184 protein-coding genes, 1 pseudogene, 2 riboswitches and 1 other annotated feature (2 of these 188 cut by a window edge) are annotated in these 230,686 nt (G+C 52.8%); of the genes and pseudogenes, 135 read left to right on the forward strand and 50 right to left on the reverse strand.

Annotation, left to right across the window (positions count from 1 at the left end):
• Positions 1-324, forward strand: the 3' portion of a protein-coding gene (locus R70331_RS03990; protein WP_042173051.1) for an SLOG family protein. The gene continues 234 nt to the left of window position 1, outside the view; 324 of the gene's 558 nt are visible here — the last part of the coding sequence; its start codon lies beyond the left edge, outside the window; its stop codon occupies positions 322-324.
• A gap of 36 nt (positions 325-360) precedes the next feature.
• Positions 361-681 carry a YciI family protein gene (locus tag R70331_RS03995; RefSeq protein ID WP_052418902.1) on the forward strand — a complete coding sequence of 107 codons (321 nt, stop codon included), beginning with the start codon at positions 361-363 and terminating at the stop codon, positions 679-681.
• 19 nt (positions 682-700) lie between these two features.
• Here the strand turns inward: R70331_RS03995 and R70331_RS04000 are convergent, their stop codons facing one another.
• Positions 701-2,158 (reverse strand): amidase family protein, encoded by a 1,458-nt coding sequence (locus tag R70331_RS04000; RefSeq protein ID WP_042173053.1) that lies wholly within the window; start codon positions 2,156-2,158, stop codon positions 701-703.
• A 178-nt stretch (positions 2,159-2,336) separates the two neighbouring features.
• Between R70331_RS04000 and R70331_RS04005 the strand changes: the two genes are divergently transcribed.
• Positions 2,337-3,149: a DUF6612 family protein gene (locus R70331_RS04005; RefSeq protein WP_042173056.1), complete on the forward strand. Its 813-nt coding sequence runs from the start codon at positions 2,337-2,339 to the stop codon at positions 3,147-3,149.
• A 503-nt stretch (positions 3,150-3,652) separates the two neighbouring features.
• Here R70331_RS04005 and R70331_RS04010 read toward each other — a convergent pair.
• The 3 genes from R70331_RS04010 to R70331_RS04020 all read right to left on the reverse strand — a co-directional run bounded on the left by R70331_RS04010 (position 3,653) and on the right by R70331_RS04020 (position 6,394).
• A complete protein-coding gene (locus R70331_RS04010) occupies positions 3,653-4,153 on the reverse strand; it encodes a hypothetical protein (protein WP_042173058.1) in 501 nt (166 codons plus the stop codon).
• A gap of 163 nt (positions 4,154-4,316) precedes the next feature.
• Positions 4,317-5,726: a HAMP domain-containing sensor histidine kinase gene (locus tag R70331_RS04015; RefSeq protein ID WP_042173059.1), complete on the reverse strand. Its 1,410-nt coding sequence runs from the start codon at positions 5,724-5,726 to the stop codon at positions 4,317-4,319.
• A complete protein-coding gene (locus tag R70331_RS04020) occupies positions 5,714-6,394 on the reverse strand; it encodes a response regulator transcription factor (protein ID WP_042173061.1) in 681 nt (226 codons plus the stop codon). The genes R70331_RS04015 and R70331_RS04020 overlap by 13 nt, the downstream gene beginning before the upstream one ends.
• Before the next feature lie 169 nt (positions 6,395-6,563).
• Here R70331_RS04020 and R70331_RS04025 point away from each other — a divergent pair, with 169 nt between their 5' ends.
• On the forward strand, positions 6,564-7,280 hold the full coding sequence (locus tag R70331_RS04025; protein ID WP_042173063.1) for a YceI family protein: 717 nt from the start codon (positions 6,564-6,566) through the stop codon (positions 7,278-7,280).
• Between the two features lie 149 nt (positions 7,281-7,429).
• Here R70331_RS04025 and R70331_RS04030 read toward each other — a convergent pair whose 3' ends face one another.
• Entirely contained in the window at positions 7,430-9,568 is a 2,139-nt protein-coding gene (locus R70331_RS04030; protein WP_331281498.1) for a peptidoglycan D,D-transpeptidase FtsI family protein, read from the reverse strand.
• A gap of 140 nt (positions 9,569-9,708) precedes the next feature.
• Here R70331_RS04030 and R70331_RS04035 point away from each other — a divergent pair, with 140 nt between their 5' ends.
• The 6 genes from R70331_RS04035 (at position 9,709) to R70331_RS04060 (ending at position 13,651) form a co-directional block, all read left to right on the forward strand.
• A complete protein-coding gene (locus R70331_RS04035; protein ID WP_042173067.1) occupies positions 9,709-10,092 on the forward strand; it encodes a (deoxy)nucleoside triphosphate pyrophosphohydrolase in 384 nt (127 codons plus the stop codon).
• 20 nt (positions 10,093-10,112) lie between these two features.
• The gene (locus R70331_RS04040) at positions 10,113-10,436 is read left to right on the forward strand and encodes a nucleoside triphosphate pyrophosphohydrolase (protein ID WP_042173069.1); all 324 of its coding nucleotides are present in this window, start codon (positions 10,113-10,115) and stop codon (positions 10,434-10,436) included.
• A 4-nt stretch (positions 10,437-10,440) separates the two neighbouring features.
• Positions 10,441-10,791: a hypothetical protein gene (locus R70331_RS04045; RefSeq protein WP_042173071.1), complete on the forward strand. Its 351-nt coding sequence runs from the start codon at positions 10,441-10,443 to the stop codon at positions 10,789-10,791.
• Positions 10,792-10,874: 83 nt separating this feature from the next.
• A complete protein-coding gene (locus tag R70331_RS04050; RefSeq protein ID WP_042173073.1) occupies positions 10,875-11,876 on the forward strand; it encodes a Gfo/Idh/MocA family protein in 1,002 nt (333 codons plus the stop codon).
• A gap of 444 nt (positions 11,877-12,320) precedes the next feature.
• Positions 12,321-13,241 carry an ADP-ribosylglycohydrolase family protein gene (locus tag R70331_RS04055; protein WP_042173075.1) on the forward strand — a complete coding sequence of 307 codons (921 nt, stop codon included), beginning with the start codon at positions 12,321-12,323 and terminating at the stop codon, positions 13,239-13,241.
• Positions 13,242-13,366: 125 nt separating this feature from the next.
• Positions 13,367-13,651: an alpha/beta-type small acid-soluble spore protein gene (locus tag R70331_RS04060; RefSeq protein ID WP_042173077.1), complete on the forward strand. Its 285-nt coding sequence runs from the start codon at positions 13,367-13,369 to the stop codon at positions 13,649-13,651.
• An 18-nt stretch (positions 13,652-13,669) separates the two neighbouring features.
• Here the strand turns inward: R70331_RS04060 and R70331_RS04065 are convergent, their stop codons facing one another.
• The 4 genes from R70331_RS04065 to R70331_RS04080 form a co-directional block, all read right to left on the reverse strand.
• Positions 13,670-14,596, reverse strand: coding sequence for a sensor histidine kinase (locus tag R70331_RS04065; RefSeq protein WP_042173078.1), 927 nt, complete (start codon positions 14,594-14,596; stop codon positions 13,670-13,672).
• 25 nt (positions 14,597-14,621) lie between these two features.
• A complete protein-coding gene (locus R70331_RS04070) occupies positions 14,622-15,413 on the reverse strand; it encodes an ABC-2 transporter permease (protein WP_042173080.1) in 792 nt (263 codons plus the stop codon).
• Complete coding sequence (locus tag R70331_RS04075; protein ID WP_042173082.1) at positions 15,406-16,332, reverse strand: ABC transporter ATP-binding protein; 927 nt, start codon at positions 16,330-16,332, stop codon at positions 15,406-15,408. The genes R70331_RS04070 and R70331_RS04075 overlap by 8 nt, the downstream gene beginning before the upstream one ends.
• A gap of 88 nt (positions 16,333-16,420) precedes the next feature.
• On the reverse strand, positions 16,421-17,101 hold the full coding sequence (locus R70331_RS04080; RefSeq protein ID WP_042173084.1) for a response regulator transcription factor: 681 nt from the start codon (positions 17,099-17,101) through the stop codon (positions 16,421-16,423).
• A gap of 836 nt (positions 17,102-17,937) precedes the next feature.
• On the opposite strand from R70331_RS04080, the gene R70331_RS04085 reads away from it, so the two are divergent.
• From R70331_RS04085 to R70331_RS30285, 5 genes are all read left to right on the forward strand, one after another.
• Positions 17,938-20,667 (forward strand): galactose-binding domain-containing protein, encoded by a 2,730-nt coding sequence (locus R70331_RS04085; RefSeq protein WP_042173086.1) that lies wholly within the window; start codon positions 17,938-17,940, stop codon positions 20,665-20,667.
• A 148-nt stretch (positions 20,668-20,815) separates the two neighbouring features.
• Positions 20,816-21,094 carry a hypothetical protein gene (locus tag R70331_RS04090; protein ID WP_042173088.1) on the forward strand — a complete coding sequence of 93 codons (279 nt, stop codon included), beginning with the start codon at positions 20,816-20,818 and terminating at the stop codon, positions 21,092-21,094.
• A 99-nt stretch (positions 21,095-21,193) separates the two neighbouring features.
• On the forward strand, positions 21,194-22,219 hold the full coding sequence (locus tag R70331_RS04095; protein WP_042173092.1) for a DUF4097 family beta strand repeat-containing protein: 1,026 nt from the start codon (positions 21,194-21,196) through the stop codon (positions 22,217-22,219).
• Positions 22,220-22,248: 29 nt separating this feature from the next.
• Positions 22,249-22,932 (forward strand): response regulator transcription factor, encoded by a 684-nt coding sequence (locus R70331_RS04100; protein ID WP_269322280.1) that lies wholly within the window; start codon positions 22,249-22,251, stop codon positions 22,930-22,932.
• A gap of 16 nt (positions 22,933-22,948) precedes the next feature.
• Entirely contained in the window at positions 22,949-24,484 is a 1,536-nt protein-coding gene (locus R70331_RS30285) for a sensor histidine kinase (RefSeq protein ID WP_052418903.1), read from the forward strand.
• A gap of 679 nt (positions 24,485-25,163) precedes the next feature.
• Here the strand turns inward: R70331_RS30285 and infC are convergent.
• Entirely contained in the window at positions 25,164-25,691 is a 528-nt protein-coding gene (infC, locus tag R70331_RS04110) for a translation initiation factor IF-3 (protein ID WP_042173094.1), read from the reverse strand.
• A 372-nt stretch (positions 25,692-26,063) separates the two neighbouring features.
• Here infC and helD point away from each other — a divergent pair, with 372 nt between their 5' ends.
• The 5 genes from helD (at position 26,064) to R70331_RS04135 (ending at position 31,879) form a co-directional block, all read left to right on the forward strand.
• Positions 26,064-28,499: an RNA polymerase recycling motor HelD gene (gene helD, locus R70331_RS04115; RefSeq protein ID WP_042173097.1), complete on the forward strand. Its 2,436-nt coding sequence runs from the start codon at positions 26,064-26,066 to the stop codon at positions 28,497-28,499.
• Positions 28,500-28,601: 102 nt separating this feature from the next.
• Complete coding sequence (locus R70331_RS04120) at positions 28,602-29,189, forward strand: GNAT family N-acetyltransferase (RefSeq protein ID WP_042173098.1); 588 nt, start codon at positions 28,602-28,604, stop codon at positions 29,187-29,189.
• Positions 29,173-29,829: a P-loop NTPase family protein gene (locus tag R70331_RS04125; RefSeq protein ID WP_042173100.1), complete on the forward strand. Its 657-nt coding sequence runs from the start codon at positions 29,173-29,175 to the stop codon at positions 29,827-29,829. The genes R70331_RS04120 and R70331_RS04125 overlap by 17 nt, the downstream gene beginning before the upstream one ends.
• 185 nt (positions 29,830-30,014) lie before the next feature.
• Positions 30,015-31,472 (forward strand): alpha/beta hydrolase family protein, encoded by a 1,458-nt coding sequence (locus tag R70331_RS04130; RefSeq protein WP_042173102.1) that lies wholly within the window; start codon positions 30,015-30,017, stop codon positions 31,470-31,472.
• Positions 31,473-31,483: 11 nt separating this feature from the next.
• Positions 31,484-31,879, forward strand: a complete 396-nt coding sequence (locus R70331_RS04135) for a MerR family transcriptional regulator (RefSeq protein WP_042173104.1) — start codon at positions 31,484-31,486, stop codon at positions 31,877-31,879.
• Here the strand turns inward: R70331_RS04135 and thyX are convergent, their stop codons facing one another.
• Positions 31,880-32,581 carry an FAD-dependent thymidylate synthase gene (gene thyX, locus R70331_RS04140; protein ID WP_042173106.1) on the reverse strand — a complete coding sequence of 234 codons (702 nt, stop codon included), beginning with the start codon at positions 32,579-32,581 and terminating at the stop codon, positions 31,880-31,882. It lies immediately after the preceding gene.
• A 153-nt stretch (positions 32,582-32,734) separates the two neighbouring features.
• Between thyX and R70331_RS04145 the strand changes: the two genes are divergently transcribed.
• The 4 genes from R70331_RS04145 to R70331_RS04160 all read left to right on the forward strand — a co-directional run bounded on the left by R70331_RS04145 (position 32,735) and on the right by R70331_RS04160 (position 36,170).
• Positions 32,735-33,244: an NUDIX hydrolase gene (locus R70331_RS04145; protein WP_042173108.1), complete on the forward strand. Its 510-nt coding sequence runs from the start codon at positions 32,735-32,737 to the stop codon at positions 33,242-33,244.
• Positions 33,245-33,593: 349 nt separating this feature from the next.
• The gene (locus R70331_RS04150) at positions 33,594-34,583 is read left to right on the forward strand and encodes a phosphotransferase (RefSeq protein WP_042173110.1); all 990 of its coding nucleotides are present in this window, start codon (positions 33,594-33,596) and stop codon (positions 34,581-34,583) included.
• Positions 34,584-34,623: 40 nt separating this feature from the next.
• Complete coding sequence (gene aroB, locus R70331_RS04155; protein WP_042173112.1) at positions 34,624-35,763, forward strand: 3-dehydroquinate synthase; 1,140 nt, start codon at positions 34,624-34,626, stop codon at positions 35,761-35,763.
• A 77-nt stretch (positions 35,764-35,840) separates the two neighbouring features.
• Positions 35,841-36,170, forward strand: coding sequence for a DUF6468 domain-containing protein (locus R70331_RS04160; protein ID WP_042173114.1), 330 nt, complete (start codon positions 35,841-35,843; stop codon positions 36,168-36,170).
• 676 nt (positions 36,171-36,846) lie between these two features.
• On the opposite strand, the gene R70331_RS04165 is transcribed toward R70331_RS04160, so the two are convergent.
• The 3 genes from R70331_RS04165 to R70331_RS31415 are packed head-to-tail and all read right to left on the reverse strand — an operon-like array spanning position 36,847 to position 39,895.
• Positions 36,847-38,769, reverse strand: a complete 1,923-nt coding sequence (locus tag R70331_RS04165; RefSeq protein ID WP_042173115.1) for a hypothetical protein — start codon at positions 38,767-38,769, stop codon at positions 36,847-36,849.
• Between the two features lie 57 nt (positions 38,770-38,826).
• A complete protein-coding gene (locus R70331_RS04170) occupies positions 38,827-39,750 on the reverse strand; it encodes a hypothetical protein (RefSeq protein ID WP_042173117.1) in 924 nt (307 codons plus the stop codon).
• Positions 39,743-39,895 carry a hypothetical protein gene (locus tag R70331_RS31415; RefSeq protein ID WP_156131072.1) on the reverse strand — a complete coding sequence of 51 codons (153 nt, stop codon included), beginning with the start codon at positions 39,893-39,895 and terminating at the stop codon, positions 39,743-39,745. Before R70331_RS31415 ends, R70331_RS04170 begins: the two co-directional genes overlap by 8 nt.
• A gap of 137 nt (positions 39,896-40,032) precedes the next feature.
• Here R70331_RS31415 and R70331_RS04175 point away from each other — a divergent pair, with 137 nt between their 5' ends.
• The 13 genes from R70331_RS04175 to R70331_RS04240 all read left to right on the forward strand — a co-directional run bounded on the left by R70331_RS04175 (position 40,033) and on the right by R70331_RS04240 (position 67,534).
• The gene (locus R70331_RS04175) at positions 40,033-41,877 is read left to right on the forward strand and encodes a vWA domain-containing protein (RefSeq protein WP_081947460.1); all 1,845 of its coding nucleotides are present in this window, start codon (positions 40,033-40,035) and stop codon (positions 41,875-41,877) included.
• A gap of 13 nt (positions 41,878-41,890) precedes the next feature.
• Positions 41,891-45,280 carry a tubulin-like doman-containing protein gene (locus R70331_RS04180; protein ID WP_042173119.1) on the forward strand — a complete coding sequence of 1,130 codons (3,390 nt, stop codon included), beginning with the start codon at positions 41,891-41,893 and terminating at the stop codon, positions 45,278-45,280.
• 4 nt (positions 45,281-45,284) lie between these two features.
• Positions 45,285-47,663, forward strand: coding sequence for a transcription initiation factor TFIID (locus tag R70331_RS04185; RefSeq protein ID WP_042173121.1), 2,379 nt, complete (start codon positions 45,285-45,287; stop codon positions 47,661-47,663).
• A 278-nt stretch (positions 47,664-47,941) separates the two neighbouring features.
• Positions 47,942-49,213, forward strand: coding sequence for a vWA domain-containing protein (locus R70331_RS04190; protein ID WP_042173122.1), 1,272 nt, complete (start codon positions 47,942-47,944; stop codon positions 49,211-49,213).
• A 59-nt stretch (positions 49,214-49,272) separates the two neighbouring features.
• Complete coding sequence (locus tag R70331_RS04195) at positions 49,273-49,908, forward strand: hypothetical protein (RefSeq protein WP_042173124.1); 636 nt, start codon at positions 49,273-49,275, stop codon at positions 49,906-49,908.
• A 280-nt stretch (positions 49,909-50,188) separates the two neighbouring features.
• A complete protein-coding gene (locus R70331_RS04200; RefSeq protein ID WP_042173126.1) occupies positions 50,189-51,451 on the forward strand; it encodes a hypothetical protein in 1,263 nt (420 codons plus the stop codon).
• A complete protein-coding gene (locus R70331_RS04205) occupies positions 51,448-54,711 on the forward strand; it encodes a GAP1-N2 domain-containing protein (protein ID WP_052418904.1) in 3,264 nt (1,087 codons plus the stop codon). Before R70331_RS04200 ends, R70331_RS04205 begins: the two co-directional genes overlap by 4 nt.
• A 1,005-nt stretch (positions 54,712-55,716) precedes the next feature.
• Positions 55,717-55,921, forward strand: a riboswitch (cobalamin riboswitch).
• Between the two features lie 237 nt (positions 55,922-56,158).
• On the forward strand, positions 56,159-61,378 hold the full coding sequence (locus R70331_RS04215) for an S-layer homology domain-containing protein (RefSeq protein ID WP_052418905.1): 5,220 nt from the start codon (positions 56,159-56,161) through the stop codon (positions 61,376-61,378).
• A 238-nt stretch (positions 61,379-61,616) separates the two neighbouring features.
• Entirely contained in the window at positions 61,617-62,447 is an 831-nt protein-coding gene (locus R70331_RS30965) for a DUF4430 domain-containing protein (RefSeq protein ID WP_231576402.1), read from the forward strand.
• Positions 62,444-63,388, forward strand: coding sequence for an energy-coupling factor transporter transmembrane component T (locus tag R70331_RS04225; RefSeq protein ID WP_052418908.1), 945 nt, complete (start codon positions 62,444-62,446; stop codon positions 63,386-63,388). The genes R70331_RS30965 and R70331_RS04225 overlap by 4 nt, the downstream gene beginning before the upstream one ends.
• The gene (locus tag R70331_RS04230) at positions 63,304-65,031 is read left to right on the forward strand and encodes an ABC transporter ATP-binding protein (protein ID WP_042173128.1); all 1,728 of its coding nucleotides are present in this window, start codon (positions 63,304-63,306) and stop codon (positions 65,029-65,031) included. The genes R70331_RS04225 and R70331_RS04230 overlap by 85 nt, the downstream gene beginning before the upstream one ends.
• A complete protein-coding gene (locus tag R70331_RS04235; RefSeq protein ID WP_042173130.1) occupies positions 65,007-65,693 on the forward strand; it encodes an ECF transporter S component in 687 nt (228 codons plus the stop codon). Before R70331_RS04230 ends, R70331_RS04235 begins: the two co-directional genes overlap by 25 nt.
• A 131-nt stretch (positions 65,694-65,824) precedes the next feature.
• The gene (locus R70331_RS04240) at positions 65,825-67,534 is read left to right on the forward strand and encodes a methyl-accepting chemotaxis protein (RefSeq protein ID WP_042173132.1); all 1,710 of its coding nucleotides are present in this window, start codon (positions 65,825-65,827) and stop codon (positions 67,532-67,534) included.
• A gap of 312 nt (positions 67,535-67,846) precedes the next feature.
• Here the strand turns inward: R70331_RS04240 and qoxD are convergent, their stop codons facing one another.
• The 4 genes from qoxD to qoxA form a co-directional block, all read right to left on the reverse strand.
• Positions 67,847-68,140: a cytochrome aa3 quinol oxidase subunit IV gene (gene qoxD, locus R70331_RS04245; protein ID WP_039870052.1), complete on the reverse strand. Its 294-nt coding sequence runs from the start codon at positions 68,138-68,140 to the stop codon at positions 67,847-67,849.
• A gap of 1 nt (position 68,141) precedes the next feature.
• Entirely contained in the window at positions 68,142-68,738 is a 597-nt protein-coding gene (gene qoxC, locus R70331_RS04250) for a cytochrome aa3 quinol oxidase subunit III (RefSeq protein WP_042173135.1), read from the reverse strand.
• Positions 68,735-70,678 carry a cytochrome aa3 quinol oxidase subunit I gene (gene qoxB, locus R70331_RS04255; RefSeq protein WP_042173137.1) on the reverse strand — a complete coding sequence of 648 codons (1,944 nt, stop codon included), beginning with the start codon at positions 70,676-70,678 and terminating at the stop codon, positions 68,735-68,737. Before qoxB ends, qoxC begins: the two co-directional genes overlap by 4 nt.
• Positions 70,679-70,753: 75 nt before the next feature.
• Positions 70,754-71,764 (reverse strand): cytochrome aa3 quinol oxidase subunit II, encoded by a 1,011-nt coding sequence (qoxA, locus tag R70331_RS04260; RefSeq protein ID WP_042173139.1) that lies wholly within the window; start codon positions 71,762-71,764, stop codon positions 70,754-70,756.
• A gap of 599 nt (positions 71,765-72,363) precedes the next feature.
• Here qoxA and R70331_RS30300 point away from each other — a divergent pair.
• The 9 genes from R70331_RS30300 to R70331_RS04305 all read left to right on the forward strand — a co-directional run bounded on the left by R70331_RS30300 (position 72,364) and on the right by R70331_RS04305 (position 83,288).
• Complete coding sequence (locus R70331_RS30300; RefSeq protein WP_231576403.1) at positions 72,364-73,404, forward strand: polysaccharide deacetylase family protein; 1,041 nt, start codon at positions 72,364-72,366, stop codon at positions 73,402-73,404.
• Between the two features lie 259 nt (positions 73,405-73,663).
• Positions 73,664-74,053, forward strand: a complete 390-nt coding sequence (locus tag R70331_RS04270; RefSeq protein ID WP_042173141.1) for a GntR family transcriptional regulator — start codon at positions 73,664-73,666, stop codon at positions 74,051-74,053.
• Positions 74,046-74,948: an ABC transporter ATP-binding protein gene (locus tag R70331_RS04275; protein ID WP_042173143.1), complete on the forward strand. Its 903-nt coding sequence runs from the start codon at positions 74,046-74,048 to the stop codon at positions 74,946-74,948. The genes R70331_RS04270 and R70331_RS04275 overlap by 8 nt, the downstream gene beginning before the upstream one ends.
• The gene (locus R70331_RS04280; protein ID WP_042173144.1) at positions 74,923-76,914 is read left to right on the forward strand and encodes a DUF6449 domain-containing protein; all 1,992 of its coding nucleotides are present in this window, start codon (positions 74,923-74,925) and stop codon (positions 76,912-76,914) included. Before R70331_RS04275 ends, R70331_RS04280 begins: the two co-directional genes overlap by 26 nt.
• A 346-nt stretch (positions 76,915-77,260) precedes the next feature.
• Positions 77,261-78,112 (forward strand): nucleotidyltransferase domain-containing protein, encoded by an 852-nt coding sequence (locus R70331_RS04285; protein ID WP_042173145.1) that lies wholly within the window; start codon positions 77,261-77,263, stop codon positions 78,110-78,112.
• Positions 78,113-78,114: 2 nt separating this feature from the next.
• Positions 78,115-79,551: a 3' terminal RNA ribose 2'-O-methyltransferase Hen1 gene (locus R70331_RS04290; protein ID WP_042173146.1), complete on the forward strand. Its 1,437-nt coding sequence runs from the start codon at positions 78,115-78,117 to the stop codon at positions 79,549-79,551.
• Complete coding sequence (locus R70331_RS04295) at positions 79,551-82,166, forward strand: polynucleotide kinase-phosphatase (RefSeq protein WP_042173147.1); 2,616 nt, start codon at positions 79,551-79,553, stop codon at positions 82,164-82,166. Before R70331_RS04290 ends, R70331_RS04295 begins: the two co-directional genes overlap by 1 nt.
• 21 nt (positions 82,167-82,187) lie before the next feature.
• The gene (locus R70331_RS04300; protein WP_042173149.1) at positions 82,188-82,751 is read left to right on the forward strand and encodes an RNA 2'-phosphotransferase; all 564 of its coding nucleotides are present in this window, start codon (positions 82,188-82,190) and stop codon (positions 82,749-82,751) included.
• 21 nt (positions 82,752-82,772) lie between these two features.
• Positions 82,773-83,288 (forward strand): mismatch-specific DNA-glycosylase, encoded by a 516-nt coding sequence (locus R70331_RS04305; protein WP_042173151.1) that lies wholly within the window; start codon positions 82,773-82,775, stop codon positions 83,286-83,288.
• A 101-nt stretch (positions 83,289-83,389) separates the two neighbouring features.
• Here R70331_RS04305 and R70331_RS04310 read toward each other — a convergent pair whose 3' ends face one another.
• Complete coding sequence (locus R70331_RS04310; protein WP_442950575.1) at positions 83,390-84,349, reverse strand: MraY family glycosyltransferase; 960 nt, start codon at positions 84,347-84,349, stop codon at positions 83,390-83,392.
• Between the two features lie 137 nt (positions 84,350-84,486).
• On the opposite strand from R70331_RS04310, the gene R70331_RS04315 reads away from it, so the two are divergent.
• Complete coding sequence (locus tag R70331_RS04315) at positions 84,487-85,170, forward strand: YjjG family noncanonical pyrimidine nucleotidase (RefSeq protein ID WP_042173154.1); 684 nt, start codon at positions 84,487-84,489, stop codon at positions 85,168-85,170.
• A gap of 99 nt (positions 85,171-85,269) precedes the next feature.
• Positions 85,270-85,968: a stalk domain-containing protein gene (locus tag R70331_RS30305; protein WP_052418910.1), complete on the forward strand. Its 699-nt coding sequence runs from the start codon at positions 85,270-85,272 to the stop codon at positions 85,966-85,968.
• Positions 85,969-86,051: 83 nt separating this feature from the next.
• On the opposite strand, the gene R70331_RS04325 is transcribed toward R70331_RS30305, so the two are convergent.
• The gene (locus R70331_RS04325; RefSeq protein ID WP_042173156.1) at positions 86,052-87,038 is read right to left on the reverse strand and encodes a ring-cleaving dioxygenase; all 987 of its coding nucleotides are present in this window, start codon (positions 87,036-87,038) and stop codon (positions 86,052-86,054) included.
• Between the two features lie 196 nt (positions 87,039-87,234).
• Here R70331_RS04325 and R70331_RS04330 point away from each other — a divergent pair, with 196 nt between their 5' ends.
• From R70331_RS04330 to R70331_RS04375, 9 genes are all read left to right on the forward strand, one after another.
• Positions 87,235-88,062, forward strand: a complete 828-nt coding sequence (locus R70331_RS04330; protein WP_042173159.1) for an AAC(3) family N-acetyltransferase — start codon at positions 87,235-87,237, stop codon at positions 88,060-88,062.
• Positions 88,063-89,153: 1,091 nt separating this feature from the next.
• Positions 89,154-89,531 (forward strand): hypothetical protein, encoded by a 378-nt coding sequence (locus tag R70331_RS04335; protein ID WP_042173160.1) that lies wholly within the window; start codon positions 89,154-89,156, stop codon positions 89,529-89,531.
• A 137-nt stretch (positions 89,532-89,668) separates the two neighbouring features.
• Positions 89,669-91,087, forward strand: a complete 1,419-nt coding sequence (locus R70331_RS04340; protein ID WP_042173164.1) for an RtcB family protein — start codon at positions 89,669-89,671, stop codon at positions 91,085-91,087.
• 123 nt (positions 91,088-91,210) lie between these two features.
• The gene (locus tag R70331_RS04345; protein ID WP_042173166.1) at positions 91,211-92,143 is read left to right on the forward strand and encodes a manganese-dependent inorganic pyrophosphatase; all 933 of its coding nucleotides are present in this window, start codon (positions 91,211-91,213) and stop codon (positions 92,141-92,143) included.
• A 167-nt stretch (positions 92,144-92,310) separates the two neighbouring features.
• Positions 92,311-92,748 (forward strand): RrF2 family transcriptional regulator, encoded by a 438-nt coding sequence (locus tag R70331_RS04350; protein ID WP_042173168.1) that lies wholly within the window; start codon positions 92,311-92,313, stop codon positions 92,746-92,748.
• Between the two features lie 150 nt (positions 92,749-92,898).
• Positions 92,899-93,546 carry a nitroreductase family protein gene (locus tag R70331_RS04355; protein ID WP_042173171.1) on the forward strand — a complete coding sequence of 216 codons (648 nt, stop codon included), beginning with the start codon at positions 92,899-92,901 and terminating at the stop codon, positions 93,544-93,546.
• Between the two features lie 440 nt (positions 93,547-93,986).
• Positions 93,987-94,688, forward strand: coding sequence for a pirin family protein (locus R70331_RS04365; RefSeq protein WP_042173175.1), 702 nt, complete (start codon positions 93,987-93,989; stop codon positions 94,686-94,688).
• A gap of 55 nt (positions 94,689-94,743) precedes the next feature.
• Positions 94,744-95,073 carry a hypothetical protein gene (locus tag R70331_RS04370; protein WP_042173177.1) on the forward strand — a complete coding sequence of 110 codons (330 nt, stop codon included), beginning with the start codon at positions 94,744-94,746 and terminating at the stop codon, positions 95,071-95,073.
• Positions 95,074-95,280: 207 nt separating this feature from the next.
• On the forward strand, positions 95,281-96,375 hold the full coding sequence (locus tag R70331_RS04375; RefSeq protein ID WP_042173179.1) for a Leu/Phe/Val dehydrogenase: 1,095 nt from the start codon (positions 95,281-95,283) through the stop codon (positions 96,373-96,375).
• An 86-nt stretch (positions 96,376-96,461) separates the two neighbouring features.
• On the opposite strand, the gene R70331_RS04380 is transcribed toward R70331_RS04375, so the two are convergent.
• Positions 96,462-97,115, reverse strand: coding sequence for a peptidylprolyl isomerase (locus R70331_RS04380; protein ID WP_042182137.1), 654 nt, complete (start codon positions 97,113-97,115; stop codon positions 96,462-96,464).
• A gap of 206 nt (positions 97,116-97,321) precedes the next feature.
• On the opposite strand from R70331_RS04380, the gene R70331_RS04385 reads away from it, so the two are divergent.
• Positions 97,322-98,560 carry an MFS transporter gene (locus R70331_RS04385; RefSeq protein ID WP_042173181.1) on the forward strand — a complete coding sequence of 413 codons (1,239 nt, stop codon included), beginning with the start codon at positions 97,322-97,324 and terminating at the stop codon, positions 98,558-98,560.
• 80 nt (positions 98,561-98,640) lie between these two features.
• On the opposite strand, the gene R70331_RS04390 is transcribed toward R70331_RS04385, so the two are convergent.
• A complete protein-coding gene (locus tag R70331_RS04390) occupies positions 98,641-99,249 on the reverse strand; it encodes a hypothetical protein (RefSeq protein ID WP_042173183.1) in 609 nt (202 codons plus the stop codon).
• Positions 99,250-99,264: 15 nt separating this feature from the next.
• Positions 99,265-99,450 (reverse strand): hypothetical protein, encoded by a 186-nt coding sequence (locus R70331_RS04395; protein ID WP_042173185.1) that lies wholly within the window; start codon positions 99,448-99,450, stop codon positions 99,265-99,267.
• Between the two features lie 242 nt (positions 99,451-99,692).
• On the opposite strand from R70331_RS04395, the gene R70331_RS04400 reads away from it, so the two are divergent.
• A complete protein-coding gene (locus R70331_RS04400) occupies positions 99,693-101,591 on the forward strand; it encodes a sensor histidine kinase (RefSeq protein WP_052418911.1) in 1,899 nt (632 codons plus the stop codon).
• A gap of 96 nt (positions 101,592-101,687) precedes the next feature.
• Complete coding sequence (locus R70331_RS04405; RefSeq protein ID WP_042173187.1) at positions 101,688-103,604, forward strand: ATP-binding protein; 1,917 nt, start codon at positions 101,688-101,690, stop codon at positions 103,602-103,604.
• Positions 103,605-103,625: 21 nt separating this feature from the next.
• Here the strand turns inward: R70331_RS04405 and R70331_RS04410 are convergent, their stop codons facing one another.
• Both R70331_RS04410 and R70331_RS04415 read right to left on the reverse strand, forming a co-directional pair.
• Positions 103,626-103,865 carry an NHLP leader peptide family RiPP precursor gene (locus R70331_RS04410; RefSeq protein ID WP_042173189.1) on the reverse strand — a complete coding sequence of 80 codons (240 nt, stop codon included), beginning with the start codon at positions 103,863-103,865 and terminating at the stop codon, positions 103,626-103,628.
• Positions 103,866-103,936: 71 nt separating this feature from the next.
• Positions 103,937-104,914, reverse strand: a complete 978-nt coding sequence (locus R70331_RS04415) for a hypothetical protein (RefSeq protein ID WP_042173191.1) — start codon at positions 104,912-104,914, stop codon at positions 103,937-103,939.
• Positions 104,915-105,027: 113 nt separating this feature from the next.
• Here R70331_RS04415 and R70331_RS04420 point away from each other — a divergent pair, with 113 nt between their 5' ends.
• Positions 105,028-105,348, forward strand: a complete 321-nt coding sequence (locus R70331_RS04420; protein ID WP_042173193.1) for a hypothetical protein — start codon at positions 105,028-105,030, stop codon at positions 105,346-105,348.
• Between the two features lie 40 nt (positions 105,349-105,388).
• Here R70331_RS04420 and R70331_RS04425 read toward each other — a convergent pair whose 3' ends face one another.
• The gene (locus R70331_RS04425) at positions 105,389-107,320 is read right to left on the reverse strand and encodes a beta-N-acetylhexosaminidase (RefSeq protein WP_042173195.1); all 1,932 of its coding nucleotides are present in this window, start codon (positions 107,318-107,320) and stop codon (positions 105,389-105,391) included.
• Positions 107,321-107,403: 83 nt separating this feature from the next.
• On the opposite strand from R70331_RS04425, the gene R70331_RS04430 reads away from it, so the two are divergent.
• The 22 genes from R70331_RS04430 to R70331_RS04540 all read left to right on the forward strand — a co-directional run bounded on the left by R70331_RS04430 (position 107,404) and on the right by R70331_RS04540 (position 136,991).
• A complete protein-coding gene (locus R70331_RS04430) occupies positions 107,404-108,261 on the forward strand; it encodes a helix-turn-helix domain-containing protein (protein ID WP_042173197.1) in 858 nt (285 codons plus the stop codon).
• A gap of 825 nt (positions 108,262-109,086) precedes the next feature.
• Positions 109,087-110,532 carry a sensor histidine kinase gene (locus R70331_RS04440; RefSeq protein ID WP_231576404.1) on the forward strand — a complete coding sequence of 482 codons (1,446 nt, stop codon included), beginning with the start codon at positions 109,087-109,089 and terminating at the stop codon, positions 110,530-110,532.
• A gap of 23 nt (positions 110,533-110,555) precedes the next feature.
• Positions 110,556-111,191 carry a response regulator gene (locus tag R70331_RS04445; protein WP_042173203.1) on the forward strand — a complete coding sequence of 212 codons (636 nt, stop codon included), beginning with the start codon at positions 110,556-110,558 and terminating at the stop codon, positions 111,189-111,191.
• A gap of 419 nt (positions 111,192-111,610) precedes the next feature.
• Positions 111,611-112,351 carry a YveK family protein gene (locus R70331_RS04450; RefSeq protein ID WP_042173205.1) on the forward strand — a complete coding sequence of 247 codons (741 nt, stop codon included), beginning with the start codon at positions 111,611-111,613 and terminating at the stop codon, positions 112,349-112,351.
• Entirely contained in the window at positions 112,335-112,976 is a 642-nt protein-coding gene (locus R70331_RS04455) for a CpsD/CapB family tyrosine-protein kinase (protein WP_042173207.1), read from the forward strand. Before R70331_RS04450 ends, R70331_RS04455 begins: the two co-directional genes overlap by 17 nt.
• 50 nt (positions 112,977-113,026) lie before the next feature.
• Positions 113,027-113,917, forward strand: a complete 891-nt coding sequence (galU, locus tag R70331_RS04460; RefSeq protein WP_042173208.1) for a UTP--glucose-1-phosphate uridylyltransferase GalU — start codon at positions 113,027-113,029, stop codon at positions 113,915-113,917.
• Between the two features lie 34 nt (positions 113,918-113,951).
• Positions 113,952-114,644 (forward strand): sugar transferase, encoded by a 693-nt coding sequence (locus R70331_RS04465; RefSeq protein ID WP_042173210.1) that lies wholly within the window; start codon positions 113,952-113,954, stop codon positions 114,642-114,644.
• Between the two features lie 25 nt (positions 114,645-114,669).
• Entirely contained in the window at positions 114,670-115,605 is a 936-nt protein-coding gene (locus R70331_RS04470) for a glycosyltransferase (RefSeq protein WP_042173212.1), read from the forward strand.
• A gap of 9 nt (positions 115,606-115,614) precedes the next feature.
• Positions 115,615-116,928 carry an O-antigen ligase family protein gene (locus tag R70331_RS04475; RefSeq protein ID WP_042173214.1) on the forward strand — a complete coding sequence of 438 codons (1,314 nt, stop codon included), beginning with the start codon at positions 115,615-115,617 and terminating at the stop codon, positions 116,926-116,928.
• A gap of 29 nt (positions 116,929-116,957) precedes the next feature.
• Positions 116,958-117,731, forward strand: a complete 774-nt coding sequence (locus R70331_RS04480; protein ID WP_042173216.1) for a WecB/TagA/CpsF family glycosyltransferase — start codon at positions 116,958-116,960, stop codon at positions 117,729-117,731.
• Positions 117,732-117,760: 29 nt separating this feature from the next.
• Positions 117,761-119,257 carry an O-antigen ligase family protein gene (locus R70331_RS04485; protein WP_042173219.1) on the forward strand — a complete coding sequence of 499 codons (1,497 nt, stop codon included), beginning with the start codon at positions 117,761-117,763 and terminating at the stop codon, positions 119,255-119,257.
• Positions 119,220-120,608, forward strand: a complete 1,389-nt coding sequence (locus tag R70331_RS04490; protein ID WP_042173222.1) for an oligosaccharide flippase family protein — start codon at positions 119,220-119,222, stop codon at positions 120,606-120,608. Before R70331_RS04485 ends, R70331_RS04490 begins: the two co-directional genes overlap by 38 nt.
• 258 nt (positions 120,609-120,866) lie before the next feature.
• Positions 120,867-121,721, forward strand: coding sequence for a glycosyltransferase family 2 protein (locus tag R70331_RS04495; RefSeq protein ID WP_042173224.1), 855 nt, complete (start codon positions 120,867-120,869; stop codon positions 121,719-121,721).
• Positions 121,708-122,901, forward strand: coding sequence for a glycosyltransferase family 4 protein (locus R70331_RS04500; RefSeq protein ID WP_042173226.1), 1,194 nt, complete (start codon positions 121,708-121,710; stop codon positions 122,899-122,901). The genes R70331_RS04495 and R70331_RS04500 overlap by 14 nt, the downstream gene beginning before the upstream one ends.
• Positions 122,895-124,034: a glycosyltransferase family 4 protein gene (locus R70331_RS04505; RefSeq protein ID WP_042173228.1), complete on the forward strand. Its 1,140-nt coding sequence runs from the start codon at positions 122,895-122,897 to the stop codon at positions 124,032-124,034. The genes R70331_RS04500 and R70331_RS04505 overlap by 7 nt, the downstream gene beginning before the upstream one ends.
• A gap of 45 nt (positions 124,035-124,079) precedes the next feature.
• Positions 124,080-125,180, forward strand: a complete 1,101-nt coding sequence (locus tag R70331_RS04510; protein ID WP_042173231.1) for a glycosyltransferase — start codon at positions 124,080-124,082, stop codon at positions 125,178-125,180.
• A 4-nt stretch (positions 125,181-125,184) separates the two neighbouring features.
• The gene (locus R70331_RS04515; protein ID WP_042173233.1) at positions 125,185-126,522 is read left to right on the forward strand and encodes a UDP-glucose dehydrogenase family protein; all 1,338 of its coding nucleotides are present in this window, start codon (positions 125,185-125,187) and stop codon (positions 126,520-126,522) included.
• 620 nt (positions 126,523-127,142) lie between these two features.
• On the forward strand, positions 127,143-128,516 hold the full coding sequence (locus tag R70331_RS04520; protein ID WP_042173235.1) for a sugar phosphate nucleotidyltransferase: 1,374 nt from the start codon (positions 127,143-127,145) through the stop codon (positions 128,514-128,516).
• Between the two features lie 138 nt (positions 128,517-128,654).
• Positions 128,655-128,734: riboswitch (cyclic di-GMP riboswitch) on the forward strand.
• Positions 128,735-128,834: 100 nt separating this feature from the next.
• Positions 128,835-131,750, forward strand: a complete 2,916-nt coding sequence (locus R70331_RS31985; RefSeq protein WP_442950565.1) for a PA14 domain-containing protein — start codon at positions 128,835-128,837, stop codon at positions 131,748-131,750.
• A 217-nt stretch (positions 131,751-131,967) separates the two neighbouring features.
• Positions 131,968-133,485, forward strand: coding sequence for a glycosyl hydrolase (locus R70331_RS04530; protein ID WP_042173237.1), 1,518 nt, complete (start codon positions 131,968-131,970; stop codon positions 133,483-133,485).
• Positions 133,486-133,516: 31 nt separating this feature from the next.
• Positions 133,517-136,207: a discoidin domain-containing protein gene (locus tag R70331_RS04535; RefSeq protein ID WP_052418913.1), complete on the forward strand. Its 2,691-nt coding sequence runs from the start codon at positions 133,517-133,519 to the stop codon at positions 136,205-136,207.
• 328 nt (positions 136,208-136,535) lie between these two features.
• On the forward strand, positions 136,536-136,991 hold the full coding sequence (locus R70331_RS04540; RefSeq protein WP_042173238.1) for a Dps family protein: 456 nt from the start codon (positions 136,536-136,538) through the stop codon (positions 136,989-136,991).
• A gap of 115 nt (positions 136,992-137,106) precedes the next feature.
• On the opposite strand, the gene R70331_RS04545 is transcribed toward R70331_RS04540, so the two are convergent.
• Both R70331_RS04545 and R70331_RS04550 read right to left on the reverse strand, forming a co-directional pair.
• Positions 137,107-137,811 (reverse strand): AIM24 family protein, encoded by a 705-nt coding sequence (locus R70331_RS04545; RefSeq protein ID WP_042173240.1) that lies wholly within the window; start codon positions 137,809-137,811, stop codon positions 137,107-137,109.
• 39 nt (positions 137,812-137,850) lie between these two features.
• Complete coding sequence (locus R70331_RS04550; RefSeq protein ID WP_042173242.1) at positions 137,851-138,378, reverse strand: hypothetical protein; 528 nt, start codon at positions 138,376-138,378, stop codon at positions 137,851-137,853.
• Between the two features lie 270 nt (positions 138,379-138,648).
• Between R70331_RS04550 and R70331_RS04555 the strand changes: the two genes are divergently transcribed.
• From R70331_RS04555 to modB, 10 genes are all read left to right on the forward strand, one after another.
• Complete coding sequence (locus R70331_RS04555) at positions 138,649-139,335, forward strand: M50 family metallopeptidase (protein ID WP_042173244.1); 687 nt, start codon at positions 138,649-138,651, stop codon at positions 139,333-139,335.
• Positions 139,336-139,522: 187 nt separating this feature from the next.
• Positions 139,523-140,173 carry a hypothetical protein gene (locus R70331_RS04560; protein WP_042173246.1) on the forward strand — a complete coding sequence of 217 codons (651 nt, stop codon included), beginning with the start codon at positions 139,523-139,525 and terminating at the stop codon, positions 140,171-140,173.
• A gap of 259 nt (positions 140,174-140,432) precedes the next feature.
• The gene (locus R70331_RS04565; protein ID WP_042173248.1) at positions 140,433-141,398 is read left to right on the forward strand and encodes a helix-turn-helix transcriptional regulator; all 966 of its coding nucleotides are present in this window, start codon (positions 140,433-140,435) and stop codon (positions 141,396-141,398) included.
• Between the two features lie 251 nt (positions 141,399-141,649).
• Complete coding sequence (locus R70331_RS04570; RefSeq protein WP_042173250.1) at positions 141,650-142,642, forward strand: ABC transporter ATP-binding protein; 993 nt, start codon at positions 141,650-141,652, stop codon at positions 142,640-142,642.
• Positions 142,639-143,631, forward strand: a complete 993-nt coding sequence (locus R70331_RS04575) for an ABC transporter ATP-binding protein (protein ID WP_042173252.1) — start codon at positions 142,639-142,641, stop codon at positions 143,629-143,631. The genes R70331_RS04570 and R70331_RS04575 overlap by 4 nt, the downstream gene beginning before the upstream one ends.
• 119 nt (positions 143,632-143,750) lie before the next feature.
• Positions 143,751-145,421 (forward strand): ABC transporter substrate-binding protein, encoded by a 1,671-nt coding sequence (locus R70331_RS04580; protein ID WP_042173254.1) that lies wholly within the window; start codon positions 143,751-143,753, stop codon positions 145,419-145,421.
• A gap of 79 nt (positions 145,422-145,500) precedes the next feature.
• The gene (locus tag R70331_RS04585) at positions 145,501-146,505 is read left to right on the forward strand and encodes an ABC transporter permease (protein WP_042173256.1); all 1,005 of its coding nucleotides are present in this window, start codon (positions 145,501-145,503) and stop codon (positions 146,503-146,505) included.
• A 13-nt stretch (positions 146,506-146,518) separates the two neighbouring features.
• Positions 146,519-147,412, forward strand: coding sequence for an ABC transporter permease (locus R70331_RS04590; RefSeq protein ID WP_042173257.1), 894 nt, complete (start codon positions 146,519-146,521; stop codon positions 147,410-147,412).
• Between the two features lie 171 nt (positions 147,413-147,583).
• The gene (modA, locus tag R70331_RS04595; RefSeq protein WP_042173259.1) at positions 147,584-148,366 is read left to right on the forward strand and encodes a molybdate ABC transporter substrate-binding protein; all 783 of its coding nucleotides are present in this window, start codon (positions 147,584-147,586) and stop codon (positions 148,364-148,366) included.
• 31 nt (positions 148,367-148,397) lie between these two features.
• Positions 148,398-149,060: a molybdate ABC transporter permease subunit gene (gene modB, locus R70331_RS04600; protein ID WP_042173261.1), complete on the forward strand. Its 663-nt coding sequence runs from the start codon at positions 148,398-148,400 to the stop codon at positions 149,058-149,060.
• A 61-nt stretch (positions 149,061-149,121) separates the two neighbouring features.
• On the opposite strand, the gene R70331_RS04605 is transcribed toward modB, so the two are convergent.
• Positions 149,122-150,120, reverse strand: a complete 999-nt coding sequence (locus tag R70331_RS04605; RefSeq protein ID WP_042173263.1) for a helix-turn-helix transcriptional regulator — start codon at positions 150,118-150,120, stop codon at positions 149,122-149,124.
• 119 nt (positions 150,121-150,239) lie between these two features.
• On the reverse strand, positions 150,240-151,013 hold the full coding sequence (locus tag R70331_RS04610) for a polysaccharide deacetylase family protein (RefSeq protein WP_052418914.1): 774 nt from the start codon (positions 151,011-151,013) through the stop codon (positions 150,240-150,242).
• Between the two features lie 189 nt (positions 151,014-151,202).
• Between R70331_RS04610 and R70331_RS04615 the strand changes: the two genes are divergently transcribed.
• Positions 151,203-152,612 carry a deoxyguanosinetriphosphate triphosphohydrolase family protein gene (locus tag R70331_RS04615; RefSeq protein ID WP_042173265.1) on the forward strand — a complete coding sequence of 470 codons (1,410 nt, stop codon included), beginning with the start codon at positions 151,203-151,205 and terminating at the stop codon, positions 152,610-152,612.
• A 218-nt stretch (positions 152,613-152,830) separates the two neighbouring features.
• Positions 152,831-154,606, forward strand: coding sequence for a methyl-accepting chemotaxis protein (locus R70331_RS04620; RefSeq protein WP_042173267.1), 1,776 nt, complete (start codon positions 152,831-152,833; stop codon positions 154,604-154,606).
• Positions 154,607-154,704: 98 nt separating this feature from the next.
• On the opposite strand, the gene R70331_RS04625 is transcribed toward R70331_RS04620, so the two are convergent.
• Positions 154,705-155,664 (reverse strand): D-2-hydroxyacid dehydrogenase, encoded by a 960-nt coding sequence (locus tag R70331_RS04625; RefSeq protein ID WP_331281510.1) that lies wholly within the window; start codon positions 155,662-155,664, stop codon positions 154,705-154,707.
• Between the two features lie 88 nt (positions 155,665-155,752).
• On the opposite strand from R70331_RS04625, the gene thpR reads away from it, so the two are divergent.
• Positions 155,753-156,358, forward strand: coding sequence for an RNA 2',3'-cyclic phosphodiesterase (thpR, locus tag R70331_RS04630; RefSeq protein ID WP_197071389.1), 606 nt, complete (start codon positions 155,753-155,755; stop codon positions 156,356-156,358).
• 83 nt (positions 156,359-156,441) lie between these two features.
• On the forward strand, positions 156,442-157,335 hold the full coding sequence (locus R70331_RS04635; protein WP_042173271.1) for a cell wall hydrolase: 894 nt from the start codon (positions 156,442-156,444) through the stop codon (positions 157,333-157,335).
• A 72-nt stretch (positions 157,336-157,407) separates the two neighbouring features.
• Here R70331_RS04635 and R70331_RS04640 read toward each other — a convergent pair whose 3' ends face one another.
• Positions 157,408-158,595: a UDP-N-acetylglucosamine--LPS N-acetylglucosamine transferase gene (locus R70331_RS04640; RefSeq protein WP_042173274.1), complete on the reverse strand. Its 1,188-nt coding sequence runs from the start codon at positions 158,593-158,595 to the stop codon at positions 157,408-157,410.
• Between the two features lie 304 nt (positions 158,596-158,899).
• Here R70331_RS04640 and R70331_RS04645 point away from each other — a divergent pair, with 304 nt between their 5' ends.
• The 5 genes from R70331_RS04645 to R70331_RS04665 all read left to right on the forward strand — a co-directional run bounded on the left by R70331_RS04645 (position 158,900) and on the right by R70331_RS04665 (position 169,606).
• Positions 158,900-159,481: a TetR/AcrR family transcriptional regulator gene (locus R70331_RS04645; RefSeq protein ID WP_086074440.1), complete on the forward strand. Its 582-nt coding sequence runs from the start codon at positions 158,900-158,902 to the stop codon at positions 159,479-159,481.
• A 160-nt stretch (positions 159,482-159,641) separates the two neighbouring features.
• On the forward strand, positions 159,642-161,996 hold the full coding sequence (locus tag R70331_RS04650) for a YhgE/Pip domain-containing protein (protein WP_042173278.1): 2,355 nt from the start codon (positions 159,642-159,644) through the stop codon (positions 161,994-161,996).
• A gap of 376 nt (positions 161,997-162,372) precedes the next feature.
• Positions 162,373-166,968, forward strand: coding sequence for a glutamate synthase large subunit (gene gltB, locus R70331_RS04655; RefSeq protein ID WP_042182149.1), 4,596 nt, complete (start codon positions 162,373-162,375; stop codon positions 166,966-166,968).
• 933 nt (positions 166,969-167,901) lie between these two features.
• A complete protein-coding gene (locus tag R70331_RS04660) occupies positions 167,902-168,831 on the forward strand; it encodes an ABC transporter ATP-binding protein (protein WP_042173280.1) in 930 nt (309 codons plus the stop codon).
• Positions 168,824-169,606 carry an ABC transporter permease gene (locus R70331_RS04665; RefSeq protein WP_042173281.1) on the forward strand — a complete coding sequence of 261 codons (783 nt, stop codon included), beginning with the start codon at positions 168,824-168,826 and terminating at the stop codon, positions 169,604-169,606. Before R70331_RS04660 ends, R70331_RS04665 begins: the two co-directional genes overlap by 8 nt.
• Before the next feature lie 43 nt (positions 169,607-169,649).
• On the opposite strand, the gene R70331_RS04670 is transcribed toward R70331_RS04665, so the two are convergent.
• On the reverse strand, positions 169,650-170,108 hold the full coding sequence (locus R70331_RS04670) for a bactofilin family protein (protein ID WP_042173283.1): 459 nt from the start codon (positions 170,106-170,108) through the stop codon (positions 169,650-169,652).
• A gap of 23 nt (positions 170,109-170,131) precedes the next feature.
• On the reverse strand, positions 170,132-171,322 hold the full coding sequence (locus R70331_RS04675; protein WP_042173285.1) for a M23 family metallopeptidase: 1,191 nt from the start codon (positions 171,320-171,322) through the stop codon (positions 170,132-170,134).
• A gap of 245 nt (positions 171,323-171,567) precedes the next feature.
• Between R70331_RS04675 and cls the strand changes: the two genes are divergently transcribed.
• The gene (cls, locus tag R70331_RS04680) at positions 171,568-173,001 is read left to right on the forward strand and encodes a cardiolipin synthase (RefSeq protein ID WP_042173288.1); all 1,434 of its coding nucleotides are present in this window, start codon (positions 171,568-171,570) and stop codon (positions 172,999-173,001) included.
• A gap of 230 nt (positions 173,002-173,231) precedes the next feature.
• Positions 173,232-174,083 carry a YitT family protein gene (locus R70331_RS04685; protein WP_042182151.1) on the forward strand — a complete coding sequence of 284 codons (852 nt, stop codon included), beginning with the start codon at positions 173,232-173,234 and terminating at the stop codon, positions 174,081-174,083.
• Between the two features lie 202 nt (positions 174,084-174,285).
• Here R70331_RS04685 and ligD read toward each other — a convergent pair whose 3' ends face one another.
• From ligD to ku, 3 genes are read right to left on the reverse strand one after another with little or no spacing between them, the layout of a single operon-like run.
• Positions 174,286-175,170 carry a non-homologous end-joining DNA ligase gene (ligD, locus tag R70331_RS04690; protein ID WP_042173290.1) on the reverse strand — a complete coding sequence of 295 codons (885 nt, stop codon included), beginning with the start codon at positions 175,168-175,170 and terminating at the stop codon, positions 174,286-174,288.
• A gap of 25 nt (positions 175,171-175,195) precedes the next feature.
• A complete protein-coding gene (locus R70331_RS04695) occupies positions 175,196-176,143 on the reverse strand; it encodes an ATP-dependent DNA ligase (RefSeq protein WP_042173292.1) in 948 nt (315 codons plus the stop codon).
• Positions 176,144-176,176: 33 nt separating this feature from the next.
• Positions 176,177-177,148 carry a non-homologous end joining protein Ku gene (gene ku, locus R70331_RS04700; protein WP_042173295.1) on the reverse strand — a complete coding sequence of 324 codons (972 nt, stop codon included), beginning with the start codon at positions 177,146-177,148 and terminating at the stop codon, positions 176,177-176,179.
• A gap of 156 nt (positions 177,149-177,304) precedes the next feature.
• Here ku and R70331_RS04705 point away from each other — a divergent pair, with 156 nt between their 5' ends.
• The 9 genes from R70331_RS04705 to R70331_RS04740 all read left to right on the forward strand — a co-directional run bounded on the left by R70331_RS04705 (position 177,305) and on the right by R70331_RS04740 (position 184,249).
• Complete coding sequence (locus R70331_RS04705; RefSeq protein WP_042173297.1) at positions 177,305-177,484, forward strand: hypothetical protein; 180 nt, start codon at positions 177,305-177,307, stop codon at positions 177,482-177,484.
• Positions 177,485-177,550: 66 nt separating this feature from the next.
• The gene (locus R70331_RS04710) at positions 177,551-177,736 is read left to right on the forward strand and encodes an H-type small acid-soluble spore protein (protein ID WP_042173300.1); all 186 of its coding nucleotides are present in this window, start codon (positions 177,551-177,553) and stop codon (positions 177,734-177,736) included.
• Between the two features lie 180 nt (positions 177,737-177,916).
• Positions 177,917-178,924, forward strand: a complete 1,008-nt coding sequence (locus R70331_RS04715) for a DMT family transporter (protein WP_042173303.1) — start codon at positions 177,917-177,919, stop codon at positions 178,922-178,924.
• A gap of 105 nt (positions 178,925-179,029) precedes the next feature.
• Positions 179,030-179,521: a tRNA (adenosine(37)-N6)-threonylcarbamoyltransferase complex ATPase subunit type 1 TsaE gene (tsaE, locus tag R70331_RS04720; protein WP_042173305.1), complete on the forward strand. Its 492-nt coding sequence runs from the start codon at positions 179,030-179,032 to the stop codon at positions 179,519-179,521.
• Positions 179,518-180,348 carry a tRNA (adenosine(37)-N6)-threonylcarbamoyltransferase complex dimerization subunit type 1 TsaB gene (gene tsaB, locus R70331_RS04725; RefSeq protein WP_042173306.1) on the forward strand — a complete coding sequence of 277 codons (831 nt, stop codon included), beginning with the start codon at positions 179,518-179,520 and terminating at the stop codon, positions 180,346-180,348. Before tsaE ends, tsaB begins: the two co-directional genes overlap by 4 nt.
• A complete protein-coding gene (gene rimI, locus R70331_RS04730) occupies positions 180,345-180,869 on the forward strand; it encodes a ribosomal protein S18-alanine N-acetyltransferase (RefSeq protein WP_042173308.1) in 525 nt (174 codons plus the stop codon). The genes tsaB and rimI overlap by 4 nt, the downstream gene beginning before the upstream one ends.
• Entirely contained in the window at positions 180,866-181,915 is a 1,050-nt protein-coding gene (gene tsaD / locus R70331_RS04735; protein WP_042173310.1) for a tRNA (adenosine(37)-N6)-threonylcarbamoyltransferase complex transferase subunit TsaD, read from the forward strand. The genes rimI and tsaD overlap by 4 nt, the downstream gene beginning before the upstream one ends.
• Before the next feature lie 194 nt (positions 181,916-182,109).
• Complete coding sequence (locus R70331_RS31425; protein ID WP_156131074.1) at positions 182,110-182,301, forward strand: hypothetical protein; 192 nt, start codon at positions 182,110-182,112, stop codon at positions 182,299-182,301.
• 37 nt (positions 182,302-182,338) lie between these two features.
• Positions 182,339-182,630: a binding site (T-box leader), on the forward strand.
• A gap of 62 nt (positions 182,631-182,692) precedes the next feature.
• Entirely contained in the window at positions 182,693-184,249 is a 1,557-nt protein-coding gene (locus R70331_RS04740) for a 2-isopropylmalate synthase (RefSeq protein ID WP_042173312.1), read from the forward strand.
• A 384-nt stretch (positions 184,250-184,633) separates the two neighbouring features.
• Here R70331_RS04740 and R70331_RS04745 read toward each other — a convergent pair whose 3' ends face one another.
• Positions 184,634-186,583 (reverse strand): ABC-F family ATP-binding cassette domain-containing protein, encoded by a 1,950-nt coding sequence (locus R70331_RS04745; protein ID WP_042173314.1) that lies wholly within the window; start codon positions 186,581-186,583, stop codon positions 184,634-184,636.
• 230 nt (positions 186,584-186,813) lie between these two features.
• Here R70331_RS04745 and R70331_RS04750 point away from each other — a divergent pair, with 230 nt between their 5' ends.
• The 14 genes from R70331_RS04750 (at position 186,814) to R70331_RS04810 (ending at position 209,333) form a co-directional block, all read left to right on the forward strand.
• Positions 186,814-187,455 carry a 5-formyltetrahydrofolate cyclo-ligase gene (locus R70331_RS04750; protein WP_042173316.1) on the forward strand — a complete coding sequence of 214 codons (642 nt, stop codon included), beginning with the start codon at positions 186,814-186,816 and terminating at the stop codon, positions 187,453-187,455.
• Complete coding sequence (gene moaC / locus R70331_RS04755; RefSeq protein WP_042173318.1) at positions 187,445-187,918, forward strand: cyclic pyranopterin monophosphate synthase MoaC; 474 nt, start codon at positions 187,445-187,447, stop codon at positions 187,916-187,918. The genes R70331_RS04750 and moaC overlap by 11 nt, the downstream gene beginning before the upstream one ends.
• An 84-nt stretch (positions 187,919-188,002) precedes the next feature.
• On the forward strand, positions 188,003-188,488 hold the full coding sequence (locus tag R70331_RS04760; RefSeq protein ID WP_039870183.1) for a MogA/MoaB family molybdenum cofactor biosynthesis protein: 486 nt from the start codon (positions 188,003-188,005) through the stop codon (positions 188,486-188,488).
• 131 nt (positions 188,489-188,619) lie between these two features.
• The gene (tatA, locus tag R70331_RS04765) at positions 188,620-188,859 is read left to right on the forward strand and encodes a twin-arginine translocase TatA/TatE family subunit (RefSeq protein WP_086074442.1); all 240 of its coding nucleotides are present in this window, start codon (positions 188,620-188,622) and stop codon (positions 188,857-188,859) included.
• 116 nt (positions 188,860-188,975) lie between these two features.
• On the forward strand, positions 188,976-189,746 hold the full coding sequence (tatC, locus tag R70331_RS04770; protein ID WP_042173322.1) for a twin-arginine translocase subunit TatC: 771 nt from the start codon (positions 188,976-188,978) through the stop codon (positions 189,744-189,746).
• A 337-nt stretch (positions 189,747-190,083) separates the two neighbouring features.
• Positions 190,084-190,365: a co-chaperone GroES gene (gene groES, locus R70331_RS04775; protein WP_039870185.1), complete on the forward strand. Its 282-nt coding sequence runs from the start codon at positions 190,084-190,086 to the stop codon at positions 190,363-190,365.
• Between the two features lie 88 nt (positions 190,366-190,453).
• Entirely contained in the window at positions 190,454-192,085 is a 1,632-nt protein-coding gene (gene groL / locus R70331_RS04780; RefSeq protein ID WP_042173324.1) for a chaperonin GroEL, read from the forward strand.
• A 206-nt stretch (positions 192,086-192,291) separates the two neighbouring features.
• Complete coding sequence (locus tag R70331_RS04785; RefSeq protein WP_081947463.1) at positions 192,292-193,944, forward strand: clostripain-related cysteine peptidase; 1,653 nt, start codon at positions 192,292-192,294, stop codon at positions 193,942-193,944.
• Between the two features lie 275 nt (positions 193,945-194,219).
• On the forward strand, positions 194,220-201,041 hold the full coding sequence (locus tag R70331_RS04790; RefSeq protein WP_042173328.1) for a hypothetical protein: 6,822 nt from the start codon (positions 194,220-194,222) through the stop codon (positions 201,039-201,041).
• Between the two features lie 3 nt (positions 201,042-201,044).
• Positions 201,045-206,735: a dockerin type I repeat-containing protein gene (locus R70331_RS04795; RefSeq protein WP_042173330.1), complete on the forward strand. Its 5,691-nt coding sequence runs from the start codon at positions 201,045-201,047 to the stop codon at positions 206,733-206,735.
• On the forward strand, positions 206,732-208,333 hold the full coding sequence (locus tag R70331_RS30310; RefSeq protein WP_052418916.1) for an S-layer homology domain-containing protein: 1,602 nt from the start codon (positions 206,732-206,734) through the stop codon (positions 208,331-208,333). The genes R70331_RS04795 and R70331_RS30310 overlap by 4 nt, the downstream gene beginning before the upstream one ends.
• A 241-nt stretch (positions 208,334-208,574) precedes the next feature.
• Complete coding sequence (locus R70331_RS04805) at positions 208,575-208,841, forward strand: hypothetical protein (protein ID WP_197071390.1); 267 nt, start codon at positions 208,575-208,577, stop codon at positions 208,839-208,841.
• Positions 208,838-209,014, forward strand: a complete 177-nt coding sequence (locus R70331_RS31430; RefSeq protein ID WP_156131076.1) for a hypothetical protein — start codon at positions 208,838-208,840, stop codon at positions 209,012-209,014. Before R70331_RS04805 ends, R70331_RS31430 begins: the two co-directional genes overlap by 4 nt.
• On the forward strand, positions 209,001-209,333 hold the full coding sequence (locus R70331_RS04810; protein WP_042173334.1) for a hypothetical protein: 333 nt from the start codon (positions 209,001-209,003) through the stop codon (positions 209,331-209,333). Before R70331_RS31430 ends, R70331_RS04810 begins: the two co-directional genes overlap by 14 nt.
• A gap of 192 nt (positions 209,334-209,525) precedes the next feature.
• On the opposite strand, the gene R70331_RS04815 is transcribed toward R70331_RS04810, so the two are convergent.
• Complete coding sequence (locus R70331_RS04815) at positions 209,526-210,683, reverse strand: Rossmann-fold NAD(P)-binding domain-containing protein (protein WP_042173336.1); 1,158 nt, start codon at positions 210,681-210,683, stop codon at positions 209,526-209,528.
• Between the two features lie 154 nt (positions 210,684-210,837).
• On the opposite strand from R70331_RS04815, the gene msrA reads away from it, so the two are divergent.
• The 6 genes from msrA (at position 210,838) to R70331_RS04845 (ending at position 217,075) form a co-directional block, all read left to right on the forward strand.
• Positions 210,838-211,812, forward strand: coding sequence for a peptide-methionine (S)-S-oxide reductase MsrA (gene msrA / locus R70331_RS04820; protein WP_042173338.1), 975 nt, complete (start codon positions 210,838-210,840; stop codon positions 211,810-211,812).
• Positions 211,813-211,898: 86 nt separating this feature from the next.
• Complete coding sequence (locus tag R70331_RS04825) at positions 211,899-212,975, forward strand: cobalamin-dependent protein (RefSeq protein ID WP_042173340.1); 1,077 nt, start codon at positions 211,899-211,901, stop codon at positions 212,973-212,975.
• Positions 212,976-212,994: 19 nt separating this feature from the next.
• Positions 212,995-214,677 (forward strand): ATP-binding protein, encoded by a 1,683-nt coding sequence (locus R70331_RS04830; protein WP_042173342.1) that lies wholly within the window; start codon positions 212,995-212,997, stop codon positions 214,675-214,677.
• 643 nt (positions 214,678-215,320) lie between these two features.
• Complete coding sequence (locus tag R70331_RS04835) at positions 215,321-215,830, forward strand: GNAT family N-acetyltransferase (RefSeq protein WP_042173344.1); 510 nt, start codon at positions 215,321-215,323, stop codon at positions 215,828-215,830.
• A 101-nt stretch (positions 215,831-215,931) separates the two neighbouring features.
• The gene (locus R70331_RS04840; protein WP_042173347.1) at positions 215,932-216,663 is read left to right on the forward strand and encodes a ZIP family metal transporter; all 732 of its coding nucleotides are present in this window, start codon (positions 215,932-215,934) and stop codon (positions 216,661-216,663) included.
• A gap of 118 nt (positions 216,664-216,781) precedes the next feature.
• The gene (locus R70331_RS04845) at positions 216,782-217,075 is read left to right on the forward strand and encodes a hypothetical protein (protein ID WP_042173349.1); all 294 of its coding nucleotides are present in this window, start codon (positions 216,782-216,784) and stop codon (positions 217,073-217,075) included.
• Between the two features lie 109 nt (positions 217,076-217,184).
• On the opposite strand, the gene R70331_RS04850 is transcribed toward R70331_RS04845, so the two are convergent.
• The 4 genes from R70331_RS04850 to R70331_RS04865 form a co-directional block, all read right to left on the reverse strand.
• Entirely contained in the window at positions 217,185-218,093 is a 909-nt protein-coding gene (locus tag R70331_RS04850) for an aldo/keto reductase (protein ID WP_042173352.1), read from the reverse strand.
• A 142-nt stretch (positions 218,094-218,235) separates the two neighbouring features.
• Positions 218,236-219,225, reverse strand: coding sequence for an aldo/keto reductase (locus R70331_RS04855; protein ID WP_042173354.1), 990 nt, complete (start codon positions 219,223-219,225; stop codon positions 218,236-218,238).
• Between the two features lie 123 nt (positions 219,226-219,348).
• Complete coding sequence (locus R70331_RS04860) at positions 219,349-220,197, reverse strand: AraC family transcriptional regulator (protein ID WP_042173356.1); 849 nt, start codon at positions 220,195-220,197, stop codon at positions 219,349-219,351.
• Positions 220,198-220,392: 195 nt separating this feature from the next.
• Complete coding sequence (locus R70331_RS04865) at positions 220,393-220,704, reverse strand: (2Fe-2S) ferredoxin domain-containing protein (protein ID WP_052418917.1); 312 nt, start codon at positions 220,702-220,704, stop codon at positions 220,393-220,395.
• Between the two features lie 340 nt (positions 220,705-221,044).
• On the opposite strand from R70331_RS04865, the pseudogene R70331_RS31990 reads away from it, so the two are divergent.
• A pseudogene (locus tag R70331_RS31990) lies at positions 221,045-221,539 on the forward strand (general stress protein); the annotation flags it as partial.
• A gap of 543 nt (positions 221,540-222,082) precedes the next feature.
• Here the strand turns inward: R70331_RS31990 and glpX are convergent.
• The 4 genes from glpX to R70331_RS04890 form a co-directional block, all read right to left on the reverse strand.
• Entirely contained in the window at positions 222,083-223,078 is a 996-nt protein-coding gene (glpX, locus tag R70331_RS04875; RefSeq protein WP_042173359.1) for a class II fructose-bisphosphatase, read from the reverse strand.
• Positions 223,079-223,144: 66 nt separating this feature from the next.
• Positions 223,145-223,945: a pyruvate, water dikinase regulatory protein gene (locus R70331_RS04880; RefSeq protein WP_042173361.1), complete on the reverse strand. Its 801-nt coding sequence runs from the start codon at positions 223,943-223,945 to the stop codon at positions 223,145-223,147.
• An 18-nt stretch (positions 223,946-223,963) separates the two neighbouring features.
• Complete coding sequence (locus R70331_RS04885; RefSeq protein WP_042173364.1) at positions 223,964-224,620, reverse strand: helix-turn-helix transcriptional regulator; 657 nt, start codon at positions 224,618-224,620, stop codon at positions 223,964-223,966.
• Between the two features lie 176 nt (positions 224,621-224,796).
• Positions 224,797-225,747: a DMT family transporter gene (locus R70331_RS04890; protein WP_042173366.1), complete on the reverse strand. Its 951-nt coding sequence runs from the start codon at positions 225,745-225,747 to the stop codon at positions 224,797-224,799.
• A 233-nt stretch (positions 225,748-225,980) separates the two neighbouring features.
• Between R70331_RS04890 and R70331_RS04895 the strand changes: the two genes are divergently transcribed.
• Positions 225,981-227,405: an aminotransferase-like domain-containing protein gene (locus R70331_RS04895; protein ID WP_042173368.1), complete on the forward strand. Its 1,425-nt coding sequence runs from the start codon at positions 225,981-225,983 to the stop codon at positions 227,403-227,405.
• Positions 227,406-227,736: 331 nt separating this feature from the next.
• Here the strand turns inward: R70331_RS04895 and cysC are convergent, their stop codons facing one another.
• The 3 genes in view from cysC to R70331_RS04910 are tightly spaced (each overlapping or abutting the next) and all read right to left on the reverse strand, a layout consistent with a single transcriptional unit that may run on beyond the window.
• Positions 227,737-228,441, reverse strand: a complete 705-nt coding sequence (cysC, locus tag R70331_RS04900; RefSeq protein ID WP_081947466.1) for an adenylyl-sulfate kinase — start codon at positions 228,439-228,441, stop codon at positions 227,737-227,739.
• On the reverse strand, positions 228,438-229,310 hold the full coding sequence (locus R70331_RS04905; RefSeq protein WP_042173370.1) for an STM4011 family radical SAM protein: 873 nt from the start codon (positions 229,308-229,310) through the stop codon (positions 228,438-228,440). The genes cysC and R70331_RS04905 overlap by 4 nt, the downstream gene beginning before the upstream one ends.
• Positions 229,307-230,686, reverse strand: the 3' portion of a protein-coding gene (locus R70331_RS04910) for an STM4012 family radical SAM protein (protein WP_081947467.1). 132 nt of this gene lie beyond the right edge of the window; only the last 1,380 of its 1,512 coding nucleotides appear in the window; its start codon lies beyond the right edge, outside the window; its stop codon occupies positions 229,307-229,309. Before R70331_RS04910 ends, R70331_RS04905 begins: the two co-directional genes overlap by 4 nt.

Here is a 230,686-nt window from a genome sequence, read left to right on the forward strand (position 1 = left end):
GCCCATGCCAATCCGGAAGAAAAGTGGAAGGAGGATAAGCAGAACGAGTACCGGCGGATCGTGGCAGGAGCTGATTATTACGGGGCAGTCAGTAATGCGCCGTATGACGGGAGCTGGCAGTTCCGGGCCAGGGATGATCTGCTGTTCCGCAAAAGCGATGCCATTCTCCTGTTCTATGACGAGGAAGCAGCTGAAGGCAGCTCGAAATTTGTGAAGGAACGGGCATTGAAGCTGCATGCAGAGAGTGACTACGGATTCCATCTGATGCTGGCGGAAGAAATTCAGAATATTGCCGACGAGGAAAGCCGGAGCGATTATGAATAGTGCCTTTTAGCCGGAAAAAGAGAGGAAAGGTCGAGTATGGAAGCCATGGAGATGCAGGAGGATATTTGTTATGTCATATTGCTCAGTCCCACGGAGCACGACCGCAGGGATATGGAGATTATCCGTGCGCATGTAAGGCATCTGCAGGAGCTGGAGCATAGCGGACAGCTGGTGCTGTGCGGCCCGTTCAGTGATTCTCCGGGAGGAATGGTTATTATCCGGGCGGCCTCCCGAGAAGAAGCCGTCCGGATTGCTGAACGTGATCCTTATGTCACTTCCGGCATCCGCAGCTATGAGCTGCGTACCTGGGGGCTGTCACACGCAGGCAACAGGCACATGGGCATAGCAGCGGAGTAAGCAGACCGGTTAAGCACTGTTAAACGAAGCTGTCCAGTGAAGGCGGCTTACGTACTTTATAATGCAGCTCGTACGCATAAGCCAGCTTGATCAGCAGCGGCTCCTGATAGGCCTGAGCCGAGAAGGTCACTCCGAACGGGGCTCCGGCCGAGGTGTAGCCGGATGGGACAACAATTGACGGATAACCCGATCTTGAAGTAATTCTGGCACCAAAATCAGCCGGGAACAGCAGCGCATCCAGATCGTATTCTTTCATGGTAGCGTCAATTCCCAGCTCCTTACAGAGCCGGAGATCGGTGGCACGGTCCCGCAGGTAATTCGGTTCAGTTAACGTACCGGATGAGGTATATTCAGCATCGATCAGGGTCGATTGCCCATAGCGCAGCGTCTCCTGCGGATGGGCATGGTTGAAGTCGATAATATCCTTCAGCGTCCGCATCTTCGCGCCAGGTCCGAGCCTGGCGAGATAGGCATTTAGAGAGGTTTTGAATTCATTCAGTACAACAGAGGAATATTTAATCTCACGTGCGGTGCGGATGTCTGCCGGATCAATGATCACAGCCCCCAGCTCACGCATCTTCTCAACAGAAGCATTGAACAGTGCAAGCTGCTCCTCTGTGAGCTCTTCGAAATAATAATCGCGCGGAATTCCAATCCGTGCCCCCTTAAGGCCGTCCGGGTCTAGAAAAACGGCATAGTCCTCGTGGATTCTGCCGGTGTTAGTGCCCATCGCAGCATCACTGTCATCCTGCCCAAGCATGGCGTTCAGCAGCAGTACTGCATCACGTACGGTTCTGCCCATCGGGCCGGCAGTGTCCTGGGTGTTCGACAGCGGCAGAATGCCGCAGCGGCTGAGCAGGCCGACAGTCGGCTTGATGCCTACGATCGAGCCGAGATTACCGGGATTAAGAATGGACCCGGACGTTTCTGTGCCCACCGACACTGTGCAGAAATTGCAGGCAACGGCTACCGCGGAGCCGGCGCTGGAGCCGCCGGTCGGCGTTGAGATATTGTAGGGATTCAGCACCTGTCCGCCGCGTGAGCTATAGCCGGAGGGCATACCGTTCGTCATAAAATTGGCGAACTCCGTCATATTCGCTTTGCCCAATATAATGGCCCCGGCCTCACGCAGCTTCTTTACAATAAAGGCATCCTCCCCGGCAAAGGAATCCGCCAGCGCCAGCGATCCTGCGCTGGTATGCATTTTGTCCCCTGTATTGATATTGTCCTTAAGCAGGACCGGAATTCCGTGCATCGGCCCGCGCGGGCCCAGCAGCTCACGTTCCCTGTCCAAGGCTTCGGCGATGAACAGCGCATCTGGATTGATCTCCAGTACTGAGTTAATGGTCAGGCCATTTTTGTCATGCTCGGCAATGCGCTCGTAATACAGGAGAACCAGCTGTCTGGAAGTAATGTCACCGGCGGCAAGTGCCGCCCCAATCTCCGGAATAGTAGCCTCTACAATGTCAAAGCTCATGCGGGTCCACGCTTCTTTCTCTCTTTGGAATGGCCTTCTCCTTCATCTAACCATAGTTTGCAGCAGGTTAATAGAGTGGTGTCAGGAATTTTTTTAAGGACAGTCCAAATGGCCGCTGCCCTATAAATGGTGTATAATTCCATATAAAGTTTGGCTAAGCATACGGGAGGACGGTATTTTGAATAAATGGGGAAAAGGCGTAATGGCCGTGCTTGTTGCATTAAGCCTTGCAGGCTGTTCGAATGATGGAGCATCCAGGGGACAACCGGCGGTAGAAGAGGGTCTTCCAACCGCAGAAGAGCTGATAGACAGAGTCGCTGAAGCGGGCCGCGGGCTGAACAGCTATGTGCAGGAGTCGCAGTCCCGGATTGCATCCGGGATTCCGGCGGGCGGAGGGGATGCTGACTTCATCTCGGATACAACGATGACGACGGAGTATATTTTGGACCCGCTGCAGATGCACCAGACGGCTACCATGATAATCGGAGATAAGGAGCCTGCGGAGACGGAGGCGTATTTTAAAGAGGACAGCTATTCTATGTTACTGGAAGGCCTGTGGCGGAAGATGCCGGACTCCTTTCTGGAGGATTTGAAGCTTACGGTGCAGGTGCAGTCAAGTCCCGTGCGGCGGATGGAGATGCTCAAGACAATCTTGCCTTACGTGAACGTATCGGAAGCGGGGGAGGAGTATGTCCTGAAGGTACAGCTGTCCGGTGAGGAGACGAAGGAGCTGGAGCGTTATTATAAGCTTCAGTACAGCAGTGAGGAAGTGGCTGCACAGATGCTTGAACTGGTCAAAAGCATGAGTATGGAGTACCGCGTGAGTAAGGAGACCTACTGGCCTACCGGAACTAGTGAGGAACTGGTGACCGAAGAGATGCTGAACGGGGACGGCGCATACCGGGAAGTGAAGCAGAAGGCCACCATAAGCCAGTATAACAGCGTTAAGGAAATAGTAGTTCCCGAGGAAGCGCTGCAGGCGGCAGAGTAGATGGCGGGGCTGTCTAGGCTGAGGGGATAACGGTAAAAGTACCGTTGAATGAGTGGAATCGGGCCGCGCAGCCGAAATGAACGGTAAAAATACCGTTGAATGAGTGGAATCGGGCCGCGCAGTCGAAATGAACGGTAAAAATACCGTTGAATGAGTGGAATTGGGCCGCACAGCCGAAATGAACGGTAAAAGTACCGTTGAATGAGTGGAATCGGGCCGCGCAGCCGAAATGAACGGTAAAAATACCGTTGAATGAGTGGAATCAGGCCGTGCAGCCGAAATGAACGGTAAAAATACCGTTGAATGAGTGGAATCGGGCCGCGCAGCCGAAATGAACGGTAAAAGTACCGTTGAATGAGTGGAATTGGGCCGTGCAGCCGAAATGAACGGTACAAATACCGTTGATTGTAATTAAACCGGCCTGCCCCGCATGGCCGAATCAAAAAACCTGTACCTGCAGCATCTGCTGCAGATACAGGTTTTTTGGTGTGTGACTTGGAGGTTTAGTTCCCGGCCGTCCGGAAGCCTTCCTCTGCCAGATACTCCTCAGCTTCTTCAATGGTTTCAAAAGCCATTTCGAGCTGCAGACCGGCGTAGAGATACCACAGGTCCTCTTCGAATCTCAGGCTCAGTGTGTTGCCGTCGGCATTTGTCCAAATAGTCTCTTCACCTGCCGCTGCCGCTGCTTTTTTCTTGCGTTTGCTAGGGGCAGGAGCATCCGGGATGTACATTGACAAAGAGGAGATGGAAGCTGCGATCAGCTCACGCAGATCAGCCTCAGAATAGTCGCGGATATTGACCAGGCCTTTGTTGTCCGTTTCATAGCCGCGCAGCAGCCCGGCATAGACAAAGCCGTTGCCGTTCGGATGCAGATGGGAAGCGACGGTCTTTTTATCATGCCGGCTTTCCTCAAAGTGGTAGTTCACCCGTCCGAGCGAGACATCTCTGCGCTCAAGCTCAGGGTAGGAATCAAAGATCGCTAATTTTTGTTCAAAAGTAAGCATATACAGCCTCCGGTTCACGGTTCATCTAAATTTACAGCTTGCGCAAGTGATTATACCATGCGCACAGGCTGCGGCACTACTGCTTTGCCTGTGTGGTACCACTGCCCGCGAATATGGCGCTGAGCTGCCTGTTACACTCCTGCTTCCGCGCTGCTCCGGCGCACTATGGCTGAAGCGGCAGAGTCAATACAAAGGTACAGCCTTCAGCCGGAGGCTCCCCGAGCACCAGGCTTCCGCCCATGGCCTCAGCCAGCAGGCGGCTGAAGGTCAGGCCGAGCCCGAGGCCGCGCAGCTGGCTCTGCTTGCTGCTGCTGCGGAAGAAGGCCTCGAAGACCCTATCCCGGATATCCGGGGCGATGCCCGGACCATCATCAGCGATGCAAAGCTCCGCGTAATCCTGCGAGATTGCAGTAAGCCGCACCGTCAGCTGCAGCGGCTGTCCAGGCGGCGCGGCCTGGACGCTGTTGTTCAGCAGATTAACGATAATCTGCTGGATACGCAGCGGGTCGCCCCGCACAAAGAGCGGCTTGTCCGGCAGCTCAAGCACAGGCTCCTTAACCTCTTCAGCCTGTGTCAGCCCCCATTGGTAGACGATTTCTGACAGTAGCGGAACTGCATCTATCCGGTCATGGCGGACGGCAACAATACCTGCGGTTAAGGCATTGTAATCAAGCAGATCAGCGACCATACGCTGCAGCCTACCCGCTTCCTGCAGGGCGATATCCAGGAACTCATCCGCCTCGTCTCCCTCAACAACACCCTCCCGGACGGCGTGGACCAGTCCCTTAATAGAAGTGACCGGCGTCTTCAGCTCATGGGATACCCCGGCCAGCATAACGGCCCGGGACTGCTCGAACTGCTGCAGCTTGCCGGACATCTCCTGGAAGGAGACAAGCAGCTCATGGATTTCCCGCTCTTTAGCCCCGGTATCCAGAATGATGTTATATTCACCGTTGCTGATCTGCGAAGCGGCGGCGGCTACCCGCTGAATAGGCTTAGCCAGCTTGCCGGATAACAGGTAGATGGTCAGCCAGCTGAGAATAATCAGGAACAGGATGATAATGGAGAAGAAAAGAATCTCCTCCTGCGGGATATGCCGCAGCGAACGTTTTGATTGAAGCACAATTACCTGTCCAAGGGTTTCGCTGCCCTCCTGAATCTGGGCAACTGCGGCCTTAAATTCCGGACTGCGGGCATCGGTCAAGGTGTCGTTAAGCTTATAATGCATCTCTTCCTGGGTCAGGGGCGGATCAGAGAACAGCAGCTTGCCCGCCGGGTCCGTAACAATAACACACATTTCCAGAGATACCTTAAAGAACCGCTTCCGGTCTTCCACAAGCTTAGCCAGCGTCGGGCTGATCTGCATCGTCCCGTCACTGGTTAAGCTGCGGTCGGCAATTTCCTGGGCCAGCAGGCCGGTGGTCTGCATCCGGTTGTTCATTGCCTCCTGCTGAATCCACCAGAAGGTCAGCAGCGCTGTCAGCAGCAGCCCGGTGCTGATAATAATAATGTAGCGGAGCGTCCAGTAGGTCAGGATGGAGGTGCGTCTCCGCGTTTTTTTTATTCGGTCCATAGCTGATACCCCGTTCCGCGCAGTGTACGGATCTCCCCTTCTGAGACAGGCCAGTGGGAAAGAGCCTGCCTCAGCCGCTTAATCGACAGGTCGACAGCACGGTCGCTGCCGTCATAGTCCATCTCCCACACCTGCTCAATCAGCTGGTCTCTTGTGCAAATCTGATTCGGCCGTTCGGCCAGGAACAGCAGAACAGACATATCGCGCGGACTCAGATTGACCTCTGCGCCGTTGAGAAAGATGCTGCGTGCGCTGAAGTCAACAAACAGGCTGCCGAAATGGCGTTTGCCGCTTCCGTCAGACCACTGGGAGGGCCGGCGCAGCACTGCATTGACACGGGCGACAACCTCCTCGGGAATGAACGGCTTCGACATATAATCATCAGCGCCGCCGTCGAGCCCGGCCAGCCGGTCCTTGATGCCGTCTCTGGCGGTCAGCATAATGACCGGGCAGCTGCTGATTTTACGGATCTGGTCCAGCAGCTCAAAGCCGTCCATCTCCGGCAGCATGATGTCGAGCAATATAAGGGAAGGGGGCGAAACCCCGAATACTTCCAGTGCAGTCCGACCGTCGGCGGCACGGGTGACGTGGTAGCCCGCTTTTTTCAGATAGGCGCTGAGCACACGGGCAATGGCTTCCTCATCTTCAACAATCAGAATGGATTTCAAGTCATAGCCCTCCTTTTGCGGACTGAAAAATCCGGAATTACTTAAAATCACGATCATTTTACCACATTCCACCGCAGGGTGCTTCGACTTATTCCCGACATATTGCTTTGCTAGAATGGGTTCAAGCCGGACAAGGCATAGAGAAAATACATGGATGGAGGCATTAACAATGAAGAAAAAAACATGGATATGGGCAGCCGCAGGTGTCGTTGCCGCAGGAGCCATCGCAGCCTTTGTACTTTTGAACAACAGCTTGGGCAATAACGTGGAGATCGAGTCGGTTATTCCTGCACAGGATCAGACATCAGCTAACTCGGGTACAGCTGCTGCAAATACGCCGGAGACGGCAGCCGCTGCGGTTACTGCAGAGCAATTGAACGGTGCATGGAGCGTGGCCGACACATCAAAAGTATACTGGTCGGTTACAACCTCCCAGGAAACAGTCAATTTCGTTAATCCGTCAGTTACAGGTACTTGGAATGTTAATCTGGATGATGCGGCGGCAATGACCGGGGAAGGCTCTATTGAGATGAGTGCGCTGGATTCCGGCAACGGACAACGGGATGAGCATGTAAAAGCTGCTGATTATCTGGATGCGGCCCAATTCCCGCAATCGACCTTCACCGTAAGCTCCTTCTCCGAGCTGCCGGCAGAATGGACTGAAGGTACAGCAGTGCCTGTTCAGATGGAGGGTACGCTAACCGTTAAGGGAATTGACAAGGACGTTATTTTTGATTCGCAGGTGGTATACAGCGGAGGACAGCTTATGCTGTCAGGAACCACAACGGTCACCTTTGCCGACTTCGGCCTGGCTAGCCCTCACAACATCGTAATGGAAACGGAGAATGACCTTGAGGTGCGTCTGGAGCTTGTGCTCAATAAGTAACGTTTAATATAAATGGATTATTGTATAAAATAGTGCATGACAAACAAGCTCGTTCCGAAGTGGAACGGGCTTGTTTGTGTCTGATTCTCTTCATCCCAGCAGACAGCTGAGTATCTGCTGGACACAGTTAATCATGTTAACCGTTTCAGTTAATCCGCCTGTTCCTGATCCGTTCCAGCTCCGTCTGCTGCTGCCCCGTCCGCCGTGCTCTCGGGCTGCTTAAGGCTTTTCTTCGGAATGCCGTCCAGGCCATACTCCCAGTCATAGGCGTCAAAAATCTTGCGCGCCACCGGAGCGGCACTGTTGGAGCCGAAGCCGCCCTCCGGGATGACCACAGCGACTGCCAGTTTGGGATTGTCGCGCGGGGCAAAGGCGATGAATACACCGTTGTCGGCCAGATGGCTGCCTTTATTCTCAAAATACTGCTGCTGGGACGTACCGGTCTTGCGGGCAAAATCATAAGGGAAATCCTCAAATGCGCTTACGGATGTATTCATCCCCTTGATGACCTCGCGCCAGTAGGCCTTATCAAATTTTACCTCGTTAAGGACCTCCCTGCCGAAGGCTTTGACCGTATTGCCGGCCTGATCGGTTATTTTACTGACAAGCTGCGGTTTAATCCGTACGCCCTGGTTAGCCAGAGTAGAGGTATACTGGGCGAGCTGGAGTGCTGTGTACTGGCCCTGCTGTCCGAATGATGCATAGACCAGTGCAGACTGCGCACTTCCGCTTTCCATTTCTTTAATATAATTGATCAGCCCCTTATGCTCCCCTGGAAGTCCGCTGCCCGGCCGCTCCCCAAGCCCGAACTCTCTCATATAATTATCCCAGATATTAACACCTTCGGAGCCGTATTTCGCGTAGAGCTTTTTACCAATCTCATCAATCATAAAGACATTGGAGGATTTCTCAATAGCTATTGCCGGAGATTTGAAATAACCGTATGCATGGCCTCCAGAATTGCGGACAGTAGTCTCATACCCGGCCCGGCCAAATGTGGTGCTGCCTTTGTCGGTGTAAGAGGTACTGGTGGTAATAAAGCCTTCGTTCAATCCGATTAATACCGTCAGCGGCTTGATTACGGAACCGAGAAATACGGTCGAGCTAAAATTATGCCCGGATCGTCCGGAGGATATAGGGGTTATCGCACCATTCTGGTAATTCAGCTGTATTTTGTTATACACATCGGTAGGAAGTGTGCCTGAAGTCCATATATTTGTATCATAGTCCTCCATGCTTGCCATCGCGACGACATTACCTGTGTCTACTTCCATGGCCACCGCGTAGCCGGTTAAGGCATCCTTATGAACCTTCCCCTGTACCGGATTGCTGTGGACCCATTTGATCTGATCCAGGATGGCCTGCTCGGTTTTCATCTGAATGGTTTTGTCGATGGTGGTCCACAGATTATTGCCTTTGACAGGAGGTACCGTCTCCACGATGCCCTCGGCCATATTCTTGGCATTAACAGCTACGCTCAAGTAGCCGTTGCGTCCCCGCAGCTCGCGCTGGTACTGCAGCTCAAGACCGTCGAACCCTACAAATTCATCGTCCCGGTAGGCCAGGCCCGGATCTGCGTCGTTTCTCATAGCGGCCTGAATATTCAGATACATATCGAAGCTTTCCTTTGATTTTTTGAAGGGCTTGATATATCCGACCGTCTGTACGGCTACAGTGTCCGGATCATAATGGCGTTCATCCTCTTCGCTGACCGTTAGAGTCGGATACTTGTTCTTGTTTTCCATGAAATAGGCGATTTCCTCATTGCTTAGACCCCGTTTGACCGGACGCGGCATGAAACCGGAATATACCTTGGAATCCAGATCCATCGCTTTGAGAATAGCTTCCTTGGTCAGGGCTTCCCCTTCGGGCAGCGTAGTCCCGTATTTGACAAAGTCGGCAGCCAGATCAGCAGCAAGCTGGTCGGCCTTGGCAGCAGCCTCAGGAGCCCGGCTGGTAATCCGGGTCTCTTTGTCCGTTACGGTCTGGGTAAATTCACTTGTCAGGGAAAAATACAGCGTTTGCACCGAGGTTGAATAGGCCAGCTTTTCCCCGCCTTTTGCGAAAATGGTTCCGCGGATGGAGGCCAGGGGTACATTCTTGGTATCCCGGCTGGCTTCGGCCTCAGTGAGTGTGGAGCCCTCCACAAATTGAATAATGGCAAGACGGATAATAATGATGCAGAATATAATAAACGTGCTGAAGAAAAAGATATTGATGCGCAGACTGAGTGACTGGTTAGGTTTCGGATCGTCTTCCATAGCGTTTGGCCTGAAAATATCTTTCACTGCTAGCCTCCCTGCAGAACCATCTGCTCTATAAATCTATTAGTTTTGTAATCCTATACAAATCATATTTTACCATAATAAACCACTATCAGGGAATCTTATATGGATACCGGGTCGTGCAAAAGAAGGAGCGGAAATCGATGATTGACGTGGCAGCAGCCATTATACACAATGAAGAAGGGAAGCTGCTAATTGCCCGCAGGAAGCCGGGTAAAGCACAGGCCGGACTATGGGAGTTTCCGGGCGGCAAGCTGGAGCCGGGTGAGGCGGCCGCGGAGTGCCTGATTAGAGAGCTGATGGAAGAAATGAACATAGAGATTAGGCCATACGAGTACTTTGACTGTCATGAACATGACTATGGTACGGCCCAGATCAGGCTGATCGCCTGGAAAGCGGAATTTGTGGGAGGTACGTTTGAGCTCACCGATCATGATGCCTGGAGCTGGGCAGAGCGAAGTGAACTGGCGGAGTATCATTTTGCGCAGGCAGATGTGCCTTTTGTAAAGAGGCTGATGGAAGAATAGGAGAGAGGCGGCTGATTATTTTGCGTGAATATAATAAGCTGGTCAGGGACGGAATTCCGGCACTGATTGCTTCGTGGGGAAAGGCTTGCAGCACAAGAGCTATGGATAGCGGAGAATACATAGAGGCGCTGCGGCTGAAGCTGAACGAAGAGGCGGAAGAGTACTTGGAGGCTGAACAAGACAAGCAGGCGCTGGAGGAGCTCGCTGACCTGCTGGAGGTCATTCATGCGCTGGCTGCGGTACATGGCGGGGACAGTGTGCTGCTGGAGCAGATACGTGCAGACAAGGCGGCGCAGCGCGGCGGGTTCAGTAACCGTATTTTGCTGCTGCATGCGGAGGAGTAACCCGATGTTTAAGAACCGAATGACGTTTTCGCTTAGTGCAGCTGCTGCCATGGTTCCGATATTATTTTACATGTATATATACCGTCAGATGCCCGATTTTGTACCCGTGCATTATGATGGTGCAGTAGCGGACAGGTTCGCCTTAAAAGGGAGCTATGAGGTTATTCTGATCAGTCTGCTCGGCTGGCTCGGCTTCGGTATCATCAAGCTGCTTCAGCTGCTGCTGCGGAGGCTTTTCCTGCACAGCTATGTTGAGAATCTGGCTGTGATTCACCGGGTCTGGAACGCGGCTACGCTGCTGGTAACTGCCGGATTTTCAGTGCTGGCAATATATGCGCTGCTGGCTATGGTCTGAGCCGGCAGTATTCTTTTACACAGGAAGCACAGTTTGATAGAATCAAAAGAAGTAAAAACTATTCCTGAGCAGGAGGGACATCAATGGCTAACGATAACGCTTACACGATAAAATGGGGCATTCTGAGCACCGGATGGATTGCCCATAAGTTCGCAACGGATCTGGCCCATGCCAGCAATGGCATTGCTTATGCTGTCGGATCACGCACGCAGGAAAGTGCGGACGAGTTCGCCCGCAGCCATGGGATTCCGGTAGCCTATGCTACCTATGAAGAGCTGGTCAGTGATCCGGAGGTGGATGCCATCTACATCGGGACTCCGCATCCGTTCCATAAAGAGAATGCGCTGCTGGCCCTGCGCGCCGGCAAGGCGGTGCTGTGCGAGAAGCCGTTCACGGTGAACAGTGCAGAACTGGAGGAGGTTGTGGCGTACGCCCGGGAGCAGAAGCTGTTCCTGATGGAGGCGATGTGGAGCCGCTACATTCCGGCCAATGCCAAGGTCAGAGAATGGGTTGCAGCAGGCCGGATCGGCGATGTCCGGCTGGTTAAGGCAGACCTCGGCTTCCGTGCCGACTGGAATCCGCAAGGGCGGCTGCTGAACCCCGAGCTGGGCGGCGGTGCGCTGCTGGATGTCGGCATATATCCGGTATCCTTTGCTTCGATGATTCTGGGCCCGCATCCGGAGTCGGTATCGAGTACTGTCCATATCGGAGAAACCGGTGTGGATGAGCACTTCTCGCTGCTGTTATCCTATGAGGGCGGCAAAAGCGCTTCGCTGAACGGCGGCATCCGGCTCAAATTGACGGAGGAGGCCCATGTGTTCGGTACGGACGGGCATATCGTCGTCAAAGGTACACTGGTAAATCCGCGGTCGGCTGAGCTGTACGTCGGCGGTGAGCTGGTGGAGACCTTTAAGGATGACCGGACCTCCGCCGGATACTGCTTTGAGGCAGAGGAAGTGGGCCGCTGCCTGCAGGCCGGTCTGACGGAAAGTCCGGTAATGACACTGGATGAGTCGGTTGCGATCATGAGATTGCTGGATCAGGTCCGGGCCCAGTGGGGACTTAAATACCCGGGCGAACAATAATGTAATGCTCTTATAATACTGCGGCGGCTCTCAGAGAATGTGACTAACAGCTCTGGGGGCTGCTTTATGTTATATCAGCCGGACGGGCTGTAGGGTGTAATGTGCCTGCATGGAAATTCGGAGTTCTAGAGCATGCTGATCAAACTAAGTGGAAATTCGCCATCTATTGCTAAGCGGACTGCTGTGAAGACGGGATTAGTTGGTCAAACGCTGCTTAATTCTGCTGTTTTCGTCCTAAATGAGTTGTTTGGGTAAATATAGATGTTGAAATTCCAACTAATCATCAAGAAAATCGAGAAATGATGGAATCAGGTGGCGGAAATCAAACTAAATACGCGCGGGGAGTTCCAATCGGTCATGGGAAAGACTATGTGAAGGTATCCGTCTTGTATAAATCACGCAGTCTTCACCTATCGGCTATCCACCAATGAGGAGGATGATTTAATGGTATTAGCTAAAGAATGCTATCAGGGCTGCCTGCAAGGGCTGGCTGCCGGAGATGCGCTGGGAACCACGGTGGAGTTCAAGGCTCCCGGCACCTTTGCGCCTATGGAGGATATAATTGGCGGCGGTGTATTCGGACTGCAGCCGGGGCAATGGACGGACGATACGTCCATGGCGCTGTGTCTGGCGGAGAGCCTGCTGGAGCAGCGGGGCTTTGACCCCGCTGACCAGATGCAGCGGTACCTGAAATGGTTCCGCGAGGGCCGGTTGAGCAGCACCGGGGAATGCTTCGACATCGGCAATGCTACGCGTGAGGCGCTACTGAAATATGAAGCCGGAGGCGATGCCTACAGCGGGTCGGCCGATCCGCTGGCGGCCGGGAACGGCTCGATCATGCGGCTGGCTCCTGTTGTCCTGTATTATGCGGCCAATCCGGCAGAGGCTATCCGTTATGCGGCGCTCAGCTCCAGGACAACCCATGGGGCAGCGGAATGCCTAAGTGCCTGCCGCCTTATGGCCGCCTATATTCTGGCCGGCCTGCACGGGTGGAGCAAGCAGGAGATGCTGGCTCCGGGAGCCTTCGCCGGCTGGCTTAAAGAGGAGGAGCTGACCCCGCACATTCTCGATATCAAGCGCGGCTCCTACAAGCATAAGGAGCCGCCGGAAATTCAGGGCAGCGGATATGTTGTGGAATCACTGGAGGCGGCGCTCTGGGCTTTCCACCACTCAGAGAGCTTTGCCGAGGGGGCGCTGCTTGCCGTCAATCTGGGCAATGATGCCGATACCACCGGAGCGGTGTACGGCCAGATTGCCGGAGCTTATTACGGGCTCAGCGGCATCCCGGAAGGCTGGGTATCCAGGCTTGCCATGCGCAGCCTGATCGACGACTACTCGTTACGGCTGTACAATGAGCCGCAATAAAGCCGGCTGACAGAAATAGCCTTCTTAATAGAGAATTCCAGGATGCCTGCTGCTGCCGGCAACAGAATACAAAGAAGAACCTTAGGGGAAAGTAGAAGAAATAACGCTAAGGGAGAGTGTTCAGGATGGCAAGAAGAAACCGGAAGTATGCAGTACCGGGGGCGGCGCAGGGCATGCAGAGCTTCAAGGCTGAGGTGATGAGGCGGGAAGGCTACACGGTAGATCCGAATCACCCGGATGATGTGAAGTATGAGGTAGCCAAGGAGCTTGGTATCCCTCTGCAGTCAGGCAACAACGGGAATCTGACCACTGAGGAGGCCGGACATATCGGCGGCAGAATCGGCGGCTCCATGGTCCGGGAAATGATCCGTCTGGCCCAGGAGCAGCTTGTTGATAAAGGGCAGTCCTAATAGTTAACATTCATAGCATTAATCTTGAGCGGCTGTACCTGCTCTGCCGGATAGCGGCAGCTCCACCCGGATCTCAAGAATCCCGCCCTGCAAGCCGGCTCCGGCCGTGCCGCCCATCTGCTCCGCAAGCAGGCGGACAATGGACAGGCCTAGTCCTGAGCCGCTGCGTCTGGCCTGATCGCCGGTGTAAAATCGCTCAAACAGCCGCCCTGCGTCAACAGAAGAGGAGCTGCTGACCGGATTGCTGAACGATAAAACGCCCCTGCTGCCTTCCTCAGACAGTGTAACTTTTACAGTTAAGCCTCCATCTGCATGCTGAATGCCGTTACGAATTAGATTATGGATGATTCTTGCAAGAGGCTCCTTGTCTGCTGACACGAAGACCGGAGCCTCCTCCTCTAGCTTTACTGCCAGCTGGTGCTCCTCCAATACAGCGACCGAGCCGGCGAGGCATTCAGCGGTGTAATTGGTCAGGTTAATCTCCTGCAGCTCCAGCCCGGTCTCGGCATGCAGCAGATAGGAATACTCAAAAAAATGTTCGATCAGCTGCCCCAGCGCCTGAGCATGCTTTTGCGCGGTCTGCAGCTTTTTCTGCTGTCCGTGGGTCAGACCCTCGTCCATCACCAGCTGCTGGTATCCCCTGATTGCTGTCAGCGGAGTACGCAAATCGTGAGAGATGTTCGCGATCAGCTCCCGGAGCTCCCGCTCCTCCTGAATGCCTTTAAGACGGAGTGTTTCCTCCGCCTTCAGGCATTTATTAATGTGACTCGCGAGCAGCGTCAGCTCCTTGTTCATCAGCTCAAGCCGGAGCGGCTGGCGGGTATTCTCCCTCAGGCGTTTGTCCAGCTGCCGGTTGATGCTCTGCAGCTGCCGCCGGATCAGCAGATTATGCCAGGCAAGCCCGGTTATCAAGATAACGGCAGTTAATCCGGCGGCAAGAAGCAATTAGCCCACAACCTTTCTTTTAATGCTATTTCAGCTCAGTTCTGCGGAATACCAGATATGATAGTCCAAGCATTACAGCAGCAAAGCCCGTACTAACCAGAATAGCTGTAAGCATATCACCCGCCGTCGTAGCCGGTGTGATGAAAATATAATTTTCACCATACGGCGTTACAGCCAGCACTTGCTTAAGCACTGGAAGTCGTGCACTTAACTGCATTAATTGTCCCGTAAGCATCGAGAATCCGTAAGCAATAGCGACCACGATAACAGGCTTTTTAATCCAAAAGGCGACCGGCAGACAGATGCTCAGCTGCGCTGCATATACGATGATCAGGGTCAGTATGACAGCCAGCATTTTGGGGGCATCTGCAGCGGTGATGCTGCCGCCGCCCGTCAGCACATTCAGGAATCCGATAGCCGCTGAGCCCATACTGAATTCAGCGCCGGTGCCCAGCGCGATCCAGGTAATGACGGCATAAGGGAGGAGCAGCAATACAATCAGAAGGCTGTGGACAGCCGCTTTTCCGGCAAGCACGGTAAACCGGCTGTATCCGTTAGCAACCGCATCGTGAATAGTTTTATTATCCAGATCACCGCAAACCAGCAGTCCGGCAGTGACGCCACCGAGAATACTGATGACATTTACATCGGAGAACAGGAAGCCAAGGCCGGTGGCAGCGGCATCCAGATTGCGGTCCGGGATCAGGCGGGCAAAGACCGCCATCACCGCTGCACACACCGTTGTTATGGCAAGGAGAAGCTTGAGTGCCGCAGATTTGCGCAGCTTGAACAGATCGGCCTGAATAAGGTTAAGCATGTGAATCACCGCCAATCAGGGACAAAAAATAGTTCTCCAGCGTATCGCCCTGGACTGAAAATTCCGATACAAGCACACCGTTGTCGTGCAGCGCCCGGCTTACCCTTTCCTTATCCTGCACATAATCATACAGCTTGATGGAATGGTCCGGCATAACCGTGTACCGGGTTGTCTGGAGCTGCAGCTCCAGAATGCCTGCAACCTTTTCCGGCTGGTCACTGCCGATACGGAGGTATTGCCTGCAGTTCTCATCCAGCTGCTCCAGGGTAAGGCTCTCTCTGATCCGGCCCTGATGCAGAAAAATATAATCAGTCGCCGTCTGGTACAGCTCGGGCAGATTATGGCTGGAGATCAGAATGGTGAGCTGACGCTCTCCGCATAGCCGCTTCAGCAGTCCGCGGATTTCGACGACGCCCAGCGGGTCAAGCCCGTTGATCGGCTCATCCAGAATCAGCAGCTCCGGGCTGCCGAGCAGGGCAATGGCAATGCCCAGACGCTGCTTCATGCCGAGGGAGAAGTCTCTGGCTTTCTTTTTGCCGGTGCTGGATAGTCCGGTCAGCTCCAGCAGCTCCTCCTCAATGTCCCGCCCGGGAATTCCGCGCATCAGCCGGTAAAACCGCAAATTATCCCGTGCGCTCATATGGGGGACGTAACCGGGATGCTCGATCATACACCCCAGCCTTTTCCGCTCTGCCTGAAGGGCGCGCTCCCCTGTATGCCCGAACAGCTCAAGCGTCCCCTCCGTCGGAAAAGACAGCCCGGCTACAAGGCGCATCAAGGTCGTTTTGCCGGCACCGTTCTGGCCGATCAGCCCGTAGATTTTACCGGATTCCAGTGAGATGGAGGCTTCGTGCAGTGCGTCGGGGGCGTTGCCGTATTGTTTGGTGAGCTTGTGTGTTCTAAGTACATAGGATTTCATCTGTTAACCTCTCCTTCCTGACAACAGAATAAGTCCCGGTGGTTAAGAAAAGGTTAAGAATATTCATTACACCGCCAGCCCGGTCCGCTTATTCTTTATACAGCCGGTAGCCCAGACCCCAGACGGTTTCGATATACTCGTGTTCAGGCACTGCTTTCTTCAGCTTGCTGCGCAGATTGCTCATATGCGTCTTCACCGCGTTGTCATCCCCCAAATATTCAACTCCCCAGAGCGATTCGTACAGATTGGCTTTCGTAAAAACCTTGCCTTGGTTCGTCATCAGCAGCTCGAGAATTCTGAACTCCTTGGCCGTCAGCTCAAGTATGGCTCCTGCTGCGGTTGCCCGCTTACTGCTGCTGTCCAGCACCAGGTCCTTATAACGGCTTGTCATTGCAGCTGCAGACTGTTTACCGGAGCGGCGCAGACTGGATTCCACCCTGGCAGCAACCTCACCCAGATCAAACGGCTTGGTGATATAATCATCCGCCCCGAGCTTCAGCAGATCGATTTTGGTGCTGACCTGGTCCTTGGCAGAGATGATGATGACCGGGATGCCGGTGATGGTCCGGGCCTCCTGCAGAAGGGTATCCCCGTTCAGAAAGGGAAGCATAATGTCCAGCAGGATCAGATCATATGGCTTACTGCGGATGGCCTGCAGCCCGTCCGGACCGTTGTATGCGGAAGTAACCGTATAACCGGCTCTTTGCAAAGCTTCGGCGAGCAGGAGATTGAGATCCTCCTGGTCTTCTATGATTAGAATGTTTGGCATTTTGGGGGTCCTCCGGTCTTAAATGATGCTTCCTGATGCTTTTTCGCTATAAGGCATGGCTTCGTACATCAGTATTTTAATGTTACATTATATCTTTATCGAATTGGTGTGAAAATTTTAGTGTTCAGTAATCCGGAAAGCTGAGAAGTAGCACATATAGGCTAGTTGAACGAAAGGAGAGGCAAAAGTGCCCTTGAATCCGGCGCATTTGGCTGAATGAGCAAAATGAGAGGCAAAAGTGCCCTTGATTCCGGTGCATTTGGCTAAATGGGCAAAATGAGAGGCAAAAGTGCCTCTGAATCCGGCGCATTTGGCTAAATGGGCGAAAGGAGAGGCAAAAGTGCCTCTGAATCTGGCCTATTTGGCTAAATGGGCGAAAGGAGAGGCAAAAGTGCCTCTGAATCCGGCGCGTTTTAGCTAAATAGGCGAAAGGAGAGGCAAAAATGCCTCTGAATCCGGCCTATATGGCTAAATAGGCGAAAGGAGAGGCAAAAGTGCCTCTGAATCCGGCACATTTAGCTAAATGGGCGAAAGGAGAGGCAAAAGTGCCCTTGATTCCGGTGCATTTGGCTAAATGGGCGAAATGAAAGGCAAAAGTGCCCTTGATTCCGGTGCATACAGCCAGTTGAGTAAAATGGATAGCCCATTTTAAGCCCCGCACCCGCGGGGCTTTTTCATATTTGCCAAGCTGCCGTCCGCAAACGTCCGGATTCCACCGCCAAAGGTCCGGATAATGCCGCCAAAACATTTTAATATTAAAGTGCTTCCGCAATACGCGTTCATATTCTATGATCCGCAGGCAGCACTCAGATTGTTACACACGGGAGGGAAGTATAATGTTAAAAAGGTTAAGCAGCGGCAAATTTCTGATCTATCTTCTGGTACTGGCGCTTGTGGCGCTGCAGTTTCCGGTCACTCCAAAAGCACTGGCGGCGGCACAAGTGTATGAAGCGGAGTCGGCTGTACTGTCGGGAGGGGCTGCGTCAGCGTCTGACCACACCGGCTACACCGGGACGGGATTTGCCGGCGGGTTCACGGACAGCAACAAAGGAAATGCTTCTGCGAAGTTTAATGTAAGCGTTTCATCTGCAGGTAATTACACGGCTTCCCTGAAATATGCCAACGGCACGGGCTCTGCCAAAACCTTAAGCCTGTACGTGAACGGCACCAAGCTGAAGCAAATTTCGCTTCCGGCCACAGCCGGCTGGAACAGCTGGGGAATTGTCTCAGAGACGGTTGCCCTGAGTGCAGGCAGCGGCACAATCACCTACAAGTTTGATACAGCGGACAGCGGCAACGTTAATCTGGACAATCTGTCGCTGGATATGTCGCAGGGAGCCAACCTGGCTCTTAACAAAAGCGTTACCGCAAACAACACCGTCTCCGGATTTCCCGCCGGTAATGCGGTGGACGGGAATGCGTCCACCTACTATGAGGGGGCAGCTAACAGCTACCCGAACGCGCTGACTGTAGATCTCGGCAGCACGCAGACGGTTCATACCGTTCAGCTCAAGCTTCCGGCCGGCTGGGGAACAAGAACGCAGACCCTGTCTGTACAGGGCAGCACGAATAACACCTCATACAGCACGCTTGCCGCCTCCCAGACTTACACCTTTAACCCGGCTGCGGACAACACGGTAGCCGTTACCTTTACAGCAGCTTCAGCCAGATATGTGAGAGTGAATTTTACAGCAAACAGCGGTGTAACAGGAGGCCAGGCTGCCGAGCTTGAGGTATACGGCTCAAATACAGTCATCCCGACCCCGGCACCGACGGCGACAGCCACACCTGCCCCAACGGCCGCGCCGACAGCGACCCCAGTGCCGACCGCAACACCAGTACCAACAGCCACGCCGGTTCCTACACCAACGCCATCGGCAGGAGCTTTCGGGGCAAATATGCCATATGACACCTACGAAGCTGAAAATGCCGCCTACACCGGAGCGCTCATCGGTCCATCGACCACAGCCGGGGAGCTTGCTTCTGAGGCATCGGGCAGAAAAGCGGTCAAGCTGACCGCAGCAGGCCAGTACGTGCAGATTACGCTATCCAAACCCGCGCAGGGTGTAACAATCCGCTATGCGATCCCGGATAATGCTTCCGGAACGGGCATAGAGTCGGCGGTCAGCATGTACGTGGGCGGAACGCTTTTTAAAGATATCAATCTCACCTCCAAATATAGCTGGAACTACGGGGAATGGGGGACAGAGGGCGGAGAGGTCCGCTGGTCCAACAACCCGAATGCGGCTTCGACCACACCTGCGCATATGTATGATGAAGTGTCTGTCCTGCTCGATAAAGCCTATCCGGCCGGAACGGTCATTAAGCTGCAGCGGAATGCGTCCAATCTGAACTTTGGCTCAACCGCTTATGTTACTGTAGATTTGCTTGAGACAGAAGCTGTTCCTGCAGCGCTCACTATGCCGTCCAACTACGTAGCTGTTACCACATATGGTGCTGTAGCAAACGACGGTGCAGATGATACGGTAGCTTTTAACAACGCAATTACTGCTGTCAAAAACTCCGGCGGCACCTACAAGGGCGTGTGGATTCCGGCGGGAACCTTTCATCTGAACAACGGCAGCAAGGGCGCCGGCTATGACGGCAGCGGAACAAGACTGTACCTCGACAGCGGCGTATCCGTAAAAGGGGCAGGCATCTGGCATTCCACCCTGTCCGGCAATTACGCGGGCTTTTATCTGAGAGGCGGAAATGTAACCCTGTCCGATTTCAAAATCAGCGGCAGCGACATCATCCGTGACGATTACAACGGGCTCACTGCGGTCGAGGGCAACGGTACGAACTCGGTCATCAGCAATCTGTGGATCGAGCATGTAAAAGTAGGCTTCTGGTTCACGAATCAGACAGATAACGTTACTGCATCCAACTCCAGAATCCGCAATGTCTGGGCAGACGGCGTGAACCTGCACCGGGGAACCTCGAATTCTACCGTTACGAACAACTCTGTGCGGAACAGCGGCGACGACGGCATGGCTATGTGGTCCGATGCTTTTCTGAATACCAATAATACGTTCAGCTACAATACCGTGCAGATTCCGACCTTGGCCAACAACATCGCCATTTACGGCGGCAAGGACAACAAGGTGATCGGCAACCTGCTTACGGACACTGTGCGGACAGGCGGCGGAATCTCTTTTGGCACCAATTTCAATCCTCCGTCCATGACCGGCACCCTGACGATTCAGGGGAATAAGCTGCTGCGTACAGGCTCTGCCCACCGTGACTACGGCTATCAGATCGGGGCAATCTGGGCTTACTGGCTGAACAACAGCGGCAAGGCGCAGAACCTCACGGTTAACGTATCCGGCAATACGATCCAGGACAGCACGTACTCGGGGATTTTTGTGGAAGAACCGGCTCCGAATATTGCAGTAACGTATGCTAATAACACAATCCTGAATTCCGGAACCTACGGCGTATATATCAACGGCTCGGCAACCGGCAGCTCGGTGTTCAGCAGCAATACGGTTACCGGCGCCCCTTCGGGTAAATTTGTGAATGCTTCCGCCGGCTTTACCGTTACGGGTACGGGGAACAACTGGTAGAAGACGTACAGTAAAAGTGTTGCAGAAAAGGCCATCCGGCTCCGGGTGGTCTTTTTGGGCTGAATAGACGGATTCGTCTTGAGGATGGTATGTTATTACATATTAGGGAAAAGAGACTGCACTGCTAGTGGAGAGGGAGTGAGCATGCTTGAGTGCCCGTTTACAGAGAAAGTCTGCTACAACGGCCTTCCTGGTAACTGCTGTTCTGTTGATTACGGATTTGTTTTTTATTTTTTATGACCACCCGCTTGACGGAGCAGGCATTCTCAGTACCTTTATTTTGCCGCCTGCCGGGATACTCTTTGGCTTATCCGCTTATAAAAAGACGCGTTCGCGCAAAGACATCATTCTTATCCTGCTAAATGCTGCCGCTTTTGTTAGCTATTTTGCCTATATGTTCTTTGGAACCTTAATTCTCGGGCCGTAAGCTTCTAATCAAACTCTAATCTGCCTGCAAAGCCTTTCTCATCCTTTGTGGTATACCATTAAGCCGAACAAACACAGGGGATGGGGAGGAATAAAGTTTATGCAAAAATTCATGAAAATTGCAGTGGCGGGCTTCACGGCGGCGCTGCTCTATGCAGGTTCGGGGTTCGGGAGAGAGGTGCTTGCCCGGCATCTGAATGAGGCTGATTTTGAAGCCAAACAGGCAGCACAGGCGGTAACGGCGGTTGTGGTTAAGGCGACGGGATCAGGGTTTTCTTTTGACAAAGGGATGACCAGCATCGAAATGGGGACTGACACGGACATAATCGCTATCACAGGCGTGAACGGTTCGATTGAACTGAAGCAGGGCAGCGGCAAGCAGATTGAGGTACATACAACGGTAGTTGTCGATCATGCATCCCGGATAGAAGCAGAGGCTGCCGCCGCCAAAAGCGGAATTAAAATACAGGACGGCAACGAGCTCAGCATCAAGACCTACGGTGAAGCTACAGGAGGCGGCAGCCGCTATAATACCAGCATTCATCTGACGGTTACGCTTCCTAAGACAGTTAAGGCTGGCGTGCAGGCAGAGCTGAACAATGGAAATGTGCTTTTGTCTAAAGTGACAGCTGACGGTCCAATTATTTTAAGTTCAGATAACGGCAATATTACGGTAAAAGAGAGCGGGAGCAGCCTGACTCTGCACACGGACAACGGGGAAGTTACAATAACCGGCGCCAAGAAAAGCGCAGCGGTGTCTGTGGTGAACGGAAACATTAATGTTAACAAGGTTACAGGGCCGCTGGATATCCGGACTGTAAACGGCAACCTGTCTGTTGAGGATGCTTACTCGTCCATTAAGGCAGAAAGTGTTGCAGGCAATATTCATATTGAGTCTTCAAAAGTCGGCGGCCACTGGGACGTGTCCAATACCGCAGGTAATGTCAGCCTGGCCTGGCCTGAGCAGGCAGATGTGCAGGTGGAGGCCAGTGCAACGTTCGGGGAGCCGGAAACGGATTTTCCGTTAACGGTAAAAGGCGGGAGAGTCAGCGGAACCATCGGCGCAGGAACGTATCGCATTGAGGCTTCCTCGCTGGCCGGCTTGTCTCTTCAGCACAGCAATTAATTTGATAGCGTGAGAAGGTGGAGTGCCGTTTGAGTACGAAGGAGCATGTCCTGATTATTGAGGATGAAGCTGCCATGGTCCGGCTGCTTGAGCTGGAGCTGGCTTATGAGGGCTATGAGATCACAGTTGCCAGAGACGGGCTGGCCGGTGCAGAGCAGGCAATACAAGGGAGCTATGATCTTATTCTGCTTGATCTGAACCTGCCGGGGATTAACGGAATCGAAGTCTGCAAAAGAATCCGCGCCGTCAAGCAGACACCGATCATTATGATTACTGCGCGCGATACCATCAGCGAACGGGTGCGGGGGCTTGATACCGGCGCGGACGATTACGTGCCCAAGCCGTTCGCCATCGAGGAGCTGCTCGCCCGCATGCGCTCTCTGCAGCGGAGACTGCAGCAGAGCCGGGAGCCGGAGGAGCTGCTGGAGGCCAGGGACCTGTCGCTCAGTGCGGCTTCGCACCGGGTAACCCGCGCCGGACAGGACATCGAGCTGTCGCAGCGTGAATTTGAGCTGCTCCGCTGCCTGCTGCAGAACAAGAATCGGCTGATGAACCGCGAAGCGCTGCTGAATCTGGTCTGGGGCTATTCCTATGAGGGAGAAACCAATGTGGTAGATGTCTATATCCGCTATTTACGCCTGAAGGTGGATGAGGGCTACGGGGAGAAGCTGATCCATACGGTCCGCGGCAGCGGCTACATTCTAAGGGACTGACGGGAGGGAACGGACAATGAAGGGCTTAACATTCTCCCGCAAGGTCAGCGCCTCCATTGCGCTGGCCTCACTAATTGTAGCAGCAGTGCTGGGCGGCTTTGTGTACATTACCTTCAGCCAATGGACGCAGAAGCAGGAGAAGGAGCTGCTTACCGAAAAGCTGAAGCAGTTCGAGCTGCAGATTAAGGAGGTTACCTTCCTGCCCTCGCTGCTAAGACCCGGCTTCGGAAGAGGGAGCGGAGCGGCAGCGGTACTGAAGCCGGACCTGTCTTCCTTTGCCGCTGATCTGGATGAAGGCCAGACGCTGCAGCTGCTGGATACCAAGGGGCGGGTGCTTGCGGAGGAGGGCGCGGCTTTGCCGGAGGGGAGCGATACAGAGAAGGGCCAGGCGGTATTGGGCGGTGCAGAGACAGACACGGGCGAAGCGGTGCCGGGCGGTGCAGAAGCAGAACAGGGCACCGTAATGCTGGATGGTAAAGAGGCAGAACAGGCCGGGCAGTATGAGGCAGTAAGCAGCCTGACGTTGCCGGCATTTGGCACGGTAACCCTGCGGCTAGCTGACAGCGGGTATTCTGCAGCGGCGGCAGCCTCGCGCGAGGTAGGCCGGCTGCTGCTGCTCGGCCTGCTGCTGGCTGCCGGGGTAGCAGCGATGGCCGGGTGGCTGGTCGCCCGCTCCGCCCTGAAGCCGATCCGCAGCATGATCGGCGAGGTGCAGAGCATCGGGGCAGACAATTTGTCGCACCGGCTTGCGCTGCCTGCAGCGCAGGATGAGCTGCACCAGCTGGGGGCGACCTTTAATGCACTGCTGCAAAAGCTAAGTGTGTCCTTTGACCAGCAGCGGCGTTTTGTGGCAGATGCTTCCCATGAGCTGAAGACACCGCTGGCCATCATCGAGGGACATACCCATATGATCCAGCGCTGGGGGAAGCAGTCTCCGGAGGTGCTGGAGGAATCCCTGGGCTTCATGATGGATGAGGCGGGCCGCATGAGGGAGCTGATTGCCCAGCTGCTGCTGCTGGCCGAGACGGAGGAGCCGGTGCAGGAAGGTGCCGGAGAGGAATGCGAGGTGCAGCTGGTTTTGAATGAGCTGCTGCCCCAGACCGTGCACGTAGGTCCCGGTGTTACTTTGAGTGCCGGTGAAGCCGGAAATGCCAGTCCATTGATGGTCCGGATGCCGGCGGGCGCCTGTTACCAGGTGCTGCGCAATATTGTGGAGAATGCGCTGAAATATACACCGGAAGGCGGCAGTGTACACATTGCACATCAAGCTGACGCTGATCAGGTCATAGTATCCGTTACAGATACAGGAATCGGGATTTCTGCAGAGCAGCTTCCGCATATTTTTGACCGCTTTTACCGGGCGGAAGGGTCGCGAAGCCGGGCAAAAGGCGGATCGGGACTGGGCCTGGCGATTGCCAAGGCGATCATGGAGCGTTACGGAGGCTCGATTACCATTGAGAGTATAGAGGGGGCGGGCACGAAGGTGATGCTGTCGTTTGTGCGGGGAGCGGGATCAGTGGGTAGGGAGCAGAGAGTAAGGAGTATGGAGTAGTACGGTAAGCTGATTCGGGGGCTGTAACGATATTCAGAGTGGAGAGTGCTACAAGCTGTCTGAGATAAACGGCATCCCCCCAAGGAGAAAGGCACGTTATAACAAGCGGATTTCCTTCAGAAGCGGAGCTGGTCTTTGCAAGCACAGCATACAGGTTGTTCATTGTAGAATTTCTTTCGAGATGATGACCATTGCCGGGTACAACTATCGCTGGGTAGTAGCTGTACGTGGTGTGAGTGTGACTAACGCTGGTTTGTAGCTGTAGGTGGTGTGAATGTGACTAAAGCTGGTTTGTAGCTGTAGGTGGTGGAGTGTAACTATCGTCGGGGTGTAGCTGTATGTGGTAGAGTGGGACTCTCGCCAGATTGCAGCTATACGAGCCTGTAACCACTGCCGGATTTCTAACGGACCGAGGAGACGTTAGTTGCCCATTCTCCGGCGTTTCGGGGCTTCTAACGGACCCAGCTGCCGTTATTACAGCGAACAAGCTGCGATTTCTGCAGGAGTTGTGGCAAATAACGCCTGTGGTGTCCGTTAGCTAACGCAAATGCCGGTAAACCACAGAATAACGTCATCTCAGTCCGTTAGAAGTCTCCGGACTGATCCCCCGCAACAAAAGGGCGCCATAACAGCCATATCCCGGCTGTTATGACGCCCTTTCCAGTCAGCTGCGTGCAGCTTAACGCGGATTCAGCTGTACCTTTGAGCCTTTGCCGCCGCTCTGGACACCGGTGTCCTTGACACCGGCATCCAACAAATCGGCAACCAGCCGCTCGATAACGGTCTTGGCCGCGGCCGCTTCTTTGGCGCCGGAGGCCTGGACATTCAGCAGCACCGGCTTGCCGGATCGGAGGTGCTTGTCCGCCTGGCGCAGCTTGGTGTCGTAATCATGCTCCTCGATGTGGGCTGTGAAGCGCAGCTCCTTCACCTTGACCTTGTCTTTGCCGCCGCTCCGCCCGGCGGCCTGGCCGGAGCCGGCCTTGCGTGCGGACGCCGCTTCCTTCTGGGCCGCAGCCTTTGCCTTGCCCTTAGCCATCAGGGTGCAGGGCGGAGGACTGCTCATCAGCGAGGTGCAGACCAGATCGGCACCCTGGGACCGGGCCATTCCCAGCGCCTCTTCTCTGGAGACAATGCCGAGCTTCTCGCCCCGGAGTCCGGTAAGGACAACCTCGGACGCCCGTATTTGTTCGTTCATGAATATTGCCATTGATTAGGTAACCTCCTGCGGACATGGATACTGTTATCATAACGGGAAGTGGTCCGCTGTTCAATCAGCAGAGCGGAGACCTGCCTGCGAGCCTGTTCATAAATTCCGTACGCGGGCCGCTCCTGAAATCCCCGCCCAAACTATCGGGGGAATAAAAAAGACCCGGCAATTTCTGCCGGGTCTCTATATATAATTCCGTTGCATGATAAAATCCGTTGTGATATAGTAAAACAGCGTCACTATTTTTATTTAAATTAAGATATAAGTATCACATCTTATTTATATCTTAATCTTACCATACGATTTGTAGCTTTGTCAAACCTGATATTTTGGCAGAAGGCAGACGAGATTAATAAAGGAGTGTGTCAGCGGATGATTCATGCAGAGGATTGGCAGCGGGAGCAGGAGCGGCTGGATTTGGTAACGGAGGAGCTGCGGACAGCCATTGCCGGAATTGAGCCGGAAGTATCCGGACTGCGGGAGCAGGTCACGGAGATCCGTAAGCGGTTCTGGGAGGAAGTGACCGTTAATACCAGCACGGACGAGGATTTTGAAGAGACCTTTTACAGCATCAAGCAGCAGGAGGCGCTGCTGTCTGAGCGGGAGCGCAGCCACCGGGTGCGGATGCAGCGTTACAACAGCATGAAGCGGCTGCTGCCGTCCCCGTACTTCGGACGCATTGATTTTCTGGAGGAGGGGCAGGGCGGCAGCGAACAAGTCTACATCGGCGTAGCCTCTTTTGCCACTGAAGACGGTCTGGACTTTCTGGTCTATGACTGGCGCACTCCTGTTGCCAGCCTGTATTACGACCATTCACCCGGCGCCGCGAGCTATGATACACCGGGAGGGGAGATCGCCGGAACGATGACGCTGAAGCGGCAGTATCAGATCCGCGCTGCCAGGCTCCAGAATGTGTTCGATACTAGCCTGACCATCGGTGATGAGCTGCTGCAGCAGGTGCTCGGCAAGGGAGCCGATTCTCAGATGAAGAGCATTGTGGCTACGATCCAGAAGGAGCAGAACGCGATTATCCGTGATGACAAAAGCCGCATGCTTATTGTCCAGGGCGCGGCCGGCAGCGGCAAAACCTCCGCAGCGCTGCAGCGGGTGGCCTATCTGCTGTATAAGCACCGCGACCGGATAACAGCAGATCAGATCGTACTTTTTTCGCCGAATCCGATGTTCAACAGCTACGTATCCACCGTCCTGCCTGAGCTTGGTGAGGAGAACATGCAGCAGACGACCTTCCAGGAATATCTGGAGCACTGGCTTGGGGCGGAGTTCAAGCTAGAGGACCCGTTCGCGCAGATCGAATATGCGATGAGTCCGGGGGCGGCACCGGGTTATGAAGCGCGGATGAGCGGGATGACCTATAAGGCTTCCGGTGATTTTTTGCAGGCGCTCCGCAGCTACGCGCTGTGGCTGGGACAGGACGGTATGTTGTTCCGCAGCATCCGCTACCGGGACCGTGAGCTGATTACGGCTGCACAGATGAAATCGCAGTTCTACAGCTTTGCCCCTACTATACGTCTGGCTAACCGGATTACCCTGCTGCGGGATTGGCTGCTGCGGGAGCTGGCGGCGCTTGAGGTCAAGGAGCTGGAGGCTGACTGGGCCCGGGATGAGCTGGATTATCTCGATACCGAGCAATATGCCGAGGCCTACAGCACCCTGCTCAAAAAAGTGCAGCGGCAGTCGGCAGTTTTCGATTTCGCTGAGCAATACGAGGAGATCTACGGGGAGCTGCGCGGAAAAGAGCAGGGTGAAGAGAACGTATTCGACTACGCAGACCAGGAAGAGGAGCTTCTGCTGCGGCTTATTGTGAAGGAGAGCTTCAAGCCGCTGAGACGGGAGGTCAGACGCCTGAAATTTATAGATGTAACCGGACTTTACAGCCAGCTGTTTAGGGATGATACGGAGGCTTACCGGCAGATGACGGGGACTGCTGCTGTGCCGGAGCTGTGGACGGAAATATGCGGGCAGACGCAGGAGAAGCTGGAGCGGCTTGAGCTTTTCTATGAGGATGCAACCCCGTTTCTGTACCTGAAGGAGCTCATTGAGGGCACCCGGACGAATACAATTGTCAGACATCTCTTTATAGATGAAGGCCAGGATTACTCTCCGTTCCAGTATGCTTTCCTGAAGCAGCTGTTTCCAAGGGCGCGGATGACCGTGCTCGGCGACTTCGGGCAGGCGATATTTCCGCAGGCGACGAATCTGGCCGAAGCAGGCCCGGCTCTGACAGAGCTTTATGGCGAAGAAGAGACCTCGCTGATTACACTTGTGCGGAGCTACCGTTCCACCCGCCAGATTGTGGAGTTTACGAAATCGCTGCTGCCGGAGGCAGGAATTGTCCCGTTCGACCGGGGCGGCAGGAAGCCGTGTCTTACCCAAACGGGCAGCGGCGGAAAGCGGGAGGTGCGGATGATACAGGATATCGCAGCGCTCCGGGCGGAAGGTCTCGATTCCATCGCAGTTATTACCAAAACAGCTGACGAAAGCCGCGAAGCCTATGAGGCACTCTCCTATCATGGCGCTGAAGGACTGCGGCTGGTTACGAAGAATACGCTCACTTTTGAAAAAGGAATCCTGGTCCTCCCCGCCTACCTGGCCAAAGGTGTCGAATTCGACGCTGTGCTGATCTATGATGCTTCTGCGCAGACGTATCAGCGGGAGAGTGAGCGGAAGCTTTTTTATACAGCCTGTACACGTGCAATGCATCACTTAATGCTCTATTCGTCCGGGAACTGGACACCTTTTATTCGTGGAGCGGATGAATCCTTGTATGACACCGTGAATGTGGATTAAGCAGCGGGTAAACTCGGTTAAAATCAAACTGTACATTGGCAGCCGGCGGCACAGCGGGCTATGCTTAGCTCATATTGCCTGAAAGAAACGGGAGGAATTGCCATGATAGAGGCTTTAGCCGTAATGCGTCTGGAAACGGAGCGGCTGCTTATCCGCCCATATATCCAAAGCGATCTGCAGGAATCGTTTGAGCTGATGCAGGACCCGGAAGTGCTTACGTATATGCATATGGATGTCTTTTCCGCTGAGGAGTATCAGGGGGTATTTGACTGGCTGATCAGCAGCTACGATACACCGTTTGATGAAGCCTTTAAATATTCGTTCGCAATCCGGGAAAAAGAGTCCGGTGCATTCATCGGCTGGTGCGGTGCAGGCACACTTGATTTTTGCCCGCCTGACAAAGAGCTGTATTATCTGATCGGACGAAAGTACTGGGGCCGGGGGTATGCTTCTGAAGCGGCTGCGGCCTTGGCGGAATATAGCTTTGGGGTAATCGGGCTGGACCGGTTATACGCCAAAGCTGACCCTCGAAATACAGCTTCAACTAAGGTGCTTCGCAGGCTCGGCTTCACATTGGACCGTGTGCTCGAGGGCCTGACCGGAGATTACGAGGACTGTAACGGAGAAGAGATGTATGTGCTGACCAGAAAACATTGGATTAGAGGTGTGCACAATGACAACCCGTCCTAAACAGTTAATCATCATCGACGGCATGCCGGGCTCCGGTAAAACAACCTGTGCCTCTTCCGTTGCAGAACTGCTGACATCCCGGGGAGTGGCAAACAGATGTATTTTGGAGCTGGAGGAGAATCATCCGCTGTTTATCCGCGGGTATGATTTCACCTCCCTGGCGGATGAGGAGCAGGCGGAGATATTCACAACACAGCTTGAAGCTGTGTTCCGGAGATTTGTGGAGGAGCGGCTTGGAAGCGGCGATGAAGTAACGGTTATTGAAAGTGTGCTGTTTCAGGATGCTATCAGCTATGCTCACCATATGGGGATGCCCTTACCTAAACTGATTAAGCTAACCTCGTCGCTGCAGGAGATATTGGCTGCACTGAACCCGGTGCTGATCTATTTTTACCAGCTGGATGTGGAGGCCCAATGGCGGTTTATCTGCAGTGTGCGCGGCAATGAATGGGGGCCCGTTTCGCTGTATACGGATGAGGATTTCCGGGAGGCGGCAGCGTTATGGGGCGGCAGCCAGGCGTTCGTCCGGTCGGTAGTGGACGTATGGGATATCCCGAAGCTGATTATTGAGAATAAGGATTTCCGGTGGACTGAATACACGGAGCGTGTTGGCGGGTTTGTGGAGGAGCAGGTTTTATAATTTTTGCTGAGCAATTTTGAGTTTGATTCTATGAATATACACTTCTGCGGTCCGGTGCAGGAGTGTTTTCTTTTTATAGAGATAGGAATGTTATAGGTTGAAGTTATTTAAGAAGCTTGACCTTGCAGTATACTGCAACCTTTATGCTGGAGTTATAACCCGATAACTTAGCGGAGGTGCTCAATATGAGAATATTAGAAATAGTTGTTATTGCCGTCATTCTTACAGCTGCGGCAGGTGTATTGTTTGTCCGCAAAAGCCGGAAGCTAAACATAGCTATGCTGCTGGCTGTATTGCTGGTTCTGGCGCTGCACGGGGCTTTAGACCATTTTCGCATACAGATGGTTCCGGCCTATGCTGCTGCCTTGGGTTTGATAACGGTGCTGGTAAGCAGACTGCTGAAGCCGGAGCATGCAGTCCGTTCCAGGCCGTTTCGGAAGCTTACAAAAAGCCTGCAGCTGATTCTGGTCTTAGCCCTTTCAGGCATAGCCGTATTTTTGAGCTGGCTGCTGCCTGTATTCACAATGCCCGGGCCGACAGGCAGCTATGCCATCGGTACGATTGCCAGGGAGCTTACAGATGAAGCCCGAAAAGAGACGCTGAGTGTTGAAACCGGCGACAAACGCAGACTTATGGTGAATATCTGGTACCCGGTGGACCAAAGAGAAGCAGCAGGGAAGAATAAGGAGCATTATCCCTCTGCAGTAGGTGAAGCGATCAGTCTGGTGTTCGGACTGCCGGGGCAGCTGTTCAGTCATGTTACAGGGGTTAAGGCCCATGTTACAGCTGGAGCGGCAGTATCTGCGGCTGAAGCCCGTTATCCTGTGCTGCTGTTCTCCCCGGGCATCCGATCCACCCGGTTTCAGAGCATGACTGCGGTGGAGGAACTGGTCAGTCACGGCTATATTGTCGTGGGTATAGATCATCCGTATACTTCGGCAAAAGTGACCTTTGAAGACGGGGAATCTGTATTTTACGTCCCTGATCCAGAGTTTGATACGTCCGCCGGGCTGTATGCCTATAATGTTACAGGAATAGGTATCCGCGCGGCGGATGCCAGTTATGTACTTGATACGCTTGCGCAGTGGGATATGCATGATCCAGCCGGACTTCTTCAGGGCAAGCTCGATCTGGACCGTGTAGGCATCTTCGGGCATTCCTATGGCGGGGCAACCACCGCGGAGGCGCTTGCGCAGGACAAGCGGTTCAAGGCAGGAGTAAGTCTGGAGGGCGGATTTTGGGGTGAGGTGGCCCATACCGGGCTGCAGCAGCCGTTCATGTATCTGATGTCCGGAAATACGGCAGAGAGTCTTAAGCCGTCGGCAAAGGTGAAAGAAAAGGTGGCTTATGATGAGTTTACTCCCGATCTGAAATCAGTTATGGTCAAAAGCACAAATGATACGTATTATCTGACTATTGATCATTTCATCCATCAGAGCTTCACTGACATTTCCCTGCTGTCGCCGTTCCTGTTCGCCAAAGGCATGGATCCGGTGCATAATGTGGATATTACAAGATCCTATGTAACAGCCTTCTTTGACCAGTATTTAAAAGGGGAGCCGCAGCGTCTGCTGGAAGGGCCTTCGCAGCGTTTTCCGGAGGTGAAATTCGACCAGGCCTATACGCAAAAAAGAGATTTTTAGGAGGGGCGGCTATGAAAGGGATGACCCGCGGAGAACTGGCAAAACGAACAGGAGTAAGTATGGCAACCCTCCGCTACTATGAGGAAAGTGGCATTCTGCCTGCCCCCGGGCGGGTAGCGAACGGTTACCGGATATACTCAGAAGATTATCTGGTGAAGCTGAAGTTCATAAAGGACGCCAAGTCTCTCGGTTATTCCCTGAAGGAAATCCGGGAGGTGCTGCAGATGCTCGGTTCAGAGATGGATGCCGAATCGCTGAAAGCGCGGGTCCGGAATAAAATCTCGGAAATCGATGAGCGGATCGCAGTGATGCAGGCGATACAGCAGATGCTTGCCGGCTTGCTGGAAACACCGCAGGATGAGATCCGTGACTATTTACAATCTTTTCGCACAGAACATAAGGAGTAGTCAGCTTGACAGAAGCTCATCCGCAGTAACCGGGAATAATGTTTTTACCATGCTGAGGATGGCTTTGGCATAATCCTGAATTTCCTTCTGGGCATCATGCTCCAGCCGCTGCTGCAGGAAGTGGGCGGCAGATTGCAGCGATGCCGTCCAGTACCAGCGGACATATAACCCGTAAGCCGGAAGAAACAGGCGTGCCTGCTCTGCACAGATGCCGTCCGCGAGGGCGGCTTCGTATTTTTGCATACCCAGTTCAGTGTAATCCATCAGCTCTTTCGTATATTTCTCCCCAAGCTCCCAGGCAATCAGGCTGCCGCTGCCCTGCTTGGAATTCTCCGGCGCGCTCCGCCACTCCCCGCCCGAAGGCAGATAAAAGGCCGGTTCCTCCGTAATATACCGGCGGCTGGATTCATTCCAAGCCTCCAGGCTATCACCGGTTCCCTCATAATGGGCAGAACCCACAACATATTTCCACCACTGTCTGGCGACCATCAGCGGCGCATAGATTTCGAACTGGATGACAGCATGCCTGAACGGTGAGGTATGGCCTTCCCGGGCCAGAAACCGGATCAGCCGGATATCCTTTTCGCTAAGCTCCTCCGATTGTTTGGCATAAGAAACCCGGGCCGCGTTCACCACAGTCAGATCACTGCCCATATGATTGACCAGCCGGACATACCCCTTGTCGAGCACATTAATCAGCATGTTAACAAACCCCCATTAGAAATTAAGCTTCTGCTTTCTATTCAACCGGCAGGAATACTTTTCCTGCATATGGCTTTTTTGGTTTATCCGCAATGAGAGACCGTGGTATAATTTTCCTGTGTGTTCGTATCCGGGAGCTGGAGTGATCTAGATATGCGGCTTAGGCAGATGGCGGTAGCTTTTTTATTCAATGAAGCTCAGGATGTGCTGTTTCTGCAAAAAAAGACCGGCAGCCGTTTTCTCGGCGGGCATCTGGTTCCCGTTGGGGGCCACATTGAGGACGGGGAACATAACGATCCCCGGATTGCCTGTCTGCGTGAGATTATTGAGGAAACAGGACTTACCGGGCAGAATATCGGCGGCTTGACGCTCCGCTACATGATATACCGGCTTAGGGCCGGACAGGAGATTAGTGTACAGTACATCTATATGGGCATTGTTGCACCCGGAAGCCGGCTGGCTTCCGGTGAAGAAGGGGAACTGCTGTGGCTGGAAGCCGGCAAGCTTGGTGGCTTGCAGGTCACGGCGTCAACACGCGCGGTGCTGCAGCATTATTTTGAATCAGGAATATATAACGATCACATTTATACCGGTACGATGCACTCGATGCAGGGAATACCTGTGGTGAGCTGGAGTGTACTGGAAGACTGGGAGGGCCATTAATCTATGAGCCGTTACGTTTCAATTCTGGGTGTGCCGTTTTCCCGGCTGACGCTTGATGAGACTGTGGCCTATCTGGCTGAGCAGATTGGTAAGGGCGCTCCGGGCTCTTTCATCTGATTACAGCCAATCCGGAAATAACGCTGGCAAGCCAGTCGGAGCTGCCTAAATTCGTCTTCCGGACGATAATCCGCAAAGGGAACTGAAGGGTACTGGGATTCAGCTTATAAGCGGATTCTACAGCTGATTTCTCTGATCTCGAGGGCTATTATAAGGATCGCAAGCTTTGCGGAACATACCTATCGCCGTCAGGAGCAGTAATAAGTACATAACAATTAAGGATGATTGCCATATGGAACTGATCGACAGCAGCAGAAGGATTGACCTGATAAAGGATACCGTCTATTGCTTCATTTCGCCTGAAGCCGAGGTGCTGGGTATAGAGAATATACCCATGAATCCGGGCTGCCGGGCTGTTGAACTGATGCGTAACCGGGTACGGCTGCAGTATGGAACAGGAACACAGGGCAGCAGTGAACAAGAAGAAATTTATCTCGTAACCAAGCAGGCCACATTTGCAGAACGTTCGGCACTCTCGCGCCTGTTCTCACAGGGAGCCAAGGTTCCGTTCAGCCTCTCAGGCCAGCCGTTATATGAAGGCCGCAGCCTGCTGTGCATTGAGGATGTGGACGGCAGGACAGATTACAGCAGACTGGATATGTCTGCTCTTCAGCAGAAGGAGACGGAGGCGCTGGCCTACATTCATTACGTCAATCTGGGATGTATACGCGACCTGCCATGGCTGCCCAGGGTGGATGAAGCTTATCTGGCAGAGGTTATTAATAGAAGCTGGAGAATATCCTGGGAGCATGCCAGGCAGAATGCTGCTTTTACCGATACGTTCGGGCGGGAGACTCTGTCGGCAATTGAGGAAATAGCCGGACGGATTGTAGAGGACATGATGCCGGTAATTTGTGCTGCTCACACCTTTACGATGATCCATAATGATCTTAATCCGGGCAATGTTCTGGTGAAGGATAACAAGGATGTCTATTTCATTGACTGGGAAGAGGCGCGTTATGGCTCGCTGTTCATGGACATTCCCATGCGCTGCGGGACTCTTCAGCAGGCAGAGGAATACCGGAGATATCTTGGTGTTCTCGGGTGTGATATTCCGCAGCAGGAATTCGCCGGACTGTTCCGGACAGCCTCCCGTTATCTGGGCCTCCGCTTCATGTGCTGGAACCTGGGAGTATGGCAGGAGAGCGGGCAGGCGAGGGCCGATCTGGTCAAATATATGAGAATGGTGACCGATCCGTTGTACAGTGGACAAGGGGTCTAAATATCTAATGCTCCGGCATGAAGAAAAGAGGTCTGCAGCGATGTCTCAAAGCTTTCAGGTTGAACTAAAAAAGGTAGTCGATCACTCCTATACGATCGAAATCGGCGAAATGCTGTTTCCGTCACTGATCCGTGACCTGCAGCAGGGGCTTGTTCCCGGTGCCAGTAAATTTGCTGTAATTACGGACTCCTCGGTAGAGCCGCTTTACGGGCGTCCGCTGCTGGAGCTTCTGCTGCAGAACGGCTTTGCGGCAGAGCTGTTCTCCTTCCCGTCCGGCGAGAAATCCAAGACCCGCGAGACCAAAGCGCGGCTCGAAGATGAGCTGCTGAGCCGCTCCTACGGGCGGGACTGCTGCATCATTGCCGTCGGCGGCGGGGCGGTTACCGATCTGGCCGGCTTCCTGGCCGGAACATTCGGGCGCGGGGTGCCGAGCCTGAACTATGCAACGACGCTGCTGGCGGCAGCGGATGCCTCTGTCGGCGGTAAAACCGGAGTGAACACGCCGGTAGCCACCAACCTGATCGGTGTATTTCATCAGCCGCGCAAGGTATATATTGATCTGGCCGCCTGGCGCACACTTCCGGTCCGTGAGTTCCGCAGCGGCCTGGCAGAGACCATTAAGCATGCCTGTCTGGCGGACGCGGGATTTTTCCGTTATCTGGAGGAGAATATCGGTAAGGTAGTATCGCCTGACGGTGAGCTGATCCTTGATCCTGAGACCTGTGAACAGCTTGCCTTGCACAACTGCCGGATTAAATATGAGGTGGTCCAGCAGGATGAGCATGAGCGTAATCTGCGGCAGATATTGAACCTCGGCCATACAGCCGGACGGGCGCTGGAGGCGGTCAGCGGTTATGAGCTGCTGCACGGTGAAGCCGTCTCCGTAGGACTGGTTATACAGGCTCGGCTTGGAGTGAAGCTGGGTTATATGACGGATGGGGAAGCGGAACGGGTTGTGAGGCTGCTGCAGCAGGCCGGTCTGCCGGCAGAGATTCCGGCCTCCATTACGAACCGGATGCTGGTGGACAAAATGTACACGGACAAGAAGGTGCGCAGCGGGAGGATCCGCTTTGTTTTTCAGGACGGGATCGGGGCGATGAAGACGTTTGCGGATGGTGCTTACTCAGTGCCGGTAGAAGAAGAGACGATTATGGCATTGCTGGAAGAAATTCGCGGCTAAAAGATTGAACATCTCTTGAATCCGTCTCCGCTTACAAGGGTAAGTAATAGATAAAGAATCGGCAGGAGGGGATCTATATGGGCAACCCGATTAAGGAGTTCAAGAACAGTCTCGACGGGCTGAAAAAGTCACTGGATGGAGTGAAGCAGTCCGTAGACCGCCTAAAAGAACCGGTGGACGAGGTGAAGGCGAATGTCCAGGAGACGCTGGATGAGGCCAAGAGCCGCAAGGACGGAATGAAAATGCAGGTTAAGCGAATGAAGGCATCGGTGCAGGAGACCAAAGCGGTGCTGGGTGAGGTGAAGGATACCGTTACTGCAGCCTCTGATGTTCTGTCTACTCAGAAGCGTTATAAACGGCTGCTGGGCCGCAGGAAAAAAACAGAAATTAACGGTTCGGCAGGATGATGCAGTTTTTGAAGTAATCAGGTAAACGGGAACTCTGATACATCAGCAGCACATGATTGGGGGCGTAGGCTGCGAAGTGGCTGGAATGGGTGGAATGTGCTTAAACCTTTCTCCTGCGGATTGAATAGAGGCAGATTGTTTCTGGCGGAAAGAGTAAGCAGGATGAATCCGAAGGATGCTGCGATACAATTGGCTGTTTGGTGAAAAAGAGAGGCTTGCTGCTAATCTAACGGAGATGACGTTATCTGCCTGATTTGAGACACGGCTCAGTTCTAGCGGACCCCACAGCCTTTATTGCCTACCTATCCTCGGAAAACCCGGCTTTTTGGTCCAAATAAGCGCATCTGGGTCCGTTAGAAGGAAAAACCGCCGTAAATCAGGTATTTAGCGTCATCTCTGTCCGTTAAAGTTACGGCATTGGCTCGGGTACTGCGACTGCACGCGAGTACTGCAACTGCGCCGATACTGCAGCTATGCCGTCACAGCGGCTGTGCACGCACTAACAATGTACTGTTTTATTCGCCAATTAAAAGAGCAGCGGTCTTCAGATAATCAGATTGTCTGAGGACCGCTGCTCTTTATGGGTTTAATGGCGCTATCGTTCTCGTTCTCACAGATCTGTCGAATGAAGCGTAAGAATGAATCCTAATAAGGAGATGAATTCTGTTACTGCGGCTTAATTCGAGCCTGCCCCTGCGTTGGCCTCTGCATTGGTATTTGTCTGCGTGCCTGTACCGTCCGGCGCCAGATTCAAATCAGCCTCTGCGTCAGGTGTCATATTCAGCTCCGAACCCATCTCCGGGTCTGTGCCGGTGTCTGTATCCTTTGGCCTGACGTTTTCCAGCGAATCGACAACGAATACGGGAACATACTGCTCCCCGGTTTCTGTACCTGCATAATCATATCTGTTCTGATACTGCCCGGTAATGACGGCAGTTCCCGTAACTGAGCCTGTATTACCTTGCAGTAAAAGATAACGGCCATCGGCAATGCCGACGCTCCGTCCGGAGTTATCAATGTACATTTCAGCGTTCATTGTGACATTCGCATAAGGATGCAGCTCCAGATCGTAAGCGGAGATAAGCGGGGGCGCTGTCTGCACGATTCCGGCAAACTGGTAGGCGCCTTCACTCAAAGTATACACTCCGGTCTCACCGGCCACGCCGTCACCGGTATCTGCGTTAGCTACGTGAATCGAGCGGTCCTCTGTCTGCAGTACATAGCTGTCTCCGGCAAAAGAGAAGAGTATTGAAAACCCCTCAGGCTTGATCTGATACGCTGTGAAACCGGTTCGTCCGTCATCCCGGCTCCCCCGGACTACCACAACCGGCACTTCAGCCACAGCAGCCAGCTGGTCATCAAAGGAAATGCCGTTCAGCCGCGCGAATTCCGGAATAACGCTGCCTGCGCGTGTCGAAATGATTCCGTCCTCCTGCAGATATGCATAATGCAGCATGCCGCTGCTGTCTACTCCCGCTACAGCCACCTTAGCGCCATATCGCCCGGAGACGGAAGCTACAGATACATATCTTCCTTCCACATCACCGCCCGGCAACAGACGGACAGGCTCAGCGGTATTCCAGGCCAGCTGTGCTGCGGCGATTTCGCCTGAAGTATCCTGCAGCGGAGTGAGGCTGCTGTACAGCTGAATCGCCTCAGCAAACTGCCCGTTCCGCACAAGCCGGTCGGCACCGGACAGCAGCTTGGATGTGCTTCGCTCAATAGATGCCAGCAGCTTGGACGACCCGGCAGCAAGCCCTGCTGACGCAGCGTAGTTACGGTAAGCAACGGCATGCCCGGCAAAAGCAGAATAATTGTCGCCCTCAAGGTCTTTGTCGATAATAAGACGCGCACTTTCTTCCGTCTGCTCCTGTACCCAGGGAGCCTGGTAGCCGTGGCTATCATAGGCTCCACTCATCGATAAGGCGCTGTCGAGCATAGGCTGGAAGCTCCCGGCTGCTGCCAGCACCTTCAGCCTGGAAATGTCATGTGACTTGAAGCCGGCTGCCAGCAGCTCTGTCTTGGTGTCTGCGCCCCCAAAATAAGCATCTGGAATCAGCAGCAGGTTCCATTTGTATGTATCGCCGGTATCCTCACCGCTGCCGCCGGCTGCAAGCCCGGCAAGAAACTGGTCCTTGAACTGCTTAAATCCGCCCGTCAGCTGCCGGGAAATGCCTGAGTCCTCTGATAGCTGGCGATAATAGGATTCATAAGGGCCGCCGCTGATGAAATACTTGGCCTTCAGGCTGAGCAGGGAAGCATAGCTCTCCATGAAGCCTGCAAAATCCTTCGTAACAAGCTGATCTGCTGATGTGCGGACCAGCGTATCCAGGCCGCTGCGAATCGCTGTAACCGGTGCCAGCTCCGCGAGCCGTGCAGCTATCTGTTCTTCTTTATAATGGATAGAATCATTATCCGCCGCCTGGCGGTACATCTGCTCGGCGGCGATCAGATCCCCGGCGGTGTACAGCCGCTCAGCCTCCTGCACCACACGGAGCTTGTCTTCAATCCGCAGTCCCTTCGAAACGAGCAGCCCTGCCATGCAAATACACAGAATGATCATAATATTCCGCAGGGTTATGGCCTGTTTGAACGTCATAGTATAGTAGCCCCTTTTTTCGAAAATATATCATGCCTGAGTCTTATGGCACTCTATCTAAAAATCGGGGTCCCAGCGGTATTTTGCTTCCCTGACCTCGGCTATCCTTTGGTCGAGACCGTTCCAGGCCTCATGCGGGCTGGCGGAAATCAGTCTGGACAGCCGCAGAAACCGGTCCTTGGGCAGCTCCTGTACATATCTTCCGATCATGCCGGAGTACAGCAGCGCGTTCCGTTTCAGACGGACCGCCGCTCCCGCTACACCGGCCAGGATTTCTCTGCCCTTGTTCATTTCAAGAATCTGCACCTCGTAATTTTTGACATAGCGGAGCGTGCGGTCCTTGATCAGCTCGGGCCGGACCCGGGCGATCTCACCGATATATTCGGCTAGCAGCGGTTCGAAATCCCGCAGCAGCAGCTGCTCCAGCTCCAGATTCATATCCTTGCGCAGCTGGAAGCCGTGCAGCAGGGCAACGCGCTGGCGGGCGATCCGGTCGCCGCGCAGCAGGATCGAGATTTCCCGCAGCTTCTCATAGGCCAGCACATCGTCCTCACGCAGCACCGCGACGGCCTCCTGGCGGTTCAGCTCCAGCCCTTCCCGGATGCGGTCAATATTCCGGCCGAGCAGCTCGTTTAAGGCAAAGAGGTTCTCATTCTGCCTTACCTTCCGCTGCATATAATAGAGGGCTGCAATGAGTACGGCTCCGCCGGCGCCGCTGAGCGCCATCTGCTGCAGGCTCTGCCCGAAATAGACCGCAGCAAGAGTAAGCAGCAGGAGCAGCAGCAGACGGGTATGCATCTTGCGCCCGGCGAGCGAAGCAGCCTGCCGGCCCGCCGGTCTGAGCGCAGCGCGTCCGCATTTGCCGCAGCGCTCCTCACCGAGCGCGGTGTAATTGCCGCAGTGCCGGCAGACCCGCAGCTTGTCATAGGCGTAGCGCGGGGCTTTGAACGGCCGGAAGGTGACGGGTCTCTTTTTAGTCACGGGATGGAGTCCCTCCGTTCAGTGCGGCAAGCAGCCGCTCGTCAATATCATCACGGGTAAGCGGCCTGCGCCGCCTTGAGGCGTAAATTGAAATTTGAATGACGGCATATAGAAACGCAATGCCGAGTATGACGTATGAAATCATGGAACTCTCCCTTTCATGCAGGCATAAAGTTGAAGTTTACAATGTTTAATTATATCATAATGGCATGCTATTGACAGATTTTAGCTAACTGCTGCACCGTCCCTATTAACGAATATAACACAAGAGGAGCCATCTTTATGCTTCGTACACAGCTTTGCCCCAGAACAACCAAGAATATGCTGCAGAGGCTGATCCCGGTACTGCTGCTGATCCTGTGCCTTACGGCATCACCCTTTGCAGCACTTCGGGCCTCGGCAGCCTCGGCTGGTTCATCCGTATCAGCGGCTGGCCCGTCCCGGATTGATGCAGTGCTGCTGATCGATGTCAGCAACTCCATGAACAAGAGTGACAAGAACAATATCGCCGGTGAGGCGATGAAGATGTTTATAGATATGCTGTCCACGCAAGGTGACAAGGTCGGGATAGTCGCTTACACCGACAAGGTGCAGCGCGAGAAGGCCTTGCTTGAAATCGGCTCAGCCGGCGACAAGCAGGATCTGAAGGATTTCATCGACGGGCTGAACCGCGGGCCGTACACCGACATCGCCGTGGGTATGGAAGAAGCGGTCAAGGTGCTGGAGAACGGCAGTGATCCCAGCCATGAGCCGATGATCGTCATGCTGGCTGACGGTAACAATGACCTCGATGAGGCAAGCGGCCGGACCCAGAGCCAGTCTGACCAGGAGCTGTCTGCTGCGGTGGATGCAGCCAAGCAGAAGGGCTACCCGGTTTATACTATAGGGCTCAATGCTGATGGTAAGCTGAATAAGGATATTCTCGCCGGGCTGTCTGCTGAGACAGGCGGCAAATCGTTTACGACGAACTCCGCGGATGATCTGCCGCAGATTCTGAGTGAGATTTTTGCCAGCCACCTGAAGCTGAAGATTGTTCCGGTCCAGTCGATTACGGCGGACGGCAGCTTCCAGGAGGTTACGGTTAACGTTCCTAACAGCAGTGTGCTGGAAGCGAACATTTCAATTATGTCTGCACAGCCGGTGACCGCGAAGCTGACCGATCCGTCGGGCAAGGAGGTCGCGATCCCGTCAGATGATGTGCTGCTGTCCAAGTCGTCCACCTACAGCCTAATCAAGCTGCTGTCACCGGAGCAGGGGGACTGGAAGCTGCAGGTAAAGGGTGTTCCCAAGGACAAAATCGACATTAACCTTGTCTTTAACTATGATCTCGAGCTTAAGATAGAGGCGCTGCCGTCAGCAGTGTACAAGAAGGGCGATACCATCGACATCGTCTCCCACCTGTACAGCAACGGTGCTCAGGTAACACTCAGCAATTTATATCAAGATATGAATGCGGTGCTGCTTGCGACGGACCTCGATACAGGGACAGTAGAGGAGCTTCCGCTGGACAATTCCGGGCCGGAGTTCAAGGGCGCTTTTGAAATTAAAGAGGCCCATAATTATGAGCTGAAGGTCCGGGCGGAGGAGAGCAGCTTTTACCGTGAAAGTGATGTGCTCAAGATCGATGCCAAGACAGGGGCTGTTAGTACAGCGCCTGCAACCGGCAACGGAACAACCGGAGAAGAGCCGCTTCAGCCACAAGAATCCTCAAACACCCTGTACTTTATCATCGGCGGCGTATTGCTCCTGCTTATTGCGGCGGCGGCAGTGTGGATGCTGCGCAAGCAGGCGAACCGCGGCTTTGTCGGTCAGATGGTTGTAGAGGTGCTGGACGGCAACACCGGAGAGAAGACGTATCCGCAGTACAAGAAGCTGTCCGGCTTCCGCGGCAAATTCACGCTGCATCAGCTGCTCCAGCTGGCTCCGGAACTAAAGGAGAGCGAGAAGGTCATATTCACTCCGGGCAAAAATGACCGGCTGCTCCTGCGCAGCAGTGAAGGCATCACAGTAGAAAGATCCGGGCGGGCGGCGGACGCTTCGCGCGGGCTGGAGCTAAAGAGCGGGGACCGTGTTTCGGTGCCGCTGCAGACAGTGGACAAGACGATTCTGTTGGAGTTTTTAATATAGAGGGGGAGAACCTATGAAACCGGTAGTAAGAGAGCATATTCAGCAGCTAGACGTATCGCTTGGCGGGGGAATCGTCAGTGACAAGATCAGAGTGGATACCATTGATAATCCGATTCTGATCATCGGCCTTGGGGGTACGGGAATTGACGCCCTGCTGCGCCTGAAATATCAGATTAACCGCCGCTTTAAGCTGCCTGAGGACCCGATTTCCAAGAAGAAGCGCGATAAGCCGGACAATGTGGAGTTCCTGGCTTTTGAAACGAATGAACAGGACCGCGGCAAAAAATACAAAGGCATCGGCCTTGATCCCCAGAATGAATTCGTGCTGCTTGCGAACGCGGAAATCGGCGGCCTGCTCCAGAACCGAAGCATCCTTGATCCCTACATTACCGATTGGCTGTCACCGGAGCTGAGCATTACCGACGGCATGAACGGGGCTGCCGGTGTGCGTCAGGCCGGACGCCTGCTGCTGTTCACCAAGATCAACCAGGTTGTCGGCGCGATTGATAAGAAGATTAAGACGCTGTCGGTCGGCACGAACAAAAAGCTGATGGTGTTCCTGCTTACCGGTCTGTCCGGAGGGACAGGCAGCGGTGCTTTTCTTGATATCTCCTATATCGTGCGCGGGATTATTGAACGTGATTACGGCGCGGCGGGTATTGACCGGGTCAACACGCTCGGCTACCTGTTCACACCGGACGTCAATCTGTCCAATAAAAGCCTTAGCGAGCACACCCGCGAATATATCCGCAAGAACGGCTATGCGGCGCTTAAAGAGCTGGATTACTGGATGAATGTGGACAGCCGGGGCGAGCGTTTCCGCCAGCAGTACGGCAATATTTTGACCGTGAATTCACCTTTGCCGCCATTTAACCTGTGCCATCTGATCTCCGCAACGAATACCGAGGGCAAGCTTCTGGAGAATGCTTACGACTACTGCATGAACGTAACAGCGGAGAACATCACGAACTTTATGGCCAGCGAGGAAAAAGCCTCCGGCGAGGAATTCGCCATCCATGACTATATCAGCAACATCCGGACCAACATCGCGCAGATGAACAAGGCATATCCGGCCAATTATGAATACAACATTATCGGGGCTTCGTCGGCCGTGCTGCCGATTGAAGAGATGACTACCTATCTGGCCTACCGCCTGTTCGACAAAATGGACAAGATGTTCCAGCAGGCTCCGGGCCAGGAGGATGTCGAGAAATTCGCCCGCAAGCTGGGCATCGACCTCGATACGATGATCAAAACCTTTGAATCCCGCGTACCTGAACCGCTGCCGGGCTATCAGAACAGCGAGCGGCTGAGCCACGCCAATGTCATTAAGAACCAGGTTGTTGATATGGATACCGAGCTGGAGCAGAGCTTCCTGTCCCGTGCGCGTGAAGAATATATCAAGGCTAAGAAGCAGCTGCCCGGCGAAATTACCGGACGGTTCGGCGAGGAGCTGGAGCGGATCTTCCTGCATCCGGAGCAGGGTCCGTTCTATGTGTCGCGGCTGCTCTATACCGAGAAGGGCTTCTGTATTCTGAAGCTGATCCAGTCCTATACTGAAGCGCTGCGCGAGAGCCTGCTGCGTCTGCCGCGTGATATTGAGACTGCCCAGGACAGTGCGGAAGAGAAGCTGGGCGATGCGCGGAGCGCTTTTGTATCCAAAGAGAAGAAGAAGAATGCCTATATTGAAGCCAAAATCAACGAGTACTGGCTGCATGCCGATGTTGAGCGGACGGAGCAGATGATCCAGTTCTACGAGGATCTGTTTGAGCTGCTGAATGAAGAGAATAGCCGGATTTACGGGGTGTTCACGGAGATTCTGAGCGCGCTGAGCACGATTTTTGAGAAGAATGGTAATATCCTGCTGAACGGTGATGAGCAGACCGACCACCGCGGCAACAAAACCTACTATTGGAATATCGTCAACGTGCCGGATATTGCGGCGAACATCTCCAAGCTGATGGACCAGAAGGACGGCGACGACCTGATCCGTGATTTTGCCCGTGAAATGCTGAAGCACTCCGGACGCTGGGTCAGAGAGCAGGAGATTGATATTGTCCGCTCCATTTCCGAGTTCCTGACCGACAAGTTCGGCGATCTGATTACCCGTTCGATGGAAGACTTCTTGGTTATGAAGTATGGCCGCGAGGAGCCGCTGGATAAATTTGTGGAGCGGATTATTGCAGGACGGCTGGATGAGGATGCGGTGCCGATTTTCCATCTGAGCAACAGCTCGGGCAGTCTGCACTTCCCGTCATGGGGCTTCGTCTCTGTGCCGGTTAAAGCGCCGGGCATCCTGAAGGGAATCCGCAATTACCAGAACAACGCGCTTGGCAAATCGCAGTTTACGATCAAGGAGAGCGAGGTTAAGAACCGGATTTTCTGGCTTAACACCCGGAACGGTGTGCCGCTCTTTGTCTATACTCCGCTAAGAGTATATGAGGAAAACTACGAACGCACCATTCTGGATAAGGAAGGGATTGGCCGCCATCTGGTGATGACCGACAAGAACAACTGGACCTATCTGCCGTCTCCGATTCCTGAGAAATCATGGGGAGACACCTATGTAAATGCACGTGTGCGTGAATACAATGCCAGAGTCCGCGCTGACTTTGCACGGGCGCTGGAGAGCGGCGTCATTACCGAAAAAGGCCTGGATGAGAATACGAGCAGCCGCTTCTCCGTTGTCTTCACCAAGCCGTTCGATCTGGATAAGCTGCTAAGCGGCTATGACCTGCAGATTGGTTCGTCCCGGCCAAATCTGGGCGAGGTGAAGAAGGCAGCCGATGAGCTGCGCTCGCTGCGTGAGAACGGGCTGGAGCGCGAAGCTGTGAAGGATATCTTCGGCAGCATCAATAAAGAGCTGGCTCAGGAGAACCTGATCCGTTCGCCGCAGCTGATCAGCCGTGTACGCGAAGAGCTGGCTAAATATGAGGCGCTGGCAGCCAAGGCTGCTGAGCTGGATGCGCTGCTCCGCCAGCATCTCGATGAGGACAAATGGCTCGACCAGTTCATCGAAGCGCTCTACACCGACACCATTGTCAAAAAAGGGGCGCTCTACGTCTACGACCGTGACGAGGAAGAGGATGCCTGGGAGCCGTTCGCTAATTTAATGAAGGAACGCAGCTATGTGGAATATGCCGTCTACCGCCATTTCCGCGCTCTGGATGAGAAGAGCCGCAGCGTGCTGCTGCGCAAAGCGGCGCGCCGTTCCGGAGAAATGACCGCAGCGGAGGATGTAACCCCGCTGCTCTATAAGCTGGAGGGTCTGTATGTCTCCTTCCTCGAAGCGCGTGACAGTCTGGAATATGAGCGGGTAGAGCATGCCGACGGCGATGAAATGTACGGCTTCTACAAGAGTCTGACCGGCAAGCTGGCCAGCATCCGCAGAAAGCTGAAGTAAGCCTATGATTAGAACAGAAGCACTGGTCTATGCAGAGCAATATGCGGCGCAGGAAGAGGCGCTGCACAGCAAGGGGGATGGACGCAGCAGCATCCATTACCCTGCGCTGTTTCTTTTCCTTGGCGACAAGGTATCCCCGGCCATTGAGCAGGTGCTTATGCGCTGCGAGCACAAATGGGATAATGCCGCCGGAGTGCTGGCACTGCATGCCGGTAAGGAACAGCATGGTAAAGAGGGAGACAGCAAGGAGAGGGTCATGAGGATGGCTCTGCCGGATGCGGCAGGGCGTGATCCCCGGACAGTACGCCAGGATGTCTACCGGGAATTTCATGAGGACGGCCGTTATCTGGCCGGAATGAACCGGACGCTCCGGCGGATCGGTAACAGCATAGCGGACTATGGACGGCTGTATTCTTCCTTTGATGTAATCCATCTCTCCATCATTACGCGGGTCGATGACCCGCTTAATGTGCTGCTGCCTGAGGTTGCCCTGCTGGCCCGGGCAGTGCTCAGCCAGTCCTTCAAATCGGTGCAGACCGACCTGTACACGCTGATTAACGAGCGGGAGCAGGGGGATAACTTCGGATATTCCAGCTCGGTTGGGCTGGCTTTTCTGCGTGAACTGGACGGGATGCAGCAGCCGGACTATATGTTTAAAGCGCCGCTGCTGGTTACGGAGGACGGATTGTCGATTCCGGTGGGCCACGGCCCTTCTGCATTGTTTGATCTGGTCTACCTGCTGTCGGACAAAAACGAACGGGGGATGACCCCGGTGAACGGGATGGAGGATAACTACGAGATTATTGCGCACATCAGCCTGCTCAAGAACCGTGTGCGCCCTTCCTCCGATCAGGCTTCCGGTCACGGCGGCTATAACAATATGACGTTCAAAAGCGGCATCCGCGGCAGCACCGGCAGGCAGGGCTATGCTTCCGCCGGATTCTCGGCGGTGCGCAGGCCGAGTAAGCCGGTTGCCGTGGCGGTGCTGTATCATGCCTTTCATATTCTGGCCGCGAAGCTGCAGACCGGCGGCGGCTGGAGCCTGCGCGACCGCCAGGCGCTGCTCGGCCTGACGCCGGAGGCACTGCGCGAGCGTGCCGCGGGGTTATTGCCGGATGAGGCGGGCATCGCCGAAATGACCGGGCTGATGAGCCACGGCCGTCCGTCCTACAGCGAGCTGAAGCCGCTCTCGCTGCGCGAGGCGGAAGCTCTGCTGTTCGGCGACGGCGGTGGGGCGTATTTCCGCAGCAACTTTGCGGAGGGTTCCGCTGCGCGTGCTGCGGCTCTTGACCCTGCACGCGAGTGGGCCGCCGTAATGGCGGCTCAGGAGCAGGCCGCTCCGCCGGTGACGTTCTACCAGCTGGCGGAGTGGACGGCCGAGCAGGGCGAGGCCGGGGGCAGTGTGCTGAACGCGCTGCGTCAGCACATGGGCGGTTTGCGCTCGGCGCTGGCAGGTGCCGAGGAGGAGCTGGAGCAGCTCTACGCGCAGAGCGTGGAGCGCCAGCCGTTCCAGCGGGTGCCGCTGCTCGACAAGCGGACCGTGCGCAATTTCATTCATTATTTGTTTGAGAGTATATATAGTAGGAAATACGAGATTCTCAGGCTGAAGCTGGAGCTGGGGATCGCGCTCCGCTATGACGCGGCGCTGGAGCAGCTGCATGCAGAGAGCAGAGCCAAAGTGCAGACGATGCAGGCGCTGGAAGAAGAGCTGCGCAGCCTTGCGCTGTCCACCATCGGAAGGTCCGGTGAAGCGGTGGATCAGAATATCATGGAATACTACCGTACCGTGACCGCTGAGGTTATGCTGGATATCGAGACCCGGCGCGGGGCGGCTATCTTCTTCAGCGACCGCTTCATGGGCAGCATCTCGGAGCTGCTGCGCCAGGGCGGTCCGGCGGTTGTCCGCCGCCTAATTGAGGTATGCAAAAGAGAGCTGCTGACAGCGGAGCCGTTCGCACTCCCCTTCGAGGAAGAGCTGCTGCGGCGGGCCAATGTTGCAGCGGCGTACGAGAACCGGGAGATTGTATCCAGGGAAGAGCTGTTCAGGCAGCTCTATCTGGGTCTTGAAGACGGTGCTGCTATTAACGTCCGCCTGTTCGAGTATACGCAGGAGCACCGCCATGAGGAGAAATACTTCTTCGGCGACAGCGGCTCCGAATTTCTTCGCTACGCGCTGAACGCTGACGGAACGACCCGGATTTACCGGCTGGGCGTTGTCCACGAGCAGCGAAGAAGCGGCGTGGAGAAGCTCAACCTGATGGGCGGCTTCCATCTGGAGGACCTGCTCTATTACCGCAACGGCAAGGTTTACTATGAAACCTATGTCCAGAACGGCTATAAGCTGCACGGCGTGGATGAGGAGCAGCTGCCTGATCTTAGATGAGTAACGAGGCCGGCAGGCTTCTGAGTTGCTGTTACGCTGCGGAGCTGCTGCGCCAGGGGCATGGTGTTGAGGTACTAAGCATGCTGAATTATTAAGGACGTTAAAAGCTAAGGTGCTGAAATGCCCTTGATTCCAGCAATCCTCCAGCAGTTATCAGCAACGGAGCTTATCCGCCGCCTATTTCGCCAGGGAACACACGACCGAGAGGATAACAGGCTGGCTGTGCTCCGGCAACAGTATAGATATAATAAAAGTTTGTTCCTGAAAGGATGAGATGGATGCAGCGGAAAATCAATCTGCTCTTATTATGTTTCAGTCTGCTTGGCGGCGGCATAGCTTTTGTGCTGGGGGAGCTCCTGCTGGGCAGCAGGCCGTATGACCTGCCGTCCATATTAATTGTCGGGATCTATTTTGCCATAGTAGCGCTTGGCATCGGACTGGGGGCACTGCTGGCGGAGATGATCTCCCCGCGGCTGAACGGTTTATCGTGGAAGCAGCGCTATCTGGGGCTGTCATGGAAGCTGCTGCCGCTGACGGTGGTTATACTGTTCGGAGTCGGCACACTGATGGAATTTGTGTACGAGCTGAATTTCGGCGGCATCCGAACGGTCAAGAACGTCGTCATGGTCATCGACGACTCCGGCAGTATGCAGCAGAGCGATCCCGGCAACAGCCGGTACACCGCAGCGCAGGAACTGGTGCAGCAGATGGATACAGATAATCAGGTTGCTGTCGTTACCTTCAGCCAGGATGCTGCAGTCGTTCAGCCGCTGATCTCACTGCGGAGTACGGAGAACCGCGAGAAGGTATCGGAGGTGATCGGCAGTCTGCAGACGACGGAGGGCGGCACGAATATCAGCGGAGCACTCACCGAAGCTATGAACGTAATTAACACAGACGCTACCAGCCGCGGAGCTATGGTCATCATGCTGTCAGACGGCTTCAGCCAATTCAATACTGCTACAGAATTGAATGAGTATACAAGCCGCGGCATCGCCGTGAATACTATCGGGCTTGCGCTGGATGATCCGTCAGGCGCCACATTGCTGCGGGATATTGCCGCTGCGACAGGAGGGCAATATTACGATGTTACTGACGCCGGAAGTCTGGGCGGAGTGTTCCAGCAGATTTATGACCGGCTGGGTGACCGTACCCTGCTTACAGAGCGCAGCGATGCTACGGCAGACAGCCCTTATTATGCAGTTGTACGGATTCTCGCGCTGATGCTGGTCGGCACTGCGCTTGGGATTGGACTGGGTATTATTTTTGATAACAGGCATTTAGCCAAAAGCTTCGGTATCGGCGGCTGGACAGCCGGCCTGTGCGCCGGTTTGATTCTCGAATTCGGGCTTAGCGGCCAGTCCTTTGGTGATACGCTGGTTAGACTCACCGCTGTACTGGTGCTGGCGGCGATCATTGCACTCTTCACCTATGTGGTGCCGGTCGGCGAAGGAAGGCTGTCCCGCCGGGGAAGAAGAGATGCGGCGGCAGCACCGGGTTCCGAAGGGTTCCATTCGCCGCGCAGAAACAGGAACAGCAAGGGCTTTTAAGTCCCGGCAGCAAGGTTACAGGCTGTAGGAATTGTGAAATGTGAAAGGAGCATACAGTCATGAGGTACGCCGAGGTAACGACCCCCGCACAGGCTGTTACGGAAGTGACGGCCCGGGTGGAGGACCGGTTGTGTACGCTGAGATGGCGCTGGCCGGACGGCGTGCAGGCGGTTTGTATCCACAAAGGAGCGGCGGAGGGGCCGGAACGCGAAGCGCTTCCGCCTTCCGGCATGAAGCTGTACACACGTGAGGAATATAAAGCGAATAACGGATACCGTGACCGGATGGATGATATCGGACTTGTATCCTATACCATCTATGCCCGGATCGAAGACAGCGGTGAGACGCTGCTTCTTAAGCAGACAGAAGGCGCTAACCAGATTACAGTAAGTGCAGGCAAGGCCAGAATTTATTATTCCGTCAGCCAGAAGAAACCGATATTCGGCAAGCAAAAAACAGTACATATGACGATTACCGCCGAAGTGCCGGTACCGAAGGATGTACTCTGCTATGTCAAAAAAAGAGGCGGGTATCCGGCCTCCCGCGAGGACGGCGTGCTGTTTCCGTTCGTGCAGGATTTTGCCGCCGGGCGAAACACGCTGCCGCCGATCGAGATTGGCAAAGAGGACTTCGTGCGGATCTTTTTCACCGATGGGCGTAAATACGGACAATATTATGAGCTGGTACCGGAATAAGTGTATTCTGTGCAGCTAAAAGTCAGGTTTTTTCACTTGGACAAGCTTTAGTTGCACTTTATACAGCTATATCAGGAGAAATCTCCGGAATGGGGCTAAAATACCAGATATAAGTGTACAAAGTGCAGCTAAAAGAAAAAAAGCCGTGCTGGAAGGTAATATAGATGCACAAAGTGCAGTTAAGGCACGGCGTAGCTTAGAGCGCACACTTTTTAGCCAAAGCCAGTGACCAACAGGCAAGTAACGCTCAGACAACGACAAAACGTTGGGAGGACAACAAATGTCTTTTTTCAGCCGCTTTATGAAGAAAAACCAGCCGCAGCCGCGGCCGCTCTTTTATGATATTGTGTGCCCTTACTGCTTCACGAAGTTCCAGCCGGAGGAAGTCGTTTTCCGGGCTATGCACAGCCGTGAGGATGATGAGAATTACGCGCTGGGCGAGGATGATGCCTTGAATAAGTACCGCGAGCGCTTCGGGCTCGATACGGTGGATGATATGGAAGCGATTTTGAATCCGGCTGATATTCCTGAGGAATACCACCACTATACGGATCATGTGCTGACCGGGCTCACCGACCGCTACGGGGTGCTGACGCGCAGACGGCTCTGTCCGGCCTGCCATAATGAGCTGCCAGTAACCGCAGGCAAGGTACCGAGCAACATCATTTCGATTATCGGCGCTTCCCAGGTCGGGAAGTCGGTGTATATGACCTCGCTGATCCATACGCTGCAGCATACGACGGCAGGGCATTTTGATGCCGCCTGCATGCCGCTGAATGCCGAGATCAGCCGCAAGTTCCGGACGCTGTACGAAGAGCCTCTGTTTGAGCGAGGTGATCTGCTGGCCTCGACCCAGAAGGAAAAAATGCAGGAGCCGTTCATCTTCCAGTTCGTCTTCAAGGACGAGAGCAAGCCGCCGCTGACGCTGGTGTTCTTCGATGTGGCCGGTGAAGGTATGGTTGACCAGGATTATCTCGGGCTGCACGGCCAGCATATCAAAAACTCTGCGGGCATCCTGTTCATGGTCGATCCGCTGCAGATCCGTTCCATCCGCGAAAAAATCCGTATCAACTACGGCGATAAGCCGGGTGAATGGGTGTCGCAGTATGATGAGCCGCGCGATGTGGTGCTGACGATGTTCGGCGATTTTATCGCCTATCAGGAGAAGAGCAAAACCGATATTCCGACAGCGGTTGTTCTCGCCAAAAGCGATATGCTGCATTCGCTCAAGGATGAGGACGGCGATTATATCAAGGCGAACAGCAACGTGTTCAATAACTACGTGCACCGTAAAACGCTGAATCTGGACGAGTATCATAATATCGACGGAGAAATCCGCCGGTTTATCGAGAAGGTGGACCGTCCGTTCAAGGATACGATGGATGTGTATTTTGCCAATACCGGATATTTCGCCGTTTCTGCGCTGGGCAGCAATCCGGTCAATCAGAAAATCGAAGGTGTGGTCAGCCCGATCCGTGTGGACGAGCCGTTTATCTGGCTGCTGCATAAGCTGAAGTATATTGAGGGGAGCGACGGGCCGTGAACAGATTCTCAGGGTCCGGGATCACCCAGCAGATGTACACCCGCGAGCGGCGCGGGGTTTACCGGTCAACCGAGGGCTTCGATACCGTAGCGAAATCGGACAGTCTTGATAATAATTTTGTCAAAAAAATTCTCCACCCCTTCTGCGTCTACGATGCTCCGGCTGAGCTCACAGCACGCGGCGAGAAAAGTGAGGAGATGTATCCTGCTGCGCTGCATCTGTTCCATACGGAGACCAACGATACGGTGATCGGGCAGAGCCGCTATCTGGCGGCTGATTTTACGGGACAGCGGAGCGCTTTTTTCGCCCATAACTTTATTGTGCCGCCGATCCGCTCGGAAGAGATTGTGGAGCATTACGGGGACTGGCTGCATGCGGACTTTGCCGCTGAATATGACGGTGAGCCGGGCGGTACGCTGCCGGAGCTGACCGGTATTCCTGTGCGTGAGCGTACAAGCCGGCCTGAGCCGCTGGAGGTGCTGCGTGCACTCGGTTTTAGCGAAGAGCTGTTCAAAGCGCTGCTGCAGGCAGTTATGCTCTCCGTAGCCGGGAAGAAAAAAATCTATATTGCACTCGATGTGCCGGTCATAGAAATTTCGCGGCGCGCTGCGGAACTGACAGAAGTGCTGTTTCGGGCCCTGCCGTTTGATTTCCGCCGCCGTCTGGGTGTCATTACCTATGCAAATGAGCCGCAGAGCCGCAAATACATTCATCTGACCTTTGTAGAAAAGGGCGCACTGCGTCCCGGTGACCGGAGCATCGAGAAGGATTATGTCTTTGATCTTTCATCCGGCCGTATTCTCAATGCGGACTTTACGGGGACGCGCCAGCCGTTTGCCGGGCTTGCCTGGACAACCCTCAGCCGCGGGGGCAGCATGGAGGACTTCGGCCGGTTCGCCGATTCGCTGCTGCTGGGCGAGGCTGCTGAGCGGAAGCTTCAGCTTGCGCTTTATAATGAGCTGGCGGTTTTTTATGAGATTGAACAGGGGAATGAGCAGCTGTACACGGAGAACAAGTCTGCTGTGCTCGGCGGGCTGTTATCCTACCTGAAGCCAGAGGGCGCACTGGAGTCACGGATCAGGCTGAATGATCTGTTTCTGGAGCGGTTCGACCGTGAGTATGATGCCGTCCGGCAGCGCATTATTCCAGAGCCTGAGGTGTTGGAGCAGTTTAAGGCGTATTTTGTGCTGGAGGGCCATAATTACCGGGGCAAAATTGTCGATTACTTCATCAACGCCATGCTCAACTGTCCTGCCGCCGGACGGGAGGATGTGCTGGCAGCGGCATACGGCATCATTGAGAGTGACGGGGAGCTGAGTGCAGCCTTCTTCAAAAAAGTGCTGGTTCAGCCGGTGTTCCGCAAAGCCTTGCTGGAGCCGTACATCGACTCCAGGCTTGCTGCTGCCGCTGATATGAGAGAGATCATGCGCTTTGTGTTCCACTGGGGGCGCTTTTTGCCTGAGGTGCTGCAGCAGGCCTTTGTCCGGGATATGGTGAAGGAGTATCTGCTGGAGAAGCTGGCCGGGGACAAGAACCCGGTGGCTGCTGTGGCTGCTGCCCATGATTTTGTTGAGCAGGCGGAAAAAGAGCGGCGCAGAGGCAGCGGCCTCTATCCGGAGGCAATGTCGCTGCTGCTGGAGCTGGCGACAGCCGCCGACCGCTTTTTGCTGAGCAGGGTAGATCTGGACGGGCTGACGATGGAGCAGCTGCTGGATATTTCGTTCCTGCGTTACCGGGATACGGAAGACTGGCAGCCGCCGCTGGATGCAATCAGCAGACGCAAGGCCAATGCCCTTCGTGCCGCCTACCGCTGGTTCGGTGAGGAGAAGCCGGATGAGGAGGTTTTTGCCGGACTTGCCCCGCGTGAGCTGGACGATGTGCAGCTGCTCGGGCGCCGCTGGCTGAAGGAGGCAAGCAGCGCCGAGCCGTTTGACCGGCTGCCGCTTGCGTTCTATCACAGCAGTGAGCGCGCGGACGGACCGCTGGATTATGATGCACTGCTGGAGCTGGTTGTGCGTAAGGCGGCCGGTGACAAAGAGACGGTGTACCGTTTCTTTGACTGGTCGCAGGGCAGCTGGCTGTTCACGGTCTCGAATAAGAAGCTGTGGCCGGGCTATAAGCGGGCTGTACTGAGATATTTCATGAATCAAGACCGTGAAGCGTTCAAGAGCCGTGAATTCCGCAAAAGCTATGCGGCTGCAGCCGGACCGGCGCTGCAAAATGTTTATAATGAAGCCCGCAGCAAGCTGGCTTCACCGCTGGCGCGGTGGGTCAGCCGCAGCCGATTTCAACTCCTGATCAGCGGCTCCGTCCTGGGGCTTGTGATCATCGCAGTGATTATCGCGGTCAGCCTGCTGCGGCCGGACCCGGCACAGCCGGAGACAGGGGCAGGGACAGGCGGCGATTCGGCGGTTACCGTTGCGCTCGGCAGCGGTGCTGCAGGCGGTACACGGCTGGTGTTCACCTTTGAAGATACTGAGACATGCTCCGCCTTTAACCCTTCGGAGATTGAACTCATGTCCGGCGACAAGGTGACGGACACCTACGGTGTTATCGCGACGACAGGAAGTTGCCTGGTGTCGGCGCCGGGACCGGATGAAGGCGTTGCTGGTAATGCCGGATCTGGAGTGGATGAAGGCGCAGCTGGTAATGCCGGATCTGGACCGGATGAACGTGCGGCTGGTAATGCCGGATCTGGAGTGGATGAAGGCGCGGCTGGTAATGCCGGGTCTGGAGTGGATGAAGGTGCGGCTGGTAATGCCGGGTCTGGAGTGGATGAAGGCGAAGCTGGTAATGCCGGGTCTGGAGTGGATGAAGGCGCGGCTGGTAATGCCGGGTCTGGAGCGGATGAAGGTGCGGCTGGTAATGCCGGATCTGGAGTGGTTGAAGGCGCGGCTGGTAATGCCAGTACCGGGACAGGAGACGGCGGCGAGTCCGTCTCTTCCCCGGTGTCATCCGGCCAGCCGGGCGCTGCGTACTACCGTGTCACCGTTGACCTGGAGCCGGGTGCAGTGCTTGCCGCCGGCAGCATGATCAAAGCCGGTGATTACAAGCTGATTGTTCAGCCTGACCCGGCGGCGGGAGCATCCTCCACGCCGGCAGCGGAGCCTTCCGCTACAGCGGGGGCAACGCCTGATGCTTCGGCTGGTGCCGGTACTACTGGCAACAACGCTGGCGGCAACAATGCATCCGGTGGAGCTGACACAGATGCAGCCGGCTCTGACGATGCTAATGCAGAGAGTACTGCGGGTGCGCAGTAACGCCTGTTTGTCCCTGACCAACTAGTGTCACCAACTAATATAATCCTGAACAGTACAAGTGACCGATAACGGCACGGGTACGTTCAGGATTTTTTTCTGCCAATGGTGGGCGGTGGAATACTAATATATAGGGTGCTGTCGCAGTGAAAGAGTATTTTATCCCAATCCTCCGTATTCTCAACGCGCATAAATTCGATTTTGATCAGTACAACTATCGGCAGAGGGGCGGGCAGGAATGTTCAGGTGCGGTCAGGTTTTTTTCTGCGGAATGCTGAAGAGGTGGTTGTAGTTAAGTGGATTTTAGACAACTAATCTTTGCAGAAATAAGCGATGAACCGGTTTATGTGGAAATTCTCCATCTAATTCAGCCGATCACTCGAAATAAGCAGAAAACTAGAGGATTAAGTAACTATTTTCCACCTATTTACACTAAAATCGGGATTCCGGCAGAATTAAATTACTTTTTTCCAACTAATTTCAGGTGTGTTTGTTGTCGGAGTAAAGAGGGGCTGTAGGCATCAGGACAGTGGTAGTTTGCACGGCAGGTCGTCCGAGTAATTAGCGTGGTGGTGGAGTGGTGAAGAGGGAAGTGGGAAGTGGGAAGTGGTGGAGTACTGGAGCAGTGGAGTAGTGGACTTGGAATAGGAGTGGGGTAGGATTAGGTAGGAGTAGGAGTAGGAGTAGGAGTAGGAGTAGGAGTAGGAGTAGGAGGAAGAGGAAGAGGAAGAGGAAGAGGAAGAGGAAGAGGAAGAGGAAGAGGGTATAGCTAGTCGGAGAGAAAGGGAGGGCTGCATGGCAGGGGGCGGGTAATTATTGTATGGGAAAGGGCTGAGAAGGAAGTCTGCGCGGGCATGCTCTCCCTGACACATATTTGCCGGGTAGAAGCAATTCTGCTGCTGACGCCTGTTCACCTGCCGCCCTACTGACATAGAGTGGAATGAGATTGTTACAGCTTTTCTATGGACATACAGGGGAATACTAGCTATGATTATGAATATTAAAATTTAATAAGCTAGTGAAAAGGGTGCGTGTTCTACCTTGATAGAACCGCTTAATAGGGAAGGCCGGTGCGAATCCGGCGCGGTCCCGCCACTGTAAATGCAGAGTGACCCCTGCTGATGTGCCACTGTCCGGATGTTTAGAAGGGCGGGAAGGCAAGGGGGAACGATGAAGCACAAGCCAGGAGACCTGCCTTTTTCACAGACGTTTCACTTCTTCGTGGGGTAAGAATGCGGAACACTTGCAGATGGACTGCGGCTTAAGGCGATAGTGTGCTTTGCACAAGTTGTGCTTGCTTATGGCCGGGCTTGTGATGAGCAGGCTTAGCTTACAGCCGTCCTGCCGTTAATTTGTATTCTTCCCGGCCGCCCTTAATCAGGGCGGTTTTTATGTTGGGCTAGGGGCAATTGAAGGATCATTCTATTAATTAATAGGAAAGAGGGTAAAGATGAAAAAGAATTATTCTGCCAAGTTCCTGAGACTCGGCCTGGCTTTATTGCTGATTATCTCCATTATAGGGGGAGCTGTTGTCCCGTCCGGCCAAAGCTATGCTGCAGCGGATGCTTCAGCGGTTCAAGGAGCGGAAAGTGTAACGGAGGCTGTGTATACAGCGGATGATGCTTCCCCGGGACTGCTTAGTACGCTGGTAGCAGCGGACAATGGCCAGGTTACTGTAAAAGAGGCTACCTACAAGACTGCTGAGTATGTTTTGAACAGCGGCGTAACGTCAGATTGGCAGGCAATCGGGCTTGCCCAGGCCGGCTATGATGTGCCTGACAGCTATGTGCAGACCCTTGTGCAAAAGGTTAGCGCAGCCGGCGGCAGCTTTGCCAGCGTGACGGATTATGCTCGGATTGTGCTTGCGGTGAAGGCAGTTGGTGCGGATCCGGAGAATTACGCCGGCAGCGGCTCCTCGGCGGGCTACAATCTGATTGAGAAGATCTATAACAATGATAAGATCAGCGGACAGACGCTCAATGCCCCGGTATATGCGCTGCTTGCGCTGGATTCCGGTGATTATACCCTGCCGAGTGATGCCAAATGGAGCAAAGCGGCGCTGTTAAGCGAGATTTTGTCCAAGCAGAAGGCAGACGGCGGCTTTACCCTGTCATCAGGTGCCAGTGACCCGGATATGACGGCGATGGCTTTGACGGCGCTGGCTGCGCACCGGAATGAGCCGGCAGTAGCAACTGCCGGACAGAAGGCGGTAGCCTGGTTATCCGCTGCGCAGGACAGTAAAGGCGGATACGGCGATAACAGCGAGAGTGCCGCCCAGGTTATTATCGGCCTGACCTCCTTCGGCATAGACCCGGCAGGACCGGATTTTACCAAGACAGACGGAGACCTGATCGGAAGACTGCTGAGCTTCTTCAAAGCCGGCGGCGGCTTTGCCCATAATGAGAGCGGAAGCGTCAATGCCTACGCAACTGAACAAGGGCTGCAGGCACTTGTTGCCTACAACCTGTTCAGCGGCGGTAATAACGGGAAGCTGTATGACTTTACGAAGCCGGCAGCGCAGAATCCGCTGGTGTATGTACCGCTCGTAATTGAAGGGCCGCAGGGTACGCTGGGACAAGGCAGTGCTTATGCAGGCAATGCCCTTGAAGCGCTGGAGAAGGTCGCAGCACTGAACGGTCTGGCGCTTACGAACCCTTCCGGCAGTTATGTTACGGCAATCGGGAATGTGACTGCGGGACTGTTCGGCGGCTATGACGGCTGGAGCTATGCGGTAGTCCGCGGCGGAGAGTGGCTGTATCCCGAAGTAGGCATGAAGGACTTCAGCCTTAAGAGCTCTGACCGCGTTGTCGTATACTACGGGGATTTCGGCACCCAGCTTGTTGAATCGGCTGAATTGTCCAAGGCGCAGCCTGGAGAAGACGAAGCCTTCGACGTCACAGTGACTCAGATTACATGGGATTGGAGCACAGGTGCCCCAGTTCCGGTAACCTCCAAAGCTGAAGGGGTGAAGGTTACCGTCGGCGGCCAGACTGCGGTTACCGGCCAAGACGGCAAAGCCGAATTCAGTGCAGGCCTGGCGGCAGGGGATTATACGCTGACAGTAACAGGATACACGGCTGACAAGGCACCTGCACTTGTTAAGTACACGCAGCCTGTAACCATTATCTCCAGCAATGTGTCCGTTCAGCTGGCAGTTGAAGGGCCTGAGGGCCTTATTGCCGAAGGTGTGCTGAAAGCGGCAAATGTAATGACAGCGTTGAAGAAGCTGGCTGCCGCGCAGAATATTCCGCTGCAGATTACAGAGTCCTCTTTCGGCAGCTATGTATCCGGTATTGCCGGCTATCCTGGCGAAACCTACGACGGGTATTGGAATTTTGTAGTCCAGCGTGGCGGGAAATGGATTTATCCGAGCGTCGGCATGGGCAGTTTCGAATTGCAGGCATCTGATAAGGTGCTTGTCTACCTGGGGAGTTCAGCTACACAGGTAGTAGACTTAGTTGAGACCACCCCGCAGCAGCCAAAACCGGATGAACCGTTCACAGTTACAATTACACAAGTACAATGGGTGTGGAATAATACAACGTATACGAGTGATCGGGTTGTTTCACCGGCAGCCGGAGTACAGGTAACGATTGACGGTACAACGGTAACTACAGATGATGCAGGCAAGGCTGCTTTTGAAAAAGGTCTGCCTGCCAAAGTCTACACGCTGGCCGTAACCGGCTATGTTAAAGGGGCCTCCCCTACAATTGTACGGCATACGCAGGCTTTCAAGGTAGCTCCCGGCAATGTAGCGGCTTCCCTGGCGATTGAAGGACCGCAGGGCCTTATAGCCGAGGGTGCGCTTGAGGCGTTCAATGCTTATGATGCCCTGCAGCAGCTGACGGCTTCCCGTAGCATTGCGCTGCAGGCTGCCGAATCCCAGTATGGTATTTTCGTTCAGGGAATCGGCGGAATTGAAGGCGGAGTCTACCACAAAGACGGATACTGGAGCTTTGCGGTATCCCGTGGAGGACAATGGATCTATCCTGAAACCGGAATGAATGATTTCGTACTTCAGGCGTCTGACAAGGTGCTTGTCTATTACGGCGGAAGCAGCACGCAGCTAGTGGATTCAGTGGCGGTTACGCCTGCGCAGCCTAAGCAGGGTGAAGCCTTTGCTGTTCAGGTCAAGCAGCTTACACAGGTCTGGGATGCGAGCTATGTACCGCAGCTGGTTGTCTCTGCTGCTGCCGGGGTTCAGGTCAGTGCCGGCGGAGTTACAGCTACAACAAATTCAGAGGGTGTGGCAGCCTTCGGGCAAGGCCTGCCGGCCGGTGTACACACACTGGCTGTAACGGGCTATGCTGAAGGCCAGCTGCCAAGCATTGCCCGTTACACACAGGCGTTGACCATTGCGTCTGTGGATACAGTTCCCCAGCCGGCGACGGCGGTGATCTCTGTCACCGGTGACAGCATTAAGGGCAGCATTCTCTCCAGTACTACTGTAACGCTGAATGAAGGCGAGACTGCTTACAGCCTGCTGGTCCGCCAGCTTGGCGGCAAAGTAGTGAGCGGCGGCAGCGGTGACAGTGTCTATATTAAATCGATCGACGGCCTGGCCGAGATGGACCGGGGCAAAGACAGCGGCTGGATGTATTCGGTTAACGGCAGCTATCCCAAAACAAGCGCGGGCAGCTATAAGCTCAGCAGCGGCGATGTGCTGGCCTGGCGCTACACAACCGACGGCGGAGCGGATATCGGAAATCCGCCAGGTGGACCGGGAAGCACCGGCGGCACAGGCGCAGCCGGATCAGGAAGCCTGGCAGGGGTAGCCATTACTGCTGACAATACGCTTCCGATTCAGCAGGTCGGTCAGACGACTGCCGTAACCGGAACCCTAATGACAGCGGAAGAGGCAGCAGCGCTTCAAAAGCTGCTAAGCGCCAATGTGGTCAGCTTCCGGCAGAATGTAACTCCGGGTGCATCGTCTGTACTGAAGGACAGTGCCGGTGAAGTACAGCTGCAGCTTCCGGCAGGTTCGGTGTCCGGTACGGTTGAAATTGTGGTTCAGGAGTTACCTGCAAACCGTCCCGAAGTGGTATCGGGAATGTATGATTTCCAGCCTGACGGTACGAAATTCCTGAACACAGTGGACCTGCAGATTGTGCTTCCGGTCACGGCTTCTAATCAAGCCAATCTGGCGCTGGCCTGGCTGAACGAGAGTACAGGTGAATGGATTCCAGTTCCGGCAGTGCTTGATGCCAAAACAGGGGTCATCACCGGTAAAATCAGCCACTTTACAACGTATGCAGTTGTAGACCGCAGTAAGTTTGAACCGCAGCGTGACAAGCTGGCCGCTGATATTGCTGCCACAGCCAAGGCGGCAGCAGCAGCAGAGGAGCTGAGCGACTGGCAGGCAATCGGCCTGGCCCGTAGCGGCTATGCTGTACCGGCAAGCTATCTGAACGCAGTAAAGGAGCAGCTTGCTGCAAGCAATGGTGAATTCCGCAAGGTAACCGATTATGAGCGGCTGGTGCTGGCCGTAGCTGCGGCCGGGGCAGATCCGCAGAGCATCGGCGGCTATAATCTGATTGAGAAGATTTATAACAACAGCAATATGGCGGGACAGGGCAGCAACGGTCTGATTTTTGGCCTGATCGCCCTGGACAGCGGCTCCTATAAGGTGCCTGCAAATGCACTGTGGACCAGAGAACGTCTGATTACTTCAATCTTAGAGCTGCAGAGCAAGGATGGGGGCTTCCCGCTGACTGCGGGGGGAACCGATGATGTAGACCTGACAGCGATGGCAGTTACGGCACTTTCCGCCCACACCAGCCAGTCTGCAGTGCAGGCTCCACTCGACAAGGCGGTTACATGGCTGTCGCAGCAGCAGCTGGAGAACGGCGGCTACAAGGCTTCAGGTACAGAAAACAGTGAAAGCACAGCTCAGGTCATCATTGCTCTCAGCAGTGCCGGCATCGGTCCTGGAGATGTCCGTTTTGTAAAAGCAAAGGGCGGTCTGCTGACGCATCTGGCGTCGTTCAGACAGGCAGACGGCAGCTATGCCCATGCCGCAGGCCAGCCTGGAAATAGCCTGGCTACCGAGCAAGCGCTGCTGGCACTGTCAGCGTACAACCGTTTCCTGACAGGGGATTCCAAGCTGTTCAGTATTACACCGGGGGCAGTGAATGCAGCCAAATTTACTGATGAGAGCCAAATCTCCGCCTGGGCGCTTGCTTCTGTACAAGAGGCCTATAATCAGGGACTGATGAAGGGTGTCAGCGGCACAGAACTGATCTTTGCCCCTAAGCAAAAGATCACCCGCGCAGAATTTGCGGCCCTGCTGTTAAGACTGGCAGGCGAAGCTCCGGCTGATTCCTCTGCTGCTTCTGTATTCAGCGATGTAAAAGCCGGTTCCTGGTATTACGGAACGGTGCTGAAAGCGAAGGAGCTGGGGATTATCTCGGGTGTGGGCAATACCGTCTTTAATCCCGACGGGTACATTACCCGCCAGGATATGGCGGTCATGATCATGAGAGCCTTCAAGCTGGAGAGCAGCAGTGCAGCAGGCTCCTTTACAGATGAGAGCCGGATCAGCAGCTATGCGCTGTCCGCAGTCCGCACCGTATCACAGCTGGGTTATATGAGCGGATATAACGGCTCCTTTGATCCGGCGGCTGCGGTAACCCGGGAAATGGCTGCAGTGGTGGCAGTCCGGCTGCCGTAACAAGCTACAGCATGCATGCCGAAAAATTACAAAGATGTGGCAGATTTAGCGCCCGATTTAGGCTAGAATAGTATAAGATTAATGATAGGGATGGAACGGGGGCAGAAGGCTCTCGTTCTTTCCCTTTTTTCAAAGACAAAAAGCTACAGGTTTTGGAGCTCAGCCATGGAATGCGGCTTGTTGTGCATTCATGCTAAGATTCTGCCGGGCGGGTCTATTTCAGGAGGTGCAATGATTAATGACTAAACCGGCTATCCGCCGTTTGCTTCCGCCAGCGCTTGTGCTGCTGGCTGCACTGCTGCTGCCGGGCTGCACAGCCCCCGGCGCGAATGAGGCTGCCGCCCCGTCCGGCGGCAGCGCCACTGCCACGGCTGCGGCGCAGAGCCCGCAGCCGCCGGCCACCGCGTCTCCGCAGCCCGGAGACGCTGCCGTCACCGCCCCGCCGTCCGCGCCGGCGGGGAACGTCCCGCCGTCTCCCGCAGCCGCCGCGCCGGCTACACCGCCTGCGGGCAGCAGCCCCGCAGGCACAGCTCCGCCGGACACGTCCCGTCCGGCGGCCACAGCTGCGGCGCCGCCCGCTAAAGGCGCCGGCTTGACCGCACCGGCAGCGGCGAAGCCGTCCGCTGCCGGGGGCCCCTCTGCCGGCGCTGCGAAGCCGGCAGTCACGCCGTCGCCGGCGGCGACGGCCAAGGCAGCAGCGGCTGCACAGCCCGCCGCTGCAGCGGACACAGCGGTCATCTCCATAACGGGAGATGCCGGGCACGGGGTGATTCTTGCGCCGGCGGCGTTCGAAATCAAGCAAGGCGAAAGTGTGCTGGATCTGTTGAAGCGGATTACCCGCCAGCAGAAGATCCAGATGGAATTTCAGGGAGCGAAGGGCTTTGCCTATGTCGAAGGAATAGACAATCTATATGAATTGGATTATGGTGCGGAGAGCGGCTGGATGTACAGGGTGAACGGGGAGTTCCCGGATAAAAGCGCCGGAAGCTACACGGTACAGCCCGGGGATACAATAGAGTGGCTCTATACCCTGGACCTTGGCAAGGACATCGGAGCCAAGGCGCCATGAGCAGCGGCTTCCGCGCCATGCATCCTGCGGTAGCGCTGTTCTACTATGCCGGCCTGCTGCTGTTCGCCGCGCTGCTTATGCATCCGCTCTTCCTGATTACCGAGCTTGCGGGCGTCATGCTTCTGCTGCTGCTCCAAGGACAGGGCAAGCAGCTGCTGCGCGGGCTGCCGTTCTATCTGCTGATGGCCGGCTCTGTAGCCTTGCTGAATCCGCTGTTCTCGCACAGGGGGGCGCACATCCTGTTCTACCTATGGGATCAGCCCGTTACACTGGAGGCTGTGCTGTACGGGCTGATTATGATGCTGGTGCTGCTTACGATTTTTATTGTATTCCTTTCTTACAACTACACAGTAACAACAGATAAATTCATGTATGCCTTTGCCGCGGCTGCTCCCAAGACGGCTCTGCTGACACTAATGGCGATCCGGTTCATACCCCTGTTCCAGAGAAGACTGCACGAGATTACAATGATCCAGCGGTTCAGGGGAATTGATGTGTCTAAGGGGAGTCTGCGTAAAAGAATGCGTGATGGTATGACCCTGATGAAGGTGCTGCTGACCTGGTCGCTGGAGGAAGCGCTGCAGACGGGCGATTCTATGAAGGCGAGGGGGTACGGTATCCGCAGACGCAGTACGTATTCAACCTTCAGGTTGGACCGGCTGGACACAACCGCACTCCTGCTGCTTGTAATCAGCGGGCTAATCCCGCTGATTCTCTGGATGCAGGGCTACGGGACAGTTGAAATCTATCCGCGTATGAAGCCTCTTGTATTCGGCGGAGGAGAAGCGCTGATGTATACCAGCTTCTGCCTGTTCGTGCTGATACCGGCGGGCTTGGAAGGAAAGGAGATATGGCTATGGAGATCATCGCGGCGGAAGGCTTATCCTTCCGCTACCCCGGAGCTGAACGGGACACGCTCCATGAGCTCACCTTCACAGTAGAGGAGGGAGAATTTATAGTGCTCATGGGTCCGTCAGGCGGCGGCAAAACGACGCTCCTGCGCCAGCTGAAGCGCGAGCTTACTCCTGTGGGGACAGGAAGCGGCATAGTCCGTTATGCAGGACTGCCGCTGGCCGGGCTGCCGGCTGAACGGGCTGCAGCAGAGATCGGGATGGTGTTTCAGAATCCGGACGCGCAGATTGTCATGGACACCGTCTGGCATGAGCTGGCCTTCGGAATGGAGAATCTCGGCTACCCGCCGCAGGTGATGCGGAGCAGGCTGGCGGAGATGGCCGGACTGTTCGGACTGGAGCCGCTGCTGTACAAGCCGGTGCATGAGCTCTCCGGCGGACAGAAGCAGCTGCTTAATCTGGCCTCCGTTCTGCTGCTTCAGCCGAAGCTGCTGCTGCTGGATGAGCCGACCTCGCAGCTCGACCCGGTTGCGGCACGTGAATTCATCCAGACCCTTCACCGGCTGAATGAAGAGATGTCGATGACCATTATTATCAGTGAGCACCGCCTGGAGGAGGTGCTTCCGCTCGCTGACCGGGTACTGCTTATAGAGAACGGGGTACTGAAGGCAGCCTGTCCTCCCCGCGAGCTTATCTCCAGAGCGGGTGAGGAACAAGCTCTGGCAGTACAGGCCTATTTGCCGACGGCAGCCCGTCTGTTTCTGGAACTGCCGGCACAGGAAAACAGCCTGAGCCGTCCGGGGTTCATACCGCTGACAGTCCGTGAGGGCCGCCGCTGGCTGCATGACTACGCGGCGGCAGCCTCGCTGGGTCTCCCTGGAAGCGGAATAGCCGGCCCTGCATTTATCCCGGCTGCCGCTCTTGTGTCCGGCGATGCCTCTGAAATGATGCATCCGCACAAGCCGGATAAGAAGCTTCCCCTGCTAAGCGCGAAGGAGGTTACCTTCCGCTATGAGAAGGAAGGACGGGAGGTGCTCCGCAAGCTTAATCTGACGCTGTATCAGGGCGAGCTGCTGGCCGTCCTTGGCGGTAACGGTGCCGGAAAGTCCACGCTGCTGCATGTGCTGAGCCGGATGGTCAAGCCGCAGCGGGGCAAGGTGGTAACGGCCGCCGGGATAACCGCCGGCTTCCTGGCCCAGAATCCGCTGCTGTATTTCAGCTACGATACCGCAATGGAAGAGCTGCAGCATATGGCTGCGGCTGCCCGCCTGGCACCGGATGAGGCTGGAAGGGAGATCAGCAGGCTGGCAGAGGTGTTTGAGCTCGGTCAGGTGCTGGAGAACCATCCGCATGACCTCAGCGGCGGTCAGCAGCAGAAGCTGGCCCTGGCCATGGTGATGCTGCTTAAGCCTGCAGTGCTGCTGCTGGACGAGCCGACCAAAGGGCTTGACCCGGCTGCAAAGGCCCGGTTTGCCGGCCTGCTTGCACTGCTGCGGAGCCAGGGTATTAGTATTGCCGTTGTAACTCATGATGTAGAGTTTGCTGCGCGTTATGCTTCCCGCTGTGCACTTTTGTTTGATGGAAGTATTACGGCTGAGGGAAGTCCGGCGGCGTTTTTCAGCAGCAACTATTTCTATACAACTGCGGTCAACCGCATGGTGCGTGATTTGCTGCCGCGGGCATTGACCATTGAGGATGTGATGACAGCATGGCACGTTTACGCTTCCCGCTGATTATGGCTGTGGCGCTATTTCTGGCAGGACTGGCGCTTATGGCAGCGCTGAAGGACCGCCACTATATGCTTCTCAGCCTGGTGCTGCTCGGAGCGGCGCTGCTGCCCGTTTTTCTCCGCCTGGAACGCCGCAGGCTGGAGTCCAGGGAGCTGGTGCTGCTGGCTGTATTGTCGGCAATCGCCGCAGTCAGCCGGATTCCGTTCGCGGCGCTGCCCAGCGTGAAGCCAGTATCGGCAATTGTTATGCTGTCTGCCTACGTATTCGGGGCGGAGGCGGGCTTTATCATCGGAGCAGTGGCTGCGCTTGTGTCTAATATCTATTTCGGCCAAGGCCCATGGACGCCATGGCAGATGTTCGCCTGGGGAATGGCCGGTCTTAGCACCGGCTGGCTGCGGAATTCCTGGTGGATGAGGAAGCGTGCCGGAATGCTGCTGTTCGGCTTTCTCTGGGGTTTTCTGTTCGGCTGGATCATGAACATCTGGTACATTATCAGCCTGCCGGATGCTTTTAGCTGGGGCCTGGTGGCTGCAGCTTACGCTTCCAGCTTCTATTTTGACCTGGCCCATGCCGTATCAAATGTCTTCTTTCTGGCTGTGCTGGCCGGAGGCTGGACCAGTGTGCTCAAACGTTTCCGCCGGAAATACGGGCTGCTTAAGGAATAGGCTCGCCTGTATCCGAATGAGCTGCTAAACCAAGTGAACTTCGACATTATTTTCTATAATGCATCAATTTTCGACTTTTTTCGCCGATATAGTTTAAATAGCAAGCTTGGGAGAAGGCGGGAATAAGGATAATGAGGAATTTAAAAGTTAGATTTAAAATGACAGTTCTTGTAGCTGTCGCTGTAATCCTGGTGGTCGGTGTCGGTCTGACCGGGGTCCTGTTTACTGATAAACTGGCTGACCGTTCGCAGGAGACCTATAACCAGAGTCTGCTTCCTATCTATCTGGTTACTGAAATACGTGCCAATAACCGGACGATCGAGTCATTTCTCCTGGAGAACCTGCTGACCAAGGCTGCTGACCAGAGCATGAAGCTTGCAGATCAGATTCAGAACCGGATTGAGCAGAACAATGAACTGATGACAGAACTGAAAGCCGTTGAATTCAACAATGAGGCAGTCAGCAATGGAATCAGTGAATATATGTCGCTCCTTGAGGACTACCGGACACAGCGCGATAATATCCTCCAGCTGGCAGGCAAAAATCTGAGCGAAGAGGGCTATCAGGTCTTTGCCGGGAGTGCCTTCAGTGCATTGCGCGAGAGGATGGTCAGTCTGCTGGACGATGCTTCGGCCTCGCTGATTGCCGATGCGAGAACGCATAACGAGCTCACCCTGGGCGATGCCAGAACCTCAAGAACTGTCAGCACAATTCTGATTACTGCCGCGTGGGTACTGTGCATTGCCATCAGTATCGTTATTTCCCGGCTGATCACGAAGCCGCTGAAGGAGCTTCAAGCTCTTATGAACCGTGCGGAGCAAGGAGACCTGACAGTAACGGCGGCCTATACCTCTAAGGATGAGATTGGCCAGATTAACCGGTCCTTTAACGCTATGCTCGCCAGTCTAAAGCGGATGATGCAGGGCATCTCGGAGAGTACAGAAATGCTGTCGGCCTCTTCTGAGGAGATGAGTGCGAGTGCAGAGCAGACCGCGCTCGCCTCACAGCTGATTGCAGAGGCCTCCGGCGACATTGCAGCCGGCTTCGAGGCTCAGTCAGACAGCATTACCCGCACCACAGCATCGGTGCAGACGATGGCAGAGGATATTGCGGCAGTGGAGCGCAGCAGCAAGGAAATGGGTGAGCTGATGAACGGTGCAGCTGTTTCAACAGAGCATGGTGCCGAGGCAGTGAGCAGCATTATTACCCGGATGAGTGAGATCAACTCCAGTGTTGCCGCCACACAGACCGTGGTCGGCAATCTGGGCAGCCTCTCCGGGCAAATTAATACAATTATAACCACAATCAATGCGATTGCCGCCCAGACCAACCTGCTCTCGCTGAATGCATCCATTGAAGCGGCCAAGGCCGGGGAGCACGGGCGCGGCTTCGCAGTTGTTGCCGAAGAAATCCGCAAGCTGGCTGAAGCGACCGGACACAGCTCCCTGCAGATTACAGAGATTATTACAGATATCCAGCAGCAGACAGGCAGCGCTGTGGAATCAATGACAGCCGGGTCAGAACTGGTTGCGATGGGTGTGGCGCAGAGTGAGGCGGTCTCGCTGGCTTTTGCCGAGATCCAGTCGGCAATCCGGTCAGCTGCTCTGCAGACAGAGCAGATCAGAATTGCGGTTAAGCATGTCTCCGGGGAATCGCAGTCGGTGACGGAGGCGATGGAGCGGGTGAGTGATGCTTCCCGCAAAGGTGCGGAGGATGTTCAGGATACCAGCGCTGCAAGTGAAGAACAGCTGTCAGCAATGGGCGAGATGTCCATGTCTGCCCAATATCTGGCGAAGCTTGCTGAGGACCTGCAGAAGGAGCTTGCAAGGTTCAAGCTATAACGTAAATGGAATATCAGCTTCATATAGACAGCAGACAGCCCCTGAGAACAGTAATGTTCCAGGGGCTGTTCGGCTGTCATGACCTTCCGGGATACCTGCAGTTTTAATCAGATTGCTGTGCTGCTGTGAATATCTACATTGTAGAACCGCTAGCTGAGAGGCATCTGAGCCTGCGCTGAAAGTTGGTTGAATCCGGGCTGAAGGTTTGTTGAAAAATACGGGGATTCAGCTGCATACATACCCAAAAACAGCCCGCTCCGTAGCTTAACGGAAGCGGGCTGTTCTATTATGAAGCGGATTGAGCTGTGAAGCTTAGGCGTACCAGCCCCATACGAAGATGAAGAGGGTACCGAACAGGGTGATCAAACCTACGAACAAAGCATAGGCAATGTTGAGATAGAGTTCTTTCTTGGTATCTGCCGATTCGCCGATGTGCATGAACACAAACAGCTGCAGGGAAGCCTGGATAAGTGCAGTGACCGTCAATACCACCACATTGGCTGTATGGGACAGATCGCCGTAAATGACAATCAGCGCAGCGGCTGAAAGGACCAGCGAGGCCAGATAGCCCATCACATGGCGGATCGGAAACAGTTGCTTTATCATATCACATCATTCCTTTCAGATAGACGAAGCTGAAGATGAAGATCCAGACTACGTCTAAGAAATGCCAGAACAGTGAGAAGATAAATGTTTTGTTGGCGGTAGCAGGGGTAATCCCCCGGCGCCACAACTGAATCATAATCCCTACTCCCCACAGGAAGCCGAAGCTGACGTGGGCACCATGGGTTCCGAGCAATACGAACAGACTGGACAGGAAGCCGCTGGTCTGCAGAGTTGCCCCTTCATGAACGTAGGTGAGGAATTCCTCGATTTCAATGCCGATGAAGCCCAGACCCATCAGCAGTGTAATCGCCATGAAGAACATCATGGCTTTTTTGTAGCCGTGGCGCATGGCGTGCACCGCAAGACCGATCGTGAACGAGCTTGTCAGGAGCAGGAAGGTTGATATCAGCAAGGGGCCGATTTCAAAGATCTCAGGTCCGCTCGGTCCGTCGGCAAAACGGTTAACCATAACGAAGTATACAGTGAACAATGTAGCGAACAGCGGGATTTCAGCTCCGAGGAACACCCAGAAGCCGAAGATCTTATTACTGTTCTCTTCTGTTGAATATTCCAGCGGCTTCGACGCATCTATCTTCATACAGTCTCACCCCGCAGTTTCTTTTCAGTCGCAATAACTTCTTCAGCTGATACGTAGAAGCCGTGATCCTGGTCAAAGGACATCGCTGCCAGCATAACAATGACACCGACACCGGCGACAATAGCCGGAATCCACATACTGAATACGAGGAAGAAGCCCAGGAAGAAGAAGATTACACCCAGGATAAATGGCTTCCCGGTATTGTTAGGCAAGTGAATCTTGGTGATTTTGTCTTCAAACAGCGGAATGTTCTTCTGTTTGGATTCCCAGAACGGATCCAGGGATTTAACCTTAGGCACAATTGCAAAGTTGTAAGCCGGGATCGGACTTGGTGTAGCCCATTCCAGGGTACGTCCATCCCAAGGATCGCTTGTTGTATCTCTCGGCATGTAGCGGGTACTCCAGTAGATGTTGTACACCAGCAGGAGGAAGCCGATAGACAGACCTACCGCTCCGGCGAATGACAGCATATTCAGCGGACCGAAGCCGGTCTCTTCCGAATAGGTGTACATCCGGCGTGTCATCCCCATCAGGCCGAGGAAGAACAGCGGGAAGAAGGTTACGTTAAAGGAAATAATGATCCACCAGAAGGCATGCTTGCCGAGACGTTCGTTCAGACGGAAGCCGAATACTTTCGGGAACCAGTAGTGGAACCCGGCAATAACGGCGAACACTGCGCCCGGAATCAGAACATAGTGGAAATGCGCTACCAGGAACATTGTATTATGGTACTGGTAATCGGCACTGGCCATCGCCAGCATGACGCCGGTAACCCCGCCGATAGTAAAGATCGGGATAAAGGCCAGCGTGTACAGCATCGGTGTAGTAAAGGTGATTCGCCCTTTGCGGAGGGTGAACAACCAGTTAAATATTTTGACCCCGGTCGGAACAGCAATTGCCATCGTGGTGATGGAGAAGAAGCTGTTGACCATTACGCCCTGACCCATGGTGTAGAAATGGTGAGCCCATACCAGGAAGGACAGGAGCGAGATGATAACCATACTGAATACCATGGAGGTATATCCGTACAGGTTCTTTTTGGAGAAGGTGGCAATGATCTCACTGTATATACCGAAGGCCGGCAGAATAACAATGTATACCTCAGGATGTCCCCATACCCAGAACAGGTTGGCCCAGAGCATATCCATCCCGCCGTTGGCCATCGTAAAGAACTGTGAGCCGAACAGGCGGTCGAACATCATTAGTGCCAGTGCTACGGTAAGCACAGGGAAAGCGAAGACGATAATAACGTTTGTAATCAGTACAGACCAGGTGAACATCGGCATCTTCATCAGGGTCATGCCCGGAGCACGCATTTTGAGGATGGTAACAATGAAGTTAACCCCTGTAATAAGCGTACCGATACCGGAAATCTGCAGAGCCAGAGAATAGTAGTTGTTACCTACGGTTGGGCTGAACTCCAGACTCGCCAGCGGGAAGTAAGCGGACCAGCCTGCATCCGGTGAACCGCCGATGACGAAGGAGATGTTAAGCAGCATCGCTCCGAAAAAGAAGAGCCAGAAGCTGACAGCGTTGAGCCGGGGGAAAGCAACGTCTCTTGCGCCGATCTGCAGCGGAATGATGACGTTCATCAGACCGATAATAAACGGCATAGCCATGAAGAGGATCATGATCAGGCCGTGGGTGGTAAAGACCTCATTATAGTGCTGTGCATCAAGGAATTTCATTTCGGGCGCTGCAGTCTGCAGGCGCATCATCATGGCGTCGACGCCACCGCGGAAGAGCATCAGGAGGGCTGCAAGGATATACATAACCCCGATTTTCTTGTGGTCCACAGTAGTAAGCCATTCACGCCAGAGATAGCCCCACTTCTTAAAGTAGGTCAACCCGACGAGAATCCCGATGGTGGCAAGTGCGATGCTGATCATGGCTCCATAAATCAAGGGTTCGCCGTGAACCTTAAATTTCTCTAAATCCATTAGGGTGGCTCCTTTCAGGTTGTTGCTGTAGCATGTTTCATGCTATATGAGAGCTGTTAGCTCCATGGTTGTTTGTTACTCGTGAGTATGCTCTTCGACTGGCGAGCTAGGCAGCGGCTCCTCTACCTCAGGGGCAGGATTGCTGTCGAACTCCGTCTGGCTGGAAGGTGCCGGGGAAGGGTGGATTTCCTTGTTATCCTCGTGCTCTTCACCGCCGTTGTGCATATCCATTTCCATGCCGTCACCGCTCATATGCTCGCTGTGATCGCCAGGAGGCGGGCTGAAATCCAGATGGGTAGAGGAATAAGTCTTGCGTCCGAGATGGTCGGCAGCCAGCAGTCCTTTGAATTCATCCTCAGTAAGCGCAGGTGCTGTTTCCTTCACTTCTTTAACCCAGTCCTTATAATCCGCATCGGTCATAACCAGCGTTTCGAATTCCATATGGGCAAAGCCTTTACCGCTGAAATTCGAGTTCTTTCCGATATAAGACCCTACGGTATCACCAGACAGGTTAAGATAGGTGAGCATGTCGCTCATTGCGTATTTCTGTCCGGCAAGCTGCGGTACCCAGAAGCTGGTGATGGTCCCGAAGGAGTACAGTCTGAATTCTACTGCACGGTGTACGGGAATGTTCACGTAGTTAACCGTTTCAATGCCTTCCTCAGGATAGCTGAAATGCCATTTCCAGTTAGAGGAAGAAGCATAAATGACGAGCGGCTTCTGATCCTGATACTCGTTAGCAACATTCTCGACTGCATGGGTGGACTTTACAGTCACCACAGACAAAAAGGCTACAATGATAATCGGGATAATAATCCAGATCGCTTCAAGAACCTTATTGCCCTCCTCGTGTTCAGGAATGTAGCCTTCATTGCTCTTCTTTGCCCGGTATTTCACCAGGACGAAGATGTATAAGATGTAGACAACTGCAAGGACAAATGCCATCACTACGATAGAGAGGATGATCGTGTCAGACAGCGTCCGTGCAGCCGGACCCTTAGGATTCAGTACGGCGAGCGAACTGCATCCCGGCAGAATAAAGAGCAGGCTGAGAAACAAAGCGTATAACGGTCCCTTTTTTTTCATATAGAACTCCTTCCTTCAATAATTCTTTTCATTAGCCGTTCATGCTGCGGGCAAAGATTAACCTGTATATATAGTAAGAATTAGTTACCCAGATTGCAAAATACATAATTTGTAAATTAAGCTACATTCAGCCTTAAAAATGGCGATCAAGTTAATAATATGTGATCAATTTGTTACAGGTATAACAGGGTATGACAAAGATCACTGTAGCGACGGGCTTTAAGCTAATTTTAAGGTTGTTCAAAATTTGTTCAAAATTGATCAAATGTTGCTAAATTCGTCACAATTATAATGCTCGAAAATAGTACCGATTAACCGCTTTCTTTGTTGGTGTGACAGTATTCGACGAAAGTTGCACAGTTATTGGTAAAAAGATTCATTGTGTCATATATCACAGCGTGTAAAAGTGACAATAATTTAGGCTCGCGGTTACAATCTCTCAAATTAAGTTATATCTATGTATGATAGAGTTAGAGTCAAATATACATAGATTGGAGATCCTGCTGGTGCTTAAAAAAGTAATGCTTGTAGTAATGTCTTTATTCTTATGTTTTGGTATAGTACAGCCTGCTGCACAGGCAGCGGGAGCAGAACCAATCTTGAAGCTGGGTGTTAATGACAAGCTGACGGAGATTGAAGCAATAGCTGTTAATAATACTTATTATGTTCCGCTCCGGACGCTGGCTGCCGAGCTGAAATGGACGCTTACCGGTCTAGCGGACGGGATATCCGTTACAGCCGGGAATAAATCGGTGTTTTTGCTTAGTGCCGGCAAAGGCCTGAAGCTCCGGGACGGCAGCATTGTAGCCGTGAGCACCTTTCTGAAGAACGGCAGCCTGATGGTTCCGCTGAAGATAAGCAGCTATCTCGGCTATAGCATAACCTTTCAGGGAGATAAATATTTGCTGAGGGTGCGGGATGCATTAGCTGTAATGAGCGATGACGACTTTGTGAAGCGATTTGGAGATAAGCTGAAGCCTCAGACTGCGAGCTTGCCTGCTCCGGCGGCTTCAGCAGCTGTCAAAGGGCGTACCCTGTATCTGACTTTTGATGACGGGCCATCGGCGACAACCGCGCAGCTGCTGGACATTCTGGACAAATATGAAGCGCAGGCAACCTTCTTCATGCTCGGGCCGAACATGAACCGTTATCCGGCACAGGTGAAGCGGCTTGTAAAGGCAGATCACGGGCTTGGACTGCATGGCATGACCCACGTTAAGGACAAGTTCTATGCTTCGCCTGCAGCAGCGCTGGCTGAGATGGCAGCTGATAATGCGGTGCTGAAGAAAATCACCGGGGCTGAAACGACGCTGATCCGCCCGCCGTATGGCAGTAAGCCTTACTTCACAAAGAGCTTCCGGGATAAGGTCCTGACCCAAGGCTATCATCTATGGGACTGGAACGTTGATTCAGAAGACTGGAGATACAAGGAAGACAGCGATAAAATTTATAATTCGGTCATGAACCAGGTGCATAAGCTGCAGCCATCCAAGACCAATCCGGTTATTCTGATGCATGACCAGAAGGCGACACTGAAGGTGCTGCCGCGTCTGCTGGAGACCTTCAAGAAGGAAGGCTACAGCTTTGCGGTCATCACGAAGGACTTGAAGCCTCTGAACTTCTGGAATGATGAGCGGTAAGCAGAATGTTCATGGAACCGAAATATGATAAATAAAACAAGAGACCGGCAGACTTAGTCTGTCCGGTTTTTTTTGCTGTGTATGGGCTGCTTTCCTGTGAACACTTTAACGCGCTATATATTACAAGAACGGCTAATCCGTCCCAAGCGGAGGAGGCCGTTTCTTGGCGTTGACAATTTCACTCATCTGTATTAATAATAATAGTACAGTTGACACACCTAAGATTACCATATTTGTAGCTTAGTAAAGGAGGGCGACTATGTTCGAACTGGATGTCCGCAGCCGCAAGCCAATTTACGAGCAGCTGACTGACAAAGTTAAAGAGATGATTATGCACGGCATTCTGCAGGCGGACGAACAGCTTCCATCGGTAAGGGCATTGTCCTCACAGCTTACAGTCAACCCTAATACGATCCAGAAGGCGTACCGGGAGCTGGAGCGTGAAGGCTTTATTTATTCCCTGCCTGGAAAAGGGAGCTTTGTGGCACCGCTTGCGCAGGAGCGCAGTGAGAGCCAGCGGACGGAGCTGCGTGAACAGCTGCTGCGGCTGATGGCGGAGGCGGTGTACCTCGGTTTTACCGAAAGTGAGATAAGCGCATTGTACCGGCAGATGCTTGAACGGAAGAGTGGGGGGGAGAAGCATGATTGAGATTCGCGGATTAAGCAAAAGTTTTCAGGGTGAAAAGGCTGTTGACAGCCTCTCGCTGACCGTGCAGAAAGGGGCGGTATATGGTCTGCTCGGTTCAAACGGTGCTGGAAAGACTACGCTATTAAAGACACTTGCCGGGATTTACCGGCCGGAAGAAGGAACCGTTACAATTGGCGGTGAGCCTGTTTTTGAAGCTCCTGATGTAAAACGGAGGATTATTTTCATGCCGGACAGCCCGTATTTTTTCCCGCAGGCGTCGGTGCGGAGTATGGCTGCATTTTACCGGTCAGTCTATCCTTCGTGGAGTGAGAAGCGGTTCGGGGAGCTGGGTGCTGCTTTTAAGCTGGACCGGAAGCGGAAGCTCAGCAGATTCTCCAAAGGGATGCAGCGCCAGGCAGCTCTATGGCTCGCGCTGAGCTGTACGCCGGAGGTGCTGATTATGGACGAGCCGATTGACGGGCTTGATCCGGTTATGCGCAGGCAGATCAAGAATCTGCTGTTTCAGGAGGTGGCTGACCGCGGCCTGACTGTCCTGATCTCCTCGCACAATCTGCGGGAGATCGAAGATCTGTGTGACCATGTCGGCATTATGCACGGCGGCCGGATGCTGGTGGAGAAGGAGCTGGATGACCTGAAGGCGGACACGCATAAAATCCAGGTGGCCTTCCGCGATCAGCGCCACGCCGGAGCGCTTGCTGCGAAGCTGCAGATCCTCCATCAGGAGCAGCGGGGCAGTGTCAGCCTGTATATTGTTAAGGGCGACCGTGAGCGGATTGCCCAGGCTTTTCATGTATATGAACCGTATGTATTTGATCTGCTGCCGCTGACGCTTGAAGAAATCTTTATTTACGAAATGGGGGATGCCGGATATGATGCGCAGCCGATTCTTCTTTAACAGCAGTGTCATCCGCCAGAACCTGCGCCAGCACGGCTGGATCGGAATTATTTACTCGCTCGTCCTGTTATTTGCGCTGCCGCTGCAGCTGTTTCTGAATGTTGATCCCAATCCGGAGCGCCGGTCTCTGGACAATTTGTTCTTCATCGGCGGAGAGATTCAGATGCTGTTCTCCGCTACGGTGCCGGTCGCGGCAGCCCTGTTCCTGTTCCGTTATCTGCAGGCCAAAGCGCCCTCTGACCTGTGGCACAGCCTGCCGCTGCGCCGGGAACACCTGCTGGTGTCCCATGCGGTAAGCGGATTGATTCTGGTACTCACACCGGTCTGGCTGACTGCTGCCGTCACAGGAATTGTGAGGACACTTGACGGCAACATGTATATTTACTCCTGGGCGGACGTGGGCAAATGGTGCCTGACACTGACGGTCCTTACGCTGTTCCTGTTTATGTTCAGTGTGTTTGTCGGCATCTGTACCGGTCAATCCGTACTGCAGGGGGTAGTGATCTATGTCCTTCTGGTTCTGCCCGCCGTGTTGCTTATGCTGGTGAATGAACATCTCAGCATGTATCTGTATGGTTACCCGGCATGGTACGGATTAAGAGGACGTAATGATGTCTGGTCTCCGCTGCTGCATATGATCTATGTCAAAACCAATCCGTTCACCGCCGGCTATCTGTGGCTCTATTCGGCACTGTCTGTCCTTTTGTTCGCGCTGTCCTTTCTGCTGTACCGTAAACGCCACGGGGAGAAGGCCGGTCAGGCGATCGCCTTTACGTACTTCAACCCGTTGTTCAAGGCGGGGATCATGCTCTGTGCAATGCTGATCTCCGGCACTTATTTTGCTGAGCTGCGGAATCAGCAGCTTGGCTGGATTATCGCCGGGCATCTGATCGGCGCGCTGATCGGCTATATTGCAGCGGAGATGATTATCCGTAAAACGTGGCTGATTCTGACCCGCAAGGCACCGCTCGAATTTGCCGCATATGCAGCTCTGCTGGGGCTTGTGCTGTATGTTCCGGTGTCCGGGCTCACCGGCTATGAGAACCGGGTGCCGGCTGCGGAAAATTTAGAGGGAGTATTTGTTTCAGATAATTACTCCACATACGATGCCTACTGGAACAGTGCATACCCTTTTGCAGATGAACAGAATCCCTTCATCGGAGATAAGGATTATGTTGAAGCTGTCCGCAAGCTGCATCAGGCCATGGCAAGCATGCGGCCGGATCGTCGGAAGAATGTGGATTACCGTGAATTTTATCTCATGTACAAGCTGGATAACGGACGGACTTTAAATCGGACCTATCGGGTTCCTGTAGCCGGCTTTGAACCGGAGCTGCGGGCGGTGATGGAGAGCCAAGGGTATAAAAGCACAATGTACAGACTTTCCCAGCTTGATGGAGATATTGAAGGTTTACGTTTCAGCGATTACAACAAGGCGCTTATTATCTCGGATCCGCAGGAGGTTAACGAGCTTAAAGAAATATTGAAGCAGGAAATTCAGAATATGAGCTATGATGACCAGACGGGAGGGCAGCGTTCATATGCAACCATTCAGATTATAGGCAAGCCTGATGATACAGGGTATCCTTTCTATTCCGATTATGAGTGGAAGCATTCCTTCAGTGAGCTGACGGAGCGGCTTGAGCAGCTGGGTTACGCGGACAAAATCCGTATTACTCCGGGCGATGTGAAATCAGCAGAGATTATTCCGAACGAATATGCCAGCCGGTTCACCGGCAATGACCGCTATGATCCCGAGCGCCATCTGCAGCTGGCTCGTACTGAGAACCGCTTAGCTGCAGTTCAAGATGCGGCAGCGATTAAAGATATCCTTGACCGGGGACGGTTTTATACTAACTCTGAAGGTGGTTATCTGGTGAAGCTGGCCTTTAAGGAAGGAAGAAGAGATTATATCACGCTGCGGGAAGAGGATTTGACTCCGGCAATTAAAGCCATTCTTCCGTAAATCTCTATAGGGGCCGGGGAGCGCCGTGTGCTGCCTGCCGGTTGACAGAAACTGGAGCTTTGGATTATGCTGTTGGAAAATGCTAGTATTCAAAAATTTAAGGAGGTCACTGCAGATGAATAACGGGAATGTGTTTAACAACAATTATCATTTTGAGAATCTTGCAGGGCCTCCATGGAGCATAGCGTAGTCTCAGTCTTAGCGGGTTGTTTGTTGCCGGTTTCGCATATTAGCGGGAACGGCAGATGATAACTGAAGCGCGGCTGCGGCTGTTGCAGGGCCATGGACGATAGAGTCCATGGCCCTTTTTGTATTCTTTTTTTGAAAGAAAAGGAGTGTGAAAGGGATGTCTGAATTCCAAGATGAGATTATGCGCCAGCTTCGGGCCATTGAGGCGGAGGAGAATGTGCGGATTCTATATGCCTGCGAATCAGGCAGCCGGGCCTGGGGGTTTCCCTCCAAGAACAGTGACTATGATGTGCGTTTTCTGTATATCCGCCGGCCTGAAGCGTATCTGTCGATTTTTGAACCAAGGGATGTCATAGAACGGCCGATCAGTAATTTGCTGGACATAAACGGCTGGGATCTGAAAAAGGCACTGCTGCTGTTCCGCAAATCCAACCCGCCGCTGCTGGAGTGGCTGCAGTCCGGTATCCGCTATGAAGAGAAGTATTCGGTGGCAGAAAGCATCCGCCGGATCTCGCCGCTGGGTTTCTCGCCCAAGTCGGGTATCTATCATTATCTGAATATGGCCAAAGGCAACTACCGGAACTATCTGCAGGGCAGCGACGTCAAAATCAAAAAATACTTTTATGTCCTCCGCCCTTTGCTGGCTTGTGCCTGGATTGAGCAATTTAATGAGGCCCCGCCGCTGGAATTCTCCATGCTCGTAGAGACGCTGATTCCCGGGGGAACACCGCTGCGGGAGGCTGTCAATCAGCTGCTGATCCGCAAAATGTCCGGTGAAGAGCTGAATGTGGAGCCCCGGATTGAGGTTATAAATAACTATCTGGAGCAGTTAATTGCCTATTTTGAAAAGTCGGCTTCCCTGTTTGAAGCAGCTTACGGTGTACCCGATGAACAACTGGACGTACTATTTTACAGCGCACTGGCGGAAGTCTGGGGTGAGGAAAGCTCCTGGACTGCAGGATTACAAGAGGTCAGGAGGCCGCCAGGCAACGCTTATGGAGGGAACTAGAGATGCACTTAATCATCAGGGCTAGCGGAGCGGGAGCAGGGATGCTGTCCCATCTGCTGGCCAAAAATCCGAATAACCTGTACGACCGGACTGAAAAGGATGCAAGAGTCCGTATTGTTTTTATATCCTCCTCTGAAGAGGAGACTGAAGCGGTTATTTATGTAACACCTGATCCGGTGGAGCTGGTGAAGGGAGATTCGCAGGCACACAATGACATCACTCAATATATCAATGACCGGGAATTTGTAACCAGCAGCCTGTTCTGCACTTACATCCGGGGGGCGCTGGGTACGGCGCTGAACGGCAAACCTAAGGAAGCTTATGTGCCTTGGGTGAAGGAGCCGCTGCAGCTGGAGCTAAGCTTCGGGCCTGTTGCCTCCAATCTGCCAGACCGGACTGTGGAAGAGCTGTTTACCGCCCTTGGCTATGAGATATCAATAGAGCGTGGAGATGCGGAGTATTCTTTTGATTTAAAAACACGAAGCTCGGCCCGGTACATCCGGCTTAATGGGCGGCAGACGCTGCAGACTGCACTTCAGCAGCTGTTCGTGCTGATTCCTGCCCTGGATGACTATAAGCATTATTACATCAGCGATGATGAGGTGGACAAAATCCGGCGGTACGGGGCAGGCTGGCTGGAGCAGCATCCGCAGCGCGGCCTCATTCTCAAGCGTACGCTGCGTTTTGCCAGAGCAATAAGGCAGTATGAAGAGGTGGCGGCAAAAGAGCTGCGCAGCACAGCGGAAATGCCTGCATCCGCATCTGCCGCGGAGGTTCCGGTGCCCGGCGTCTCCAAAGGGCCGGCGGAAGAGGAGCTGAAGGAGCCGAGGGTCCGGCTGAACGACCTGCGCTATGCGGCTATTGCCCGCACGGTTGAAGAACTGGGCGCCAAGGCCAGCATCGTGGATTTTGGCTCGGGGGAAGGTAAGCTGTCTGCAAGGCTCAGCACTGTGCCGGGCGTTCGAGAGATCAAGGCGGTGGAGCCTTCGGCTGCAGCACAGCTGCGGGCGCTGGACCGCTTCGCCAAGCTGGAAGGCAGGGCGGGGACGGTTATGCCGGAGCCGGTGACCGGCTCGCTGTTTTATTTTGATGAGTCGCTGCGCGGCAAGGATGTTATGATTCTCTGTGAGGTCATTGAGCATATCGAGGAATACCGGCTGGATCGGGTGATGGATAATATTCTCCGGGAATATAGCCCCAAGACGCTGATTGTTACGACTCCGAACAAGGATTACAACGCTGTCTACGGGATGGAAGAGGAACAAATCCGGCATAACGATCACCGCTTTGAGTGGGGCCGCGAAGCCTTCTCTGCCTGGTGTGGACGCTGGACAAGGAACTACGGTTATACAGCTGAACTGACAGGAATCGGGGAATTGTCCGAAGCGTTCGGATACCCGACGCAGATGGCGGTATTTACGAAAGGAGAACACCTGTAATGACGGATATTAAGGAAGCACAGCGGACTATCCCGTTCCCGCATGGAGGAATTGTCGTGTTAGTCGGGCCGTCAAACAGCGGTAAAACCACCCTGCTCGGCAGACTGGCAGCTGAAGGGGTGCTGCTTGAGACGGAAATCGTATCCTCCGATGCTTACCGGACAATGGTTGGTGATGTGGAGTTCCTGGACTGGAAGGGGCGGCCCCGGGAAGAGGCGGATATCATCTACCATGATTATCAGCAGCTGTCGAATCTGGCCTTCGAAGCGATGAACACCATGGTTTCAATGCGCAGCAGGCTGGGCAGGCTGACGGTGGTGGATGCTACCCATCTCCAGCCGGAATACCGCCGGAAGTATATGGATCTGGCCGCTGCGTATGATGTGCCCTGTGTAGCCTGGGTGCTGGATATACCTGAGCAGACGCTGCTTGCCCGTGATAAGGACCGGGAGCAGCCGCGCGGAAGAGCACGGGTTAAGAGCCAGTACAGCCAGTTCAAACGCTCTTTGCGCGGACTCCGTGAAGAGGGCTTCGACTTTGTATATATGCTGAAGGAGCCGGAGGCGGTGCAGTTTGTCCGCAGGGAGAATCCGCTTCTGGCTGACATCGGCGCAGGGATTGATGTCATTGGCGACATCCACGGATGCTATGATGAAATGCTGGAGCTGCTGGGTGAGCTGGGCTACGCTGCGGATGAGTCCGGGCTGTACAGGCATCCGGAAGGCAGGACGCTGGTTTCAGTCGGCGATGTGATGAGCCGCGGGCCGAAATCGCTGGATACCCTAAGCTTCTGGAAGCGGCACTGTGATGCGGGAATCGCCCGGATGACAGACAGCAACCATGGCTGGAAGATCGCCCGTTACCTCAGCGGACGCAATGTGACCCTTAGCCACGGTGACGAGAAATTTGCCGAGGAGCTGGGCCTGTATGCTCAGGAGAACGGTATCGATGCGGCAGCAGCCTTAAGGGAAGAGCTGAGACAGTTCCTGCTGGCTGCGCCCTCCCACCTGGTCATGTGCCGGGACGGAGTGCGGCGGCTTGTCGTCACCCATGCGGGAATCCGTGATGAGTACATCGGAAGGCAGTCACGGCGGATTCAGGATTTCTGCCGTTACGGAGATACCGATGGTACGGATAGTACAGGCGCACCGGTGCGCAGGGAGTGGTACACCGGCCACGAATCAGGCGAGCTCATTGTCTGGGGGCATGATCCGCGGCCGTACCCGGAAGTAGTGAACAACACCATCAACATTGATCAGGGAGCGGTATTTGGCGGTTCGCTTACGGCTTACCGCTACCCGGAGCAGCAGTTTGTCAGCGTAAAGGCACAGCGCGATTATGCGCTCGATCCTGATAGTCCGCTGATCCGCTGGGAGCGCGGGCGCTTGTCCCCGCCTAACCTCAGCAGACTGGTTAACGGCTATTCGGTCTTTACGGATGCTTACGGTGAGCTGTCTGTACGCGGTGATTATGTGAAGGCGGCAATCGACAGCGTCTCCCATTTCACGGTGCCGCTTGAGGAGCTGGTATACATACCGCCGACGATGAGCCCAACCCCGGCTGTATCGGCTGATGAATCTTATCTGGAGCATCCGCTGGAGGCCTTTGATTACTTCCGCTCTCAGGGAGTTACAACAATGGTGGCTGAGAAGAAGCATATGGGCAGCCGGGCAGTCTTGCTTTTGTTCAGAGATGAGCAGGCGGCGGTCTCTTATGTCGGGCGGCCTACACTGGGGACGATTTATACCCGTACCGGCCGGGCATTTTTTGACCGGGAGACCGAGCTGCAGGTGCTGGCCCGGCTGAACGCCGATCTGGTGCAGGCAGATTATTTTAACAAATATAATACGGAGTTGCTGCTGCTGGATGCGGAGATTATTCCGTGGAACCTCAAGGCGCGCGAGCTGATTGCGACTCAGTATGCCCACGTTGCCGAAGCGGCCGAGCTGGACCGTGAGCAGCTGCTGCATAAGCTGCAGCAGGCTGAAGCGGCAGGCCGGGATGTATCGGGCTGGGTGCAGGAGATGGAGGCAAAGCTCCATAATGCCCGGGTGTTCCGTGAGGCGTTTCAGCAGTACTGCTGGGATGTCAGCGGGCTTGACGGTGTCCGGATTGCTCCGTTTCATACGCTGGCCCATAGCGGGCAGAGCTTTTTTGACCATAGCCATGTCTGGCATATGGAGCATGCCGGTCTTCTGGCCGGCATCTCTCCGCTGTTCATGGAGACCGAATACCGGGTTATCTCCAGCCAGGCTGATGAAGCGGATGTCATCAGGTGGTGGAAGGACATCACAGAGGATGGACATGAGGGGATTGTCATCAAGCCGGACCGCTTTATCAGCAGGAACGGCAAGCATATGATACAGCCGGCTATAAAAGTCAGAGGGCGAAAATACCTTCATATCATTTACGGAATTGATTATCTGCAGCCGGACAACCTGAAACGGCTCAAGCAGCGCAAGACAGGCAAGAAGGAGCGCCATGCCCTGATGGAATGCGCGCTCAGCGTGGAGTCGGTTAACCGGTTCATCCGCAGGGAGCCGCTGGACCGGGTGCATGAATGTGTACTCGCTGCCCTTGCGCTGGAGTCTGATCCGGTTGATCCCCGGCTGTAGCAGGAAAAGGGGAGTTAGAAGATGTTAGATACTAAAGCTGAGGTTTCCCTCAGTAAATATATGACCAAGCTGCTGCGGCATACGCCGGAGCAGTACGGATTAATTCTTGACCCGGAGGACGGCTCCTGCCTGCTGGAAGAGCTGCTGGATGTAATCACATCCGCGCCTAAATGGTCAGGCATTACAGAGGCGGATGTCCGGAAGACGGTCAGGAATTGTGAGAAACAGCGCTTCGCCATTGAAGGGGAGCGGATTAAGGCGCGGTACGGACACAGTCATACCAAGGTTGCTTATCCTCCCGGACAGCCTCCGGCAGTGCTCCATCACGGGACGCACCGGAGTGTGCTGTCTGTCATCTTAAGAGAGGGTCTGAAGCCGATGGGACGCCAGTACGTCCATCTGTCAGAGGGACTGCATTTTGCCGCTCTGGCCGGCCGCCGCAGAGGAGAGCTTGTGCTGCTTACAATAGATACGGTTAAGGCAGCAGATTCCGGTGTAACCTTTTATTATGCAGGTAATGAAGTTTGGCTTGCGGAAACGGTTCCGGCGGATTGTATTGCTGAACTGGAGTCTTCGGAAGAATAACTGATTCTGGGAGGGATGTTCATGGAAGAAGTGCCGGATCACCTGGAGAACGGCCTGCAGATTGTATTCATCGGCTTTAACCCGAGCATCCGCTCCGGGGAGCTGGGGCATCATTATGCGAATCCGCGCAATCATTTCTGGCGGATTCTGCAGCAGTCCGGCCTGACTCCGCATCTGTACGATGCCGCGGAGGACGGAGAGCTGCTGAAGCTGGGCTACGGGTTTACAAACATTGTGGCACGCCCTACGGTGGGCGCTGAGGATATCACCCGTGAGGAATATGCTGCCGGGCGGGAATTGCTGCGCGGAAAGCTGGAGGAGTACCGTCCGCAGATTGCCTGTTTTGTGGGTAAGGGAGTCTATACGGAGTTCAGCCGCACATCCAAGGCCGATTGGGGCTTTCAAAAGGCGGAGCCTGTGGTTGACGGCGTGCGTGAATTTGTTGCACCGTCCTCAAGCGGACTGGTCCGGATGCCGATGGCCGAGATTGTAGGGATTTACCGCCGTCTATATGATTTCATTCAGGAGAACGGCTGAGCAGGTGCAGGAGCCGGGCTGCAACAGAAACAGAAACACCTCCCTCGTCTTGTTCGAGGGAGGTGTTTCTGTTGTCTTCAGCGGACAGAGCCCGTTGTTGTTTAGGTTTCGATCAGCAGCAAAATGATTGATGACAGCGACAGGCAGACACTGACCAGATAGAGCACGGCAACGACCTGCTTCTGGTTCAGACCGGCCTTGAGCAGCCGGTAGTGCACCTGGCTGGCATCAGCCTGATAAATCGCTTTGCCTTGGAGGAACCGCTTGATTACAACAAACAGATTGTCGAAGATCGGCACGCCGAGCGCCAGAATCGGGATGAACAGGGACAGCATCGTAGCCTGCTTGAACGCCCCATCCAGTGCGATAACGGCCAGAATGAAGCCCATGAAGGTAGCGCCGGCATCACCCATGAAGATTTTGGCGGGTGCTTTGTTGAAGCGCAAATAAGCCAGTGTGACACCCACAAGGGAAATCGCCATGATTGCGGAAGCGGATTGCCCCTTCGTAACTGCAACGATGAACAAGGTAACAGCTGAGATCGCTGTAAGCCCGCCGGCCAGTCCGTCCATGCCGTCAGAGAAGTTAATTACGGTAGTAACGCCGAAGATCCAGACGATCGTCAGAATGAACTGCAGGATAAACGGCAGGGAGACATAATCCCCCGACAACGGATTGATAAAGCCGGTAAAAGCATTGCCGGACAGAAATACAAGAATAGCCGCTGCAATCTGCACAATGAATTTGGGCAGTGCCGGGAAGTCCTTACCCTTGGTCTTGTACCAGTCATCAATAGTTCCTATAGTGAGCAGAAGCACCCCGCCGATGAAGAGGGCGAGCGTCTCCAGCGAGAAATCACGGGCAAACAGCAGGTATGTAATGAAAAAACCGATAAATATCGCATAGCTGGCTGTCAGGGGAATAGGCTCCCTGTGGATTTTGCGCTCAACATCCTCCCGGGGCCTGTCCACAAAATCAAGCCGGAACGCAAGCCTGCCAAGCGGAGGAATGAGCAGATAAACGATGCAAAACGATACCAGAAATGCCAAAACGTAAAAAATGACAATCACCACCGTTGATTTTTTTGAAAGATAGGCTTAAGATGTTCCACGATAAATTATCTTATGTGCAGGGCTGTCTCGATTATATCGCAGAGGGTGTTACCTTGTCGATTATACATAAAATTTGGAGGTTGCTGATGAAATACGATGTAATTCTGTTTGATGCGGACGATACGCTGTTTGACTATGGAATGGCTGAAGGGCAGGCGTTTCTGAAGGTGTTCACCCACTTCGGACTGCCGGCGGGGGCGGAGGAATATGCTGCCAGCTATCAGGAGATTAACCGGGCGCTGTGGGCAGATCTGGAAGCGGGGAAGGTCACCTCGGCGGCGCTGCGTGTTGAGCGGTTCAACCGGCTGTTTGCACAGCATAATCTGCAGTATAATCCGGAGGCATTCAGCGAGGCTTACCTGCGTTTTCTGGGTGAAGGCACGTTCCTGATCCAGGGTGCGGTTGAGCTGTGCGGGGCGCTTGAGGGCTGCAGGCTGGCGATTATTACGAACGGTATTAAGGATGTGCAGCTGTCGAGAATCAAGGGCTCGCCGCTGGCCGATACCTTTGAGCAGATCATTATTTCGGAGGAAGCGGGTTATCAGAAGCCTGCGGCCGGAATCTTTGATTATGCCTTTGACAAGCTTGGCCTGTCCGATAAAAGCAGGGTGCTGATCGTCGGTGATTCGCTGACCTCTGATATCCGGGGCGGGATGGATTACGGCATTGATACGTGCTGGTTCAATCCTCTGGAAAAGGCTAACAGCACCGCTGCCGGGCCGACCTATGAAATCCGTGAGCTGGCGCAGCTGCTGGATATTGTCCGTTAATTAGGCCTGATATCAGGTTGGAGGGCTTCTTCCGGTGGTAAATAGTTTAAGACGCAGCGTTTCTTGCTCTATCATCCTAATAGACGGGAGAGGATTGTAATGATGAAAATGAATAAAAAATGGCTGATAGCGACAGTTGCCGCAGGAATGGCACTGACCGGGTCAGCCGGTGTATACGCCGGAGCCAAGCTCCAGGAGATTAAAGCCTATTTGAACAACAGCATCGGAGTGGTTGTGGACGGCACACCATACTGGCTGAGAGACGGCAACGGTAAAACGCTCAGACCGATTACCTACGAGGGCCTGACGTATCTGCCGATCCGCTCGGTAGCCGATGCGCTGGATGTGCCGATTACGTATGATGCGGTGAATTACAAAGTACGGATCGGCAGCGGTGCGGAAGCGGGAGCTTCTGCAGGCACAGGCAGTGGTACAGGCACAGGTACCGGTTCAGGCGCTGCCGCGCCTGTAGAGAGTACGGTGCGCCCGGCCAATCTGCCGCAGGATTTTCCGATACCGGGCGATGCTATCATAGCAACGACACTGGACACGGATGCTGACGGCGTCAAGAAGGCAGCCTTCAGCTATTCGACCCAGGAATCGCTGGAGACGATGGGTTTTGTATACAATGAATATGTCAAAATCAAACGGCTGGACAATGCCTCGCAGACGGTGTCGGCGACAACAGTCAAGATTACCGGCCGGCTGGGCGGCACAAGCCCGGTCTCGATTACCGGCAAGCCGTCCACTGCGCGTCCCGGCTTCAATATCTTCACCATCACCTGGTCAGAGAGCTGACCGTCAAGCCAAACAGCTGCGTTCCGATATGGAACGCAGCTGTTTCGTATGGGCAGGGACTGCTGTATGCAGGCCAGGCCGGGTTATGATTGCTGCCGCGTATCCAGCGGCTTGAGATGAGCCTCGATCTGCTCCCGTTTTGCTTCCAGAAACGGGGGAAGGGCAAGCGATTCACCGAGATGCTCCAGCGGCTCGTCGGTGGCAAAGCCCGGTCCGTCCGTAGCCAGCTCGATTAAAATGCCGTTGGGCTCACGGAAATACAGGGAGCGGAAGTAGAAACGGTCCACAAAGCCGGAATTGGGCAGCTGCACGGTGCGGATACGCTCAATCCATAGCTTCAGCTCCGTCTCATTGTCCACCCGGAAGGCGACGTGATGCACGCCGCCGCGGCCCAGACGCTCCTGGGGCAGATCGCTGCGCTCCTCCAGATGCACTTCAGCGCCGGAGCCGCCTTCGCCGGTCTCGAATACGACAATGTCCGGCTGCCCGGCCACCGGTGAAGGATAGCTGCCTTTGCGGCGGAAGCCGAGCAGATCCTGCAGGACAAGCGTTGTAGGCTCGGCGTCTTCGACAGTCAGGTGAGCCGGTCCAAGGCCGGTGATGCCGTATTCCGCCGGAACCGGACTGGCCGGCCAGGGGGTGCCGCCGGCAACACCCTGGTTGTTCTGGTCAGAGACCAGCAGAAACCGCTGGCCTTCATGATCGCGGAAGCCGAGTGTAAGTCGGCCGCCGCGTTCAGCGGTTTCGGCATCATGGTCCACATCGAATGAGGCAAGCCGCTCTTTCCAGTAATCCAGAGCCTTATCACCCGGTACACGCAGGGACAATGCGGAGATGCTGTTGTTGCCGTCCCGGTTACGTCCGGCATTGGGAAGCTCGAAGAAGGTCAGCTCTGTGCCGGGATTGCCGGCTTCGTCACCGTAGAACAAGTGATAGACGGAGATGTCGTCCTGGTTGACTGTTTTTTTAATCAGCCGCAGTCCCAGCACCTCAGTGTAGAATTTATAGTTTTCCGGCGCCCGGGCCGTAATGGCGGATACATGGTGAAGGCCTTTTAATGTTAAACTCATGGTATAACCTCCTCAGGAAATGTGTGGTGAAGCTGTGATGAAATATTTTGGTAAGGTAAGGATAAATTTATGTGTAGTCTTCGAGGTGAATTTATTTAAGTAACTATAATTTTAATAGTAAACTAAGAGGATTGCAAGCGGAGTTTGCAAAAAGCCGCGGAGGAATGCGAAAGATCGCGAAAAGGAGAGTAAGCCAATGCATACGAAAGACAGTCTCCTCAAACAGCTGAAGGAGCTTAATCTCAATCCCCAAGGAACGCTGCTGGTCCATTCTTCATTAAAGAGTATCGGACCTGTGGAGGGTGGCGCAGATACTGTGCTGAATGTTCTTTCCGAATACATGCAGGACGGGCTGCTTGTCCTCCCTACGCATACCTGGTCTTATATTGATGCAGCCAACCCACGTTTCACTGTACAGGACTCACCGTCCTGTGTCGGTGTTCTGCCGGAATTGTTCCGGAAGCGTCCAGGCGTCGTACGTTCGTGGCATCCTACCCATTCTGTGGCTGCTTTGGGCCGGGAGGCTGAGGATTTTACCGCAGGAGATCACCGGTGGGATACTCCGTGTGCCCGCGGATCTGTCTACGGCAAGCTGCTGGACCGGAGGGCGGAAATCATGCTGCTGGGCGTGGATCTGCGGCGTAATACGTTCATTCACGGCATTGAGGAATGGCTGGACATTCCCGGGCGGATGACCGATGAACCGGAGCAGCTGTACACCGTTACACCGAATGGACAAGAAATCGCCGTACCTTCGCGCAGGCACTGCGGGCTGTCGTGGTCACAGCATTTCTGGAAGGTAGAGCATGTGCTGGAGCAAGGCGGAGCGCTGCGCAAGGGGTACTTTGGAAATGCCCCTGTTATGATCTGCGGTGCAGCGGAGACTACAGCCATCCTTAGCGGAATGCTGGCCGGGAATCCCGGGCTGTTCGGAGATAATGAGCCGCTGGATGGCCTGGCTGTGCCTGATCCGCTGCCCGCAACGCTGCGCGGATTGCCGCAGTTTGGTACCGGTCCGAGTTAGTTGATGGGACGTATGCGTACACAGCAGAGTTAGGTGATCGGACGTATGCGTACATAGCAAATTTAAGTGATCGGACGTATGCGTACATAGCAGATTTAAGTGATGGGCGGATACGTACATAGCCGTTTATTTTTCCACGCTGTTGTAGACTATATTAGCTGTCTTTGAGTTTGAGTTTGGTATTAGCTATGGGTGCTCAAGGCTAGCGGGTACTTGTTGAGCGGCGAACTGCAGGAGGTAAGTGGTTGACAGTGTCTGGGAATACATGGTAAACTGGCTGCGAATATACGCCGCAGAGGCTTAGGGAGGAGCAGGAACAATGCAGACATTAAATAGGGATGAACACGTTAGCCAGCTATTTGACCGGGAGCTAACGCTACCTTTCGACCGTCCGGCATATTCCTATCCAGAGGAAACTCAGGTTTCACGCAGCACTCCCTTGCCTTGGGTCAGGCAGATCTGATTCTGCACCCTTATCTATGGCAATACCGGGATTTCTGGCTGCGTGCACCGCAGCCTTTTTCTCTAACCTTATGCAGAGGCGGAGAAAAGGGCGGCGTGACGCAGCTTTTTTGTTGTTATTAGGCAGAATGCAGGCTGGGTTAGAGGAGAGAGTCCCGCTAATGGTACTGAACCTCGGGCTCTGGCACTGAAATAAAGGGGAAAATCCCACTAATGTTACTGAACCCCGGGCTCTGGCGCTGAAATAAAGGGAAAAATCCCACTAATGGTACTGAAAGCCGGGCTCTGGCACTGAAATAAAGGGAAAAATCCCACTAATGGTACTGAACCCCGGGCTCTATCACTGAAATAAAGGGAAAAATCCCACTAATGTTACTGAAATCCGGGCTCTGGCACTGAAATAAAGGGAAAAATCCCACTAATGTTACTGAAATCCGGGCTCTGGCACTGAAATAAAGGGAAAAATCCCGCTAATGGTGCTGAAAGCCGGGCTCTGGCACTGAAATAAAGGGAAAAATCCCACTAATGGTACTGAAAGCCGGGCTCTGGCACTGAATAAAGGGAAAATTCCCTTTAATTGAGCCGTAGAGGCGTCTTAACCCCCATATTTCCTGAAAGGAGAGAGAGTAATGAACACAGTATTGAGATGGTATGAGCAGCACATAGAGCTGGCAGCGGCGCTAGGCAAAGAGCTTGGCACAGGTTTTGATCTGGAGCAAGCTCCGGCTACGCAAACAGCTCCAGTCCTAGAGCGGGGCCTGGAATCAGCTCCATCTCTAGATATAGCTAAAGCCCTGGCTTTGGATCCGCAATCTGCTCCGGCTTCAGCTACAGCCTTAAGTCCGGCAACAGATTACGAGCCAGGCCTGTACCCGGAGTCCCTTCGTCCCGCCGTATCCAGACGGCGCGAGGGGGAGTGCGGGCTTTATTCATCCGGCAGCTATCCATCTCATCCCGCCACCTCTCCTTCTCACAAGGTGCAGAGGCACAGGTCTGGTCTACATTAGCCGTGCTTAGGCACTAGACGATGGATGAGAGCCGCCGGATTGCGCGAGTTTCGCTGCACCTGTACACAGGTAGGAGCTGAGACGCGCGCAGACCGGCGGCTTCTTTTATATAAATTAACATCACAGGAGGAGAAACAATGACCAGAAACATCAAATCGCACGGCAGCAACCACTATGAGCTGGAGCTCCCGCACGGGCAGCTGCATGTCTTTGCCAATCAGGAGATTTACGAGTCATTTGAAGACAAAGTGTTTGAGATGGCTGATAACAATCTGCAGATTCCGCGCAATAAATATATGGGCTATACTCCGGATGCGCATGTCGGCGTGGGAACCTGCATCGGCACGACGGCGGTGTGGAACATGAAGGACGGGATGGTCTCGCCTTCGATTGTCGGTGTGGATATCGGCTGCGGAATGCGTGTCCACACAACGCCCCTGCATAAGCGGGATTTACAGGACAAGGAGGTCCGCCGCAGACTGATCGAAGCCATTGAACAATATGTGCCGACCAATGAACGTGTCAACAGTAACTACGCCGACATCGATATTATGGAGGTTGTGCGAAACGGCCTGAACGGTCTGCCGGAAAAATATATCCCTTCTCAGCAATGGATCACCCATGTGGAGGAAAGTAACTTCCGTTATGATCATGCCGCGCTGGAGCAGCTGCCGCCCAAAATCCGTAAAAACGCCCATGGCCAGCTCGGGACGCTGGGAAGCGGTAATCATTTTTGTGAGATTCAGTATCTGGAAATTGCTGAGGAGCACAAGGAGCTGGCAGCGCAGTGGGGCCTGTACGACGGCGGTGTTGTGGTGATGATCCACTCCGGCTCGCGTGCCTGGGGGGCGATGGTCGGACGGGAGCATACGAAGACAATTAAGGAAGCGATGCATCTGTGGGGTGTAACCAACCCTGACCCGAACCTGAACTATGCGCCGATCAGCAGCCGTGAAGGCCAGGCGTATCTGAACCTGATGTATTCTGCACTGAATTTTGCCGTAGCGAACCGGCATATGATTGCTTACGGGGTGCAGGAGGCCTTCCGTGACCTGTATGGTCCGCAGTTCGAAATGCCGGTGCTGTATGACCTGATGCATAACTATGCGCTAAAAGAATTCCACCGCGGGCAGCCGATGCTTGTGCACCGTAAAGGGGCAACCCGTGCGCTGCCGCCGGGGCATTTCCTGAACACGCCGGTATACAAGGCGACGGGACACCCGGCGCTCATTCCCGGCTCCATGGGCACCTCATCGTACATTATGCTCGGCCGCGAGGAGGGCTTGAAGAACTTTTATTCCATCTGCCACGGGGCCGGCCGGGTGCGCTCCAGAAGAGCAACCCGCCTGGCAGTGACTGTGGATGAATTCAGCCAGTCGCTGCGGGTAGGCACGGATGAGGAGATTATCGTCAATCACCGCTCTCTGGACACCATCCTCGATGAATGTCCGCAGGCTTACAAGGATGTTGACCAGATTATCGACAGCATTACGGGAGCTGGCCTGGCTGATGTTGTAGCCAAGTGCAAACCGATGGCCGTAATTAAAGGCATCTAGCCTGCGGGTTGTCTGCTTCAGTCTGACAGGCTTGTTCCACTCCAATCTTCCGGGCCGGTCTCTGGCTTGTCCCTATCAATGTATGGTATATTATTCACAAAAAACAAAGTAAGGAGATTGGAAATGGAAAAAACACTCGTCTTTGGACACAAAAACCCGGATACGGATACAATCTGTTCAGCAATTGCCTATGCGGCACTGAAGAAAGAGCTGGGCTGGGATGCTGAAGCTGTACGTCTGGGAGAAGTAAGCGGAGAAACTAAGTTTGCGCTCGACCAGTTCGGTGTGGCTGCACCCCGTCTCGTAGGAAATATTGCCGGAGAAGCCGCTCAGGTGATTCTGGTTGACCATAACGAACGCCAGCAGAGCGCAGACGGAATTGAGCAGGTCCGTGTAGTTGAGGTAATCGACCACCACCGGATCGCCAACTTCGAAACAGCGCACCCGCTGTACTACCGTGCTGAGCCGGTTGGCTGCACAGCGACTATCCTGAACAAGCTGTACAAAGAAAACGGTGTAGCGATTTCCAAAGAAATCGCCGGCCTGATGCTGTCCGCAATCATTTCTGATTCCCTGCTGTTCAAATCGCCGACCTGCACCGAGCAGGATGTAGCTGCTGCACGTGAGCTGGCTGAAATCGCCGGCGTAAACGCAGAGGAATACGGCCTGGCTATGCTCAAAGCAGGAGCTGACCTCAGCGACAAGAGCATTGCCCAGCTGATCACCCTGGATGCCAAAGAATTCAAAATGGGAGCCTACAAGGTAGAAATCGCCCAAGTCAACGCAGTTGATGTGAACGATGTTCTCTCCAAGCAGGCGGAGCTGGAAGCTGCTCTTACAGCTGTTATTGCTGAAAAAGAACTGGATCTGTTCCTGTTCGTGGTAACCGATATTTTGAATAACGACTCCGTTGGTCTGGCACTCGGCCGTGTTGCCGGAGCGGTAGAGCAGGCGTACAATGTGAAGCTGGATGACAACAAAGCGCTGCTTAGAGGCGTAGTATCCCGCAAATCACAGATTGTACCTGTGCTGACTGAAACGATCGCCAAGCTGTAGTCTTTTTTTAACAAGCTTAACGGTTAATATAGCTGACTATTTATATGTATAAGCAGTAAGCCTCTGTCCGGGAGCATTGATGAATCCGGCAGGGGCTTTCTTTTTGCTAAAAAGGGTTCCGCGTTCTATACTTAACATACAACAATGTGTCAGAAAGGAGCACCGGCATGACAAAAACACGTAGCAGCGGGGCTGTTCAACATAAATCCTTCGGACTGGTGCTGCAGGCGCTCGTGGTTCTGGCCCGTAAAGGCGATACCTGTTCAAGCTGTGAAATGGCCGAGCTGCTCTCCTCCGAGGCGACACTGCTGAGAAAGACGATGGCTAAGCTGACGCGTGCGCAGATTCTGGTGACCAAAGAAGGCCGGGACGGCGGATACGGGTTAAACCGTGATCCTGAAGAGCTGACGCTTGCCGAAATCTATCAGGCGCTTGAAGCGGGCGAAGTGTGCAGCAAAGCGGGAAACGACCCGATGTGCGGTAATGTGCCTGGGGAGCGGATGATAGACGCCTGCAGCGATATTTTTGCGGAAATGGACCGTAGTATGATGGCTGTGCTGGAAAAATATTCCCTCGCCGATATGGTGCGCAAGTCTGGTTGTTGACAGGATGCTTTTTTGTGAATTATACTGTGCGTAATTAATTACAGTTAATTGTTCAGCAGCTTAGAGGGGCAGATATTTTTTTGGCGTTAACTGTGCTTTTATATACACAGAATACGATTAAACGGGATTAGGAAGAGGAGGAGTTAGAAAATGACAGCAGAACTGAAAACAGAGGTAGAGTTTAGTAAGGTGATCCGGGAACGGCATTCGGTACGGAAGTATGACCCGTCCTGGAAAATTTCCGATGAGGAAATTAAAGAAATTCTGGGGGAAGCCATTCTGGCCCCGTCCTCATCCAACCTGCAGCCTTGGCGCTTTATTGTAATTACGGATCAGGAGCTTAAGCAGCAGCTGTTGCCAATTGCCTATAACCAGCAGCAGGTTGTCGATGCTTCCGTTACAATTGCCGTTATCGGGGATATCGAAGCTTACCGCAATGCGGAGAAAATATATGAGTACGCTGAGGCAGCCGGATACGTTACTGCAGAGATAGGTGCAGCAATGGCTAAGCGCAGCAAAGACGGCTATTCCGCTATGCCGGTTCAGAAGCTGAAGGAAATCGCCCTGGTCGACGGCGGCCTGGTCTCCATGCAGCTGATGCTTGCAGCCAAAGCAAGGGGATATGATACTGTGCCTATGGGCGGTTTTATTCCTGATAAATTACGCGAGCTGTTCAGCATTTCTGAACGTTATGAGCCCGTGATGCTGATCTCCCTCGGCAAAGCGGCGGCAGAAGGGCGCTCTACAGCCAGACTGCCGCTGGAGGAAGTGACCCGGTGGAATGGGTTTGAAGGATAAGTAATACACAGGAGCAGGGGAACGGTGAACGGTGGCGCCTGTAAGGCAGGTAACCGCCGGATAAGCGGAGGCCTGTGTTGAATCAAGGAAAGGAGCAGCCGGCGTATGCTGGCTGCTCCTTTTTTATTGGGCCGTTGGAGGCCCGCATTTTTGAAGTATGCTGCCGGAGGAGGCCGAAGATGAGCGAATAAAGGGAGAAATCCCTTTAAGCAAATGGATAGCGGGCGGCATGTGCCCGCATAAACGCTACTTTCGTTTATGCGCAAAGTTCGCTGCTATCAGCTGCCACGCCACACCCGGCCCGTCAACCGCTCCGGCGGCTGCCGCTATTTTTGGTTTCCCGTAGTTTCTGCTATATTATTGTTAATGCCTGCAGCAAAGAATTATGTAGTATAACTTGTACTAACCCGAACTCACCAGACAATCAGGAGGGGACGCTTATGATCAAGGTTTATTCCGCAGCATCCGCACATCAGTTCGATCACGGCTGGCTGAAGGGCAGCCACAGCTTCTCGTTCGGGGATTTCTACGATCCGGACAACACCGCCTTCGGTCCGATGCGGGTCTGCAATGATGACACGATTGCGCCGGGCAGAGGCTTCGGAGCCCATCCGCACAGCGACATGGAGATCGTCTCCATCGTATTGTCCGGCAGGCTGCGCCATGAGGACAATCTGGGCAATGTGGCGGAGACAGAGTTTGGCGGCGTCCAGCGGATGTCGGCAGGAACCGGAGCGATCCATACTGAGCATAACCCTTCGGATGCAGAGCCCGTGCGGCTGCTGCAGCTGTGGTTCATGCCGCGTAACCGCGGTACGGCCCCTTCCTATACAACCGGGAGATTTGATCCGGCTAAGCTTGAGGGCAGGCTGCTGCCGGTAGTGGCGCCGGAGCATGGACCGGAGATTGTAGACATCGCCCAGGATATGACGATCTATCTGGGCCGGGCCGTGTCAGGCCAGGAGTTAGCGTTCCGTCAGGAAGCAGGGCGGCGTTGCTTTATTTATCTGATTGAAGGCCGGCTTCAGCTGCGGGATCAGCAGGTTCTGCAGCCGGGGGATTCAGCCCGCATTGAAGGGGTACATGAACTGTTGCTGGCCGCAGAGGAAGATATTCTGGTCATGGTTATTGATCTGCCGTAATCAGAGCTGCAATAACCCGTTCTGCACAATGATATGTTGAAGGAGGGAGCCGGAAATGCAGCAGCAGGAAAGGGTACTTGTGAAGCACTCGGTAACAGGGCGGATGCTGGTCAGCAGTACTGACGGGCTGACTTATTCTTTTGATCCGGAGGGAGAGCTGACACTGATTAAGATTTACGGTGTATCATCCGCCCAAGGAACGGCCGTGGTGGAACTAAGCTCCGAGCTGAACGTATTCCGCTTCGAGGAGCCTGCGGAGGGGCCGGTAATCAAGCATTGGTATTATGTCGGGGATAATCCCGTCCAATATAACGAGGCTTCGGGATGTCTAAGTATTGTGGTACAGTCGGAAATTGAATACCGGCCGGATGCTTACTGGGAATAGGGGCGTGAATACGCCTCTTTTTAAATACATGTATTTTGTTAACTTATATTAATGACATTTAACGTGAGTTGTATGTACGTTATTGGCCTCGTTTTGTAGAATTCCCCAACAAAAGGGACAAATGAACTTGACAATAAAAGTTGTCTGTACTAGCTTTGTTATGAAACGTAACACGCATAATGCGATAAGACAGGAGAAATGGTCATAATGGAATTGTTTGCAGCAATGGAGCGGGACGATTACGAGGAGCTTTTATTTTGCCAGGACAAGGCATCGGGATTAAAGGCAATCATTGCAATTCATGACACAACACTGGGGCCTGCGCTGGGCGGGACAAGAATGTGGACGTATGCGAATGAGGAAGCAGCGGTGATTGATGCGCTCCGGCTTGCCAAAGGAATGACCTACAAGAATGCGGTGGCCGGGCTAAACCTGGGCGGCGGGAAAACGGTCATCATCGGTGACCCGAAAAAGGACAAAAATGAGGCGATGTTCCGCGCCTTCGGACGATACATACAAGGACTTAACGGACGTTACATCACGGCTGAGGATGTTGGAACTACTGAGACAGATATGGATATTATTCATCAGGAGACTGATTACGTAACCGGAATTTCCGCTACCTATGGTTCTTCCGGCAATCCGTCGCCTGCTACGGCCTTCGGGGTATATCAGGGAATGAAGGCGGCGGCCAAAGCGGCCTTCGGCAGTGATTCACTGGCCGGCAGAAAGGTTGCTGTACAGGGTGTGGGCAATGTCTCTTTTACACTGTGCAAGTATCTGCATGAGGAAGGCGCGGAGCTGATTGTAACCGACATTAACAAGGATGCGGTAGCCCGTGCGGTGGAGGCCTATGGGGCCAGAGCCGTTGACCCGGCTGATATTATCAGCGTGGACTGCGATATTTATGCACCTTGTGCGCTTGGAGCAACCATCAATGATGAATCGTTGCCGCTGCTTAAGGCAAAGGTAGTAGCCGGTGCAGCCAACAACCAGCTTAAGGAGCCCCGCCACGGGGATGCCCTGCATGAGCTGGGGATTGTCTATGCCCCGGATTATGTCATTAATGCCGGTGGCGTCATCAATATTGCTGATGAGCTGAATGGTTATAATAAGGATCGTGCCTTCAAGCAGATCGCCAAGATATATGACAGCATTACACGCGTCCTGGAGATTTCCCGCACGAACGGAATTCCGGCTTACGTGGCGGCAGACCGCCTGGCGGAAGAGCGGATTGAAGTGCTGCGCAGAAGCCGCAGCACTTTCCTGCGCAATCCGCATCATGCCATCAGCAGAAGATAGCTGCAATTAGAAAAAGCCCGTCCCCGGACCTGTTCCGGAGACGGGCTTCTATGCTGTACAAGTAAGTTGCGCCGGCTAAAGGGAGGTTATTCCGCTTTGTCAGGCTCCGGGTAAGTAACACCCAGTGTGTCCACCGTAATCTTAGTCATTACCGGCGGCGTATCCGGCCGGTCAGAGCTGTTGCGCGGCAGGCTGACGATAGCCTGGACTACATCCATGCCTTCTGTCACCTTACCGAAGGCAGCATAGCTGCCGTCAAGGCTCGGGTAATCGGCAGCCATGATGAAGAACTGCGAGCCGGCGGAGTTCACATCCTGGCCTCTGGCCATAGAGAGAACGCCTTCGGTGTGCTGAAGGTTATTGGTGAAGCCGTTCGCCAGGAATTCGCCGGCAATGCTATAATCCGGACCGCCCATCCCGGAACCTTCCGGATCACCGCCCTGAATCATAAATCCGGGGATAACGCGGTGGAAGATCGTTCCGTCGTAGAAGCCCTTTTGGATCAGCGAGATAAAGTTGTTAACGGTATTCGGGGCAACCTCAGGATACAGCTCGGCCTTGATGATTCCGCCGTTATCCATTTCAATAGTAACAACCGGATGGCTGGCTGTAGCTGAAGGAACACCTTCGGTTGGAGCCTGCGTAGCAGGGCTGGCCTGATTACCACCGGCATTACCTGCATTATTGGTATCCGCATTGCCGCAGCCTGCTGCAACAACCATCAGCAGGGTCATCATCATCAGCAGGATAACGGGTACTTTTCTTGTGCGCTTCACGTTATAAATCTCTCCTTTTTATCTTGGTTATTCTGGTGAATTCAACCTTCATCATACATGGTTTGTCCCGGCTGATGCAAAGACTTGATGCAGATAGAGTTTGGCAGGGCGGAAAAATAGGTTTAATATGGTAGAGGCTTCAGGGAATAACAGAAGGGACGGTGGTTAGCTTGGCATTTTCATGGAAGCGGAATCTGATTGTGCTCTGGATCGGGGTGTTCTTCTGCAGCACCGCCTATTCGATCTCGATTCCGTTCCTCTCGATTTTTCTTAGTGACCAGCTGGGCGTAACCAGCCATCTGGAGATCTGGTCGGGCGTAAGCTTTGGGATTACCTTTCTGGCCAGTGCGCTGATTTCGCCTTACTGGGGATCGCTGGCCGACAAATACGGGCGCAAGCCGATGCTGATCCGCTCGGGCTTCAGTCTGGCTGCGCTATATTTAATCAATTATTTTGTGCATGATCCATATGTATTTCTGGTTGTCCGGGTGCTGCAGGGGCTGCTGGCGGGATTCGTTCCGGCGGCGATTGCTATGGTAGCGACCAATACGCCGGAAGAGAAGACCGGCTATGCACTCAGTATTATGTCTACGGCAGGAGCGACCGGCAGTATTATCGGCCCGCTGATCGGCGGCGTGGTCAGCTATTATTCGAGCAACCGCAGCGCCTTTCTGTTCTCGGCGGTGATCGTGCTTGTCTCCGCGCTGATTGCCACCTTTTTCGCCAAGGAAGAGAATTTTAACCGATCTGCACCGAGGTCGCGCGTCAGTGATGACATCCGTGAGGCGGTCAAGAATAAAGCTTTTATTACATTGCTCTCTTTAGCCGGCATTAGTACATTCTCTGTAATGATTCTGGAGCCGCTGCTGCCGATTTATCTGCTCGATATGGGGATTTCCAGAAATACGGCCTCGCTAAGCTCAGGGATTGTTTTCTCGGCTGTCGGCATAGCGACGGTAATAATGGCACCGCAATGGGGCAGGATCGGCAGCCGTAAGGGCTTCGGATTCATATTGTTCATTGGTCTCATAGGCGGAGGAATCGGCAACATCCTGCAATATTTCGTCTCCGGCTATGTGGAGTTTGCCATTCTGCGGTTTGCCTACGGCCTGTTCTACGCCGGGGTACTTCCGTCAGTCAATGCCATGATCGTCCAGACCATTGAACCGGGCTTCCGCGGCCGGGCCTTCGGCCTGAATCAGGCAGCCTCACAGCTGGCAACCATGGCCGGTCCGATTATCGGCGGTCTGCTGGGCGCTTTTATCCCGATCCGCTGGGTGTTCGTCGTCAACGGGCTGATCCTGCTTGTGGCTGCACTGCTCGTTAAGGTCCGTAAGCTGGAAGCCAAGGTCGGCGAAGCTCGTTCTCACGGTGGGCCCGCGGATGTGGAAGCGGCAGGCCCTTTATAAGCTCTATATCCCATAACAAAAAAAGGCCAAAAGCACCGGAGGGTCATTTCCGGAATTGCTTTTGGCCTTTTGCACATTCATTAATCCTCTTCACCGGTGGAGCCGTTCAGCACATCTGTACCGGGCATCGCATCGACAGGAGGGGCTGCCGGGTCGACTGCTGTACCGGGCTGCAGCTCGTCCGCATCGGGAATATCCTCCAGCGGCTGCTCCCCGTCATCCCCATAAGCTTCCTCATCGTCGGCATAATCAATAACGCTGCCGGTTAATCCGGCTGCCCCGGCAGCAAAAACCGCATCGGATTCCAGCAGCTCATCACGCTGCGGGGCAGGTGAGGCAGTGACGCCGGCGTTGCGGTCGGCCCTGCGTCCAAGTGCCGGCTCAGGCTCATTGGCCCCGATGTCTGCGGCCAGGATGGAATCACCTTCAAGCGCAGGATCAGAGCCATCGTCTGCTATTCCGTCAACAAAATCAACGGGTCTCTCGTGAACGGGCTCGTGGCTGGCAAGCGCTGACTCCAGCGGCTGGCGCTCCGTGTCTAGTGTAACACCGCTGATGCCCTGTTCCGTAATAGTGCCCAGCGGACGCAGCTCATCCAGCGGAATATCCTGCTCTGGAGTGACGTCGCCCATTTTTTGATAACGCTCATATGCAAAATCGGCTTCAGTTTTATTGAACTCATTGCCCATAGCCGCTCAGCTCCTTTAAGCTTTAGTCTGTCCCTCATCGGGCACAGCGTGATTAATGGCTGCTTCCTGGTCCTCCTCCGGCAGTGCACCGGGATATGATCCCTCCTGGAAGAGGCCAAAGTCCTCATCAATATCGCGTTCAGTCACAAGATTGTCTGCATCCGGTTCTCTGCCGGCGCCGGATTTCTTCTGTTCACTCATTGCCGGACCTCCTTGCCCTGTTCTATAGTAGTTCTATACCCGATTAAGCGGCTGCGAATCTGCGCCTTCTAATATACAGCATTCTTAATATAATCATTCTCCAGCGGGATTAACCGCCGGGGAAATAAAAACGGGGATTTCGCGGGAATTTGCCAATATAGGCAGGGAAAGTGCGAAGGTTGTCGAAAATAAGAATCATACGAACTAATAAAATCCAACTTATGATTTATTGAGGAGTCAAAATGAAGCTGGCATCACCAAAAAGAGTGGCCGTCCTGTTCATGTTTCTGCTCTTGACCGTTCTGGTGATTGCAGGATTTGCTGTCGGGCGGAGCAGCGGGCAGGATATGGTCCTGCTTAACTGGGAGCAAAAATGGGCATATCCTGGAGAGGAAACAGCCGCTTCAGCAGCAGCTGCCCCGGAAGAGGAATGGCTGAAATGTTCAGCAGATTCAGGCAGGCCGCTGCCGCCCGCCGGTGCGGACGCAGTCTGGCTGCGTTTTGACATACCGGAGACGGAGGAGTATACAGCGCTGCTTATTGATAAAGTATATGGAACCACCCTTAAAGCCTATCGTAATAACGGGCTTATCTATGATTCCAGACAGACAGTTAATTTTAACGGCAGCAAAGTGCTTATTCCTATATCAGACACTCAGGGCGACGGGCCGCTGTATCTGTGGAGCACCAGCGGAGACAGAGGGTTCGGAGTAGGCGGACAGATCAGATTAGGTCATTATGACGGATTGATGAATCTCTATATCAAACAGGATTTAGTGGATGTGATCCTGGGGACTTCGCTGATGTTTATGGCGGTTGTCCTGCTGGCCTGTTTGTTTTTTGTGAAGATAAAGATGTTCTCCGGCGGGTACTGGCTGGTGGTTGTAATCTTTGCATTCGGGATTCTGTTTATCACATACTCCCCTTTTCTTGCACTTATTATGGGCAGCCGGGAGCATCTGACCGAATCTGTCTTCGACGTGGCCTTATTTATGCTGCTGCCTGCCTTTACCTTATATTTTGAACAGATTTTTGGGCCGGGAAGAGGGCGTCATCTGGTCCGGTTCCGTAATATACAGCTCGGATTTTCAGTTTTCTGCCTTCTGTTCCTTTTGCTGAACACACTGCTGTCATACCGGCTGGACAATCTGTATACGTTTTTGACGGTCAATGTCACAGGGATACTGATGATCATACAACTGGTCTATCTGCTGGGGCTGGCGGTGGTCTATGCCTACAGGGGGAATAAGGATGCTGTAATTTTTTCAACCGGTTTCGCGCTGTTTGCGGTCATTTCTCTCAGTGAACTGGTGCTGTATTTCTCGTCCAGCAGCCCGTTTCATCTCTATTGGTGGAAGTGGGGCGTGGTTGGATTCATCCTCTCGCTGATCGTCATTCTCGGCCGCGGCTTTACCAGAAATTATGAGCAGGCGCTGAGCTATTCGCGGGAACTGGAGCAGTTCAATAATGCCGCCCAGCGCTCGGAAAAAATGGAGATCATCAGTGAGCTCGCCGCTTCTGTAGCCCACGAAGTACGCAATCCGCTGCAGGTGACGCGCGGGTTCCTGCAGATTCTGGGTGAACGATCCGCCAGCAAAGAGAAGGAATATCTGAATATGGCGATGCAGGAGCTGGACCGGGCCTCCGTGATCATTACTGACTTTCTTACCTTTGCCAAGCCTGGGATGGAAGAGGTTGACGTATTTGAGGTGTCCGGTGAGCTGCGGCATGTTGCCGGTATTCTGGTGCCGCTGGCTAATCTGCAGGGCGGAACCATGGAGCTGCATCTGCAGGACGAGCTTTTTGTGCTGGGCAGTCCCGCCAAGTTCAAGCAGGCTTTTATTAATTTGATTAAGAACAGCGTGGAAGCTCTGCAGGAAGACGGCCTGATCAAAGTATCGGCCTGGAAATCGGGCCAGCATATTATCATCAGTGTGGAGGATAACGGCGAAGGCATGAAGCTGAGCGAGCTGGCCAGGCTGGGGGAGCCCTTCTATTCGAATAAGACCAAGGGAACGGGCCTCGGCCTGATGGTCTCCTTCCGGATCATCGAAGCAATGAACGGGGCAATCCATTTCTATAGTAAAAAGGGCCAGGGAACCGAGGTTGTGGTAAAATTACCAGCTGATCACAATAAATAGAAATGAAATCCGTTTTTTTGAAGGGAAAAGGGCAGTGCTGGGCGAAATACTAGCTGTGATTCCTGCAATACTACTACTTTCTTTTGGGGTGCTTGCATGCGCTTGATTGGTAAAAGTGTACATATAACAGCGCTGCTGCTGCTTCTTCTAATGACGTTCGGGTCGCTGTCATCCTCCGGGGAAGGCCGTTATCCCGCAAATGAAATTACAGAGTGGCAGATGCAGTGGGGCAGCCGGACGGGGGATACAGGACTTGAGGTTCCGACCGGCAGCCAGGGAGACTGGTTCAGCAGCGGAAAAGCCAAGCCGGCAGGTGATCTTCCTGACGGAATCTCTTCAGCCTGGACCCGGATTGAGCTGCCGGACTCAAACTACGCGTCGCCTGCTGTTTACATCGAAAAGCTCTATGCTCTGCACATCAAAGTATTTGTGGAGGACCGGCTTGTTCTGGAGGGCGACCGCAGCTATATCAAGGATAATTATTCTCTGCTCATACCGCTTACAGGCGAAGATAACGGTAAAACGATGTATATTTGGACTTCGACACTGCAGGAGCGGATCGGAGTCAAGGACATTATTGAAGTCGGCGAGCATAGTGAGCTGATCCGCAAATACGTTAAAAACGGACTGATCGACGTTATTCTCGGCGGCTCCTTTATTTTTGTGGCGCTGGTACTGTTCATGTGCGGTTTTTTTCTGGACAGGGAGCATTTTAACATCGCGGCTTCATTATCCGTCGTCATTGCGGCTACCGGGGTGCTGGCGATTACCTATTCGCCCTTCATTTATACTTTTTACAGCTCTTACGGAGCACTGTGTGTGATCTTTCTCGATGTGGGGCTGCTGTCCTTGCTGCCTGCGCTTACGTTTTTATTTGAGCGGATTTTCGGGAGCGGCCGCTTCTCCATCATCCGGCGGTTCCGTATTTTTCAGACAGCCTATTCCCTGTTCTGCATGATGTTCCTGATTGTTAATACGCTGGCAGACAACCGTTTTGTCGAAGGGTACTATTTTGTTTCAACAACTGTAATCGGCTTCATTATGATTGCCCAGTTTATTCTGCTCATTGCCTGTGTAATTCTCTTTTCGCTCAAAAAAAATAAGGATGCGATTACCTTTGCCATCGGCTTCGGTACCGCCGCCCTGACCGGTGTATCGGAGCTGGTCTGGTATTATATCAAAAACGGTGACTATGACCTGTTCTACTGGAAATGGGCGCTCGTCGTATTCATTCTCTCGCTGATTGTTATTCTGGGCCGCAGGCTGGCTTTGAACCACCGGCAGGTAGTCCGGTATTCTCAGGAGCTGGAGCTGTTCAACAACGAGCTGCAGCGTTCCGAGAAGATGGAGATCATCAGCGAACTTGCCGCATCGGTAGCTCATGAGGTGCGCAATCCGCTGCAGGTGACAAGAGGATTCCTTCAGCTTCTCAGCGAGAAAGCAAGCGGGAGTGAAGAGCAGTATTTATCAATGGCGCTCAGTGAGCTGGACCGTGCGGCCAATATCATCACGGATTTCCTTACCTTTGCCAAGCCGGAATTCGAGCAGGTCTCGATCCTTAATGTCCGGGAGGAGTTCAAGCATATCGAGAGTATTATGCTGCCGCTATGCCATTTGAACGGGGGCAAAATGATTATGGAGGCCGGAGAAGGCCTGTGGGTAAAGGGCAACTCCTCCAAGTTCAAGCAGGCATTCATTAATATTATTAAGAACAGCATCGAATCACTGGGAGATGAGGGTACGATCCATATGATTGCTTACGGTATCGGCGATTATGTGTATATTCACATTCAGGATGACGGGGAGGGGATGGACCATGAGGTGCTGAACCGGCTCGGCGAGCCGTATTTCTCCAATAAAACGAAGGGGACGGGCCTTGGCCTGATGGTGACCTTCCGGATTATTGAAGCCATGGCGGGCGAGGTCCGCTTCGAAAGCCAAAAGGGAGCCGGAACCGAATCCGTTACGACTTTGCCGCTGGCAAAGCCTCCGGAAGGTTCAGACTCCCTGTGAAGTCAGGAATGTGTTGTATGCTTACCAGGAACCGAGGAGGGTGACATCCGTCTTCATAACACCGGAGGACGGACTTGGCGGAATGACCAGGTAGAACTCATTAGAGCCTTCTTCTACCGCTTTGAGCGTAATATGGTCAGGCAGATCAATACCTAGTGCTTCCCTGATGGCTTCCTTCGGATTTACAAGCAGCTTCTGTTTGAAACCTGGATCCTCCCATGCCTTCTGAATCACTTGATTCTTAAGAATTGCCTCTGACACAACAATCACCCTTCCCCGATATGATTAGATTACCCCGTAAGCATATCATAGCATTTTATTTGAATCTATGACTATTTTTGGTTGTTAGCTGAATTTTTCAAAGATTGGCCGGTTTTCATATGCTTAGATAGCCAATACTGTAATCCTCCGCCCTGCAGCAGCTCTTTTTCCGCTTCGACCGCTGCCTCAAGCTGCCGGAGATTGTCCACCAGCTTCTGATGAAAGGCGGTCAGCCCGGAAACACGGAAAGCGCCGGCGAGCAGCCGTTCGTGGTTGTCTGCGGCAGCAGCAGCATACGGCTTGAGACCGCCGGCTGTATAAATGAAATGGTTGACTTCAGCAGGGGTCAGGCGGGCTTCGGGATTGTCAGGGTACAGCTGTCTGCTGGCCAGAGCCAGCAGGCAATTATAGCTGCCCTCCGCCAGATCTTCTTCCCAGTCCTCATAATCATCGAGCAGCTGCAGCGTGATTAGCACCTCCTCGACAGCAGCTTCAGCAGCCGGTATAGAGGATGCAGAGCCGGTGAGCAGCAGAGCGGCTGTTGCTGAAAGCTTGAGCGGTGCCGCCTTGGCGGCAATCCGGCTGCGGTCGTTATAGTAGTAGTTACCGGTAGCTTCATTGCTGACGCTGTCAGACCATTCGAAGAGATAACGCTTGAAGTGGCTCCAAAAGGAGGACTCTGCAGAAAACAGCGGGCGGTAGCGGTCAAAAAACTCCGCATACAGCAGGTTGGCCAGCGGCAGCAGCTCAGCGGCCGAACTGCGCCGGTTATCCATCAGATCATCCTGCAAAAAGAAATAGAGCATCAGAAGGACATTGCCTGAGGACATGATGTGTGTCTGCTGTGTGCTCAGCCCGCATTCGCTGCGCAGCCAGAACGGAAGCAGATAACAGATATAATTCTTTTTGCTGCGGGCCCGGAAAACATCGAACTGCTCCAGATAAGCCAACCCCCTGAAGTTCAGCGGCTCCGGAAATGCGGCAATGCTTGCTTTGCATTCCTGAAAAACGGCTTGAAGCTCCTGCTCATAATCATTCAGCCATTCCATCGGCTTGTCCCCTGTCACTATAAGGTTTGTCTGTAAATCTATGCTGTTTTGATACTATGATTGTATGCTGCAATAACGTCTATTTCAATTAGAATCTGAAGGGGGATGTGCAGATGCAATGGTACACATTCGGTCAGATGCTGGCCCAGATCCGTATCGGTCAGAAGGCCGTTACACCTGACGGGCGTGCGGTTATCCGCACCGCCGGCGGTCTGCTCTGGCGGGGAGGAAGGCTTAGCGGAACGGTAGTTGAAATCAGGGATTACCTGTTCTCAGATATCTGGATGATTAGTGAGGATGAGTCTGTGATGCCGGATAGCGGAGTGCGGGAGGTGCATGAGCGCAGAGAACGGGAAATGCTGATTAACCAGTATGAAGAAGTGAGGGAGGAATTACTGCGGGACAGACGGCTTAAACCGGGAAGAGATTCATGAGAGCAGCCGGACAAGATCCGGCTGCTTATTATTGCTTCTGTTAATTCCCTGTATGCTCAGTAAGGCTGTGGAGAAGTGCTTCGTACTCCGCCTTGAGACGGAGCAGCCTGCTGATGCTCTGCGTAAGTCCGCCCGGCCGGTTGCGACGGGGCCATAGCCCGCGGTACTCGTGCAGCAGCAATTCAAGATCATGAATCTGCCTGCGGATAACGGCCGGGCCGGGCGGCTCCGGTGCTCCGGCCAGCTGCAGCTTGATCCGGGCGAGCTGTACGGCATGCTTCACAAAGTGAATGCCGTTACGCAGCTCCAGCATGACAAGCTCTGCATCCGCACAGCCTAAGGACAGCTCCTCCAGGCGCTCCTCAATGCCGAGTATATATGCCTCCAACTGATCCAGCTGTTCCGGGCTAAGCTTGCCGGCAATCCCCATATTGTCCAGCCCGCTGCGCAGCAGCATGGACATTTCGGAATCATTAGGACGCAGGGCGCCGGATTCAAGCTTGTAATAATTGCCGAGGTCAAGCAGGAGCTGGCCGATTCCGGCCGAGCGGTCACAGAAGATGAAGCTGTTCAGGTATCCCGCCGTATCGGCCTCCAGATTATTATCGACACTCCAGGCGAGTGCGGCACCGAAGACGTAGCCGGCATAGCTGACCGGCAGATGCTGCCAGTGGCCGAAATCGCCCCAGTCGGTAATGAGGTAGCCGGTTGCGCCGTTCGCTTTGCCGTGTACAGCTGCGCTGCGCAGATTGGCCAGCATGTTGTCGGTACGGCCGGTCAGCGAATTCCAGGAGCTCGTACCCGGACAGACATAGAACGGGATTTGTGCCTCACGGAATTTCAGGGTGTCCGCTTCGAAGGGATGCCCTGCACTATAGCCCCATTCCATGGCGACAATATCCTTCGGAAGAAGCGGTATCAGCTCGGGATACTGGATGATGATATCCCCCCAGAACTGCATCTTTTTCCCCCGGGCAGTGACCAGTTTATGAATTTCAAGCAGGAAGGACAGGTATAGCGGGCCCTTGCCTTCAGTATCAGCAAGGGCTTTACTCCGGCCAAGCCCCAGTTCATAAGTTTCATCACAGCCGACATTGAACTGCGCGGAAGTGAAGTAGGGCAGAAGATCGTCGTACATTTTTCCCAGGAGCTCAAGGACCTCAGGATGCTCTGTACGGAATGTACCCGGCTGCATAAATAGTCCGTCCGGGTAAAGATCGTGGTCATACATGCTCTCAGGCAGCTTGAATCCTTCGGGAATTTCGGCCAGATGGTTGAATTCCGGACGGGTAAGCCAATTCTCCATATGGCCGAAGCTGTTCTGGTTCGGTACAAGCTCAATATAACGCTCGCGGCAATAGGCATCCAGGCGCAATAATTCGTCGCCCGTAACCGGTGTTTCCAGCTCCCAGACCTGCGGAAAGGATTCGTAGGCAAAGGGGGAACCTTCTATATATAGCTGTAACTGATTGAGCTTCAGGTCAGCCATTAAATCAACAATCTGCAGCAGGGTTTCCAGCTTTGGGATTTTGTTGCGGCTAATATCAAGCATCAGGCCGCGGGCGGCAAAATCCGGCTGATCGCGGATAAACAGGTAAGGCAGCTCTCTGCCGCACTGCTCCAGAATTTGCTTCAGTGTAGCTACAGCGTAATAAGCCCCTTCCGGAGTACTGTAGCTTATAGCTATTCCGTCTGCTCCGGCTGTAATTTCGTACCCCTGTGCAGGAAGCAGGGGGCTGTAACGGAAGCTCACAGCCGGCGTGACAGAAGAACGAAAGCCGATAGAAAGGGGCAGGCTAAGCTGCAGCACCCGGCTGATTATCTGCTGCAGCTTACGGGCTGCGGGCAGTATATCCCGGTTCTCTGCTGCGGGGATAATGATAGAGCTGTTCAATGGGATGCGAAACAGCCCCTCTAAGACCGTTAGAGTCTGCGGACAGGGCAAAAGCTGCAAAGCGCAGATTTTAGACATAGCTGAGACACCTCTTATTCATGTAGAATATGATCACCTGTAATTAACGATAGCATGCTGAAATAGAAGGAGGAATAGAGTGTATGCCCAAGCTCATGGATTATATGATCAGCCCTTATCCGCTAAGAATCATTGATCCCAAGCTGGATGCTTCTATGCTTAGGCTAAGGGCAATCCGGGTCGGGCAGGTTGGGCATCTGCCGGGCAGAACGCTGTTCCGCAGTAATGTGGTGTTCGGTCACTGGGCGATGGTCTATATCGTATCGGGCTCAGGGGTGATGTCTGAGGATGGAGGCGAGGACCGGCTGGTTGGGGAAGGAAGCCTTTTCTTTTTCCGGCCGGGCTGCTGCTACAGCTATGGTCCGCCCCCCGGCGGAAGCTGGGATGAATACTACATTAACTTTACAGGAAGCCGGGTGGGTGAATGGCTGGAAGCAGGAATAATACCTGGTGAAAGTATCATTCAGGCCGGCAGGCTTCCGGGGCTTGCAGATTTCTTTGAGGAGGTGCTGGGCCTGATGGACGGCGGTATTCCTGCCGATGCCGACCGGGCGGCGCTGCGGCTGGAGGCTATGCTGCTGGAGTGCTTCTTCGTGGTCCGGGATCATCAGCGGCTCTGGCAGCCGGGGATGCTTCAGCTCATCCGCAGGGATCTGGAAGCCTGCATCTATGAGCAGCCTGATCTGCCGGAGCTTGCCGCGAAGCACCATATATCCATGTCGACTTTGCGCCGGATGGTCCGCAGCAGCAGCGGTTATCCGCTGCATGAATATATCCATAGGCTCAAGATGGGCGAGGCGAAGCATCTGCTGCTGAATACCTCTCTGCAGGTTAAGGAAATTTCGGGTATTCTGCATTACAGCGACCCGTTTTATTTCTCCAGACTGTTCAAGAAATACATGGGCATCTCCCCGCAGCTGTGCCGCAGCAACGTCCTTTAGCGGATGAATTCATGACTAAAATAGAAGAAATTTGTCGGATTATGCTGATTTATGTTGACACTTATAAAAATAGGATGCTATTATTTAGCTAATATTAACAGAAAGTTTAGTGCTATTTGACTATGCATATACCGGAGATGAAACCATGAGAGAATGTTACTGCATTACTTGCCGTATTCTCCACAAGGTTGATGTGCGTAATGATCATACAGTCCGTGTTCTTTCCACCGGTTATCATATTGTTGGAGAGCAGCGTTACCAGATTTGTATTTGTAATATTAAGCAGCCGCATCCAGGGCCGGCAGTATCCAGCTGAGCGGGATTGGCCCGTAAATGCCCGCAACCGATATTGTACGCCGCAAAACAGCCTGTCCGCTTACGGACAGGCTGTTTTGCGTATGCCTGCGAGCCGGGTGTGATGTGTTGTACTAGTTTTTGGTGAATCGAATAAAAATATAATAAATACCTCAAAAAAAATTAGGTCGCAATGTTATTTTTTTGCAAAGAAAACGTTGTCAATAAACATAGAAACTTGTTATTGTGATTTTTCTCATGTATGATGCTTTTAAACAAAGCTTTGATAAGCTCGCATTTTCCAAAAAAGGTGGAGAATAGGGTGGTGGGATGAAAATCAAAACAACTGCGGAAGACAAAATGATAGCTTTTTACAGATATTTTTCTTTGTCCCTCACATCTCTGATGTACCTCCTGGACCATACGGGGCCTTCCGTCATTTATAAATCCCTATTAATCGTCTCGCTTTTCTTAACTGCACAAGCATTCGTAATCATTTACCGGAGGCTCCGGGCTAGACCGCGGGTTCTAATGCTCGCAGTCAGCATAGAGATGGCTGGCGTTATTGCACTGACCTTACTGACAGGCGGTTTTGACAGTGTATTTAAGCTTTACGTACTTAACCCTGTTCTTATCGCGGCGGGATCGCTGTCCATGTATTTCGGATGGGGGCTGCTGCTGAGCTATATTGTTATTATAACCGGGTTTTGCTATATATTTGTTAGTTCCGCGGGCAAATCTTTATCAGATGCAGTGCTGCAGAACGGCAACCTGTTTCTAGCCCTGGTACTTGCGGTTATAGTTATGCAGATGGTTAACAGGATCAAGCGGCAGCGGGAAGAAGCGAACGCGCGGACCAACGAAACCATGGAGCATATTAAATCGCTCTATCACATCGTAGAAACCTCCAGCCAGCATGACTTCATGAATATCGGCCAGGTCATCACAGATTACGTTGTGAAGCTGACCAAGCTGGATAAGGCCTTATTCTGGTTTGCCAAAAAGAGCGGTGAACCCGCTCCGCAGAGCCGGCAGACCGGTTGGCAGCATGAAGAGGAACGCTTTTTGTTCACAGAGCTGGAAAAGCATGAGCACGAATGGAGGCTGCAGCGTGAGCCGGTGTTCAAGAGTATGCCGGGCCTTGGTGATTTTTTGCTGATGCCGGTAAGAATGAGTACCCGCTTTGTCGGTATGATCGGCGTGAAGCTGGAATCTTCGGAAGGACTTGAAGGGCGCAGATGGTACATTCAGCAGCTGATGTTCCTGTCAGAGCTTAGTGCGATCATTCTGGAGCGGCATGAGCTTGGGGTCATCGAGAACCGTCTGATTATCACGAATGAGCAGAACCGGATCGCAGATGAGATGCATGACAGCGTATCGCAGAGCCTGTTCGGCATCGTATACGCAACCCATTCCCTTAAGCAGACCTGGCGCAAAATGTCTGAATCGGATCTTGAAGAGCAGATTGACCTGATTCATGATTCGGCAACCCGGGTTGCCAAGGAGCTGCGCATTACGATTTACAGCCTCAGTTCTAAAAAAAGCGGCGGACCCACCTGGCTCGGGATGGTCAGATCACATCTTAAGAGCCTGTCCAGGCTCAATGATGTGGAGATTGAACTGAAAATAACGGGGGATGATTTCAGCCTCCCTTATCCTTACCACAAGGCACTCTTCCGGATCATATCCGAGGCGACAGGCAACGCCATACGTCATGGTGCTGCCAGCCGGGTGGATGTTGAGCTGTCCCTGAAGCCTAAATGGATCAGACTTTCCATTACAGATGACGGAATCGGTTTCGATACCGATCTGCTGTGGACTACGTCTGAAGATACTACCGGCGGGCTTGGTATGAAGAATATGCAGTATCTGACTCAGTCGCTGGGCGGAGAATTTCATATCTCCAGCAGCGAAAATGCAGGCGCCAAGATTTCGATTTCGATACCTGTCGGCGTGGCTGAATTAAAGAACGCATAAACTTTAGGCAGGAGGTCATTCAAGTGAATATCGTCATTGTTGATGATCACCCGTTGGTGAGAAGAGGATTGGCAGCGGTCATTTCCATGCAGCCGAATCTGCATTTTGCAGGCGAAGCAACGAATGGCCAGGAAGCTCTTCTGGTTATTGAAGAGACACAGCCTGATCTTGTGCTGATAGATCTGCGGCTGGCGGACGAATCAGGCCTTGATGTTATCAAGAGTGCCCGGGCCCGCGGACTTTCCAGCAAGTTCATCCTGCTCACCTCATCGGCAAGCCGGGAAGACTTCCTCAAAGCGGAAGAGGTACTGGTTGACGGGTACGTGCTAAAGGAAGCCCTGCCGGAGGAACTGCTGTTTGCGATCCAGCTGGTTTATAAGGGCCGGAAGTATTATGATCCCGGACTCATGGAAGATAAGATGCGGATGAGCGGCAGCAGTCCTACCGATGAATTGACACCTAAGGAGAAGGAAGTACTGATTGAACTCGGCCAGGGTGCGTGCAACAAGGATATTGCTTCGCGCCTGTTCATCAGTGAATTCACCGTCAAGAAGCATGTAAGCCAGATTCTGGCGAAGCTGCAGGTTGCTGACCGTACGCAGGCAGCACTGTACGCTAATGCAGTCGGATTGACCAAGTATGAAATGTCCTACGATTAACAGCCATTTATAACGTTCATAGAAATAACTGAGCACGGACAAGGATGTCCGTGTTTTTTTGTGCAACAACAGGAATATTACAGAAACAGCCTCGGTCTTTTCGCAAAGACCGGGGCTGTTTCTGTGGAATTTTTTAGAAAAGCTGACGTGAGATGTAGGTGATCTTATCCTTATTAAAGACAGGTTTGGGGCTGGCGTCGGCTTAGCTCCCATCCATCAGCAGGCTTTTCGCCGGGATATGGTACTAAAGTATACCATTCTGCCCTGCATATGCACCAATTTCCATCACTCGAAAGTGAACATTAAAGTGATGGTAGGAGCCATGTGGCAATCCGCACAGATTGATAGAATAAGACACAAGATATCTGAAACTTTCATGAATGCTTTCAGAACGTAATGAATGCGGAAGGAGGGTTACTGTGGAAAAGACGATTTTGGATTACATTAACCTGATAAAGAAGAGGCTCTGGCTGATCACGATTTTTGTATTAGTCTCCTGTGCCACTACCTTCTATGTCAGCAAGAACTTCGTTACACCCGTCTACTCCGCCTCCGGACAGCTGCTGGTCAACAATACCGCAAATGTACCCGAGAGCAACAATCTTAACAATTTGAACTTCAGCTTGAACCTCATCGAGAGCTACAAGGAAATTATGAAGTCCCCCGCCATTCTGAGCAGTGTTGCTGCTGATCATCCTGAGTTTGGTCTTACGGAAGAACAGCTGGCTGCAAAGCTGCAGGTAAGATCCTCTGAGAAAAGCTCGGTTATCAATCTGAGTGTGCAGGACGAAAGCTACAGCACGGCTGCCAACATTGTTAACGCGGTTTCGCAAAGCTTTATCCGCAGCCTGCCGTCACTGATGATGCTGGATAATGTTACTTTCCTGACACCGGCTGATCCGGCCGATGTTCCGGCACCGGCTAACGGCGGTGTAGCCATGAATCTGGTCATCAGCTTTGTGGTTTCACTTATGGCTGCGGTTGGAATTATCCTGCTGCTGGAAACATTGAATGGAACCCTCCGAACGGAGAAGGAAGCGGAGTTTGATGTCGGACTGCCGGTCATTGCCAGCATTCCGGTCATCCGCAAGCGTGATTTGGGCAGAGCGGCTAATGCCGATGCAAGAGTAGGGGAGGGTGCTTATGTTACGGCTGAATAAAAGCTTGATTGCAGACTTGAACCCGTCCTCGCATATCTCCGAATCCTTTCGTTCGCTACGCACCTATATCCGTCAGCTCGGGCTGACGGGAGGCGACAGCGGAAAGGTGCTTCTCTTCACCTCGGCTGAAGGCGGAGAGGGGAAGACGACGGTTCTGTCCAATCTGGCCGTATCCTTTGTCCAGGACGGAAAGAAGGTAGCGGTTATCGACTGCAACCTGCGTCGTCCCGGACTGCATGCAGTGTTCGAGGTAGAGGGCAGTGAAGGGCTTGCCGCTTATCTGAGCGGCCAGGAGGAAGCGAAGGATATTGCTGTATACGGAAATCTGGCCAACCTGGCCGTCATTCCGGCAGGCAAGACCCGCATCAGTCCTCCGGATCTTCTCGGCAATTCCAAAATGGGTGCTCTTCTGGAGGAGCTGAAGAACAGCTTCGATCTGATCCTGCTCGACACACCTCCGGCAGTGGAATACAGTGATGCCCGTATTCTTGCCCCGCTTACCGATGGAGTCATCCTGGTGGCCAGGCACGGCAAAACAAAACGTGAGGCAGTCCGCAAGCTGAAGACGCTGCTTGAGCAGAGCGGGTCGAATATTCTAGGCATTGCCATGAATCAGGCCAGATAAGAGTTCCTTAAGTCTCACAACCCACACATAACGATCAGGAGGTAAGTGCGATGAAAAAGGTAAAGAAGGTAATTATCCCTGCAGCTGGGCTAGGAACGCGCTTCCTTCCTGCCACAAAGGCTATGCCTAAGGAAATGCTTCCAATCATCAACAAGCCGACCATCCAATATATCGTGGAAGAAGCGATTGCTTCCGGTATTGAGGACATTATTATCGTTACCGGTAAAGGCAAGCGGGCGATCGAGGATCACTTTGACAATGCGTTCGAGCTGGAATCCCGCCTGCTGGAGGACGGAAAGCTGGAACTGCTCAAAGAGGTTCAGCGTTCCTCTAAAGTAGAAATTCACTACATCCGTCAAAAAGAGGCGATGGGCCTGGGGCATGCCGTATGGTGCGCACGCCGCTTTATCGGAGACGAGCCCTTCGGCGTTATGCTCGGGGATGACATCGTAACCGGGAAGACTCCTTGCCTCAAGCAGCTGATCGACCAGTACGAGGAAACACAGAACTCGGTCATCGGAGTACAGGAGATTCCGGATGAATTCACTAACCGTTACGGGATTATCGAACCGGACCTCCAGGACGGGCGGCTCTACCGGGTTAACAATTTTGTGGAAAAACCTCCGCTGGGCTCAGCCCCGTCTAACCTGGCAATCATGGGACGTTACGTCTTTACTCCAAAAATCTTCAAATATCTCGATCTGCAGGAAAAAGGCGCCGGCGGCGAAATTCAGCTTACAGATGCTATCCAGAAGCTGAACCAGAGCGAACGGGTCTATGCCTATAACTTCGACGGAACCAGATATGATGTCGGCGAACGTCTCGGCTATATCCTGACTACACTGGAATTTGCTCTCCAGAGCGATGATCTCCGCTACCCGGTAATGGATGCGATGGCGGAATGGCTCAGCAAAGCCGGACAAACCACACTTAGCAGCTAATCATATTTTAAACTTTTAGGAGGAATGAGAAGAAATGAGCATGCAAAAATTGCCGGAAGACTACGAGGCCGTCCTGCCGAAACTTTACATGCTGCATGCCAAAGAAGGAAGCAAAGGAATGGATTCCTATCTGGTAATGAAGCGGATCATTGATATTCTTTTCTCCGCCCTTGGTCTTCTCGTCCTGCTGCCGCTCTTCGCTCTTGTGGCCGTCCTGATCAAGCTGGAGGATCCCAAAGGCAAGGTGTTCTTCCGGCAGAACAGAGTGGGCAAGGACGAGGTGCTGTTTCCGATGTATAAATTCCGGTCCATGGTTTCCAATGCTGAGGAGCTCAAAGCTAACCTGATGGCATACAACGAAGTGAGCGGGGCGATGTTCAAGATCAAGGATGACCCCCGCATTACCCGGATCGGAAAATTCATCCGCAAGACGAGCATCGATGAACTGCCTCAGCTCTGGAACGTGCTGATGGGCCATATGAGTCTGGTCGGCCCCCGTCCTCCGCTCGTTGAAGAGGTGGCGCAGTATACGGATTACGACAAGCAGCGGCTGCTTGTTACACCGGGCTGCACCGGATACTGGCAGGTAAATGCCAGAAACAGTGTAGGCTTTGATGAAATGGTGCAGCTGGATCTGACTTATATCCATATCCGGAGCACGATGCTGGACCTGAAGATTATTTTCAAAACCGGCCTTATGCTGCTCGGTTCCAAGGATGCTTATTAAAAATATGGGAATTGGGTGATTGCCGATGACTGAGTACGGAGAAATCCCACAGGTTTCCATTATTATCTGCACCTACAACAGGTCAGCGCTGCTGGTTAAAACCCTTCATTCGCTGACTGGACTTGAGAATCTGCATCGGGCTGAGATTATCGTGGTGGATAACAATTCCCCTGATAATACGGCGGCGGAGATTAAGGGCTTCATTGAAGCGCATGGTGCAGAAATGGATATCCGTTACCTTCTGGAGCCGGTACAGGGATTATCGGCGGCCCGGAATACAGGAATTCTGGCTTCCAAATCGCAGATCATTGCTTTTCTGGATGATGATGCGATACCTTGCCGGAATTGGATTACAACAATAATCAGCACCTTTGAGGAAAGGCCGGAAGTGATGGCCATGGGCGGAAAGGTTGCCCCGATCTTCGAGAGCAAGCGCCCGGACTGGCTGATCAAGCCGTTTGAGCTGCCTTACACCATTGTTGATTTGGGCAACAAGGTCAGGGAATATCCGAAACGGCTGCATCCGTGCGGAGCTAACATGGCGATGCGCAAGCCGGCATTTAATATCAGCCTGTTCCCGCTGGATCTCGGAAGAAAGGGCGATTCGCTCATCTCGGGCGAAGAAACCTGGCTCTTCGGACAGCTGGAAAGACAGGGACACACCATCCTGTATCATCCGCAGATGTCCGTTGACCATTTCGTGGCTGCAGGGCGCCTGACCGAAGACTGGATTATGAAAAGGTATTACAGCCAGGGCATCTCCAACGCCATGAAAAGCGAGGGGCTAAAGGGGAATCTGCTGCTGCTGGGTAAGACGGCTGCCAAAATCGTGTATGTGATGGCCGACTCGGTCTTCTCCAGAAGCCGGGGCAGAAAGCTGCTGAACAGGTGCCGCCTGGAAAGCATTCGCGGGACGCTTCACATGTTTTGGAACCGGAAGAGGGAATCTGCAGCGGGGTGAGGGAAGACAATGACTAATTTTGAGTGGGGCACTAAATTACACGCTTTGCCATACGGAATGCTCTACCTCGTGTCCGCTCTTCTTTTGGGGACCGCGGTCATTTACCAGCCGGTATTTGCGGTAGCGGCCGTACTCTTGATTATTTTACTGACTGTCTCCATCTCACGTCCCGACGTAATCAGTTATTTCGTACTCCTGACAACGGCGGTCTCGATCAACTTTTTGTATAGCGGCAGCATGTTCGGCATTGAAATTCTCTCGCTCTACAAGCTGATGATCCTGATGCTGCTGGTACCCTGCATTCTGGTCAACGGGCTGAGATTCAAGCTTAGTCCTCCCCTGTGGGCCATGTTCACACTGCTGATTATCACCTTCGGCTTCTCAGCCTGGCTGCCGGAGATGAGCTCATCCATTGCTGTAAAAGCTTTTATCGGATTGTCGCTCCCCTTCGTGTTTCTGCTGATCAACTGGAAAAAGGAGGTTGCCGACAAGCAGATCCGCATCATCGCGATGCTTCCTGTGATCAGTGTAGGGCTAGGGATACTGCTGCAGGCGGCAGGGATGCATTCTCTTCTCGCTATAGAATTTACGGGTGCTGTACGGCTGCAGGGAGCGAACATTGCACCGCATCTGGCGATGCTTGCCTTCATAGGTGTGGCAGTCTGCTTCATTGAGATTAAGCGCAGTCCGCAGCATATCCGCTTATTCTACGCGATGCTGGCCCTGAACTTCCTGATTCTGGTCGGAACAGGGACGAGGGGGCCGATGCTGGCCCTGGTACCCATGGTGCTCTATTATTTCTACGACATCTCGCGTCAGTACTTAAAGGGTAAGTCAAAGTATTTAATCCTGCTGCTGGGCGGGGGGATCGTACTCTCCGGAGCTGTATATCTGCAGCTGGATAATCTCAGAAAACGCTCGTTTGAACGGACAACGGAGACGGGGATTGACCTGTCGGGCCGGACGGAGGCGTGGGAGTTTTTCCTGAACAAGGCAGCCGGTTCGCCCTGGGCGGGCCGGGGACTTGGATCAGCCACCGTAGCCAATGACGGCACACTCTATTACGGATTTGTGGTTCCGCATAATGAGTACATCCGGTTTTACTACGATGGAGGGTACATTGGCGCTATCCTGCTGCTGCTTTCCTTATTGGCTGTGTTTCTTGTAGTTTACAGAGCTTTGGCTCCGCCGGTCAGACCCTATTATGCACTCTTAATTGCAGCGTTTCTCATTTATTCCTTTTCAGACAACACGCTGTCGACGGTCCAGCTCATTATTCCGTTCTGCTGGTATTTGAACTGCCTGTATCGATCTTCACAGTAGGCCGATTCCCCACAAAAAGAAGTGATACGATGAACCAAGTGAATATGTTCGATGTTAACTTTGATAACTATGATTTCATGGACCTGCTGGATTACATCGACAAAACCATTCAGGAGCGGAACCAGTCTTACATTCTGACCTGCAATGTGGACCATGTAATCAAGCTGCGCAAGGACAAAGAATTCCAGGATGTTTATTCGGAAGCAGGCGCGGTAGTCGCAGACGGTATGCCGCTGATCTGGGCTTCCAAGATGCTAGGCAAGCCGCTTAAGCAGAAGGTATCCGGTTCGGATCTCTTCAGCCGTCTGGGCAACGCCTTTGAGCAAAGGAAGTACCGGCTGTTCTTCCTCGGCTCAGCGGAAGGTGTACCTGAGAAGGCGACGATGAATTTAAAAGCGGCTTATCCCGGTATTAATGTTGTCGGCTGCTACTCTCCCTCCTACGGCTTCGAGCATAACGAGGAGGAGAACCGGCACATCATCAAGATGCTGACGGACAGCCGGCCTGATATTGTATTCGTCGGTGTAGGGGCGCCAAAGCAGGAAAAATGGATCTACCGCCATTACACCTCGTACCAGGCACCGATTTCGATCGGCGTCGGCGCAACCTTTGATTTTCTCTCCGGTTCCGTGAAGCGGGCGCCGGACTTTATGCAAAAGACAGGGCTGGAATGGTTCTGGCGGTTAAGCCAGGAGCCCGGAAGGCTCTGGAAAAGATATCTTGTAGACGATGCCCAATTCCTGGTTCTGCTGCTCAAGGAGCTGCGCAAAAAGGACCGGGTAAAGGGAAGAAGTCTTGAATAAGGAAGCTGCCGGCAGGAGGGGGAATGAAGATGACGGAGGAGAAAGAAAGCGGGCTATCGCTGCCCTCTCTGGGCGCGTTAAAGTCCGGCGCGGCCATGGCGCTGATCTGCGCCATATGTCTTGGCCTCCCGCTGGTTATCGGATTCGCCAGTGCCCAGCTAAGCGCTTCCGACAGTCTGCAGGGGGCGATTCTGGCGGGACTTCTCTTTCCGGCCTTCCTGCTGGCACTGCTCAAGCCTAAACAGCTGATCGCCTACACGCTGCTTATCTGGGCAGTGGCTCCGGAGCTAAGGCGTATTGCGGATTGGTCGGAAGGCGTGTACCACCCGGTATCGCTGCTCAGCCTGGCACCGCTGCTGACGGGGGCTACCCTTGCCATTCCGGTGCTGCGAGAGATTCACCGGATCCGCAAATCATCAACCCGGATTCTCCTGCTGTTCTCCGTGGCATTGGCATACGGTGCCATTATAGGCCTTGCTAAGAACGGCGTGGGCTCGGTGTATGATCTGGCTAATTACATTGTGCCGCTGCTGCTGATTCCTTATTTTGCGGTAACAAGGTTTACGCCGAAGGACATTGACCGGCTGCTGTATGCTTTTGCCAACATTGCAGTGCTGGTAGCCGCCTATGGCATCATCCAGTATCTGACCGTTCCGCCGTGGGATGCCTTCTGGATGCGCAATGCCGATATGATCTCCATCGGAACGCCGTATCCGCTGGAAGTCCGGGTGTTCTCCACACTGAATTCACCCGGGCCGGCTGCCACCTTCCTGGTATTCGCTCTGGTGCCGATGGTCCTTGAACGCAGATGGCAGGGTACACTGCGCTGGATCGGCGTCCTGCTCGTAGTAATCTGCCTGCTGACCACACTGGTCCGCTCGGCCTGGCTGGTACTGCTGGTGATGCTGTTAGTCTACATCGCATCCTCGCCTTCTAAAGGCAAGTGGAAAACGCTGCTTCAGCTGGTTTTCGTTTCCGCCGCACTATTCTGGATCGTTCCCAAGCTTCCAGGTGCAGAAGGGCTGGTCGCACGAATGGAGACATTAACCTCAGTACAGGAGGATCACTCCTATAATGAGCGTCTCGAGCTGTGGCAGAACATGGTCCCGCTCGTGGCATCCAATCCGGTCGGCCAGGGCATAGGAAGTGTAGGACAGAGTACAAAGCTGGGTAATGGAGGAGAGCTTGGTGAGTACGGCAACATGGATAACGGATTTATCGCATTGCTGCTCACCTTCGGAGTTCTCGGAGCCTTGTTCTTCTTCGGTGCACTGGGTGCAGTCATCAAGGAGATTGCTCTCAGGGTCACAAGCAAGGACAGTCTCCAGCCATATGCCAGGCTTTCACTGGCGGCCTGGACAGGAGCGGTAGTCAGCCTTTTGTCCGATAACGGCTTCCCCGGACTCAAGGGGTATCTGATCTGGATGCTGATCGGCCTTGGTCTTGGAGCCAAAGAGATTATTGATAGCAGAAAGAAGGGAACACCGCATGCAGCAGCAGTCGAACGCCAAGTCACTTCCCACTAGCGCGGTATGGTCCTCGCTCAAACGGTTTACCCAGAGCAAGAACAACAGCTCGGCGGCAGTGAAAACGATGATGGTCAGCATCCTGATTCTCTTGGTCAATATGCTGACAGGCGTGCTGACCGCCCGCTACCTCGGGCCGACGGGCCGGGGTGAACAGACGGCGATGGTGAACTGGTCACAGTTTCTGGCGTTCAGTATGAGCTTCGGGATTCCGTCGGCACTGATCTACAATGCCAAGAAGAACCCGGATGAAGCCGGAGTACTGTACCGTGTGGCGCTGCTGATCGGCCTCAGCTTCGGGATAGTGGCAATGGTAGTAGGCATTTTCGTTCTTCCGTATTGGCTCAATTCCTTCAGTTCCGAGGTTGTGCTGTTCGCCCAGTGTTCAATGATTCTGTGTCCGCTGATTGTGGTCTCCCAGATCAATAACGCGGCCTTTCAGTTCAGGGGAGATTACAAAACCTTCAACTGGCAGAGGTATCTGGTTCCGCTTCTGACGCTGGCTGTAATCGGTATTCTGATCCTTACCGGCAGCATGAACCCGTATACTACCGCACTGGCCTACCTGATTCCGTCGGTGCCGCTGTTCATTTGGATGACCACCCTGCTGCTGCGTACTTACAGAGTTAAGATGAGGGACACTTACCGTAATTTCAAAAGGCTGTTCACTTACGGGCTGGGCTCTTACGGTAATGATCTGCTAGGCCAGTTCTCCACCTATATCGACCAGATCATAATCGCCGGCCTTCTGCGGCCGGCTGATCTGGGGCTGTACGCAGTGGCAGTGAGCCTGTCGCGGATGGTCAACTTTTTCTCGAATTCGATTACTGTGGTGCTGTTCCCGAAAGCCTCCGAGCTTTCGAAAGATGAAGCGATCTCGCTGACCTTCAAGGCTTTCCGGATCAGCACCACCTGCACCCTGCTCGGCGCGCTGTTCCTGATGCTGGTAGCCCCGCTGGTGATCCCGCTCTTGTATGGCAAGGATTTCAATACAGCGCTGACGGTATTCCGCCTGCTGCTGCTGGAAGTAACGATCAGCGGAGGCACCCTAATTCTGGCTCAGGCCTTTATGGCGCTAGGTAAACCGAAATTTGTATCCATCCTGCAGGGGGTGGGCCTGATTCTTGTCATCCCGCTGCTCTTCCTGCTGGTTCCAAAATTCGGATTGTTCGGGGCAGGGGTAGCAATGCTGTCATCGGCTGCGCTCCGCTTCCTGTTCATTATCCTTAATATCAGATATAACCTGAAGGTTAAGCTTCCCCGCCTGCTGATCAGCAGGGAGGACATCCAATGGATGAAGACAACGATGAATTCTTACATCCGCAAGAAACCAGCGGATACCAGTAGTTAGCAGTTAAGTAATTTTGTGTTTTGCAGCGAGCAGAGGATACGATGCGAGCACTTAGCGGCTAAATAACCAAGGGACGGTGTATGTCGGAGCGGAGGGAAAGTTTGGAGCTGTAGAAACGAAGTGTTCGCCTTTGTTTTCTAGTTTCAACTGCTAACTGCAGCCTGATAAAGAAATTAGAAAACAACAGCGATCGGAAGCCCAAACATTTCCCGCAGCGACGCCACACACCGGACCACCCAAGCAAAGGAGGAGACCTTCATGGATTCAGTGACAAGCGTGCTTGGCAGCCCGGGCAGTTATCCGATTTCGGTTGTCATCATTGCTCAGGATGACGAAGTTCGCATATCCAAAGCAATTCAGTCCTGCCGGACATTCGCCGATGAGGTGGTTGTAATCGACGGAGGAAGTAAAGACGGGACGGTGCAGCTGGCTGAAAGCCTCGGCTGCCGGGTATACGTCAACCCATGGCCCGGATATGCCAAACAAAGGGAATTCGGAGTGGAACGCGCCGTCCATGATTGGGTCTTCCTGATTGATACCGACGAAGTGGTCAGCGACGAGCTGGCACAGGACATCCTGCAGCGCAAGCCTGGCCTGACAGACCGGGGAGTAGCCTTCTCGCTTTACCGGATCGGTGATTTCCTGGGCAAATGGCTGGACAAAGGCGAATATCTGGTCCGCCTGTACAACCGTAAGGAGTACGGAATCCGCAACTCTCTGGTGCATGAAATGCCGGAGGTTGAGGAGGAGCGGACAGTCCGTTTGAACGGTGTCCTCTGGCACCAGGGCTTCCGCAGCATCAATGACCATGTAGCCCGCTTTAACAAATACACTGATCTGGAAGCGCAAAGTGCATTTGCCAGCGGTAAGCCGTTCAAGCTGAGAAATCTGCTGCTGCGGCCGCCGGCGCGCTTCCTGCAGAAATATTTCCTGCATGGCCTGTTCAAGAAAGGCATTTCCGGATTTGCGGTATCTGTATTCTGGGTGATGTATGAATTCATGGTCGGCTTCAAGCATTACGAATTAACCAGCTCCGGCAGGCTGGCCCGGCATAATGCGCAGGGTCAGGCGGAGAAAGGGAAGAAGGGGGAGAGAAGCTATGCCGTACAGTGACGGACTTAACATTATGACGACCGGCCTCAGCTGGCCGTCGCTGCAGCCCGGCGGGCTGAACACGTATTTCAAATCAGTCTGCGAGCAGCTCTCCACACGCAACCAGGTGCATGCGCTGATCTGCAGCCAGGAGACACCGCCTACTCCCAAGGAACTGATTATCCATAATGCGGGTGATCCCAAGGAGACGATCTGGAAGCGCAAGGATGCCTTCCAGCGCAAAGCAGCCGATCTGATGGGCAGCGGCAGCGGACGCATCGACATTCTGTATTCTCACTTTGCCCCATACGGCGTCGGGCCGGCAATGGAGGCGAAGAAGCGGGGCATACCGGTTATCATGACCTTCCACGGCCCGTGGAATGAAGAGATGAAGATAGAAGGCCAGGGCATCAAGCACCGGGTCAAGACAACTATCGCCAAATCAATCGAACGTAAGGCTTACAAGCTGGCAGATAAATTTATAGTGCTGAGCGAATACTTCCGCGATATGCTGCATCAGCTGCACGGAGTGCCGCTGCACAAGATTGTCGTCATTCCGGGTGCGGCCAATGTGGAACGTTTTGTTCCGGCCAACAACCGGCTGGCGGTGCGGCGGACGCTGAATCTGCCGGAGGGGGCAACCACCGTACTGACCGTGCGGCGGCTGATGAACCGCATGGGGCTGCTGCAGCTGCTGGAGGCCTGGAAGCAGGTATCGGAGCGCTTCCCGAATGCGATTCTGCTAATTGGCGGCAAAGGACCGCTGCGCGGTGAGCTGGAAGAAAAAATCGCCGATTACGGCCTTGGCAACAAGGTCCGGCTGCTCGGATATATTCCGGATCATGAACTGGCCTCGTACTACCAGGCAGCCGATATGTTCGTAGTTCCCTCGCAGGCGCTGGAGGGCTTCGGATTGATTACCGTCGAAGCATTGGCCTCCGGACTTCCGGTCATGGCTACCCCGGTTGGCGGCAACAAGGAAATACTCCAGGGCTTCCGTCCGGAGCTGCTGTTCAGGAGCGCCGCCAGTGAGGATATGGCAGAGGGCATGATCCATATGCTCAGTAACCGCAAGCTGCTGCCGAGCCGCGAGGAATGCCGGACTCATGTCCTGGAGAAGTACACCTGGCAGCATGTCGGTGATCAGGTCGAATCCGTATTTCTGCAGACATTGGGAAAGGGTGTGGCCGCAGGATGCTAAAAGTCGCCTATATTGATCACACCGCCAAATGGAGCGGAGGAGAAGTTGCCCTGTTCAACATTCTCACCAATATCGGAAAGAACGTGGAGCCGCTCGTGATTCTGGCTGAAGAGGGTACGCTGGCCGACAGGCTGCGTGAAAAAGGCATCGATGTACGCATTATCCCGCTTGATGAGAGCATCCGCAGCCGCGGCAGAAATGCCGTCAACCTTGGTGCTCCGGCAGCGGCCTTCAAGCTGCTGGCCTACGGGAGCAAGCTTGCCCCCCTGCTGAAGCAGGAGAAGGTGGATTGCGTACACACCAATTCACTGAAATCCGCATTTTACGGCGCGGTTGCCGCCAAAAAAGCGGGTGTGCCGCTGATCTGGCATATCCGGGACCATATTGGAGCCCCGTATCTGAAGCCGGTGGTCGCCAAGGCGATCCGCCTGCTGTCACGGCTGCTGCCGAATGGGGTCATTGCCAACTCCCACTCTACGCTGAACGCGCTGGAGCTGCCGCGGACGAAGAAGACACTTGTTGTCTACTCCGCCTTTGCCAAGGCGATCAGTGAAGGAACCCGCAGAAAGGACCAGAAGGATTTCAACGTGCTGCTGGTCGGACGGCTGGCACACTGGAAAGGCCAACATGTCGTGCTGGAGGCAGCCAAAGCCTTCAAGCAGGACAGCAGGGTGAAGTTCTGGCTGGCCGGGGATGCGTTGTTCGGAGAAGAGGAATACAAACAGGAATTAATCCGTACGATCCAGCAGGATGATCTGACGAATGTCAGTCTGCTGGGGCATGTGGATGACATACAGGGATTAATGCAAAAAGCCGATCTGCTGATTCATACGTCGGTTACGCCTGAGCCGTTCGGCCAGGTTATCGTAGAAGGCATGGCAGCGGGACTGCCGGTGGTCGCTTCGAATGAAGGCGGGCCGGTGGAGATCGTAGTTCCCGGAGTGACGGGGCTGCTGATTCAGCCAGGGGATGCCGGAATACTTGCAGAATCCGTTCTCTGGATGCTGAACCATCCTGAAGAGCGGAGTCGGATGGCCGAGAACGGAACCAAGCGGGTGAAAGAGCATTTTGTCATCGAGAATACCGTCAAAGACATTGTTGATTACTACAAAGGCCTGCTGGCGGCAACCTGATCTTGCTTGATGATGCTGCTCCATAAAACTTTGAGGATGATTCACATGAAAATTGCGATAGCGCACGATTACTTAATCCAAATGGGCGGAGCGGAAAGAGTAGTGGAGGTATTCCACCACATGTATCCGGAAGCTCCGATCTTCACAACCGTGTTCAACGGAAGCCGATTGACCGACAACCTCAAAGACGCGGACATCAGGGCCTCCTGGCTGCAGAAAATTCCGGGAGTGAAGACCAATTTCAAAGGGGTGCTGCCGCTATATCCTATGGCCATCCGTGATCTGGACTTTCGCGGGTACGATATCGTCCTGAGCTCCAGCAGTGCTTTTATGAAAAGCATTCAGGTGCCCGAATCGACGTTCCATCTCTGTTACTGCCATACGCCGATGCGTTTTGCCTGGGATTATGACACGTACATGGAGCGGCAAACGAATTCCGGACTGTTCAAAAGACTGCTGAAGGTCTATATGCAGCGGCTTAAGACCTGGGATCAGCGGACAAGTAAAAACGTCAATCAGTTCGTGGCCAACTCTTCCGTTGTGAAGACCCGGATTCAGAACTACTATCACCGGGATGCGGATATTATCTTCCCGCCGATCAATACTTCACGCTTTACCAGCTCGAATTCCATCGGCGATTATTATCTGATCGTATCACGGCTTGTATCCTACAAGCGGATCGATCTCGCGGTGGAGGCGTTTAACCGGAACGGGCTGAAGCTGTTCATCGTCGGAGACGGGCCGGACCGCAAGCGTCTGGAGGGCATGGCCAAAGGCAATGTATCCTTCCTGGGCAGGCTTGAGGATGCGGAGGTAACAGGGCTGATGTCACAGTGCCGGGCGTTTATATTCCCGGGTGAAGAGGATTTCGGCATTACGCCGCTTGAGGCAAATGCTGCAGGAAGACCGGTTATTGCTTATCAGGCCGGCGGTGCACTGGATACGATCGTCCCTTATGTGAACGGCGTGTTTTTCCAGCACCAGGAGGTTGACGATTTACTGAAGGCCATAAATGAAGTGGAGTCCTACGCATGGGATATCGGCCGGATTATGGGTCATGCCCGCAAGTTCGATGAACAGGCGTTTATGGTGCAGTTCAAGCAGTATGTAGAGCAAGCCTACGTTAATTTCCTAAAAGGAGGATGATTATATGAAGCTGGCAGTTATCGGTACCGGCTATGTCGGTCTTGTATCAGGCGTTTGCTTTACACTGAATGGTAATCATGTGATCTGTGTCGATAAGGATGAGGAGAAAATCAATAAGCTTAACCGGATGGAATCCCCGATCTATGAGCCGGGCATCGAGGCGCTGATTGAAATGAATCTGCGTGAAGGCAGATTGTCCTTTTCGTCAGATCTTCAGGATTCGGTGCGCCGCTCCGATATCGTCATCCTGGCGGTTGGCACACCGTCATTGCCGGGCGGCGAAGCGGATCTGCAGTATATAGAAGGTGCGGCAGCCGAAATTGCCGAGGCGATGGAAGGCTATAAAATCATCATGACCAAGTCGACGGTTCCGGTCGGAACGAACGAAAGAATCCGCAAGCTGATTGCTTCCCGCACCAACCACCCCTTCGATATTGTTTCCGCACCTGAATTCCTGCGTGAGGGCTCAGCGATCCGTGATACCCTGCACCCGGACCGCATCGTTATCGGGCTCGACAATCCGACCATTGAGCCGGTCATGCGCCAGCTTCATCAGGGCTTTACAGAAAATATCTTCGTAACGGATATCCGCAGTGCGGAAATGATTAAATATGCTTCGAATGCATTCCTGGCGACAAAAATCTCCTTCATCAACGAGATTGCCAACATTTGCGAAAAAGTGGGAGCTGACGTGACCATGGTGGCGGAAGGCATGGGGATGGACCGGCGAATCGGCTCCTCGTTCCTGCAGGCCGGCATCGGTTACGGAGGCTCCTGTTTCCCGAAAGATACAAATGCGCTGATCCAGATTGCCGGCAACGTGGACTACGAGTTCAAGCTGCTGAAATCCGTGGTCGAGGTGAACAAGGACCAGCGGTTCATGATTATCTCCAAGCTGCATGAATCACTCGGCAGCCTGCGCGGCGCAGTTATCGGTATCTGGGGCCTGGCCTTCAAGCCTAACACCGATGATGTCCGTGAGGCTCCGGCCCGCGAGATAGTGGAAGCACTGGTAGCAGAGGGCGCCACAGTGAAGCTGTACGACCCGATCGCCGCCGCCAATTTCCGCGAACAATATGATCATCCGCAGCTGCGCTGGTGCGGCGTACCGGAGGAGGCTGCCGAAGGCAGCGATGCTATCTGCCTGCTGACCGACTGGGCGCAGTTCAAAGATATTGATCTGCATCACCTGGCCGGCACCATGCGCCGCCAGATCCTGATCGACGGCCGCAACTTGTACTCCAAGGAGCAGATTGAAGGCACGGGCCTTGAGTATCATTCTGTCGGCCGCCCGCAGATGGGCGGGCTTAGCGGATACTCTCCTGTTGCCGGCGCGGTATAAGCTTGTAGCTTGTAAGTTTTTTAACTTTAAAGTTTGTGCGCTTGTACGTTCTTATCTTTTTCTTGCATAGTGCAAAACTCTGACATAACTATAGCCCTTAATCTTTAGCTCTTAGTCTTTAGCTCTTAGTCTTTAGCTCTTAGTCTTTAGCTCTTAATCTTTAGCTCTTAGTCTTTAGCTGCCGCTCAACCAAGCGGCAATTCCGGATCTTTAGCAGGGAGCCTTCCCTGCGTGAACAGCGAGCATAAGATGCTTTCGGAATGCTTGGCGGGCGAGCAAAGGTTCTTATAACTAAACTTTTATGAAATGGAACGGAGAGGAATTTTGGAGCTGGAGGAGCGGTAGCGTCCGCCTGAAAGCTTTCCGCAGGAAAGCTCGCTTCGGAAGCAGATGCTGTCTTCGGATTTCTACCGCGGTCAGCGGATTAAATCAGGAAATCCGAAGACAACAGCGGCCGGAAGCCCAAATATTCCTTGCAGTGACTCTCATAAAAGTGCAATCACTTAGAATCTTGCGCAGCAATAAAGAATTCCATAGGAGCATCCTAGCATTCATCAGCGTGCAGCTCCCAATAACAATCCGAAATTTTAGCGTCACCACATACCAAGGAGGGGTTCCCCATGAAACTAGTACTTCTATCAGGCGGTTCAGGTAAACGGCTCTGGCCATTGTCCAATGACTCACGTTCCAAGCAATTTCTGAAGGTACTGGAAAGCCCGGCGGGCGAACCGGAATCCATGGTACAGCGGGTCTGGAGACAGCTGGAGGAAGCAGGGATGACGGGCTCGTCCTATCTGGCCACAGGCCGCAGTCAGGTGGAATCGATTCAGAGCCAGCTCGGCAGCCATGTGCCGATTATTGTGGAGCCGGAGCGCCGCGACACCTTCCCGGCCATTGCCCTGACAGCGGCTTATCTGTATTCCATCGCCGGTGTTTCCCCGGCAGAGACGGTAGCGATCCTTCCCGTCGATCCTTATGTGGAAGCTTCCTTCTTCGATACCGTAATCCGGCTGGAGCAGACGATGGAGGAGAGCGGCGCAAACCTGGCGCTGATGGGCGTAGTGCCTGAGCATGCGTCAGAGAAATACGGATACATTATTCCGACCAGTGCAGCGGCCGGGGAAGGCGGCTATCTGCAGGTGAGCCATTTCCAGGAGAAGCCTGACCGTGTACAGGCAGAAGAGCTGATCAGCAAGGGCGCCCTTTGGAACTGCGGCGTATTCGCTTTCCGCCTCGGTTATTTGCTGGATATTCTGCAGAGCAAAGGCCTGCCGCTTAATTACGAGGAGCTGCAGAAGCAGTATAAGCTGCTGGCATCCATCAGCTTTGATTATGAAGTGGTTGAAAAAGAGGAGAAAATTGTTGTACAGCCGTATGCCGGCTTCTGGAAGGATCTCGGCACCTGGAATACGCTGACTGAGGAAATGAGCAGTAATCTGGTCGGCAAAGGGGTAGTAACCTCTGATTCGGAGCGGACCTGCCTGATCAATGAGCTGGACATTCCGATTACAGTCATCGGGGCCAAGGACCTGATCATCGCTGCCAGCCCGGACGGAATTCTCGTCACTCATAAAGCGGAAAGCCCGCGTATTAAGGAAGTACTGAAGTCTCACGAACAAAGGCCGATGTACGAGGAACGCCGCTGGGGCCATTACAAGGTTATCGACTATGTGAAGTACGATGAGGGAAATGAAGTGCTGACAAAGCGGATTTTTATCGAGCAAGGTAAAAATATCAGCTATCAGCTGCACCACAAGCGCAGTGAAATATGGACCTTTGTCAGCGGGGAAGCCAGCATTGTCATCAATGAAAAAATGCATACGGTAAAAGCCGGTGATGTTGTCCGTATCCCTGAAGGCACTAAGCATGCCATCCTGGCACTGACAGATGTGGAGTTTATAGAGGTGCAGAGCGGGTCGGAGCTTGTGGAAGAGGATAACATCCGGATTACGCTGGACTGGGAGGACATCGAGCTGCATCAGTTTATTTCATAGGTCTAATTAATCTATTTAACCAATTGTGAAAAGCGTGAAACGGGTACTAGGAACTATTTATTAAAAGTTCTTCATTTTTGCTATAAACCTACAACTTCATAGAGTCGATACTTACGGTAAGAGGGATAACACCTTCCAAAACGACAAAGGCAAACCTACTCGAAAGATAGGGACGCAAAGCTATAGGGCCTCTCCCAAGTGGCAGCCTGGCTACCGAAAGGAAGATAAATGTTGAAAGCTTACCGTAAGTCTCGTCTGTTGTCTGCCGTATTGTCCGTGGCCGTTTTATTGTCCGCTGTACCTATAGGATTAGGCGTTGTGCCGTCAAATGTGCAAGCAGCTTCCGTGACCGGAGCACCAGTGAATTCCAATGCTTCAGCAGAGGCGGTTAAGCTGCTGGACAAATTGTATGCTGTTTCCGGGAATGCAATTATTACAGGACAGCATGATTATTTTGAAAGTCCGGATGAGCTGAGCAACAAGCTGAAAGGAACAAGCGGACAGTACGCAGCGCTGCACGGCTATGAGCTGGGAGCGATCGGCGGACAGAGCGAGAGCGGAGTAGCTGCTCAGCGTAAGAACATCGTCTGGAGTGCCACTAACTGGCATAAAGCCGGCGGTATCGTAGCCATGACATTTCACCAGAGCCTGCCGGGCACCAAATACGAGTGGGGAAATGTGCAGAAGAACATCACGCAGGCAGAATTCAATAAATATGTTACACCCGGCACAACTGAATATAATGCCCTGATTACAGACCTTGACAAAGTAGCCGTATCTCTCAAAAGCTTGCGTGATGCAGGAGTTCCGATTCTTTGGAGACCTTATCATGAAATGAACGGCGGCTGGTTCTGGTGGGGGAAGAAAAACAATTTTGCCGCACTGTGGAATATCATGTATGACCGTTTTGTTAACGTTCATCAATTAAACAATTTACTGTGGGTATGGAATCCGAATGCTCCTAACTCCAACTCCGATCCGTATGAGCTCACCTATCCGGGTGCGGACAAAGTGGATGTGCTCGCAGTAGATATATATAATAACGACTTTTTGAATAAATACTATGACAGTCTGCTCAGTCTTGCCGCAGGTAAACCGATCGGTATCGGTGAAAATGGTGAGATGCCAAGCATAGCAAAGCTGAAGCTGTCCCAGCAAAAATATGCCTTCATGATGAACTGGGGAAAAATGCTGTATGAAAATAACAGTACAGATACCATCAAAAACTTCATGAATGACAGCTATACCCTGGGCCGTGATGAGTATAAGGCATGGGTTGCACCGGCACCGACCGCAACGCCGACAGTTAAACCAACAGCGACACCGACACCTGCTCCAACAGCAACACCAACGCCAGTACCGACGCCAACTGCGATAGCAAAGCCAATAGCAACACCGGTATCGGCTCCTGCTCTTCAGGAGCCGGCTGTTAACGGGCTTACCGGCGAATATTTTAAAAATATGACGTTGTCCGGGACACCGGTGCTTGTACGCAATGATGCACAGCTGAACTTCAGCTGGCGGCAGGGGGCTCCTGATCCTGTACTCCCGGTTGACGGATTTTCGATCCGCTGGAGCGGTCTGATCAAGCCTGCTTACAGTGAAACCTATCAGATCTTTACGAATTCCGATGATGGCATCCGTGTATGGATTAACGGTACATCAGTGATTGACAGCTGGATGAAGCAGAGCGGTACCGAGCGTACCGGAAGCATCACCCTGCAGGCAGGACAACTGTACGATATTAAAGTCGAGTATTATGAGAATGCCGGTGACGCCAGCGCCCGCCTGATGTGGCAGAGCCCAAGCCAGCCGAAGGTTGTTGTTCCTGAAAGTGCATTATTTGTAAAGAATACAGCTGCAAGTCAGACAGCAGCAGCAACACCGGCACCAACGCCAGTACCGACAGCAACACCGGCACCGACACCAGTGCCAACGCCAGTACCGACACCAGTACCGACACCAGTGCCAACGCCAGTGCCGACACCAGTACCGACTCCAGTGCCAACGCCAGTGCCGACACCAGTACCGACTCCGGTTCCAACAACAGCACCGACAGCTGTACCGGTACAGGCTGCCAAGCCGGACCTGGCTCCGGATTCCGTACTGCAGGAGCCTGTAGTTAACGGGCTTAGCGGCGAATATTTTAAGAATATGACGCTGAGCGGTACTCCGGTGCTTGTACGCAATGATGATCAGCTCAACTTCAGCTGGCGGCAGGGGGCTCCAGATCCTGTACTGCCGGTTGACGGATTTTCGATCCGCTGGAGCGGTCAGATTAAGCCTGCCTATAGTGAAACTTATCAGTTTTTTACAAATTCAGATGACGGTATCCGTGTCTGGGTCAACGGCACATCAATCATTGACAGCTGGGTAAAGCAGAGCGGTACCGAGCGTACGGGAAGCATCACGCTGCAGGCAGGGCAATTGTATGACATCAAAGTAGAGTATTACGAGAATGCCGGAGATGCAAGTGTCCGCATGATGTGGCAGAGCCCGAGCCAGCCGAAGGTCGTTGTTCCTGCGAACGCTTTGTTTGTAAAGAATGCGTCAGAAAGTCAGGCAGCGGCACCGACACCAGCACCAACGCCGGCACCAACAGCAGCACCGACACCGGTACCAACGCCGACACCAACAGCAGCACCGACACCAGCACCAACGCCGACACCAACAGCAGCACCGACACCAGCACCAACGCCGATACCAGCACCAACGCCGACACCAGCACCAACGCCGACACCTACAGCAGCACCGACACCGGCACCAACAGCAGCACCGGCACCAACGCCAACACCTGCAGCTAACGGGCTGCATGCAGAATATTTCAATAATGTTCAGCTGAGCGGTACTCCTGCACTGGTGAGAACTGATGCTGTACTGGACTTCAACTGGCGTCAGGGTACACCGGATGAAGCAATCGGCATTGATTTCTTCTCCGTACGCTGGAGCGGTCAGATTAAGCCGCTGTACAGTGAAACCTACAATATTTACACCACATCAGATGACGGTATCCGTGTCTGGATCGACGGCAATCTGATCATCGACAGCTGGGTGAAGCAGAGCGGAACCGAACGCGTAGGAAGCATCAGCCTGCAAGCCGGGCAATTATATGATATTAAAGTGGAATATTACGAGAACCAGGGGGATGCAAAGGCTAAGCTGATGTGGGAAAGTACCAGCCAAATCAAAACGGCTGTTCCTGCCAGTGCCTTGTTCCTGCCTTCCGCTTCCTGATCAGGCAACAGAGCGTGTTCAACTGAATTCACCGCCGTCACTGATGCTGGTAAAGCCGTTACAATACTAAATCCTCAAAGTCCATCTTAAGGGCCCTGCTTACCGGCAGGGCTACTAAGCTATAGTCCTCATCCGGGATGCTACCTAAGAATACTCCTGTCCAAGGGAGACATCTTGAGCACCTGTGCGGCTATGCGGTCCTAGAAAGGAGATAACATTGAACACTTACCGCAAGTACCGGCTGTATACTACTATTCTGCCTATTATCTTTATCCTTTCTTTGCTGCCCTGGTCCGAGGTGCGCAGTCTTCCGGTTGTCCATACCCCGGTAGCCCCGGCAGCGGAAATCACCCCGATTAATCCAGGTGCCTCCCGTGAAGCGGAGGAGCTGCTGAGCTATCTCACGGGTCTTAGCGGCAACGGAATGATCTCCGGGCAGCATGACTATCTGGAGAGTCCGGATGAATTCAATGAGAAGCTGAAGAAGATCAGCGGACAATCTGCTGTGCTGCATGGCTACGAGCTTGGAGCAATCGGTAATCAGCCGAAATCCCTTATTGCCCAGCAGCGCCAGTGGGTTACAGACAGTGCAATCCGATGGCATGAAGGCGGAGGCATTGTAGCCATGACCTTCCATCAGAACCTGCCCGGAACTACCGATGAATGGAAAAATGTACACATGACCCTTAGCCAGGAGAAATTCAATCCCTATGTAACTCCAGGCACGGAGCAATATAAGAAGCTGATTGCCGATATCGACGAAATTGCTGTCTACCTGAAACAGCTGCAGGAGGCCGGAGTTCCGGTGCTGTGGCGGCCTTACCATGAGATGAACGGGGGCTGGTTCTGGTGGGGGGAAAAGGATAATTTCGCCGAGCTCTGGGACATTATGTACCAACGGCTGGCCGTTACTCACGGGCTGAACAATTTACTGTGGGTATGGAATCCTAACGCGCCAAATGACTCTTCTGACGCTTATGAGCCTTATTTTCCCGGCATAGATAAAGTAGATGTTCTGGCCGCAGATATTTATAACGACGATTTCAAACAATCCTACTATGATAAGCTGCTGAAGCTGGCGGAAGGGAAGCCGATTGGAATCGGGGAGAGCGGAGAGCTTCCAGACCCTGTAACATTGTCTCAAACTCAAAGTAAATGGGTATATACGATGACATGGGGGAAAATGCTGACGGAGAACAATAATAATCAGAAAATCACCAGCTTTATGAGCAATAAATACATTGTTTCCCGGGATGATTATATTGTTGATCTGGCAAGTAAGGTGACAACACTGGCAGCCAAGCAGCCCAAAGGATTAAGAGCGCAGTATTTCAATAATACCGACTTATCCGGTGGTGCCGATCTCATCCGCAATGACAGCAGGATCGATTTCAACTGGCATCAGAATTCGCCGGCAGTCGGAATCAATAAGGAGCTTTTCTCCGTCCGCTGGACCGGAACCATCAAACCTTTGTACAGTGAAAAATACACCTTTATCTCCTCCTCGGATGACGGAGTGCGCGTCTGGATCGGAGGAAGGCTGATTATCGACAGCTGGAAGAAGCAGAGCGGTACCAGCCGGGAGGGAAGTATTCTGCTGACTGCCGGAACCCCTTATGATATCAAGGTTGAGTATTATGAGGATCATGGTAATGCAAGCATCGGTTTGCAATGGAAGAGCGCCAGCCAGAAGCAGGGGGTAATTCCCCAGAGCGCATTAACTCCTCCGAAGTAATCTAACCCCGGAAGAAAGCGAGGACAAGGGAATGAGGACCAGAAATAAGAAGAAAAAAACCATTAAACCTCTTCATCTACTGCTCAAATTCGCAGCTTTAGCCATCTTGTTTCTAGTATCCGTTTCTGTCTTCGGAGAGGATGGTACGAAGCAGGGCGAGGTAGAAGTAGACATGACCAAGCTGTCATCAGCCAGTGATGCAGGCCCAGAATTGCCGGATGGTTCTGTACTTTGGCAGCTGGGCAAGCAGGACGGCTCGTCTGCGGAGTTTGCGGCAGCCGGCTCAGCGGGCGCCAAAGCCGTTTACACTGTTTCTTCCTCCTCTGCCAAGACGCCCTCGAATCTCCAGAGCGTGCCTTCGGGACTGAGAGGGGATACCAATCCTGAACTGAGCATTACCTATAATCTGAATAAGATCCCGGAGAACGGGGTCTTATTTCGCGTAAGCATCATCGATGCCTACAAATCGGTTCCGCAAATGAGCGTTTTCTCCAACCGCCAGTTATCGGGTATCATTCAGATTGCGGGTGTAGCCGGTACCGACAGCAAATACAGCTTCCGCAAGTCCTATGAGCTCTATATTCCAAAGGAGCAGCTGGTAACAGGAAGCAACGTGCTGAAGCTGCAGGCGGCACGCGGGATCTACTCATCCAGTATGGAGGATAAATACAACTGGTGGACTTGGGATACACTTAGCCTGGAATCACTAAATGCCCCGATCCAGGAGCCGATTCACGGCAGTTACACACTGACCGGCACAATGGTCAACAATAAACAATTTTATTTTGATGAAGGTGCTGTAAGTCATCTGCCTTATATCATGAAATGGCTCGGCGTGGCGTACAGCGGCAACATTATGCGTACCAGCTGTGCCAGTGACGTTGGCCGTTCCTGCTCCAACATGGAGGATTATTACAAGGTACTTCAGGATTACAACATGCAGTCGGTTGCCCTGTACCTGTATACCGGTGATATTAAGCTGAATGCCGACGGCTCGCTGCCGGCGGATGCCGAGAAGAAGCTGACGGATTATTTCGAGCAGTACAGCCCGTACTTCCAATATTACGAGGTGGATAACGAGCCCGGGCTGTTTAACCGTTCCAAGGCGGTTAACCTGGCCATTGCAGACTGGCTGAACACGAAGGGTAAGACGATTGCCCCTCACCTGCAGACTGTAGCACCCGGATGGGCCTACTGGCCGGAGTACAGCCTGGATTCCTGCGGCAACCAGAAAGGGACGCTTAAGCAGTGCGGCGATCCGGACGGCTGGGAGCGTGATCCTGCGCAGCGGAATGAGCTGGAGGAGGTCACAGATCTCACTAACGGGCACTCCTACGGGGAATCCTATATTTTCAGCAATGGAGGCAGCTTCACTGAGAACCTCAAAACCTTCGGCGGTGCAGCAGACGGATTAAGCAAAAAAATGCTGACCACTGAATTCGGAACCTCGGATTCGCATACCGATGCTCACCAGTACGGCGCTTCCGAGCCGGCAGCAGCGGTATTTGACCGGATCATGCGCGCCCATATCGGCTATGCGGATATGTTTGTGCAGCACGCCGCTTTTTTCAAAAATTTCAGCCTGTTCAAGTACGGCTTCAATCTGGAAGAGCATGATCCGGCCAAGACGGAAATTTACTACACCAAAGAGAATGAGGATTCGCGGGTCAGTATCATGCGCAGGCTCAGTCTTGCATATGCCACGCATGGTGCACCGCTACCCTATCAGATTTCCAACAAGGATGAGCTGGCTGATAAGCTGGTCTACGTCCGGGCTGTAGATACGTCTGCGATTGAGCCGCTGGCCGGCAGCGGCGCTACATCCAACAAGGTGCTGGTGAACTTCGTTAACTTTGAAGAGACGGAGCAGACTGTGACAGTAAAAGTCACTATGCCTGAAAAAACAGTTTACGAGGGTGAACGCTTCGGCAGCGGGGATACCTATGAGTCAGCGCGCAGTTATGTAACCGGAAAAAGTGCAGCGCCTGAGCTTGAATTCACTGAGACACTCGCACCGGGAGAGGCGATCCAGTATATACTGGAGCCCTCTTCCGAGGTAGCCGATGCGGCACCGCAAGGCTTCAAGGCAGCCGCGGTTAAGGGGCTGTCCATGAAGCTGAGCTGGCTGGAGGCTCCCGGAGCAAGCTATGAAGTGCTCCGGGCCGAAGGCTCCGGCGGGGAGCTTAAGGTGATTAAAGCGGATGTGAAGAGCACAGAATTTACGGACAGCAAGCTGCAGGAGGGAACGCTTTATACGTATGCAGTCAGAGTTACCGGCTCGAGCCTTCTGTCGGATGAAGTGCAGATTACGGCAACAGGCCTCGTTCCGCTGGACCGTTCGCAGTGGAAGGTATCGTCCAATGTCAGTACCAGCATTTCGAACCCGGGAGGAGCCATTGACGGAGACCGGCGTACACGCTGGGATACCGGCAAACATCAGGCTTCAGGGGAATATTTTCAGATTGATCTCGGCAAAGCACATACGGTGGAGGTAGTAGAGCTGGATTACACCTTATCCTCCTACGATTATCCGCGCAGTTATGAGCTGTATGTCTCGGATGATGCACAGAACTGGAAGCGTGTGGTTAGCGGAAAGGGGCAGCTTGGCATGACCCGGATCAGCTTCCCGCAGCTGAAGACGCGGTATATCAAAATCCTGCAGACAGGATCAGGGGGAAATTACTGGTCCATTCAGGAGCTTCAGGTATACTCAAGAGAATAAGACACAGGGTGGTGTTGCTGCGCTCCTGTGAAGGGAACCCTGCCGCGTCCGGCCGGGTTTTTTGACGTTTCGGCGGTTTTGGAGGGCGGCTCAGCTGCATAATTTATGTAACCTTTTATGCCGCCGTCAGGTGATTTATGTCAATATCGGACCAGCCTGATGATTGTGACACAAATAACAGGCTTCTCATAACAGGTATGCTAGAATTTGCAGCAGCAAAAACCTATTGCACCTTGCAGAACAGTATATCTTTGTGTTATATTGTATATAGATTTAGAACGAGTCTAAATACAATAACAAATAATTAATCTATAGGAGGCTGTTTAGAATGAGTACTCAAGTCAACAATCAGACAGAACTGCACGCCGCATTGAACCGCCAGACTGCGAACTGGACTCTGCTCGGAGTGAAGCTGCACCACTATCACTGGTATGTGAGCGGAGCACAATTTTTCACCCTGCATGCCAAGTTTGAAGAGCTCTACACTGAGGCTGCCACATATGTGGATGATTTGGCTGAACGTCTGCTTGCTATCGGCGGTAAGCCGGCCTCCTCGATGATCCAGTACCTGGCCCTCTCCGAACTGAAGGAAGCAGCCGGCGGTGAGAGCGCCAAAGAAATGGTTGCCCAGCTTATTAAAGACTTTGCACAGGTATCGGAAGAGCTTAAGAATGCTATTTCCGCAGCTGAGGAGCTTAGCGACCAGCCGACAGCCGACCTTCTGATTGGAATCAGAACCAGTGTAGAGAAGAACGCCTGGATGCTGAATGCCTATCTTGCTTAATATGAATATTTAATAGATGATTGCTGCAGCTTGCCCGTGTGCAGGCTGGAGCACATAACAAGGCCCGTGCGGTTACCGCACGGGCCTTGTTATTATAGAAGCTGATCCTCATCAGCTATTTAATGAATACGCCGCCGAACGGCAGCGCCTCACGCAAAAAGCGTTTGATGATGCCGTCCTCGTCATTGTCGCGTTCAAAACGGCGGCTCTGGCGCCCGGCCTGGAACAGCACCGGCCCGTGGCCGGTCATTTTCCAGTGGTAGCTCATATGCTGGCTGGCCAGATGATTGCCGTAGACGGTCAGCTCAAGCCTGGCATTCTCCGGATAAGCAACGATGCTGCCCGCATCCACATACAGCGGATCTGTAGGGTGAAGCTCAGCCTGGCAGACCGTTCCTTCAGTCAGAATGCCGATACTGCCGCGTCCGGCAAATTTCACCTTCACTACATCACGGGTCACCAGCATATTCTTCATGCTCAGCACGCGGGTCTGCATTGTGATTCCGTCGCTGTAAAAGAACAGATGCCGGAAGTCATAGAGCAGATCACTTTTGCCGTCAAGCTGCAGGGTTTTGACCCGGTACCCCGGAGGCAGGGCCGCAACGAACCTGCAGGGCCCGGACAGATCCGAACGGATCAGCTTGCGCTTGCGGTACATTCCCTTGACATCCATCAGCCGGTCCGCACGCCCTGAAGAGGGGCCTTGATAAGCGATAATCTGCTGGGGATGCAGGACATGGACCTGTTCATTGTCACCGACCGTAAAAGCAACGGCTTGTCCGCTGCCGCTGTCGCCTTCATCTTGGATGTCTATGTTCATCGCACGCACTCCTTCCTATTACAACATTGCCGTCATCATTCACCGCAGCCGGTCGCGCAGATTATCGCCTTTTCTGGACCGGTGGCGCATCGTGAAGCGCAGCAGCCGGATGATTACGAAATAGCCCAGAATAAGGGCAATCCCCGTAATGACAGTAACTTTAATCCGGTTAAAATAATGTTCACGCTGTGTCCGGTCATTTTTAAGTTCATCCACAACGAGGCTGAGCTGGCGGTTCTGTTCCTGCAGCGCTTCATTCTGGGTCCGGTACGTTTCCATCTGCTCCAGGGTCTGGCCCAGCTGGTTCTGTGTCTCCCCCAGTGCATCAACGGTCTGCCCAAGCTGATCCTTGGTCTGCTGAAGCTCTTCAACCGTCTGCTGATAATTCTGCTGCAGCCTGTTCACTTCGCCGGGCAGCTCTGAAAAGCTCTGCAATCCATTATATAAATCACTGAAATAATTGGCTTTTGCTGCCGGGGCCGGCAGGCAGACGGAAATACCGAGCAGCAGCAGAGCCGATAGCGACAGCTTCTTCCAGTTCCGGGTAAGGCTTTTTTTGCTGATCATATCATTCACCACCTGAAAAAGGTTCGTACAGCTAATAGTTTAGCATAGAGAGGTAAGCATAGGCACATTTGATCGAAGCCTGGCAGCATTTGGCGTCCTGTGGAGCAAAGAGTGTGCTATTTTAGCGGGTTTTTGCGGTTTAAGGATGTTTACCCTCCCGCTGATGGCCGTAACCAAAGGTAATACCGTAATTTGAGTGGTCTGGTTTCATTTTGGCTTTCCCTGCAGCTGAAAATTGACGTATACTGTGAACGGGAAGGGGCTGAAGGTATGAATAAATGGCTGAAAACACTGCTGTTTCTCGCAGGCTCTGCGCTTTTAACACGTCTAATTCCATTCTCATCGGTTTTCCGCAATCTGGATACTATGTTCCATGAATTCGGGCATGCGCTGGCTACACTGCTGCTCTCGGGAAATGTGCTGAGGATTGAGCTGTACGCAGACCATAGCGGCGTGACCTATTCGGCGGTTGAAGCTGGCTGGAGGCCGGTGCTGGTATCGCTCTCAGGGTATCCGCTGGCTTCGCTGTTCGCCCTGCTGCTGTTTTATCTGTATGCCAAAGGGCGCGAGCGCTGGGGGCTGCTGTTATCCTCGCTGGTATCACTGATTATGCTGGTTCTGTACGTCAGGGGCGGCTTCGGCATGCTCTGGCTGGGCGGGTTTATTGCCCTTAATCTGGCACTATTGTATCTGTGGCCTAAGGCGAGCCGGTACTATTATCTGTTTTTGGCCTTTCTGACACTGGAAGAGTCTGTGATGGGGACGCTGTTCCTGTTCTCCGCTTCACTGCTGTCTCCTTCTGGGGCTGGGGATGCGGCGAATCTGGCCGGGCTAACCTTGTTACCGGCATTCTTCTGGGCGGCATTGTTTGTTCTTTTTTCATTATTATGTGCAAAATGGTCGTTGGGCTTTTTTTTCAGAAACGAGGGCATGCGCGGTTACAGGAAAAACCGGTGAAGGAGAAGTGGGTATTTCGCCATATTTAGACAAAAGGACATTTTTTCGTAAAGAGGCAATCTGCTTTTTAGTAGAGTGGCTCTTTTTTTGTCGATAATATAGAGGCGAACGTATATTCCATGACAAGGAGTTGTCCGCCATTATTGGTACATTAATAGAAGAACCAAAAAAAGAAAGAGGTGGAAATATGCAAGCAAGTATCCAGCCCATATTTACATGGAGCCGAAGCCGGATTTTTGCCGGGGTTTCCCGGAATTTAATACTGCTTGTGGAGTGGAAAGGCGTGTCCCAGGGGGACGAGGCCCGTAAAAAAAGCCGTAAGGTCGTAGCACGGGAAATTGAGCTGCGCATCTGGCTGGAGTCCCATTTCACATTTGTAAGAGCTTACGGCTGCACCGCTGAAGCCGGTGAAGGAAGATCCCTGCTTCTCAGGCTGGGCAAAATCCACTCCGGCGCCAGCAAGTTCATCTGCCTGGAGTTCACAACAGAAGGCATGCCTGCCGGAATTCACGAGGCGCTCTGGCTGCAATGGCAGTACAAGCAGCCGCCGGTGGAGCGGATCAAGGAGCTGCCGCTGCAAAAGCTGGGACTTGAATATTCGCATCATACCGATGTACTCGCCATTGGGGGGAACTTCCATGTTGAAAAGCATCTGGAGCTGCTGAAGATGATAAAGGTACTGGAGGAGGCGTCGTTGCAGCGTAACCGCAGTACTGACCCGATGCTGGCGGATAAGCTGCGCAGACAGGCGGATAAGCTGCTGCTGCTGGCGGCACGCTCAGGTGATATGCAGCTTGTGAAGGAAGCTGAAGTGCTGTATAAGCAGCTTGAAGCATAGCGGGCTGCTGATGGCATCAACGGGGATGAAGGAAGAAACACAGAACTATCAGCCGGAAAAGCTGCAATACATACATAATGAATAACCCGCCGTTCAAAGGACGCTTCACAGATTATGTAATATATAAATGTGGTAATGTAGTAAAATAGTTCTATTATCTTTTTGTGACTCGGTTATTAGATTCTCATTCATGGATAAATATAACTAATTTATATAAAATAATGGGTCTATTTTACCATATATCAAGGGGAACTGAAAAATGACAGACCGATTGATCCGGCTGATGCGCATCATCACGTTAGTTCAGGCAAAACCTGGGATTCTGGCGCGTGAGCTGGCAGAACGCTGCGGCAACAGCGAAAGAACGATATATCGGGATATGGATGCGCTGAGCGCCATGCATATTCCGATCACCCACCTGGGACATGGGAAGGGATATGCTTTTATCGGTAATTTTGCATTGTACCCTTTGGATCTGACTGATGATGAGGCGGCGGCCTTTTCACAGCTGCGTAAAGTTATGGAGGACATTAGGCCTTTGCTGCCGACTGAATTCGAAACGGCCTATGAAAAAATAATGGCTTCTCAATATAAGCGAAATGCGGAAAGGGAAGAAACAATGGAAAGTGTTAAAAAGGAATCCAGGCAGTCCGGGGCGGACTGGAGTAAGGCGCAGCTGGAGCAGTCGGCTTTTCTGACGGAGATACTGTCTGCCGTGATGAAGCAGCGGAGCCTGCTGGCGGATTACTGTGAGAACAGCTGTGAGGAGCTTGGCTTACAGATTGATCCTTACTGCATTGTTCCGCTTGAGAACCGGATTTACCTGATCGGTGCCTGCCAGCGGTTCGGGAGAATCCGCGCTTTTCACATTACCGGCTTCTCCAAGGTGACTGTGCTGGACAACTGGTTTTCCAAGGAACGCTTTGATCTGCAGTCCTTTATGTCGCAGAAATGGAGCCTTGATCAGGACAGTGTGCAGATTGAGTTCAGGGTCCGTTTCTCGAAGCGGATGATGGAGCGGATTAAATATGAAGACCTGCTGGTAAGGCCCAGCAAGGTGGACAGGCAAAGCTCTTGTCTGGATTTCAAGGTGGCGGTCGGACAGGATATCGCTTTTGTCCGCTGGCTGATGAAATTTGAGGAGGAGGCGGAGATTCTGGAGCCGTTTTATTACAGGGATGTGTTAAGGCAACACATGGAGAAATGGCTGATGCTGTATAAATGATTTAGGATGATGCAGGAGCTATTCCTGTTCTTCCGGTTTTAAACCGTCTAAATTGATAAGGTTAGTTAATTTTACAAATTTATCTTGTCTAGTGTGAGTTAATATAGTAAGTTATACATTAAATAACAGTAATGTTGATTTAACCCGTAAAACTAACTCTATTATGATATGTTTGAGTTATTATATCTAACATTTTATTCCTTTCCCGCATTTGACCTTTGTTCAATTTTTAGCAGAAGAGAGGGTTCAGCATGATCCAGCCGATTCTGACAATTGAGGATTTGCACACCCATTTTTTTACCGAGCGCGGAGAGATTCCCGCCGTTGACGGTGTTGATCTGTTCATTCTTCCTGGAGAGGTTCTCGGAGTGGTTGGTGAATCCGGCTGCGGCAAAAGCGTGACCTCGCTATCCATCCTGAAGCTGGTTCCCGACCCGCCGGGCAAAATTGTAGGCGGCCGCATACTGTTCAAGGGCCGGGACATTGTACCGCTTAAGGAAAAAGAAATGCGCAGAATCCGCGGAGATTCTGTAGCTATGATTTTTCAGGAGCCTATGACCTCGCTCAATCCGCTGTTCACAGTGGGGCAGCAGATTATGGAAACGGTAAGGCTTCACCTCGGATTGTCCAAAAAAGATGCGAGAGAGCATGCGGTAGGGATGCTCCGCAAGGTCGGAATCCCCCGCCCTGAGGCGGTAGTTGATGAATATCCGCACCAGCTTTCGGGAGGGATGCGCCAGCGGGTCATGATTGCGATGTCCATCTCCTGCAATCCTGAGCTGCTGATAGCGGATGAGCCGACCACGGCACTTGACGTGACGATTCAGGCGCAGATTCTTGATCTGCTCCGGCGGCTGAACGAAGAGCAGGGAACGGCTGTAATGCTGATCACCCATGATCTTGGTGTAGTGGCGGAGATGTGCCACAGGGTTGTGGTGATGTATGCAGGTAAGGTAGTGGAGGAGGGCAGTGTACAGGATATTTTTAAGAATCCGCTGCATCCGTACACACGCGGTTTGATAGAATCTGTACCCCGGATGAATGAGACGCGGGAGCGGCTGCATTCCATCCCGGGCAGCGTACCGATCCTCAGCAAGGACATGCAGGGCTGCCGGTTCGCACCGCGCTGCGGCAATGTGATGGATGTCTGCCGTGAGGAGCTGCCGCAGCTTACACTGCAGGAGAATCAGCATAGCTGCAGATGCTGGCTGCATGAAACCAGGCGGGAGGAGGCTGTTGTATGAGTGAAACGCTGCTTGAGGTCAAGGGTCTCAAAAAGTATTATCCGATCCGTAAAGGATTCTCCAATAAAGCCCAGGGCTTCGTCAAGGCTGTGGATGATATATCCTTCTCGGTAAGAAAAGGCGAAACCTTCGGTCTGGTCGGGGAGAGCGGGTGCGGTAAATCCACTACCGGACGTTCCCTGCTGCGGCTTATAGAGCCGACTGCGGGTGAAATCAGCTTCGAGGGGCAGGACATTACGAAGCTGTCCATGGAAGAGATGCGCAGACGCCGCCGCGACATGCAGATTGTATTCCAGGATCCTTTCTCGTCGCTGGATCCGCGCCACACCGTGCAGCGCATTCTGGAGGAGCCGCTAATTGTGCACGGGGCAGGCAATTCCATGCAGCGCAAGGCGGCGGTGGAGCGGCTGGCAGATGTAGTTGGCCTGGCCAAAGCTCATCTGCAGCGCTACCCGCATCAATTCTCCGGCGGCCAGCGCCAGCGGATTGGTATCGCCAGAGCGCTGGCGCTGCAGCCTAAGCTGATTATCGCCGATGAGCCGGTATCCGCGCTGGATGTATCTATCCAGTCCCAGGTGATTAACCTGATGCAGGATCTGCAGCGGGAGTTCGGATTGACCTACATATTTATTGCTCATGATCTCAGTGTAGTGAAGCACATCTGCGACCGGGTTGCCGTGATGTATCTGGGCCGGATTGTTGAAGTAGCCGGCAAGCAAAGGCTGTATGACGAGCCGCAGCATCCCTATACGCAGGCGCTGCTGTCAGCTGTGCCTGAGCCGGATCCTGATATCCGCAAAGAACGGATTATTCTGCAGGGCGAAGTGCCGAGTCCGGCAAATGCGCCGGCCGGCTGTGCCTTTAATACCCGTTGTCCCCGCGTAATGGATGTATGCCGGAATGTAAGGCCGCCGCTGCTGGAGACCGGAGCCGGACATCTGACAGCCTGCCATCTGTACGATAGAGAGGCTGGAATCCGGTTTGCCTAGAAACCCGGCGGCTGACAGCCGTGAGTGAAGGAAGTGCGCCTGGTATATGGCCGCGCTAATGCGCAGCTCCATATAAATGCTTTACAACATTCAAAGAAAAGAAGGGAGCTTTTCTAGAGATGAAAAAATGGAGTAGTCTTGCACTTGCAGTAACTCTGGGGGCGGTTTTGACATTAAGCGGCTGCGGAGGCAATAACAACAATGCGGCCACAGAAGCAACATCAGGTTCAAATGCGGCGGCAACGGCTGCGCCGGAAAGCTCTCCGGATGCGGCGGCATCCGCACAGGATACCCTGATTTTGGGGCGCGGCGGCGATTCTGCCTCGCTGGACCCGGCGATTGTAACCGACGGTGAATCGCTGAAGATTGCCCATCAGGTTTTTGACTCCCTGCTGGAATATAAGCCGGGAACCTCGGAAGTACAGGCGTCGCTCGCCGACAGCTGGGAAGTATCGGAGGACGGTCTTTCCTATACCTTTAAACTGCATCAGGGTGTGAAATTCCATGACGGAACAGACTTTGATGCCGAAGCGGTTGTGTTCAACTTCACCCGCTGGAGCGATCCGGCAAGTGAATTCAAATTTGAAGGCGACTCCTTTGACTATTACGATTCAATGTTCGGTCCTGACGGCAGCCGTGTCATCAAAGAAGTGAGGGCTGTTGATGCTGCGACCGTACAATTTACCCTTAACCAGCCGCAGGCTCCGTTCCTGCAGAATATTGCAATGACTTCCTTCGGTATTGCCAGTCCTGCGGCCATTACAGAGAAAAAGGAAAATTTCAAGAATGAGCCTGTAGGCACCGGCCCGTTTGTTTTCACGGAGTGGAAGCACAATGATTCCATCACTCTGGACAAAAACACCGGGTACTGGAAAGAAGGACTTCCTAAGCTGAACAAAGTCATCGTCCGTTCGATTCCGGATAACTCGGCACGCTTCAATGCCCTGCAGAACGGTGAAATCGACCTGATGGAAGATCTGAGTCCGGACGATTTGTCCACGCTTGAAGGAAATACCGGTCTGCAGAAGATTGAGCGCCCGCCGTTCAACGTTGCTTACCTGGGCTTCAACTTTAACAAGAAACCGTTTGATAATGTAAAAGTAAGGCAAGCGCTGAACCATGCTGTGAACAAACAGGCTATCATCGATGCTTTCTTCTCGGGTCAGGCTACGGCTGCAGTGAACCCGATGCCTCCGTCACTGTGGGGCTATAATGATGCCGTGCAGGATTATGAATACGATCTGGACAAAGCGAAGGCGCTGCTGGCAGAAGCCGGTTATCCTGACGGTCTGCCGGATACAGTAACCCTCTATGCAATGCCGGTATCCCGCCCTTACATGCCGGACGGCAAAAAGGTAGCCGAGGCTATTCAGGCCGATTGGGAAAAAATCGGTGTGAACACCGTCATTCAATCCCCCGAATGGGCCACCTATCTCGATGACACCAAGGCCGGAGAAAAGGATGATATCTATATGCTCGGCTGGACCGGTGACAATGGTGACCCTGATAACTTCCTGTATACGCTGCTTGATAAAGATGCGATCCCGGGCAATAACCGTTCCTTCTATGTGAATGAAGAGCTTCATACCATTCTGGTAAATGCGCAGAAAGAGACAGATCAGGCGAAGCGCTCAGATCTGTATAAGCAGGCCCAGGAAATCATTAAAGCGGATGCGCCTTGGATTCCGCTCGTGCACACTACCCCGCTGCTGGCTGCCAAGTCTAATCTGAAAGGCTATGTTCCAGGTCCGACAGGTACGGAATATTACAGCGAAATTTACTTCGAATAGTATGATCCGACAGCATGTCCTTGCCGCCGCGGTAGCCGCTGCGGCAAGTGATACTGGGATAACCGGAAGGTGAGCCGATTTGAACTCCTACCTATTAAAACGTGTTATGGTTCTGATTCCTGTACTGATCGGAATGACCATCATCGTCTTTTCGATCATTCATGCCATTCCGGGGGACCCGGCTGAGACGATCCTCGGACAGAAAGCAACTGAACAGTCCAAGCAGGCGCTGCGGGAGCAGCTCGGTCTGGACAAGCCCTGGCTGCAGCAGTATTTCAATTATATGGGGGACTTGCTGCAAGGTGATTTAGGCACCTCCATCCGTACCAAAACACCCATTGCCAAGGAAATAATGCCTTATCTGGCAGCAACTCTGGAACTTACGGCTGCCAGTATGCTGTTTGCGACCCTTGTAGGCGTCAATGCGGGGATTCTGAGCGCCTGGAGGCAAAACTCCTGGTTTGACTATACTGCTATGATCATTGCACTCATAGGGGTATCCATGCCGATTTTCTGGCTGGGGCTGATGGAGCAGCTGTTGTTTGCGCTGAAGCTGCACTGGCTGCCTTCCATAGGAAGGATGGATCAGCGCAACCCGGTGGAGAGCATCACCAATCTGTATGTCCTTGATACCATTATTGCAGGGCAGTGGGGCCAGCTGTGGACGGTTATTAAGCACTTAATTCTGCCAAGTATAGCGCTGGGTACAATTCCGATGGCCATAATCGCCCGGATGACCCGTTCCAGTATGCTTGAGGTTATGAACTCCGACTATATCCGTACGGCCAAAGCCAAAGGCATGTCACAATTTTTTGTCGTCTACAAGCATGCGCTGAAAAATGCTCTAATTCCTGTGCTGACGGTGATCGGGCTGCAGACCGGCGCCCTGCTTGGCGGTGCGGTACTGACCGAGACGATCTTTGCATGGCCGGGCGTAGGAAGGTATATATTTGAAGCGATCAGCTCACGTGATTATCCGGTCATTCAGACCGGAATTCTGATTATTGCATTCATTTTTGTTGTTATCAATCTGCTTGTGGATCTGCTCTATGCGGCTGTTGATCCGCGCATCAATTATAAGTGAGGGGTGAAAGCATATGGGACAAGCAGCCGTAAATGTAACACCCCCGAATGTACAGGGCGAGAAGGTTTCCGGACCCTGGCGCGATGCGTGGAGGGCTTTCCGCAAGAATAAGACAGCGATGCTCGGTCTGTGTATTATTGTTTTTTTTGTACTGATCGCACTGCTGGCACCATTCATTGCGCCTTACGGCTATAAGGAGCAAGAGCTGGTCAACCGTCTGAAGGCGCCGTCTGCCGGGCACTGGTTCGGAACCGATGATCTTGGAAGGGATATTTTTACCCGGATACTGTACGGTGCGCGAATCTCCCTGTGGGTAGGTTTTTTTTCGGTGATCGGGTCGATTGTGGCCGGGACCTTTCTTGGCGTGCTGGCCGGATTTTACGGCAGATGGATTGATATGCTGATTTCCCGGCTGTTTGACATTCTGCTGGCTTTTCCCGGCATTCTGCTGGCCATTGCGATTGTCGCTATTCTTGGGCCTTCGCTGCAGAATGCGCTGTATGCGATTGCGATCGTCAATATCCCCGCCTATGGCCGGCTGGTCCGGGCAAAGGTGCTCTCACTGAAATCGGAGGAGTATATCATAGCGGCAAAGGCTATAGGGATGAAGAACTCACGGATTCTGCTCACGCATATTCTGCCGAACAGTCTGACGCCGATTATTGTACAGGGGACATTGGGTATTGCGACAGCCATTATTGAGGCGGCGGCGCTTGGCTTCCTGGGGCTTGGTGCACAGCCTCCGGAGCCGGAGTGGGGGAAGATGCTGTCGGATTCAAGGCAGTTCATTCAGAAGGCGCCGTGGACGGTTATTTTTCCCGGCTTGTCCATTATGCTGACTGTACTGGGCTTCAATCTGATGGGGGACGGCCTGCGGGATGTGCTTGATCCGCGGATGAAGAACTAAATCTGAATTCAGGAAGTCCTTTGGGCGGCAATCCGCTAAAGGGCTTTTTTATTCTTCTGCTACAAACTAAATATAACCAAACATAAACAAACATAACTAAATATATAGTAAAACGAAAAAAGATATGCTAAAATAGCACCAAAATATAGATACATAAGCAGGAGGGTAATGATGTTGAAGAAATGGGCTATGCTAGTTATATCTTTTTTGCTCGTGTCGGGTATTTCAGTGTCACCGGTGGACCGGGTGCAGGCGGCAGCCAAGAAGACAGAGATTATTGTATCCGCAGCAGCCAGTCTGCAGGATAGCTTGGACAAGATTGCAGTACAGTACGAGAAGCTGCATCCTGACATCGACCTTGTATTCAACTATGGCGCTTCGGGTACGCTGCAAAAGCAGATTGAACAAGGGGCTCCTGCTGACCTGTTCTTCTCTGCCGGTGATAAACAGATGACGGCGCTGATCGGCGGGGGGCTTATCTCCGAGAATAAGCAGCTCTTAAAGAACCAGCTGGTACTGATAGTACCTTCTAACTCCAAGACAGCTATCACTACCATTACACAGCTCACTGACAAAGCCTTTAAAAAGGTAGCTGTCGGCCAGCCTGAATCTGTACCTGCCGGCCAGTATGCCCAGCAGTCATTGACTGCCAAGAAGGTATGGGATACACTGCAAAACAAACTGGTCTTTGCCAAAGATGTCCGTCAGGTCCTCTCCTATGTGGAGACAGGGAATGCGGATGCAGGCTTCGTATACAAGACGGATGCCCTGACTTCCAAGAAGGTCAAGATCGCTCTTACCGTAGGCGGCCATGTACATAAAGCGATCAATTATCCTGTAGGCATTATCAGGGAATCTGATCATCAGGCAGAAGCTAAGGCATTCTACAATTATGTCCAGACCAAGGCAGCAGGCAGCATTTTCACAAGCTACGGCTTTTCACTAGCCAATTAATTGAGAATAGAGATAAGCGGGGTGGAAGCGGGTGGAGATTAACTGGACTGAATTTTTCGCCCCGGTCTGGCTTTCAGTCAAAATTGCTGTAATTACCAGTATTATAGTATTCATCCTGGCCTCCTACGTGGCCAAGCTGATGGCAGGCCGGAAATTCCCGGGCTACAGCCTGCTGGAAACCGTATTGATGCTGCCGCTTGTCCTGCCGCCGACCGTAGTAGGATTTGTGCTTCTGGTCATTCTGGGGCGCAGGAGCTGGATCGGCGAGCTGTACGAGCGGCTTACAGAGCAGACTATTCTGTTTACATGGGGTGCGGCGGTAATAGCTGCGGTAGTGGTAGCATTTCCGCTGGTCTACCGGACAGTCAAAGCCGGCTTTGAGGAAGTCGATAAGGATCTTGAGGATGCTGCGCGTGCGCAGGGTGCCAGTGAGCTGCAGGTACTGCGGTATGTGACGCTGCCGTTAGCCGGCCGTGCGCTGGCTGCGGGGTTTGTGCTCGGGTTCGCCCGGGGGCTTGGAGAGTTCGGGGCTACCATTATGGTTGCCGGGAATATTCCGGGGCGTACACAGACAGTTCCAACAGCAATTTATGTGGCCGTTGACGGCGGCAATATGACTCTTGCCTGGATGTGGGTCTGTTCCATCATCGTTATTTCTGCCCTTATGCTGATGTTCGTTAACCGCCGTTCATAACAAAACTCCGGCCCCGCCTGTTCAATCAGGCGGGGCCGGAGTTTGTTTATACGGTCAAGTATCAGGTTTCGTAGACAATTTCGCCGGTTCCGGTCAGATCATAGCTGTGAATCGAATTGAGCTCATTCCTGAAGGCCGGGGAGCGCAAAATATCAAGAACTGCATTAATCCACTGTTCATTCCCTGGCTTCTTGAGCATCACGAGGTCGTAACGTTCCTGAATCAGCGGGATGAATTCCAGGCCGTCAATAATCTTGGCGGCTTTTTCAATGCCGATGCCGACATCGGCTTCACCACGGGCTACGCGGCCGGCAACCGCCAGATGGCTATTCTCCTCCGTCTCATACCCGCTGAGTCCGGCTGCGGGAATTCCGTGCAGCCGCAGCTGCTCGTCCAGCAGTACACGTACGCCGGAGCCGCGCTCACGGTTAATCAGCCTCAGGCCGTCCTGCTGTAAGTCCCGCCAGCCGGAAATGTTCCGCGGATTACCCCGCTGCACATAGAATCCGGCGCTGCGGGTCAGCATGTGCACGACGAGATAGGAGAAGCCGACCAGCAGCTTGCGGATATAGGGAAGGTTATACTCCCCTGTATCACCGTCCAGCAGATGGGTGCTGACAATATCAGATTCGCCGTTATACATGGCGATCAGGCTGTCGAGACTGCCGGCATAAGAACGGAGCGGACGGGATACAGGCAGGCTGCGCTCCAGATGGGTAGCCAGAATATCGAGGGACATATCCTGCCCGGTAATCACTATGTTCGTTACGGCAGGCTTCACCGGCCCGGCTGCAGGCTGGTTGATATGAAGCGGAGGCGAGAAGGTAGCCGGAGGCAGAACAAACGGTATGCCTGTCTGCAACGGGATCGGGGCAGCGGACGCACTGCTGCTGCGGGAATTCTGCTTATAGGCCTCCAGATCAGAGTGGTCCACCCGCATCTGCTTGCCGACACGGTAGGACGGCAGCTCACCTTTTTTGATCAGATCATATACCTTTAATTTGGATATCTTCAACAGCCGGGCAAGTTCCTCGGTTGTATAGGAAGTGTTCTCGGACATGGGATAAAGCCTCCTAGAGGTGCACTGCGGCAGCGCTCATTAAGTCTTAAGATAGATCAAGCCTACCTTATTTTGAGAGCCTGCGCAATTAAAGAACCTGCGGGAGACAGAGGCGGTCTCTAATAGGCGAGCTGCCTGTTCTCTGCAGCCTTCTCGGAGTCAGACAGCCGGATTAGCTCGGAGACAGTAACAAAGCGGTAACCCTGCTTCTCCAGTGCAGGCAAAATAATCTGCAGGGCTTCATGTGTCTGGGATTGTCCGTGGACATAGTCATGGAAAAGTACGATGTCGCCGCTGCGGGCATTTTTAATCACCTTGCTGGAGATACTCCAGACACCCGGGCGGTTCCAGTCACGAGTATCCTGATGCCAGGACCACAGAACCGGCTTCAGACCCATCCTGTTCGAGACATTGACCAGCGTCTCATCGTACATCCCGCCGGGCGGGCGGAATAGGCTGCTGTGACGGCCTGTGACCTTAACAATCTCGTCTTCGGTCTGCTTCAGCTCCTTCATTACCTGTCCGACCGAGATGGGCCGTTTGAAATACACATGGTTGTAGGTGTGGTTGGCCAGCTCATGTCCCTCAGAGATGACCCGGCCGGCCATTTCAGGATACGCGGCAATTTTTTTGCCGATAGCAAAAAAGGTGCACTTTGCGTTATATTCCTGCAGTACATCGAGAATCTGGGCGGTTTCCGTCGGATCAGGGCCGTCATCGAAGGTTAAGGCAATCACTTTCTGGTTAACCGGCACTTCCCAGATCATATCGCCCTTCTGTTCGTGATACTGGCGGTTCTTGATATCGGCCCGGGCAAGTGCAGGGCTAGAGCAGCTGATCAGCAGCAGAAGCGGGATAAGCAGTACAGCAGATAATCGGCGGATGCTATTCATGGGTTCTCAGTTCACTCCATACCGGACCCGCATACGTGAAACGGGCTATTTTGACCTTATGATGCGCCATCCCGGTGCTGAAATATTCACGGCGGGCTTTAAGAGTATTTTCTATTTTTAAGTGAAAGTTTTGCCGGAAATGACTTATAATGAAGTACTAAATACAGAACATGGATAGGGGCAGCGGATATGACACTAGTTGAGAAAAGAGAGCACAGGCAATATCCGGAGATTACCCGCCTGGAAACGTCAAGAGCAGCTTACGAGCGTGACTATTCGCGCCTGATTCATTCGCCGACCTTCCGCCGGCTGCAGGGCAAATCACAGGTGTTCGGCGCAGGTACCGGCGATTATTACCGGACCCGCCTGACCCATTCGCTGGAGGTAGCGCAGATTGCCCGGGAGGCGGCCAAAAGCCTGCTTCGTTCCTATCCTGAGGTAGAGACCGGACAGGCAGATAACCCGGGGCTGGTCATTGATCCTGAGGTAGTGGAATGTGCGGCGATCGCCCATGATTTCGGACATCCGCCGTTCGGGCATAAAGGGGAAGAGGTGCTGGATAACATCCTGGAGCAGCTCATTGCCAAAAAAACAGCTGAAGAAGTCCTGAAATCAGGCGCCGGCCCGGTGCAGATGCAGACGATCGAAGGGAATATGAAACGGCAATATGAGCATTTTGAGGGCAATGCCCATAATTTCCGGCTGATTATGTTCCTGGAGAAGCGTGAGAATATCGACGGGCTGAATCTGTCCGATGCCGTGCTGCTGGGGATCAACAAGTACCCGTTTCCCGGCACGGTGCTGAAGAAGGGGATGTATCTGTCCGAATGGAATTATATCTCGGAGATCCGCAGGGACTGGGGAGTTCCTGAAGGCAAGAAGACGCTGGAGGCCCAGCTGATGGACCTGTGTGATGACATTGCTTACTCTGCACATGACCTGGAGGACGGGATTAAGGCGGGCAAGATCGAGGTGCATGAGCATTTCATGCATGACTCTTACATTCAGCAGCTGATTGTGGAGAAGATTACCACACTGGAGGATGCCTTCTGGAACGGCTGGCAGCCGGAAGCGATTCATATTAAAGTAGAAGCGGTTCTGAGTGAATTCCTCAGGGTCTGGATGGAGAAGATGCCGACCTGCGAGAACGACTATTCCCGCACCCGCCGCGAGGTGAAGGCTTACTGGGTCAGCACGTTTGTAGCCAGCCTGGGGGTTATTACAGACGGCGACTGGAAGAAGGTTACGTTCATCAAGGAAGGGGCTGAGGACGAGGATATGCTGCGGACGGTCAGTGTGCTCAAAAGCTTCGCCTGGGTCACAATGATCCGCGACCTGCGCGTGCAGCGCCTGCAAAAACGCAGTGAATGGATTCTCCGCCGGCTGTGGGGGGCGTTCAATGATCCTGAGACCTCTAAGGCGATCATTCCGAGCGACTGGCTGCAGCGCTTTGAGAAGGATCAGCGGCAGCAGAAGCCGATCTGGACGTGGGAGCATATGGTGATTGATTATATCGCCGGGATGACGGATGCTTTTGCCGAGAAAATCTACAATGAGCTGTACGGCCTGAAGGTGGGCTCGATTTACGATCTCGATTGATGCGGTTATAATAGACCCGGGGCTCCTTGTGAAACCCGGGTTTTTTAGGGTCTGCAAACAAACGGAGTGTTATTTGAAAATACCGGCATTAGCTAAAATTCAGCTTAATTCCTGCCGAAATATAGAGTGTAATGGCTCGTTTTGCCCAGTTGTGAAAATGAAAGTAACCGGTTGGAATTACATGGAAGTGTTTATGGGAGATCAGAGGGGGCATAATTGTGGGAAAAGAACGGAAGCGTATGCAATCCGTACTTCAGCAGGCAAACGGTAAACTAAAAGGAGCTATGGAAGCCAGAAGGAAAAGCGTAGGGGCCAAAATTGCTTCAGGCTACATAGCCTTGGCGGTAATGGTGCTGCTAATCGGGGGGACGTCCCTCTATCAGATGTACAATATGCAGAACAACACAGCTAATATTGTTGAAAAAGCGATACCGTCGCTTAACTATGTGCACAGCATCAACTATGACACAGAGCATATTATGGCACTTAGCATGCAGCATATTCTCAATACTGACATTGAAGAGAAGGCCAAGCTGGAAGAACAAAGGAACGAATTCGTCCGCAAGGTTGCCGGAACAATGAAGCTGTATAAGGAATCGCTTGACGGTGAAAAGGGCTTGGAGCGGCTGTCTGTACTCAACAGCAAATGGGAAGAATACATGACGATAAATAACCAGGCTATTAAGCTTAGCGACGCCGGAAATGAGGTACTGGCGCTTGAGGTTTCGCAAAAAGGGATTGCTGCCTTTAATGCGATGCAGATTGATCTGGAGGCGCTGGTGAAATACAGCCAGGAGGATGCTGAAGAGGAAGGCCGCCATTCGGAAGAAAGCTTCAAGACCTCATTTGTCACTAGTATTATTATTGTAGTGATTGTGCTCATAATGATCGGCCTGATCAATATGGTTATCCGTAAGACCATGATCAACCCGATCAAAGCGGTAACCGCCCATCTGCAGCGGATTGCCGAGGGAGATCTGACCTCAGAGGATCTGTTAATTGCAAATGAGGATGAGATCGGCCGGCTGGCCAAGACCGTTAATGAGACGAACCGGACGCTGCTGGCAATTGTCAGCCAGATCCGTCACGTCTCAGGGGTCATTTCGAAGCAGGGCGAAGAGCTCGTGCGCACGGTTTCGGGTACCAAAGAAGGAAGCAGCCAGATTGCAGTCACGATGGAGGAGCTGGCTAATGCGGCAGGAAGCCAGGCGGAATCCGCAGTGGAAGCCTCCAAGGCGGTGGAGGATCTGAATCAGCTGATCGGTGAATTCGCCGGTAAAGGCAATGAGCTGATGCTGCACTCCGGACAGGTGCGCACCAAAGGCGAGCGCGGCAGAGCGCTGATGGAAAGCTCAGTAGCCCAGATGGAGCAGATTGCCGAAGCAGTGTCACAGTCGATGGATACAGTAGAGGAGCTGAACCGCAAGAATGAGGGGATCTTCCGGCTGGTCGGCTCGATCCGCGGTATTTCCGAGCAGACTCATCTGCTGGCGATTAATGCGGCCATTGAGGCTGCCAGAGCCGGAGACAGCGGACGCGGCTTCGCAGTTGTGGCTCAGGAGGTGCGTAAGCTATCGGAGGATGTGCAGCAGACAGTATCGGAGATTACCAGTATCACGCAGGGGATTCAGGCTGATTCCAGGGAGATGGTTGAGCATTTGCGGGAAGGTGTCCTGAAGACAGAGGAAGGCGGCCGGCAGATTATAGAGACCGGAAACGCGCTGGCTGAGATTAACGGGTCTGTGGATGTTATGGCTGCAACAATAGAGAACATGAGCGGAGATATCCAGCAAATGGCCGGTGCCAGTGAAACGATGAATGAGTTCAGCCAGCATATCTCGGCACTCGCCCAGCAGTCGGCAGCGGGGGTGGAGGAGACTTCGGCTTCCGCCAACGAGCAGGTGCAGGCAACCAGCGAGGTGGCGGCGGGAATAGGCGAGCTCCGCAGCCGGCTGGTCGAGCTGGAGGAGTCGGTAACACGCTTCCGGGTATAAACGGCGATGCAGTAAACAGAGAAGAGGGGTATTCCCGGCCAGGCTAAACTACGGCCGCCGGGAATACCCCTTTGTTATAGCAGAAGTATCAGTCAGAATCAGTATTGGCGGCTGTAGTCCACCAGATTCCGTACCGGCTTTCCGTTATTCAGGTAGGCTTGTACATTCTCGGTGAAAAGCTCAACGATCCGGTCGGCATAGCGGTCAGTCGAGCCGGCACAGTGAGGCGTAATAATGACCTGCTCCATTCCCCAGAGCGGATGCTCCTGCGGCAGCGGCTCAGGGTCAAAGACATCGAGGCCGGCTCCGGCCAGCTGTCCGCTGTTCAGGGCGGCCATGAGGTCATCCGTATCGGTTGTCGCACCGCGTCCGATATTGATATAATAAGCGCCCTGCGGGCAGGCATTGAACACGGCTTCATTAAAGAGCCCTTGTGTCTCGCCGGTAAGCGGCAGTGTATTAATTAAGAAATCAGCCGCTCCGGCTGCCTCCTGCAGCTGATCCGTAGTATAGATCTTGTCGAATCCGTCCACCGCTTTACCGGAACGGCTTATGCCGACTGTGTTCATCTTGAAGGCTTTGGCAATCCGTGCCGTTTCGCTGCCGATGGAGCCTGTTCCCGCGATAACAGCAGTTTTCCCGGTCAGCTCGCTTTCCTTGCCGTCAGAATGCCATTTGCGTTCCTGCTGATTGCGGACAGCCGTGTGCAGATTCCGGGTGAACATCAGCATGAATCCGAAGATGACAGCCGTGATCGGTTCAGCATGGACACCGCTGGCATTGGTAAGGATAATTCCGCGCTCCTCAAGCTGCTTAAGAGGCAGCTTCTCAACGCCTGCAGACCAGGTCTGCAGCCAGCGCAGCGGCGAATCGGGCTTCAGCAGTGTGTCACTGATGCCTTTGCCCCAGCCGATTACGATTTCCGCGCGGGCCAGCTCATCCAGATCCGGGTTTTTGGCGTTTCCGAGCGTAAGGGTATAACCCGGGGCGGCGGCGAGAATAGTCTCCTGCTGTTGTGAAGTCAGAGGCTGCAGACAAATAATAGATTTAGTGATGATGGTTCCCTCCCGTTATACGATTTTCGTAAAAAAGGCTGATCATGTATACAATAAGGATAACAAATCTGTCCCGAAAGGTGAAATGCATATGGATAATCAATCCCCCGGCCGTGAAACCGAGCGTCTGTTTGTTGCTGTTAAGCTGCCTGAGGAGCTCGGAGGGCTGCTGGGACAGGAAGCCGCCGCCCTGTCCTCCAGGCTGAAGTTTGCCAAATGGACATATCCTGATGATTATCATATTACCCTCCAGTTTCTGGGTGACACTCCTGCTGCACAAATTCCTGTGCTGCTTGCCGCGCTCAAGGGAATTTCTGCCGGCCAAAAGCCGTTTCGTTTGAAGCTTGATGAATGGGGGACCTTCGGTGTTCCAGAGTCGCCCAGAGTGCTGTGGGCAGGGGTTTCAGGTGAACTGGAGCAGCTGCGGGAGCTGCAGGAAAAGATCGTAGCTGTAACCTCGCCGCTAGGGTATAAGGAGGAAAAAAGACCCTATTCCCCGCATCTTACGCTAGCCCGGAAATATAGGGATGAGCACGCTTTCAGTACCGGACGGCTTAAGCTTTTGCAGAGTGAATCTGACATCGGGGAGAACAATTGTTCGGTAAAAGACTGGACGGTTGATGCTTTTGTGGTGTATGCTACTAGAATGCATGCCATTCCTATGTATGAAATGATCGGAAAAACGACATTTTTCTAAGCTCAAAATCGGCAAGAAAGTTTTCAAAGCTTCCGTTTTCGGTTACATACAATAGGAATGTGCCGTAAATTAGGAGGTAAACCATGGAAATTTTTAAACAAAACCGCTGTATTGCGCTGCTTGTAGGCGTTATTCTAGTGTGTTTCTCAGCGATAAGCCTGTTCAGCCCGGGCGCAATTACAGAAGGACAGAATACACAGCAACTGGATACATTAGGCGGAGCCGGTTATGCTGCAGCAGCAGCATTGACGGATCAGCAATCGCCTACCGCAGAGAGGATAAGCAGGACTGTGACAAGCACCCCTGTTTTTTACACATCGGCAGCTGGTCTCAGCCATATCTGGCAGGACAAGCATAAGGCAGGATGGTTCGGTCCCGACAAGCTCAAGCTTGCGAAGACGGCCGTGAAGCAGCCAGAACAGCCCAAAGCCACTCTGATGAAGGCCCCGCCGGCAGTGCAGACAACACTCAAGCAGGCGGCAGCCAAGGGGAATCAGACCGTAAAGAAGGTAAGCACGGCATCTCAGCACAATCCCCCACTCAAATTGTTCTTCTCCCGGACAAAGCTACTAAGCCAGGAACAGCATGCGGAAGCAACCTGGAGCTACGCCGTATCCGAAGAAGACCTGCTGCTGCTCCAGAAGATTGTAATGGCAGAAGCAGAGGGTGAACCGTACCAGGGCAAGGTGGCAGTCGCCAACGTTGTTCTGAACCGGCTACGGTCAGCCAATTATCCCGACACTATATATAAGGTTATTTATCAGAAAAGCCAGTTCAGCCCGGTAGCTAACGGGCGTCTTAAGCGTGTAAAACCGAACGAAGACAGCATCAAAGCGGTCAATGCCGCTCTTTCCGGCGTGAAGGAGGTTACGGATGATACGTATTTTTTCCTGTCGCTGCAGCTTGCCCAGGATCTGACTGTGCATCACTCCCGTACCTACGCCAAGACGATAGGCAATCATACCTTTTATAAATAAGGTCTCTTTCATTGCAGACTAACTAAAAAAACCTCCACATCTGCTTTATGCAGGATGGAGGTTTTTGGACGTTCAGGGCGTAACATAGACGGCCTCTTCCGTACGGCCCTGAGCCCGTGCGGTCCGCATTTCGGCTGTTACTTCCGCTGTCTTGCCCAGAAGCTGCAATACGGCGGAAGCGCAGTTATGCGGCTGCTGGCGCTCCAGGGCGAGCCGGCGTCTGCGCTGCTCTTCAATTCCTTTGTACTCCCGCAGGAGCAGGGAGAACCATTTGTCAACTACCCGGGAATTAAGCTCCTCGGCAAGGCCGAGCTCTACGAAATACTGGCAGTTCTTTTCTTCCTGCCCGGGAATTGCACTATAGAACAGCATCGGAATCCCTTTGGCCTGGCCTTCCGTACAGGTCATTCCGCCCGGTTTCGTTATGAGCAGATCGGAGACGTCCATCAGCTTGTTAATCTCGCTGCTGTAGCCCAGAATTTTGACGTTGGGATGATTCAGCAGCGGGGTAGAGCGCATCCGGGCTACCAGCTTGTCGTTGCTGCCCATGCAGAAGATCAGCTGAATCTCATCCATTCTTGCGGTAAGGGAATCCATCACATCCCGGCCGAACATAAGCCCCCAGCCTCCGCCCATAATCAGGACGGTCGGGATATCCGCCAGCCCGAGCTCTTTGCGGAGCAGCGTCTTATTGGAACGCTCCCAGAACTTGGGGTGTACGGGGATGCCCGTTACTGTGACAAGCTCCGGTGAAACGCCCCGGCCGGTAAGGATAGATTTGACCCGGGAGGTGGATACCAGATAACGGTCAGCCTCAGGATTCACCCAGCTGGCATGTGCGTCATAATCTGTAATTAATGTATAAAGCGGTACATCCAGCCCTTGCTGCTTCAGCCTTGCGATGACGGCGGCAGGAATCGGGTGGGAGCAGATAATGAGATCGGGCTTGAGCTGCTCGATTACCTTTTTGGCACGTGTATAAAAGACCCGGTGCAATGCTGCCCGGGTCAGCCGGCTCAGTGATTTATCATATTGGGTTTTATACATCATGCCGACCAGCTTCGGCTGGCTGCTGACTGTCTTGCGGTAAGCGGAAAGAATCCAAGGCGCAACCGTGGGATTCAGGAATTTGCCCAGCTCAATGACACGGCACTGGACGTCCGGGCTAAGCAGTCTGATTCCTTCGGCCAGAGCATAGGCTGCCCCTGTATGGCCCGTACCGAAGCCTTCCGAAAACAGCAGTACTCTTTTCTTTCGCATAAGTTCACCTGCTACTTTCCTTTATAGGTAGAATTGCGGGTTCTCCTCTTAGAGCGAATACGAGATACCACCCTGTAAAGTTCCTCTTACATTATACAAGGGTTTGGGCTTCTTTTCTCACATTATACAAATAAGACGTTATTGGAAAGTTAAAACACTGCAAAAAATAAAATAAAGCTCAGATTCAGGTATTGCCAAGTGAAAGGTAAAGTGATAAAGTTGGTGATGACCAAATGACCGAAATAGTAATATGGTCACGAGCGTGTGGCAGCGATTATTTTTGCAGGAAAGGGAGTGGACGATGGTGGCTGTGGTAGATCGAAGGCAGCTGGTGCTTCAGGCCGCGACAAAGTGTTTTTCATTATTCGGCTATAAGGCAACGACAATGGATCAGGTCGCTAAGATTGCAAATGTCGGAAAAGGCACGATATATACCTTTTTTACGAATAAGGAGCAGTTATTTGATGAAATCCTGCGTGATGTCATCACCGAGATGAAGCATATTGCCGAGCGGGAGATCAGGCGGGATAAGCCGTTTTTTGATAACCTGCACAGGGTACTGGATGCACTGCTTGAATTTCGGGGCGAACACGAGCTGTTCATCAAGCTTTCCCAGGAAAGTCGCGATTTCGGAACGCCGCAGGCCGGTGACGGGCTCGACAAGCTGGAGAACGTTGTGCTGGAGTATCTGGAACGGGAGGTGGAGCAGGCTATACAGCAGGGGGAGATTAAGCCGTGTGACCCCCAGATTGTATCTATTGTAATGTTCAGGCTGTACATCGTGCTGACCGCTGAGCTGAACAAGGTGCATGTGCCTTTAAGCAAGGAGCAGATCAAGGAATATTTCCATCTGTTTTTGTCTGACGGCGTGGCGCAGGCACCTTAAGGTGCTCCATTTTTTTTGCTCTTAAATGACCGAATGGGGAAAATGGTCACTTGGTGTTACTGCAATTTTCAGTATACTAGCAAACTTGTTAACCTTTTTGGCCATAGAGAGATTTATAGCTTTTATACAAAGAGCATATGATTATAAGGAGAGAACCAGAATGAAATCTTTATCCGTCTTTATCAAGGACCTGGGCGCTGCGCTTAAAAATCCCAAGGTGCTAATCCCCATGTTCGTCGTCCTGTTCATTCCCGTGATGTACAGCGGATTGTTCCTTAAGGCATTCTGGGACCCGTACGGTAAAATGACCGAGCTGCCTGTTGCTGTTGTTAATGAAGACAAGGGCGCTGATTACGAGGGCGCTAAGCTTACCGCCGGCAGTGATCTGGTGGAGGAGCTTAAGAAGACCGACGGGTTCAACTGGAATTTTGTAACCCGTGCAGAGGCAGAGGCCGGACTGGACGATGATACTTACTACATGGCGATTATTGTACCGGAGGATTTCTCTGCAAATGCAACAACCCTGCTGGATGCAGATCCTCAGCCGGCTAAGATCATTTATGAACCGAATGAAGGCTATAACTTCCTGGCCGGCCAGATCGGCGGAACTGCGGTTAAAGATATCAAAACAAAGGTGTCGGCCAAAATTACCGAGGCTTATACGTCTTCCGTGTTTGATAAAATAACGGAAATCGCCAGCGGGCTCGGCGATGCCGGAGACGGGGCAACCCAAATTGCAGACGGCGCTGCCAAGCTGGATGACGGTGCGCTGAAGCTGAAGGATAATCTGCTTGTGCTGGCTGAAGGTACCGGCAAGCTGGTTGACGGGGTAGCTCCGCTGACGGAAGGTGTAACTGCGCTGAACACCGGTGCAGCAGCACTGGAGAGCGGCAGCAGTACTCTGGCTGGCGGGCTCCAGCAGCTGTCTGCTGCACATAAGCAGCTCCAGGACGGAGTGGCGCAGACAGCAGACGGCAGCAAGCAGCTCAGCACCGGCCTGAAACAGGCCGAAGCCGGAGCCAAAGCACTGCAGGGCGGTACACAGTCGGCAGTAGACGGAACAACTAAGCTGCAGGCCGGTACACAGTCCGTTGTGGACGGCAGCAGTAAGCTGGCGGCGGGACTGACCTCCTCCGCAGAAGGCAGCGCCAAGCTGGAAGCCGGACTGCAGGCCTCCAAGGAAGGCAGTGCGAAGGTCAGCACTGCAGCCAAAGCGGTGGCTGACGGCCTGCAGCAGCTGGCCAAGGCGAATCCGCAGCTTGCGGCAAGCGCAGACGTGCAGAAGCTGCTGGCGGCAAGCACCGCTGTAGCCGAAGGCACAGCGCAGCTGGATCAGAGCCAGCAGCAGCTGCTGGCTGGCGCGGTCTCGCTGCACAGCGGCCAGGAGCAGCTGGTGCAGGGGGCAGCCCAGCTGCAGGCGGGAACGCAGCAGCTGGATGCCGGGGTTAGCCAGCTGCATGAGGGTGCGCAGCAGCTGAATGCAGGCAGCACGCAGCTGCTGGCCGGGCAGCAGCAGCTCCTGGCCGGCGCAGAGAAGCTGACGGCCGGCGGCGGCACGCTGTCCGCCGGGATGCAGCAGTTCGGCGCGAAGCTGGACGAAGCGGCCGCAGGCGGCGCGAAGCTCGCTGACGGCGGTAAGGCGCTGGAGGCGGGCACAGCCAAGCTGCTGGCAGGCACAGGCCAGCTGAGCAGCGGCCTGAGCTCGGCCCTGGACGGCTCGAAGCAGCTCAGTGACGGCGCAGGCCAGCTCAAGGACGGCCTTGATGAGCTGAAAGCAGGCTCCGGCGAGCTCGCCTCGAAGCTGGGAGATGCAGCAGAGCAGACCAGCACTGTGAACAAGTCGGATGCGCTGGTGTCCATGTTCGCACAGCCCGTACAGATTGAAGAAGTGAAGGTCAGTGCAGTGCCGAACTACGGCACAGGGTTTGCTCCATACTTCCTGTCACTCGGATTATTTGTAGGTGCGCTGATCTGCACGCTGGTCATTCCGATGAGCAGCTCCGAGGTCATCGGTGCAAGCCGGTTCAACCGGTTCATCAGCCGGACATTGACCTTCACAATGATGAGCGTGCTCCAGTCGCTGATGGCGGCAATGATTGTGCTGTACGGCCTTGGTCTTGAGGTACAGAACGTAGCCTTGTTCTACGCCTTTACCTTCATTACAAGCATCTCGTTCATGTGGATGATTCAGGCGATTGTAACCTGGCTGGATCAGCCTGGACGTTTCGTAGCTATTGTAATTCTGATCTTCCAGCTGACCACCAGTGCGGGTACCTTCCCGCTGGAGCTGATTCCAGGCTGGATGAAGTTCTTTAACCCGCTGCTTCCGATGACCTACAGTGTCCGCGGCTTCAAAGCAGCCATTTCAACCGGTAATTACAATGTGATGTGGAGTGATGCGGGTGTGCTGGCCATTTATGGATTAGTATTCCTGGCGCTTACCTTTACTTACTTCATGACCCGCGGACAGGAGAATGAAATTACTGTAAAAGGTGAACAAGCGTTGACTGTATAACGAATTTGCCGGAAATTGTCCAAAGGTAAGAAAGGACGCTCCTACAGGGGCGTCCTTTCTGTTTTCATATGCAGGAAAGTCCATAAAAAAGGGTATATAGTGAAAATGAAACTGTGTTGAAGCGTTTTCACTGAATAAGGACTTATTCATAATTAATGCATAAATATTCATTATTAAGTTTTTTTACACTTTCGTTCAGTAAAGCTGTACCGTAAAAACATTTGTTAATCAAACTCATAAAAAACTTTAAATTGCACTCATGTCAGGTCGATGATAAACTTATATAACCAATCTGGATTGAATAAATATTAGGCGTTACTCTGAAATATTTTCCTGGATATTAAGGTACAACTTTAGAATAGAAAGGTTGCGTATGATGAGACACACTGAACTGCCCAACAAACAAGGTCTTTATGATCCCCAGTTCGAAAAAGATGCATGCGGCATGGGCTTTGTCGCCCATATTAAAGGTAAGCCTTCCCATGATATCGTAAGCAACGCTTTGACCATGCTCTTTAATATGGAGCATCGCGGCGGCCAGGGAAGCGAGCCGAACTCCGGTGACGGAGCCGGCATTATGCTGCAAATTCCGCACCGTTTCTTTACAGGTGAAGCCAGCAGACTTGGCTTTGAGCTGCCGGAACAGGGCCATTATGGCGTGGGTATGATCTTTTTGTCTCATAACGAGGAGATCCGCGCCCGTCATGAAGCTCTGCTCAGCGAAATTATTGCGGAAGAAGGACAGACGGTGCTTGGCTACCGTGATGTGCCTACTTTCGATGAAATGCTGGGTAAAACCGCTAAGGCTGCCAAGCCTTATGTACGCCAGGTGTTTATCGGCCGTTCGGAAGGCTTTGCTGATGAGCTGGCCTTTGAACGCAAGCTGTTTGTAATCCGTAAGCGTGCAGAGCTCGCTATCCGTTATGGCGGCGTTGAAGAGGCTGAATCCTTTTATATGCCAAGCATGTCCTGCCGCAAGATCGTATACAAAGGCATGCTGACAACCGAGCAGGTAGGACAGTTCTACCTGGATCTGCAGAATGAAGAGCTGGAGTCGGCTATTGCCCTGGTTCACTCCCGTTTCAGCACGAACACATTCCCGAGCTGGGAACGCGCCCACCCGTACCGCTTCATGATCCACAACGGTGAGATCAATACGCTGCGCGGTAACGTGAACTGGATGCATGCCCGCCAGTCCTTGTTCAAGAGTGAATTATTCGGGGAATCCATGGGCAAGATCAAACCGATCGTGAATCCGGATGGTTCGGATACTGCAATGTTCGACAATACCTTTGAATTCCTGTATCTCAGCGGACGCTCGCTGCCGCATGTAGCCATGATGATGGTGCCAGAGCCTTGGAGCAATCATGAGACTATGAGCGACGAGAAGAAGGCATTCTACGAATATCACAGCACGCTGATGGAGCCGTGGGACGGGCCGGCGGCAATGGGCTTTACCGACGGTGTGCAAATCGGTGCAATGCTCGACCGCAACGGTCTGCGTCCGGCACGTTATTATGTAACTAAAGACGATATGATTATCTTATCCTCTGAAGCGGGAGTACTTGATATTCCGGCAGAGGATGTATTATACAAGGACCGGCTGAGACCGGGCCGCATGCTGCTGGTGGACACGAAGCAGGGACGGATTATCTCCGACGAGGAAGTCAAGGCTTCCATCGCTTCCGAGCAGCCGTACCGTGAGTGGCTCGAAGAGCATCTGATCGGCCTTGATCAGCTTCCGGAAGCGCCTGAGCTGCCGAATCCGAAGCATGACAATGTACAGCAGCTGCAGCAGTCGTTCGGCTATACCTTTGAGGATCTGCGCAAGGTGCTGGAGCCAATGGCCTCCACCGGTGCCGAAGCTATCGGCTCCATGGGCTATGACGCGCCGCTGGCTGTGCTCTCGGACCGTCCGCAGCGACTCTACAATTACTTTAAACAAATGTTCGCGCAGGTAACCAATCCTCCGATCGATGCGATCCGTGAAGAACTGGTTACCTCCACAGCGACTACAATCGGTCCAGAACGCAACCTCTTGAAGCCTGAGCCTGAGAGCTGCCGCCAGATTTCCCTGGACTCGCCAATTCTCTCCAATGAGGATTTCGCGAAGATCCGCCACGTCCGCCGTGCCGGCTTCAAGTCGATGTCCATTCCGATCCTGTTCCCGGCTGAGCTTGGAGCAGAAGGCATGCGCATCGCGCTTGAGCGCATGAACGAAGCGGCTGACCGTGTAATGGCGAAAGGCCACAATATTCTTATTCTGTCTGACCGCGGCGTAGACCGTGAGAATGCGGCCATTCCGGCGCTGCTGGCTGTTTCCAGCCTGCATCACCATCTGATCCGCTCCGGATCACGCACCAAGGTCAGCATCCTGCTGGAGTCCGGCGAGCCGCGTGAAGTGCACCACTACGCGCTGCTGCTCGGCTACGGCGTCAGTGCAGTCAACCCTTATCTTGCGTTTGAAAGCCTGGACGATATGATCGGCCAAGGGCTGCTGCGCGGTATCTCGCATGAGAAGGCTGTGAAGAATTACATTAAGGCTGCGACGAAGAGCGTAGTTAAAGTACTATCCAAAATGGGTATCTCCACCATCCAGTCATACCGCGGAGCGCAGATTTTTGAAGCGGTCGGCCTGAGCACAGAGTTTGTGGATCGGTACTTTACCTGGACGCCTTCCCGCATCGGCGGTATCGGCCTGGAAGAAGTGGCGGCTGAAGCACTGTCTCACCATAACCGTGCCTTCACCGAGAAGGACGGCAACGACAAGGTGCTGGATTCCGGCGGCGACTATCAATGGCGCAGTGACGGGGAGGATCACCTGTTCAACCCGCAGACGATCCACCTGCTGCAGCATTCCGTACGCAGCGGTGACTATGCACTGTATAAGAAATATGCGGCCCTTGTCCAGGGTGAGACCAAGAAACATCAGACAATCCGCTCCATGCTGGAATTCAAGTCCAACAACCAGCCGGTTCCATTGGATGAAGTAGAGCCGGCGGAATCGATTATGAAACGCTTTAAGACAGGAGCCATGTCGTTTGGTTCCATCAGTAAGGAAGCCCACGAGACACTGGCTATTGCAATGAACCGCATCGGCGGCAAGAGCAACACCGGTGAGGGCGGGGAAGACCCGGCCCGCTTCATTCCTGACGCTAACGGCGATTCCCGCCGCAGTGCAATCAAACAGGTGGCATCGGGACGCTTCGGGGTAACCTCGAATTATCTGGTGAACGCTGATGAGATTCAGATTAAGATGGCACAGGGAGCGAAGCCGGGTGAAGGCGGGCAGCTTCCGGGCCGTAAGGTATATCCTTGGGTAGCGGAAGTGCGCGGCTCCACAGCAGGTGTAGGTCTCATCTCGCCGCCTCCGCATCACGATATTTATTCCATCGAGGATCTGGCTGAGCTGATCTATGATCTGAAGAACGCCAATCCGCGGGCCAGCATCAACGTGAAGCTCGTGTCTGAGGTTGGTGTCGGAACGATTGCCGCAGGCGTGGCGAAAGGCCGTGCCGACATTATCCTGATCAGCGGCTATGACGGCGGTACCGGTGCTTCACCGATGAACTCGATCCGCCATGCCGGTCTGCCTTGGGAGCTTGGACTTGCCGAGACGCATCAGACGCTTATGCTGAACAATCTGCGCGACCGTGTTGTGCTGGAAACCGACGGTAAAATGCTCAGCGGACGCGACCTTGCGGTAGCGGTGCTGCTGGGAGCAGAGGAATACGGATTCGCAACAGCACCGCTTGTAGCGGTAGGCTGTATCATGATGCGCGTCTGCCAGATGGATACCTGTCCGGTCGGCGTTGCTACCCAGAACCCGGATCTGCGCAAGAACTTTACGGGCGATCCGCAGCATGTTGTTAACTTCATGACCTTCGTAGCACAGGATCTGCGTGAGATTATGGCAGAGCTTGGCTTCCGCACTATCGAAGAGATGGTCGGACGCACGGATTGCCTTGATGCGGTTCATGCTTCTGACCACTGGAAGAAGAAAGGCGTTGATCTGAGCAGCCTGCTGCACACACCGGAGCTTCCGGAGGGAAGCACGCGCTTCCGCAGCAAGTTCCAGAACCACGGTCTGGAAGAAACGATTGACGTATCACAGCTGCTTGATCTGGCCGCTCCGGCGCTGGAATCAGGGCAGGCTGTAGAGGTATCTCTGCCGATCACCAACGTCAACCGTGCAGTGGGTACAATTCTGGGCAGCGAGCTGACCCGTAAGTACGGGGCTGCCGGTCTGCCGGATGATACGATCCGCCTGAACTTCACCGGCTCTGCCGGACAGAGTCTTGGCGCATTCGTGCCGAAGGGGATTACAATTACCGTCGAAGGCGACTCTAATGACTATGTGGGTAAAGGGCTGTCCGGAGGCAAGCTGATTATCAAGCCTTCACATAAAGCTACCTTTGCTGCAGAAGATAACATCATTATCGGAAACACGGCACTCTACGGCGCTACCGGCGGTGAAGCGTATATCAGCGGTATTGCCGGTGAACGGTTCGCTGTCCGCAACTCCGGCGCGAACGTAGTGGTTGAAGGCGTGGGCGACCACGGCTGTGAATATATGACCGGCGGCCGCGTAGCGGTGCTTGGTGCAACAGGACGCAACTTTGCGGCAGGGATGTCCGGCGGTATCGCTTATGTCTATGATCCGGAGAACAGCTTCATCAAACGCTGTAACCTGGAAATGGTCCTGCTGGAGCGTGTTGAGGAGGCTGAGGAAGCAGCGGAGCTGCACAAGCTGATCTCGCGTCATGCCGAGCTTACAGGCAGTGCGGCGGCTGGCCGGATTCTAGAGAACTGGGAAGCTTCCCTGCCGAAGTTCGCCCGTGTCATTCCGAAGGATTACAAACGGATGCTGGAGCAGATCCGTAAGGTGGAGCAGACCGGCCTGACCGGCGAGGCTGCCCTGATGGCTGCTTTTGAAGCCAATATGCGTGAGCTTGCGCGTGTTGGAGGCTAAACTTAACCTGCTGTGCTAAGCAGCTTGGTGTAATAACGAGTAAGGGGCTGTATTCTTCCGCTTTGAGGAGGATACAGCCTTTTTTTATACCGGTATAGATGATGCTATCCCTCCATCCATGATAAACAGCTGGTAATGGATTAACTAAATTAAAGCAGACCTGTCTGCTCAGCTCAAAATGCAGGAGTGAACGAATAACGGGAAAAATCCCATTAAACATCCCCAAAGTAAGCAGGGAGAGCGGTAATAGAGGGAAAAATCCCATTAAACACCTCAAAAGTAAGCAGGGAGAGCGGTAGTAGAGGGAAAAATCCCATTAAACATCCACAAAGTAGGCAGGGAGAGCAGTAATAGAGGGGAGAATCCCATTAAACATCCCCAAAGTAAGCAGGATGAGCAAAAATAAAGGGAAGGATCCATTACTTAGGCAGAACATTACCCGACTAAAAGTTTTGGAGTGAGGCAGTTAAACCAGAGCTTGATGTTAAGTTATTAAAGGAGGTTCTTCTTAAAATTTCCTATATATGCAGTGTTACCTTCCTATTAAACCGTCTAATAGTTGGTTAGATCTTCCTTTTCCCCTTGTTTTCAGGAAAAAGGCAGGATGTGGTACTATGAAAAATATATAAAATGAAATGGCTATATAGATTGAACTTAGAAAATTAAGTTAAGGGAAAAGTAGCGGAGGGGAATTTTGGAACTGTAGGAGCGGTAGCGACCGCCTGAAAGCTTTTCGCAGAAAAGCTCGCTGCGGAAGCATAGGCAGTCTGCGGATTTCCACCGCGAGCAGCGGTATAAATAAAGAAATCTGCAGAAGGGCAGCGGCCGGAAGTCCAAATATTCTCTGGAGTCACGGCTAATCCCAAAACAGGATATTTCTTTGTTCAAGTTAAAAGCATTTCATTTTATAAACAAAAGAAAGGAAGTGAAGGTATGCCAGTTACAGCAGAATCAGCGAATAAGCCGGTTGCCAGCCTGATGGGTGTGAGCAAAAAAATCGGCTCCAAAACGCTGGTCAGCGATCTGACGCTCGATATTCCGCCCGGACAGATATTTGGATTCCTCGGTCCTAACGGCGCCGGTAAAACAACAACGATCCGCATGATGGTCGGCCTGATCTCCATCAGCCAAGGGGATATTCTGATCTGCGGACGCAGCATTAAGGATCATTTCGAGGAGGCTGTCGCCAATATCGGTGCGATCGTAGAGAATCCGGAAATGTACAAGTTCCTGAGCGGCTATCAGAATCTCCGCCAGTATGCACGGATGGTCCCCGGCGTTACGAAGCAGCGGATTGATGAGGTTGTGGAGCTGGTCGGACTCGGCCAGCGAATTAACGACAAAGTAAAAACATACTCGCTGGGTATGCGCCAGCGGCTGGGTGTAGCCCAGGCCCTGCTGCACCGCCCGAAGCTGCTGATCCTGGACGAGCCTACGAACGGCCTTGATCCGCAGGGTATCCGTGAGCTGCGTGATTATCTGCGGCGGTTATGCCAGACGGAAGGAACAACCGTCTTTGTCTCCAGTCATCTGCTCTCAGAAATGGAGCTGATGTGCGACAGTGTGGCGATCATCCAGAACGGCCGGCTGATTGATGTTAAGCAGCTTAAGGCTGTTGGGGATGCTGTGCTGCCTGTCACAGAAACGCTGTTTGAAGTTAATGATCCTGAAGGTGCGCTGACTTTGCTTGGACAAGGTGTGATAAAGAACGGGGGGGTTACCGTAGAGGTCGGGCGTGAGGAGATTGCAGAGCTGAATGCGGTACTTGTAGCAGCCGGCTTCAAGGTATACAGCATCAGGGCGCTGTCACGGTCGCTCGAGGATCAATTCCTGGAAATTACCGGAGGTGAAGGCATTGGGTGAATTTGCAGCTCTCATACATAATGAGAACATCAAGATTTACAGCCGGGTCCGCACATGGGTTATGCTGGCTATCTTGGGACTCATGAGTGCGCTGTTCCCGGCGCTGATTTATTTTACGAGCAGTTCTGATCCGGTTGGAGTGTGGGATAATTTTCAGCTGACGGTTACCATTTCCTTCTTTTTAAATACTATCTTTACGGTGGTAATTGCTTCCGATGCGGTGGCCGGGGAATTTTCCTGGGGAACCATCAAGCTGCTGCTGATCCGCCCGTGGAGCCGCTCCAAAATTCTGCTGTCGAAATATATTTCGATGATTCTGTTCAGCCTGCTCAGCACTGCTGTGCTGATTGCTTTTGGTTATGCGTCATCGCTGATTTTCTCCGGACAAGATACCCCGGATGTAACCAATCTGATGTCCTGGAGCCCGGCGGCCTATTCATTTATGGATTTGTTCTGCCGCTACATTGAGCTGTTCCTGACAGCAGCACTTGCTTTTATGGTCTCCAGTGTCTTCCGGGCGAGCGGGCTCGCAATCGGACTGTCGCTGTTTATTATGTTTACCAAAAATATTTTTGTGCAGATTTTTAGTCCTGAACGCTTTGAGTGGGCACAATATCTGATTTTTACCCATATGGATCTGCGTGTATATCTTCTCAGTGATACCGGTCCGGGCGGGGTCAGTCTATATTTCTCAGCTGCGGTACTGGCTGCCTACTACGTGCTGTTTCTGGCCGTATCCTGGCTTGTTTTCAGTAAAAGGGATGTTGCTGCCTAAAAAGAATACCTCATGCAAAAGCAGGCTAAGCGGGTATGCCCGCTCAGCCTGCTTCACGTTTAGCCTGCTGCTTGGCTGCACGCTTGGCCGCTTTGTCCATAGTTCCGGCATTCTCGGCGGTAGTGTGAGCCTCTGAGCGCAGAGGTGCAGACGGCTCGGCGGTCGCTACTGAGCCGTTCAGCACGCTGCCTTCCATAATGCTCAGTGTGCCTGCCAGAATATTGCCGTGAAGCTGCCCGGTTTCGGTCATAGTGAGCCGCTGGTCGGCAGTGACATTCCCGTACACTTTTCCCGCAATAATGATCTCTTTCGCTTTAATGGAAGAACGCACGGTACCCAGTTCACCGACGGTTACTGTTCCCTCGCACTGGATCTCCCCGCTGAAATTCCCCTCAATCCGCAGATTTGTATCACACTGCACCTTGCCCTCCAGATTGCCGCCGTGGCCGATCAGCGAATCCGTTGCTCTGGACAGTGCTCCCTGTTTTCGTCTGGTCCACATGTTTATCCCTCCCGTACATTCTGTTAAGGCTCAACGTAACCCAAAGGATTGACTGCTTTATTCTGCTTCAGAACCTGAAAGTGGAGATGCGGCCCGGTGCTGCGCCCGGTATTGCCGAGTGTGCCGATCTGCTGGCCTTTGCTGATATACTCTCCCTCGGAGACGTCCATGCTGTTCAGGTGCATATACCAGGTTTCCAGACCGTTTGCATGCTTAATGATGATATATTTGCCTCTTGCACCCATCTGATCGGAGGCCGTAACCTCACCGTCCATCGCCGCATAGACCGGGTCCCCGATATTGCCGGCAATATCAATTCCGGAGTGATAGGCGGAGACCCCTTTGAACGGATCGGAGCGGTAGCCGAAGCTTGAGGTGATGATTTTGGACCGGGTAGGCCAGATGACGGCCGGTGCCAGTCTGGCTTTTTCGGCAAGCTCCTCTTTAGCCTGGAGCCTGGCTTCCGCGCTCTGCACCTCCCTCGCCTCAGTAATGGTCGCGGACAGGCTGGTGAGCAGCTCATCAAGCAGACTGCGGATCTCCTCGTAATCATCCCGTGCCTCCTGGACAAGTCCCAGGGGGTCCTCCTGATAGACAGCGATGTATTCTCCGCCTACCTGGGGAGTTACAGTGCTCCTGATTGCTGAAGTGACAGCCCCGAGTCGGAAGCTTACAGCAGGCAGGGAGGAGAGAGCGGTGCCGGATTGCGCTCCTCCAGCGGCATTGGCTTTGTAGTTAGCAGCAGGAGCTGCAGAGTAGGCAGTAAGGCGGGTTCCTGAAACTGCATCTCCTGAGATGGAAGCGGAGTCTTTGTCTGCATCCGGGTCTGCCCCGCCGTCCTGCTCTGTTTCAATCAGTGATTGCAGCTGTGCTTCAAGCTCGCTGACGCTTTTCAGCTTGTCTTTGATGGTTGCGGCTTCCTCAGACAGTTCAGTCACCTTGCTGCGGAGCTGCAGCAGCGTCTGGTCCTTGTCAGCAACCTTCACCTCCATACGGAGATTGGCCAGTGACAAGGAAGCGGCTTCGGCCTCCAGCTCCGCAATGGAGCGTGAGGCATGAAAATGCATCGAGGTGACCAGACTGGAAATAGAAAGGGCAGCAGCAGCCGGGAGGACCAGAGCGAGCGGCTTGGACAGGTGGACCTGTCTGACCGGCCGGCCGGCTTCACGGACGACAAGCAGGGTAATCCGGTTATCCTTATGCTGGGTTTTCATAGCTTCTCCTTTCTGCGGCTGGGCGCCGCCTTGTACGGCTCAAATGTTTGCTTTTCAGTAATAATCAGCAGGCTCATCCGATTTGTCCTATTACTCTATGTATTCCGGCTGCTGGATGAACATGACAACGGTTTGCTTGAATAAAGTGGGAGAGTTACGGCAAAACCTGTACTAGATAAGACTTGTCCGGATAAGAAAAGGCAGCTGGCGGGATTGGTCTGCCGGGACTTAGGGGAGGTGACGGATTGATAATCATAGTGATCTTGCTGGGGCTTTTTGTGCTGCAGACTGCGGCGATCCTGCTGCTGGAATACCGCCGCCCGCAAAGGGCGCTGGCCTGGCTGTTCCTGAGCTTCTGCTGCCCTCCGGCCGGCCTTGCACTCTATTATTTTCTCGGGAGGGATTACTGGCAGAGCCGCAGAATAAGCAGGCGCTGCACGCCGGCAAAACGAAGTGAAATCCGTGCCCATGTCAGCGGCAAAATCCGGATGGTCAGAAAGCCGGAGGAGTGCGGTAATCCCGCCTTTGCCGGACGTGAGGAGCTGATCCGCATGCTTTCCGGATTATCCTGCATGAAGATTACAGGCCGGAATCACTGCCGGGTGCTGCCGAATGCCGGTGTTGCCTATGATGCCATGCTGGAGGTGATGGAGGCTGCGCGCGAGCATATTCATCTGGAATTTTATATTTTCCGGGATGATGCGATCGGCGAGCAGTTTCAGGATGTGCTGACCCGCAAAGCGCGCCAGGGGGTGAAGGTCCGCCTTTTGTGCGACGGTCTGGGCAGCCACAGTCTGGGCAAGCGGTTCATCCGCACGCTGAAAAATGCGGGTGTGGAGATGCATTTCTTTTTGCCGCCGCTGATCTCGCTGCTTGACCGCCGGTTCAATTACCGGAATCACCGCAAAATTATAGTAGTCGATGGTCTGGTCGGTTTTACAGGCGGAATGAATGTGGGGGATGATTATTTAGGCAAAGATCCCAAAATGGGCTACTGGCGTGATACGCATCTGCAGCTGGAAGGGGATGCGGTATATGACCTGCAGGATGTTTTTCTGAAGGACTGGAAGCTGGCGGCAGGGGAACTGCTTAGCCATCCGCGTTTTTTTCCGGAGCATCACTGTACAGGTGAGGAAGCGGCGCTGATTGTGGCAAGCGGGCCCGACGGGGCGATTGATGCCTCTCAGGGAATGTTTTTTGGTTCGCTTTGTGCCGCCAGGAGGCGGATCTGGATTACCTCGCCGTATTTTATTCCCGATCCTGCCATCTGCCGGGCGCTTAAGAATGCGGTGCTGGGCGGAGTAGATGTGCGTATTATTATCCCGGGCAAACCGGATAATAGGCTCGTCTATGCGGCGTCTCTGTCCTATCTGGAGAATCTGCAGGATGCCGGAGTGAAATTTTACCGCTATACTGCGGGCTTCATGCATGCCAAGGTGATGATCATTGATGATCTGCTGGCGGCGGCAGGAAGTGCCAATCTGGACATGCGCAGCTTCTATTCCAATTTCGAGCTGACGGCGGTGCTGCTGGCTCCTGAGACGGTTGCCGGGCTGGCGGACGCCTTTGAAAAGGATCTGAAGCACAGCGAGTTTATTGATCCCGAGAAGTTCATGAGGCGCGGAAGGAATGTCAAGTTGATTCAAGGTCTTTGTCAGCTGTTATCTCCGCTATTATGACCAAAAATAGGACTAAACCTTAACTTTTCTAAGGCGCGAATATGTTCCATACCTTATTTGACCGTCTTTTATGATATAATATAAGTACGAGAAGAAACATAAGAAAGTGTATCTTGAACCTTATACTTTCCGTTATTCTTTGGATACTTATTTATAGGGGGAGTTCTATGAATGTAAGCCAGCAAATCTTTACGAGTGAGGATGAGAAAAAACCTCTGAAAGCCGGATCTATGAAGGCGGCCAGGCTGCGGCTAGCCCAACGGATTGTCATGATGGTGCTTGGCGCGGGGATGATGTCCGTTGCGCTGGAAATTTTTCTTGTTCCCAATGAGTTGATTGACGGCGGAATAACAGGTATTTCCATTATGCTATCCCATATTTTTCATATTCCTCTCGGTATCTTGCTGACCCTGCTCAACCTTCCGTTTCTGATTATCGGTTATAAGCAGATCGGCAAAACCTTTGCTTTGTCCACTTTGTTTGCTGTAGTTGTAATGTCTATCGGCACACAATTACTGCATCCTGTAAATCCGATTACAGTTGAACCGCTGCTGGCAGCAGTGTTCGGCGGCGTTATTCTCGGCGTCGGCGTGGGACTCGTTGTCAGATACGGGGGATCGCTGGACGGTACAGAAATTGTGGCTATTCTGGTCGCCAAGAAGCTGCCTTTCTCGGTCGGTGAAGTGGTGATGTTCTTCAACTTCTTCATTCTGTCAGGGGCTGGATTTGTTTTCGGCTGGAACAATGCCATGTTCTCTTTGATTGCTTATTATATTGCTTTCAAAATGATCGACATTACACTTGAAGGTCTGGACCAGTCCAAATCGGTCTGGATTATCAGTGACAAATTCCGCGATATCGGTGAAGCGCTGACAGAACGTCTCGGACGCGGAGTTACTTATCTCGATGGTGAAGGCGGCTTTTCCGGGGAAAACAAAAAAGTGATCTTCGTGGTCATTACGCGTTTGGAAGAAGCGAAGCTTAAATCCATTGTTGAAGACTGGGATTCCGACGCCTTTATTGCGATCGGCAATATCCATGATGTAAAAGGCGGCCGCTTTAAAAAGAAATCAATCCACTAGCGTCATCCGGGGGAACGGATACGCGGTCTGAAGGAAGGTATATTTACGAAAGTCAGAGTAACCAATCCGGTGCCTGCAGCAAGCTGTGCCGAATTCTCATATATAATACCTTCCGTCCAAAAGCTGGACGCCTGATAAGCCCGCAGCCTGTTATAGGCAATGCGGGCTTATTGCTGTCTATAGGGGATATGCACGGCCGGAATCAAGGCAGCTTTGCAGCGATTTCGCCTACAGGCTGCGGGGGCACCTTAGCGATAAGGTCACCTGTGCGGGCAAGCCGCTCTTCAATATTCAGCAGGTGAAAATCCAGCGGTGAAACGTTACGGGCAACCTCCTCCCATAGCAGCGGTGTAGATACGGTAGCCCCCAGCCTTGCGCGCGGGGTATAGGGTGCAGCCAGCGTTTTTCCGCCGTAATGCTGAAGGTAATCAAAATAAATCCGATCGCCCCGGTGCTTTTTGAGCCGCTCCAGCGTAAACAGGCCAGGGTGCTTTTCGGTTACATAACGTCCGATAAAATGTCCCGTTTTCCGCAGCTCCTCAAAGGTTACGCCCTGATGCACCGGCACAATGATTTGAACCCCTGTCGCCCCGGAGGTCTTGGGTACGGAGGCCAGCCCCAGCGACTTGAGCACCCCGCCGACCAGGGCGGCTGCCTCCATGATCCGCGGCTCCACCTCAAGGGAGGGATCCAGATCAATCATCCACTCACAGGGCAGTTCACTTCCTGCATAATGCAGGGAGGGATGAAATTCAAGTGCAGCCAGATTGCCCAGCCACAGCAGCTCCGGTAAGCCGTGCAGGACAATATACGTGGTCCCGTCCTGCACGGCTGTATGGACGAACTCCGGCCTCGGCTGCGGCGCATTCTTCTGGTAGAAGGACATTCCCGGCACGCCGTGCGGATAACGGATGACGGTCAGCAGCCGGTTCCTGCAGTAGTGCAGCAGATAGGGGGAGAGAGCTGCCAGCTTCTGCAGATAAATCCGCTTCGTAATACCCATCTCCGGCCAGAGCGGCTTGTCCGGATTCGTGACGGTAATCTCCTGTCCGTCAATGGTAATTGTGCCTTTCAGCGTTGCCGGCATGGAGTGCCCTCCTTTCTAAGAATGTTCAACCGCGCTGTTCCAGCCGGCAGGCATCAGGCGGCAGATCAACCTGTGCCTGAATAACCGGCTGGCGCAGCGTGCCGGAGGCGTTCCATTCCAGGAAATGCAGCTTGAATACCAGGCTGGGCCTGATCCATACCGCATCCTTGCTGCGCTGCGGAACACCTGTAAAAGGCATGACGGGCACCTCCAGATTATGGGCCTGTGCTGTCAGATTACGCCAGTCCGTGGCTGTCAGCCGGCCTGCACCCGCATGCCCGATATAGTGCAGCCTGCCTTCATCGTCATAAAGACCGAGCAGCAGGGCATTAACCATTCCATCCCGGAAGGTAACCCCTCCGGCAACAGCGGTCACGTCGAGAATGTTCTTGCGTTTCTGCCAGCGTGCATCCTTGCCGCCGGGGGCATAAGTGCTGCGTATATCCTTGCAGATGATGCCTTCCAGACCGCCTTTGCAGGCAGCGGCGAACAGCTGCGCCGGATCTGTGTAGCTCGGCACATTCTGCACATGGGGGTGAGGAAGCAGTACATCCTGCAGCAGCTGCTGGCGTACGGACAACGGCCGGTCCAGCAGCCATTCACCGTTACAGTACAGAATATCAAATACCATATACAGCACCGGAACCTGCGGCTTGACTGCCCGGACAGCTGCTTCGCTTCTTAAGCCGTCACGCCGCATCACCTCGTGAAAGGACGGCTTCCCCCCGCTTAGGGCAATAACCTCACCGTCAAGAATATAGCTGTCTGCGCGGCAGTAACGTCCCTGTACGGTCAATTCGGGATACTGCAGGGTGCGCCGGTTGCCACGGCGGTTAACAAGCTCTATAGAGCTGCCGTCATAGCAGGAGAGCATGCGGACACCGTCCCATTTTATCTGGGCGATCCACTGGCTGCCGGAAGGCAGCTGTGCGGCAAGCACCGGCTCAAACGGCTTCACCGGCTTTACTTCCATCAAACCGCCTCCTTGGTAGCTGGACAGTACGCGTTAAGATATGGTTTCTTTGCTTTTGGTGCTGCGCCGTTTAGCTTTGGGTGCAATGACCGGAATAGGGCCGGTTGCCTCGCTGAGAACAGGAGATCCGGCTTCAGCTTGGGCGCCGCTGGCTTTAGCGGTTCTTTTTCGTGTACCGGCGGCAGGTTTGGCCTTGGCTCCAGCTGCGGCGGGGGCTGTCCCGGGGTCACTCGGAATATGCTGAACCGCTTCAATGCTAGCCTGCAGCGCGGCCATCAGGTCGATCACATTGCTCTCCTGCCGCGCCGGTGCGATGTGGAATTCCTCACCGGATATTTTGTGCGAGATCAGGTCCAGCATCCGCTGGCGGTAGTCGTCTGTATACTTGGACGGCTCGAACGGAGTGGACAGCTGGGAGATCAGCAGCTTGGCCATTTCCAGCTCCTTGTCGCTGACAATACCGGCTTCCGGGAGTCCGGGAACCTGCGTAACCGGCCGCACCTCATCCGGATAAAAAATCGTCTCAATTGCCAGGCAGTTCTCCAGCACACGTATTGCTGCCAGACTGCTCTTGGAACGGATGGAAATTTTGGCAATTCCGATTTTACCGGTCTGGCGCATCGCCTCCATCAGCAGCCTGTAAGCATTACTGCCGGCTTGGTCAGGGGACAGGTAGTAGGTTTTCTGGAAATAAATCGGGTCAATTTCAGTTAAATCCACGAAATCAAGAATGGTAATGCTTTTGCTGCTCTCCTCAGTCAGCTGATCCAGCTCCTCCTTTTCGAACAGGACGAACTTGCCCTTTTCATATTCATAGCCCTTGCCGATTTCCTCCCAGGCCACTTCCTTCTCACACACGGGGCATTTGCGCACATAGGACAGCGGGCTTCCGCACTCTTTATGGATGTATCTTAGGGAAATATCCTTATCCTCGGTTGCCGAGAACATTTTGACCGGAACATGCACAAGACCGAAGCTGATGGCCCCTTTCCAAACGGTATGCATAGATATCGCCTCCTGGGTATAAGTGCTGCAAGAGCTGACAATGACGATGTAATTACCGTTTAGTATGCTGTGGCGGTGCTGTTTCTACCCTGATGCATTTTTTGCGAGCCTTGGGAAAAAATAAAGCCAAGCACATGACGGAAGGGAGTCGATAAGGTGGACCAGGGACGCAAGGAATGGCTGGATGATCTGTCTGAGCAGGATATTCCCGCCGAGGCTGTAGACTGGGCAAATATTGTGGCTGATCCCGCTGACGATGAACCGGGTGCGGAGGCCGGTTATCTCGATGCTGATGCAACGATCGGTGAGCCTGAGGCGGATGAGGAGCAGGAGTAGGCAGCGTGTATGGAAGCGGTAGCCGTTACAAAAATAAAACATATGTTTTCGAAGGAGACCTGAATCATGGACGTAAAACGGGCGAAGGATATTTATGCCTCCAAGGAGATGATCCCGGTTCATCTGGACGGGGAGTCGGTATGGATTGAACGGGTGGACGAGGAGAACGGTATGGCGACGGTACAGGTAGGCTCACGTCCAGCCAACACCCACACAGTCGGGGTAGAGCGGCTGGAGGAGCAGGCCAAATAACGGCAACGGTTTTAAGCAATTAACAACGGCAGAGCATCAGTATCCGGACTACGGACACTGATGCTCTGTTTTTTTTGGAAAAGCTTTCCCGAGCTGCCGCGGAGCTTACACAAGGGTTGACGCTGGCTGCCGCCTGACCCTATATTTGGGAGGTGAATTTGATGAAAAGAGATGATGAGCATGCGGCCTATTTTGCTTGGCGTCTGTTCGGCGCTGTTTTTTGCGGTAACCTTTGTGCTTAACCGGCGGATGGAGCTGGCGGGAGGGAGCTGGGCCTGGAGCGCTTCGCTGCGCTATTTGTTTACATTGCCGTTTCTGGTGGCGATTGTTGCCGGAAGGGGGAGGCTGAAGCCGCTGCTTGCTGTGATGAAAGAACGCCCCGGGGCCTGGCTGCTGTGGGGTACTGTCGGCTTCGGACTGTTCTATGCACCGATCTGCTTTGCGGCAGCTTATGCGCCGGGCTGGCTGACCGCCGGAACCTGGCAGATCACCATTATTTCCGGCTCCCTGCTGGCCCCGTTCTTTGGACAATGGGTTGCCGGGCCTGGAGGGGCACGCATCTTTGAACGCGGGAGGATTCCGCTTCGCGGCCTCGGACTGTCTCTTATTATTCTTGCCGGTGTTGCCTTGCTTCAGGCCGAGCACGCACGGGAGCTTGAGGCTTCGCAGGTTCTTCTGGGAATCATTCCAATACTGATTGCCTCCTTCGCCTACCCGCTGGGGAACCGCAAGACAATGGAGCTGTGCGGTGAGCGGCTTGATGTATTCCAGCGTATCCTCGGCATGACGCTGGCCAGCCTGCCTTTCTGGCTTATTATATCGCTTATCGGCCTGGCCGATACCGGTCTGCCCTCAGGCTCGCAGGCCCTGCAGTCTGTCATTGTGGCCTTGTCCTCTGGTATTATTGCCACCGTGCTGTTCTTCCGGGCAACTGATATGGTGCGCAGCAGCATGAGCGGCCTTGCCGCTGTGGAGGCGACCCAGTCGCTGGAGGTACTGTTCGCCCTGATCGGTGAGATGCTGATTCTGTCCGCTCCGCTGCCCTCGCTGCTGTCCTGGACCGGAATTGCAGTCATTATTGCCGGAATGGCGCTGCACAGCCTGTTTTCCCGCCGCACACTGAAGAAAAAGCAGACTGGGACAAGCAGACAGATTGCCTCCTCCCTTACGGCCGGCCGCCGCGACTAGAGGGGGTTGTTGCGGGACTAGTAGCATACCGATATAATTAAATGTAAGGTAAGGATATGCCCGTTCATGTCTATTCAGGATATTGATATAAGGTGGAGTTGCAGCTTGGACAATAATGTTGAAACGGTGTTCCGTTACCGTTCCCACAACCTTCAGGATACGGATTCGCTTGCGGCTGAGGTAGCCGCCGCGGTATCGGCCGGTATGGTGATCGGCCTCGACGGTGATTTGGGTGCCGGAAAGACTGCGTTTTCGCAGGCTTTTGCGCGCCATCTGGGCGTTGTGGGGATTGTGAACAGTCCTACTTTCACAATCATCAAGGAATATACCGGGCGCCTTCCGCTGTACCATATGGATGTGTACCGGATTTCACCGCAGGAAGCGGACGAGCTGGGGCTTGATGAATATTTCTACGGGCAGGGAGTATGCCTCGTGGAATGGAGCAGCATCATTCCAGATCTGATGCCGCAGCAGCATCTGCATATATACTTGGAAACGGCCGGGCTTGAGGAACGTCTGATTACGGTGACGGCAGCGGGAGAGCCTTATGCCGGACTCTGCCGCGCACTGATCGAGAAGTGGGGTAACGAAGAATGATGAACGATATTAACGGGCCGCGCAAGCGGCTTTTAGCGCTGGATACCTCGACGGCTATCCTGGGTGTGGCAATAACAGAAGATGGCAGAGTGCTGCATGAAATCAATGCTTCCGGCGAGCGGAACCATTCGGTGCACCTGCTGCCGATTATTGAGCAGGCAATGCAGGCCAGCGGTACGGATGCCTCTATGCTGAAAGGCATCGCCGCCGGTATCGGACCGGGCTCATATACCGGCACACGGATCGCGGTTTCAACAGCCAAGACACTGGCCTGGGCCTGGAAAGTGCCAGTCACCGGTGTGTCCAGTCTGCATGCGCTTGCCTGGGGCGGATATGCTGCGGCGCAGGAGAAGCAGGCGGACGAACCGGCGGAGCCGTCTGAATTAACCGGCTTTGGCCCCGACTGGGTTATCCCGCTGATTGATGCCCGCCGGGGACAAGCCTATACCGGGCTGTTCGCGGCGGATGGACAAGCTGCGCCGCAGCGGCTGGAGCCGGATGCGATCCGGCTTATGGCTGACTGGGTGCTGTTCCTGAGTGAACGCCTGAAGCGGGCGGAGGCAGAGGGCAGCAAGCCTCATACGTTATGGTTTGTCGGCGAAACTGCGCAGCACGGCAGCAGTGCCAGCCTTGAGCCGCTGCTGGGCAAGGCTGAGATACAGCCTGTACCGTACGAGCTTGAAGGCCGCTGGGCAGGATTTCTAGGCGAAGCAGGCCTGCTGGCGGGCAGTGATGATGTTCACGGGTTAGTCCCGAACTATACCCAGCTTTCTGAAGCGGAAGCCAATCTGCGCCGGAGCAGTGAAGGGAGCAGAGGCCAAGTATGACGGAGCCTATGATAGTGGGAGATCAGGGGAGCAGGCTTGTTTTTCGCCTGATGAAGCTTGAGGATATTCCGGAAATTCTCGTCATTGAGCGGGAAGCCTTCACCATGCCATGGACCGAGGAGGCATTCCGCAATGAACTCACGCATAATCATTTTGCCAAGTACATGGTGATGGAGCTGGAGGGCCGGATTATCGGCTACGCCGGGATGTGGGCAATTGTCGATGAAGCTCATGTAACGAATATCGCTCTGCTTGAAGCTTACCGGGGACGCAAATGGGGCGAGCGGCTGCTTGATGAGCTCATGAAAACGGCGGGCTTCCTGGGGATGAAATCCATTACGCTTGAGGTAAGGGTCTCAAATGAGGTAGCCCAGAATTTATACCGTAAAAAAGGCTTCCGCCCGGCCGGCACCCGCAAGGGCTACTATTCGGACAACCGTGAAGATGCGCTCATTATGTGGGCCGATCTGCCGGCTGACGGGGAGCAGGGAATGATGGAAGGAAGAGTGGAGCAGAAATGAATACAGAAGCGGGCGCGGCTGCGCCTGTACTAATATTAGCTATCGAGACGAGCTGTGATGAAACCTCGGTAGCGGTTGTCAAGGACGGCTGTGAGGTGCTGGCGAACATCATCTCCAGCCAGATTGAAACCCACCGGGCCTTCGGCGGGGTTGTACCGGAGGTCGCTTCCCGTAAACACGTTGAGGTGATTACCCTGGTAATTGAGGAAGCGATGACTGCGGCCGGTGTACAGCCGGAAGAGCTTACGGCTGTTGCAGTAACACAAGGACCTGGGCTGGTCGGAGCGCTGCTGGTTGGAGTCGTGGCTGCAAAAAGCCTGGCGCTGGCCTGGGGCAAGCCGCTGATCGGCACCCATCATATCGCCGGGCATATTTATGCCAACCGGCTGGTTAAGGAACTGCAGTATCCGTGTATGACGCTGGTTGTATCGGGCGGGCACACGGAGCTTGTAAATATGGAGCGTGAAGGGGAGTTCCGGATTATCGGACGCACCCGGGATGATGCAGTGGGCGAAGCCTATGACAAAGTCGCGCGCGCCCTGGGCTTTCCGTATCCGGGCGGCCCGCATGTTGACCGCCTGGCCCGTGAAGCTGAGGCGGCAGTAGCCCTGCCGCGCGTCTGGCTGGAGCCGGATTCGTATGATTTCAGCTTCAGCGGCCTGAAGTCGGCTGTACTGAATGTAGTCAACCAGAGCAAGATGAAGGGGCAGGCTCCGGATGTGGCAGGCATTGCCCGCGGCTTCCAGGAGTCAGTCGTCGAAGTGCTGGTCGAGAAGGCTGTACGTGCTGTAAGAGCCAACCAGGCCAGGCAGCTGCTGCTCTGCGGCGGGGTTGCCGCCAACAAAGGGCTGCGCGAAGCACTGATATCCCGCTGCGGCAAGGAAGGGATTGAGCTGATTATTCCTCCGGCCGTTTATTGTACGGATAATGCGGCGATGATCGGAGCGGCAGCCTACGTGAAATGGCGGCATGACGGCAGTACGCCGCTGGATATGGTTGCCGATCCCGGCCTGTCGCTGGAGAAGTGGTCTGTTTCTGCCTATTGACATTCCTGAAACCGGAAGAGTATAATCAACCCAATTCAATTAACGAAACGCTATGAAGAGAAGCAGTAAGGTAACTCCGGGTTAAGAGATCTGCGGGTAGGTGCGACGCAGCCGAAGGAGTCCTGAACTCGTCTTGGAGCGGAGCGGTGGAAGCGGGATGCTCTTTCTAGAGGAGCGATAAACGGTGCACTAGTGTGCCGGACCTTTCGTACACCGTTACGGGTAACCTCCGTGAGAGGGTGGTCAATCAAGTACAGGGGGATGCTGAAGCTATCCCGATCAACTGGCTGACTGTTGAGTGGATATTCTGCAGGCTGTGTATTACGGCTGAACCGGAATATCAACAAGAGTGGTACCGCGAAGGTGAACAGCCTGTCGTCTCTTGAATGAGACGGCAGGCTTTTTTGTATGCTTTTATATGAATCACACGCAATGAACGGGAGCAGTAGATGATGAAGGTGTGCAGAGAGCTGCGGGCTGGTGCAACGCAGTCACCTGATAGGCATTGAATCTCGCCCGGGAGCGGAGCGGCGGAAACAGGAAGTACGCCGCAACGGAAGTCCCCGTTACCGGACATCTGTATTTGCCGGACTATACCCGTATGGGGATGAGCCGGATACGGGGTGAGCTGGGCGCAGCTTGCGGTTTATCAGGAAGGTAAGCCGGATGCGTCAACAAGAGTGGTACCGCGGTGGGGTGACCCGCCGTCTCTTATATGAGACGGCGGGTTTTTGCGTTGTTTTACGGTTGTAAACTTACACTTCAGGAGGGTATATGATGATTATTCCGGTAAAGAAACGAATTCAGATTTTTGATACGACACTGCGGGACGGAGAGCAGGCACCAGGCGCCAGCTTGACCCCGGAGCAAAAAATTGTGCTGGCCCATAAGCTTGCCGGGCTGGGAGTCGATGTGATTGAGCCTGGGTTTCCGGTCTCGAGTCCGGGGGATTTTGCCGCAGTGGAGACCATTTCCCGTAAAGTAGAGGGCGTGGAAATCTGCGGCTTCGCCCGCGCGGTCCGCGGGGATATCGATGCGGCTGTCCGGGCAACCCGGGATGCGGCACGGCGGCGGATTCACCTGTTTATCTCCTCCTCCGATATTCACCTGCGCCATCAGCTGCGTAAAAGCCGCCCAGAGGTTGTTGCGGCTGCCCGTGAAATGACGGCCTACGCCCGCCAGTTCTGTGATGTGGTAGAGTTCACTGCCATGGATGCGGCCCGGACAGGAATCGATGACCTGATTGAAATGGTTGAGGCCGTCATTGAAGAAGGGGCCAGTATTATCAATCTGCCGGACACAGTCGGCTACGCCCTGCCGCATGAATACGGAGAGATGTTCCGGCGGGTGCGCCTCGGAGCCAGAGGCGGACAGAACGTAAGCTACAGCGCTCACTGTCACAATGACCTGGGGCTGGCTGTTGCGAACAGTCTGGCGGCGATTGAGGGAGGAGCCACGCAAATTGAGGTTACGGTTAACGGCGTTGGCGAACGGACCGGAAACTGTGCACTGGAGGAGCTGGTTATGGCGCTTGAGACCAGAGGGGATGTGCTTGGCGCAGAGACGGGAATCGTACTGGAAAAGCTGTATGATACCTCGCGGCTGATCAGCGGGGCAATGCATTTCCCGATTGCCTTTAATAAGCCGGTTGTCGGGCGGAATGCCTTTCAGCATGAGTCCGGCATCCATCAGGACGGCTTGCTGAAGGACCGCAGCACCTATGAGATTATGGACCCGGAACGGCTCGGCATTCCGCGCAGCATGATTATTCTGGGCAAGCACTCAGGCAGGCATGCGCTGAAGGACCGTGCGGCCAGGTACGGAATAGCTCTGGATGCGGCAGAGCTGGATGCGCTCTACGAATCCTTTAAAGAGACCGCTGACCGCCAAAAAGCTGTCAGCGATGATGAACTGTTGCGGATGATCAGCAGCACCACCGGACAGCAGGCACAGTTCTACGAGCTGGGGGATGTCCAGGTGCTGGCCGGCAGTTCGCCGCATAGAGTAGCTGCAGTTACGGTACACAACCTGAAGACGGGAGCAAATGAAGCTTATACCAGCACGGGTGCAGGTCCGCTGGAGGCTGTTATTGCGGCAATCAGCCAGGGGATTACAGAAGGTATCGGCTTTGACGGCCTTGAGCTGCATTCGCTGGGCAGCGGGGAGCAGGCCCAGGCTGAAGCTGCGGTTATGGTAGAATACAGCGGCACCAAATTCAGGGGAACAGCCATTCACCGGGATATTGTCATGGCAGCAGGAATTGCCTACGTGGCTGCCTGCAATGCGGCCCTGCTCTCTGATGAAACCGAAGCAGGCCGGGAAAAGGCAGTGTAATTCCAAAGAAGCAGCATGCTGAGCGTATGTCAAAAAAAGTAGAAAATTAGCGAATGCCGAATTTGTCAAGCTGTGGACAACGTTATCCACATATTCCGCCTTAGTTGTGTAAAAACCGTGTAAAATCAGCAATAACGCCTGTTTCAGACACCCCGGAAGGAAGCGGTTTTTCGGTGTCAGGTTTCTGTGGGAATTGTGGATAATGTGGACAATTCGGTGGATAAAAAGTACTTGACAAACAAAATGCTGATTTAATGCATAAAAAAAGGCCCATTGGGCCTTTTTTTATTAGGGGTTATACACGAAAACTGTGGATAGACATGTGTATAACTAATTTTGAACAAATCGGGAACAGTTAAAAAATATTTATTTAATGCATTTACATTATTCGTCAGCAAGCTGCTCCCATTCGTCAAACCGCCCGGCAAGCTGTTCCTTCTTATTCTTCAGGTCGGTTTCATGCTGCTGGAGTGCCATATAATCCTGATAAACCTCAGGTTTTGTCATCTCAATCTCAATTACGGCAATCTCTTCCTCCAAGCGGGCAATGGCTTCCTCCAGCTCAGAAATCCGCCGCTGGCGGTTGCGCTCCTCCCGCTTGGCTGCTTTGTCCGCTTCAAAGGAAGAGGCGCTGCCTTTATCAAGAGCTTCAGACTCGGCAATCCGTGCAGCTTTGGCTGCAATGAGCCCGGCTTCTTCCAGAGCAATAGCCTCCAGCTCTTTTTTCTTGTCAATATAATCATCGTAATTACCAAGATACTGGTCAATGCCGGCCGGATGCAGCTCCAGAACACGTTCAGCCATCTTGTTCAGGAAGTACCGGTCATGGGAAATGAACAGCAGGGTACCTTCGAAATCAATTAATGCCGACTCCAGCACCTCACGGCTTACCAGATCCAAATGGTTGGTAGGCTCATCGAGAATAAGCATATTAGCACCGCGCAGCATCAGCTTAGAGAGTGCCACCCGGGCTTTTTCCCCGCCGCTCAGCGCAGCTATCTTCTTCAGGACATCCTCGCCGCTGAACAGGAAGTTGCCGAGAATCGTGCGGATCCGTGCCTCCTCCAGCATCGGATATTCACTCCACAGCTCCTCAAGCACTGTGTTGCGCGGGTTAAGGCGTGTCTGCTCCTGGTCATAGTAAGCGATTTTAACCTTGGCTCCCCAGTTAACGGTTCCTGCGGAAGGCTCCCGGGTGCCGGTAAGGCATTGCAGCAGTGTGGACTTGCCGATTCCGTTCGGCCCGATTAGTGCAGCCGTCTCTCCGCGCCGCAGCTCAAAGGAAGCGCCGCGGAAGAGCGGGGACGCAGCTTCACTGAATGCTACAGCGACATCACGCACCTGCAGCACCTCTTTGCCGGACATGAAGTCGGGCTCGAAGGAGAAGCTTGCTTTCTTCAGGTCGCCGAGCGGCTTGTCGATACGGTCCATCTTGTCCAGTGCCTTGCGCCGGCTCTGGGCACGTTTGGTGGTGGAAGCACGCACGATGTTGCGCTGCACGAAATCCTCCATCCGGGAGATTTCATCCTGCTGCTTCTCATACTGTTTCATGCGGATTTCATATTCTGCCGCCTTCAGCTCCATATAACGGCTGTAATTGCCTGTGTACCGCCGGGACTGGTGGCGTTCGATTTCTACAATAGTGGTGACCAGCCTGTCGAGGAAATAACGGTCATGGGAAACGACCAGAATGCCGCCTGCATACCCGCGCAGATAATCCTCCAGCCAGGTCAGTGTCTCAATATCCAGATGATTCGTAGGCTCATCCAGCATGAGCAGGTCGGGAGCCTGCAGCAGAATGCGGGCCAGCGCCAGCCGGGTTTTCTGCCCCCCGCTGAGGGTAGAGATTGGCGTATCCGGTGCAAATTCACCGAAGCCCATACCGTGCAGCACGCTGCGGATCCGGGTATTCATCTCATAGCCGCCGTGGTCCTTGAACCAGTCTGAGCGCTTGGCGTAACGCTCCAGCAGATCCTCATACCGCTTCTCATCATCAGCCAGCTTCGGATCGGCAATATCCGCTTCCATCTGGCGCAGCTCATTCTCCGCTTCAATTAAAGGAGCGAATACAGCCAGCATCTCCTCCTGAATAGTTTTGTCGGACTGCAGGCCGCTGTTCTGGGCCAGATAGCCGACGGTTGTCTCTTTGGATTTATGAATTTGTCCGCTGTCAAAGGACATTTCACCTGCGATAATCTGTAAAAAGGTGGACTTTCCGGCTCCGTTGACACCTACAAGGCCTACCCGTTCCTTTTCGTTCACCTGCAGGCTGATGCCGTCCAGCACGCTTTGAACACCATATGATTTCGAAATTCCTGTCGCTTGAAGAAGCATACTGATTGAACCCTCCGCCCTTGCATATTCGCCCGGACGATATAGCCCGGCTGTTAAACTTGCTTATACTACAGTTTACATGAAAAGCTTCTGCGGCGCGAGGGGGACGGATTGTATGATTCGTGTAACAGGGCAAATGATACAACCTTGGCGAACCGGGGGGAAGAGTGGTAAACTGGGTTTACAAACAATGATAAGTCAGGTAAATACCTAAGGGGAGGCGGCTGCACATGACAGTCCGGAGTGACCGGACCGCTGAGTGGAAGCGGGAGCTGCGTGCAGCGGCTGCTGCTGCACGCGGTAAGCTTCCGGAGGACCAGAGAGAGCAGCTGTCTTCTCTGGTCTGCCGGCATGCGGCGGAATGGATGGCAGGTTATGGCGTGAATACGCTGCTTGCCTATGTTCCGTTCCGCTCGGAGCTGGATACACGTCCGCTGATCGGCAGTGCCTGGGCAGCAGGCTGTACTGTGCTGCTGCCCCGTGTGATACAAGCCACAGGAATGATGAGCCTGCATCCGGTACACTCATGGAAAGAGCTTGTACCCGGGGCATACGGTATTCTGGAGCCTGCAGCTGACTCCGCAGTTATGCAGGTCCCGCTGCACCGGCCGGAGCTTATTTTCGCGCCCGGACTGGCATTTGACAGGCGCGGCGGAAGGCTGGGCTATGGAGGCGGATACTACGACCGGTTGCGGGCTAGCCTTGAAACTGAGGCCTCTGGATCAGGAAGAGATACGCTTTGGATTGGCCTGTCCTTCGGCCAGCAGGTGATTGAAGAGGTGCCGATGGACGATCATGATGCCTGCATGGACCTGTTAATTACCGAAGACGGCGTCATGGATTTCCGGGAGGAGAGACGGCATGGAATTTAGTCATTTTAACGAGCAGGGCCGCGCGCGTATGGTGGATGTCAGCGACAAGGAGATCACCATGCGGTCGGCGGCTGCAAAGAGCAAGGTAACGATGGACCCCGGGACACTTGAGGCGATCAAGGCCGGAAGAATCAGTAAAGGGGATGTTCTGGCTGTTGCCCAGATAGCCGGCATAATGGCTGCGAAGCAGACGTCCGCCTGGATACCTATGTGCCACCCGTTGCCGCTGACCGGTATAGATATCGCCTTCTCGGATAACAGCAAAGATGAAATTTATATAGAAGCAACCGTGAAGACGACCGGGAAGACCGGTGTGGAGATGGAGGCGCTGACGGCTGTTTCTGCGGCTGCACTGACCGTCTATGACATGTGTAAGGCGCTGCAGAAGGATATGGTTATCGGACCGACGATGCTCGTATCCAAGAGCGGCGGAAAGAACGGGGATTACGTGCTGGAAGCTTAGACAGCCCGGGTGCTGCAAGAGAGAAGCGCGGCGGGCTGCAGACTGCGGCCGTCCATACATAGAACAGAGAGGGAGGAATAACCTATGGCGTGGAAAACAGCAATCCTGACAGCAAGCGATAAAGGATCCCGGGGCGAGCGGGAAGATACGAGCGCCCAGGTTATCCGTGAGCTTGTGGAAGAAGAGCTTGGCGGTGAAATTATCGAGGTCAGAATTGTGCCTGATGAGCAGGACGAGATTATTGCAGCGCTGATTGAGCTTACCGATTACTTCAAGGCCGATCTGGTATTGACCACTGGCGGAACCGAGCTGGCTATCCGAGACGTTACACCGGAAGCAACCCGGCGGGTAATTGAGCGAGAGGTGCCGGGTATGTCCGAGGCGATGAGAAGCACTGTGATGCAAAAGAACCGTGCGGTCATGCTTTTCCGCGGCATTTGCGGTATCCGCGGACGGACGCTCATTGTTAACCTGCCCGGTACGCCGAAGGGTGTGCATGAGAATCTGGCGGCAATCATGGATCAGCTGCCGGAAGCACTGCTTATGGTAACCGGACAATACCGTCAATAGCATCTGTCAGCCCTTGCCGTGTCACATTCAGCCGGATTAAAGCCGTTGGATGTGTGATATAAGTTATGGTATTATTAAGTTGCTGCTTAAGTTATCATGACCGGACAAAAGGCGAGGAGGAATAACGTATGCTGAGTGGTATTGGTGCTCCCGGAATTATTCTACTGGTGATCCTGGCGCTGCTGCTGTTTGGTCCGAATAAGCTCCCTGAGCTTGGCCGGGCGGTCGGACGTACCTTCCGTGAATTCAAGGACGGCGCACGTGAAATTATCAGTGAACCGGAACCGGCTAAGCGCAGTGAAGCTCCTGCTACGCCGGCCCCGCAGTCATTAGCTGCAGATCTTCCGCAGGACCGGAAGCTGCCGGAATAACAGATTTAATTACGCGGGGGCGTTACTCTCAGTCTGCTTCAGACCGGGCGAACGCTCCTTTATTTTTTTATTATGAGAACAGTATTCTACATATGTTATCCGGGTGGTGACCTATCATGTCTCTGGAAGCGGAAGAAATGTCATTGGTTGATCATCTGTCCGAACTGCGCAGACGCATCATTTATGTGCTGATTGTGTTTACAGCCGGGCTGATCGGCGGACTGTTTGTTGCAGGGCCGATATATGAGTTCCTGATCGCCGCCGACCAGGCGCAGAGCTTTGTGCTGCATGCCTTCTCCTTCTGGGACGGTATAGGCATGTACATGAAGATTGCCATGGCGGTGTCGCTGGCAGTATCACTGCCGTTTATTGTCTATCAGCTGTGGGCGTTCATCAGCCCGGGTCTTCATCCGGAGGAGCGGAGCGCTGCACTGCGGTATGTTCCTTATGTGTCGGTGCTATTTGTGCTGGGCCTGTTATTTGCCTACTACATTGTCTTTCCTATGGCCTTGTCGTTTACCATCTCTGTTACCCGGAGCATGGGGCTGGAGGAGACATACGGGATTGCCGAGTATTTCAGCTTTATGTTCAGCCTCTGCCTGCCGCTGGCACTGCTGTTTGAGCTGCCGCTGATCGTGATGTTCCTGACCAAGCTGCGGATTCTGAACCCGCTGCGACTGCGGCGGATGCGGCGGTATGCCTATTTTGCCCTCGTCTTTATCGCTGTTGTTATTACGCCGCCGGATTTTATTTCGGATTTCCTTGTTACTGTGCCGCTGCTTGTGCTGTATGAGTTCAGTGTGTTTCTCTCGGCTTTTGTCTATCGCAGGCAGCTGGCTGAGGATGCAGCGCGTGAAGCGAGGTATGTGAAGCAGGAGCAGCTGTGAGGTCTCAGGTTTTGATGCCGGGCAGGCATATTTTGCCTCCCGGTGGATAGAATGTAGGTGAGTGTGTACCGGACAACCCTGCAGAGCCATATTTTTCCGCAGGAAGCATCCGATTTTACGCAAAAGGACTTGAAATCCGTCTTCAAGTTGAGTATCATAAAAATTGTTGTTAGCACTAAAGATGGTTGAGTGCTAACGCTGCCGGGTAATAGGGAACCAGCTGGCTGATGCCGTGCAGTAACCTGTCTCCGGACAGCCGGTAAATCACGCTGATTCTCCGGTATTCCAATCTATGTTTTCAAGTCAAACCACATAATTTCAAAGGAGGCTATTTTTCATGATCAAGCCATTAGGTGAACGCGTATTGGTAGAAGCAAGCGAGCAACAGGAAACCACTTCTTTCGGTATCGTGCTTCCGGACTCCTCCAAGGAGAAGCCGCAGGAAGGCACAATCATCGCAGTCGGCAGCGGAGCTCTTAAAGACGGAGTGCGTGTACCGCTGGAAGTTAAAGAAGGCGACCGCGTGATCTTCTCGAAATATGCCGGAACCGAAATCAAATACGAAGGTAAAGAATATCTGATTATGAAAGAAAGCGACATTCACGCGATTCTTGACTAAGAGGAACGTTTATAAGGATAGCCGTAAATATACTTAAGTTTCAGACGCTTTTTAAACACTTACAACATTTTCTAGGAGGTTAACACTAATGGCAAAAGAAATTAAATTCAGTGAAGACGCCCGCCGCTCGATGCTCCGCGGGGTTGATGCTCTGGCTAACGCAGTAAAAGTTACACTGGGTCCTAAAGGCCGCAACGTAGTTCTTGAGAAGAAATTCGGCAGCCCGCTGATCACTAACGACGGTGTAACCATCGCCAAAGAAATCGAACTGGAAGATGCTTTTGAGAACATGGGCGCACAGCTCGTTAAAGAAGTAGCTACCAAGACTAACGATGTAGCCGGTGACGGTACTACAACTGCAACGGTTCTGGCTCAGGCTATGATCCGCGAAGGTCTGAAGAACGTAACTGCAGGCGCTAACCCGATGGTTATCCGTAAAGGGATCGACAAGGCGGTTAAAGCTGCTGTTGCTGAACTGCAGAACATCGCTAAGCCGATCGAAGATTCCCAGGCTATTGCTCAGGTAGCGGCTATCTCCGCTGCTGACGACGAAGTGGGTCAACTGATTGCTGAAGCTATGGAAAAAGTGGGCAAGGACGGCGTTATCACCGTTGAAGAATCCCGCGGCTTCCTGACTGAGCTTGAAGTGGTAGAAGGTATGCAGTTCGACCGCGGTTACATTTCTCCGTACATGATTACTGACACGGACAAAATGGAAGCTGTTCTGGACAACCCGTACATCCTGATCACTGACAAGAAGATCAGCAGCACGCAGGAAATCCTGCCGTTGCTTGAGAAGATCGTACAGCAGGCCCGTCCGCTTGTGATCATCGCTGAAGATATCGAAGGCGAAGCACAGGCTATGCTGATCGTGAACAAGCTGCGCGGAACGTTCAACGCTGTTGCTGTTAAAGCTCCAGGCTTCGGCGACCGCCGTGAAGCTATGCTGCAGGACATCGCTGCCCTGACAGGCGGCCAAGTGATCACTGAGAAGCTCGGTCTTGACCTGAAGAGCACTTCCATTGACCAGCTGGGTAACGCACGCCAAGTGCGCGTAACCAAAGAAAACACTACAATTGTAGACGGCAGCGGCGACAAAGCGGACATCAATGCCCGCGTAAGCCAGATCCGTTCCCAGCTGGAAGAAACAACTTCCGAGTTCGACAAAGAGAAATTGCAGGAGCGTCTGGCTAAATTGGCCGGCGGCGTAGCCGTTGTCAAAGTAGGCGCTGCAACTGAAACAGAATTGAAAGAGCGCAAGCTGCGCATCGAAGACGCCCTGAACGCAACCCGCGCTGCGGTTGAAGAAGGTATCGTATCCGGTGGTGGTACAGCTCTCGTGAACGTATATAACGCAGTAGCAGCAGTAGATGTAACCGGCGACGAAAGAACCGGCGTAAACATCGTACTGCGTGCTCTGGAAGAGCCGATCCGCACAATCGCTGCGAATGCCGGCGAAGAAGGTTCCGTAATCGTGGACCGTCTGAAGAAGGAAGAAGTAGGCATCGGCTACAACGCTGCAACCGGAGAATGGGTAAATATGTTCGAAGCCGGAATCGTTGACCCTGCGAAGGTAACACGCTCCGCGCTGCAGAACGCTGCATCCGTAGCAGCAATGTTCCTGACAACCGAAGCTGTTATCGCTGACAAGCCAGAGCCTGAAAAAGGCGGCGGCATGCCGGATATGGGCGGTATGGGTGGCATGGGCGGCATGATGTAATTTTGGCCACATGATTAAAAAGAAGGCTGCTCACGAGTTCGATTTGAACTTTGTGAGCAGCCTTTTTTTTGCGTACGCCAGGATTGAGCTGTAAGTGCGAACTTAAAGATTTCTTTAACTTTCACACAGGGGCTAATCCGCCATGTTAGAGTAGCCTGATAGGGTAAATCAGCTACTTTATTTTGAAATTGAAAGGCCTGAATTTGATGAAATATATCCGAAGTGTAATCATTTTTATAATCTTGTTTGTTGCAGCAACTCCATCAGCAGCGGCACAAAGCCCAAACTATGCAGAAGGGCTTAACCGCTTGGGATTGTTCAGTGGAACGGGAAATGGATATGAACTTTTGCGGGTGCCTACCAGAGCAGAATCACTTGTAATGATGCTGCGTCTGTGGGGGAAGGAAGACGAGGTCCTGAAAAGCACCTATAAGAATCCGTTTAAGGATACGGGCTGGGAAAGCCGCTACGTGTCGTATGCCTATTCAAAGGGTGTAGTTAACGGAATTAATGAATACAGCTTTGGCGGTAACCGGCCAACCACTCTAAACCAATATTGTTCAATGGTTTTAAGGGTTTTGGGCTATTCAGAAACAAAGGGCGACTTTACCTATGAAACCGCGGTTTCTTTCGCCTCAGTGGTTTTAGGAATAGAACTTACAAATGAACGCGAATTCAACCGGGGAACGCTAGCAAAAATAAGCAGTCATGCTTTAAATACAAGACCCAAAAACCAAATTGCAACACTAGGTGAAACCCTTAGTGCAACAGATGTTTTCACAGCGCAGGATTTAAACGAGGCAAGGTCACTTTGGGAGCAGGATAAAAATGTTGGTTCATCGACGATTCTGATCTATGCGGTTGGTTCTGACCTTGAATCACAGCAAGGCCGGCTGACAGATGACTTGGAAGAAGTTTTTCGCGGCCAGCCAAAGCAAAATACGAAAATCCTGATTCAAACCGGCGGAACACTCAAATATCACAACAAATATATGACGGATGGAGCATCAGAACGCTTTGAAGTTGGCGATGGTCAACTCAAAAAGCACGAAAGCCACATCCAAACCGCAGCATCAGACCCTAAAACACTAAAGGATTTTCTTGTTTGGGGCAAAACCGTTGCACCAAGTGAGCGTTACATACTGATTTTATGGGATCATGGGTATGGTACTATGGGCGGATTTGGTGCAGACGAGCTAAACGAACGAAAAACGATGAAGGTTTCGGAGCTTTCGAAGGCAATCGAGTCATCAGATATGTATTTCGACTTAATCGTCTTTGATGCATGTCTTATGGGCACAGTTGAAACTGCCTATGCCCTTAGAAACCATGGCAAATATCTCATAGCTTCGGAAGATTCAACCCCCGCAGCAGGGTTGTATTATACGACATGGATAGGTGCGATGGAGCGAAACCCGCAGATTAGCACTGAAAGAGTAGGACGTTTAATATTAGATTCCTTTACCCTTCATTCGGGGATTGAAGCTAAGCTGCAAACAACAATGTCTATGATGAAGCTTTCTCAGGCTGGATCATTGGTTAAGGCAATAGAAAATGCAGTATTTGATTCCCCGTTAACAGATCTTGCAAAAAACTCAGAGCTATTAGGTGAGAACGATGGGATCTTTGATCAATATGATCTTATAGAGATAATGGGCAAATCATCAGAAATCACTGCTGCAGCCCAAGCACTTGCATTCGAAGTAAGAAATTCAGCAGGCTATAACAATCGGGGCGGCGTGGCTTTATATGTCCCTAACAGAAAAACGTCACACATAAATGAAATGAAAGAAGAGCTGAAAGCCATGGGTCTTAGCTCTAAGTATATAAAAACTATTTTCAGTCAGCAAAGTCCATGATGATTTCTGCTTAGAGGTTTCGCATGAGTTCACCAAACTTTTGCGAGCCTCTTTTTTGCGTGTCCGGGTCACAAGAAGATAAAGCTGTTTCGTCGTGTCGTCTTCCTTCTCAGTCTATCTGCGAACTTAAAGTTTTCTTTACAAAGCAGTAGTGTTTCGATCAACGATGGTATTATTGAGTGAAAAGATTGTCGAAAATTTGGTTGTTACGGAGATTATGCGACTTAAAAAGAACGAAAAAATCTTATAAGTACTACTATACGAGGAGGCATTTTATGAAGAAGATTTTAAGCTTGATGCTAGTACTATCGCTTCTCGCATCAGTAGCGCCTGTTTATGCGAATACAGCAACAGAGTACACCTATGTGTTTGGTGTGAAAACAGGAGGGAACGGAGACGGCGGAACAGGTGATGATATTTATATGGGCGTAAGTACCTATGAACCTGGAGCAAACTCTGATCATGTAGCAAATTTTGGCGGTGCTGCCGCTTGGTCTGATACACAACATACATTTAAATTGCAAAATATTCCACCGTGGAGAATGAACGAGCTCGTTTTTTGGCTTGTGGGCAGTGATGACTGGTACGGTGAATCTGTGGTTCTGTGGCTTCCTCAAATTGGGGGGAACATTAATCCAACACAGACGAAGACCGTTAGAATAAACCAGTGGACCAAAGATCAGGGCAGACTTTATCGTGATATTTCGGACGTAACCAAAAGGAAATTTACAAGTTTAGGTGACGTGGATACGCGTGGGGGAGAGTTCTATCTTGATCCTAATTCATCAGGCTCTGAAAGTGTTGAGTGGAACAATTATGTCAGTGATCAATATGGTGACTATGACATTATGCAATATGAGGATGCTCCTGTTTTTAGCTATAGCGTTTCGGACGACGCTGTAGGAAGGGATTGGTTAACATTCCAGGAGCCAACAAAAACAAAAACGTTTGAGCTCAATATTGACCGCAAGAAGCTTCACGATGAAATGGTTGCAAAGGACAAAGCGGAGATTTCGCTAACCTACAGGGTGGCGCTGCTTGCCGAGTCTACCAATGCTGAAAGCCTTGGGGGGACTTTTGCCCACACAGTGTCAGGAGATCCCGAAGTTAAAACCTATTTAACAACAAGAATAGGGCAAGCGGACTACTATTATAAGGATGTAACATATACGTTCTATCGTAGTATTTATAACCTCGGCAACCCCGATATCAGTCAAACGGTTACCTATTCACCGAGCCAGGACAACCGGTATCTAAACCGAAAATTGACAGATGTTAATATCACCGTTGAAGCAATTTCCATTCATAAAAAAACCATGACGCAGGAAATTAAAACGGAGCTCATAACAAACTTCCAGGCAACACCTGTGTTATATCTTGGAAACAGTACGGAGACACAGCTTGCCAGCCTTACCATGACAAAACTGCAGGGCAATGACGGAAAACCAAACGGCAAGCTTCAGTTCACCGGAAAAGTGCCGCTGGATGTCAGCGCAGTTGAAAGCGAGGGCATAAGGCTCCAGCTTAACAATGTGTCTACCTATCTAACGAAAAGCGGGCGGGCTCAGGCCTATTATTTGGAAAATCCGACACCGGAATCAGCAGCATCACAAAGCTTTTATTTTTCGACGCACAAAGTGGACACCCAAACGCCAACCGTAAGAGTTACCGACCAAGATGGAAATGACCTTACGGGGGGAAATTCCATACAGAACAACATCAAAAAAATGCATGAATTTTATATGGTTTCAAGCGAAACCCTCTATCCCGAGGGGAATGTCGCCCACTCCAGTTCGAATCAAAACTTATTTAAATATGAGCTGTACAAGAAAACCGGTAATTCCTATGAACCGGCAATGACAAGTATAAAAAACTTTGACGGTACAGGAAACAGAACAACAGTTACTGCACCCATTAACACGCAGGTTCTAAATGGAGTTAGCATAAAACTAAGTCCGATCGATCGAACAGAAGGCGAATTCAAGCTTCGGCTTTATGGATGGGATAAAGCGGACAATCCGCTAGGCGGAGATGCCGGATACGCAGAGATTGAAAATATCAAAATCGATAGCCTGGCTCCGCGGGTGACCATTCACGAAACGGTAAATCCGCAAAATGCGCAGCTTCGTAAAAGAAATGACTACCGTTTTGAAATGAACGACCTACAGCAAAGCAATAACGGCTGGTCGAGGACTTATTATACCTTTATAAACGGAACTGCGACGCCACCTGACACTCCAATCGATCAAATTGAGCCTATATCAAAAGAAATCGCCTCAACTCAAGGGGTGTGGGCATTTGTAGACTCAGAGGGTGATAGCACAACGGCTATGATATCCATTCCTAAAGGTGAGAATTTTGACGGAACTCTCTATTATTTCACAGTAGACTCACTCGGAAACGATTCAAGAAACGAGCAGGCGTCAACAAGATATTATAAAAAACCTGTGCAGATTTTTAACGGGGATGTCGTCGACACCCTTATCACGGAGGATTCCAGCCTTCCAAAGCCACAGTTTGACATCAGCTTCGACACAAGCGATCCAAACATTGAAACGAGCTATAGATGGATTTCTCATTCCAGCAATGACAATAGCTTTACACAAAACTTTAGAGTGTATGAATCGAGCCATGATGTTGGTGCAGCTGAGCAACGTAATCATAAAGAAATAAATGTTTTGATGGACGGAAAATATATACTTGAATATCGTGTTACAGATAAACTATCCGGAAATACGGCTGATTTTTCACGTGTATACTATTTTGACCACAATGACCCCGAAATTAGCTATACCACCGGGAAGCAGCATGATCTTTTTAAATCATCCCATCAGTTTAAAGTGAAAGTGACAGATGACAGCGGAATTGCAAGTGCATATTACTATTTATCTGAACCAGACACAGAAATTAGAATTGAGGATACGCCAGACTATCCGCTGACACTGACACCAGACAGTGACAACATAGCAGAGGTTAATCAAATCTTGACCATAACAGGAATTCCATCAGGTGCGTACAGTATTGTTGTTGTTGCGCAAGACCCGCATGGCAGAGAAAGTAAAAAGGTTTCCCCGTACTTTGGCATGAGGTCAGGACCTGCGATAGTTGATACATTAAACCATACTCAGCCAAAGACTGTAAACGGAATGGGGACAACAACGGATGGAACATATAGTGTCTATGCTGTTTTGAATGAACCGCATGTAGCATGGACTTCTGATAGCACATCGAAATATCAAAACCCGGTATATTATGCAACAACGGACGGCGTGCCAACAGATAACGGCGTTATAGTTCCTGAGTTTACAGCGAGCAACAATTCGGGCGGAAGCTTCTCATTTACACTCGACACACCTGTTCCGCTTCAAGAAGGTATCAACACAATCTATCTTCAGTTCGGGCTCATCAATGTTCCCGCTGACGAAAGACCTGAGTTTCTAACAGAAGCAAGACCTATTACAATTCTTTATGATAGCCAGGCACCGACCTTTGAATTACCAGACTATAGCACTATTCAGCCAACAAACGCATCAGTGACAGCAACAATAGCAGCAAATGATGCCGGAACGGGAATTAGCAAGCTGACAGTTGCGCCGGAGGATGCAGATAAAATCACGGTTTCTCCATATGCAAACGGTGCATTCACAGTTACGGTTACCGAAAACATAACAACAAACCTGATCCTGTCTGACGAGCTTGGAAATCAAGTTTTTGTTCCTATTTCCGTCTCTAACATTGACCGGACAGCTCCATCTGCACTTGCGTCAAGCGGAATCGTGACAAAAGGAGAAAGACAAGATGGTGTGATTACAGTTGATGTTGCAGACAATAGCGACACAACCGTTTCATTCGCACTTATTAAAGACCCGGCAGAAAACGATATTCCAACAGAAGCTGATTATATGTTGTTTAATTCAAGTCAATCGGTGGAAATGCACAGTAGTCCGGAAATCGTTAATGGAGAAGGGAACAAACAGAAAACCTATACCATTGATTTGAAAGGGCTTAGCGGCACCTATGCAATTGGGATCAAAGCGGTAGACACCGCAGGAAATGTGACTGAAAAAGTTTTCTTTGACTCAAAACTAAATCTGGTTGACGCAGGGGCATCCATTGTACGTGTCAGCGCAAACCCTGCAACAACAAAAACCACCGCAACGGTCAGCGTTTATTTTAACGTTCCGGTAACTGTAATGCCTAACGCACCTGCCCAGGGTGATGATGTGGGTGATATGGCAAGGTCGAACCTTCTTCATAGAGGGCTGTTAACAACATCCGCTGACTATGTAATGGACTATGAGGTTGTTGTTCAAAACAATAATCCAATCAGTCTCTATGTTCAGGACGAGGTGGGAAGGGATAGTGTTGTAGAATTCACGCCTGAAGTTGAGTTTGTTACAGGATTTGATATTTCAGGTTATGTAGAGAAAAACGGTCAAACCATCCAAAACGGCGGGTTTATATCCTATAACCAGGGCGATAAGCTTTATTATGTTGTCGTTCCGGATCCAAAGTATGCCGGACAACATTTCTTTGTTGAAAATGCAGTTTTGTCGGGATTAGAGCTTAATACAGAGCTAAGTGTTCTGGACCCTTCATTTACAGAAGCAGAAGGAAAAACAGCTTATTCAAAGCTTGTATTTGAAGCGCTAAGAAATGGAAAAACAACAAAATCAGCTTATTTCGAGGCCTATACGAATGAAGGCATCGAAGCCGACCGGATGGAGTCTGAATATGTTGCCATTTCAGTGGTTGATGAAACTGCACCTGTTGCAGAGGTGGACTATTCGATCACGAAGTTAACCAACCAAAATGTTAGCGCAACCCTTTCTGTGTATGATCCGGAAAGCGGGATTTTAAAGCTTGAGCGTTCGTATGACGGCCTAAGCTTTGAACCGGTTGACTTCTTGATTCCACACACCGAAATATTCGAACAAAATGCAACGGTATATTTCAAAGTGACAAACAAAGCAGGAATAGCAACGACCCTTCCGGTCGCAGTTTCAAATATTGATAAAACACCAATCACGCAAGACAGTCACTACACGGTTGAATACACCTATGAGAACTATCTTGGGAACTGGGTACCCATCAAAGAAGGAAAAGCCTATAGAAGGGTTATGGCAACGCTCAAGTTTATAGGAGGCGGAAAAACGCTTTCTATGACAAACAACAACGCAGCTTTTTCAAGGACTTTAACTCAAGATGTTAACACATTCACCTTTGAGTTTAGGGATAGTGCAGGAAACACAGCTGCTCATAAGGTTAGCTATGACCATTTTGACAACACCATTGGTCAAACCTCCTATGTGTTATCCAATACGTCCAAGACAAACCAGAATATTTTTGCAACGATCACTATATCGGATGATTCAGGTGAAATAGCATTTGCGGAGGTTAAAAAGGGCGATGTGGTTTATCCGTTCAAAGGTGAGCCGCTTGAAAATGAATATGTCGTTGAGCTTGACAGCTCAGGAATTTATTATGTGACAGCCTATGATTACGCCGGAAACCGCTGGAGCACTCCGATCACCGTCTCAAACATTAACAAAGTAGCGCCAATTGCAATTGAAAAGACCTACAGCACGCCACCAGCCACCATTACTGCACAAAGCGTGAATGTTGAGCTGACACAGTTTAGCAAGGATATTAAAACCATTACAGTCACCGGTGTAGAACCGGTCGGGAGCCTGACTGCCAACGATATCGTACATATCCCTGGCACAAAAGCTGTCCGCTTTAGAAAAAATGGTACGGCTACGATGTTCTTTGTTGACGACTATGGCAACGAAGGAAATGAGCTTATTACTATATCAAATATTGTTTCTACGCCGCCGCAAGTCAAAGCGACTGCAGCATTAGCAGAAGACAAGCTGAGCGTTAATGTAACCTTTGACCAAATCCGTGACAGTGACGGCGTTCCGCTGGATATTCTTAGAAAGATGACAGACCTTACCGTTTCTTATCGTGGATATGAACATGCACTTTTAACTGAGGTGAAGGATGAAAACGGCGATGTCCTGTCCTATAAAGATGCAGTTATCAACGTTAACACAAACGGGGAGCACGTCTTTCAAGTCAGGGACCAAACAGGCATAACGCAAAAAATTCTTTTGACGGTTGAAGGAATTGAAGTTGGAGCACCCAAGGTTAAAGAAGTCCGCTGGACTTATAAATATCTCGAGCAAAACCAAAGCGGTGAATGGGTGGAAAAGGATCATCAAAACAAGATAGTTGTCGGTGTTGACACATCCGGAAAAGAAGAAGGCTATGTTGTGGGTACCGACAAAAATCCGGCAACGAACCAGAGTGTGAATGTCACGGTAATCACTGACAAAGATGCTAAGCTCGTGGGCGGAAACGACCCTTGGGAACAAGAGAAGTCAATGAACTATCGCGAAAACGGACTTTACAATTTCAACCTGGAAGGAAGAACAGGGGCCTACACCTCTTATGGTGTCAACATTGGTCTAATCGACAAAACACCCCCTGAGCTAAAACTTGAAAATGCTGAAGAGCTAATCTTCATCGAAGGAATGACGCCTAAAAAGGATGCCTCCATTGCCTATGACAAGTCAAAGCTTCTGGACTTCAAAGCATGGGATATGGTTGCAGGTCAAAAGGTCGATCTAACAAGCCGGGTCACCATAAACTATGGAGCAGGCGGGCGGGTGTTTAACCCTGATAACATCTCGGCAAATGAATTTGTCCGCTCGAACCCTTACTATATCGACTATACCGTAAGAGATGATGCAGGGAATCAAACAACCATTCGCCGGACCGTCCGCCTTGTGGGTCTTTATGACACAGTAGCCCTTGTTAACGGTGTTATGCCGGACAGCTCAAATGTTGCAGCCGTTCTTGGAAGTAAAGTTGAAATCTCACTGAAAAACTTTTCCGGAATTTCGTATGCCCGTTATGAAAAAGGTGTTTTAACACAGGGTCAGATGAAAACAAAAGGAACTGTCCTTCAGGAGAAAAACGGAATTTATACCATTGATAATGTTTCAAGCGGCTGGTACACCGTATATATCCAAACGGATAAACGCGACTATTTCAACATTCATGTATATGTTTCAAATCAAGGAGGGAAGTAGGCAATGACGGTCCATAGAACAATGAAACGCAGCATAGCTGCAACTCTCATTCTAGCCATGCTTTTCACTTTTGCCAGTTTCCCTGCTCGTGCAGAAGCCAGCAGTGCGGATTATTCAATTGCGAATGAATTTATGAAATATTCAATAAATTCAAAAACAGGCGGTTTTTCAATCGAAACCATTGACGGCCATCCGCAAAAAGCATTTGACAACAACCTGCCGCTTCTTTATAGGGAAGATGCGGCAAGGAGCAATGGAACATCGTTCACAACCGTTCGTATCGACGGAAAGGATTATGTTTTTGGTCAGGAATACGGCTGGTTTGGAATCGATACAAAGCTTCATGAACCTGTCGTTTCAGAGCAAAACAGGCTTTTAACCATTGCATGGGACATTAAGGGCTATACCATTACACAAAAGGTGTCCATTTCGATTGACCCTAACAACTTGAGGACTGGAAACATTGGTATTTCATATGATGTGAAAAATAAAAATGCTACAGCCGGAACGGTGGGTATTCGGCTTCTTCTGGACAACGCGCTTGGTTCAGAAATTGATTCACCTTATGTTTTGGTTGACCCGACGCAACCGACAATCGTTGAAACCGAATATAGCGGTGAGAATCTTCCGCAGCAAATCAGATATGTTGATTCTCTTTCAGCTTCGAACAAGATGGCTTATGCCCTCTTGTCCGGCTGGAGCGGAAACAAAGACGTAAACGTTGATAAAGTGATTGTAGGTCACTGGGTTAATCTTGCAAACACAAGATACGATTATACACCAAACCCTAGTGTTGATTTTACGAATTATTCAAACAAATATTTAGTTCCTGATACTGCAACAGCTTATTATTGGAACGAAAAATCAATTGAGCCGGGTCAGGTCAGAATTTCTGAAATGCTCTATGGGATCGGCAATTTTGCTGAACAAACACAAAAGGAGCATGTTTCAATAGGTATCCAGACTGACAACGTATTACTGGCTAACGACAAAAAAGCATATGAAAACAATGGTGTGTTTAAAGCGCACGTAACCATTGACAACAGTGTTTCAGGAGCAAAAGAGCTCTTAGAACCTATTGTGAGGCTTAGCCTCGATGAAGGACTTGTTTTTGCAGCAACGAATACACGGGAATACACGGTGAAGATTTCGGGCGGTCTTAACATTGGAACGGTGTTTGATATTCCGGATGTTGAGATTATTGCAAAGACTCAGTCTATGATCACATCAAAACGGTTGGTCGTTTCGTTAAACGCAACAGAAATTGTTGATGCTAACACAAATAAAGTGGTTGACTATAGTGCAAACACAAACATATTGATTCCTGCAGTTGACGGAACGCTTCCGGAAGTTTCAATGAAGCAAGTTTTCCCGTCGTCCGTTTATTATGAAGGCGACAAAAATATCACCGTTTCCGGCGATATGAAAGTTTTAACCGGGGCCCTTGCGGGAAGTGACGGATGGAGTCTTTACCTTGTTTCATCATCAAGCGGTGAGGCTGTTTTGATCGACAAAAGAAAAATAAGTTTTATTGAAGAAGGTCAGACGCTTGCGTTTTCAACTAATCAGACTATGGCTGTTGGAAAGTATGAAATTGAATTCAGATTTACAAATCAACAGCTGATCGATGCCTTCGGTACAAAAATTAAAGCAGCAGCTACAGTCGATGTCACAAATAATATCTTGGATAGAAGTGCAAGTTACGGTATTGTTTCGCTGGTTCGATTTACAGACGCTGCAACCAACAGACAGTTGTATGACTATGTTAGCTTTGCAAACGAAGATGCAATGAAAAAATTTGTATCCGGCAGCGTGAAAAAAGATGGCATTCTTAACAAAGGCATAGGATTTGAAAAAGATAAAACAGAAATTCTTCTGACCCTTCGCGGAAAAATCAGGCTTATGGATACGGGGAAGGAAAAATATTACTCTGCCAGCAGAGCCGACGGCGACATAACCATCAACAACATCTTGACCTATGACAGCAACGAAGCCCTTAAGATGACAGTTGATAGCAATGGTGCAAAGCTGGAAGGCGATGGTACCATCAAGGTGATCAACTCCATTAATATTTGGCATAATAAGTGGCATTATGAAGTCAAAAATGGAACCAAATATACCCTGGACCGGGAGGCTGTTTCCGAGAAGGAGGCTCAAGCCCTTGAACTTCAGCTTGGAGATGCCGGTTATATGCTGCAAAATATTGCAGGCTTTTTGATCAATATTAAATATGGTGTTATGACCCAGGATGATGATGATTACGGCATTAGCTTTGGCGGAAGGATTTCAATGCCTCTGAAAGCTGCTGACCAATCGAAGGGTGAAGAGCATTATGATTATAAAGGCTCACTAACGGCAAACGTTCAAGATGTTCTTTATGGAAGTAACGGTGACGATATCGGTTTTCGTGGCATTAACACAACACTAGCCGTTGAGCTGCCGAAAGATATTTTAGGTCCATTAGTAGGAAACGAAGCCGGTGTTAAGGCCGAAATAACCATTAACACCATTGAAGATATTTATAGCATTGATGCCGGTCTTTCTATAACCATGCTGGAAGTAGAAGGTTCACTGGCACTGAAAAAGGTTCCGATTAACGAAGTTCCCAAAATGATGCTTGACAAGCTCACATTCTTTCTAGCGCCATCCACAATGAAAGTTCCTGTCGTTGCACCTTATGTGTTTATCACAGGTCTTGGCGGAGGTATCTCAAACCTTGCAGACACCATTGCCGGTGAACCGGCAGGTGAACTTCCGCCGCTTACCATTCATCTTCAGACGAGACTTTTAATCAATGCAATTATTGTAGGTGACTTTAAGCTGGATGCCAAACTATCCGGTCTTGCCATTGAAGGTACTGGACGGTTGGCGAAAGACGAAGAGGGAAGACTTCTTAATCTTCAAGCGGGAATGAATGTGCAATGGATATCGCCGTTTCAGCTAAATGCCTTTGGCAGCATCAGCATTCACGCCGGAGCCATTCGTGGTGGTATAACGATAAAAATTACTGAGGATTATTTTTATGGTTATGTTTACGCAGGACTGTTCATTCCTGACTCGATCCCGTTGCTGGGGGGCAAGGAGGTTGCAGGAGTTGAGGCAGCTGTTTCCTCTGACTTTGTTGGTGCAAACTTTAAAGTCATTGGAATTAAGCTTGGCTTTATCTATTACTGGAACGGTGACCTGAGCTTTGGCGGATCAATCGACCTCTCTTCAAGAGGGAACGCCGTTCACTATGTCAACTCGGAAGCGCTGGACGAAAACGGCAATCTTGTGCCGACCACAATGATATATGGAACGAATATGAGAAGACTGAGTACCGGGGCAATCGCTAAAACAAGGGCCGGGGATGGGGTTACAAAAGAGGTTAACCCAACATCAAAGGATGCGCTTCTCTTTGAAGTTCCGCTTCGCGGTTTAGTCAAACCGTCTGCATCAGAAATCATTGTCACCAATCCAAACGGCAAAAAATTGACAATGGTTGAAGACGATAACAAGGGCAACGGAAACTATCTTGTTCAATCTTTAGATGGCACTAATTATTTGTACGTTTCAGTCACTGACCCTTCTCTTATTGTTGCCGGTAACTGGTCCGTTTCAGTTACAACACCTGATGTTTATGTAGACAGCTTTGCAGTAAACAGTGTTGACTATATGCCGGAGCTTACAGGAATCAGTGCTTCTCATAGCGCAAATTCAAGCCGCGATATTAACGTTTCCTGGACAACTGATAAGCAAGGCAAATATTCGGGTGCACTTAATGTCTATGTCACAACAGACCCGTCAGTCATGCAAACAATCGAATCAACTAACATTCAAGACACTTCAGCATTAATTAGTATAGGCAACCTGGAGTTAGATGGAATTGACTCAGGTTCTCATGTGTTCACACTCCCTGAGTCCTTTCCTCAAGGGGAATATCATGTTGTTGCAATGCTTGTTAACCATCAAGGCGGAATGAGCAAGAAAATCACTGCTTCAACATTCACTTTCACAAATCCGCTGCTTCCTCAAAAGCCGAAATCTGTTTCTGCGGTCTACAGTGGTGACGGCTATGTGAAGGTTGATATAACGGGAGGCGACGAAACCGCAACAGACTATCTCGTGGCGATCCAGGACGAGAATGGTGTAGAGGTCGAGAATTCCTTTGGTCAATTTAAAGCTGGCAGTGACATCATCCTAAAACCATTAGAAAGCCAAACAAACCGGCCTCTATTACAGGAAGGAAAGACTTATTTCGTTAAAGCGCAGGCTGTCAGAATTGTGGAAAATCCACTTAAGCATGCGGAATATTACCGTTCAAACGAATTAGCATCATCGCAAAGCTTTGTTATGCCATCAATGGATAAACCTCAACTTTTAAGCGTTGAAACAAATATTGACAGATCCAAAGAACGCTATTATTTAAACTCTGACAAACTAGAGGCAACGTACACCTTCGACAGACCTGTTAAAATGACATTTAACCTTAACACTGAAGATAAAAACACGCCTCAGGAGTTTAAGACGGAGTGGTCATTTGAAGAAAGCCTTGAAGACGGCCAGCACCTGATTGACTTTATAGCAGTTGGGGAAAACCGTGACACCATCCAAGGCAGCAGGTCATCAGGTGCTATTGGATTTACTGTTGACACAAAAGCGCCTGCGTTACTCCTTGGCGAAGATATTCAAACAAGCCTTGACGGGGAAAACGTTGAAAACACCGTCAGCAATCAGGTTGTTTTTGTCGGCGCGGACTCAAGCTATAGCTTCCAGGGTCTAACAGAACCATCCGTAGCATTGACGTTAGACGGCAGCTCAGACGGAATTGTTGTAAATCCGGACGGAACATTCGTTGTCAGTCGTAAGGCCTCAAGTGAGGACCCGGACCAAACCCTGATTCTTAAAGCGGTTGATGATGCCGGAAACGAAACGGCAGTTCAAGTTTCTCTTGTTAATCGGGCTTTGTCAGAGTTTGAAAGCATTAAACTAATCTCTGACCTTGAAAACTCCGATGAACTGCCTGATTCTGTCGAGCTTGGCATAGGCGGAAAAACGGCGCTTACTGTTAAAGCTCTCCGTACAGCCGGCGACACCGTTCTACATGCAGAGGACGTTGTGTGGCACGTTCTTTATAATCAGAATATCATCAGGCTTTCACAAGACGGGACAATTGAAGCATTAGCTCCAGGCGAAGCTGCAATCAAAGTCAGCTATAGACTTGCTGCTTTTGAAGGTCAGAATGGGGAAACGGTCTATAAAGAACTGTCAGACGTTATCAAGATTAGTGTAAAAGATTTGGGTTACCGTTATGAAATCCGTCAAGCACAAGGGTTCTCGTTGTACACCATCTACACTGAAATAAACATGGGCAAGGCAACGGTTGTGATTGAAGGCAACAAACAAACTCTTTTATATGACAGCCTTAAGAAAGCATACATTGGTGCTTCCAAGGAACTTGTCACAGGCGAGCAATTAACAGCTAAACTTGGTTTTGAACCCACGGTGAAATCTCCTATTCTTCTTCGCGGAGACACCAATGGTGATGGTATTATTGATAAAATCGATATTTTAGCAACCCTGGATGCTATTTTAGACGATGTCTACAACGGGTTTAGTTCTTCAGAGGATTGGATGAGAGCTGATAAAAACGGTGACGGCATTGTTGACATTGTAGATGCGCAGCTCACACTAATGGAGGCACTTGAAAGATGATAAAATACTTGAAAAGCATTTTGTGTATCATGCTTCTAGGGGCTGTTTTACCATCATATGCCTACAGCGCAAACGATGCTGCAGACCTTAGCTATCGTGTAGTCGCCACAGTAACTGATAGCTCCGGCTCCTTAAAATCATCATTTGAGGTTGGAGAAGAAATTTTTGTTAAACTAAGTCTTTCCTATACTGGTGCCGGAAGGGCACCGGTATATGGCTTTCAAGGAAAGCTGCAGTTTGATTCGTATGTTCTGCAAAACACTAGTGTTAAGACGGAAAAGGATATTTCAATGAAATATTCCGGCGGTGCCGTCAACTATGTCTATCTTGATATGACCGCGAGCGGAAAAGAGGATTCAATGCTTCAAAATATTGGGACTGCTGTATTTCAAGCCAGAAACACGGGAACGTTCAGCTTTTCTTTAAGCAACTTCATTCTAACAAACAAAGATGCGACACACCGGTATATTGAACCGTTTGAAGAAGTACAAATCATTGTTGGCTCTGGAGTAAAGGACACCTCAAAAGCTTTACTGTATGAAGACATTGTTGCTGCAAAAGCGTTACTTGCTTCAGTAACTATTGCGGATAATCCAAAAACCATATATGATCCGGATTTTTGGTATCCAACACAAGCTGCTCAAAAATTAAGGGAGGTTATTGCCGAGGCTGAGGCTGTTTTTGATAAAGAAGCTGCCCTGGCTTCGGAAATCTCAGCAGCAGTTGAAAAGCTTAGTATTGGTGTTTCCAATTTCGAGAACTCAAAAATTGTCGGTCCGAAACGTTGGGCTGGCCCGGACGGCAGCAACTCCACAATTGAGTTTTACTATACCGTTAGAGCTTCTGTTGAAGGCGGAAACGGCAAAATTGCCGATGGCTTTGAAGTGCAAACCATTCGCGCAACAACCTCTGCAACCATCAGAATGATTCCGGGTGAAGGGTTTGAAACCGAATATATCATTATCAACGGTGAAAAATTTATAGGCCGTGACATTTACACCATTCCAGAGGTTAGCCGTGACACAACGGTTGTTGTTACATTTGCTAAAAAAACGCCGTTTACAGATATAGCACATGATGATTGGTTCTATTCATCTGTAAGGTATGTTTACAACAAGGGGCTGTTCACGGGAACCTCTGAAACGGAATTTTCACCCTCCGGGAGAATGAGCCGTGCAATGCTGGCCACTGTATTATACCGTATGGAAAATCAGCCAAATGTTGAATTTGCGAATGTATTCTCTGACGTTCAAAGCGGTCAGTGGTATTCAGAACCCATTATTTGGGCCAATCAAAGCAAAATTGTTAACGGATATGGTACGGGGAAATTTGCTCCCAATGATGCAATCACCCGTGAGCAAATTGCTGTTATGCTCTATAGATACGCAAAGAGTAAAGGTTCTGACCTTCAAACCGGAATTTCAAGCCTGAGCTTCAAAGATGCTGATGAAATTTCAGACTTTGCCAAAGAGTCCATTACTTGGGCTGTGTCTAAGGATATTATGAAGGGTAACAATGATTTGACTCTAAATCCTTCTGGTCTTGCAACCAGAGCAGAGGTTGCCACGATGCTCCAAAGGTTTAATGAGTTGGAATAGGCTAAATTAATGAGAATTAAATCTATTAAAAGTCTTCTGCAGTCTATTGGACATGCGGAAGGCTTTTTTTTTCATACTGTATTACCCAATCCATAGTGCTGTTACTAGAATAGATTATAGTAGTTGATCTTCCGGCAGTATCCTCCTAATGTGTGGTTCCGGAGATGGACAGGTTCACCCGGTTACAAGCAAACAGCCCAAACAGCAGGCATCACAGACGACAACAAACGGGGTGATATGGATGGATCTGAATGCATTGACTGGCCTGTTTGCTGAGAATAGCGGCTCAGTCGTGCTAAATGTCCTTTTATCGGTTGCTCTAATCTGGGCTATCAGGCAGATCGCAGGCAAGGAGAAGGTCATTCAGAATTACCAGAAACGTGATGAAGAGAACGAGAAGCAGCTGAGTGAGTATAACCGTTCCTTGGTCAAGCTATTGATTGAACGAGAGGCCCTGGCACGCGAGAGAGCCGATAATACCAAAGGTGAGGAGGTCGTCAACAAGTGAAGCTCCTCGATATTTTCAAGAAAAATGAAGTTAAGCCCAGCTGTGTAAAACGGGAGATTGAGCATCTAGGCAGAATCCGGGAAGCCTTTGAATTGAACGATATCGAAAGCCTGTTAGACCTGCACCGTACCGGCCTGGGCAAGAGAGGAGATGATTTGCATGGTCATCGTTGATTTAATTCTTATTACACTGGAAGTAGCTGTTTTTATTGTATTTGCTGCTTATGTGCTGCGGTACCGCAAATTTTTTATCGGAAAAGGCCCGAACCGGACGTATAACCTGTATCTGCGGAGTGTATGGATGACGTATTGCATGGTCTCGCTGCTATGCCTTAATCTGTTGTGGGGCCGGTTAAACATTGTTTTTGGGTATAATATAGACAGCGTATCCAATACGTTCAGAGAGCTAGTGATGATTCTGACGCTGATCCTCCTTCTGTTTGCAGGGCTGATGCACAAGGATCTATGGGATATTAACGAGAAGGATAGCTAGGCCAGATTTGTTAAAAAAAGAGCAGCGGTCCTGCCGGAACAGGCAACCGCTGCTTTGCTGTCTGCTTATAGATGACGCTGCGTTAAGCAGCCGATCGGTTGTTGAGCTAATCCGTTTAACTGTTGCTGCTGGCGCAGTCCAGGTGCTCTACCAGCTTGTCCCATGTCTCTGTGATTCCCTGGAGCAAGTTACTCAGGAGCGGCTGCTTATACGCTGTAGATGCCTGCGGAACGCTGCCATAACCCAAAGGTGGACCAGAGCCTGGGTATGCTTATAAAGAACCCAGGGCAGGGAAGGCAAATAATCATGGATTGCAATGATGCATTCCCGGCTCCCGGGAAGCTGCAGGAATTCCAGTCTTCCTTCATAGCCATCCTGTTGCTTCGCGAGGACTCCGCCGGAAATCCTGAGCATCGTATGCTGCGGATCGCTTTGCTGCTGCAGGCGTGTCAGTTCCAGTATCGGCAGGCCGCCGGTGCGCAGACAGATTCTGTATCTGTCACCGCCTTCATGATCCATACGGACCGGCAGCTTCAGCAGGCTGCCCAGCCAATCCAGATAATAACGGGCGGCCCAGGCCGCATCCGTATTGTCGGGCAGAACTACGCGCTGGATGGAGCGGACATCTGAGACCCGTTTAGACTTTACGGACGGGCCCTTATCCGGAGGAGTGCCGGGCGGTTTACCGGACCTGGATGCGTTCACCAGCGTATTAAGCAGCACCTTGCCGGCGCTGATCAGCGCTGCAGGAGCCTGGAAGGAGGGGCCTGGCGCCCCGGCTGTAGTCTGCTTGGCGTTTTGCCCGGTACGAAGCGTCGTGACGGGCAAGCCGTAAGAGCCGAGGATGCGCTCTATCTCCAGGCAGCTCAGCAGCTGGCTGCGCGGAGAGTCATCTCCTGCCGCTGTAGAGCATAGGAAGGCGATATGTTGTATGCCGTTCTTACAGGCTGCCCGGGCAAAATGATCTGCCTGTATAGCATTAATATCCGCACTGCAAGCTTGTGTTAATCTTGCAGGATACCGCTTTGGCTGAACAAAGTATATGGCATAGTCTGCATCCTGCATAGCCTTCTCGGCAGAAGGCAGGGAGAACAGGTCACAGGGGCGCCGCTGCACATACGGGCAATGCCCTGTCTGATCCGGGCGCGCCTCTAAACCTCGGTCTCCGTTGTCCAGCAGCACTATTACATTATAGTGCTCCGTCAGCAGTGTCAGGAGCTGCTCATCCGGACACCCGCTTGCACCGGTAACAGCAACGGTTTTTCTAAGGCTGGAGTTAGAGCCGTTATTTAGTGTGTCAGCTGATGCTGATCTGGCGCTTTCCTTGCAGCTGGTTTTGGCTGAATTCATATGTTGTAGTGTCTCCCCGTCTATGATGGAAGAATTTCTAAGGAATATTATACGTGATGCTATTGCCCATGGCACTGGCCGTTTGGGTCAAAAAGAGATTCGGCTATAATGGGGTAATAAGATATCAAGCAATACAAGTGAGGGGGAAGGCCGGATGGATGAATTTCAGCAGGCTGTTCAGCGGTCCGAGCTCGCTACCTTCGCCGGGGGCTGCTTCTGGTGTATGGTCAAGCCTTTTGACGAGCTGCCGGGAATTATTTCAGTGGTATCGGGATATACAGGAGGGCATACGGAGGATCCGACTTATGCTGAGGTGGGAACGGAGACGACCGGTCATTTTGAGGCTGTACAAATTACTTTTGAACCGGAGCTGTTTCCTTACCGGCGTCTGCTGGACATTTACTGGCAGCTGATTGACCCTACGGACCGGGGCGGCCAGTTCATGGACCGCGGCCATTCCTACAAGACGGCCATCTTTGTTCACAATGAGGCGCAGCGGATGGAGGCGGAGGCTTCCAGAGCCGCGCTTCAGGCGGAAAAGCGGTTCAAAGGGCCGGTTGTGACGGAGATTCTGCCGGCCAAGCCGTTCTATCCGGCGGAGGCGGAGCACCAGAATTATTACAAGACACATCCCCTGGATTATAAGCTCTACCTGAAGGGCTCAGGCCGCAGCGATTTCACGCAGCATTACTGGCAGCGGAGCGGGGATAGCGAACGGCTGCGCTCGAAGCTGTCCGCCCTGCAGTTTGAAGTAACGCAGAACAAGGGCACAGAACCGCCCTTTGATAATGCTTACTGGAATGTTTACAGGGACGGTATCTACACCGATCTGCTGAACGGAGACCCGCTGTTTAGCTCCCGGGATAAATTCGACTCAGGCACCGGCTGGCCGTCCTTCACCAGACCGCTTGAGCCTGGCCTGGTCCGCCGGGAGGCAGATCTGAACGGCGGCAAAGCGCGGACTGTGCTGCGGAGCAGGCTGAGCGGAGCCTATATCGGCCTTCTGCTATATGACGGCCCGGAGCCTGCGAAGCTGCATTACCGGGTTAACTCGGCTGCGCTGCATTTTATCCCGAAGGAAGAGCTTGAAGCGTACGGGCTGGAACGTTATCTGGTAATATTTGAGTGATTCTCACAGCGTTCCTGGTAGGCTTGCGAAATAAGGTATAATAGGAGTTAAGTATCATTTTATATGTATACTGAAGGAGTGACCCAATGTATACTAATCAGCAAGATGCAGGAGAACGGCTGAAAATGATAGCAGAGCAGCTTGCGGATGAAATATCCTTGCGTCAATATGAAAGACAACCTGAATTGAAGCAGCGCTTTGGTCCTTCCGGGATGGCAAGAACCAGGCAGGACTCTCTATATCATTTGCGTTATCTGGCACAAAGCGTGGCTATGGACAGCCCGCTTTTATTCATTAACTATGTGCTTTGGCTTAAGGTGCTGCTTATGCAGTACAAGATTACAGCGGAGGATCTGCGGATTAACTTCACTCTTATGAAGGATGCAATTAGCGCCAGCTTAGATCCGCCGGCCAGAGAGCTGATTCTCAGCTATCTCGACATGGCGATATTTCATATGAAGGGGGAAGAGAGCCCTCCTTCCTTTCTGCGTCCTGAGAAGCCCTATTTCCGGGAGGCTGATGAATATCTGAGGCTGCTGCTGGAAGGGGAACGCCGCAAGGCTTCAGCTTGTATAATCCGGTTATATGATGAGGGGGTTCCGGTTAAGGATATTTACATGCATATCTTTCAGGAAACCCAATACGAATTAGGACGGCTATGGCAGATGGGGCGCATTACGGTGGCCCAGGAGCATTACTGTACAGCCTGTACCCAGAGCATTATTTCACAGCTATACCCCCGCTGGATTGGGGCCCAAAGCGGCCGCAGCAGACTGGTGGCGGTCGGTGTAGGCGAAGAGCTGCATGAAATCGGCCTGCGGATGCTGACAGATTTCTTCGAGATGGAGGGCTGGAATACCTATTATCTGGGGTCCAATATGCCTCTGGAGAGTCTAATCAGGTATCTCATGGAGCAGCCTGCTGATCTGCTGGCGATATCGGTTACAATGACCTATCACGTGTCAGAGGCTGCCCGTGTAATTGCGTCAATCCGCAGCAGGACTGAACTGGATGGTCTGCGGATTATGGTCGGCGGTATGCCGTTTAATATTGATAAGGAATTATGGGAAAAGGTCGGAGCGGACGGCTATGCTCCGGATGCCAGAACGGCGCTTGAAGCAGCTGAGCGCCTGGTTACCAGTACCCGGCACCATAAGAACTGACATAGAGGCAGGAGATTACATGACCGGAAATGAGCAGGAGATTATCCGTCTCAGACAAACTATCGAGAAGCTGTCGCAGCAGATCATTGAAGGCAATGAACGGGAAGAGCAGGTGCTGGCTGAATTTTCTGCCATGAACAATGAGCTGATTACAACGCACCGGCTGCTGGCCAAAAATAATGTCGAGCTTAAGGCGCTGAAGGAGGAGGCGGAAGCGGCCAACCAGACCAAAAGTCTGTTTCTGGCTACTGTAAGCCATGAAATAAGGACACCCATGAACGGCATTCTGGGGATAACCGAGCTGCTTGAAGCAGAAGGCGGGACGGAGGAACAGCGGATTCATCTGCAGGTGATCCGCGAATCCGCGCAATACCTGCTGCAGATGATCCGGAATCTGCTGGATTTCTCCAAGCTTGAAGCCGGGAAAATGGAGATTAACAAAGGCTGCTTTGGTGTTAAAGATCTGCTTGAATATTCGCTGCGTCTGCTTTCACCAGCTGCGGCGAAGAAGGATAACACCTTGAAATATAAAATTTTTGACGGGGTTGCGGATAAGCTGGAAGGGGATTCCCCGAAAATCCTCCAGGTACTTATTAATTTGCTCGGCAACGCGGTAAAATTCACGCAGGGCGGAGAGGTCGAGGTAACGGTTAGTCAGACCGGAGAAGGGGATTTCTGGCAGCGTCTGTGCTTTGAAGTCCGGGATGAGGGAATCGGCATCTCACCGGAGGACCAGGCAGCCCTGTTCCGCCCGTATTCACAGGTAAGCCATGATGCGGAGCTGGCCGCCGAGGGGACCGGGCTAGGCTTGTCTATCTGCAAGTCCATGGTAGAGCTTATGGGCGGTACAATCTCAGCAGACAGTACACCCGGTCAGGGCTCACTTTTCCGCTTCGAGCTTACACTGGACAAGCCGGCAGGCCTTACGGCACCGGACCAGCCCCCAGCGGCAGCCTTGCCGGAGGGCAGGTTCAGCGTACTTCCGGTGCTGGTTGCCGAAGACAACGGGCTGAACAGCACGGTACTGCTGCGGCAGCTGCAGAAGCTGGGCGTAACATCTGTGCATCTGGCGGATAACGGTCTGGAGGCTGTTGAGGCCTGGCAGCAGCAGGAGTACGGGCTTATCCTGATGGACAGCAGGCTTCCGGTAATGAACGGCCAGGAGGCCGTACGCTCAATCCGTCAGCTTGAAGCCTCAGGGGGAAGGCCAAGGGTGCCGATCATTGGTGTGACCGGAGACGAAGGCGGGGACAGCCGCTCGCAGTTCATTCTAGCCGGATTGGATGACTGGACGGTTAAGCCGTTAAGCCTGCAGACGCTCGGCAAGCTGCTGGCCAAATGGTACAGCACACAGCCGTATATCCCGGTCCTGCAGGAGGATACCCTTTCCGGTATCCGGGAGATGGACGGGGAGGAGCCGGAGCTGCTGCATATGCTCATCGGGATTTTTAAGAAGGACACTCCGCTTAGACTGGCGGCCCTGGATGAAGCTGCGGCAAAGCAGGATTTGGCGGGTATGGCGGCAGCGGCCCACAGCCTGAAATCAGGCAGCCTGAGCATCGGGGTTCAGTACTTTGCCCATCTGTGCGCCATGGTCGAACGTCATGCCAGAGCCGGAGAATATGGTCCTGCTGCCCGGCAGCTCCAGAAGCTGGAGCCTGCATACCGGGAAGCCTGCCGGGAGCTGGACAAGCTGCTGTAAATCCTGCGGCTGATGTGAGCGGAGGTTTCGGAGTACCGGAGCCTCCGCTTTTTTTTGCCTGCGGGCTAACAAACCGGTGCACTGTTGTCTGCTCTGCTTCCCGTTTCAAAAGTTCCTTAATACGGATATAATCTATCTATACATAACGCCTATAAGAAGCTAACAAAACGCCTCCTGTTCCCGCTTAGTAGAAACGGCGGGCAGCAGATTGAGCGCCCCTGCCAAACGCTAACCTTAGTCAGTGGGTACAGGGTCATATCAGGTTAAGTGTGCTTTGTACAATTAAAACAGTCGAAATGAATCATTATAAGAAAATAATGGTATTCTGTACATCTATTTTCCTCGAAAAAGCCGGTTTCGGGCGTTTTTAGCAAATATAAGTGTACAGAGTGCAGTTAAAACCTGCAGCAGAGCCCATTAGTCGGGTTTAGTTGCAGAAAGTACAGTTATTTCGGCTCGGCTCATTCCTTATTCTGTGCCCTTAACTATAGAAGAACAGCCAGGTTCACTACGTTAGCCCAAACCTTAACTTCATCGAAGGACTTTGGCTATGGTAGCGATAGAACGCCTCCTCGTCAGGTCATAAACTTAATTACGTACTATATAGATCAGTTGCCCGCCCCGGGCGGAAGAGGGAGATGTCATGTACATAAGAATGCTTAATCAGGCTGATGCAGAGCAGTATCGCGAGCTTAGGCTGCAGGCGCTTCGGCTTCATCCGGAGGCCTTTCTAAGCTCCTACGAAGAAGAGAAGGAGCTTCCGCTGGACGCTACCCGCAGCAGACTGGAGCCTGTAGAGGGCAGGTTCACCCTGGGCGGTTTCAATGCAGAGCATGAGCTGGCCGGCATGGTTACCTTTATCCGTGAGGGCAGGGAGAAGATACGTCACAAAGGCAATGTCTTCGCAATGTATGTAAGTCCGGCGGCACGCGGACAGAAGCTGGGCTGCGCTTTACTGACCGAGCTGCTTGCACGTGTAAGGCAGATGCCTGGGCTTGCGGTAATCAATCTGACCGTAACGGCAAATAATCTTCCGGCAAAGCGTCTCTATTCTACCCTGGGCTTCACCTGCTACGGTACTGAACGCAATGCGGTCAGGCTGGCCGGCGGCCGGTATCTGGATGAGGACCTAATGACACTTGTATTATCCTGAACGGAGGATAGGCACCAAAATGTGGGCCAAGTCATAAACTATGCTGTTCGCCGCATAAATTGAGTCTATGAAATCCGGTCTGCTGATGAGGAGGAAATAACTTGGAGACTGCGCTGCTAGGCAGCTTTCTGTCTGCAATGGCAACGGTGCTTGGAGCGGTGCCTATTTTGTTCGTACGGAGGTTATCTGAGCGCTGGAAGGATATTCTGGTCGCTTTTACTGCCGGGATTATGGTATCTGCTTCAACCTTCGGCTTAATGCCGCAGGCGATTAATGAATCGGGGATCATCGCCTTGACGCTTGGGCTGATTACCGGTGTGCTGATGCTGGATCTCATTGAAAAAAACATTCCGCATATCGACGTGGAGAACAAGCCGGGCTTCGCCAATATGGATTCCAAGGCACTGCTTGTCATGATTGCCCTGTTCATCCATAACATACCTGAAGGTCTGAGTACAGGCTTCAGCTATGCCAGCGAAGAGTCCAGTCTCGGTCCAATGGTGGCTATTGCCATCGGGGCACAAAATATGCCGGAAGGCCTTATTCTGGCTGTCTTCATGATGAATTCAAAGTCTACCCGGCGGAAAGCGCTCGGAGTAGCGGCATTGACCGGGCTGATGGAGATGATATCTGCGGTTATCGGTTATTTTGCAGCCAGCTCCCTGGAGCGTGCAGTCGGTTACGGGCTGGCGTTTGCCGCAGGAGCGATGCTCTTTATTGTCTATAAGGAGCTGATTCCGGAGAGCCATGGCCACGGCTATGAGCGGCCTTCCACGTATTCGTTTATTTTCGGGCTGCTGGCGATGGTATATATTACGCAATTTTTCGGCTGATCCTGACGGGGAAGTGCCTGTATTTGCATCAGGCTTACAGAGCCGATATACTGAACGCATCCGAAGGCAGCAGGATCTGCCGTCATCGGCAAAGGCTGAAGGTAAGGAGTGTGACAGGATGGACAGACTTGGAATTCAAGCTTCATTATCTTTCGTTCTACTGATTGTCTCGTATCTGAGTTTCTATTATGCGTTGCCTAAACGCACGGCTTTTGCGCGATATAGTACACTGGTGCTGCTGATAGCAAGCGGTACCCCGCTTGCCGTACTGCTCGTGCAGGAGAGCCTGCGGGAGGCGCAAGACGCCAATATCGGGCTGGGAATGGCATTTTTGCTGACCTGGGCAATCACGGGTGTGGTATTGCTGGTGTCCCTGGTGCTGTGGATTAACCGTATCCGCAAAAAGCGTTAACACGTCTGCTTCTGTGCATATGGCGGCATTCCGTACTGAATAAAGACAGGCTATCCCTGCTGCAAATATGCAGCCTGCGGGATAGCCTGTTTGCTGTGCCTCTTACAGCTTAGCGGTGCGAAGTATAGACGCCTGCTTTGACCGTCTGCCGGACAGCCGCTGCTTCAGCGGCAGTGAGCGGCGCTGCTTCAGCTGCGGCAATGTTCAGCCGCAGCTGCTCCGGGCTGCTCGCGCCGGGGATTACAGCCGCAACCGCCTGGTGTGACAGCGGGTAGTGTAGCGCGGTCTGCGTGAGGGTCCGCGGAGCGGAAGCCTGCCGCGTGAGCTCTTCATGCAATGCGGCCAGTTCCGCTGCCGTATGATCGAGATAATCCTTCCCGGGCCTGGAGCGGCCGTTATCTGTCAGGATGCCGCGCGCCAGCGGCCCGCGTGCAATCAGGCTGATGCCGTGCTGCTCAAGCAGCGGCAGTATAGCTTCTTCCGGCCGCCGGTCGAGAATGCTATATTGGCTCATGACACTCACGATTCGGGAACGCTTCACATATTCCCTGACCACATTCGGCCGGATGGAGGAAATACCGTAATAGCGGATCAGCCCCTCCTGCTTCAATTCTTCAAAGGCTTCAATCGTCTCGCCGATATTGTCTTCCATGGTTCCGCCGTGCAGCTGATAGAGGTCGATATAGTCGGTCTGCAGCCTGCGGAGGCTATCCTGCACCGCAGATTTGATATAGGTCTTGGAGGCGTCCCAGGACCAGCCGTCCTGGCCGGGAATCCGCCGGTTACCTACCTTCGTAGCCAGAACGACTTCGCTGCGGCGTCCGCGTATCGCGGTGCCGACAAGCTCCTCGTTACGGCCGGCATCATAAAGATCTGCTGTATCCAGGAAATTAATTCCCCGGTCCAGTGCCTCATGGATGATGGAGACGGCGGGGGCCTCCTCAGTTCCCAGAGACATGCATCCCAGTCCCATGGCGCTTACATATAAATCAGATTGCCCTAAGCGGTGCTTGTCCATTGTGCTGTGCATCCCTTTCTGCGCATGTTTTGTCCATTATACCATTCCTCATGCAAAAGACGGCAAATGCCCCTGCCCGGCGTCTCAGCCCTGCAGTTTCATTTGCCGTCTATAATGCCGTGCTGTGCAATCATTCTTACGGTTATCCCTGCAGGATAGCCTCGATCTGTTCCAGCTCGTCCGCACTGAGCTCAGGAGCGTTCAGCGATGCCACTGCATCCTCAATCTGGCTTACCTTGCTTGCACCGATCAGCGCCGAGGTTACCTTGCCGCCGCGCAGCACCCAGGAGAGGGCAAGCTGCGACATTTTCTGGCCGCGGGCTGCAGCGATGTCGTTCAGTCTGCCTACCTTGCTGATAACTTCTTCGGTAATTTCCTTCTCGGATAGGAACACGCTTGGTCCTGCCGCACGGGAATCCGAGGTAATACCGTTCAGATAGCGGTCGGTCAGAATGCCCTTATACAGCGGCGAGAAGGCAATAGTGCCGATGCCCTCTTCAGCAAGCACATCCTGCAGCTCGTCTTCGATCCAGCGAGCCATCATGGAATAGTTCGGCTGATGGATCAGGCAAGGTGTGCCCAGACGGCGGAGAATCTGCGCTGCTTCACGCGCCTCAGCCGGACGGTAGTTGGAAATACCGACATACAGCGCCTTACCCTGGCGGACGATAAGGTCGAGTGCGGCCATCGTTTCTTCCAGCGGGGTGTTCGGGTCTGGACGGTGGTGGTAGTAAATATCGACATAATCCAGGCCCATCCGCTTCAGGCTCTGGTCAAGGCTGGATACCAGGTTTTTCTTGGAGCCCCATTCTCCATACGGGCCCGGCCACATGTAATAGCCGGCTTTGGTGGAGATGATCAGCTCATCACGGTAAGCGGCGAGATCCTGGCGGAGAATCCGTCCGAAATTCTCTTCGGCGGAGCCGGGAGGCGGTCCGTAGTTGTTGGCCAGGTCGAAATGGGTAATGCCCAGATCAAAGGCCCGGCGCACCATGGCCCGTCCGTTCTCGAACAGGTCATTGCCGCCGAAGTTATGCCACAGGCCGAGCGAGATCGCCGGAAGCAGCAGGCCGCTTCGGCCGGTACGGTTATATTTCATCTGGTTATAGCGTTCAGGATTAGCGATGTACATGTGTAAACCTCCTAAAAGTTTTTGAAGTAAGGTTCCCTATAACGGAAGCGTTTACGATTCAACGGGACATGTTCTATTGTAGCGGAAGCAGCGGCCAAAAGCGTATGTCAGCATGGAAGATGTTTATAGATTAATGTCATTATTCGCATGGCGGCTGCGGTAGTCCTTGGGTGAACAGCCCTTGACCTTTTTGAACATCCGCGAAAAGAGCAGCGGGTCCTGGTAGCCGACAGAACGGGCGATTTCACCGACGGTGCAGCCGGTTTCGGCGAGCAGCTCACAGGCTTTGGCGATACGGAAATTCAGCAGATACTGCTGCGGCGGCAGGCCGACCGTGCGTTTGAACAGGGCGGACAAATATTTGCGGTCCAGCTTCAGGGAGGCGGACATCATCTCAACCGTGATATTTTCACAGTAATGGGCATGCAGGAAGTGGAGGCATTCCTCAACGTAAAAGCTTTTTGCGCGCGGAAGCCTTACGCTGTCCGTTGCCGCCGGAGCTGTACGCAGCAGGACTGCAAAGAACTCATACATGATTGCCTTTAGCGGCAGGTCCAGACCGTTAGCTGTTTCGGCTGCTGCTGTCAGCCTGTCGTAGAGCACGGGCATCAGCTGCTGGTCCATCGGAAAAACCGGCTGCTCCGGTGTGAGTGAGGTCTGGGACAATAAGGATTCCATTTCTTCTCCGGTGAAGGCTATCCAGGAATAGGTCCACGGCTCGGTACTGTCGGCTGCATAACGGGTGACCATATGCGGATAGATCAGAAAAGCCTGGCCGGCCTGCAGCCTGTGCTCGGCTTCCCCCACAGCGACCGTACCGGTGCCTGCGTGAATAAAGTGTATTTTGTAAAGGTCGCGGACGCCTGGACCGACGGAATGGCCGGGAGCACAGTGCTCAAAGCCCCAGTAATGCAGATGCAGGTCAGGACTGCTGCGGAACGGACGCTGCGGATTGTATTTAAATACGGCCATAGTTCAGCCTCTTTCCTGTGTAGAATAGTCTTGAATCAGAGTATATCCCTTTCATTATACAATAGTTTGAACCCGCAGTAGGAATACGCAAAAAGCCCCGCAGTCTGCCGGAATCGGAGACGGTGGGGCTTTTAAATACAGCGGTTAGATGGCACAGAGGCGCCGGTAAAGCTGCAACGTGCAGAGGTTACAGAATCAGGCTTCCATTTTCAGCATAACCAGCTCATCCACCGGTTCGCCGCCTACCAGATGCTCCTCCACAATGCGCGGTACATCCTCAGTGGTCACGTTATAATACCAGATGCCGTCGGGGTAGACGATGACAAAGGGTCCGTTGCCGCACAGCCCGAGGCAGCTGGTTTTGTTGATTTTGACCATTTTGTTGATGCCCTGCTCAACCAGCTGCTCCTTGAACGCCTGCATGACATCCTCAACCTCCTGGTTGTTGCAGTGCTCGCTGCAGCAGAACAGCAGATGCTTTTTTAACACCTTTAAACGCATATTCATGGGTATACCTCCTTGGTCACGTGAAAATGGCTGACATATCTTACGAGGAGTATAGTCCCTTTTGCCGGTGCTGTAACGAGGTTCGGATCATTGTTCGTAAAGGCTTAACATATGTTTAAATCCCGTGATTTACATGTAATCTTAGCTAACCTGTACCGGCTAGATATGATGAAAATGTGTCGGTGGACAGAAGTACCGGTGCCGGATCTGTTTCGAAAATTAATTTGAGGAATCGCCGGAAATGAAGAGATTTTCAGTTTAGCAGAAAGGGGAGTGGTTAATTAAGAAATGTGAAAGAGTGACAATGAAATTCAAAAAAAGCTATCAGGAGGGAATCGTTATGAATAGGAAAATTGTAGGTGTGTTCCATACCGAATATGAGGCTTCACAGGCTATTGAAGATCTGAAAAGCCACGGATTTCTGACAGAGGACATCTCCGTGATTGCCAGAAATAAACGTGATGTCGAAGCGATCAATGAAGAGACAGGCACCAAAGCACCGGAGGGTATGGCTTCAGGAGCGGCAACGGGCGGATTGCTCGGCGGAGTAACCGGGCTTCTGGCAGGTATCGGTGCCCTGGCTATACCGGGAATCGGACCGATTATTGCTGCCGGTCCGATTGCCGCAACCCTAACAGGGGCAGCGATTGGAGCCGGAACCGGCGGATTGGTCGGCGGCCTGATCGGCCTTGGAATTCCGGAGGATGAGGCGGAAAGCTACGAAAATGCTGTAGACGAAGGACGGATTCTGGTCATGGTGGATGCGGATAATAATCGTGCCGGTGATGTATATTCCGTATTCCGTAACCATAGTTCGGCTAATGCCGAAAGGTATATTGAAGATTCCGGTCTATCTGCTTCCCGCAGAGATGTAGCTGACAATTCAGTCTCGGATGTGGTGGATGCCGCCTTCAACGGCTCAGGACTGGAAGGCCGGAATGATACGGGACTTGACACCATGAATTCCGCTCCGGTGCATGATCTGCCGGATAACCGGGCGCATGAGGATATTAACCAGCCGGGAATGAAGGCTGATCTATACTCCGGAACGCCTGACGGCATGGGCAAGGATGTGGATAACAGAAGCCCGCTTGCTTTTGAAGATGAGGATGAAGAGGCCCGCAGGCTCCGCCTGCGTGAGGAAGCCCGTGCCAAGAAGACAGGGGATGTGAAGGTCAATGCCGGCGATGAGCTGCTGAGAGATCACAGCCGCAGACGTTAAGCAAGCAGGCATGAATGACAGCAGGCTACAGCTAATCAAAGGGTTTGCCCGGTTCCTGCAGGACAGGACCCCGGGCAAACCCTTTTTTTGCTGTACATATGCTGCTGTCACTTGCCGGGGATGCTGCGCCAAGCATCAGAGCCTGGGGTCAGCCAGCTACATAAAAGCGACGTTCTGGCGGTCTGAGACACCCTGCGGAATGTCCTTGCCGGGCAGGAAATGAATGCTGCGGATATAGCGGATGGTCCGGCTCTGCGCCCGCATAATAACCGAATGTGTCTCCGCACGTTCCTTGCCGATGAAGCGCACACCGTTAAGGAATTCCCCGGAGGTAACCCCGGTAGCGGCGAAGATTACATCACCGGTGCCGACCATATCCTCCATCGACAGCACGCGGGCCGGATTATCCAGACCCATCATCAGGCAGCGCTGAAGCTCGAGCGGCCCTTCCGGCATAAGCCGGCCCTGTAGCTCGCCGCCAAGGCATTTCAGGGCAGCGGCAGCCAGTACGCCTTCCGGAGCACCGCCGGAGCCCATGTACAGATCAACATCGCTGTCCGGCAGCGCCGCTGCGATCGCTCCGGCCACATCGCCGTGGCCGAGCAGCTTGATCCGTACACCCAGCTCGCGCAGGGTACCGATCAGCTCTTCATGGCGTTTGCGGTCGAGCACCATCACCGTCAGCTCAGACAAAGCTTTGCCGGTGATCATGCTTGCCTTGCGCAGTGTAACCTCCGCAGAATCGTCCAGGCTGAGCTTGCCGGCCAGCTCTGGGCCGCAGGCCAGCTTCTCCATGTAAATGTCGGGCGCATGCAGCAGGCTGCCGCGGTCGGCAATCGCGATGACCGACTGGGCGTTATGCAGCCCGCAGGCAACGACCTCTGTACCTTCAAGCGGGTCAACGGCCACATCAACTGCAGGACCGTTCCTCGTGCCAACGCGCTCTCCGATATAGAGCATCGGCGCTTCGTCCATTTCGCCTTCGCCGATTACAACGGTTCCGTCAATGGAGACAGAATCAAACATGGAACGTATGGCTGTTGTGGCGGCATCATCCGCCGCATTCTTGTCGCCCCGGCCAATCCAGCGTGCTGAGGATAAAGCACCCAGCTCCGTTACCCGTACAATCTCCAGTGCCAACTCGCGTTCCATATGTTTTCCCTCCATTAATAGTCTATAGGTTTGGTGTACAGCATTTCCTGTCCGGCAGCTGGCAGGCTACAGATGGCCCATAATGATGCCGGCCGTTTCTTCAATGGCTTTGTCGGTAATGTCAATGACCGGGCAGCCGAGCTTCTTGAACAGCACTGCCGCGTATTCCATTTCCTCATGAATCCGCTCCAGGCTTGCGTATTGTGAGCCGGCAGGCAGCCCGAGCATCTTCAGCCGTTCGGAGCGGATCTTCAGCATGTACTCCGGCTTCATCGTCAGGCCGATAATCCGGCTTGGCGGCAGGCTCAGAAGCTGCTGGGGCGGAGCAATCTCCGGTACAACCGGATAATTGACGACCTTCTTGCCCCGGTGGGCAAGGAAGATGCTAAGCGGGGTCTTGGACGTCCGGGACATACCCAGCAGCACGATATCTGCCTTCAGCATGGCACCAAGGTCGCGCCCGTCATCACAGGCAACGGTGAACTCGATGGCCTCAATCCGCCGGAAGTAATTCTCGTCCAGCTGATGCAGCAGCCCGGGACGGGCCTGCGGTGCATCGTCAAAGGTGTCGATGAACGCCTGCATCATCGGTCCCATAATATCTACAATCCTTAGGTCCAGGCGTACCGCTTCCTCGCGGATCACCTCCCGCAGCTCCGGCTGTACCAGTGTATAAGCGACGAAGCCCTGCAGCTGAGCTGTTTCCTCCATCAGCTTGCGGAGTTCATCCTCATGCCTTACATTGCCGTATCTCCTGATTGTGACACGCTGATTCTGGAACTGGTGGATAACGGCCTGCACTACTGCCTCTGCCGTATCGCCTATTGAATCTGAGCATATCGTGATGTAGTGCGAAGATTGCTCCATGCGTTTCTTATCCTCCCGTTATCCTTTGGCTTCGAGATCGAGGAGAAGCTTAACGATGGAAGTTTTGGTTAACCGTCCAACGACTTCGGGTCCCTGGACGGTTTCTTCCGCGCCGCCGGGCACGACCACCGGCAAGCTGTCAACCTCGTGAAAAATCATTTTGTGTGCGGCATCCAGCACCGGCTCATCCGGCGATACCGTCACTACCTTGGGCACCCGGGTCATGACCATGCTTACCGGCATGGACACTGCACCGGGATTACCGAGTGTTACCTTGAGAAAATCCTTGCGGGAGGCGACTCCGGCCAGCTTGCCGTCCCCGTCGCAGATAATCAGAGTGCCGACATCCTGCAGGAACAGGGTGACGACGGCATCCTGAATGGTTGTTGTTTCACGGATGACTACCGGAATACTCTGGATATCCTTCACCTTCCGGTCCTTGAGCAGATAGCTGCCGCCCAAATGGGCTACTGACCGCTGGCCGGGAAAATAGCCGACCTTCGGCTTCGCGTCAATATAATCCAGCATGACCAGAATGGACAGATCGTTACGGATCGTCGGCCGGCTGAGGTTCAAGGCTTCTGCGATCTGCTCGCCGGAGATCGGGGCACGTTTCTTCACAATTTCAATAATTTGCAGTTGACGGGATGTCAGTTCGATTGCGGGTCCCTCCATTTTCCGGATATTATGAGGTCTCTCCTGTGGAAAAGGAGTACCGTTGGCCGATTCCCCCTCTTATTCAGACGTCTTAATGGCAATAATATCCCTTAACTTGGTTATATAATACGCAATAATGATCATTAATGCAACATATAGGACGTCATAAATAATTTTAGTAGGTGAAAATAGCTTTATTCCTGTGCAGCGGCATCCAGCTGAGGCTTGGGGAGAACAGCAGGCGTCAGCTTCTTTTTGAACAGCAGCTGCTTCAGGGCACCGGCATTAACAAGCACTGTTCCGGCGATGATTGTGAACACACCGAGTAGGGTAAGCCAGGTCACTGCCTCGTTATAGAACAAATAACCTACTCCGACGGCAATGGGCGGGGAGATATAGAGCCAGGTTGATGGAAACACCGGGTTAGTCTTGGCAACAAGCCAGTAGAACAGAGTATGTCCAACCATGGAGCCGATTACGGTCAGATAGAGCAGCGATCCGGCAGTCCGGAAAGAGAATAGAATTTCAGGCTGAGGCTGCTCGGTTGCCAAAGACAGAAGGAACAGGAGCAATCCCCCGTATATCATCTGTGCGGCATTCAGGGCGACCGGCGAGACGCTGGAGAAGGTGTTGATTACCTTTTTGGAATAAATCGCTCCGGCAGCGTAGCAGCATTCGCCGATTAATACGACAACACAGCCTGTGATCCAGAGCGGGGATACGTCTACAACCAGGCTCGGCAGCACAAGCAGCAGTACGCCGGTGAAGCCGATGATGCAGCCGAGCATGGAGTAGGAGGGCGCTTTTTGGCGGAGAACGGCAGTCTGCATCAGCAGGATCATCATCGGCCCTGTAGCAGACAGAACAGCGGCAAGTCCGGAGGATACGTATTGCTCAGCCCAGTATAGTGCAGAGAAGGTGCCGAAGGTCAGGGCAGCCCCGGTAATCAGCATTTCTTTGCGCAGCAGCAGGGAGAAGCTGGCTTTGCCTTTGAGGACCATCCATAGAAACAGGACGGCACCGGCCAGAAAGAAACGTATGCCAGCTGAGAAAAAGGGCGGCGCTCCGGCGTCTACACCGATTTTGATAGCAAGAAAGGTAGTGCCGAAGATCAGACAGACGAGTGAATAAGCGAGCATAATCATAAATATTTCCCCTTTGTGAATGTGATATGGCAGTCCGTTAAAGCGTTTTGGATAATCATAACTGGCAGGACACAGAACAGTTCATAATGGATAGAACAGATAGAGGGTTAGATGCTGTACAATAAGGGAAATAAAGTACGGAAATGAACAGTGCGCCGGAACAGCGGCGGTGTCTTCATAATAGAAGGTGCGTGCGTTAGGACTGCGGAAATTGTGGAGAGAGGTGCAGAGCTATGAAACAACCTGCGAAAGTGGAACAGAGCCATCCGCTCTTCCGTCAGGTCTACGATTATATGGTGAACCGGATAGTGCGTGAGGAGTGGAAGGTGCATGACAAGCTGCCGTCGATCCGGGTGCTGGCTGAGGAGCTGCAGGTGCACCGGCTGACGGTCTTCAAGGCATACCGGGAGCTGGCCAGCAGCGGCAGAGTCTATGTAAAAGATAAATCCGGCTATTACGTCTCGCCTGCCGGCATGCTGCGTGAGGAGCGTGCCGATCAGGATGCTGATGCCGCTGCTGTACCGGTGTATTCCCTGACTAATCCGATGTCTGACATTCAGCGGATGCCGGTTCAGTATCAGTTCTCACAGGCACTGATTGATCCGGGTCTGCTGCCCAACCTGTTTCTGTCTGATTATGTGAAAAAAGTATTCGATCTCTATCCGAAGGTTATGGGGACCTATTCCTCCGTCCAGGGCGACCAAGAGCTGCGCGGGGTGCTTAGCCTGCATTATCAGAAGCACTTTAAGCTGCAGCTGTCGCCTGCTGAGCTGCTGATTACCTCAGGCGCCCAGCAGGCGATCAATCTGATTGCGGGTCTTGTGCTCGGACCGATGGATCATGTGATGGTAGAGCGGCCGACTTATAGTGTCGCGCTTGATATTTTCCGCCGGGCGGGTGCCCGGCTGCTCCCGGTGACGATTACACCGGAGGGGTACGATCTGGAGGCAGTCGAGGAGCTGATGCGCACCTACCGGCCGCGGATGTTCTACATCAACCCGACCCATCATAACCCAACCGGCTATACCGTGCCGGCACGCCAGCGTAAGCTGCTGGTCGAGCTGGCAGAGCGTTACCGCTGCCTGCTGGTTGAGGATGATCCCTTCCGCGACATCTATTTCGGCGAGGCGCCGCCGGCGCCGTTCTTCTCCTACGATACCGAAGGCTGGGTCATTTACATCAGCAGCTTCAGTAAATACGTGGCACCGGGGCTGCGGATCTGCGCGGTAGCCTGCCGCCATCCGTTCATGGAGCGGCTGATTACCGCAAAGTCCATGGCTGATAACGGCTCACCGCTGCTGAACCAGAAAATCTTCCTGCATTACTACACCTCGCCGCGCCTGCAGCAGCATCTGGGCAAGCTGCGGATAGCGCTGCAGGTACATAAAGAGATTATGGAGGAGGAGCTGGCTGGCAGCGGCTGGGAGTGGTCGGCGCCTGAGGGCGGGCTGAACCTGTGGATTAAGCTGCCGGAGTCTGTCTCCGCCGCTGCGCTGTTTGAGCGCAGTATGGAGCATTCCATCTCCTTTGTGCCGGGTGAGCTGTGTGACCCGCTCGGGGAGATGACCTCCTGGCTGCGGCTCAGCTATTCCTTCGCCAGCGAGAATGTGCTGCGTGAGGGCATGCGCAAGCTGATGCAGCTGGCGCGGGAGCTGTGAGATGCGGGGCGGGGCGTTCAAGCGGGTGAGGTTCCGTTGAAGGGTCCGTACAGACCGGACGCCGGGCAGCGGGAGAAGCAAGGGGCAGAGACGGAGGTACACTTAGTGCCGGGAACGGGGCTTGAAAGCGGGCTGCGGGGCGAAATGAGGGGCAAAAATGCCTCTGAATTGGCCGTTTCCTGCCGCTAGTCCGCAGGACGAATGATCTGTTCCGTGCAGTAGCAGCCTCCGCCTGCCTAAACCATATTCTCGCAGCAGCAGTACTCCATCCAAAATAACCAGCCATAAACAAACAGCGCCATGTCCGATAGGCAGACATGGCGCTGTTTGTTTATTTGTTCTGCTGCAGTGAAGTGTATTCTGTCAGCCAGGCTAATAGTGTATTTACACTTTCCTCCGGTGTCTGCCCGGCAGTGTAGAGCGTCAGCTCGGGGCTGGGCGGTGCCTCGTAAGGATCGGAGACGCCGGTGAAAGCGGGAATTTCGCCCCGGCGGGCTTTGGCATACCATCCTTTGACATCCCGGGTTTCACATACATCCAAAGGGCAGTCCACATAAATCTCGGCAAAACCGGGCAGGGACCGGCGGGCGTAATCACGCATCTCCGCATAAGGACTGATGAGTGAGACCACGGAGATCACGCCGTGACGGGACAGCATACCGGCAAGGTATACCGCCCGGCGGATATTCTCGAACCGGTCTTCCCGGCTGAAGCCGAGGCCCTTGCCAAGGGCGCGCCTCAGCTCGTCTCCATCGAGCCATTCAGCGGCAATGCCCAGTCTGGTCAGCCTGTCCGTCAGCATAGAGGCAACGGTCGATTTGCCGGCGCCGGACAAGCCGGTCAGCCAGATCGTCATGCCTTGACCTGCCGTTCCAAGAGCACCTCCATCGCTGCTTACCGTCCCGGCCCGGTCATCCTTGCGGCTTCCAGCATCAAGGGGAGACTCAATAGCCGGAGCATTCACCGGGTCTGCCGCTCTAACGTGAGCCCCGGCTCCAGCTGGAGCGAATCCGCCGTTATCCCCATTAATCCTCATCCCGTCACCTCCGGTATTCTATAAGGAATTCGTTCCAGCAGGCCTGAACCGTAGAGCTGCTCCAGCCTTAATCCGGGCATATGAATGTACCCGATGTAGCAGTCGCAGACCTTCATGCGGCAGCTCCGTTCAGCAGAGAGGCCTTCGAGGCCGTCGCGGTAGAGGTTGCCGATGACTCCCCGGTCCTTATAGCAGCGCTTTACGGTGCCGGCTCCCTGAACATAGAATACATTTTTGCCGGCGTTGCAGCTTTTGCCCAGGCTGTCATAGTCGGCGGCATTGATCGAAAAATGCGGATCAATACTGCCGAGAAAAGCGAGATCCTCCGGTGTATAATAGTCCGGTTTGTCCTTGTAGGCGTTCACCCACAGGTAGATGTCCTGCGGCAGGGCAGCCCGCAGTGAGGCAATCGCCGGAAAAGCGCTGCGGATACCCACACTGCCCACACTTAAAGGAATGCCCTGCCGGTGCACAGCCAGACATTGGGCCAGGAATTGTTCCTCCCGCACCTGCCCCGGGTGATAGGTAGCCCAGAAGGCAGCAGTAGAAGGGTTCAGCTCCGGCAGAAAAGCAAGGCTTGCCGACAGGTTGGTCTGTATCGCCACCTTGTCGACATGGGGCATATGCGAGAGGGTAATCAGGGCCTCTTTATACCAGCGGTGAATCAGCCCCTCACCGTATGGGTTGAAGAACACAGACAGCCGGTGACCGGCCTTACCCTGTTCCGAAGCCCACCGGACGAAGGCTTCAACACCCTCGCGGTCCTTGGCGAGCGTTGCTGCGCTGTCTCGGGTTTTGCCGAACGGGCAGTAGGGGCAGTCATAGTTGCACGAGGTGAGGGAACCCCGGTAGTAGAGAACGGCGTTCATGGCAGGATGAACCCTTTCATGCGGTCCCTGATGTCACTGGAGATGAACCAGTCACCGATCGAGTCGGAGTAACCCAGCCCCTCAGAGGTTAGCCGCAGAATACCTTCCCGGCCCCCGTGTTGATCTTCCCTGTGCTTCTCAACCTGAGCAGCCGCATGATCCTCATCCGGATTTATCTTTTGTTCCTGAGCCTGTTCCTCATCATGCTCCACATCCCGGCCCTCAATCTGTAGCTTACCCAGCCCGCTTTCAAGCAGCAGGATTAGCTCAGGGTGGTCGTCCCACAGCGAAGCTGAGAAGCGTCCGCTGTAATCAGCCAGCCGCAGCCCCTCGCTGTGCAGCAAAGCCTTGAGGATGAACCGCCGTTTCTGCTCGGCAAGGCTCAGTGTGATACCATAATCTGCGGTGTCATAACGCTCAGCAGCCACATAATCGGCAATGATGCTCTCCGTTGCCTTGCGGCTGACCCCGTAGCGGGAGGCATAATGCACCTCCCGGGTATAGGAGCGGGCTCCGCAGCCAAGGCCCACCATGCCCTCCTCCTGGCAGCTGTAGTCCAGAATTAATTTGTCCGTGCCGGCCTCTTCCTTGGCGAACCGGCGCATGGAGTACTGGCGGTAGCCATGCTCAGCAAGAAGCCTGCAGGCGGCAGTATAGCAATCATGCCGCAGGTCCTGCTGGCGCAGCAGATCTCCCGGCTTCACGATCGTATGCTCACGTGTATAGAGCGGATAGATAAAGATCTCCTGCGGTTCATGCAGCAGTGCCTGACTCAGCGAATAGAGCCAGGACTCTACCGTCTGGCCGGGCAGCCCGTAGATCAGATCAAGATTCAGGACGGGGAACTTATACTGGCCCAGCAGCTCCAGCGCCTGGTATACAACCTCAGGATTTTGCGGACGGTAAATAGCTGCCGATTCGGCTGCCACGAAGCTCTGGATACCCATGCTGACCCGGTCAACGGTGTTCTCCTTCAGGATGGACAGCTTTTCTTCTGTGATCGTCTCCGGCGAGGTTTCCACCGAGATGGAGGCGCGGGAGGTATCCAGCCCCATGATTTCCCGGGCAATCCGGAACAGCCGGCTCAGCTGCGGCGCAGCCAGCAGAGTCGGTGTGCCGCCGCCGACAGCAAAGCGGGCGAAGGGCTTATGGCCGGTAAAAGCCGACCACTGCCGCGCCTGCCTCTCCAGCGCATCAACATAGCGGGCGTGAACATCTGCACGCTTGTCCGGCAGCGTGAACAGGTTGCAGAAGCCGCAGCGTGCGCCGCAGAACGGAATATGCATATACAGAAAAAAAGTCTCTGCGGGCTCATTCAGCCACAGCTGTTCTAAAGAAACAGGCGGCTGGAATTCACGGTAAGCCGTTTTGTGGGG

This window comes from Paenibacillus sp. FSL R7-0331, from assembly GCF_000758645.1.
In the GTDB taxonomy this organism is placed as follows: Bacteria; Bacillota; Bacilli; order Paenibacillales; family Paenibacillaceae; genus Paenibacillus_AQ; species Paenibacillus_AQ camerounensis.

Bases quoted from the DNA above. Each gene is read 5' to 3' on its own strand.
- R70331_RS03995 (WP_052418902.1), top strand. From the start codon at position 361: ATGGAAGCCATGGAGATGCAGGAGGATATTTGTTATGTCATATTGCTC.
- R70331_RS04000 (WP_042173053.1), bottom strand. From the start codon at position 2,158: ATGAGCTTTGACATTGTAGAGGCTACTATTCCGGAGATTGGGGCGGCA.
- R70331_RS04010 (WP_042173058.1), bottom strand. From the start codon at position 4,153: ATGCTTACTTTTGAACAAAAATTAGCGATCTTTGATTCCTACCCTGAG.
- R70331_RS04015 (WP_042173059.1), bottom strand. From the start codon at position 5,726: ATGGACCGAATAAAAAAAACGCGGAGACGCACCTCCATCCTGACCTAC.
- R70331_RS04025 (WP_042173063.1), top strand. From the start codon at position 6,564: ATGAAGAAAAAAACATGGATATGGGCAGCCGCAGGTGTCGTTGCCGCA.
- R70331_RS04035 (WP_042173067.1), top strand. From the start codon at position 9,709: ATGATTGACGTGGCAGCAGCCATTATACACAATGAAGAAGGGAAGCTG.
- R70331_RS04045 (WP_042173071.1), top strand. From the start codon at position 10,441: ATGTTTAAGAACCGAATGACGTTTTCGCTTAGTGCAGCTGCTGCCATG.
- R70331_RS04050 (WP_042173073.1), top strand. From the start codon at position 10,875: ATGGCTAACGATAACGCTTACACGATAAAATGGGGCATTCTGAGCACC.
- R70331_RS04055 (WP_042173075.1), top strand. From the start codon at position 12,321: ATGGTATTAGCTAAAGAATGCTATCAGGGCTGCCTGCAAGGGCTGGCT.
- R70331_RS04060 (WP_042173077.1), top strand. From the start codon at position 13,367: ATGGCAAGAAGAAACCGGAAGTATGCAGTACCGGGGGCGGCGCAGGGC.
- R70331_RS04070 (WP_042173080.1), bottom strand. From the start codon at position 15,413: ATGCTTAACCTTATTCAGGCCGATCTGTTCAAGCTGCGCAAATCTGCG.
- R70331_RS04075 (WP_042173082.1), bottom strand. From the start codon at position 16,332: ATGAAATCCTATGTACTTAGAACACACAAGCTCACCAAACAATACGGC.
- R70331_RS04080 (WP_042173084.1), bottom strand. From the start codon at position 17,101: ATGCCAAACATTCTAATCATAGAAGACCAGGAGGATCTCAATCTCCTG.
- R70331_RS04085 (WP_042173086.1), top strand. From the start codon at position 17,938: ATGTTAAAAAGGTTAAGCAGCGGCAAATTTCTGATCTATCTTCTGGTA.
- R70331_RS04095 (WP_042173092.1), top strand. From the start codon at position 21,194: ATGCAAAAATTCATGAAAATTGCAGTGGCGGGCTTCACGGCGGCGCTG.
- R70331_RS30285 (WP_052418903.1), top strand. From the start codon at position 22,949: ATGAAGGGCTTAACATTCTCCCGCAAGGTCAGCGCCTCCATTGCGCTG.
- infC (WP_042173094.1), bottom strand. From the start codon at position 25,691: ATGGCAATATTCATGAACGAACAAATACGGGCGTCCGAGGTTGTCCTT.
- helD (WP_042173097.1), top strand. From the start codon at position 26,064: ATGATTCATGCAGAGGATTGGCAGCGGGAGCAGGAGCGGCTGGATTTG.
- R70331_RS04120 (WP_042173098.1), top strand. From the start codon at position 28,602: ATGATAGAGGCTTTAGCCGTAATGCGTCTGGAAACGGAGCGGCTGCTT.
- R70331_RS04125 (WP_042173100.1), top strand. From the start codon at position 29,173: ATGACAACCCGTCCTAAACAGTTAATCATCATCGACGGCATGCCGGGC.
- R70331_RS04130 (WP_042173102.1), top strand. From the start codon at position 30,015: ATGAGAATATTAGAAATAGTTGTTATTGCCGTCATTCTTACAGCTGCG.
- R70331_RS04135 (WP_042173104.1), top strand. From the start codon at position 31,484: ATGAAAGGGATGACCCGCGGAGAACTGGCAAAACGAACAGGAGTAAGT.
- thyX (WP_042173106.1), bottom strand. From the start codon at position 32,581: ATGCTGATTAATGTGCTCGACAAGGGGTATGTCCGGCTGGTCAATCAT.
- R70331_RS04145 (WP_042173108.1), top strand. From the start codon at position 32,735: ATGCGGCTTAGGCAGATGGCGGTAGCTTTTTTATTCAATGAAGCTCAG.
- R70331_RS04150 (WP_042173110.1), top strand. From the start codon at position 33,594: ATGGAACTGATCGACAGCAGCAGAAGGATTGACCTGATAAAGGATACC.
- aroB (WP_042173112.1), top strand. From the start codon at position 34,624: ATGTCTCAAAGCTTTCAGGTTGAACTAAAAAAGGTAGTCGATCACTCC.
- R70331_RS04160 (WP_042173114.1), top strand. From the start codon at position 35,841: ATGGGCAACCCGATTAAGGAGTTCAAGAACAGTCTCGACGGGCTGAAA.
- R70331_RS04165 (WP_042173115.1), bottom strand. From the start codon at position 38,769: ATGACGTTCAAACAGGCCATAACCCTGCGGAATATTATGATCATTCTG.
- R70331_RS31415 (WP_156131072.1), bottom strand. From the start codon at position 39,895: ATGATTTCATACGTCATACTCGGCATTGCGTTTCTATATGCCGTCATT.
- R70331_RS04175 (WP_081947460.1), top strand. From the start codon at position 40,033: ATGCTTCGTACACAGCTTTGCCCCAGAACAACCAAGAATATGCTGCAG.
- R70331_RS04180 (WP_042173119.1), top strand. From the start codon at position 41,891: ATGAAACCGGTAGTAAGAGAGCATATTCAGCAGCTAGACGTATCGCTT.
- R70331_RS04185 (WP_042173121.1), top strand. From the start codon at position 45,285: ATGATTAGAACAGAAGCACTGGTCTATGCAGAGCAATATGCGGCGCAG.
- R70331_RS04190 (WP_042173122.1), top strand. From the start codon at position 47,942: ATGCAGCGGAAAATCAATCTGCTCTTATTATGTTTCAGTCTGCTTGGC.
- R70331_RS04195 (WP_042173124.1), top strand. From the start codon at position 49,273: ATGAGGTACGCCGAGGTAACGACCCCCGCACAGGCTGTTACGGAAGTG.
- R70331_RS04200 (WP_042173126.1), top strand. From the start codon at position 50,189: ATGTCTTTTTTCAGCCGCTTTATGAAGAAAAACCAGCCGCAGCCGCGG.
- R70331_RS04215 (WP_052418905.1), top strand. From the start codon at position 56,159: ATGAAAAAGAATTATTCTGCCAAGTTCCTGAGACTCGGCCTGGCTTTA.
- R70331_RS30965 (WP_231576402.1), top strand. From the start codon at position 61,617: ATGACTAAACCGGCTATCCGCCGTTTGCTTCCGCCAGCGCTTGTGCTG.
- R70331_RS04225 (WP_052418908.1), top strand. From the start codon at position 62,444: ATGAGCAGCGGCTTCCGCGCCATGCATCCTGCGGTAGCGCTGTTCTAC.
- R70331_RS04230 (WP_042173128.1), top strand. From the start codon at position 63,304: ATGGAGATCATCGCGGCGGAAGGCTTATCCTTCCGCTACCCCGGAGCT.
- R70331_RS04235 (WP_042173130.1), top strand. From the start codon at position 65,007: ATGGCACGTTTACGCTTCCCGCTGATTATGGCTGTGGCGCTATTTCTG.
- R70331_RS04240 (WP_042173132.1), top strand. From the start codon at position 65,825: ATGAGGAATTTAAAAGTTAGATTTAAAATGACAGTTCTTGTAGCTGTC.
- qoxD (WP_039870052.1), bottom strand. From the start codon at position 68,140: ATGATAAAGCAACTGTTTCCGATCCGCCATGTGATGGGCTATCTGGCC.
- qoxC (WP_042173135.1), bottom strand. From the start codon at position 68,738: ATGAAGATAGATGCGTCGAAGCCGCTGGAATATTCAACAGAAGAGAAC.
- qoxB (WP_042173137.1), bottom strand. From the start codon at position 70,678: ATGGATTTAGAGAAATTTAAGGTTCACGGCGAACCCTTGATTTATGGA.
- qoxA (WP_042173139.1), bottom strand. From the start codon at position 71,764: ATGAAAAAAAAGGGACCGTTATACGCTTTGTTTCTCAGCCTGCTCTTT.
- R70331_RS04270 (WP_042173141.1), top strand. From the start codon at position 73,664: ATGTTCGAACTGGATGTCCGCAGCCGCAAGCCAATTTACGAGCAGCTG.
- R70331_RS04275 (WP_042173143.1), top strand. From the start codon at position 74,046: ATGATTGAGATTCGCGGATTAAGCAAAAGTTTTCAGGGTGAAAAGGCT.
- R70331_RS04280 (WP_042173144.1), top strand. From the start codon at position 74,923: ATGATGCGCAGCCGATTCTTCTTTAACAGCAGTGTCATCCGCCAGAAC.
- R70331_RS04285 (WP_042173145.1), top strand. From the start codon at position 77,261: ATGTCTGAATTCCAAGATGAGATTATGCGCCAGCTTCGGGCCATTGAG.
- R70331_RS04290 (WP_042173146.1), top strand. From the start codon at position 78,115: ATGCACTTAATCATCAGGGCTAGCGGAGCGGGAGCAGGGATGCTGTCC.
- R70331_RS04295 (WP_042173147.1), top strand. From the start codon at position 79,551: ATGACGGATATTAAGGAAGCACAGCGGACTATCCCGTTCCCGCATGGA.
- R70331_RS04300 (WP_042173149.1), top strand. From the start codon at position 82,188: ATGTTAGATACTAAAGCTGAGGTTTCCCTCAGTAAATATATGACCAAG.
- R70331_RS04305 (WP_042173151.1), top strand. From the start codon at position 82,773: ATGGAAGAAGTGCCGGATCACCTGGAGAACGGCCTGCAGATTGTATTC.
- R70331_RS04315 (WP_042173154.1), top strand. From the start codon at position 84,487: ATGAAATACGATGTAATTCTGTTTGATGCGGACGATACGCTGTTTGAC.
- R70331_RS30305 (WP_052418910.1), top strand. From the start codon at position 85,270: ATGATGAAAATGAATAAAAAATGGCTGATAGCGACAGTTGCCGCAGGA.
- R70331_RS04325 (WP_042173156.1), bottom strand. From the start codon at position 87,038: ATGAGTTTAACATTAAAAGGCCTTCACCATGTATCCGCCATTACGGCC.
- R70331_RS04330 (WP_042173159.1), top strand. From the start codon at position 87,235: ATGCATACGAAAGACAGTCTCCTCAAACAGCTGAAGGAGCTTAATCTC.
- R70331_RS04335 (WP_042173160.1), top strand. From the start codon at position 89,154: ATGAACACAGTATTGAGATGGTATGAGCAGCACATAGAGCTGGCAGCG.
- R70331_RS04340 (WP_042173164.1), top strand. From the start codon at position 89,669: ATGACCAGAAACATCAAATCGCACGGCAGCAACCACTATGAGCTGGAG.
- R70331_RS04345 (WP_042173166.1), top strand. From the start codon at position 91,211: ATGGAAAAAACACTCGTCTTTGGACACAAAAACCCGGATACGGATACA.
- R70331_RS04350 (WP_042173168.1), top strand. From the start codon at position 92,311: ATGACAAAAACACGTAGCAGCGGGGCTGTTCAACATAAATCCTTCGGA.
- R70331_RS04355 (WP_042173171.1), top strand. From the start codon at position 92,899: ATGACAGCAGAACTGAAAACAGAGGTAGAGTTTAGTAAGGTGATCCGG.
- R70331_RS04365 (WP_042173175.1), top strand. From the start codon at position 93,987: ATGATCAAGGTTTATTCCGCAGCATCCGCACATCAGTTCGATCACGGC.
- R70331_RS04370 (WP_042173177.1), top strand. From the start codon at position 94,744: ATGCAGCAGCAGGAAAGGGTACTTGTGAAGCACTCGGTAACAGGGCGG.
- R70331_RS04375 (WP_042173179.1), top strand. From the start codon at position 95,281: ATGGAATTGTTTGCAGCAATGGAGCGGGACGATTACGAGGAGCTTTTA.
- R70331_RS04380 (WP_042182137.1), bottom strand. From the start codon at position 97,115: ATGATGATGACCCTGCTGATGGTTGTTGCAGCAGGCTGCGGCAATGCG.
- R70331_RS04390 (WP_042173183.1), bottom strand. From the start codon at position 99,249: ATGGGCAATGAGTTCAATAAAACTGAAGCCGATTTTGCATATGAGCGT.
- R70331_RS04395 (WP_042173185.1), bottom strand. From the start codon at position 99,450: ATGAGTGAACAGAAGAAATCCGGCGCCGGCAGAGAACCGGATGCAGAC.
- R70331_RS04400 (WP_052418911.1), top strand. From the start codon at position 99,693: ATGAAGCTGGCATCACCAAAAAGAGTGGCCGTCCTGTTCATGTTTCTG.
- R70331_RS04405 (WP_042173187.1), top strand. From the start codon at position 101,688: ATGCGCTTGATTGGTAAAAGTGTACATATAACAGCGCTGCTGCTGCTT.
- R70331_RS04415 (WP_042173191.1), bottom strand. From the start codon at position 104,914: ATGGAATGGCTGAATGATTATGAGCAGGAGCTTCAAGCCGTTTTTCAG.
- R70331_RS04420 (WP_042173193.1), top strand. From the start codon at position 105,028: ATGCAATGGTACACATTCGGTCAGATGCTGGCCCAGATCCGTATCGGT.
- R70331_RS04425 (WP_042173195.1), bottom strand. From the start codon at position 107,320: ATGTCTAAAATCTGCGCTTTGCAGCTTTTGCCCTGTCCGCAGACTCTA.
- R70331_RS04430 (WP_042173197.1), top strand. From the start codon at position 107,404: ATGCCCAAGCTCATGGATTATATGATCAGCCCTTATCCGCTAAGAATC.
- R70331_RS04440 (WP_231576404.1), top strand. From the start codon at position 109,087: ATGCTCGCAGTCAGCATAGAGATGGCTGGCGTTATTGCACTGACCTTA.
- R70331_RS04455 (WP_042173207.1), top strand. From the start codon at position 112,335: ATGTTACGGCTGAATAAAAGCTTGATTGCAGACTTGAACCCGTCCTCG.
- galU (WP_042173208.1), top strand. From the start codon at position 113,027: ATGAAAAAGGTAAAGAAGGTAATTATCCCTGCAGCTGGGCTAGGAACG.
- R70331_RS04465 (WP_042173210.1), top strand. From the start codon at position 113,952: ATGAGCATGCAAAAATTGCCGGAAGACTACGAGGCCGTCCTGCCGAAA.
- R70331_RS04470 (WP_042173212.1), top strand. From the start codon at position 114,670: ATGACTGAGTACGGAGAAATCCCACAGGTTTCCATTATTATCTGCACC.
- R70331_RS04475 (WP_042173214.1), top strand. From the start codon at position 115,615: ATGACTAATTTTGAGTGGGGCACTAAATTACACGCTTTGCCATACGGA.
- R70331_RS04480 (WP_042173216.1), top strand. From the start codon at position 116,958: ATGAACCAAGTGAATATGTTCGATGTTAACTTTGATAACTATGATTTC.
- R70331_RS04485 (WP_042173219.1), top strand. From the start codon at position 117,761: ATGACGGAGGAGAAAGAAAGCGGGCTATCGCTGCCCTCTCTGGGCGCG.
- R70331_RS04490 (WP_042173222.1), top strand. From the start codon at position 119,220: ATGCAGCAGCAGTCGAACGCCAAGTCACTTCCCACTAGCGCGGTATGG.
- R70331_RS04495 (WP_042173224.1), top strand. From the start codon at position 120,867: ATGGATTCAGTGACAAGCGTGCTTGGCAGCCCGGGCAGTTATCCGATT.
- R70331_RS04500 (WP_042173226.1), top strand. From the start codon at position 121,708: ATGCCGTACAGTGACGGACTTAACATTATGACGACCGGCCTCAGCTGG.
- R70331_RS04505 (WP_042173228.1), top strand. From the start codon at position 122,895: ATGCTAAAAGTCGCCTATATTGATCACACCGCCAAATGGAGCGGAGGA.
- R70331_RS04510 (WP_042173231.1), top strand. From the start codon at position 124,080: ATGAAAATTGCGATAGCGCACGATTACTTAATCCAAATGGGCGGAGCG.
- R70331_RS04515 (WP_042173233.1), top strand. From the start codon at position 125,185: ATGAAGCTGGCAGTTATCGGTACCGGCTATGTCGGTCTTGTATCAGGC.
- R70331_RS04520 (WP_042173235.1), top strand. From the start codon at position 127,143: ATGAAACTAGTACTTCTATCAGGCGGTTCAGGTAAACGGCTCTGGCCA.
- R70331_RS04535 (WP_052418913.1), top strand. From the start codon at position 133,517: ATGAGGACCAGAAATAAGAAGAAAAAAACCATTAAACCTCTTCATCTA.
- R70331_RS04540 (WP_042173238.1), top strand. From the start codon at position 136,536: ATGAGTACTCAAGTCAACAATCAGACAGAACTGCACGCCGCATTGAAC.
- R70331_RS04545 (WP_042173240.1), bottom strand. From the start codon at position 137,811: ATGAACATAGACATCCAAGATGAAGGCGACAGCGGCAGCGGACAAGCC.
- R70331_RS04550 (WP_042173242.1), bottom strand. From the start codon at position 138,378: ATGATCAGCAAAAAAAGCCTTACCCGGAACTGGAAGAAGCTGTCGCTA.
- R70331_RS04555 (WP_042173244.1), top strand. From the start codon at position 138,649: ATGAATAAATGGCTGAAAACACTGCTGTTTCTCGCAGGCTCTGCGCTT.
- R70331_RS04560 (WP_042173246.1), top strand. From the start codon at position 139,523: ATGCAAGCAAGTATCCAGCCCATATTTACATGGAGCCGAAGCCGGATT.
- R70331_RS04565 (WP_042173248.1), top strand. From the start codon at position 140,433: ATGACAGACCGATTGATCCGGCTGATGCGCATCATCACGTTAGTTCAG.
- R70331_RS04570 (WP_042173250.1), top strand. From the start codon at position 141,650: ATGATCCAGCCGATTCTGACAATTGAGGATTTGCACACCCATTTTTTT.
- R70331_RS04575 (WP_042173252.1), top strand. From the start codon at position 142,639: ATGAGTGAAACGCTGCTTGAGGTCAAGGGTCTCAAAAAGTATTATCCG.
- R70331_RS04580 (WP_042173254.1), top strand. From the start codon at position 143,751: ATGAAAAAATGGAGTAGTCTTGCACTTGCAGTAACTCTGGGGGCGGTT.
- R70331_RS04590 (WP_042173257.1), top strand. From the start codon at position 146,519: ATGGGACAAGCAGCCGTAAATGTAACACCCCCGAATGTACAGGGCGAG.
- modA (WP_042173259.1), top strand. From the start codon at position 147,584: ATGTTGAAGAAATGGGCTATGCTAGTTATATCTTTTTTGCTCGTGTCG.
- R70331_RS04605 (WP_042173263.1), bottom strand. From the start codon at position 150,120: ATGTCCGAGAACACTTCCTATACAACCGAGGAACTTGCCCGGCTGTTG.
- R70331_RS04610 (WP_052418914.1), bottom strand. From the start codon at position 151,013: ATGAATAGCATCCGCCGATTATCTGCTGTACTGCTTATCCCGCTTCTG.
- R70331_RS04615 (WP_042173265.1), top strand. From the start codon at position 151,203: ATGACACTAGTTGAGAAAAGAGAGCACAGGCAATATCCGGAGATTACC.
- thpR (WP_197071389.1), top strand. From the start codon at position 155,753: ATGGATAATCAATCCCCCGGCCGTGAAACCGAGCGTCTGTTTGTTGCT.
- R70331_RS04635 (WP_042173271.1), top strand. From the start codon at position 156,442: ATGGAAATTTTTAAACAAAACCGCTGTATTGCGCTGCTTGTAGGCGTT.
- R70331_RS04640 (WP_042173274.1), bottom strand. From the start codon at position 158,595: ATGCGAAAGAAAAGAGTACTGCTGTTTTCGGAAGGCTTCGGTACGGGC.
- R70331_RS04650 (WP_042173278.1), top strand. From the start codon at position 159,642: ATGAAATCTTTATCCGTCTTTATCAAGGACCTGGGCGCTGCGCTTAAA.
- gltB (WP_042182149.1), top strand. From the start codon at position 162,373: ATGAGACACACTGAACTGCCCAACAAACAAGGTCTTTATGATCCCCAG.
- R70331_RS04660 (WP_042173280.1), top strand. From the start codon at position 167,902: ATGCCAGTTACAGCAGAATCAGCGAATAAGCCGGTTGCCAGCCTGATG.
- R70331_RS04670 (WP_042173283.1), bottom strand. From the start codon at position 170,108: ATGTGGACCAGACGAAAACAGGGAGCACTGTCCAGAGCAACGGATTCG.
- R70331_RS04675 (WP_042173285.1), bottom strand. From the start codon at position 171,322: ATGAAAACCCAGCATAAGGATAACCGGATTACCCTGCTTGTCGTCCGT.
- R70331_RS04685 (WP_042182151.1), top strand. From the start codon at position 173,232: ATGAAGGCGGCCAGGCTGCGGCTAGCCCAACGGATTGTCATGATGGTG.
- ligD (WP_042173290.1), bottom strand. From the start codon at position 175,170: ATGCCGGCAACGCTGAAAGGCACAATTACCATTGACGGACAGGAGATT.
- R70331_RS04695 (WP_042173292.1), bottom strand. From the start codon at position 176,143: ATGGAAGTAAAGCCGGTGAAGCCGTTTGAGCCGGTGCTTGCCGCACAG.
- ku (WP_042173295.1), bottom strand. From the start codon at position 177,148: ATGCATACCGTTTGGAAAGGGGCCATCAGCTTCGGTCTTGTGCATGTT.
- R70331_RS04710 (WP_042173300.1), top strand. From the start codon at position 177,551: ATGGACGTAAAACGGGCGAAGGATATTTATGCCTCCAAGGAGATGATC.
- R70331_RS04715 (WP_042173303.1), top strand. From the start codon at position 177,917: ATGCGGCCTATTTTGCTTGGCGTCTGTTCGGCGCTGTTTTTTGCGGTA.
- tsaB (WP_042173306.1), top strand. From the start codon at position 179,518: ATGATGAACGATATTAACGGGCCGCGCAAGCGGCTTTTAGCGCTGGAT.
- rimI (WP_042173308.1), top strand. From the start codon at position 180,345: ATGACGGAGCCTATGATAGTGGGAGATCAGGGGAGCAGGCTTGTTTTT.
- tsaD (WP_042173310.1), top strand. From the start codon at position 180,866: ATGAATACAGAAGCGGGCGCGGCTGCGCCTGTACTAATATTAGCTATC.
- R70331_RS04740 (WP_042173312.1), top strand. From the start codon at position 182,693: ATGATTATTCCGGTAAAGAAACGAATTCAGATTTTTGATACGACACTG.
- R70331_RS04745 (WP_042173314.1), bottom strand. From the start codon at position 186,583: ATGCTTCTTCAAGCGACAGGAATTTCGAAATCATATGGTGTTCAAAGC.
- R70331_RS04750 (WP_042173316.1), top strand. From the start codon at position 186,814: ATGACAGTCCGGAGTGACCGGACCGCTGAGTGGAAGCGGGAGCTGCGT.
- moaC (WP_042173318.1), top strand. From the start codon at position 187,445: ATGGAATTTAGTCATTTTAACGAGCAGGGCCGCGCGCGTATGGTGGAT.
- R70331_RS04760 (WP_039870183.1), top strand. From the start codon at position 188,003: ATGGCGTGGAAAACAGCAATCCTGACAGCAAGCGATAAAGGATCCCGG.
- tatC (WP_042173322.1), top strand. From the start codon at position 188,976: ATGTCTCTGGAAGCGGAAGAAATGTCATTGGTTGATCATCTGTCCGAA.
- groES (WP_039870185.1), top strand. From the start codon at position 190,084: ATGATCAAGCCATTAGGTGAACGCGTATTGGTAGAAGCAAGCGAGCAA.
- groL (WP_042173324.1), top strand. From the start codon at position 190,454: ATGGCAAAAGAAATTAAATTCAGTGAAGACGCCCGCCGCTCGATGCTC.
- R70331_RS04785 (WP_081947463.1), top strand. From the start codon at position 192,292: ATGAAATATATCCGAAGTGTAATCATTTTTATAATCTTGTTTGTTGCA.
- R70331_RS04790 (WP_042173328.1), top strand. From the start codon at position 194,220: ATGAAGAAGATTTTAAGCTTGATGCTAGTACTATCGCTTCTCGCATCA.
- R70331_RS04795 (WP_042173330.1), top strand. From the start codon at position 201,045: ATGACGGTCCATAGAACAATGAAACGCAGCATAGCTGCAACTCTCATT.
- R70331_RS30310 (WP_052418916.1), top strand. From the start codon at position 206,732: ATGATAAAATACTTGAAAAGCATTTTGTGTATCATGCTTCTAGGGGCT.
- R70331_RS04805 (WP_197071390.1), top strand. From the start codon at position 208,575: ATGGATCTGAATGCATTGACTGGCCTGTTTGCTGAGAATAGCGGCTCA.
- R70331_RS04810 (WP_042173334.1), top strand. From the start codon at position 209,001: ATGGTCATCGTTGATTTAATTCTTATTACACTGGAAGTAGCTGTTTTT.
- R70331_RS04815 (WP_042173336.1), bottom strand. From the start codon at position 210,683: ATGAATTCAGCCAAAACCAGCTGCAAGGAAAGCGCCAGATCAGCATCA.
- msrA (WP_042173338.1), top strand. From the start codon at position 210,838: ATGGATGAATTTCAGCAGGCTGTTCAGCGGTCCGAGCTCGCTACCTTC.
- R70331_RS04825 (WP_042173340.1), top strand. From the start codon at position 211,899: ATGTATACTAATCAGCAAGATGCAGGAGAACGGCTGAAAATGATAGCA.
- R70331_RS04830 (WP_042173342.1), top strand. From the start codon at position 212,995: ATGACCGGAAATGAGCAGGAGATTATCCGTCTCAGACAAACTATCGAG.
- R70331_RS04835 (WP_042173344.1), top strand. From the start codon at position 215,321: ATGTACATAAGAATGCTTAATCAGGCTGATGCAGAGCAGTATCGCGAG.
- R70331_RS04845 (WP_042173349.1), top strand. From the start codon at position 216,782: ATGGACAGACTTGGAATTCAAGCTTCATTATCTTTCGTTCTACTGATT.
- R70331_RS04850 (WP_042173352.1), bottom strand. From the start codon at position 218,093: ATGGACAAGCACCGCTTAGGGCAATCTGATTTATATGTAAGCGCCATG.
- R70331_RS04855 (WP_042173354.1), bottom strand. From the start codon at position 219,225: ATGTACATCGCTAATCCTGAACGCTATAACCAGATGAAATATAACCGT.
- R70331_RS04860 (WP_042173356.1), bottom strand. From the start codon at position 220,197: ATGGCCGTATTTAAATACAATCCGCAGCGTCCGTTCCGCAGCAGTCCT.
- R70331_RS04865 (WP_052418917.1), bottom strand. From the start codon at position 220,704: ATGAATATGCGTTTAAAGGTGTTAAAAAAGCATCTGCTGTTCTGCTGC.
- glpX (WP_042173359.1), bottom strand. From the start codon at position 223,078: ATGGAACGCGAGTTGGCACTGGAGATTGTACGGGTAACGGAGCTGGGT.
- R70331_RS04880 (WP_042173361.1), bottom strand. From the start codon at position 223,945: ATGGAGCAATCTTCGCACTACATCACGATATGCTCAGATTCAATAGGC.
- R70331_RS04885 (WP_042173364.1), bottom strand. From the start codon at position 224,620: ATGGAGGGACCCGCAATCGAACTGACATCCCGTCAACTGCAAATTATT.
- R70331_RS04890 (WP_042173366.1), bottom strand. From the start codon at position 225,747: ATGATTATGCTCGCTTATTCACTCGTCTGTCTGATCTTCGGCACTACC.
- R70331_RS04895 (WP_042173368.1), top strand. From the start codon at position 225,981: ATGAAACAACCTGCGAAAGTGGAACAGAGCCATCCGCTCTTCCGTCAG.
- cysC (WP_081947466.1), bottom strand. From the start codon at position 228,441: ATGAGGATTAATGGGGATAACGGCGGATTCGCTCCAGCTGGAGCCGGG.
- R70331_RS04905 (WP_042173370.1), bottom strand. From the start codon at position 229,310: ATGAACGCCGTTCTCTACTACCGGGGTTCCCTCACCTCGTGCAACTAT.